This is a genomic window from Neisseria sp. P0008.S004 (assembly GCF_051962755.1).
GTDB lineage: Bacteria > Pseudomonadota > Gammaproteobacteria > Burkholderiales > Neisseriaceae > Neisseria > Neisseria subflava_A.
Map to the genome: position 1 here is coordinate 1,953 of NZ_JBQCUZ010000002.1, position 230,686 is coordinate 232,638.

Annotated in this window: 207 protein-coding genes, 9 tRNA genes and 7 pseudogenes (1 of these 223 running past the window's edge); 89 read left to right on the top strand and 134 right to left on the bottom strand. The window is 48.7% G+C overall.

The annotated features are described in order from the left end of the window. Nucleotides 1-269, bottom strand: a pseudogene (locus tag ACTHSW_RS01780) (transferrin-binding protein-like solute binding protein); the annotation flags it as partial. 212 nt (nt 270-481) lie between these two features. After that, entirely contained in the window at nt 482-1,105 is a 624-nt protein-coding gene (locus ACTHSW_RS01785; protein WP_070461566.1) for a biliverdin-producing heme oxygenase, read from the bottom strand. Between the two features lie 452 nt (nt 1,106-1,557). Here ACTHSW_RS01785 and ACTHSW_RS01790 point away from each other — a divergent pair, with 452 nt between their 5' ends. Genes ACTHSW_RS01790 through ACTHSW_RS01800 form a run of 3 tightly spaced genes read left to right on the top strand, consistent with a single transcriptional unit; the run spans nt 1,558 to nt 3,022 of the window. After that, complete coding sequence (locus ACTHSW_RS01790; protein WP_070461565.1) at nt 1,558-2,094, top strand: gamma carbonic anhydrase family protein; 537 nt, start codon at nt 1,558-1,560, stop codon at nt 2,092-2,094. Nucleotides 2,095-2,133: 39 nt separating this feature from the next. Beyond that, nucleotides 2,134-2,733 (top strand): Maf family protein, encoded by a 600-nt coding sequence (locus ACTHSW_RS01795; protein ID WP_070461564.1) that lies wholly within the window; start codon nt 2,134-2,136, stop codon nt 2,731-2,733. A 25-nt stretch (nt 2,734-2,758) separates the two neighbouring features. Further along, nucleotides 2,759-3,022 (top strand): hypothetical protein, encoded by a 264-nt coding sequence (locus ACTHSW_RS01800; protein ID WP_070461563.1) that lies wholly within the window; start codon nt 2,759-2,761, stop codon nt 3,020-3,022. A 72-nt stretch (nt 3,023-3,094) separates the two neighbouring features. On the opposite strand, the gene ACTHSW_RS01805 is transcribed toward ACTHSW_RS01800, so the two are convergent. Next, entirely contained in the window at nt 3,095-4,102 is a 1,008-nt protein-coding gene (locus ACTHSW_RS01805; RefSeq protein WP_440373749.1) for an IS5 family transposase, read from the bottom strand. Nucleotides 4,103-4,276: 174 nt separating this feature from the next. Between ACTHSW_RS01805 and ACTHSW_RS01810 the strand changes: the two genes are divergently transcribed. After that, nucleotides 4,277-4,762: a DUF4189 domain-containing protein gene (locus ACTHSW_RS01810; protein ID WP_070460952.1), complete on the top strand. Its 486-nt coding sequence runs from the start codon at nt 4,277-4,279 to the stop codon at nt 4,760-4,762. A gap of 72 nt (nt 4,763-4,834) precedes the next feature. Here the strand turns inward: ACTHSW_RS01810 and ACTHSW_RS01815 are convergent, their stop codons facing one another. The 4 genes from ACTHSW_RS01815 to ACTHSW_RS01830 all read right to left on the bottom strand — a co-directional run bounded on the left by ACTHSW_RS01815 (nt 4,835) and on the right by ACTHSW_RS01830 (nt 6,371). Next, nucleotides 4,835-5,275 carry a hypothetical protein gene (locus ACTHSW_RS01815; RefSeq protein ID WP_003682952.1) on the bottom strand — a complete coding sequence of 147 codons (441 nt, stop codon included), beginning with the start codon at nt 5,273-5,275 and terminating at the stop codon, nt 4,835-4,837. Nucleotides 5,276-5,345: 70 nt separating this feature from the next. Further along, a complete protein-coding gene (gene smpB / locus ACTHSW_RS01820) occupies nt 5,346-5,792 on the bottom strand; it encodes an SsrA-binding protein SmpB (RefSeq protein WP_003679566.1) in 447 nt (148 codons plus the stop codon). 84 nt (nt 5,793-5,876) lie between these two features. Then, nucleotides 5,877-6,092, bottom strand: coding sequence for a hypothetical protein (locus ACTHSW_RS01825; RefSeq protein WP_003746135.1), 216 nt, complete (start codon nt 6,090-6,092; stop codon nt 5,877-5,879). Between the two features lie 75 nt (nt 6,093-6,167). Beyond that, nucleotides 6,168-6,371, bottom strand: coding sequence for a cold-shock protein (locus ACTHSW_RS01830; RefSeq protein WP_070460950.1), 204 nt, complete (start codon nt 6,369-6,371; stop codon nt 6,168-6,170). A 257-nt stretch (nt 6,372-6,628) separates the two neighbouring features. Between ACTHSW_RS01830 and clpS the strand changes: the two genes are divergently transcribed. Together clpS and clpA are read left to right on the top strand one after the other, a co-directional pair. Beyond that, nucleotides 6,629-6,940, top strand: a complete 312-nt coding sequence (gene clpS, locus ACTHSW_RS01835; RefSeq protein ID WP_070460948.1) for an ATP-dependent Clp protease adapter ClpS — start codon at nt 6,629-6,631, stop codon at nt 6,938-6,940. Nucleotides 6,941-6,943: 3 nt separating this feature from the next. Beyond that, nucleotides 6,944-9,223: an ATP-dependent Clp protease ATP-binding subunit ClpA gene (gene clpA, locus ACTHSW_RS01840; RefSeq protein WP_440365022.1), complete on the top strand. Its 2,280-nt coding sequence runs from the start codon at nt 6,944-6,946 to the stop codon at nt 9,221-9,223. A 66-nt stretch (nt 9,224-9,289) separates the two neighbouring features. Here clpA and tkt read toward each other — a convergent pair whose 3' ends face one another. Beyond that, on the bottom strand, nt 9,290-11,269 hold the full coding sequence (gene tkt / locus ACTHSW_RS01845; protein ID WP_070460946.1) for a transketolase: 1,980 nt from the start codon (nt 11,267-11,269) through the stop codon (nt 9,290-9,292). A gap of 449 nt (nt 11,270-11,718) precedes the next feature. Between tkt and ccoG the strand changes: the two genes are divergently transcribed. The 10 genes from ccoG (at nt 11,719) to ACTHSW_RS01895 (ending at nt 15,796) form a co-directional block, all read left to right on the top strand. Next, complete coding sequence (ccoG, locus tag ACTHSW_RS01850) at nt 11,719-13,203, top strand: cytochrome c oxidase accessory protein CcoG (protein WP_070460945.1); 1,485 nt, start codon at nt 11,719-11,721, stop codon at nt 13,201-13,203. 5 nt (nt 13,204-13,208) lie between these two features. Next, nucleotides 13,209-13,775 (top strand): FixH family protein, encoded by a 567-nt coding sequence (locus tag ACTHSW_RS01855; protein ID WP_083290046.1) that lies wholly within the window; start codon nt 13,209-13,211, stop codon nt 13,773-13,775. Between the two features lie 674 nt (nt 13,776-14,449). After that, complete coding sequence (pgsA, locus tag ACTHSW_RS01860) at nt 14,450-15,010, top strand: CDP-diacylglycerol--glycerol-3-phosphate 3-phosphatidyltransferase (protein WP_003679552.1); 561 nt, start codon at nt 14,450-14,452, stop codon at nt 15,008-15,010. Nucleotides 15,011-15,104: 94 nt separating this feature from the next. After that, nucleotides 15,105-15,180, top strand: a tRNA-Gly gene (locus ACTHSW_RS01865). Between the two features lie 34 nt (nt 15,181-15,214). Next, nucleotides 15,215-15,290: transfer RNA gene (locus ACTHSW_RS01870), tRNA-Gly, on the top strand. A 24-nt stretch (nt 15,291-15,314) separates the two neighbouring features. Further along, a tRNA-Gly gene (locus tag ACTHSW_RS01875) sits at nt 15,315-15,390 on the top strand. A 21-nt stretch (nt 15,391-15,411) separates the two neighbouring features. Further along, nucleotides 15,412-15,487, top strand: a tRNA-Gly gene (locus ACTHSW_RS01880). 36 nt (nt 15,488-15,523) lie between these two features. Then, nucleotides 15,524-15,597: transfer RNA gene (locus ACTHSW_RS01885), tRNA-Cys, on the top strand. A gap of 10 nt (nt 15,598-15,607) precedes the next feature. Beyond that, a tRNA-Cys gene (locus tag ACTHSW_RS01890) sits at nt 15,608-15,685 on the top strand. Nucleotides 15,686-15,706: 21 nt separating this feature from the next. Then, a tRNA-Leu gene (locus tag ACTHSW_RS01895) sits at nt 15,707-15,796 on the top strand. Nucleotides 15,797-15,892: 96 nt separating this feature from the next. Here ACTHSW_RS01895 and ACTHSW_RS01900 read toward each other — a convergent pair. The 22 genes and pseudogenes from ACTHSW_RS01900 to lpxK all read right to left on the bottom strand — a co-directional run bounded on the left by ACTHSW_RS01900 (nt 15,893) and on the right by lpxK (nt 34,891). Further along, nucleotides 15,893-16,318 carry a site-specific integrase gene (locus ACTHSW_RS01900; protein ID WP_234395971.1) on the bottom strand — a complete coding sequence of 142 codons (426 nt, stop codon included), beginning with the start codon at nt 16,316-16,318 and terminating at the stop codon, nt 15,893-15,895. A 250-nt stretch (nt 16,319-16,568) separates the two neighbouring features. Beyond that, nucleotides 16,569-17,195 (bottom strand): hypothetical protein, encoded by a 627-nt coding sequence (locus ACTHSW_RS01905; RefSeq protein WP_107768769.1) that lies wholly within the window; start codon nt 17,193-17,195, stop codon nt 16,569-16,571. A 157-nt stretch (nt 17,196-17,352) separates the two neighbouring features. Next, nucleotides 17,353-17,847 (bottom strand): contact-dependent growth inhibition system immunity protein, encoded by a 495-nt coding sequence (locus tag ACTHSW_RS01910; protein WP_107768770.1) that lies wholly within the window; start codon nt 17,845-17,847, stop codon nt 17,353-17,355. Continuing rightward, entirely contained in the window at nt 17,848-17,997 is a 150-nt protein-coding gene (locus ACTHSW_RS01915) for a hypothetical protein (protein WP_349251535.1), read from the bottom strand. It lies immediately after the preceding gene. 331 nt (nt 17,998-18,328) lie between these two features. Next, nucleotides 18,329-18,787, bottom strand: a complete 459-nt coding sequence (locus ACTHSW_RS01920) for a hypothetical protein (RefSeq protein ID WP_070460940.1) — start codon at nt 18,785-18,787, stop codon at nt 18,329-18,331. Next, nucleotides 18,781-19,491: a hypothetical protein gene (locus tag ACTHSW_RS01925; RefSeq protein WP_070460939.1), complete on the bottom strand. Its 711-nt coding sequence runs from the start codon at nt 19,489-19,491 to the stop codon at nt 18,781-18,783. The genes ACTHSW_RS01920 and ACTHSW_RS01925 overlap by 7 nt, the downstream gene beginning before the upstream one ends. Before the next feature lie 80 nt (nt 19,492-19,571). Next, a pseudogene (locus tag ACTHSW_RS01930) lies at nt 19,572-21,951 on the bottom strand (hemagglutinin repeat-containing protein); the annotation flags it as partial. Nucleotides 21,952-22,009: 58 nt separating this feature from the next. After that, entirely contained in the window at nt 22,010-22,534 is a 525-nt protein-coding gene (locus tag ACTHSW_RS01935) for a hypothetical protein (protein WP_070460937.1), read from the bottom strand. Nucleotides 22,535-23,410: 876 nt separating this feature from the next. Continuing rightward, nucleotides 23,411-24,871 (bottom strand): annotated as a pseudogene (locus ACTHSW_RS01940) (hemagglutinin repeat-containing protein); the annotation flags it as partial. Nucleotides 24,872-25,082: 211 nt separating this feature from the next. Further along, the gene (locus ACTHSW_RS01945) at nt 25,083-25,370 is read right to left on the bottom strand and encodes a barstar family protein (RefSeq protein ID WP_070644911.1); all 288 of its coding nucleotides are present in this window, start codon (nt 25,368-25,370) and stop codon (nt 25,083-25,085) included. Nucleotides 25,371-25,778: 408 nt separating this feature from the next. Beyond that, nucleotides 25,779-26,123, bottom strand: a complete 345-nt coding sequence (locus tag ACTHSW_RS01950; RefSeq protein WP_070461500.1) for a hypothetical protein — start codon at nt 26,121-26,123, stop codon at nt 25,779-25,781. 467 nt (nt 26,124-26,590) lie between these two features. Then, nucleotides 26,591-27,595 carry an ADP-glyceromanno-heptose 6-epimerase gene (rfaD, locus tag ACTHSW_RS01955; RefSeq protein ID WP_070461498.1) on the bottom strand — a complete coding sequence of 335 codons (1,005 nt, stop codon included), beginning with the start codon at nt 27,593-27,595 and terminating at the stop codon, nt 26,591-26,593. A 139-nt stretch (nt 27,596-27,734) separates the two neighbouring features. Further along, a complete protein-coding gene (gene rfaE1, locus ACTHSW_RS01960) occupies nt 27,735-28,697 on the bottom strand; it encodes a D-glycero-beta-D-manno-heptose-7-phosphate kinase (protein WP_070461497.1) in 963 nt (320 codons plus the stop codon). Nucleotides 28,698-28,738: 41 nt separating this feature from the next. Beyond that, the gene (locus ACTHSW_RS01965; protein WP_070461496.1) at nt 28,739-29,410 is read right to left on the bottom strand and encodes an NAD(P)H-binding protein; all 672 of its coding nucleotides are present in this window, start codon (nt 29,408-29,410) and stop codon (nt 28,739-28,741) included. A gap of 13 nt (nt 29,411-29,423) precedes the next feature. Next, nucleotides 29,424-30,155 carry an orotidine-5'-phosphate decarboxylase gene (gene pyrF, locus ACTHSW_RS01970; RefSeq protein ID WP_070461495.1) on the bottom strand — a complete coding sequence of 244 codons (732 nt, stop codon included), beginning with the start codon at nt 30,153-30,155 and terminating at the stop codon, nt 29,424-29,426. 110 nt (nt 30,156-30,265) lie between these two features. After that, nucleotides 30,266-30,913 (bottom strand): adenylate kinase, encoded by a 648-nt coding sequence (gene adk / locus ACTHSW_RS01975; RefSeq protein ID WP_003746105.1) that lies wholly within the window; start codon nt 30,911-30,913, stop codon nt 30,266-30,268. Between the two features lie 71 nt (nt 30,914-30,984). After that, nucleotides 30,985-31,503, bottom strand: a complete 519-nt coding sequence (locus ACTHSW_RS01980; protein ID WP_070461494.1) for a 3-deoxy-manno-octulosonate cytidylyltransferase — start codon at nt 31,501-31,503, stop codon at nt 30,985-30,987. Between the two features lie 21 nt (nt 31,504-31,524). Further along, on the bottom strand, nt 31,525-32,283 hold the full coding sequence (gene kdsB / locus ACTHSW_RS01985; RefSeq protein ID WP_070461493.1) for a 3-deoxy-manno-octulosonate cytidylyltransferase: 759 nt from the start codon (nt 32,281-32,283) through the stop codon (nt 31,525-31,527). Beyond that, entirely contained in the window at nt 32,280-32,462 is a 183-nt protein-coding gene (locus tag ACTHSW_RS01990) for a Trm112 family protein (RefSeq protein WP_003679524.1), read from the bottom strand. The genes kdsB and ACTHSW_RS01990 overlap by 4 nt, the downstream gene beginning before the upstream one ends. Nucleotides 32,463-32,555: 93 nt before the next feature. Further along, the gene (locus tag ACTHSW_RS01995; protein WP_070461492.1) at nt 32,556-33,104 is read right to left on the bottom strand and encodes a DUF2059 domain-containing protein; all 549 of its coding nucleotides are present in this window, start codon (nt 33,102-33,104) and stop codon (nt 32,556-32,558) included. Nucleotides 33,105-33,150: 46 nt separating this feature from the next. Continuing rightward, complete coding sequence (locus ACTHSW_RS02000) at nt 33,151-33,816, bottom strand: DUF2059 domain-containing protein (protein WP_070461491.1); 666 nt, start codon at nt 33,814-33,816, stop codon at nt 33,151-33,153. A 64-nt stretch (nt 33,817-33,880) separates the two neighbouring features. After that, nucleotides 33,881-34,891: a tetraacyldisaccharide 4'-kinase gene (gene lpxK / locus ACTHSW_RS02005; RefSeq protein ID WP_070461490.1), complete on the bottom strand. Its 1,011-nt coding sequence runs from the start codon at nt 34,889-34,891 to the stop codon at nt 33,881-33,883. Nucleotides 34,892-35,072: 181 nt separating this feature from the next. Between lpxK and xseA the strand changes: the two genes are divergently transcribed. The 3 genes from xseA to ACTHSW_RS02020 all read left to right on the top strand — a co-directional run bounded on the left by xseA (nt 35,073) and on the right by ACTHSW_RS02020 (nt 38,136). After that, nucleotides 35,073-36,422, top strand: coding sequence for an exodeoxyribonuclease VII large subunit (gene xseA, locus ACTHSW_RS02010; RefSeq protein ID WP_070461489.1), 1,350 nt, complete (start codon nt 35,073-35,075; stop codon nt 36,420-36,422). Nucleotides 36,423-36,545: 123 nt separating this feature from the next. Further along, nucleotides 36,546-37,325 carry a CDP-diacylglycerol--serine O-phosphatidyltransferase gene (gene pssA / locus ACTHSW_RS02015; RefSeq protein WP_070461488.1) on the top strand — a complete coding sequence of 260 codons (780 nt, stop codon included), beginning with the start codon at nt 36,546-36,548 and terminating at the stop codon, nt 37,323-37,325. Between the two features lies 1 nt (nt 37,326). Continuing rightward, nucleotides 37,327-38,136, top strand: coding sequence for a sulfite exporter TauE/SafE family protein (locus ACTHSW_RS02020; protein WP_070461487.1), 810 nt, complete (start codon nt 37,327-37,329; stop codon nt 38,134-38,136). Nucleotides 38,137-38,221: 85 nt separating this feature from the next. Here the strand turns inward: ACTHSW_RS02020 and ACTHSW_RS02025 are convergent, their stop codons facing one another. From ACTHSW_RS02025 to ACTHSW_RS02050, 6 genes are all read right to left on the bottom strand, one after another. Then, the gene (locus ACTHSW_RS02025; RefSeq protein ID WP_003680951.1) at nt 38,222-38,902 is read right to left on the bottom strand and encodes a sulfite exporter TauE/SafE family protein; all 681 of its coding nucleotides are present in this window, start codon (nt 38,900-38,902) and stop codon (nt 38,222-38,224) included. 110 nt (nt 38,903-39,012) lie between these two features. Continuing rightward, nucleotides 39,013-40,053: an ABC transporter permease gene (locus tag ACTHSW_RS02030; protein ID WP_070461486.1), complete on the bottom strand. Its 1,041-nt coding sequence runs from the start codon at nt 40,051-40,053 to the stop codon at nt 39,013-39,015. A 36-nt stretch (nt 40,054-40,089) separates the two neighbouring features. Further along, on the bottom strand, nt 40,090-41,145 hold the full coding sequence (locus ACTHSW_RS02035; protein ID WP_070461485.1) for an ABC transporter permease subunit: 1,056 nt from the start codon (nt 41,143-41,145) through the stop codon (nt 40,090-40,092). A 97-nt stretch (nt 41,146-41,242) separates the two neighbouring features. Then, nucleotides 41,243-42,172 carry a CobW family GTP-binding protein gene (locus ACTHSW_RS02040; protein WP_070461484.1) on the bottom strand — a complete coding sequence of 310 codons (930 nt, stop codon included), beginning with the start codon at nt 42,170-42,172 and terminating at the stop codon, nt 41,243-41,245. After that, entirely contained in the window at nt 42,160-42,633 is a 474-nt protein-coding gene (locus ACTHSW_RS02045) for a Fur family transcriptional regulator (RefSeq protein ID WP_049351198.1), read from the bottom strand. The genes ACTHSW_RS02040 and ACTHSW_RS02045 overlap by 13 nt, the downstream gene beginning before the upstream one ends. Nucleotides 42,634-42,746: 113 nt before the next feature. After that, entirely contained in the window at nt 42,747-43,571 is an 825-nt protein-coding gene (locus ACTHSW_RS02050) for an SDR family oxidoreductase (protein WP_070461483.1), read from the bottom strand. A gap of 132 nt (nt 43,572-43,703) precedes the next feature. Here ACTHSW_RS02050 and ACTHSW_RS02055 point away from each other — a divergent pair, with 132 nt between their 5' ends. Both ACTHSW_RS02055 and ACTHSW_RS02060 read left to right on the top strand, forming a co-directional pair. Further along, nucleotides 43,704-44,165, top strand: coding sequence for a c-type cytochrome (locus ACTHSW_RS02055; RefSeq protein WP_070461482.1), 462 nt, complete (start codon nt 43,704-43,706; stop codon nt 44,163-44,165). Nucleotides 44,166-44,550: 385 nt separating this feature from the next. Further along, nucleotides 44,551-47,313, top strand: a complete 2,763-nt coding sequence (locus tag ACTHSW_RS02060) for a TonB-dependent receptor domain-containing protein (protein WP_070461481.1) — start codon at nt 44,551-44,553, stop codon at nt 47,311-47,313. A gap of 151 nt (nt 47,314-47,464) precedes the next feature. Here the strand turns inward: ACTHSW_RS02060 and ACTHSW_RS02065 are convergent, their stop codons facing one another. Beyond that, entirely contained in the window at nt 47,465-48,661 is a 1,197-nt protein-coding gene (locus ACTHSW_RS02065) for an acetate kinase (RefSeq protein ID WP_070461480.1), read from the bottom strand. A 234-nt stretch (nt 48,662-48,895) separates the two neighbouring features. Between ACTHSW_RS02065 and ACTHSW_RS02070 the strand changes: the two genes are divergently transcribed. The 9 genes from ACTHSW_RS02070 to trxA all read left to right on the top strand — a co-directional run bounded on the left by ACTHSW_RS02070 (nt 48,896) and on the right by trxA (nt 57,144). After that, nucleotides 48,896-49,201, top strand: coding sequence for an HLGFF motif protein (locus ACTHSW_RS02070; protein ID WP_070461479.1), 306 nt, complete (start codon nt 48,896-48,898; stop codon nt 49,199-49,201). Then, nucleotides 49,201-49,386: a cbb3-type cytochrome oxidase assembly protein CcoS gene (ccoS, locus tag ACTHSW_RS02075; RefSeq protein ID WP_070461478.1), complete on the top strand. Its 186-nt coding sequence runs from the start codon at nt 49,201-49,203 to the stop codon at nt 49,384-49,386. Before ACTHSW_RS02070 ends, ccoS begins: the two co-directional genes overlap by 1 nt. After that, nucleotides 49,386-50,702, top strand: a complete 1,317-nt coding sequence (locus ACTHSW_RS02080; RefSeq protein ID WP_107810827.1) for an MFS transporter — start codon at nt 49,386-49,388, stop codon at nt 50,700-50,702. The genes ccoS and ACTHSW_RS02080 overlap by 1 nt, the downstream gene beginning before the upstream one ends. 322 nt (nt 50,703-51,024) lie before the next feature. Beyond that, nucleotides 51,025-52,005 (top strand): DNA polymerase III subunit delta', encoded by a 981-nt coding sequence (locus ACTHSW_RS02085; protein ID WP_070461476.1) that lies wholly within the window; start codon nt 51,025-51,027, stop codon nt 52,003-52,005. Nucleotides 52,006-52,015: 10 nt separating this feature from the next. Beyond that, a complete protein-coding gene (locus ACTHSW_RS02090) occupies nt 52,016-52,369 on the top strand; it encodes a PilZ domain-containing protein (RefSeq protein WP_003682949.1) in 354 nt (117 codons plus the stop codon). An 8-nt stretch (nt 52,370-52,377) separates the two neighbouring features. Further along, nucleotides 52,378-53,163, top strand: coding sequence for a TatD family hydrolase (locus tag ACTHSW_RS02095; RefSeq protein WP_070461475.1), 786 nt, complete (start codon nt 52,378-52,380; stop codon nt 53,161-53,163). 321 nt (nt 53,164-53,484) lie between these two features. Beyond that, on the top strand, nt 53,485-55,038 hold the full coding sequence (locus ACTHSW_RS02100) for a fatty acid--CoA ligase (protein ID WP_070461474.1): 1,554 nt from the start codon (nt 53,485-53,487) through the stop codon (nt 55,036-55,038). Between the two features lie 81 nt (nt 55,039-55,119). Continuing rightward, nucleotides 55,120-56,685, top strand: a complete 1,566-nt coding sequence (locus ACTHSW_RS02105; RefSeq protein WP_070461473.1) for an ABC transporter ATP-binding protein — start codon at nt 55,120-55,122, stop codon at nt 56,683-56,685. A gap of 126 nt (nt 56,686-56,811) precedes the next feature. Beyond that, nucleotides 56,812-57,144, top strand: coding sequence for a thioredoxin TrxA (gene trxA / locus ACTHSW_RS02110; RefSeq protein ID WP_003681479.1), 333 nt, complete (start codon nt 56,812-56,814; stop codon nt 57,142-57,144). Between the two features lie 61 nt (nt 57,145-57,205). Here trxA and ACTHSW_RS02115 read toward each other — a convergent pair whose 3' ends face one another. The 6 genes from ACTHSW_RS02115 to ACTHSW_RS02140 form a co-directional block, all read right to left on the bottom strand. After that, complete coding sequence (locus tag ACTHSW_RS02115; RefSeq protein ID WP_070461472.1) at nt 57,206-57,523, bottom strand: DUF2322 family protein; 318 nt, start codon at nt 57,521-57,523, stop codon at nt 57,206-57,208. Between the two features lie 97 nt (nt 57,524-57,620). Beyond that, nucleotides 57,621-58,247, bottom strand: a complete 627-nt coding sequence (upp, locus tag ACTHSW_RS02120) for a uracil phosphoribosyltransferase (RefSeq protein ID WP_004519527.1) — start codon at nt 58,245-58,247, stop codon at nt 57,621-57,623. A 146-nt stretch (nt 58,248-58,393) separates the two neighbouring features. Continuing rightward, on the bottom strand, nt 58,394-58,705 hold the full coding sequence (gene grxD / locus ACTHSW_RS02125) for a Grx4 family monothiol glutaredoxin (RefSeq protein WP_003681608.1): 312 nt from the start codon (nt 58,703-58,705) through the stop codon (nt 58,394-58,396). An 88-nt stretch (nt 58,706-58,793) separates the two neighbouring features. Continuing rightward, nucleotides 58,794-60,044: a glutamate-5-semialdehyde dehydrogenase gene (locus tag ACTHSW_RS02130; protein WP_070461471.1), complete on the bottom strand. Its 1,251-nt coding sequence runs from the start codon at nt 60,042-60,044 to the stop codon at nt 58,794-58,796. Nucleotides 60,045-60,053: 9 nt separating this feature from the next. Next, nucleotides 60,054-60,857 (bottom strand): glutamate 5-kinase, encoded by an 804-nt coding sequence (gene proB / locus ACTHSW_RS02135; protein ID WP_070461470.1) that lies wholly within the window; start codon nt 60,855-60,857, stop codon nt 60,054-60,056. Between the two features lie 262 nt (nt 60,858-61,119). Further along, nucleotides 61,120-61,905, bottom strand: coding sequence for an inositol monophosphatase family protein (locus ACTHSW_RS02140; protein WP_070461469.1), 786 nt, complete (start codon nt 61,903-61,905; stop codon nt 61,120-61,122). Between the two features lie 175 nt (nt 61,906-62,080). On the opposite strand from ACTHSW_RS02140, the gene ACTHSW_RS02145 reads away from it, so the two are divergent. The 6 genes from ACTHSW_RS02145 to ACTHSW_RS02170 all read left to right on the top strand — a co-directional run bounded on the left by ACTHSW_RS02145 (nt 62,081) and on the right by ACTHSW_RS02170 (nt 70,177). Then, nucleotides 62,081-62,896 (top strand): RNA methyltransferase, encoded by an 816-nt coding sequence (locus tag ACTHSW_RS02145; protein ID WP_070461468.1) that lies wholly within the window; start codon nt 62,081-62,083, stop codon nt 62,894-62,896. A 39-nt stretch (nt 62,897-62,935) separates the two neighbouring features. Further along, on the top strand, nt 62,936-63,805 hold the full coding sequence (locus ACTHSW_RS02150; protein WP_070461467.1) for a DUF1853 family protein: 870 nt from the start codon (nt 62,936-62,938) through the stop codon (nt 63,803-63,805). Between the two features lie 35 nt (nt 63,806-63,840). Continuing rightward, the gene (locus ACTHSW_RS02155; RefSeq protein WP_070461466.1) at nt 63,841-65,100 is read left to right on the top strand and encodes an RsmB/NOP family class I SAM-dependent RNA methyltransferase; all 1,260 of its coding nucleotides are present in this window, start codon (nt 63,841-63,843) and stop codon (nt 65,098-65,100) included. A gap of 303 nt (nt 65,101-65,403) precedes the next feature. After that, nucleotides 65,404-66,633: a TolC family protein gene (locus tag ACTHSW_RS02160; protein WP_070461519.1), complete on the top strand. Its 1,230-nt coding sequence runs from the start codon at nt 65,404-65,406 to the stop codon at nt 66,631-66,633. A gap of 42 nt (nt 66,634-66,675) precedes the next feature. Then, nucleotides 66,676-68,859, top strand: a complete 2,184-nt coding sequence (locus tag ACTHSW_RS02165) for a type I secretion system permease/ATPase (protein ID WP_070461465.1) — start codon at nt 66,676-66,678, stop codon at nt 68,857-68,859. An 88-nt stretch (nt 68,860-68,947) separates the two neighbouring features. After that, nucleotides 68,948-70,177, top strand: coding sequence for an HlyD family type I secretion periplasmic adaptor subunit (locus ACTHSW_RS02170; protein WP_070461464.1), 1,230 nt, complete (start codon nt 68,948-68,950; stop codon nt 70,175-70,177). Between the two features lie 86 nt (nt 70,178-70,263). On the opposite strand, the gene prfH is transcribed toward ACTHSW_RS02170, so the two are convergent. From prfH to pheA, 3 genes are all read right to left on the bottom strand, one after another. Then, nucleotides 70,264-70,902, bottom strand: coding sequence for a peptide chain release factor H (prfH, locus tag ACTHSW_RS02175; protein WP_070461463.1), 639 nt, complete (start codon nt 70,900-70,902; stop codon nt 70,264-70,266). A 2-nt stretch (nt 70,903-70,904) separates the two neighbouring features. Continuing rightward, a complete protein-coding gene (locus tag ACTHSW_RS02180) occupies nt 70,905-72,038 on the bottom strand; it encodes an RNA ligase RtcB family protein (RefSeq protein WP_070461462.1) in 1,134 nt (377 codons plus the stop codon). Between the two features lie 397 nt (nt 72,039-72,435). Continuing rightward, nucleotides 72,436-73,524, bottom strand: a complete 1,089-nt coding sequence (pheA, locus tag ACTHSW_RS02185) for a prephenate dehydratase (RefSeq protein ID WP_070461461.1) — start codon at nt 73,522-73,524, stop codon at nt 72,436-72,438. A 171-nt stretch (nt 73,525-73,695) separates the two neighbouring features. Here pheA and tsaE point away from each other — a divergent pair, with 171 nt between their 5' ends. Both tsaE and ACTHSW_RS02195 read left to right on the top strand, forming a co-directional pair. After that, the gene (gene tsaE / locus ACTHSW_RS02190) at nt 73,696-74,166 is read left to right on the top strand and encodes a tRNA (adenosine(37)-N6)-threonylcarbamoyltransferase complex ATPase subunit type 1 TsaE (RefSeq protein ID WP_063068225.1); all 471 of its coding nucleotides are present in this window, start codon (nt 73,696-73,698) and stop codon (nt 74,164-74,166) included. Beyond that, on the top strand, nt 74,154-75,401 hold the full coding sequence (locus ACTHSW_RS02195) for an N-acetylmuramoyl-L-alanine amidase (RefSeq protein ID WP_070461460.1): 1,248 nt from the start codon (nt 74,154-74,156) through the stop codon (nt 75,399-75,401). The genes tsaE and ACTHSW_RS02195 overlap by 13 nt, the downstream gene beginning before the upstream one ends. A gap of 65 nt (nt 75,402-75,466) precedes the next feature. On the opposite strand, the gene ACTHSW_RS02200 is transcribed toward ACTHSW_RS02195, so the two are convergent. After that, nucleotides 75,467-76,078 (bottom strand): DUF4230 domain-containing protein, encoded by a 612-nt coding sequence (locus tag ACTHSW_RS02200; protein WP_083290066.1) that lies wholly within the window; start codon nt 76,076-76,078, stop codon nt 75,467-75,469. A gap of 189 nt (nt 76,079-76,267) precedes the next feature. Between ACTHSW_RS02200 and ribBA the strand changes: the two genes are divergently transcribed. The 4 genes from ribBA (at nt 76,268) to ACTHSW_RS02220 (ending at nt 84,306) form a co-directional block, all read left to right on the top strand. Further along, nucleotides 76,268-77,608 (top strand): bifunctional 3,4-dihydroxy-2-butanone-4-phosphate synthase/GTP cyclohydrolase II, encoded by a 1,341-nt coding sequence (ribBA, locus tag ACTHSW_RS02205; protein WP_107792507.1) that lies wholly within the window; start codon nt 76,268-76,270, stop codon nt 77,606-77,608. Nucleotides 77,609-77,862: 254 nt separating this feature from the next. After that, on the top strand, nt 77,863-81,483 hold the full coding sequence (tdfG, locus tag ACTHSW_RS02210) for a TonB-dependent receptor TdfG (RefSeq protein WP_070461458.1): 3,621 nt from the start codon (nt 77,863-77,865) through the stop codon (nt 81,481-81,483). Nucleotides 81,484-81,635: 152 nt separating this feature from the next. Then, a complete protein-coding gene (locus ACTHSW_RS02215) occupies nt 81,636-82,592 on the top strand; it encodes a Slam-dependent surface lipoprotein (RefSeq protein WP_070461457.1) in 957 nt (318 codons plus the stop codon). 220 nt (nt 82,593-82,812) lie between these two features. After that, nucleotides 82,813-84,306, top strand: coding sequence for a surface lipoprotein assembly modifier (locus ACTHSW_RS02220; RefSeq protein ID WP_070461456.1), 1,494 nt, complete (start codon nt 82,813-82,815; stop codon nt 84,304-84,306). 128 nt (nt 84,307-84,434) lie between these two features. Here ACTHSW_RS02220 and ACTHSW_RS02225 read toward each other — a convergent pair whose 3' ends face one another. The 4 genes from ACTHSW_RS02225 to ACTHSW_RS02240 all read right to left on the bottom strand — a co-directional run bounded on the left by ACTHSW_RS02225 (nt 84,435) and on the right by ACTHSW_RS02240 (nt 94,347). Beyond that, nucleotides 84,435-86,915 carry a glycogen/starch/alpha-glucan phosphorylase gene (locus ACTHSW_RS02225; protein WP_070461455.1) on the bottom strand — a complete coding sequence of 827 codons (2,481 nt, stop codon included), beginning with the start codon at nt 86,913-86,915 and terminating at the stop codon, nt 84,435-84,437. A 314-nt stretch (nt 86,916-87,229) separates the two neighbouring features. Next, the gene (gene glgX / locus ACTHSW_RS02230) at nt 87,230-89,215 is read right to left on the bottom strand and encodes a glycogen debranching protein GlgX (protein WP_107810828.1); all 1,986 of its coding nucleotides are present in this window, start codon (nt 89,213-89,215) and stop codon (nt 87,230-87,232) included. 145 nt (nt 89,216-89,360) lie between these two features. Next, complete coding sequence (gene glgB / locus ACTHSW_RS02235) at nt 89,361-93,647, bottom strand: 1,4-alpha-glucan branching protein GlgB (RefSeq protein ID WP_070461454.1); 4,287 nt, start codon at nt 93,645-93,647, stop codon at nt 89,361-89,363. A 217-nt stretch (nt 93,648-93,864) separates the two neighbouring features. After that, the gene (locus ACTHSW_RS02240) at nt 93,865-94,347 is read right to left on the bottom strand and encodes an FKBP-type peptidyl-prolyl cis-trans isomerase (protein WP_070461453.1); all 483 of its coding nucleotides are present in this window, start codon (nt 94,345-94,347) and stop codon (nt 93,865-93,867) included. 508 nt (nt 94,348-94,855) lie between these two features. Here ACTHSW_RS02240 and ACTHSW_RS02245 point away from each other — a divergent pair. Both ACTHSW_RS02245 and ACTHSW_RS02250 read left to right on the top strand, forming a co-directional pair. Continuing rightward, on the top strand, nt 94,856-95,131 hold the full coding sequence (locus ACTHSW_RS02245; protein WP_107810829.1) for a hypothetical protein: 276 nt from the start codon (nt 94,856-94,858) through the stop codon (nt 95,129-95,131). A gap of 95 nt (nt 95,132-95,226) precedes the next feature. Next, nucleotides 95,227-96,600, top strand: coding sequence for an FAD-binding oxidoreductase (locus ACTHSW_RS02250; RefSeq protein ID WP_070461451.1), 1,374 nt, complete (start codon nt 95,227-95,229; stop codon nt 96,598-96,600). A gap of 55 nt (nt 96,601-96,655) precedes the next feature. Here the strand turns inward: ACTHSW_RS02250 and ACTHSW_RS02255 are convergent, their stop codons facing one another. Then, nucleotides 96,656-97,486, bottom strand: a complete 831-nt coding sequence (locus ACTHSW_RS02255; RefSeq protein WP_070461450.1) for a symmetrical bis(5'-nucleosyl)-tetraphosphatase — start codon at nt 97,484-97,486, stop codon at nt 96,656-96,658. Between the two features lie 69 nt (nt 97,487-97,555). Continuing rightward, the gene (locus ACTHSW_RS02260) at nt 97,556-97,945 is read right to left on the bottom strand and encodes a RidA family protein (protein WP_003746001.1); all 390 of its coding nucleotides are present in this window, start codon (nt 97,943-97,945) and stop codon (nt 97,556-97,558) included. 170 nt (nt 97,946-98,115) lie between these two features. Between ACTHSW_RS02260 and yaaA the strand changes: the two genes are divergently transcribed. Together yaaA and ACTHSW_RS02270 are read left to right on the top strand one after the other, a co-directional pair. Next, a complete protein-coding gene (gene yaaA, locus ACTHSW_RS02265; protein WP_070461517.1) occupies nt 98,116-98,895 on the top strand; it encodes a peroxide stress protein YaaA in 780 nt (259 codons plus the stop codon). 79 nt (nt 98,896-98,974) lie between these two features. After that, nucleotides 98,975-99,065: transfer RNA gene (locus tag ACTHSW_RS02270), tRNA-Ser, on the top strand. A gap of 245 nt (nt 99,066-99,310) precedes the next feature. Here ACTHSW_RS02270 and ACTHSW_RS02275 read toward each other — a convergent pair. Further along, nucleotides 99,311-99,517: pseudogene (locus ACTHSW_RS02275) on the bottom strand (IS30 family transposase); the annotation flags it as partial. A 194-nt stretch (nt 99,518-99,711) separates the two neighbouring features. Here ACTHSW_RS02275 and ACTHSW_RS02280 point away from each other — a divergent pair. Next, nucleotides 99,712-100,989 carry an O-acetylhomoserine aminocarboxypropyltransferase/cysteine synthase family protein gene (locus tag ACTHSW_RS02280; RefSeq protein WP_070461449.1) on the top strand — a complete coding sequence of 426 codons (1,278 nt, stop codon included), beginning with the start codon at nt 99,712-99,714 and terminating at the stop codon, nt 100,987-100,989. 84 nt (nt 100,990-101,073) lie between these two features. On the opposite strand, the gene ACTHSW_RS02285 is transcribed toward ACTHSW_RS02280, so the two are convergent. The 5 genes from ACTHSW_RS02285 to ACTHSW_RS02305 all read right to left on the bottom strand — a co-directional run bounded on the left by ACTHSW_RS02285 (nt 101,074) and on the right by ACTHSW_RS02305 (nt 108,327). Next, nucleotides 101,074-102,678, bottom strand: coding sequence for an ABC transporter ATP-binding protein (locus ACTHSW_RS02285; RefSeq protein WP_070461448.1), 1,605 nt, complete (start codon nt 102,676-102,678; stop codon nt 101,074-101,076). A gap of 24 nt (nt 102,679-102,702) precedes the next feature. Next, complete coding sequence (gene oppC, locus ACTHSW_RS02290) at nt 102,703-103,611, bottom strand: oligopeptide ABC transporter permease OppC (RefSeq protein WP_003683112.1); 909 nt, start codon at nt 103,609-103,611, stop codon at nt 102,703-102,705. A 72-nt stretch (nt 103,612-103,683) separates the two neighbouring features. Further along, nucleotides 103,684-104,604, bottom strand: coding sequence for an oligopeptide ABC transporter permease OppB (gene oppB / locus ACTHSW_RS02295; protein ID WP_036472303.1), 921 nt, complete (start codon nt 104,602-104,604; stop codon nt 103,684-103,686). Between the two features lie 231 nt (nt 104,605-104,835). Next, nucleotides 104,836-106,632 carry an aminopeptidase P family protein gene (locus ACTHSW_RS02300; RefSeq protein ID WP_070461447.1) on the bottom strand — a complete coding sequence of 599 codons (1,797 nt, stop codon included), beginning with the start codon at nt 106,630-106,632 and terminating at the stop codon, nt 104,836-104,838. Nucleotides 106,633-106,707: 75 nt separating this feature from the next. Beyond that, nucleotides 106,708-108,327 (bottom strand): ABC transporter substrate-binding protein, encoded by a 1,620-nt coding sequence (locus ACTHSW_RS02305; protein WP_070461446.1) that lies wholly within the window; start codon nt 108,325-108,327, stop codon nt 106,708-106,710. Between the two features lie 325 nt (nt 108,328-108,652). Here ACTHSW_RS02305 and ACTHSW_RS02310 point away from each other — a divergent pair, with 325 nt between their 5' ends. From ACTHSW_RS02310 to ACTHSW_RS02335, 6 genes are all read left to right on the top strand, one after another. Beyond that, nucleotides 108,653-109,723, top strand: a complete 1,071-nt coding sequence (locus ACTHSW_RS02310; protein WP_107810832.1) for a porin — start codon at nt 108,653-108,655, stop codon at nt 109,721-109,723. A 124-nt stretch (nt 109,724-109,847) separates the two neighbouring features. Next, nucleotides 109,848-111,365, top strand: a complete 1,518-nt coding sequence (locus ACTHSW_RS02315; protein WP_349290119.1) for a polyamine aminopropyltransferase — start codon at nt 109,848-109,850, stop codon at nt 111,363-111,365. A gap of 167 nt (nt 111,366-111,532) precedes the next feature. Further along, on the top strand, nt 111,533-112,000 hold the full coding sequence (locus ACTHSW_RS02320; protein WP_070461443.1) for an FxsA family protein: 468 nt from the start codon (nt 111,533-111,535) through the stop codon (nt 111,998-112,000). Nucleotides 112,001-112,178: 178 nt separating this feature from the next. After that, a complete protein-coding gene (locus ACTHSW_RS02325; RefSeq protein ID WP_070461442.1) occupies nt 112,179-114,026 on the top strand; it encodes a lytic transglycosylase domain-containing protein in 1,848 nt (615 codons plus the stop codon). Nucleotides 114,027-114,303: 277 nt separating this feature from the next. Next, nucleotides 114,304-114,516 (top strand): 30S ribosomal protein S21, encoded by a 213-nt coding sequence (rpsU, locus tag ACTHSW_RS02330; RefSeq protein WP_003680926.1) that lies wholly within the window; start codon nt 114,304-114,306, stop codon nt 114,514-114,516. Nucleotides 114,517-114,613: 97 nt separating this feature from the next. Beyond that, nucleotides 114,614-115,060, top strand: a complete 447-nt coding sequence (locus ACTHSW_RS02335) for a GatB/YqeY domain-containing protein (RefSeq protein WP_070461441.1) — start codon at nt 114,614-114,616, stop codon at nt 115,058-115,060. A gap of 63 nt (nt 115,061-115,123) precedes the next feature. On the opposite strand, the gene accD is transcribed toward ACTHSW_RS02335, so the two are convergent. The 11 genes from accD to ACTHSW_RS02390 form a co-directional block, all read right to left on the bottom strand. Beyond that, nucleotides 115,124-115,990 (bottom strand): acetyl-CoA carboxylase, carboxyltransferase subunit beta, encoded by an 867-nt coding sequence (gene accD / locus ACTHSW_RS02340; protein WP_070461440.1) that lies wholly within the window; start codon nt 115,988-115,990, stop codon nt 115,124-115,126. Nucleotides 115,991-116,065: 75 nt separating this feature from the next. Beyond that, nucleotides 116,066-116,851 carry a tryptophan synthase subunit alpha gene (gene trpA / locus ACTHSW_RS02345; RefSeq protein ID WP_070461439.1) on the bottom strand — a complete coding sequence of 262 codons (786 nt, stop codon included), beginning with the start codon at nt 116,849-116,851 and terminating at the stop codon, nt 116,066-116,068. A gap of 326 nt (nt 116,852-117,177) precedes the next feature. Further along, nucleotides 117,178-117,525, bottom strand: coding sequence for a hypothetical protein (locus ACTHSW_RS02350; protein ID WP_063076401.1), 348 nt, complete (start codon nt 117,523-117,525; stop codon nt 117,178-117,180). Continuing rightward, nucleotides 117,509-117,811, bottom strand: a complete 303-nt coding sequence (locus ACTHSW_RS02355) for an integration host factor subunit alpha (RefSeq protein ID WP_003680933.1) — start codon at nt 117,809-117,811, stop codon at nt 117,509-117,511. Before ACTHSW_RS02355 ends, ACTHSW_RS02350 begins: the two co-directional genes overlap by 17 nt. A gap of 115 nt (nt 117,812-117,926) precedes the next feature. Then, nucleotides 117,927-120,290, bottom strand: a complete 2,364-nt coding sequence (gene pheT / locus ACTHSW_RS02360) for a phenylalanine--tRNA ligase subunit beta (protein ID WP_107768813.1) — start codon at nt 120,288-120,290, stop codon at nt 117,927-117,929. Between the two features lie 103 nt (nt 120,291-120,393). Beyond that, the gene (gene pheS, locus ACTHSW_RS02365) at nt 120,394-121,383 is read right to left on the bottom strand and encodes a phenylalanine--tRNA ligase subunit alpha (protein ID WP_003683075.1); all 990 of its coding nucleotides are present in this window, start codon (nt 121,381-121,383) and stop codon (nt 120,394-120,396) included. A 248-nt stretch (nt 121,384-121,631) separates the two neighbouring features. Continuing rightward, nucleotides 121,632-121,991, bottom strand: a complete 360-nt coding sequence (rplT, locus tag ACTHSW_RS02370; RefSeq protein WP_003675502.1) for a 50S ribosomal protein L20 — start codon at nt 121,989-121,991, stop codon at nt 121,632-121,634. Nucleotides 121,992-122,003: 12 nt separating this feature from the next. Further along, on the bottom strand, nt 122,004-122,201 hold the full coding sequence (rpmI, locus tag ACTHSW_RS02375; RefSeq protein WP_003675505.1) for a 50S ribosomal protein L35: 198 nt from the start codon (nt 122,199-122,201) through the stop codon (nt 122,004-122,006). A 142-nt stretch (nt 122,202-122,343) separates the two neighbouring features. After that, nucleotides 122,344-122,865: a translation initiation factor IF-3 gene (gene infC / locus ACTHSW_RS02380; RefSeq protein WP_079453677.1), complete on the bottom strand. Its 522-nt coding sequence runs from the start codon at nt 122,863-122,865 to the stop codon at nt 122,344-122,346. Nucleotides 122,866-122,882: 17 nt separating this feature from the next. Further along, nucleotides 122,883-124,796 carry a threonine--tRNA ligase gene (gene thrS / locus ACTHSW_RS02385; protein ID WP_107810837.1) on the bottom strand — a complete coding sequence of 638 codons (1,914 nt, stop codon included), beginning with the start codon at nt 124,794-124,796 and terminating at the stop codon, nt 122,883-122,885. Between the two features lie 52 nt (nt 124,797-124,848). Continuing rightward, nucleotides 124,849-124,925: transfer RNA gene (locus tag ACTHSW_RS02390), tRNA-Val, on the bottom strand. Between the two features lie 237 nt (nt 124,926-125,162). On the opposite strand from ACTHSW_RS02390, the gene tgt reads away from it, so the two are divergent. The 4 genes from tgt (at nt 125,163) to ACTHSW_RS02410 (ending at nt 128,593) form a co-directional block, all read left to right on the top strand. Then, complete coding sequence (gene tgt / locus ACTHSW_RS02395) at nt 125,163-126,278, top strand: tRNA guanosine(34) transglycosylase Tgt (RefSeq protein WP_003745960.1); 1,116 nt, start codon at nt 125,163-125,165, stop codon at nt 126,276-126,278. Nucleotides 126,279-126,363: 85 nt separating this feature from the next. Continuing rightward, complete coding sequence (hemH, locus tag ACTHSW_RS02400; protein WP_070461436.1) at nt 126,364-127,374, top strand: ferrochelatase; 1,011 nt, start codon at nt 126,364-126,366, stop codon at nt 127,372-127,374. Between the two features lie 123 nt (nt 127,375-127,497). Next, on the top strand, nt 127,498-127,896 hold the full coding sequence (locus ACTHSW_RS02405; protein ID WP_070461435.1) for a c-type cytochrome: 399 nt from the start codon (nt 127,498-127,500) through the stop codon (nt 127,894-127,896). A gap of 205 nt (nt 127,897-128,101) precedes the next feature. Then, on the top strand, nt 128,102-128,593 hold the full coding sequence (locus tag ACTHSW_RS02410; RefSeq protein WP_039864291.1) for a disulfide bond formation protein B: 492 nt from the start codon (nt 128,102-128,104) through the stop codon (nt 128,591-128,593). Between the two features lie 60 nt (nt 128,594-128,653). On the opposite strand, the gene ACTHSW_RS02415 is transcribed toward ACTHSW_RS02410, so the two are convergent. Continuing rightward, complete coding sequence (locus ACTHSW_RS02415; RefSeq protein WP_070461434.1) at nt 128,654-129,382, bottom strand: YebC/PmpR family DNA-binding transcriptional regulator; 729 nt, start codon at nt 129,380-129,382, stop codon at nt 128,654-128,656. 366 nt (nt 129,383-129,748) lie between these two features. Here ACTHSW_RS02415 and ACTHSW_RS02420 point away from each other — a divergent pair, with 366 nt between their 5' ends. After that, nucleotides 129,749-131,179, top strand: coding sequence for an alanine/glycine:cation symporter family protein (locus ACTHSW_RS02420; RefSeq protein WP_070461433.1), 1,431 nt, complete (start codon nt 129,749-129,751; stop codon nt 131,177-131,179). Nucleotides 131,180-131,237: 58 nt separating this feature from the next. Here the strand turns inward: ACTHSW_RS02420 and trhA are convergent, their stop codons facing one another. Next, a complete protein-coding gene (trhA, locus tag ACTHSW_RS02425) occupies nt 131,238-131,864 on the bottom strand; it encodes a PAQR family membrane homeostasis protein TrhA (RefSeq protein ID WP_070461432.1) in 627 nt (208 codons plus the stop codon). A 216-nt stretch (nt 131,865-132,080) separates the two neighbouring features. On the opposite strand from trhA, the gene cysD reads away from it, so the two are divergent. Together cysD and ACTHSW_RS02435 are read left to right on the top strand one after the other, a co-directional pair. Further along, entirely contained in the window at nt 132,081-132,995 is a 915-nt protein-coding gene (cysD, locus tag ACTHSW_RS02430) for a sulfate adenylyltransferase subunit CysD (protein ID WP_070461431.1), read from the top strand. A gap of 232 nt (nt 132,996-133,227) precedes the next feature. Further along, nucleotides 133,228-133,791: an RBBP9/YdeN family alpha/beta hydrolase gene (locus ACTHSW_RS02435; protein ID WP_070461430.1), complete on the top strand. Its 564-nt coding sequence runs from the start codon at nt 133,228-133,230 to the stop codon at nt 133,789-133,791. A gap of 133 nt (nt 133,792-133,924) precedes the next feature. Here the strand turns inward: ACTHSW_RS02435 and pyrC are convergent, their stop codons facing one another. The 3 genes from pyrC to ACTHSW_RS02450 form a co-directional block, all read right to left on the bottom strand. Further along, nucleotides 133,925-134,959: a dihydroorotase gene (gene pyrC, locus ACTHSW_RS02440; protein ID WP_070461429.1), complete on the bottom strand. Its 1,035-nt coding sequence runs from the start codon at nt 134,957-134,959 to the stop codon at nt 133,925-133,927. 95 nt (nt 134,960-135,054) lie between these two features. After that, complete coding sequence (locus tag ACTHSW_RS02445; RefSeq protein ID WP_070461428.1) at nt 135,055-135,648, bottom strand: NMCC_0638 family (lipo)protein; 594 nt, start codon at nt 135,646-135,648, stop codon at nt 135,055-135,057. A 12-nt stretch (nt 135,649-135,660) separates the two neighbouring features. Beyond that, nucleotides 135,661-135,885: a sulfurtransferase TusA family protein gene (locus ACTHSW_RS02450; RefSeq protein ID WP_003681929.1), complete on the bottom strand. Its 225-nt coding sequence runs from the start codon at nt 135,883-135,885 to the stop codon at nt 135,661-135,663. Nucleotides 135,886-135,994: 109 nt separating this feature from the next. On the opposite strand from ACTHSW_RS02450, the gene ACTHSW_RS02455 reads away from it, so the two are divergent. Then, on the top strand, nt 135,995-136,606 hold the full coding sequence (locus ACTHSW_RS02455; protein WP_070461427.1) for a CNP1-like family protein: 612 nt from the start codon (nt 135,995-135,997) through the stop codon (nt 136,604-136,606). 63 nt (nt 136,607-136,669) lie between these two features. On the opposite strand, the gene ACTHSW_RS02460 is transcribed toward ACTHSW_RS02455, so the two are convergent. The 28 genes and pseudogenes from ACTHSW_RS02460 to ACTHSW_RS02595 all read right to left on the bottom strand — a co-directional run. Continuing rightward, nucleotides 136,670-137,785: a porin gene (locus ACTHSW_RS02460; RefSeq protein WP_070461426.1), complete on the bottom strand. Its 1,116-nt coding sequence runs from the start codon at nt 137,783-137,785 to the stop codon at nt 136,670-136,672. A gap of 392 nt (nt 137,786-138,177) precedes the next feature. Beyond that, a complete protein-coding gene (locus tag ACTHSW_RS02465; protein WP_049348005.1) occupies nt 138,178-139,812 on the bottom strand; it encodes a CTP synthase in 1,635 nt (544 codons plus the stop codon). Between the two features lie 124 nt (nt 139,813-139,936). Next, entirely contained in the window at nt 139,937-141,592 is a 1,656-nt protein-coding gene (locus ACTHSW_RS02470) for an AMP-binding protein (protein ID WP_070461425.1), read from the bottom strand. A 93-nt stretch (nt 141,593-141,685) separates the two neighbouring features. Further along, nucleotides 141,686-142,789 carry a tRNA 2-thiouridine(34) synthase MnmA gene (mnmA, locus tag ACTHSW_RS02475; protein ID WP_070461424.1) on the bottom strand — a complete coding sequence of 368 codons (1,104 nt, stop codon included), beginning with the start codon at nt 142,787-142,789 and terminating at the stop codon, nt 141,686-141,688. Between the two features lie 126 nt (nt 142,790-142,915). Next, nucleotides 142,916-143,395 (bottom strand): copper chaperone PCu(A)C, encoded by a 480-nt coding sequence (locus tag ACTHSW_RS02480; RefSeq protein WP_070461423.1) that lies wholly within the window; start codon nt 143,393-143,395, stop codon nt 142,916-142,918. 131 nt (nt 143,396-143,526) lie between these two features. After that, entirely contained in the window at nt 143,527-143,910 is a 384-nt protein-coding gene (locus ACTHSW_RS02485; protein ID WP_070461422.1) for a diacylglycerol kinase, read from the bottom strand. Nucleotides 143,911-143,978: 68 nt separating this feature from the next. Then, nucleotides 143,979-144,935, bottom strand: a complete 957-nt coding sequence (gene gshB / locus ACTHSW_RS02490) for a glutathione synthase (protein ID WP_070461421.1) — start codon at nt 144,933-144,935, stop codon at nt 143,979-143,981. Between the two features lie 115 nt (nt 144,936-145,050). After that, a complete protein-coding gene (gene recN / locus ACTHSW_RS02495; protein ID WP_070461420.1) occupies nt 145,051-146,712 on the bottom strand; it encodes a DNA repair protein RecN in 1,662 nt (553 codons plus the stop codon). 288 nt (nt 146,713-147,000) lie between these two features. Next, nucleotides 147,001-147,609, bottom strand: a complete 609-nt coding sequence (gene scpB, locus ACTHSW_RS02500; protein WP_004519443.1) for an SMC-Scp complex subunit ScpB — start codon at nt 147,607-147,609, stop codon at nt 147,001-147,003. Between the two features lie 69 nt (nt 147,610-147,678). After that, nucleotides 147,679-147,912, bottom strand: a complete 234-nt coding sequence (locus tag ACTHSW_RS02505; RefSeq protein ID WP_070461515.1) for a glutaredoxin family protein — start codon at nt 147,910-147,912, stop codon at nt 147,679-147,681. Between the two features lie 131 nt (nt 147,913-148,043). Next, complete coding sequence (locus ACTHSW_RS02510) at nt 148,044-148,244, bottom strand: (2Fe-2S)-binding protein (protein ID WP_003681978.1); 201 nt, start codon at nt 148,242-148,244, stop codon at nt 148,044-148,046. Between the two features lie 227 nt (nt 148,245-148,471). Further along, nucleotides 148,472-149,350, bottom strand: a complete 879-nt coding sequence (gene xerD / locus ACTHSW_RS02515; RefSeq protein WP_079453676.1) for a site-specific tyrosine recombinase XerD — start codon at nt 149,348-149,350, stop codon at nt 148,472-148,474. 75 nt (nt 149,351-149,425) lie between these two features. Further along, nucleotides 149,426-149,869: a peroxiredoxin gene (locus ACTHSW_RS02520; protein WP_049335498.1), complete on the bottom strand. Its 444-nt coding sequence runs from the start codon at nt 149,867-149,869 to the stop codon at nt 149,426-149,428. Between the two features lie 36 nt (nt 149,870-149,905). Further along, a complete protein-coding gene (locus ACTHSW_RS02525) occupies nt 149,906-150,541 on the bottom strand; it encodes a deoxynucleoside kinase (protein ID WP_070645075.1) in 636 nt (211 codons plus the stop codon). A 97-nt stretch (nt 150,542-150,638) separates the two neighbouring features. After that, on the bottom strand, nt 150,639-151,127 hold the full coding sequence (gene folK, locus ACTHSW_RS02530; protein ID WP_070461419.1) for a 2-amino-4-hydroxy-6-hydroxymethyldihydropteridine diphosphokinase: 489 nt from the start codon (nt 151,125-151,127) through the stop codon (nt 150,639-150,641). A 15-nt stretch (nt 151,128-151,142) separates the two neighbouring features. Continuing rightward, nucleotides 151,143-151,517: a SirB2 family protein gene (locus ACTHSW_RS02535; RefSeq protein ID WP_003681989.1), complete on the bottom strand. Its 375-nt coding sequence runs from the start codon at nt 151,515-151,517 to the stop codon at nt 151,143-151,145. A gap of 55 nt (nt 151,518-151,572) precedes the next feature. Beyond that, a complete protein-coding gene (locus ACTHSW_RS02540) occupies nt 151,573-152,142 on the bottom strand; it encodes a tRNA (mnm(5)s(2)U34)-methyltransferase (protein WP_070461418.1) in 570 nt (189 codons plus the stop codon). A 78-nt stretch (nt 152,143-152,220) separates the two neighbouring features. Next, nucleotides 152,221-152,517, bottom strand: coding sequence for an RNA chaperone Hfq (hfq, locus tag ACTHSW_RS02545; protein WP_036493792.1), 297 nt, complete (start codon nt 152,515-152,517; stop codon nt 152,221-152,223). A gap of 297 nt (nt 152,518-152,814) precedes the next feature. After that, nucleotides 152,815-154,272, bottom strand: a complete 1,458-nt coding sequence (gene der / locus ACTHSW_RS02550) for a ribosome biogenesis GTPase Der (protein ID WP_070461417.1) — start codon at nt 154,270-154,272, stop codon at nt 152,815-152,817. A gap of 141 nt (nt 154,273-154,413) precedes the next feature. Then, nucleotides 154,414-155,043, bottom strand: coding sequence for a YfgM family protein (locus tag ACTHSW_RS02555; protein ID WP_070461416.1), 630 nt, complete (start codon nt 155,041-155,043; stop codon nt 154,414-154,416). Further along, nucleotides 155,044-156,339, bottom strand: coding sequence for a histidine--tRNA ligase (hisS, locus tag ACTHSW_RS02560; protein ID WP_070461514.1), 1,296 nt, complete (start codon nt 156,337-156,339; stop codon nt 155,044-155,046). 117 nt (nt 156,340-156,456) lie between these two features. After that, a complete protein-coding gene (locus ACTHSW_RS02565) occupies nt 156,457-157,113 on the bottom strand; it encodes a C39 family peptidase (protein ID WP_070461513.1) in 657 nt (218 codons plus the stop codon). 138 nt (nt 157,114-157,251) lie between these two features. Next, nucleotides 157,252-157,520: pseudogene (locus tag ACTHSW_RS02570) on the bottom strand (hypothetical protein). A gap of 580 nt (nt 157,521-158,100) precedes the next feature. Beyond that, on the bottom strand, nt 158,101-158,379 hold the full coding sequence (locus tag ACTHSW_RS02575) for a hypothetical protein (protein WP_070461415.1): 279 nt from the start codon (nt 158,377-158,379) through the stop codon (nt 158,101-158,103). 113 nt (nt 158,380-158,492) lie between these two features. After that, nucleotides 158,493-158,720 carry a hypothetical protein gene (locus tag ACTHSW_RS02580; protein ID WP_070461414.1) on the bottom strand — a complete coding sequence of 76 codons (228 nt, stop codon included), beginning with the start codon at nt 158,718-158,720 and terminating at the stop codon, nt 158,493-158,495. Nucleotides 158,721-159,013: 293 nt separating this feature from the next. Then, entirely contained in the window at nt 159,014-159,301 is a 288-nt protein-coding gene (locus tag ACTHSW_RS02585) for a hypothetical protein (protein WP_070461413.1), read from the bottom strand. 267 nt (nt 159,302-159,568) lie between these two features. Beyond that, nucleotides 159,569-159,811: pseudogene (locus ACTHSW_RS02590) on the bottom strand (class IIb bacteriocin, lactobin A/cerein 7B family); the annotation flags it as partial. A 15-nt stretch (nt 159,812-159,826) separates the two neighbouring features. Further along, nucleotides 159,827-160,123, bottom strand: a pseudogene (locus ACTHSW_RS02595) (hypothetical protein); the annotation flags it as partial. Nucleotides 160,124-160,152: 29 nt separating this feature from the next. Between ACTHSW_RS02595 and ACTHSW_RS02600 the strand changes: the two are divergent. Next, nucleotides 160,153-160,596, top strand: a complete 444-nt coding sequence (locus ACTHSW_RS02600; protein ID WP_225905490.1) for a hypothetical protein — start codon at nt 160,153-160,155, stop codon at nt 160,594-160,596. Nucleotides 160,597-160,651: 55 nt separating this feature from the next. Here the strand turns inward: ACTHSW_RS02600 and ACTHSW_RS02605 are convergent, their stop codons facing one another. Further along, nucleotides 160,652-160,927 (bottom strand): hypothetical protein, encoded by a 276-nt coding sequence (locus tag ACTHSW_RS02605; RefSeq protein WP_234396192.1) that lies wholly within the window; start codon nt 160,925-160,927, stop codon nt 160,652-160,654. 238 nt (nt 160,928-161,165) lie between these two features. Here ACTHSW_RS02605 and ACTHSW_RS02610 point away from each other — a divergent pair, with 238 nt between their 5' ends. After that, a complete protein-coding gene (locus ACTHSW_RS02610; RefSeq protein WP_107768833.1) occupies nt 161,166-162,089 on the top strand; it encodes an RluA family pseudouridine synthase in 924 nt (307 codons plus the stop codon). A gap of 69 nt (nt 162,090-162,158) precedes the next feature. On the opposite strand, the gene adhP is transcribed toward ACTHSW_RS02610, so the two are convergent. Further along, nucleotides 162,159-163,202: an alcohol dehydrogenase AdhP gene (adhP, locus tag ACTHSW_RS02615; protein ID WP_199900394.1), complete on the bottom strand. Its 1,044-nt coding sequence runs from the start codon at nt 163,200-163,202 to the stop codon at nt 162,159-162,161. Nucleotides 163,203-163,542: 340 nt separating this feature from the next. Here adhP and ACTHSW_RS02620 point away from each other — a divergent pair, with 340 nt between their 5' ends. Continuing rightward, nucleotides 163,543-165,024 carry an aldehyde dehydrogenase family protein gene (locus ACTHSW_RS02620; protein ID WP_070461409.1) on the top strand — a complete coding sequence of 494 codons (1,482 nt, stop codon included), beginning with the start codon at nt 163,543-163,545 and terminating at the stop codon, nt 165,022-165,024. 94 nt (nt 165,025-165,118) lie between these two features. Here ACTHSW_RS02620 and ACTHSW_RS02625 read toward each other — a convergent pair whose 3' ends face one another. From ACTHSW_RS02625 to yjgA, 4 genes are all read right to left on the bottom strand, one after another. Next, complete coding sequence (locus ACTHSW_RS02625; protein WP_070461408.1) at nt 165,119-166,054, bottom strand: DMT family transporter; 936 nt, start codon at nt 166,052-166,054, stop codon at nt 165,119-165,121. An 18-nt stretch (nt 166,055-166,072) separates the two neighbouring features. Then, a complete protein-coding gene (recJ, locus tag ACTHSW_RS02630) occupies nt 166,073-167,773 on the bottom strand; it encodes a single-stranded-DNA-specific exonuclease RecJ (protein WP_070461407.1) in 1,701 nt (566 codons plus the stop codon). 102 nt (nt 167,774-167,875) lie between these two features. Next, nucleotides 167,876-168,586, bottom strand: a complete 711-nt coding sequence (locus tag ACTHSW_RS02635; protein WP_070607903.1) for a hypothetical protein — start codon at nt 168,584-168,586, stop codon at nt 167,876-167,878. 71 nt (nt 168,587-168,657) lie between these two features. After that, nucleotides 168,658-169,191, bottom strand: a complete 534-nt coding sequence (gene yjgA, locus ACTHSW_RS02640) for a ribosome biogenesis factor YjgA (RefSeq protein WP_440373750.1) — start codon at nt 169,189-169,191, stop codon at nt 168,658-168,660. Nucleotides 169,192-169,315: 124 nt separating this feature from the next. On the opposite strand from yjgA, the gene pmbA reads away from it, so the two are divergent. The 3 genes from pmbA to ACTHSW_RS02655 all read left to right on the top strand — a co-directional run bounded on the left by pmbA (nt 169,316) and on the right by ACTHSW_RS02655 (nt 172,567). Beyond that, on the top strand, nt 169,316-170,647 hold the full coding sequence (pmbA, locus tag ACTHSW_RS02645) for a metalloprotease PmbA (protein ID WP_070461405.1): 1,332 nt from the start codon (nt 169,316-169,318) through the stop codon (nt 170,645-170,647). An 87-nt stretch (nt 170,648-170,734) separates the two neighbouring features. Continuing rightward, nucleotides 170,735-171,904 (top strand): glycosyltransferase, encoded by a 1,170-nt coding sequence (locus tag ACTHSW_RS02650; RefSeq protein ID WP_070461404.1) that lies wholly within the window; start codon nt 170,735-170,737, stop codon nt 171,902-171,904. A 153-nt stretch (nt 171,905-172,057) separates the two neighbouring features. Further along, entirely contained in the window at nt 172,058-172,567 is a 510-nt protein-coding gene (locus ACTHSW_RS02655; RefSeq protein WP_070461403.1) for a cold-shock protein, read from the top strand. A gap of 93 nt (nt 172,568-172,660) precedes the next feature. On the opposite strand, the gene smc is transcribed toward ACTHSW_RS02655, so the two are convergent. After that, complete coding sequence (gene smc, locus ACTHSW_RS02660) at nt 172,661-176,146, bottom strand: chromosome segregation protein SMC (RefSeq protein ID WP_070461402.1); 3,486 nt, start codon at nt 176,144-176,146, stop codon at nt 172,661-172,663. Between the two features lie 361 nt (nt 176,147-176,507). Between smc and ACTHSW_RS02665 the strand changes: the two genes are divergently transcribed. Next, a complete protein-coding gene (locus ACTHSW_RS02665) occupies nt 176,508-177,947 on the top strand; it encodes a transferrin-binding protein-like solute binding protein (RefSeq protein WP_107792408.1) in 1,440 nt (479 codons plus the stop codon). Between the two features lie 59 nt (nt 177,948-178,006). On the opposite strand, the gene ACTHSW_RS02670 is transcribed toward ACTHSW_RS02665, so the two are convergent. Further along, complete coding sequence (locus tag ACTHSW_RS02670) at nt 178,007-178,801, bottom strand: thymidylate synthase (RefSeq protein ID WP_107810843.1); 795 nt, start codon at nt 178,799-178,801, stop codon at nt 178,007-178,009. Between the two features lie 414 nt (nt 178,802-179,215). On the opposite strand from ACTHSW_RS02670, the gene gdhA reads away from it, so the two are divergent. Next, nucleotides 179,216-180,550, top strand: coding sequence for an NADP-specific glutamate dehydrogenase (gene gdhA / locus ACTHSW_RS02675; protein WP_003745850.1), 1,335 nt, complete (start codon nt 179,216-179,218; stop codon nt 180,548-180,550). Nucleotides 180,551-180,618: 68 nt separating this feature from the next. Here gdhA and recG read toward each other — a convergent pair whose 3' ends face one another. The 4 genes from recG to grxC form a co-directional block, all read right to left on the bottom strand. Beyond that, nucleotides 180,619-182,658 (bottom strand): ATP-dependent DNA helicase RecG, encoded by a 2,040-nt coding sequence (gene recG, locus ACTHSW_RS02680; RefSeq protein WP_070461511.1) that lies wholly within the window; start codon nt 182,656-182,658, stop codon nt 180,619-180,621. 249 nt (nt 182,659-182,907) lie between these two features. After that, nucleotides 182,908-185,952: a TonB-dependent siderophore receptor gene (locus ACTHSW_RS02685; RefSeq protein ID WP_070461510.1), complete on the bottom strand. Its 3,045-nt coding sequence runs from the start codon at nt 185,950-185,952 to the stop codon at nt 182,908-182,910. A gap of 262 nt (nt 185,953-186,214) precedes the next feature. Further along, complete coding sequence (gene secB, locus ACTHSW_RS02690; protein ID WP_070461399.1) at nt 186,215-186,649, bottom strand: protein-export chaperone SecB; 435 nt, start codon at nt 186,647-186,649, stop codon at nt 186,215-186,217. A 21-nt stretch (nt 186,650-186,670) separates the two neighbouring features. Then, nucleotides 186,671-186,928: a glutaredoxin 3 gene (grxC, locus tag ACTHSW_RS02695; RefSeq protein WP_003684090.1), complete on the bottom strand. Its 258-nt coding sequence runs from the start codon at nt 186,926-186,928 to the stop codon at nt 186,671-186,673. Between the two features lie 237 nt (nt 186,929-187,165). Here grxC and ACTHSW_RS02700 point away from each other — a divergent pair, with 237 nt between their 5' ends. Beyond that, on the top strand, nt 187,166-188,659 hold the full coding sequence (locus ACTHSW_RS02700; protein ID WP_070461398.1) for an Rne/Rng family ribonuclease: 1,494 nt from the start codon (nt 187,166-187,168) through the stop codon (nt 188,657-188,659). Nucleotides 188,660-188,716: 57 nt separating this feature from the next. Here ACTHSW_RS02700 and ACTHSW_RS02705 read toward each other — a convergent pair whose 3' ends face one another. The 4 genes from ACTHSW_RS02705 to ACTHSW_RS02720 all read right to left on the bottom strand — a co-directional run bounded on the left by ACTHSW_RS02705 (nt 188,717) and on the right by ACTHSW_RS02720 (nt 192,384). Further along, nucleotides 188,717-189,385: a DUF3108 domain-containing protein gene (locus tag ACTHSW_RS02705; protein WP_070461397.1), complete on the bottom strand. Its 669-nt coding sequence runs from the start codon at nt 189,383-189,385 to the stop codon at nt 188,717-188,719. 30 nt (nt 189,386-189,415) lie between these two features. After that, the gene (purN, locus tag ACTHSW_RS02710) at nt 189,416-190,042 is read right to left on the bottom strand and encodes a phosphoribosylglycinamide formyltransferase (protein WP_070461396.1); all 627 of its coding nucleotides are present in this window, start codon (nt 190,040-190,042) and stop codon (nt 189,416-189,418) included. Between the two features lie 97 nt (nt 190,043-190,139). After that, complete coding sequence (locus ACTHSW_RS02715; protein WP_003745836.1) at nt 190,140-190,958, bottom strand: FKBP-type peptidyl-prolyl cis-trans isomerase; 819 nt, start codon at nt 190,956-190,958, stop codon at nt 190,140-190,142. Nucleotides 190,959-191,118: 160 nt separating this feature from the next. Continuing rightward, nucleotides 191,119-192,384 carry a Glu/Leu/Phe/Val family dehydrogenase gene (locus ACTHSW_RS02720; protein ID WP_049331560.1) on the bottom strand — a complete coding sequence of 422 codons (1,266 nt, stop codon included), beginning with the start codon at nt 192,382-192,384 and terminating at the stop codon, nt 191,119-191,121. A 421-nt stretch (nt 192,385-192,805) separates the two neighbouring features. Between ACTHSW_RS02720 and ACTHSW_RS02725 the strand changes: the two genes are divergently transcribed. The 3 genes from ACTHSW_RS02725 (at nt 192,806) to ACTHSW_RS02735 (ending at nt 194,314) form a co-directional block, all read left to right on the top strand. Next, complete coding sequence (locus tag ACTHSW_RS02725) at nt 192,806-193,519, top strand: phosphoglycolate phosphatase (protein ID WP_070713108.1); 714 nt, start codon at nt 192,806-192,808, stop codon at nt 193,517-193,519. Between the two features lie 96 nt (nt 193,520-193,615). After that, nucleotides 193,616-194,077 carry a recombination regulator RecX gene (recX, locus tag ACTHSW_RS02730; RefSeq protein WP_070713113.1) on the top strand — a complete coding sequence of 154 codons (462 nt, stop codon included), beginning with the start codon at nt 193,616-193,618 and terminating at the stop codon, nt 194,075-194,077. Nucleotides 194,078-194,152: 75 nt separating this feature from the next. Beyond that, nucleotides 194,153-194,314, top strand: a complete 162-nt coding sequence (locus tag ACTHSW_RS02735) for a hypothetical protein (RefSeq protein WP_049344044.1) — start codon at nt 194,153-194,155, stop codon at nt 194,312-194,314. A gap of 117 nt (nt 194,315-194,431) precedes the next feature. Here the strand turns inward: ACTHSW_RS02735 and ACTHSW_RS02740 are convergent, their stop codons facing one another. The 3 genes from ACTHSW_RS02740 to gmk all read right to left on the bottom strand — a co-directional run bounded on the left by ACTHSW_RS02740 (nt 194,432) and on the right by gmk (nt 197,570). Continuing rightward, nucleotides 194,432-196,588 (bottom strand): RelA/SpoT family protein, encoded by a 2,157-nt coding sequence (locus tag ACTHSW_RS02740; RefSeq protein ID WP_070584277.1) that lies wholly within the window; start codon nt 196,586-196,588, stop codon nt 194,432-194,434. A 105-nt stretch (nt 196,589-196,693) separates the two neighbouring features. Then, nucleotides 196,694-196,900: a DNA-directed RNA polymerase subunit omega gene (gene rpoZ / locus ACTHSW_RS02745; RefSeq protein WP_003682294.1), complete on the bottom strand. Its 207-nt coding sequence runs from the start codon at nt 196,898-196,900 to the stop codon at nt 196,694-196,696. A gap of 52 nt (nt 196,901-196,952) precedes the next feature. Continuing rightward, nucleotides 196,953-197,570 carry a guanylate kinase gene (gene gmk / locus ACTHSW_RS02750; RefSeq protein WP_063067948.1) on the bottom strand — a complete coding sequence of 206 codons (618 nt, stop codon included), beginning with the start codon at nt 197,568-197,570 and terminating at the stop codon, nt 196,953-196,955. A gap of 168 nt (nt 197,571-197,738) precedes the next feature. Here gmk and ACTHSW_RS02755 point away from each other — a divergent pair, with 168 nt between their 5' ends. Beyond that, complete coding sequence (locus ACTHSW_RS02755) at nt 197,739-198,299, top strand: adenine phosphoribosyltransferase (RefSeq protein WP_063067949.1); 561 nt, start codon at nt 197,739-197,741, stop codon at nt 198,297-198,299. A gap of 45 nt (nt 198,300-198,344) precedes the next feature. Here the strand turns inward: ACTHSW_RS02755 and ACTHSW_RS02760 are convergent, their stop codons facing one another. From ACTHSW_RS02760 to ACTHSW_RS02770, 3 genes are all read right to left on the bottom strand, one after another. Next, on the bottom strand, nt 198,345-199,082 hold the full coding sequence (locus tag ACTHSW_RS02760; RefSeq protein ID WP_070461391.1) for a toxin-antitoxin system YwqK family antitoxin: 738 nt from the start codon (nt 199,080-199,082) through the stop codon (nt 198,345-198,347). A gap of 225 nt (nt 199,083-199,307) precedes the next feature. After that, a complete protein-coding gene (gene prmB / locus ACTHSW_RS02765; RefSeq protein ID WP_004519392.1) occupies nt 199,308-200,207 on the bottom strand; it encodes a 50S ribosomal protein L3 N(5)-glutamine methyltransferase in 900 nt (299 codons plus the stop codon). 95 nt (nt 200,208-200,302) lie between these two features. After that, entirely contained in the window at nt 200,303-202,558 is a 2,256-nt protein-coding gene (locus ACTHSW_RS02770) for a nitric-oxide reductase large subunit (RefSeq protein ID WP_070461390.1), read from the bottom strand. A 399-nt stretch (nt 202,559-202,957) separates the two neighbouring features. Between ACTHSW_RS02770 and nirK the strand changes: the two genes are divergently transcribed. The 4 genes from nirK (at nt 202,958) to ACTHSW_RS02790 (ending at nt 207,799) form a co-directional block, all read left to right on the top strand. Next, nucleotides 202,958-204,115, top strand: coding sequence for a copper-containing nitrite reductase (nirK, locus tag ACTHSW_RS02775; protein WP_070461389.1), 1,158 nt, complete (start codon nt 202,958-202,960; stop codon nt 204,113-204,115). Nucleotides 204,116-204,289: 174 nt separating this feature from the next. Beyond that, a complete protein-coding gene (locus tag ACTHSW_RS02780) occupies nt 204,290-205,045 on the top strand; it encodes a formylglycine-generating enzyme family protein (protein WP_070461388.1) in 756 nt (251 codons plus the stop codon). Between the two features lie 212 nt (nt 205,046-205,257). Next, nucleotides 205,258-205,527 carry a 30S ribosomal protein S15 gene (gene rpsO / locus ACTHSW_RS02785; protein WP_003679932.1) on the top strand — a complete coding sequence of 90 codons (270 nt, stop codon included), beginning with the start codon at nt 205,258-205,260 and terminating at the stop codon, nt 205,525-205,527. A gap of 178 nt (nt 205,528-205,705) precedes the next feature. After that, nucleotides 205,706-207,799 carry an AsmA family protein gene (locus tag ACTHSW_RS02790; RefSeq protein ID WP_070461387.1) on the top strand — a complete coding sequence of 698 codons (2,094 nt, stop codon included), beginning with the start codon at nt 205,706-205,708 and terminating at the stop codon, nt 207,797-207,799. Nucleotides 207,800-208,083: 284 nt separating this feature from the next. Here ACTHSW_RS02790 and ubiD read toward each other — a convergent pair whose 3' ends face one another. After that, nucleotides 208,084-209,562, bottom strand: a complete 1,479-nt coding sequence (gene ubiD / locus ACTHSW_RS02795) for a 4-hydroxy-3-polyprenylbenzoate decarboxylase (RefSeq protein ID WP_107768845.1) — start codon at nt 209,560-209,562, stop codon at nt 208,084-208,086. A 249-nt stretch (nt 209,563-209,811) separates the two neighbouring features. Here ubiD and ACTHSW_RS02800 point away from each other — a divergent pair, with 249 nt between their 5' ends. From ACTHSW_RS02800 to trmA, 7 genes are all read left to right on the top strand, one after another. Beyond that, nucleotides 209,812-210,474 (top strand): DedA family protein, encoded by a 663-nt coding sequence (locus ACTHSW_RS02800; protein WP_070461385.1) that lies wholly within the window; start codon nt 209,812-209,814, stop codon nt 210,472-210,474. Between the two features lie 66 nt (nt 210,475-210,540). Next, the gene (locus ACTHSW_RS02805; RefSeq protein ID WP_107810849.1) at nt 210,541-211,524 is read left to right on the top strand and encodes an asparaginase; all 984 of its coding nucleotides are present in this window, start codon (nt 210,541-210,543) and stop codon (nt 211,522-211,524) included. Between the two features lie 13 nt (nt 211,525-211,537). Then, a complete protein-coding gene (locus tag ACTHSW_RS02810) occupies nt 211,538-212,305 on the top strand; it encodes a TatD family hydrolase (protein WP_070461383.1) in 768 nt (255 codons plus the stop codon). Between the two features lie 287 nt (nt 212,306-212,592). Beyond that, on the top strand, nt 212,593-213,861 hold the full coding sequence (locus ACTHSW_RS02815) for an NRAMP family divalent metal transporter (protein ID WP_070461382.1): 1,269 nt from the start codon (nt 212,593-212,595) through the stop codon (nt 213,859-213,861). 155 nt (nt 213,862-214,016) lie between these two features. Further along, entirely contained in the window at nt 214,017-215,093 is a 1,077-nt protein-coding gene (prfA, locus tag ACTHSW_RS02820; protein ID WP_049329850.1) for a peptide chain release factor 1, read from the top strand. A 161-nt stretch (nt 215,094-215,254) separates the two neighbouring features. Further along, nucleotides 215,255-216,757: a phosphate acetyltransferase gene (gene pta, locus ACTHSW_RS02825; protein ID WP_107810850.1), complete on the top strand. Its 1,503-nt coding sequence runs from the start codon at nt 215,255-215,257 to the stop codon at nt 216,755-216,757. Nucleotides 216,758-216,874: 117 nt separating this feature from the next. After that, nucleotides 216,875-217,957: a tRNA (uridine(54)-C5)-methyltransferase TrmA gene (gene trmA, locus ACTHSW_RS02830; protein WP_070616030.1), complete on the top strand. Its 1,083-nt coding sequence runs from the start codon at nt 216,875-216,877 to the stop codon at nt 217,955-217,957. 69 nt (nt 217,958-218,026) lie between these two features. On the opposite strand, the gene ACTHSW_RS02835 is transcribed toward trmA, so the two are convergent. Beyond that, complete coding sequence (locus tag ACTHSW_RS02835; RefSeq protein ID WP_070616029.1) at nt 218,027-219,067, bottom strand: zinc-dependent alcohol dehydrogenase family protein; 1,041 nt, start codon at nt 219,065-219,067, stop codon at nt 218,027-218,029. Between the two features lie 162 nt (nt 219,068-219,229). On the opposite strand from ACTHSW_RS02835, the gene mutY reads away from it, so the two are divergent. Continuing rightward, nucleotides 219,230-220,264 (top strand): A/G-specific adenine glycosylase, encoded by a 1,035-nt coding sequence (gene mutY, locus ACTHSW_RS02840; RefSeq protein ID WP_107792396.1) that lies wholly within the window; start codon nt 219,230-219,232, stop codon nt 220,262-220,264. Between the two features lie 6 nt (nt 220,265-220,270). Here the strand turns inward: mutY and ACTHSW_RS02845 are convergent, their stop codons facing one another. Both ACTHSW_RS02845 and ACTHSW_RS02850 read right to left on the bottom strand, forming a co-directional pair. Next, nucleotides 220,271-220,627: a hypothetical protein gene (locus ACTHSW_RS02845; protein WP_440373751.1), complete on the bottom strand. Its 357-nt coding sequence runs from the start codon at nt 220,625-220,627 to the stop codon at nt 220,271-220,273. A 3-nt stretch (nt 220,628-220,630) separates the two neighbouring features. Beyond that, nucleotides 220,631-220,828 carry a zinc-finger domain-containing protein gene (locus ACTHSW_RS02850; RefSeq protein ID WP_003745781.1) on the bottom strand — a complete coding sequence of 66 codons (198 nt, stop codon included), beginning with the start codon at nt 220,826-220,828 and terminating at the stop codon, nt 220,631-220,633. Between the two features lie 113 nt (nt 220,829-220,941). On the opposite strand from ACTHSW_RS02850, the gene ACTHSW_RS02855 reads away from it, so the two are divergent. Continuing rightward, the gene (locus ACTHSW_RS02855; protein ID WP_070645198.1) at nt 220,942-221,436 is read left to right on the top strand and encodes a DMP19 family protein; all 495 of its coding nucleotides are present in this window, start codon (nt 220,942-220,944) and stop codon (nt 221,434-221,436) included. Between the two features lie 63 nt (nt 221,437-221,499). Here the strand turns inward: ACTHSW_RS02855 and ACTHSW_RS02860 are convergent, their stop codons facing one another. Beyond that, nucleotides 221,500-222,273, bottom strand: a complete 774-nt coding sequence (locus ACTHSW_RS02860) for a M48 family metallopeptidase (protein ID WP_440373752.1) — start codon at nt 222,271-222,273, stop codon at nt 221,500-221,502. Nucleotides 222,274-222,381: 108 nt separating this feature from the next. Then, complete coding sequence (locus tag ACTHSW_RS02865; RefSeq protein WP_371459479.1) at nt 222,382-223,290, bottom strand: serine hydrolase; 909 nt, start codon at nt 223,288-223,290, stop codon at nt 222,382-222,384. 313 nt (nt 223,291-223,603) lie between these two features. Here ACTHSW_RS02865 and clpX point away from each other — a divergent pair, with 313 nt between their 5' ends. Beyond that, nucleotides 223,604-224,869 carry an ATP-dependent Clp protease ATP-binding subunit ClpX gene (clpX, locus tag ACTHSW_RS02870; RefSeq protein WP_070461379.1) on the top strand — a complete coding sequence of 422 codons (1,266 nt, stop codon included), beginning with the start codon at nt 223,604-223,606 and terminating at the stop codon, nt 224,867-224,869. Nucleotides 224,870-225,077: 208 nt separating this feature from the next. On the opposite strand, the gene ACTHSW_RS02875 is transcribed toward clpX, so the two are convergent. Further along, a complete protein-coding gene (locus ACTHSW_RS02875; RefSeq protein WP_070461378.1) occupies nt 225,078-225,410 on the bottom strand; it encodes a hypothetical protein in 333 nt (110 codons plus the stop codon). 429 nt (nt 225,411-225,839) lie between these two features. Between ACTHSW_RS02875 and ACTHSW_RS02880 the strand changes: the two genes are divergently transcribed. Then, nucleotides 225,840-227,234, top strand: coding sequence for a DEAD/DEAH box helicase (locus ACTHSW_RS02880; protein ID WP_107810871.1), 1,395 nt, complete (start codon nt 225,840-225,842; stop codon nt 227,232-227,234). Nucleotides 227,235-227,418: 184 nt separating this feature from the next. Here the strand turns inward: ACTHSW_RS02880 and acnB are convergent, their stop codons facing one another. Then, entirely contained in the window at nt 227,419-230,004 is a 2,586-nt protein-coding gene (acnB, locus tag ACTHSW_RS02885; protein WP_070461377.1) for a bifunctional aconitate hydratase 2/2-methylisocitrate dehydratase, read from the bottom strand. 200 nt (nt 230,005-230,204) lie between these two features. Beyond that, on the bottom strand, nt 230,205-230,686 hold the end of the coding sequence (locus tag ACTHSW_RS02890) for a sensor histidine kinase (protein ID WP_070461376.1). The gene runs 556 nt beyond the window's last position; the window shows 482 of its 1,038 coding nt (coding positions 557-1,038); its start codon lies beyond the right edge, outside the window; the stop codon is at nt 230,205-230,207.

Here is a 230,686-nt window from a genome sequence, read left to right on the forward strand (position 1 = left end):
TTCTTGGCTTCTTCAGCTTTCTTGGCTTCTTCAGCTTTCTTGGCTTCTTCAGCTTTCTTGGCTTCTTCAGCTTTCTTGGCTTCTTCAGCTTTCTTAGCGTCTTCTGTTTGTTTTGAATCACCTCCTCCGCCCGAGCCGGAATTATTGCCCGGCTGTTGCGGGGTCGGTGCAGACTGTGCAGACGGCGTGCCACCACCGCTTGAACCGCATGCACTCAATGCGATGCTGCAGGCAATCGCCAACATACTTAATTTAAATGATTCCTTCATGGTCAAACTCCTGAATGTGATAATGGTATTTTGGAATGATGGTGATAAAATATTTGATAATTATTTACATCAAACCAATTAAAATATACCGCAAATGCGGATAACCAAACGGTACTAAACTTGCATCAGTATGAAGGTCGTCTGAAAACAGAATTTATGAATCCGCGTATACAGATGTGTTTCAGACGACCTCTACTTATATCGTCAAACCATTAATGACGGTGCGGAACAAAGCCTTCCGGAGCTTCCGCACCTGCAGGCAGGTCAAATGTTTCGCGCAGAACGACTTTGTAGAACGCAAATGCATCTTTTGCACCTTGAATCGCTTCGGCTTCAGCTTCAGGACTTAAACCCAAAGCATTCAGATGCTCGACAAACGCACGCCAATGTTTGCCGCGGCCGTTCGGATGGGGGGCGAGGTGGCGCGCGCCGTGTTCGCCGGTGTAATCCAGTTTTTGCGCGTGTTTAAACAAAAATGCTGCGCCCAAATTGGAACCTTCGGCGCAATACAGCCAACCGATGGCTTTGTTGCCGGTTTCATGTGGCAACGGTTTACCGTATTCGTAAGGTTTGTCGCCCAAATCAGCCAAGTCTTGCGTTACCGCGTCGTAACGCGCCATGTATTCCAGCTCAGGAATGGCTTTGTTCAACTCGGAGTCTTTATAAATATGATCGACCGCTTTGTGGAACACTGATTGCAGTTTCAAAAATTTGATGTAATTCTCTTTGTTGGTAAACGGCTCGACAGACATAACCAAGTTGTCCACGCTATCGTGAATAGTTGTAGTTTGCTCTTTCAGCCGTTTGGCAAAAGTCAGCTCTTGTGTTTCGCTCATGTGAATATCCTTCATACAGTTTCAGACGACCTTCCGGCCGCCTTTATTTAAACAAGGTGGATTGGATAGATTTGAAAACGGACACGGGATGGAAGCCAAGGTTTGTGGGATTGGAAACCCACCAAACCTGGTTGAAAACAAACCATCGGGTTTCGTTATTTTATGAAATATTTTTTAAAAATATATATCATTCCAATTCAAATGGCAAGAGAATGGTTTGCAGCTACTTGCAACTACAAGATAATAACGGACAATTTTCCACCTTCGGCAAACAAGAGAGGCAGGCTTAACGGAAAATGATTCCTTAACCATAAAAAATATTGTTTACAAAGACATGACAACATCTCGGTAGACGCCGTCCTTGCCTCACCTGCGTCAAAACGGCATACTTTCGCCATACCGAGCCGCAGGTCGTCTGAAACCTGCCACACTGTCAAAAAGGAAGAAACAACATGAACCCTATCCGCCCCTTCTTAGACCATACTCCGCAAATTCACGAATCCTGCCTCATCGACGAAACCTCCGTCATCATCGGCGAAGTATCGCTTGCCGAAGACGTATCCGTTTGGCCGTATGCCGTGTTGCACGGCGACGTGAACAGCATCAGCATCGGCGCGCGCAGCAATGTACAGGACGGCAGTGTCTTGCACGTTTCGCACAAAAACGCGGAAAAGCCCGAAGGCTCACCCCTTATCATCGGCGAAGACGTAACCGTCGGACACAAAGTCATGCTGCACGGCTGCCGCATCGGCGATCGTGTGTTGATTGGGATGGGTACGATTATTCTGGACGATACCGTCATCGAAGACGACGTGATGATAGGTGCAGGCAGTTTGGTGCCGCCACGCAAACGTTTGGAAAGCGGCTATCTCTATGTCGGTTCGCCCGTCAAACAAGTCCGCCCGCTGACCGAAAAAGAAAAAGAATTTTTGAAATATTCTTCCGCGCATTATGTGCGGCTGGCAGGCCAACACAAGCAGTCAAAATAATTTTCAGGCGACCTTATATCCCTTAAAAAAGAAAGTTTTATGCACACACTCTACCTAGCCTCCGGCAGCCCGCGCCGCCGCGAAATTTTGGAAAACCTAGGATTCAAAGTTATCCGTATCCCTGCCGACATCGACGAAACGCCGCATTCCGACGAAAAAGCCGCCGATTATGTGCAACGTATGGCGCAGGAAAAAAATGCCGCCGCTGTCGAGCAATGGTTTGCCGCACACGACGCGTCGCCCGAATATCCGATTCTGACTGCCGACACTACGGTCGCCTATCAAAACCACATCCTCGGCAAACCGGAAACCGAAGCCCAAGCAGCCGAAATGCTCGCCCGGCGTTCAGGGCAGACGCATCAGGTGCTGACTGCCGTATGCGTATATTGGCAAGGGAGAGCGCACGGCGTTTTGCAAACCAGCGATGTACGTTTCAAAACCTTGTCTGCCGAAGAAATATCCGCCTATATCCGAAGTGGCGAACCGATGGACAAAGCGGGCGCGTATGGCATTCAGGGTTTGGGCGGCGTGTTTGTCGAGCATTTGCAAGGCAGCTTTACAGGCGTGATGGGCCTGCCCGTTTACGAAACGGTCGGCTTGTTGGAACAATTCGGATTGAGTATTCCCCCATTTGCCTGATTTTAAATACCTTCAAACAAACATTATGAAAACATACGTCTTCCCCTTTTTATCCGCAGTATTCCTTCTCGCTGGCTGCACCACTTTTTCAGACGACGGTACAACCGCCATCCGCAAAGGCAACGACAGTATCCTCTCTTTCGGGAAGCTTGGCTCCGCTATAGAAGATGCGCCCGCAGGCGGCTGGGTCATGCTCGGCGATCAATACACCTATGAGACCTTTGCAAAAAAGCCCTTCCTTCGACAGCTGAAACTCCAAACACAGGTTTTCGTCTATTTCCGCTCCTAATTACTCCTGATTTTACCCAAATACCCCCTTAATCCTCCCCGGACACCCGATAATCAGGCATCCGGCCGCCTTTTAGGCGGCAGCAGGCGCACTTAGCCTGTTAGCGGCTTTCAATAGGTTCAAACACATCGCCTTCAGATGGCTTTGTGCACTCACTTTAATCAGTCCAAAATAGGCTGCCCGCGCATAGCGGAACTTCCGGTGTAACGTACCGAAGCTTTGTTCGACCACATAACGGGTTTTCGACAAATATCGGTTGCGTTTGGTTTGCGCTTCCGACAGCGGATGGTTACTGTGTGCTTTGCGCATAATGCCGTCCTGCAGCCGATGCTCTTTCAGATGTTGCTGGTTTTCCTTACTGTCGTAGCCTTTGTCGGCATAGACGGTCGTACCTTTGGATAGGCCTTCCAACAAAGGCAACAGGTGTTTGCATTCATGGGCATTGGCAGGGGTAATGTGCAGTTTCTCAATATAGCCTTCCGCATCGGTACGGGTATGTTGTTTGTACCCGAGTTTGTAGAGGCCGTTTTTCTTTATCCAACGGGCATCGCTGTCTTTACTCGGCGTGGTTTGGCCGCTGATTTGCCCTTCTTCATCGACTTCTATAGCCTGGCGTTGTTTGCTGCCGGCGGTCTGAATAATGATGGCGTCAATGACGGCGACGGATGCTTTCTCTACTTTTAAGCCTTTTTCAGTCAGTTGGCGGTTGATCAGTTCCAGCAGTTCGGATAGGGTGTCGTCTTGCGCCAGCCAGTTGCGGTAGCGACATAAGGTGCTGTAATCGGGGATGCTCAGTTCGTCAAAACGGCAAAACAGGTTGAAATCGATGCGGGTGATGAGGCTGTGTTCGAGTTCGGGATCGGAGAGGCTGTGCCATTGTCCGAGCAGGACGGCTTTGAACATGGACAACAGGGGATAGGCGGGACGGCCGCGGTGGTCTCGAAGGTAACGGGTTCTTTGACGATTCAGGTATTGTTCGATCGGTTGCCAATCAATCACTTGATCCAACTTCAATAGTGGGAAACGGTCGATGTGTTTGGCGATCATGGCTTGGGCGGTTTGCTGAAAGAAGGTACTCATGGAAAATCCCCTAAATGTCTTGGTGGGAATTTAGGGGATTTTGGGGAATTTTGCAAAGGTCTCGGCCTATAATCTATCTGCCACACTCAAATATTCATTTTAAAAGCAAATTTATATCAAATAAGTACTTTTGCTTTATAATAACAACAAATACCCAACAAACAGGGAACAAACATGAAAAAAACACTAATGACACTTATCCTTTGCGCACTGACTCCTGCCGCCCTAGCTGCCGATACTTACGGCTACCTGGCCATGTGGCAAAACCCTGCCGACAGCAATGAAGCGCTGCAAATCAAAACCACCAAAGAAAATGCCACACAACTGGATGCAACAGCCGAGCTCGAAACATTCTGTAAAGGCCAAGATGCCTTAGCCGGTATCGGCGCAGGCCAAGCAACAGGCTGCAAAACGGTTGTCCCACTGCACAATACCTGTATCGCGGTTGCCTACCCTAAAGCCATGGGCAAATTAACTGCTCAAAACGTGGTGGCCATTACCTCCCCACGTTTCAAAACCGTGCATCAAATTGCCTTGAGCCAGTGCATCAAAAAATACGGCTCTCAAGGACAATGTGCTTTAGAAACAGTCTATTGCACTTCTGAAACCTACTATCAAGGTACGGTCAAAACCCTTTGGGAAAAAATCAAATCCATTTAAGGCCGTCTGAAAATAAAACCGGCTTGCCCGATATTCTCCATATCACGGCAAGCCGGTTTTTTATTCTGGCTTTTATTTGCTGTTTTTTTCCAACAATTTGGCGACAACGCCTTCAGCCTGTTTCACCAAATCAGGATTGGTTCGAAAGTGGTTTTCATCGTTCAAAGAATAGCTGACCGTAGAAACCGCATACTTGGTGCTTCGCAACACAAATACGCCTTTACGCAAGATTTCGTTATTGCCTTTGGTTTTGTAACGCAGATTATACGGGCAAGAAGAATCATACAGTTTGCCGCGGTTGTCTGCGGTTACAATCGTGCTGCCAATGCCGCGTTTTGCCAAAGCTTTGGACAAAGCACGATCCAAATCATGCGGTCTTACTTTTGCATTTTGAATGATGCAGACATGTTTGATGCTGGTCAGCTCTTCAGGTTTCAATACTCTTTGTTCCGTAGTAGAACACGCGCCCAGCAACAATACGGCTGAAGCCGCCGCTAAAATCATGGTTTTCATCTGTTTTCCTTTTAAAATGTTCAAACAATAAATATTCAGACGGCCTTTATAAAAAGGCCGTCTGAAAAAATCAACGTACGTTTTTCATCAAGCGTTGTTTCTCACGCTTCCAATCCGCTTCTTTCAGGCTTTGGCGTTTGTCATGCTGTTTCTTACCCTTGGCCAAACCGATTTCCACTTTGATTCTACCGCGGGTGTAATGCAGGTTTAAGGGCACAATCGTATAACCGGCGCGTTCGGTTTTGCCGATTAACTTATTAATTTCCGATTGTTTCAACAACAACTTACGCGGACGAACAGGGTCAGGTTTGACGTGTGTCGAGGCAGTGGGCAATGCGGTAATGTGGCAGCCCACCAAATAGAATGCGTCTTTTTTCCAGTAGATATAGCTTTCTTTTAATTGCACGCGTGCAGCGCGGATGGCTTTGACTTCCCATCCCTCCAATACTATACCGGCTTCGATTTGGTCTTCGATAAAGAAATCGTGAAAGGCTTTTTTATTATTGGCAATACTCATTGTGCTGATTCTTTACAAACTTTTCAGACGGCCTATTTTATCAGGCATGCTTAAAAAATAAAACGGCAAACGGTTTTGAAACGTTTATTCGCTTAAAACATGGCGACGGTAAAAGCGGTCTATATCGGCAATGGCTTTTTCATCTTCAGGACGCAAATCCAGTTTCAAATCGGCAAGGCGGATCAAAATTTGGTCTTCACGCTCGGCAACGGCGCAGCTGACCTCGCCTTCGCTGCGGAAATGACGGATAAGCTCGTCCAACTGGTTTAAAGCATTTTGATAAGATGAATTTGGATTCATAATTTTTAACTCGAACGCCCATAAAAAATGGCGGGAAACCCCGCCATGATTATACGGCTTATGCCGCGCATTTGATTAAGCAGCTTGAATGTTAGCAGCTTGTTTGCCTTTAGGGCCGGTGGTTACGTCGAAAGATACGCGTTGACCTTCTTTCAGGGTTTTGAAACCATCCATGTTGATCGCTGAGAAGTGAGCGAACAAATCTTCGCCACCTTGATCAGGAGTGATGAAACCAAAACCTTTAGCGTCGTTAAACCATTTTACGATACCGGTTGCCATTAGAAACTTCCTATACTTAAAAATTAACAAAATCAGCAAAACAAGGCATACAAAAAACTAAAACGTTCAGCGTTTCTCCCACGTATTGCATACGCGGTTGAGTGCCAACTTCTGCTTAACCGTCTTTTTACATTTGTTAAGACAAAACGTCAAGCTATGTTTTCAAAAAAGTGGGAAAATAGAAAAAAATTGCCGAAATACAACAGAAAAAGGTTTGCACTCTAAAACAGGCCGTCTGAAAACTGAAACCTAAGATTATGAGCCATCCGAATACCGACCACCAATCCGATACCCTGCTCAGCGATATCAACACACAGCCGCCGAAACGTTACGGCGTATTTTTATTGAACGACGATTACACCACCATGGAATTTGTCGTCGAGATCCTGACCGAAGTCTTTATGCTTGCACAGGAACAGGCAGTGGCCGTCATGTTGCTGGTGCACCACGAAGGCAAAGGCCTGTGCGGCACCTACACGCGCGATATTGCCCAGACTAAGCAACATCAGGTCATGGAACGTGCCAAAGCTGAAGGGCATCCGCTCAAATGTATAGTCGAAGAGGTTTAAACCATGCTTTCACCCGAATTGGAACACATCCTGCAACTGCTCTACCGTGAAGCACGCAACGCGCGTTATGAGTTTATCAGCTTAGAGCACCTGCTTTTGGTGCTGATAGAAGAAGATGCAGCTGTGCCGAACGTCTTGAAACTGTGCGGTGTGGATTTGAAAGTCCTGTCCGAGCAGCTTGCCGCCAGCGTTGCTGAAAATACGCCGCAAATTCCCGATCATCTTCTGGATACGGTCGAAACCCAGCCGACATTGGGCTTCCAACGCGTCATCCAACGGGCGATGGTGCATACCCAGTCTGCCGGTAAAGCCGCAGTAGAGCCTTTGGATATTTTGGTTGCCATGATGAGCGAATCCGAAAGCCATGCCGTTTATTTCCTCAAATTGCAATCCATTACACGCTTTGAAGTCTTGCGTTGCATTGCCCATGGCTCGCCCGATGACGAGGACGGCAATGATTCAGACGGCCTGGGACGCGAGGACGAAGAAGCGGAACAAAAAACCGGCTCGCTTTCCGACTACACAGTCAATCTCAACACTGAAGTCAAAGCCGGCCGTATCGACCCTTTGATTGGTCGCAAACACGAAATGGAAAGGCTGGTGCAAATCCTATGCCGCCGCCGCAAAAACAATCCACTTTTGGTCGGCGAAGCTGGCGTGGGCAAAACCGCGCTGGCGGAAGGGCTGGCGCATCAAATCGTCAACGGCGACATTCCCGACGCGCTTAAAGATGCCGAAGTGTACGCGCTGGATATGGGTTCGCTTTTGGCGGGCACGAAATACCGCGGCGACTTTGAAGCGCGGGTCAAATCCGTCTTGAAACAGCTCGAAAAAATCCCTCAAGCCATTTTGTTTATCGACGAAATCCACACCATCATTGGCGCGGGCAGCACCAGCGGCGGCACGATGGACGCGTCCAACCTGCTCAAACCCGCACTGGCAAAAGGTTCGCCGCGCTGTATCGGCGCGACCACTTACGACGAATACCGCACTATTTTCGACAAAGACCACGCCTTAAGCCGCCGCTTCCAAAAAATCGACGTGGTCGAACCCACCGTCGCCGAAACCGTGCAAATCCTGCGCGGCTTGAAACCGATGTTTGAAGGTTTCCACCAAGTCCGCTACACGCAAGGCGCACTCGAAGCCGCCGCCGAACTCTCCGCCCGCTACATCAACGAGCGTTTCCTGCCCGACAAAGCCATCGACGTGATGGATGAGGCAGGCGCGGCGCAACAGATTCTGCCCAAATCCAAACAGAAAAAAGTCATCGGCAAAGCGCAAATCGAAACCGTCATCGCCAAAGTCGCGCGGATTCCCGAAAAAACCGTGTCGCACGACGACAAACAAGTGCTGCAATTCCTCGGACGCGATTTGAAAAACATGGTTTACGGTCAGGAAAACGCCATCGACGCGCTGGTTGCCGCCGTCAAAATGTCGCGTTCCGGCCTCGCCCTGCCCGACAAACCCATAGGCTGCTTCCTCTTCTCCGGTCCGACCGGCGTCGGCAAAACCGAAGTCGCCAAACAACTTGCCTACTCGATGGGCGTACCGCTGCAACGTTTCGACATGTCCGAATACATGGAACCCCACGCCGTATCACGCCTGATCGGCGCGCCGCCGGGCTACGTCGGCTTTGACCAGGGCGGCCTTTTGACCGAAGCCGCCAACAAACATCCGCATTGCGTATTACTCTTAGACGAAATCGAAAAAGCCCATCCCGACATTTTCAACGTCCTCCTGCAAGTCATGGACGCAGGCAAACTGACCGACAACAACGGCAAGAGTGCCGATTTCCGCAACGTCATCCTGATTATGACTACCAACGCAGGCGCTGAAAGCCTCAGCCGACCCAGCCTCGGCTTCACCGCCAAACGCGAACGCGGCGACGAAATGCAGGCGATCAACAAACTCTTCACACCCGAGTTCCGCAACCGCTTGGACGCGATTATCCCGTTTGCACCCTTGTCCGAACCCATCATCGCCAAAATCGTGGACAAATTCCTGCTCCAGCTCGAACACCAGCTCCTCGACAAAAAAGTCGAAGCCGAATTCACTCAGGCATTGCGCAAATATCTGGCGGAAAAAGGTTTCGACCCGCAAATGGGCGCGCGCCCGATGCACCGCCTGATTCAGGAAAAAATCCGCAAACTGCTCGCCGACGAACTCCTGTTCGGCAAACTCGCCGAAGGCGGCTTTGTATTGATAGATTGGGATGCGGCAAAAGAAGAAGCCGTGTTGAAATTCAAGAAAAACAAAGTCAAACCTGAAGCAGAAACTGTTTAACCAGTTGAAAAATAAAAGGCCGTCTGAAATTTCAGACGGCCTTTTTATCTCAATCAAAAATCTGATTTACAAGACGGATTTAACAGTGGCAACCACATTGTCTACGGTAAAGCCGAATTCTTTGAACAGCAAATCAGCAGGTGCAGACTCGCCGAAGCGGTTGATACCGACCACTGCGCCGTTCAAACCGACGTATTTATACCAGCCGTCGGCATGTCCGGCTTCTACGGCTACGCGTGGCAAGCCTTCCGGCAGAACGGCGGCTTTGTAGGCAGCATCTTGGCGGTCGAATACATTGGTAGAAGGCATGGAAACAACGCGTACGGCAATACCTTGTTCTGCCAATACCTTTTGCGCCTCCAGAGCCAATTCAACTTCAGAACCGGTAGCAATTACAACAGCTTGCGCATTGCCTTTAGCTTCACTGATTACGTAAGCACCGCGTTTGATGTTGTTCAGCTGTTGCTCATCACGCGCTTGGAATTTCAGGTTTTGACGGCTGAAAATCAGGCTGGACGGGTGATCGGCCGCTTTAACGGCTTCAGACCACGCTACCAAAGATTCAACGGTATCGCATGGACGCCATACATCCATATTCGGAATCAGGCGCAGAGTGGCAGTTTGCTCGATAGGTTGGTGGGTCGGACCGTCTTCGCCCAAACCGATGGAATCGTGGGTGAACACAAATACAGGGTTGATTTTCATCAGCGAAGCCATACGTAAGGCATTACGCTCGTATTCACTGAACATCAGGAAAGTCGCGCTGAATGGTTTAACACCGCCATGCAGGGTAAGGCCATTCATCACCGCGCCCATACCGAATTCACGCACGCCGTAGTGAATATAGTTGCCGCCGTGTTCGCGGGTAACGGAAACGCTGTTTGACCAGTCAGTCAGGTTGGACGGGGTCAAGTCGGCAGAACCGCCCACCAATTCAGGCAGCTCTTTTGCCAAGATTTCGATGCTGTTTTGGCTGGCTTTACGGGTCGCGATGGTTTCTGCTTTGGCACACACTTCTTTCAATGCGGCTTGAATGTAAGCGTCGAAATTTTCAGGCAGTTTTTTATCCATGCGGCGCACGAATTCTGCAGCTTCGGCAGGATATTTGGCTTGATATTGAGCGAAGAGTTCGTTCCATTCGGCCTCAAGTTTCGCGCCTTTTTCTTTTGCATCCCATGCTGCATAGATTTCTTGAGGGATTTCAAACGCAGGATAAGCCCAACCCAAATGTTTGCGCGTGGCTTCGATCTCATCCGCACCCAAAGGCGCACCGTGGGTTTTGTGACTGCCTTCTTTGTTGGCACTGCCTTTACCGATTAAGGTTTTGCAGCAAATCAGGGAAGGTTTGCCGGTTTCGGCTTTGGCCGCTTCAATGGCCGTCTGAATGGCATCAGTGTCATGACCGTTTACATTTGGAATCACATGCCAGCCGTAGCTTTCAAAGCGTTGCGGAATATTTTCGGTAAACCAACCGTCCACTTTACCATCGATGGAAATATTGTTGTCATCATATAAAACAATCAGTTTGCCCAAGCCCAAAGTACCGGCAAGCGAGCAGGCTTCATGCGATACGCCTTCCATCATGCAGCCGTCGCCCATGAAAACGTAGGTGTAGTGGTCAACGATATTCAAACCGTCTTTATTGAATTCGGCAGCCAAGATTTTTTCGGCCAAAGCCATGCCCACAGCGTTGGCAATACCTTGTCCCAATGGACCGGTCGTGGTTTCCACACCGTCGGTGTAGCCATATTCAGGATGGCCGGGGGTTTTGCTGTGCAGTTGGCGGAAGTTTTTCAGATCATCAATGGAAACGTTGTAGCCGGTCAGGTGCAACAGGCTGTAAAGAATCATGGAAGCATGACCATTGGAGAGGACAAAACGGTCGCGGTTGTAGAATTTCGGGTTGGCTGGATTATGATTGAGGAACTTCGTCCACAATACTTCCGCCATTTCCGCCATACCCATAGGCGCACCCGGGTGGCCAGAGTTGGCTTTTTGTACGGCATCGACTGAGAGGAAACGGATTGCGTTTGCCAGTTGAGACATGGTTTGACCTTCCTTGGACAAGATTGGAAATATGAAAAAAGTGTGCCGATTATCGCCTGAATCAGCCGTGCTTTCAAGAATAGCCTTTGATATTTGCATTGTCAGACGGCATGATTTCCAATAGGCCGTCTGAAACGGACGGGATAGATGATATTAACTGTTATTTCGTTTTGAAACAGTATGTTGTAAATTTTTTATCGGATAAATAGGAAATCGCTATAAGTATAAACCTACACTTATTCCGTAAGTCTTTGAATACTGCTCTTTTCAGACGGCCTTGTATGAGACAGGAGTACCGCAACTATTGTTAAGGGCAAACCCTGCTTTTGCTTTGCATAGAGTCAAATGTTATGATTTTATATGCACTCCAAAGGCCGTCTGAAAATATTCGCATCAAACTACTACCATGACAAAAGGCTTGTGTGCACTTCGATTAAGGAACACTGATTATGTCACCCGAAAACCAAGCTGAAAACGCCACACCCTCAACAGAAAAAACGGCAAAAGCCACTCCGCCCAAACCTTCCAAACCCAAATCCAGCGTAATTCAAATTCATCCCGAAGGCGAACGCATCCATCCGAAAAAAGCAGAAGGACGCTTTGCCAAACTACGTATCGCCGCCGTATTGGCGACCCAGTTTGTATTTTACGTAATTCCATGGTTTAACTGGAGTAACCGTCAGGCAGTTTTATTCAATATCCCTGACCGTCATTTTTTCATTTTCGGCCTGTCACTGGGCATGGGCGATTTGATTTACCTTGCCTTGCTGCTGATGATTTGTGCTTTCGGACTGTTTTGGTGGACAACCATTGCCGGTCGTTTGTGGTGCGGCTACTCTTGCCCGCAAACGGTTTACACCGAAATCATGCTTTGGATCGACAACTTGGTTGAAGGCGACCGCAACAAACGTTTAAAACTGGAAAAATCGCCTTGGAACTTTACTAAAATCCGTATTAAAGCCACCAAATACCTGCTGATTTTCCTTGTCTGTGCGTGGACAGGTATCACTTTTGCAGGCTGGTTTGTCCCTATCCGCCAGTTTGTTCCCGATTTATTCACCGGAGCAGCAGGCGGTGGCGCAATGTTTGCCGCAGCGTTTTACGGATTCATGACCTTCTTTTTTGCCCACATCATGCGCGAAAAAGTGTGTCTGCATATGTGCCCGTATGCACGCTTCCAAAGTGCGATGTTTGACAAAGACACACTGATTATTTCCTACGATACCGAACGCGGCGAACCTCGCGGTGCACGCAAAAAAACCGCCAACAAAGAAGACAGCGGCTTAGGCGACTGCATCAACTGCACCATGTGCGTACAAGTCTGCCCTGTTGGTATCGACATCCGCGACGGTCTGCAATACCAATGTATCGGTTGTGCAGCCTGTGTCGATGCTTGTGACGAAATCATGGACAAAATGGGTTATCCGCGCGGCCTGATCCGTTACACCACCGAAGGTGCAATGGAGCATGAATACCCTGAAAGCGACATCAAAAAACGTCTGAAACGCCCTCGCGTTGCAGGTTATGGTGCAGTATTGTTTGTGGTTATTATTGCTTTCTTAACCGGTATTTCCACCCGTAAAATGGTCGAAGTGGATATTCTGAAAGACCGCGGCGTGATGGTACGTGAAAACAGCCAAGGCTGGTTGGAAAATGCCTACAACCTGCGCATCATTAATAAGAGTGAACATGAGCAGACCGTTACTGCCACAGTCAAAGGTTTTGATGATATCGCCTTGACCGGCTTACCCGAAAACGGTATTAAAATTGCGCCACGCGAAACCGTAACCATTCCGGTTCAAGTATCCACCATCCCTGAGTACGCCGAAAAAGGCAGCCAGCCGATTGAATTTACTTTCACATATCGTGAAACCGATGACGCTGATGCCGAACCGACTGTCTTGAATGAAAAAGCAACCTTTATTGGAGAATAACAACGGTGTCCAAACCCAATCCCACTAAGCCTTGGTATAAACACACTTGGCCTTGGGTGCTGATGGCAGGTCCAATCTTTGTCGTTATCGCCAGCGTTTCCATGTTCTTCGTCGCAAAAGAACATACGACAGACTTGGTTTCCGACGATTACTATAAAGACGGAAAACACATCGAAATCCAGCTTCACCGCGATGAAGAAGCCGTTAAACGGCAGATTCAGGTGCAGGTTTTAATCAGTCCGGACATGAATGCCGCCAAAGTATTCGTCAGCGGACAATTCGATCCCAAACAGTCATTAAACCTGCTGCTGATGCACCCTACACGCAAAGCTGACGACCAAATCGTCAAGCTGCGCACCGTAACAGCCGAGCCACAAAACGGCCGTATGGAATACGAAGCCGTCTTTAAACCTTTACGCCCAACCAATCATTGGTACCTGCGCGTTGAAGATGCCTCAGGCGTATGGCGTGTTGAAAACAAATGGATAGTTAGCCAAGGCAACGCAGTCAATCTGACGCCTATGGACAAATTGTTCGACAACGGCAAACAAGCCGCTTCAGAAGAACAATAAATCCCATGTTCAGGCCGTCTGAAACTTTCAGACGGCCTGAAAATCTTTTACCCTCTATCATTCTTTAAAATATGATTTTTTCCAATTGGCGCAGACTGACAGAAAACGAAGTCCGTATGGCAAAACAGGTTTTTGCCGACGGCATAGACTTCAACCGCATTAAAATATATCGCGGCATCCCCTTCCTACCCAACCCCAATACCGCCATTGCCCCCAATGGAAATATATATTTCCCGCGCAAACACTGCCCTGATGATTTCACTCAAGCCGGCATCGCCTACAAAATCTGGCTGATTCATGAGCTTACACACGTCTGGCAACACCAGCGCGGTCACAAAGTTTGGTTATCCGGTTTATTCATTATGCTCAAAGGCGGATATAGGAAACGCAAAGCTTACGCCTATCCCATGCCTTTGCCTCACTTCAACCAACTCAATATTGAGCAGCAGGCCGACCTCGTTGCCCACTATTTTGCAGCCACTTACCTGCCCAAAAACATTTATACCCCTCAACAACCCATTTTTCAGACGGCCTTAACAGACTTTCTTCACAACCCGCATAACAAAGCCCTTTGCCCACGTTACTTGTCGGCAAAAAAACAACACTCAAAAAAGCCCAGTAAGCAAATAAGCTATAATGGACAATCCGACACATCGTCCAAAAGGTCACAAACCATGCCTTGGAACATACCTATTTTACTTACCTGGATGCGCGTCCTATTAATCCCCGTGTTTACCATCCTATTCTATTTACCGAACACATGGATTCAACCACAAACCGTCAACTGGACAGCCGCTATCATCTTTGCACTTGCAGCTATTACAGACTGGTTTGACGGCTTTTTAGCACGTCGCTGGAAACAAACCTCCGACTTTGGCGCATTCCTCGACCCCGTTGCCGACAAACTCATGGTTGCCGTTGCCCTACTCCTGCTCGTCAGCCTTGGCAGAACATACGCTATCTTCGCCATGATTATTATTGGCCGAGAAATTACCATTTCCGCCCTGCGCGAATGGATGGCACAAATGGGCAAACGCGGCAGCGTTGCAGTGGCCACTATCGGCAAATTCAAAACCACTGCCCAAATGATCGCCATCTTCCTTTTACTTATCGGCACAGACAAATATAACGACCCTTTCTATCTCATTGGTAACATATTGATGTTTATAGCATCTGTATTGACCATCTGGTCCATGTGCTACTACCTGAAAATGGCATGGAAAGAATTCAAATAAAATTTTTAAAAAAATAAAAACAAAACACTTGACGCACACGATTAAATCCATAATAATTGCGTCTTCTTCGATATACGAAGCAACAAATATCAGAGCGGGAATAGCTCAGTTGGTAGAGCGCAACCTTGCCAAGGTTGAGGTCGCGAGTTCGAGACTCGTTTCCCGCTCCATCCTGATTACTTGTTGATTGTTCTTTTTCAATATGCGGGAATAGCTCAGTTGGTAGAGCGCAACCTTGCCAAGGTTGAGGTCGCGAGTTCGAGACTCGTTTCCCGCTCCAGTTTAATTTCAGATGCATTCAAATGCGGGAATAGCTCAGTTGGTAGAGCGCAACCTTGCCAAGGTTGAGGTCGCGAGTTCGAGACTCGTTTCCCGCTCCATTAAATCATGCATCCGAATACGCGGGAATAGCTCAGTTGGTAGAGCGCAACCTTGCCAAGGTTGAGGTCGCGAGTTCGAGACTCGTTTCCCGCTCCAGTTTCAATACTACCAACACTCCAAAGTAGTTTATTTGGCGAGATAGCAAAGTGGTTATGCAGCGGATTGCAAATCCGTCTACGCCGGTTCGATTCCGACTCTCGCCTCCATCCATTTCATGGCGGGGTGGCAGAGTGTTTATGCTATAAGGGGTGCAACCCTTATATAGGCCGGTTCAAATCCGCGCCCCCGCCTCCAATCTATCAATTTATTGTCTACGCCCGGGTGGTGAAATAGGTAGACACAACGGACTTAAAATCCGTCGGCCCTAAACCGGCCGTGCCGGTTCGATTCCGGCTCCGGGCACCAATAAATATCTGAATTTATTGAAAAACCTAAGATTCTAAATTTCTAATTGACAGCTTATTTGTAAGGCTGTCTTTTTTGTTTGTGCCTGATTTGTGTCTAACTTGCGCCATTTGTGTCAAATGTGACAAGCTCGTGCAAAACTTGAGCATGTTGATGAAGATGCCCAGGAGCCAAATGTGCGTATCTCTGCACCATCCTTAACGTCTTCCAACCACCCATTTCTTGCAACACTCTCCGCTGAACTAACCAACTTGCCCAAGTGTGCCTTAAATCGTGCCAAATAAAGTCTTCTATTTCTGCCAGTTCTAACGTCTTCTTCCAATATCGGCTGTTAATGCCGCTAATTGGTTTATTCCACTTATTCACAAAAACAAATTTCTTATGCTTGCCTATCTGCCGCTTTAATACTTCAACAGCAGTATCATTCAAAGCAACACCCAGTACATTTCCAGCTTTCATTTCATCAGGATGATACCAACAGACCTTCCTATCTAAATCAACCTGATTCCATGTCAAACCCAAACCATTTGCCTGTCGCAAGCCGGTATTTATACTAAATAATTAATTATCATATCAATACTCAAAATTGAAAATGTTTGAAGGTAGTAAAATTGACTTTTCCTCCTTTTTATATTTGCCTATCAATATACCTTTTTGGACAACTACGCTTTATGGCCCGCTGGCTCGATGGCATTAAACAAAGGTCGTCTGAAACGGTTTTTCTATTTTCAGACGGCCTTTTGAATTCATACAAACTATGGCTTGCTTATCTTTATAATTGGCTAAATTTCCAATAATCCCGTCCTTCAATTTTCCAGTAACAGAATTCATCCGGTATTAAATACCCAAAATCCATTGCCTTTGAAAACCAGCCATCATAGACATAATCTTCATGACATCTGTCCCAATCCATATGCAGATACACTTCCGTATCAAAATTGATATAGAACAAAGGCAGCCTCGAAGAAATCTGATTGATTTTTAAGAAATCACTTTGCTGGCCAGAGTCTGAGATAGGATCATTGTACGACAGCTTGTTCTCGACAACGGAATATAACCTTACTGCTTCAGCAGAAGTAAACCCCTGAAACATCAGTTCCTTCAATTCATCTTTTTTTAATACAATGACTGAATCTGATTGAAGATAGCTTTCGAAATTGTCCTTAGTTAACTGCCAGATGCCATTACGGTAATTTTTATAATCATAATTATATTGTTCTTTAGTTATAATTCCTTCTCTTAGGTAAATGTCAAAAGATATTTTTGCATTTAATTCAAAATTTTCCTTATAATCAATTAAATAATATATCTTTTTCTTATAGACAAAAATAGATATGCATTGAGTATATTGAAAGATGGCATTTAATAATTCAGATTTAAATTTCTCAATTTTTTCCATATTTGACAAATTCCTTAATAACTTTATCTTCAGCAAGTCGTAGCCCACATTAAATCTGCAGCGAAGGTGTGCGCGGTACGCACGCACGCGAGCTTGAGTCTAATAAAAAGGTCGTCTGAAACATTTTTCCAGCTTTCAGACGACCTTTTGTCAAATGTTATCGGCAGCGGCTCAATACCAACCTTAAACCTGCTCCGATTTCTTCAGGGCTGTTATCCAATGATAAAATAACATCGTCTGCATCAATGGCATCCCACGCTTCCAGCTTGACATGGCGGCTCGGGCTGATTTTCAGGCAACCGTTGTGCAGCCAAATATCCCCGCTCATCATGTTTTTAAATAAAGCGCGTCTGGTTTTATAGCCCAAGTTCCCGCATAGGTTGGCAACCCAATCCTCATAGCGTTGCCGAAATTTTTCGGTATCAAAAAAATCTTGGTCTTCCGAACTGTCATAAACGAAAGTCCTGCTGTTTGCCAACGCTTGCAAAACCGTCGTGCCTAAAGTTCCATTGTCGGTATCCAACGGCAGGATATGAGGGGGATATAGGTGGTCTGGAGCATATCGCCCAAATCCTGACCATGTTTGAATAATCAAGGCTCTTTCATTTGCCTTATAGCCAGCCCAATAATCTTGTTCTTGATTAAAAGTCATTTATTTGATCTCCGTAATTTTGACTGTAATGTTTCGATTTTTGCCATACTCTACCACACGTTGCAACTGCAATCTTTGCTCCTTATTAGTTTGTGCGGGTATGGCCAGATGGATTTCGCGCTGTTTGATCATGTCGGCCCTTAATGTCATACCCGAAAGGCTATGACGTTCAAAATTTGCCGTCTTAGAGTTGTCTTTACACTGCTGCGGATAATGGTTTTGCTGGCCGTGCTGCCGATATGGGTGTGGCGGCGGGTTGCTTTTGTCTGATTACTGTGGTGGCTTGTTGAAAGAAAGGTCGTCTGAAACCGTATTTGTTGTTTCAGACGGCCTCTTAGCTCAAACCTTGAGAACCGCATGCGTGCGTTCCGCACACATCCTACTTGTTGAGTTTAGGTTTCATATGGGCTACAGCTTGCACATAAACTCTACGTGAAGGATTCGTGTAGCAGCTATTTGCGTTATGGGTGTTTTATGTAGGTTAGGGTTTACTGTATTTAGACTTTATACAGACAATGGTTTGTTGAATAGCCAATAGTTCAATCTCATTATGTGTATTAATAGTTAAATTAATTTTAATATTATTAACAAAATAATTAATATTTCTTCCATTATTCAGGATTTCCTTCTTATCATATAATTTACTTTCTTCAATTTTCTTTATACCATCATGAATAGATATGAAATTAAAAGGTGATAAATCAGTTTTTTTGAAACCATCTTTTTCTTTCATGAAAAAAAATATTGTATCTAATTTATTATTAATAAATAAAATACTAATTCCAAAATCAAAGAACTCGTGATAAATATAACCTAGGTCTCTCTCCCATTCAGTATTTACGTAACAATTAGATGAGGGTAACCCTAATATTTCCCAAATAGTTTTGTTATTTTGTTCTATATACCAAATATTTTCCAATTCTGGTTTCATAATTACCATAACTTAATACCTCTTATCTCATTTTTTTCTTTAATGTCTTTAATTGCTTGTTCAATTTCAGATTTTGTATATTTTCCAGATTTTTCAAGATTCTTTTCAAGTACAGCCAAGTCTTTACATTGAGCTGCACAAAGATTTTGAGCATCTTCTTGAATTTGTTCCTGAGTGTTTCTGCCCTTATATGTCCTACTCTGCTTATGAAATTCATGTGGCAGTGTTATAGCTGTAGATTCATTTTTTAATTGCCTCAATTCTGATGCAGTTAAAGAACGACCCAGTATTGTTTCATTTGCTGCTACTAAAGCTGCAAAAGAAGGAATATGGTCATGTTCTAAATTATCTCCTTTAACATCTCCTTTTTTCGCTTCGCCATAACTCTTGACATCCAATTCGTTTGCACGAATTTTGGTTAGCCGAGGAGGGTTGATACTCCCCATTTGCTGCAGCTTCAAGGAAGATGTTGTCGGCAGTCCGCCCCAATCAATCCGATATGCTGTGTTTCCCACCGTCTTAGCAAGAACAAATGAACTGCCCAATCCAGCCAAGCTCGACCCTAGCTGTTCAGGATTGTTATTCGCGATGCTGTCGCCCACTCCCCATGAGGCAAGTCCTACTGCAACCGGCGGATATACACTGACTGCATTGATTCCCGCATCAATGATCAACTCACCCGAACCTGCACCATGCTTGGCTTTTTGTCCCATAATGCTTCTGGAAACAGGGAGATCTGTATCAAATATAACATTGATGCCCGCGCTGCTAACGTCCGCAATCTGTGAACAAAATTATTTGTTACCGCCCCATCGGCCGCCATCCCGCCCTGCACGGTATCCGCAGACGAATTTCCCGCAGCCGCCCCGGCGGCCGTACCCAGTATCCTCGTGATGGCCGAAATGGTCTCTTTTTCCTCCGCGCTCAGGCTGCCGCCGTCGCCTTTTCCGTACAGCCATCTGCCGATGACGGATGCGGCCGCTTCCGCGCCTCCCGATGCCAGCGCGCCGGTTAAAGCGTCGCTGCCGCCCGCTGCGGATACCGCCGCCCCGAGTACGCCGTGGGCGAGGATGTGGGCAGTTTCCTGACCCGCCGTCAGCCTGCCGTCCGGATTTTCCTGCGCCAGCCCTTTGAAGTATTGTCCGATTTGGTAGGACAGGGCGGGACTCGCGGTGGCGGCCGTTATGCCCACCACGCTATCGGTCGGGGCGGACAAGCCCGCGCCTATCATGTTGAGCAGGACTTTGCCCCGCTGCCTTACTTTGAGGCCGTCTTCGTATTCATTCCGGCTGATTTCGCCTTTTTCCCATTTTTCCTTCAGCCCGTCCAGGCTGCGTTCGATTTCGGTATTGAGGCCTTGCAGTGTCCCGCCGAACTCCTGCGTTACTTCCCTTTGCAGGTTGATTTTTTTGGCCACCGCGTCTTTGTCGAAGCTGTTTTTCAGACGGCCCGAGTGTTGATCTGCAGTTTCGGTGTCGATGCCGGTGTGGATACGCGCTTCGGTTTCTTTCGCAGTCCTGCCTGTTCGGGCAAGTTGTCCCGCTTCGTCGGTGATGTGTATGTTGCGGGTGTTGATGCCGCTGCGGGTGGTGCTGTTTTTGCTGTCTCCGTCGCTGCCGTAGCCGGCTGCCGAGCTGATCCTGTCGGCAGGCCTGCCTTGTTTGTCGGTAACCGTGCCGTCCCAGCCGCCGTTCAGATCCAAACGGCCGCCGATGCCGAAGCTTTTGCCTTCGTAGCGGCTGTGGTTTTGAATGTCGCCGGCAGCAAGGGTGGCCGTCTGAAAAAGGGTTTTTCCTTTGTCTTCGGCACTCTTGCCGGAGGTGATGATGCCGCCCTTGAGGTCTGTGTTGTCTCTGACTTTGATTTGATAGCCGTCTTCTCCGGCATAAATACCGCTTTGCTCGGTTACCGAGGCATGGTCTGCTTTGACTTTGCTTTGGCTGTAACTGCCGCTTGCACTGAATCCGTAACCGACGGTAACTTGGACATTGCCGTTTTGCTGTTTGCTCTGATAGGTTTCGCTATCTTGTACGCTTTGAATACTTAGGTTTTTGGCATTAACTTGTACGCCTGTGCCGCATACTTGTGCGCCTTTGATGATGGTATCGCCACCACTTTGGATAAGGGTTTGGCTGCCTTTTTCTCCTATGTGGCTATGGCGGTGGGTTACGCTATCGCCATTGCCGTAGCCTTTGCCGACATTGCCGCCTGCGGTAAAGCCTAGACCAGCCTCCTTGTCCGAATGATACGGCAGCACCTGCGTTCCAGCCGCTGCTTTTGTTGTTGCTGCGTTCGCTGCTGCTTTGTTCGGCGGATTGGAGTGTGATGTCGTTATCGGCAATCAGGCCGGTTCCTGCTTTGCCGGCAACATCTGAGCCGGTAATGTGGATATTGGATTGTTCTGCTGCGCCTGTGGCGATTAATGTGGTTTTACCGCCTGCTTGAATTTGACTCGCTTGGGCTTGGCTTGCTTGAACTCGGGTGGTTTGTCAGTTTTGCTGTTCGCCGTAGGTTATAGAGATGCTGACTTGTTTGGCATTGGTTGTACCATTGGCTAAGTTTTGTGCACTCTTACCTGTTTGATAGGCTTACCAGCCTGCATTGGCAGCTGCCATGGCATTGACACGACCATTTTTGCTTTGTCCGACTTGTTTGCTGCTTTGTGCGACGGCAATCGCTTGTTGTGCCAAATCGGTAACGGGCGAACTGAATGCCACCGTTAAGCCTTTTTGTTCATAGATTTGGGTGGTATTACTGTTTAATTTGTTGTGTGCCGCTTGAATGTCTATGCTTTGGGCATGGATGATATTGTTGCCTTCTGGGCTGGAAACGGTACTGCCGATTTGTTCGTAGTGTTTGCCTGCAACAATGGTGGTATCGCCTTTCAAGCTGCCTACGGTACTGCCTGTATGTTCGTTGCTTTGGGATTGGTTTTCTTGTGTGTTTGTCTTGCTGCCAATCGTGAAGCCAATCCCTGCGCTCATCAAGCCTGATTTTTGGGTTTGATGATAGCCTTCGCTCTGACTTTGAGTTTGGGTTGTACCAATGCGAACATGATTGCCTGCTTGAATCCGGGTGCCATTATCGGAAATAACATTGCTGCCAAGAATGTTGGCATCGTTTCTTGCCTGCAATACAACTTGCTTGCCTTCAAAGGTGCTGCTTTGGGCGGTTAGGAATAAACCTATCCTGTTGAATACATTGAAGCCAAGTACGCCTATCAACACTATATTAAAACACAGCCTTAGGATATATACCTTTTATATAATCCTTATTTAAATAAAAACTCTTATAAAAATCTGTGTTATCTGTCGGGATTGAAAAAAAGATTTTATCTTTCTCATCAGGTTTAAATTTGTTATCAATATTAAAAAGAGAATAAGGATCACAATGAGTTTGACATACTAATGGTAAAAATTTATATCTTGGATCATGAGATATTCGATATTTATCAGGATCGAAAGATGCTAAAAATTCATCAATATTGGTATCAGATATTTTGTCATCACTAATAAACATCGCTAGAGATGGGTGACCTTGATTTTCCATTTGTTGATTAGTAAAGGATATAAATGCTAACTTGCCATTGTCGTCATACCACATAGATTTATAGTTATTGCCTTTGGGAGAATAAATTCTAGCAACACATAACATAGCTCTATCTTTACAGTCGTTATATTGAGTTTCATCAAACTCAACTGCATGGCACAATAAAGGCAATAGAAAAAACAGGGTTATTAATTTATTACTATACATAAGACGGCTTTCTATTTATTCGATAATAAATCTAGTTTTCAATATTTGATTTTGTTCTGGGTTGGTATACATAATAAATTTTACTGCTCCAAAATCTGATATTAAACCTACAACTTTTCCATTTTCCGTATAATTGTCAGGTTTATTTGCACTAATAATTTTATCTTTTAGATGTGGGAATTTTTCTTTTAGAATATCACTCTGTACATTCATCCCTTTTTTATAAATATTATCTGAGAACATCTTTAGTCTAGCATGATATTGGGCTGCTAAATTTGCATCTTGCAGCAAATTATGCTCTTCAGATGTCAAATTTCGACCTTGTTGTTGTTTCAACTTTATAGGTGTTGCATATGTTAAAAAAGCTTTTAAACGATTATATCGATATTTATGTAAGATTGAATTTAGTTCTGTTTCCGCCTTATCAAATTCTTCACTATTTTGGGTATAATTTTGAGAAATTAAACGTTCAACTATAGGTTGTGTAATAAGTAAACGATTTGCTAAATGCTGATATTCTTTATTTGTTTGAGCATTATCATTCATGTTTGGTGTATTAAAATCACTTGGATCCCAAATCATTTTGGCATATGAATCAACATATAGTGTCGAATTATCTGTAATAGGAAATTTATTTTCATCAGGGTTTTTCATGCTACTAATTAAAAGATTTTCAAATACAGTTTTTCCTTGTAAAACAATTGGTGCTCCTGTTTTATCAGATACCAAAGTTAATACACCATCTAAATTTTCATAATGATAACCATCAATGACTAATCTATTGTTTCCATCAACTTTCAATTTTAAATTTGGAGTAGAGGGTGCGATGATATTAATAAATTGCATTGCGTCATTTTTGTTTGGGAAAGAAATATAATTATTCTCCACCGCACTATTCGCATTCAGGCTGCCTTGCACTCCATCTGTTGCACTGTTGCCCACTGCCGCACCCGTTGCCGTACTCAATAAGTTTGTAATCGCTGTTACAGTTTCTTTCTCTTCCACCGTTAAGTCGCTTCCTTTTTCTTTGCCGTATAACCATTTGCTGATGTAAGGCGCAGCTGCTTCCGCTCCACCTGCACTCAATGCTCCTGCTAGGGCGTTATTGTCCCCTGCTGCTGCAACCGCTGCTCCTAATACCGCGTGAGCAAGAACGTGAGCGGTTTCTTGACTGGCGGTTAGTTTGCCATTCGCGTTTTGACCGGCTAAATCTTTAAAGTGCTGTCCAATCGCATACGATACGGCCGGCGATGCGGTAGCCGCAGCGATGCCTGCTCCGCTTTGGGTCGGCGCAGCTAAGCCTGAGGCTAACATGTTGAGAATGACTTTGCCTTGTTGCCAATTATCTGCTTTTGCTGCCGCATCTTGAGCTTCATGAGCTTTGCGTTTGGCAGTTTCCATATCGCCATTGGCTAATGCCTCGGCTGCTGCTGTTTCGGCTGCTTCTTTGTCTGCTTTGAGTTTGTCTAAATGTTGGTTAATCTCGGTATTGGCTTGTTGGACATTTTTACTAAAATCTTGGCTGACGGTTCTTTGTAAATCCAGTTCACTTTGCACTCTATCTTTGTCAAATACGTTTTTCAGGCTGCCCGAATGTCGTTCGGCGGTGTCTGTGGTTACGTTTGTATCAATATCGGCTTTGGTTTGTGCCGCTGTTTTGCCTGTCAGTCTGATTTGTGTGGCTTCGTCGGTGATGTGTATGTTTCGGGTGTTGATGCCGCTTTTTGTGATGCTGCTTTGACTGTCGCTGTCGCTGCCGTAACCTACTGATGAACTTGCGCCGTTTTTATCCGCTACGCTTGTCAGGTGTTTGTTTTGAGGCTTATTTTGTGCTCCCTGTCCCAGTGTTTTGCCGCTTACGGCAACGCTGGCACCCAATCCAAAACTTTCGCCTTTGTAGCGGCTGTGGTTTTGAATGTCGCTATGGGTGAGGGTGGCCGTCTGAAAGCGGTTTTTGCCTTCGTCTTCTGCGCTTTGGCTGCTGGTGATGATGCCGCCTTTGAGGTCTGTATGGTTTCCGACCTTGATTTGATAGCCGTCTTCTCCGGCATAAATACCGCTTTGCTCGGTTACCGAAGCATGGTCGGCTCGGATTTTGCTTTGGCTGTAATCGCCACTGGCACTGAAGCCATAACCTACGGTAACTTGTGCACTGGCGTTTTGTTGTTTGCTTTGATAGGTTTCAGTATCTTGAACACTTTCTATATGCAGGTTGCGCGTATCTGCCTGTACGCCTTTGCCGATAAGCTGCGCACCTTTGAGGGTGGTATCCCCGCCGTTTCGGATAATCGTTTTGCCGGCCGTGCTACCGATATGGGTGTGGCGGTGGGTTGCTTTTGTCTGATTGCTGTGGTGGCTTGTTGAAAGAAAGGTCGTCTGAAACTGTATTTGTTGTTTCAGACGACCCTCTTGGCTTAAACCCTGAGAACTGCATGCGTACGTTCCGTACACATGCTACTTGTTGAGTTTAAGTTTTATATGGGTTACGGCTTGCTTAATTGGCTTTGGGGAGTTTTAAGCCTGTGTACGTAATGTAATTAGGGTTTACTTACTCTAAAATATAATTAAATTTTTCTTCGAATCCATAATCCTCATCTTGTTTCTTAACTCTTTCTAGAACCTTTACTATTTCAATAAATATATTTTCTAATTGATTTTTTGAGAACATAGCATCTTTCCATACCAAAGTAATCGGTCGTTCTAAATTTGTGCTTAATAAATCCCACAGAGCATCAAGATTGTTCCCATAATAATCATGTATAGAAAATATTTTTGAAATTTGATTATGAAAATCTTGTTCAGTATAAATTTTACTGCCGATAATCTCTAATTGCATAAGTTATACTCCTATTTACAAGTTCCAATTTGTGTTGCAGAGATATAACGATCAGTTGTTATATAGCAATCCATCATTGGAATACAACAATCTAGTACCAGCCTGATTCGATCTTGACATAGTGTTTATTAAGCTAATGTTCGCTTCATACCATATCCTACCCTGTTTAGCAGGTAAAATATTTGTAGAATTTACAAAATATCTCCCCTATGTTGCCTATATGGATGTGGAGATAGGCTGCTTTTGTCTGATTGCTGTGGCAACTTATTAAAAGAAAGGTATTTGTTGTTTCAGACGACCTTTTGGCTCAAACCTTGAGAACCGCATGCGTGCGTTCTGCACACATGCTACTTGTTGAGTTTAAGTTTTATATGGGCTATGGTTTGCATTTCCAAATGCGCTTGTTATTTAAAAAAAGAAAAATAAACCTGTCTGTTTGGAAATAGCCAGCTGAGTTAAAAATAAAATATTTTGATATATTCTAAGAGGGATATCTGTCAATGCCTGATGGGAATTATCTTGTAAAAAATTTTTTAGAATAATTAATTTTCTTAAATCAATTATTTTTTCATCCTCATAATCATCTATATATGTATCTATTATCTCATTTATTTTATCGAAGAAATTTTTCTCAAATAACAAATTAACCTCTTGTTCTGAAAGTTTAAATACATATAGTTCATTATCATCAGCTTGATCGTAATCTAATTTTTTCATGGCTTCAACACTTAAAGGGACAACTATCTGTTTCATATCAATGACTCCTTATCTTAAAATGTGTTATTTCATTATATTCAGCTTGAGTGCGTCCCTGCTGCTTACCATTCGTATTAATTTTAGGGGCTTTACTAGATTAGCAGATATGCTACCCTTGAAATATGATTATAATACACTGAAAATTAAAGAAAAAGTACAGATGGATAATCTAGTACAGTCCCTAAATATAAATAGACTAAAAAACTTCCAGTCATTTTTATTTTACTGGTTATAGCATCGTCTCATTTCATCTATTCACACCTATAATATCTCAACAGCTTTTACAAATACTCCAGCAGATCCACTGCTACCCTACTAAGCCTTTTTGAAACCTTTGTTGTAAAAAACGCTATTTCCATTCTTATCGAATAAAGGCAAATTTATAATTTTAAAGCCTCCCAAAATGATGAGGCCGTCTGAAAATCCTTTTTCAGACGGCCTTTCTTCATTTAAGCCAAGAAGGATTAAACCAAGTTTTCCAGCATCCATTTAACGTAACGGCTGACGCCTTGTTTTACATCCAAGAATTCTTCTTTATACCCGGCTTCGCGCAGCTTGGTGATATCCGCTTGAGTAAAGCTCTGATATTTGCCTTTAAGCGCATCTGGGAATGGGATATAACGAATAAGTTCTTCTTCAACCAACTCTTTCAAACTCATTTCAGGCTTGCCTTCGGCTGCACGGCAGGCGTTGACGGTGGCAGCGGCAAGATCGTTAAACTGTTGGCTACGACCTGTACCGAGATTGAAGATGCCTGAAAGCTCGGGATGATCGAAGAAGTAAAGGTTAACTTTGGCAACGTCTTCTACGCTGACAAAATCGCGTGTTTGCTCGCCATTACCGTAGCCGTCATTAGCGCCAAACAGATTAACATAACCATGCTCGCGGTATTGGTGGAAATGATGGAAGGCAACCGATGCCATACGGCCTTTGTGTTGTTCCTGTTGTCCGTAAACATTGAAGTAGCGGAAGCCGACGACTCGGGCGGTCAAACCTTCTTCCATTCGGCGGCGCAATACTTGGTCAAACAAGAATTTAGAGTAGCCATACACATTGAGCGGTTTTTCCAGTTCGCGCTCTTCGCGGAAGATTTCGCCCTTACCATATACAGCAGCGCTGGAGGCATAAAGGAACGGAATGCGTTCATCCTGACACCAGTCCAAGAGATCGAGCGTGTACTGGTAGTTGTTGTCCATCATGTAAAGACCATCATGATTCATGGTATCGGAACATGCGCCTTGATGAAAAACGGCTTCGATATCGTCGTAAGGCAGAAGATGGCCGCGCACTTGGCGGATAAATTCGTGTTTATCGAGATAATGGGCAATTTCACACTCGGCAAGGTTTTTAAATTTTTCGCCTTTGCTCAAATTATCGACGGCAACAATGTCGGTAATACCGCGCTGGTTAAGTGCTTTAACGATGTTGCTGCCGATAAAGCCGGCCGCGCCTGTTACGATAATGGTCATAATGAGTTTCCTTTATTTTGATTTTTCAGACGGCCTTGAAGTAATCATGCCGTCTGAAAATAAAAACTTGTCTGTCTGGATTATTTTCCAACTCTATTTTCAGACGGCCTTTAGATTTTAAGGCCGTCTGAAACAGCAATTATTGCTCTTCCAATGCCTTGGTCAATTCGGCAAACGAGCAAACCGCCGTACCAAGTTTTGCCACGACAACGCCCGCTGCCGTATTAGCAAGGTGCATCGCTTCAGGCATGGTATAACCAGCGGCCAAACCCAAACCCACTCCGGCAATAACAGTATCGCCTGCACCCGATACATCATAGACTTCTTGGGCCCGTGTAGGCTGATAAATCGGCTCACCCTCATTGAACAGGGTCATACCCTCTTCACTTCGGGTCAGCAAAATCGCGGTCAAATCAAGATGACGGCGCAGGTTTTGGGCTTTTTCAGTCAAATCATTTTCGTTTTTCCAGCTGCCCACCACTTCTTTCAATTCTGCACGATTCGGCGTAATCAGCGTAGCGCCGGCATATTTCTCGTAATCATCGCCTTTCGGGTCGATTAAAACGGGTTTACCGGCCTGCTTCGCCCAATCGATCATATCGGAAATATGCGACAAACCGCCCTTGCCGTAGTCTGAAAAAATAATGGCATCGTATTCAGGCAACACTTCTCGATATTGATGTTTGATTTGTTCCAACACCTCACGATGAGGCAATTCTTCAAAGTCAAGTCGGATAAGCTGCTGGTTGCGGGCAACGACACGCAATTTGACAGTAGTCGCAATTTGCTTATCGCGCATCAGATAGGAAGAAACGCCGTCTTGCATCATCAATGCGTCCAACGCATCTGCAGCTTCATCATCGCCGGTCACGGACAACAGCCCTACTTTACCGCCCAATGAGGCGATATTGCGCGCAACGTTCGCCGCCCCACCCGCTCGTTGGTCGATACGGGCGATTTTCGCCACCGGCACTGGGGCTTCAGGAGAAATACGGGACACATCGCCAAACCAATAGCGGTCGAGCATCACATCGCCGACGACAAGGACTTTGGCTTGTGCAAAACGTGATTTTAGGGTTTCTTGTTGGAACTTGGTTACCATACTGGCTCCATTAAAATCTCTGTGTAAGGCTTGTTATCAGTTTATTGATCTAACAGCCTAAAAATATCTTGAGGCTCATATACCTGCATATGGTTTTTCGAGTACGACGCCTGTTCATGAGATGACAACAACGCTGCTTTCAGCATGGCTTGCGCCAATTTTTCGACAGCAAGCGGACGTTGGTTTTTCAGCATGCCGATGCGGTTGAGTACGCGAGAAATCCGTTCTGCTATTTTTTCGCCCAAGCGGTCGCTGTTCGGACGAATCAGCAATGGCGGGCGGAAAATAATAAGGTGCGGAAAATTCAAAGCGATAATTGCTTGCTCCAATTCGCCCTTCATCCGTTGATAAAACAGGCTCGAAGCAGAATTTGCACCGGAAGCGGAAATCAAAACCAAAGTATTGACGCCGTTTTCTCGTGCGGCTTTGGCAAATTCAAGATTTGCCTCATAATCAATTGCCCATTGCGCTTCTTTACTGCCAGCCGCTTTCAAGGTAGTTCCCAAGCAGGCAAACAATACATCGCCCTGCACTTTTTCACGCCAATCATCAGGCTTAGAAAAATCAATCTGATGGCTATTTAGCTTTTGGTGAGTAAAATCAGGATGTCTGCGACCAAAACAGTCGATGGACTCAACCTCTGAACTGGTTGCAAGTAAAGGCAACAAGGATTTTCCTGTTGCGCCTGTCGCGCCAATCACAATCGCCTTCATACTTCAGACGGCCTTAAGCGTTTGCCACGCGGTTCACTTCGCGCAATACAGCTACCGGATCGGCAGCTTTAGTTACCGGACGGCCCATTACCAAATAGGTTGAACCGGCAGCCAAGGCTTCGGCCGGCGTCATAATACGGCGCTGGTCATCATTATTGCCTGCAACATCTAAGCGGATGCCCGGTGTGACCAAGACAAAATCCTGTCCCAATTCGCGGCGCAATGGTACGGCTTCTTGAGCGGAACATACTACGCCGTCCAAGCCCGAACTTTGCGCCAGTTTCGCCAAGCGGATGACTTGTTCTTCAGGGGCGATGTTCAAACCGATTTCTGCCAAGTCGCTTTGTTCCATGCTGGTCAACACGGTTACGCCGATCAAAAGCGGCTTGGTTTGATATCCGGCAACGGCTTCTGCTGCTGCTTCCATCATGCGGCGACCGCCCGATGCGTGCATATCGACCATCCACACGCCCATATCGGCGGCAACTTTACAGGCCTGAGCAACTGTGTGGGGAATATCGTGGTATTTCAAATCGAGGAAAAGTTTGAAACCTTGATTGATTAAGCTTTCTGCCAAATTGCGGCCGGTTGCGGTGAACAGCTCTTTACCGATTTTGATTTGACACAGTGTCGGGTCAAGATTGCGGACAAATCCGAGCGTATCTTTTTCGTTGGCAAAATCGAGGGCGACGATGACGGGAGTACGTTGTTGCTGAGTTTGGAAGTCGGAGATCAAGGGATTCATAAGATACCTGCGGATAAACGGTTATAGCTTCGATTTTAACAGCTTTTGTACACAAAAGGCCGTCTGAAAATATTTTTTCAGACGGCCTCATGATTTTACTTTGGCAAAACTTATTTGCCCAAACCTTTCAATACTTCGGCTTTCACGGCTTCTACTGCTTGGGTGCCGTCAACTTTGATGTATTTCGGCGCGTGTTCGCCTTCCAGTTTGCTGTAAAAATCAACCAAAACTTCGGTTTGCTCGTGGTAAACGGCAAGGCGTTTTTTCACGGTTTCTTCTTTGTCGTCGTCGCGTTGAATCAAATCTTCGCCGGTTACGTCGTCTTTGCCTTCGACTTTAGGCGGATTGTAGGTAACGTGGTAAGTACGGCCGGAGGCCAAATGCACGCGGCGGCCGCTCATGCGGTCGACAATCACGCTGTCAGGTACATCGATTTCAACCACGGCATCCAAATCCACACCAGCTTCAACCATGGCTTCGGCTTGTGCCAATGTACGTGGGAAACCGTCAAACAGGAAACCGTTTTTGCAGTCGTCTTGGGCAATACGCTCTTTAACCATGCCGATAATGATGTCGTCGCGCACCAAACCGCCTTCATCAATGATTTTTTTTGCTTCCAAACCCAACGGAGTGCCTGCTTTGATGGCTGCGCGGAGCATGTCGCCGGTAGAGATTTGAGGAATGCCGAATGCAGCAGTGATGAATTGAGCCTGTGTGCCTTTGCCGGCGCCTGGTGCGCCCAACAATAATACTTTCATGATGAGTCCTTTTGGTTGACGGATTTAATGTTCAGATAATTTTACACGGCTTGTGTTTATCGTTCAAAACTTCAGACGGCCTCTTTCGGGCCGAAATGCTTCCATGCATCGTCGCGCATTCCGATAAACCATGCGTCTTCAGGGAATCGCTCTATCGCGTCTTTCAAAGTGGAAAGCAAGTTTTGCGATAAGGCTTTCGCCAAATATTCTTCCTCATTGGCTTCGGCCGCTTTGTCAGGCTGCTGCGCCAAACCGATTGCACGGGTTTGATGGCCATGAGCCAAATAGTTGAGCGCAATGATTTTTTGTGCCCAAAGCTGAGGAATATCGGGATTGTCTTGCAGCAATACCGACAAAATCGATACGGCAACAGTCAAGCGCCCGCCGTTCATACGCAAGTCCAATGACTGGTTGGGCGGCAAAGTGCTGAGCATTTCTGCCATGCGGAACCAGAACTCGCCGCTGGCCTGCTCCGGCGCTTCTATTTTCAGCATATCATAGTTGAATTCTTGCTCATCTTCTCTTACCAGCTTCGCCACGTCGGCAAGCAATTTTTGTTCTTCACGGCTCAAATGGCGGAAATCATTCATGTCTTTTCCTTTCAGACGGCCTTAAGATTTAAACGCAACACGCACTCTGTCCAAATCTTCCTGCGTATCCACACCGGCAGCAGGCGCTTCTTGGGTGATTTCAACAGCAATCGGATAACCGTGCCACAGGACGCGCAACTGTTCCAGCGATTCGATGGTTTCCAAAGGAGAAACATCCATTTCCGAATAGCGTTGCAGGAAGCCTGCACGATAGGCATAAATGCCGATATGGCGCAAAACGGCTGTTTCAGAAGGTAATTCGCGTTTTTCGGCGCGCATGGCGTCGCGCGGATAAGGAATCGGGGCGCGGCTGAAATAGATGGCGTTGCGGTTTTTATCAAGGATGACTTTGACGACATTGGGATTCATAAACTCGTCAAAATCGTGCAATTCATGAGCGGCGGTTGCCATTTGCACATTATTTTCAACCAAAACTTCAGCCGTACGGTTGATGAGCTCTGGGTCGATTAAAGGCTCATCGCCTTGTACGTTCACGACAATCAGATGTTGCGGCAGTTTCAGCGTATTGGCCGCTTCGGCAAGGCGCGTTGTACCGCTTTCGTGTTGATTGGAAGTCATGACCACTTCGATGCCATGCGCCTGACAGGCCGTCTGAATATCGGGATGGTCGGTGGCAACGACAACACGCGCAGCCTCGCTTTTTGCCGCCTGTTCGGCGACGCGTACAACCATCGGTTTACCGTGAATATCGGCCAAAGCCTTACCCGGCAGACGTGAAGAATCCAACCGCGCCGGAATCAATACGACAAATTCGGTCATGCTTTCAGTTCCTCTTCGCTCAACGCTCGTGCTTCGTTTTCCAACATATAAGGGATGCCGTCACGAATCGGATAAGCCAACTTCGCCTGACGGCTCCACAATTCCTGTTTGTCTTGATGGTATTCGAGTTTGCCTTTGGTCACAGGACAAACAAGGATGTCTAAGAATTTTTTTTCCATGGGGTACTTTCGGGTTTGATAAATTGGAGGTCGTCTGAAATATTTTTCAGACGACTATAATTTATTTCTTATGCTTTTCCCAACCTATTTGGCTTAATTACAGCTTGCATCAGGTTTTTTGCCGCCGCACATGATACCTTGCACCTCTTTCGCAAATTCAGGCATATGACGCTGTGCAGCTTTCTCTGTTAATGCCAATCCAAAAGTCATTAGTTCGTTCATAGCTTGATTGCGCATAAGAGGAGTCTTAACAACAACAGCCTGCCCGACAGGTGAACTATTAAAGGCAATCATGCCGTCAACTTCTTCTTGAGTGTATGTTAATTTGGCATTCTTTAATAAATTATTGCGGATAGTCTGTTTCACTTCGGGCGTCATTAAATCTCTCAAAACATTTTCGCGATAACGATCAATAGCTTTTGCTATTTGCTCTTTTTTCGCTTCCGGTACTTTGGCAAGGGCTTTATCTGCATACGGTTTAAATCCAACATTGAAACCGTCAATCATATTTTTTTCTAATTCCCGGTCAAAATTCTGTGTATCCAACCAACGCTCCAGCGACGCATCACTGGGCGGCGCGGCAAACGCATTGGCACACAAGGCCAGCGTGGCGAAGGGCAATAATAAGGTTTTCAGTTTCATTTTTTTCTCCTTTTCAATAAAAAAATATTTTCAGATAGTCGGAAAATTATTTGGCACAATTCGGCAAATGTTTGTTGCCTTTGCATAAAATACCATGTGTTTGCTCCTCAAAAGCAGGTGTATATTTCCTGCTTGCGTTGATATAGTTGTTGCTCATTGTCTTTTCAACAATCTCATCATTCAATTTGTCGAAACGTTCTATCTTTTCAAATGCAGACTTACCGGCCCCATGCTCAAATACTTTTACTATGCTATCCACGTCTGCTTGGCTCAGCACATTGTCAATATCTCCGCCATGCTGTCTGAGATGATTGATTTTTTTCAAAATACCCTTGCCCCGAGGGGAAGAGAAGAAGCTGTTGAGTACATCGACTTCTTCTTGTGTAAATACTTTCTGTACGGCACGCTTTTCTTCATCCAACCATTGTTTTTTCAACTCAGGGCGGCTCAAATCGTCTTGCATGTTTTTCATATAACGGCTGATGACCGCCTTCATCTGCGCTTTTTGAGCTTTGGGCGTCATCGTTAACAAGCGCTCATTGTCCTCTTTATTTACCATCTCCAAAGAACGTTGTACTTTCTCGCTATAATTACTGCTTATCCCTTGAATCTCCAACCATTTTATTGCAGATTCATCACTTGGTTTAGCAGCTAAGCTTTGAGTGGATGCAAATAAAGCTGCGCAAGCAACCAACAAATATTTTAACTTCATGATTTACTCCTATCGCGTAGTTTGAAGATCATCTTTAAAACATCTGTGAAACATCTATAAGCATTTAGATTGAAACATTCGCGGATACGAACGCCGCCAAGTCCGGCTCAATTATCGCATAAACAGGCAAGACCCACACATGATTCAGGCCCTGATCGTCTGAAAATTTGACCGCATCCTTTTCCGTGATAATCACCACATCTGCGTCCGGCAAATCCGCCGCCGTAATATCTGCATGATCAGGCAAGGCAACGGTTTGTTTTAAAGCAATATTCATGCTTTGCAACGTATTGAAAAAACGCTCCGGCTTGGCAATACCGGCAACGGCGGCGACGGTTTGATTTCCCAAACCCGCCAAATCCAATTTTTCAGACGGCCTGTTCAAACGGTAAATCTGCCCTGTTTCAATATGGCTGGCAAACATATTTTCAGACGGCCTAAATGCCGTATCTGCTTGCCCCCCGCTGACGACAACCGCATCAACGGAAGCCAATCGAGACAAAGGTTCGCGCAAGCTGCCGTTGGGCAGTAAATCCAAATTGGTGCGTCCTGTATCTGCCGCCGGGAAGACGGCAATTTCCATATCGCGTTGCAAGGCATAATGTTGCAAGCCGTCGTCGGCCACAATCAATTCAAGCTCCGGATACGCCGCAAGCAATGCCCTGCCTGCTTCTGCACGGCTGCTGCCTACCGCCGTCGGCGCACTGGTTTGGCGAAACAGCAATAAAGGCTCGTCGCCTGCATCTGCCGCACTGCTGGCTGTATTCAATACATGAACCGCCTTGCTCTTGCGCCCGTAACCTCGGCTGATGATGCCGACCTTAACGCCCTTTTCCTGCAAACCCGACACCAGCGCGGCGACTATCGGCGTTTTCCCTGTCCCACCTGCATGGATATTGCCGACCATCACCACAGGCACTGGCAATTTTTCGCTTTTCAGACGGCCTGAAACAAAATCATCGCGCCGTTTCGCAGCAATTTTGGCAAACAGCTTGGACAATGGTTTTAACAGAAAAGACAAAAACGGATTGGGGGATTGCCAATGGCGTTCGATAATTTGGTGGAGTTTGGGCATACGCACGGCTTTTGAAGCGAAAATCAAACGATAATATAACACAAGCCCGCCCAGACAAGGCTGCCTGAACATGCGGCTTTGATAATATTAAAACAAAGGGCGAAAGTTTCATAAAAACGAATACAACGAATCGCTCTAAAACCCTTATAATTCAACTTTCCCAAATTTTTCCCGTTTCGCAATGTCCGAACTCTTCGCGCCCTCCTCCATTTCCGTATCCGAACTTAACGCCCTCGCCAAAGCCTTGCTGGAAGACCATCTTGCCGGTTTGTGGATTGCGGGCGAAGTGTCCAACCTGATCCGTGCCGCCAGCGGACATTATTATTTCTCGCTCAAAGACAGCCGCGCGCAGGTGCGTTGCGCCATGTTTAAGGGTGCGGCCATGCGCTTGGCGAAGCCTTTGAAAGAAGGCGACCATATCGAAGTATCAGGGAAAATCAGTATTTACGAAGCGCGGGGCGAATTTCAGATTACCGTAAACGAAGTACGGCTCAAAGGCTTGGGGCAGCTTTACGAAGCCTATGAGCGATTGAAGGCGCAGTTACAGGCGGAAGGCGCGTTTGCGGCGGAACGCAAGAAACCTTTACCTGCCCGTCCGCAATGTATCGGCATCGTCACCAGTCTGGCGGCGGCGGCTTTGCGCGATGTTGTGACCACCTTAAACCGCCGCGCGCCCGAAATCCCTGTTATCGTTTATCCGACGCCCGTACAAGGCACAGGCAGCGAGTTGCAAATTGCCCAAGCGATTAAAACCGCTTCGCAACGCGCCGAATGTGACGTGCTGATTGTCTGCCGTGGCGGCGGCAGCATTGAAGACTTGTGGGCGTTTAATGAAGAGCCGGTTGTGCGCGCCATCGAAACCTGCGCGATTCCCGTCGTCAGCGGCGTAGGCCACGAAACCGATTTCACACTCGCCGATTTCGTTGCCGACGTACGCGCACCGACACCGACCGGTGCGGCGGAATTGGTCAGCCCCAACCGCCAAGAATCGCTACATCGTCTAGCCCAAGCGCAAGGCCGTCTGAAAACCGTTTTGGAACAACGCTATTTCGATGCCAGCCAAAAACTTGACTGGCTCGCACGGCAAATCCGTCATCCGCGCCAAAAACTTGACGAGCAACGCGCTTCAATCAACAAACTGGCGCAAACGCTGTCTTATTCGATGACGCAAAACCTCCGCGCCCATACCGCCCGTTTTGAACGCCAAACCCAAACCCTAAAACATTGCCGTCCTGATGTTTCCGTTTACAAAAACAATATCGACCGCTTTCAGACGACCTTGTCGCATTCCTTCCACCAGCGGCTTGCCCACCGCCGTCAAAGCCTGACCGCCCAAGCCGCATTGCTCGAAGCCATATCGCCGCAGCATATTCTGGAGCGCGGCTTTTCGGTCGTCAAAAACACACGCGGACAAGTCATCCGCAATGCCGATATATTGAAACAAGGACAGAAACTGCACATCACTTTTGCCGACGGCGAAACCGACGTACGCGTGACCAAAGAGCAGGCGCAGGGCGAGTTGTTTGACTGACAAAATAAAGGCCGTCTGAAACTTTATGCGATTGAAGTGAAACTATGTCTGCCTGTTAAAAATCCTTAACCTGCCAATGCGGTATAATGCCTTATCTGCACCCGCAGCATATACGGAAACATTATGGACAACTCACAAAATACAGAAAATCCGATTCCTCCACGCAACTCCATCCGCAAAAACAGCATTTACCTGCTGCCCAATTCCTTTACCATCGCCGCACTGTTTTGCGCCTTCTTCGCCATTACCCAGTCCATGCACGGACGTTATGAAACGGCGGCGATTGCAGTTTTCCTTTCCATGCTGCTCGACGGCATGGACGGACGCGTTGCGCGGCTGACCAACAGCCAAAGCGCGTTCGGCGAACAGCTCGACAGCCTTGCCGATATGGTCAGTTTCGGCGTGGCGCCTGCCCTGATTGCCTACAAATGGCAACTTTGGCAGTTTGGCAAAATCGGCTATTCCGTCGCCTTTATCTACTGCGCCTGCGCCGCCCTGCGTTTGGCGCTGTTCAATACGCTTATCGGCAAAGTCGACAAACGCTGGTTTATCGGCGTTCCAAGCCCGACCGCCGCTGCGTTGATTGTCGGCCTGATTTGGGTCAACCACAGCGTCGAACGCTTCCCCAACGTGCATTGGTGGGCATTGGGTATCACCCTGTTTGCCGGTATTTCCATGATTGTGCAGATTCCGTTTTGGAGCTTCAAAGAAATCAACATCCGCCGCCAAGTACCGTTTATGGGCATGGTGTTGGCCGTGTTGGTATTGCTGCTCATCAACTGGAAGCCTTCACTCGTCCTCTTCCTGTTTTTCCTCGGTTACAGCCTGTCCGGTTATGTGATGGCAGTCATCCGTTGGTTTAAAAAACGCCATAAAACACACAAACACGACAAGGCCGTCTGAAATGTGGTCTTGGGACATCATCCTTTCCCTGCTCGCCGTCGGTAGTGCAGCGGGCTTTATTGCCGGACTATTCGGCGTAGGCGGTGGCACGCTGATTGTCCCCGTTGTCTTATGGGCGTTGCAACTGCAAGGCATAGGCGGCCACCCCTATGCCCAGCATCTTGCCATCGGCACTTCCTTTGCCGTCATGGTGTTTACCACCTTCTCCAGCATGTATGCCCAGCATAAAAAACACGCCATCGATTGGGCGACCGTCCGCCGAATGACGCCGGGCATGATACTTGGCGTACTCCTCGGCGCGGTATCGGCAAAATATGTGCCGACGCTGGCTTTGCAGGTTTTCTTTATTGCATTTCTTGCCTTTATCGCACTCAAAACCCTACGCGATTCCAAACCCACACCTTCACGCACCCTGCCCGCCCTCCCCGGCCTGACAGCTGTCGGCACGCTTTTTGGGGCGGCTTCGAGCTGGGTCGGTATCGGCGGCGGTTCGCTATCCGTTCCATTTCTGCTGTATTGCAACTTTCCGGCGCATCGCGCCATCGGCACATCTTCAGGTCTGGCATGGCCGATTGCAATTGCCGGCACTATCGGCTATTTTGCCAACGGTTTGCATATTGCCAACCTGCCTAAAGGCGCGGCAGGCTTTATCTATCTTCCGGCCGTGGCCATATTGAGCGTTGCCACCATCCTCTTTGCTCCGCTCGGCGTAAAAACGGCGCACAAGCTGCCCGCCCGAAAACTCAAAATCGCCTTCGGCATTATGCTGTTGCTGATTGCCGCCAAGATGGCTTGGAATTTAATACATTAATCTTTCTTGTGAAAAAGGCCGTCTGAAAATCTTTCAGACGGCCTTTTTGATTGCAAAGCAACAAATTAAATAAAACCTTTTTACCTTACCCTATTTGCCCCATTGCAAATACGGCCAAGCGCCATATCGCCCATCCTGCCACCAATAATCCAGCGCACAAACGAACCATGCGTTTTTGCAGAAAGGTTTTCAACTGCGCTGCAAATATGCCCATCGCAAGCAGGTTCGGCAAGGTCCCCAATGCAAACGCCAGCATATACAGCCCGCCATGCAAAGCATTGCCGCTGCCCAAGGCATACAAAGACGCGCTGTACACCAAACCGCAAGGCAGCCAGCCCCAAAGCACGCCCACGCCGAAACAGGCAGGCACCGATTTAATCGGCAGCAATTTGTTCAGCAAAGGATTCAGGCGCTTCCATATCGGTTTACCGATGCCTTCGATTTTGGTCGCGGCAGTCGAAATACCGGCAAGATACAGCCCAAGTAAAAGCAGCAAAACATTGGCGGCAATATACAAACCGTTTTGAACCGCGCGCGTATCGTCCAAGGAAATGCCGACCTGCCCGACCAAACCGACCAATAGGCCAATGACGACATAGCTGCTGATGCGCCCCAAGTTCAACAATACAATCAGCCCGATTCGGTTTAAATGTGGCGGCAGTTGCAAAGCGAATGCGCTGCTTAATCCGCCGCACATGCCGACGCAATGCGTTCCGCCAAAAAAGCCGAGTAGAAAAAGAGTAAGAAATGTGATTTCTTGATTCATGGTTTTTAATGATTCAAACGAATGGATGAGGCCGTCTGAAACTTTTCAGACGGCCTTGAGAATGCAGGATAAGCCTTTCCGCCCACCCTCTTCACGCTTTAGAAAAGCAATTAACTGCGTGCGCGTACGTCAAATGCCTGACGCAAACCTTCGCCGATCATGACCAACAAAAGCAGCATTACCGTCAACGTGGCAACGGCAGACAGGCCGATCCACCACGCGTCCAAGTTGTCTTTGCCTTGCGCCAGCAACTCACCCAAACTTGCCTGTGAGGCAGGTACGCCCAAGCCCAAGAAGTCCAAACTGGTCAGGGCAAGTACGGCGCCAGAAATACGGAAAGGCAGGAAGGCCAATACCGGCGTCAAGCTGTTGGGCAGGATATGGCGCCACATGATTTCACGGTTGCCCACACCCATCGCGCGCGCCGCCAAAACATAATCGGCCTGACGGTTTTTCAAAAACTCGGCGCGGACATAGTCGGACAAGCCCATCCAGCCGAAAAGCGACAGCAACACCAGCAAAATCAACAGTCCCGGATTAAAGAACGAAGACAGGATAATCAAGAGGTACAGCTCCGGCATACCGCCCCAAACCTCGATAAAACGCTGCATCAGAAGGTCGGTTTTACCGCCGAAATAACCCTGCACCGCGCCTGCAATCACGCCAATCACGGTAGTCACCACGGTCAACACCAAGGCAAACAACAGCGAATCACGGAAACCGTAAACCAAGCGCGCCAACAGGTCGCGGCCGCGGTCGTCCGTTCCCAAGATATGCCGTTCGGATGGTTTGGCCGGATCGGGTACCGTATCAAAATCGTTCAAGGTATCGGCATCGTAAGGATTGGGCAGGTAAAAGGCAAAATTGCCGTCTGAAGTAATGTTGTGGCGGATAAGCGGATCCAGATAATCCGCCGGCGTATCGAAATCGCCGCCAAATGTGGCTTCGTTGTATTCGTTTACCAAGGGGAAGAAATACTCGCCCTGATAACGTATCCACAAAGGTTTGTCGTTGCTCCACAAAGGTGCAAGCAAAGTGACGACAAACAAAACGGCCAAAATCCGCAAAGCCAACCAACCGCGCTTATGCTGTTTAAAGGCTTGCCAAGTAGGGTTTGAAGTAGATTTTTTCTTTTTCATGGTTTGAAACATTCTTTAATAATGGATTGAAGACATTTTCAGACGGCCTTATTTCTGTCCGCCAAAGTGAATGCGCGGATCGACCCACGAATACGAAATATCTGACACCAATTTAGCCAACAACCCCATCAGTGTGAACACATACAGCGTACCCATTACGACAGGATAATCACGTTTCATCACTGCCTCGTAAGACAGCAAACCCAACCCGTCCAGCGAGAACAACGTTTCAATCAACAGGCTTCCGGTAAAGAATGCGCCGATAAATGCGGCTGGGAAACCGGTAATCAGAGGAATCATGGCATTTCGGAAAATATGTTTCCACAGAATCTGTTTCTCAGGCAAGCCCTTGGCTCGCGCGGTATAAACATATTGACGGCGAATTTCTTCAAGGAATACGTTTTTCGTCAATACGGTCATTACCGCCAAGTTGCCTGCTACCGAAGCGGTAATCGGCAAGGCCATATGCCACAAATAATCTTTGACTTTACCTGCCCAAGAGAGTGTATCGAAATCATCGCCGACCAAGCCGCCCTGTGGGAACCAGGCAAAAAAGCTGCCACCGCCAAACAACACCAGCAACACCAAGCCCAAGACAAACGGCGGTACGGTATAGCCGACCAAAATGATCATACCCGTAACCGTATCAAACCGGCTGCCATCCCTGACCGCCTTGGCAATACCCAACGGAATACATATCAAATAAGTTAGGAAGAATGTCCACAAACCCAAACTCATCGATACCGGCATTTTCTCTTTTACCAACTCAAATACGGTTTGGTGGTGGAAAAAGCTCTCGCCCAAATCAAAACGGGCGAATTTCCATACCATATCGACAAAACGCGTCACAGGCGGCTTGTCGAAACCGTATAAAGCATTCAGAGCAGCCAAATCTTCCGCACTGATGCGGTTGCCGTTTTTAGCCAAAGTTCCAGGCATACTGCGTCCTGCTGTTTCGCCGCCAACTGCGCCCTGCGTCAGCTGCTGAACCATCTGTTCCACCGGACCGCCGGGAACAAACTGAATGACGGCGAAGGTAATCGCCAAAATCCCCAACAACGTGGGAATCAAAAGGAGCAAACGATGAAAGATATAACGCCACATGATAAAGTGTTCCTCTATTTTTTGATTTGAAGGCCGTCTGAAACCACTGACCTCAGACAGCATATAGTAACGGATTAATAAGCGTTTGGCCGATTATTTACTTCTCTAAGGCCTCCTGCAATTTCTTCTCAATTAAATCCGCGTCAAACGATTTGGCAATCAGCTCAAAGCGCGAGTCACGGCGCCACGAAACTTGGTTTGCGCCCCATTGACCGTCCACCCAGTTGAGCCATACCCATGTACCGAGCACTTGGAACACGCCTTTGGCGCGCACGAGGCCGTCTGTAAATTTAGGCAGGTCGTTGAAGAAATCGGTCAGCTTTTCGCCGTCGAAATCACGCCCGGAAGGGAAAGTGAAACCTTGGGACTGGAAGCCCATGGTGTTGTCCGGCAGGGCTTTGAGACGGTAGCGCGATTTTTCGACCACGGGAATATCAAGCCATTGGATGTCGAGTTGCGCATTTTGAACTTCAACCACTTTGGCTTTAGGCGGGAACAGCTTGGCCGCTTTATCGTGAAACTCGGCCAGCTGCTCGGGCGTGCACAAGTCTGTTTTGCTGGCGACCAATACGTCGCAAATGCCAATTTGGTCTTTATACAAGGCTTGTTGAGCGTAATCGGGATTAATGAATTGGCGTGGATCGACAACGGTAAAAACAGCGCCGATTTCCAACATGCTGTCGAGCGGCTTGGCTTTCAATTCGTCGATAACACTGGCGGCGTGCGCCAGGCCGCTGGCTTCAATCATCAAGCGGTCGGGTTGGGCATCGCGCAGCATTTTTTGTACGGTCGTACCCATTTGTGCGCCGGCAGTACAGCACAAACAGCCGCCGGCGATTTCTGCGACGGGAATGCCGTTGTCGCTCAAGACAGCGCCGTCAATGCCGATTTCGCCAAATTCGTTGACGATGATGACCCATTTTTCATTCGGATCTTTTTGCGCCATCAGACTTTTGAGTGCGGTGGTTTTGCCTGTTCCGAGGAAGCCTGAAATCAGGTGGACTTTAGTCTTTTTTACTTCTGACATTTTTTACAAATTCCTGTTAAAACAACATGTTCTTCTTTTAATGAGAAACCGGTTTCGGCCACGCCTGCACGCAATGCCGCCCATTCTTGGCTCAAGGTCTGCTCATCTGCCGTACCGCATTCGGTACAAACCAAAATAAACGCGCTGTGGTGCGCTTCGGCTTCTTCGTGGTCATGGCAATGGTCGTCGCATTCGTGCTGCGCGTGGCTACACAGAATATAGCCGTTGACCGCCGCCACTTTGTGCAAAACGCCCTGCTCCGCCCAAAAATCAAGGGCGCGGTAGGCCGTCGGCGGCGCAACCACGCCCTCGCTTTGCTGCTGCATCTGCGACAGAACGTTGTAGGCTTTAATCACGCCGCTTTGTTTCAAAACAATATCAAGCACTTGCTCGCGCAAAGCGGTTACCTGCACACCATCGCGCTGCGCTTGTTCTAAGATTTTTTGTTTGATTGCGTTCATAACTGAAACAGCCTTTCAGACGGCCTTGTTAATAAAAAATTACATTATAACGTGTTTGTTCAATTTCAGATAACAAAGAGGCCGTCTGAAATGTTCAGACGGCCTGATGCCGATTACTTAAACCAAGATTTAATTTTTCCAAACAAAGACATACTTTGTTTTTCAAACGTTTCTGCCTTCACTGGAGCAGGCGCGTCACGGTAAACTTTCATGCCTGCAAAGGTCTGGGCAACCGGCATGATTTCGATGGAATTGACGTTCATCCGCGCAGGACGTTGATAGAGCCATAAAGCGGTATCGGCAATATCTTGCGGCTGGATAAACTCGACATTCTCATAAACCTCGGCCGCACGCTGATCGTCACCTTTGAAACGGACGTTGGAAAACTCGGTATCCCCGCACAAGCCCGGTTCGATATTGGTAATGCGGATGTTTTTGTCTGCCAATTCGGCGCGCAGGTTCATACTGAATTGGCGCACAAAAGCCTTGGTCGCGCCATAGACATTACTGCCTGAATAAGCATAACTGCCGGCAATCGAACCCAAATTGATGATGTAGCCCTGTTTGCGCGCTACCATTTGCGGCAAAATCTGGCGGGTCAGAAAAGTCAGGCCGATGATATTGGTTTGAATCATGGTTTCCCAATCGCCAAAATCGGCTTTATCAGCTGAATCCAGACCTAAAGCCAAACCGGCATTGTTGATCAGGCAATCAATTTCAGCTAAATACTCGGGCAGACTGTTCAAAGCGTTTTGAATCGACTCCGTACGAGAAACATCCATTTCCAAAGGGTAAAACTGCTCGCCCAATTCCTCTGCCAACTGCTGCAATTTGTCTTCGCGCCTTGCCGCGCCAATGACATGATAGCCTGCCGCAACAAAAGTGCGGCACATTGCCGCGCCGAATCCTGCCGATGCCCCGGTAATCAAAATTGCCATATCGTTTCCTTTCTGTACTCGTTTCAGACTTGGGTTTAAGGTATGATAACGCCTTATCAGACGGCCTAAGCGTTTGGCTGGCTGATTTTAAATTTAACGATAATCATATCATTACAATAGGACACACTCCATATGAAAACCCGTTTTCTCCCTGTTGCTTTGGCAACAGTGGTGCTTACACTTTCCGCCTGCGGCGGCAGCGGCGCGCCTTCCCAGCCTAAAGGCCCGATTTCCGAAGACCGTACGGCCGCGTTCAAATCCATGATGCCCGAGTTTACCCGCATGGGCAAAATGGTCAAAGACGAAGAGCCTTACGACGTAGAAAAATTCAAACAAGCCGCCGTAACCTTCGCCGAAAACAGCAAAAAACCGTTTACCCTGTTTGAATCCGACCCTCAAGGCAACGGCCGCGCCCTGCCTGCCATCTGGACAGACACGGCAACCTTCAAAGCCGAAGAAGAAAAATTCGTTGCTGCGGTTGAAAAACTCAACGCCGCCGCCCAAACCGGCAAATTGGAAGAAATCAAAGCCGCTTACGGCGAAACCGGTGCAACCTGTAAATCCTGCCACGACACATTCCGCGGTCCGGAATAAGGCTTAAAACAATAAAGGCCGTCTGAAATATCATTTTCAGACGGCCTTTTCTTCAACTACCTTCAAACCTTTCTATATCGACTTTATATTTTGCATTTCATGTTTTTTACCGGTTTCATTTGAAACCGACGGCTCAATTCACATAGCGCAATCAAATTTTCTTCTTCCAGCTGTTTAAATTCAATTAAATCTCCCTTCTTCTCAACCACCCAAATTCAAATTCAGACCTGCTTTATCTTTTCAGCCAGATTAATCATATGCGGGTGGATTATCTTCTAAAACAAAATTTTACTTTATTTTTTAATAAATAAAAACCATTATTAAAATATTTGTAAAGTTTAATAATATGTTATAAAGTAGCGGCTTCGTTTCTGAGGTAACTATCATGAATCCGAATTTCAAATTAAATCTACTAACATTATCTTTACTGGCTATAACAAATATCGCACACGCAGAAGAAGAGGTTTCAACTCAAGAGCTTGATGAAATTCAAGTCAAAAGCAAACACATTGCCAAAGAGAAAAAAGTTTTTACCGAAGGCCAAGCCAAAAGTTCGCGTGAACGCGTTTATCAATCCAGCGAAAACATCGATACCATCGTGCGGAGCATGCCCGGCGTTTTCACCCAACAAGACAAGGGATCGGGGGTATTGGCGGTCAATATCCGTGGCGATAGCGGTTTGGGACGTGTCAATACGATGGTTGACGGCGTCACCCAAACCTTCTATTCCACTTCTGCCGATGCCGGACGCAGTGGCAGCTCCTCCCAATTCGGTACGGCACTGGATCCCAATTTTATTGCCGGCGTGGATGTAACCAAAGGCAGTTTCTCGGGTGCCAACGGCATCAATACCTTATCCGGTACAGCCAATTTCCGTACTTTACGAGTAGACGATGTGGTACACGGAAACAATACCTTCGGCCTCTTAACCAAAGGATTGACCGGCACAAACAGCACCAAAAGCAACTTTATGGCAACCGGAGCAGTACAAAAATGGTTTGACAGCGGTGCGCGCCTTGGCGCTTTATATGGCTACAGCCACCGTAATGTCGAGCAAAACTATAAAGTAGGCGGCGGCGGTCAGCGTATCGGCAATTTTGGCGAAGAATATTTGGACCGTAAAAAACAAGAATATTTTGAACGCAACTTATTAAAATTCGACCAAGGGCAAAATCGTTGGGTTCGCGACTTTTCCAAGCGCAATGCGGTCGGTAAAAGCTATTGGGACTACCCTTTCTCCAAAAAATATAACGATCCTGAAGTTTTACAAAGAGATTATGTCGATGACTTGGAAAGAGGCTGGAAAGAGAATTTGGCACCGCAATGGGATCTGACTCCAATCGACCCGACCAGCCTGCAACAACGCTCAAACAGCCATTTGGTCAAAGTGGAATACGAAAACGACAACAACAAGCTCGACCTTCAGCTTCGTACCATGAACAACCGTATCGGCAGCCGCAAAGTAGAAAACCGCAACTACCAAGCCAATTACAACTTAAACATTGGCGATTATGTCGATTTAAACGTGTTGGCCGCCCATAATTTGGGAAAACAAAAATATCCGAAAAACTCACGTTTTTCAGGATGGGGACTGCTTGATTATTTGGAAACCAAAAATACGGCCAATCTTTTGGATATCAACAACAGCTTTTCTTTCAAACTTCCCCAAAAAACAGATTTAAAAACTACTGTCGGTTTCAATTTCTTTAAAAACCAATACAGTAAAAACCGCTTTCCGGAAGAGCTGAGCCTGTTTTACGACGGCCCGGATCAAGATGCCGGCCTGTACAGCTTTTTAGGCCGCTTCAAAGGAGACAAAGGAATATTTCCTCAAAAATCAACCATATTGCAACCTTCAGGCCAGCAAAAATTCAATACGTTCTATTTTGATACTTCCTTGAAAAAAGGCATTTATCAATTGAATTACAGCGCCAATATGGTCAACTACCGCTACAAGGGCGAATATACCGACTACTTCAATACCCAAGAAGACTTTAAAAAAGCATTTGGAGAAGATTCTGAAATTTATAAACAGCATTGCACGCCAAGCTGCGACCTTTACGAACCAGTTTATACCAAATCCGGTAAAAAGCATGCGGTAAACCATTCGGTGGCATTAAACATCAATGTCAACGACTACTTTATGCCGTTTATCAGCTATTCGCGTACGCATAGAATGCCGAATATTCAAGAAATGTATTTTTCACAAATCGGCGACTCGGGCGTTAATACAGCCCTTAAGCCGGAACAGGCCAATACTTACCAAATAGGCTTCAATACCTTCAAAAAAGGGATTTTCAAGCCGGACGATGTATTGGGTTTCAAACTGGTCGCCTACCGCAGCAGAATAAACAACTATATCCACAATGTTTATGGCAAATGGTGGGATTTGGATAAAGCACCCAGCTGGGTAACCAGTACCGGCCTGCAATACTCCATCCAGCATCGAAACTATGCCAAACCTGTCCATAAAAACGGTTTGGAAGTGGAAATGAACTATGATTTCGGCCGCTTTTTTACCACCCTGTCTTACGCCTATCAAAAAACCAACCAGCCGACCAATTATAGCGATGCCAGCGAATCGCCCCGCAACTCTTCTAAAGAAGACCAAATCAAACAAGGCTACGGCTTAAGCAAAATTTCCCGCTTGCCCCGAGATTACGGTCGGTTTGAATTAGGGTCCCGATGGTTGGGCAACAAATTGACCATCGGCGGCATTATGCGCTATTACGGCAAAAGTACACGGGCAACGACTGAGGAGGAATTTGTTGACGGTACAACCGGTGCTAATACCTACTCTTCACATCAAATGGGCAGAAGGGTGATCAAAAAAACAGAAAGCATCAACAGACAGCCGATGATTTTTGATTTCTATGCCAATTATGAACCGAAGAAAAACCTTATCCTTCGTTTCGACATTCAAAATGCGTTCAATAAACGCTATGTCGATCCTTTGGATGCCGCAAACGATGCCGCAACCCAGCGCTATTTCAGCGTATTTGAAAGAAAAGGCGGTTGGGATGATGAAGAGGTCGAATGCGATGCCAACGGTTTATGCAATGGCAAATATGGCGGTACGACACGCTCCGTCTTAAACAACTACGCACGAGGCAGGACTTTGCTGTTTACCATCAGTTATAAGTTCTAAACCTATCTATCAGCGTTCTTAATATTACACTGATTAAAAAGCCGGTAAACGCAATGTTTGCCGGCTTTTTTCAATATATTCTCAAAATTTTTTTCATCTATACACAACAAAAAACCTACCCTTGCGGGCAGGTTTTCAATAATGACGGAGATTACAGGCCGCTCAGACGGGCTGTATCGTGTGCAATCATCAATTCTTCGTTAGTAGGAATCACAACGGCAACAGCTTTGCTGTCGGCAGTGGTAATCACACCAGCATTACCGAAGCGGGCTTTCAGGTTAGCTTCTTGGTCGATGTACAGACCGAGGAAGCCCAAGTAGCCCAATACGCGTTCGCGGATGATGTCGGAGTTTTCACCGATACCGCCGGTGAAGACCAATGCGTCCAAACCGCCTGCCGCTACTGTCATGCTGCCGATGTATTTAGCCAAGCGGTAGATGAACATTTCCAGAGCCAGTTTGGCGCCCGGATGACCTTTGGCAGCTTCTTCTTCAATGGTACGGCAGTCGTTGGACAAACCGGAGATACCGAGCAGGCCGGATTTTTTGTTCAGCATTTCGGTAATTTGGGAAATGGTCATGTTGGCGTTTTCAGCCAAGAAACTGAAAACTGAAGGGTCGATATCGCCGCTGCGTGTACCCATTACCAAACCTTCCAGCGGAGTCAGGCCCATGCTGGTATCTTTACATTCGCCGTTGGCAACTGCCGCAATAGATGCGCCGTTACCCAAGTGGGCAATAACCATGCGCAAATCTTTTTTGTCTTTGCCGAGGAAGCGTGCAGTTTCGTCAGAAACGAAGCGGTAGCTGGTACCGTGTGCACCGTAACGGCGCAAGCCGTATTTTTCGTACAATTCATGTGGAACAGCGTATTTGTAAGCATGTTCAGGCATGGTTTGATGGAATGCAGTGTCGAATACGACAACGTTCGGCAGGCCTTTGAAAATGGTTTGTGCAGCGCGCAGGCCCAAAAGGTGTGCCGGGTTGTGCAGAGGAGCAAGTGGAATACATTTTTCGATACCGTCGATAACTTCGTCGGTAACCAAAATGGATTCGCTGTACAATTCGCCGCCGCTTACCACGCGGTGGCCGATCGCACCGATACGGGTGTCGAGGCCGTGGGCTTTGAGCTCGTCCATCAGTGCTTCTACCGCGCCGGTATGGTCTGGCTTGGCGGCCAATTCAACTTTATGTTTTTCGCCGTTGAATTTGAAGGTGATGTAGGCATCAGGCAGATTGAGTTTTTCTGCCAGGCAGCTCAGTAATACTTCGCCGCTGTCGTTATCCAATACGGCACCTTTGAGGGAAGAGCTGCCGCAGTTCAAAACCAAGATTAATTTTTGTGTCATTTTATGCTCCTTGAGGTTTCAGACGGCATTTTTGTCGGGACCTTACTGCTGCTCCGGCTATGTTGCACCCCTTGTGGGACGTAGTGGGTAGCGGTCTGAACAGATTAACAAAGTAAACGCCGTATTCTAACAAAAAATGTAATCGGCTGCTTGACTTAATATTTGATGTAAAATGGACGGAATTTTATTTTAGGCCGTCTGAAAAAATGACGGCGGTTTTGAAGATTTCCCGATATGCATTATTTCAGTATCCACACTCAAGACGGCGAACATGCCGGATTTTTTATTATGTTAGCAGACGATGAATCGCAAAATCCGCCGCAAAGCGGACGCTTTGTAGTCAAACTGCAAAGCGAAGATGCAACCGAAGCAGCGGTATTGTCGCCTTTCGAGCAAACCGATATCCCTCAATACTGGCGCGTGGTTAAAGACCGTATCGAATTGTTTTTTGACGATAAAAATATCGGTGCGTTGCGCAACGAATACCTGACAGTCAGCGGCAAAACCTTTATCCTGAGCGATTTGACCGGAGCGATGTAATGGAAAGTATGTTTATCCTTGTCCCCATCAGCATTATTTTGGCCTTTATCATCGGTTGGTTTTTCTGGTGGTCGGGTAAAAACGGACAGTTTGACGACCTTGAAGGACCTGCGCACCGCATTTTGATGGACGACGACTCCACTGAAAAACTGATCGAAAAAGACGAAGACAAAGAATCCAAATAATGAGCCTTAAAAAAGACAATCTGAATTTCCACACGACCCGCCGTTTTGCGCCGCTCTTTGGGACGCAGTTTTTAGGCGCGTTTAACGATAATGTGTTTAAAACCGCATTATTCGTGATGATCAGTTTTTACGGTTTGGGCAAAAACGACTTTCTGCCGTCCAGCCAAATGCTGAACTTGGGCGCGATGCTGTTTATCCTGCCCTATTTCCTGTTTTCCGCGCTGTCAGGGCAGCTGAGCAACAAATTCGACAAAGCCGTTTTGGCGCGTTGGATCAAGCTGTTGGAAATCATCATCATGGCAGTAGCGGCATATGGCTTCTATATTCAATCCGCGCCTTTGCTTTTAATCTGCCTGTTTTGCATGGGTACGCAATCGACTTTGTTCGGCCCGCTGAAATACGCCATTTTGCCCGATTACCTCAACGACAAAGAGCTGATTATGGGCAACAGTCTGATTGAATCAGGTACGTTTATCGCCATTTTGCTCGGCCAGATTTTGGGCACCGCAGTCGCAGGCGTTCCGCCGTATATTGTTGGCGGTTTGGTGTTATTGGTCGCTATCGGCGGCACGATGACCAGCCTGTTTATGCCGTCTGTACCCGCTAAAATGCCGGACACAAAAATCGAATGGAACATCATCAAAGGCACGAATTCACTGATTCGTGAAGCGGCGGCCGACCGACCCGTATTCACTTCCATCATCGGTATTTCATGGTTTTGGTTTGTCGGCTCGGTTTATACCACCCAACTGCCGACGTTCACGCAAATCCATTTGGGCGGCAACGATAATGTGTTCAACCTGATGTTGGCGCTGTTCTCCATCGGTATCGCCATCGGCTCGGTATTATGCGCCAAACTCAGCCACGAGCGCCTGATTTTGGGCTTGGTTACCATCGGCACTCTGGGGCTAACGGTCTGTGGATTATTGCTGGTGTGGCTGACCCAAGGCCAACGCTTTACCGAATTAAACGGCATTATTTGGTTTTTATCGCAAGCTAAAGCGTATCCGATTATGCTCGTGATGTCGGCCATCGGCTTTTTCGGAGGCTTTTTCTCCGTACCGCTCTACACTTGGTTGCAAACCGCCAGCAGCGAAACCTTCCGCGCCCACGCCGTCGCCGCCAACAACATCATCAACGGCGTATTTATGGTGTCAGCCGCCATTTTGAGCGCAGTTTTGCTGATGTTGTTTGACAGCATCACGCTGCTGTATTTGATTGTTGCCGTGGGTAATCTTCCGTTGATTGTTTACCTCATCAAACGGGAATCGAAATTTATCGGGGATTTGACTGCTTTATTGAAAATCAGCAAATAAGGCCGTCTGAAATGTATCCCCACCATGCACATTTTCACTATTCAATCTCGTGGACAGCTTGTGCATAAATCAGATTACTGTCTGATTTAAAATTAAAAAACACATCTGCCTAAATTTTAAGCACAACTTTACTCCCAAACAAAATGCACATTTTCCCCAAACAAGCGTGTGCAAAGGCTGTGAATAAGTAAGCTTAATAATTGATATTTCAAAGAAAGACGATACTTGATTAATTTTTAGGCAGTTTATTAAAGGCCGTCTGAAACCTTTTTCAGACGGCCTGAGAGTATAATAACCACCTACCTTATAGTTCCCAAACGATATGATTTATCCATGGCATGAAACCCAATGGCAACAGCTCGCCGCCCATTGGCAAAACCGTCCCAACGCCTGGCTGTTTACCGGCAAAGAAAATACCGGCAAAACCGAGTTTGCCCGCTTTGTCGCGCAGGCATTGCTGTGCGAATCGCCCAAGTCCGGTCATGAACCCTGCGGCGAGTGTGCTTCGTGTCATTTATTCAGCCAAAATACCCATCCCGACTTTTATGAACTCACGCCGGAAATTCCCGAAGACGAGGCAACAGGACGCAAACTCCTGCAAATCAAAATCGATGCCGTGCGCGATATTGTGGAAAACATTTACCTGACTGCTGTCCGTGGCGGCCTGCGCGTGGTATTGGTGCATCCGGCGGAAAGCATGAACACACAGGCGGCAAACGGTTTGTTGAAAGCTCTGGAAGAGCCGCCGCAACACGTCGTTTTCCTGCTCGTTACCCATGCACGCGACAAACTCCTGCCCACCATCAAAAGCCGTTGCCGCCAGATGGTGCTGCCCTCGCCTACCCATGAGCAGGCTGCGGCATACCTGCGCCAACAGGGCGTGGAAAATGCCGAAGCCATGTTGGCATTCCACAGCGGCGCACCTTTATTCACGCCGACTCCAGAATTGGACGCATTACGCGAAGAGTTGCTGACGCTGCTGGCTGCCCCGCGCCTGTTGGCCATACTCGACTACGCCGCCGCGTTCGACAAACAAAAACAACCGCTGGCCGTTTTCATCGACTGGCTGCAAAAGTGGCTGATGGATGTCGGCTTGGCACAACAAAACATGGCGCCGCTTTATTATCCGCACCATGCCCAAGCCCTGCTTCAGACAGCCTCTAAAACCGATTCACGCAAGCTGTTTGCCCTATTGGGCCGTCTGAACGCGCTCAACCCTTACGGATATCATACCTTGAGTGTTAAAATGCAGCTTGAGTATCTGCTTATCGAATATTTGGATTTTTGGCAAAACAAACCCTAACAGGTAATCAATGATGAATAAAAAAGACATTCCGGCGAAGATGTTGGCTTTGCAACTCAAAGACCCCAATTTGTTGTACAACTGCTATATGCCGTTTTTAGAACACGGCGGCCTGTTCGTACCGACCGATGACGTATTCTCACTAGGCGAAGACATCCTCTTGGCCGTCGAAATCGCCGACTATCCCAAACGCTTCCTGCCCACCAAAGTCGTTTGGATCAATCCGGCGCGCACTTCAGCCCACCGTCCCAAAGGCGTAGGACTTGCATTCTCCGAACACGAAAGCTGCCTGCAGGCAAAAAACCTGATCGAAGCCGAGCTTGGCCCGCGTCTGCGCAGCGACCGCACTACTTTTACCCTGTAATAAATACCATGTATTTAATCGATTCACATTGCCATCTCAACTTTGACGGCTTAAAAGACCGCCTGCCCGAAGTCTTTGCCAACATGGAAGCGCAAAGCGTCAAACAGGCGCTTGCCATCAGCGTCAGCAAACAAAGTTTTGCCGAAGTCTTCGACATTGCTCAGGCAAACGACCACATCTACTGCACCATCGGCATACATCCCGACAGCCAAGAAGCAGAAGAATTTACCATTGCCGAAATGGTAGAAGCGGCCAAACATCCCAAAATCGTCGGTATCGGCGAAACCGGTTTGGACTATTACTGGTGCAAAGGCGATTTGTCATGGCAACATCAACGCTTTACCGACCATATCCAAGCCGCCAACGAAAGCGGCCTGCCCGTTATCGTCCACACGCGCGATGCGGCCGAAGACACATTGCGGATCTTGAAAGAATGCCATACCAACTCCGGCGTGATTCACTGCTTCTCTGAAGACGTCGCCTTTGCCAAAGCCGCTTTGGATTTGGGGTTATACATTTCCTTCTCCGGCATTGTGACGTTTAAAAACGCACCGCTGATACAGGAAGCCGCCAAATACGTCCCTGCCGATAGAATCTTGGTAGAAACCGATGCGCCCTTCCTCGCACCAGTTCCCAAACGCGGCAAACAAAACGAGCCTTCCTACGTTCGCTATACGGCCGAGTTCTTAGCCAATCTGCGCGGCGAGAGCTTGGAAACATTGGCACAAAACACCAGCGACAATTTCTATCGCCTGTTTAAGAAAGTACCCGATGGCCGTCTGAACAATGGCTAGGTCTCAAAATCTCTAAACATTGGCTCTGCCAACCCGTCATCAGGATTCTGCCTCAAACTCAACGGTAAACTCGAAATGGCTTGAGACAGAAACGCAATCGGCTTGCGCTATCTTCAGAACGGCAAACTTTTGAAGAATGGGAATATTCCCATCAACACAATAAATAAGTTTAAATTCAAAATATTGCTTTCCTAAGCCCAGCAAAGCTCAAGGCCGTCTGAAAGTATTTTCAGACGGCCTCTTGCTTATTTTACCGATAGGATGTAAAACCTATCCTTCGAAATAAACGGTTCATCGAAACCGTACATCAATCGACACAATATGGACACAAACTCCGAAATGCACACCCACCCTAATTTTTACGCTATGCTGACTGCAGCCTGCCAAAAAAACGGTAAAGGCACAGTCATTTTCAACGACAAAGAAAAAATCAGCTATTCCTCCCTCAAACACGAAGTAGAAACCGTCGCCGCCTATCTACAACACCAAGGCGTACAATATGGCGACAGGGTTGCCCTTGTCGTTTCCAACTCACCCGAATTTATTGCCGCCTATTTCGCCATTACTTCCATCGGCGCGGTAGCCGTCCCACTGAACGTCTTTTTGAAAAGCGAAGAATTTTCCTACATTCTCAATGATTGCGGCGCACGCTTCATGTTCGCCTCAGCGCCGTTGGCCAAAGAACTCAAAAACATCAAAGCCAAAACCAAAGTCAATAAAATCATCTGGATTGGCGAAACCAAAGCCGCCAGTAGTGATGACAGCTATTTCGATGCCGCGCGAACATTCCCCGGCAAACCGAATCTGAGCCGTCAGCCGTCTGCCAACGATTTGGCGCACATTATCTACACCTCCGGCACAACCGGCCACCCCAAAGGCGCATTAATCAGTTACAGCAACCTGTTTTCCAACCTTTCAGGCATCGAACAAATTTTCCAAATTTCGCAAAAAGACCGCTTCGTCGTCTTCTTGCCTATGTTCCACAGCTTTACGCTGACCGCCATGGTTTTGCTGCCGATATATCAAGCCTGCTCGATTATTTTGGTCAAATCCGTCTTCCCGTTCTCCAACGTGTTGAAACAGGTTTTACTCAAACGCGCTACCATTTTCCTCGGCGTACCGGCCATTTACACCGCCATGAGTAAAACTAAAATCCCTTGGTATTTCAGATGGTTCAACCGCGTCCGTCTGTTTATTAGCGGCGGTGCGCCTCTGGCCGGACAAACCATCGACGACTTTAAAGCCAAATTCCCGCGCGCCAAATTGCTGGAAGGCTACGGCTTGAGCGAATGCTCGCCCGTTGTGGCCGTCAATACGCCCGACCGCCAAAAAACCGCCAGCGTCGGCGTTGCCCTGCCCGGCCTCACCGTGAAAGCCGTCGATGACGAATTGATCGAAGTGCCGCGCGGCGAAGTGGGCGAACTCATCATCAAAGGCGACTCGGTGATGCAAGGCTACCTCAATATGCCTGACGCCACAGATGAAACCATTGTCAACGGTTGGCTGAAAACCGGCGACTTCGTCACTATTGATGAAGACGGCTTCATCTTCATCGTTGACCGCAAAAAAGACCTGATTATCTCCAAAGGCCAAAACGTCTATCCACGCGAAATCGAAGAAGCCATTTACAAACTCGAAGCTGTGGAAGCCACTGCTGTAATCGGCGTGAGGGACCAATACGCCGATGAAGAAATCATTGCCTTTATCCAACTCAAAGAAGGCATGAAGCTGGAAGAAGCCGAAGTCCGCAGCCACCTGCGCGGCCTGTTGGCAAACTTTAAAATCCCAAAACAAGTCATCTTCCAAGACGAGCTGCCGCGCAATGCCACCGGCAAAGTGTTAAAACGCAAACTCAAAGAACAGTTTCAAGACTAAACCTCTGTTTCAGACGGCCCCTTGATTCATGCAGGCCGTCTGAAAACCTGTCATCAACAAACTTTTCAGACGGCCACGACCATGACTACACCTATACTCGAAATCGAAAACCTAAACGGCTCCTTTCCGAGCAAACAAGTTTTGTACGATATCAACCTTACCCTGCAACCTGGCCGCAAACTGGCATTGGTCGGCGAGAGCGGCAGCGGCAAAACCGTATTGTCGCAAGGCATTATGCGCCTTAATCCAATGGTTACCTTTGAAGGCAGTCTGAAATATTGCGGAACCAATCTGCTGACCCAGCCCGAACGCGCCCTGCAAAAACTGCGCGGCCGCGAAATCGGCATGGTGTTTCAAGAACCCATGACCGCCCTCAACCCCGTCATGCGCGTCGGCGAACAAATCGCCGAAGTCCTGTCCCTGCATTTGGGTTTGGATAAAAAACAGGCATGGACGCGCGCTATCGAACTCTTGGACGAAACCGGCATCCACCAGCCCGAGCAAAAAGCCCAGGCATACCCTTTCCAACTTTCCGGCGGCCAACGCCAACGCGCCATGATTGCCATGGCCGTATCAGCCCAGCCCAAGCTCCTGATTGCCGACGAACCGACCACCGCTTTGGACGTTGCCGTCCAAGCCCAAATCCTCGACCTGCTCTCACGCCTGCAAGAAGACCACGGCATGACCATGCTCTACATTACGCACGACTTGAACCTTGTACGCCGTTTTGCCGATGATGTCGCCGTTATGCGTAACGGCCGTATTCTTGAAACCGGCAAAGCAGCCGAAGTCTTCGCCAATCCGCAGCACGAATACACCAAAATGCTGCTCAACGCCGGCACAATGCGCAAAGTGGCTCCTTTACCTGCAAACCCGGCCACCGTCCTTAAGGCCGAACAAATCGCCTTTTCCATCAAAGAATCAGACGGCTGGTTTAAAAAACGCGACAAAACCATCCTCAACCCCATTTCTTTCGATCTCAAATCGGGGGAGACATTGGGCATCATTGGCGAAAGCGGTTGCGGCAAAACCACGCTGGCGAAAGCCGTTATGCACCTTATCGATTCCGAAGGCAGCCTGATTGTCAACGGCGAGCCATGGAAACGCGAATTGAGACGCGAAATCCAAATGGTGTTCCAAGACCCGTTCGGCGCATTCAATCCGCGCATGAACGTCTTCGATACCGTTTCCGAGGCCTTACGCGTACACGAACCTGAAATGCCGCACGAAGAAATGCGCCGCCGCGTCGAGGAAGTCCTCAAACAAGTCGGCCTGCCCGAAGACGCACTCGAACGCTATCCGCACGCATTCTCCGGCGGCCAGCGCCAACGCCTCGCCATCGCCCGCGCCATCATTGTCCGCCCAAAAATCCTCGTATTGGATGAACCAACCAGCGCGCTTGATGTCCAATGGCAACAACAAATCCTTGAATTGCTCAGCAGCCTGCAAAAAGAATACGGCCTCGCCTTCATCATCATCAGCCACGACCTCGCCGTCATCCGCGCCATTTCCCACCGCGTGATGGTGTTGAAAGACGGCAAAGTCGTTGAGGAAGGCGAATGCGAAAACGTGTTTGCCAATCCAAGCAGCGACTACACGCGCCATTTGATTGCCCACTCCGGCCACATGGTTCAAGAGGCCGTCTGAATCTTTAAGGATTACGATAGACGCATTTCAAAAAAACTATTACCGGACGGCGGCACTTGAAATTTTCCCTGTCTGCCACTATTCTGAACAACGTATTCATTAATCCCGATTTAAAAGGAAACAAACATGAGCAGCGAATTGATTATCCACGCCAGCGATGCCAGCTTCGAACAAGACGTTTTGAAATCCGACGTACCTGTATTGCTGGACTTCTGGGCACCATGGTGCGGCCCTTGCAAAATGATTGCCCCAATCTTGGACGACATCGCCTCCGAATTCCAAGGCCGTCTGAAAGTCGTTAAAATCAACATCGACGACAATGAAGCCACTCCTGCCAAATTTGGCGTTCGCGGCATCCCTACCCTGATGGTGTTCAAAAACGGCGAAAACGTTGCCACTAAAGTCGGCGCATTGGCTAAAGGTCAACTGACTGCATTCGTTGAAGCTTCTATCGCTTAAGGCTTTAAGCATATAAAAAGGCCGTCTGAAAATTGTTTTCAGACGGCCTTTTTTGTATTCATTAAGCAGCCAATGGTTTCAAAGTCAGGCTGATATTGTCAGCTTTCACTTTAAACAGCAAATCAATATTTGGATGTTTACCCGGATTGGCTTCGGCATCGGCAACATGTTCGGCAAACCATGCCAGGCCGCGTTCTGCTGCCGCTGCGTCCAGCTTGCTGTCAAACTCTTGTGCCAAAGCATAGTAAAGCTTGAGCGAGCCTTGTTTGCCGGGCGCATTGGGAATGTGATGAACCACATTGTCCTCTTTATCGAGAATATCCAAGCCGCTCAAATGGTCGATGGCAGGCATGGTGGCCAGATTATCTTGGAAGCTCATGATTGTCCTTTCTGATGTGGGTTTTAAAGCAAACCATATAACAAGGCCGTCTGAAAGTTGATGTTTGACACTTTTCAGACGGCCTTAAACATTTCAATTAACGTGTACCGAAAATCTTATCGCCGGCATCGCCCAAGCCTGGGATGATGTAGCCGTGTTCGTTCAAGTGGCTGTCGAGCGCGGCAGTGTAGATGGTTACATCAGGATGCGCGTCATTGACGGCTTTCACGCCTTCCGGAGCGGCAACCAATACCAATGCTTTGATGTTACGGCAACCTTTGGCTTTCAAAAGGTCGATGGTGGCAACCATAGAGCCGCCGGTCGCCAACATTGGGTCGATAATCAGAGCTGGACGTTCGTCCATGCTGTCAACAAATTTTTCAAAATAAGAAACTGGTTTCAAAGTTTCTTCATCGCGCTGCAAGCCGACAACGCTGATTTTGGCAGTTGGAATCAGGTCGAGTACGCCGTCGAGCATACCCAAACCGGCACGCAAAATCGGGACGACGGTCAGCGTTTTGCCTTTGATGCGGTCGCCTTCAATAGAGCCGCACCAGCCGTCAATAATGTATTTTTCAATTTCAAAATCACGGCTGGCCTCATATGCCATCAGACGTGCCAACTCGGTAGTAAGCGTGCGGAATTTGTAAGTGCTGCAATCCGCTTCACGCATCAGCGTGAGTTTGTGGCGGACTAAAGGGTGGTTGATAACGGTAACGTTCATGTTGATTTTCCGAATTGCGTTGATGGAGGGGGATTATACTTTTTTTCGCATGGCGCGCAAAGTGCGTATTCATGCGAAAGGCCGTCTGAATCAGGGTTTCAGACGGCCTTTGTCAACAATTTTACATTACGGAATATTGTAGATGATTAAGCTTTCAGCAATTCTTGCAGTTCGCCGGCTTCGTACATTTCCATCAAAATGTCAGAACCGCCGACAAATTCGCCGTTGACGTACAGTTGAGGAATAGTCGGCCAGTCGCTGTATTCTTTAATGCCTTGGCGTACGGCATCGTTTTCCAATACGTTGACAGTCACATAGTCGGTGCAACCTGCCGCATTCAGGATTTGTACGGCGCGGGAAGAGAAGCCGCATTGAGGGAATTGCTTCGTGCCTTTCATGAACAATACGACGCGGTGCGTGGTAACGACTTCTTTGATTTGATCGTGGATAGAGGACATGGTGTGTTCCTTTTTACTAAATCGGTTGTTCGGGGAAAATCAAATTTCCCGCCATTATACGCAAATTGATGAAGTTGAGGGGCGTTTCTCAACGTCGGATCTGACCGTTGCCATTGATATAGAATTTGGTCGAAGTCAGCGCTTCCAAACCCATCGGGCCACGGGCGTGCATTTTTTGGGTGGAAATACCGATTTCCGCGCCCAATCCGAAAACAAAGCCGTCGGTAAACCGAGTAGACGCATTGACATAAACCGCCGCCGCATCAATGCTTTCTTGGAAAAACTCGGCATGGGCAATGCTTTGGGTCACAATCGCTTCCGAGTGATGCGTCGTATGGCCATTAATCCAATCGACGGCTTCTTCCACTGATTTTACCGTTTTGACCGACATAATATAGTCAAGAAACTCGGTACTGTAATCTTCCTCGGTTGCCAAAACAGCATTTTTAAACATACGCAGTGCTTCCTGATCGGCTCTAAATTCGACCGGATGCACTTTGGCAACTGCTTCTTCCAGTTTGGGCAAAAACGCCTCCGCTATCTTTTCGTGGACAACCAAAGATTCAGCTGCATTGCACACGCTCGGACGCTGCGTTTTGGCGTTCACGACGATATCGACTGCCATCTCCAAATCGGCACTGTCGTCCACATAAATATGGCAATTACCGACTCCGGTTTCAATGACGGGAACTTTCGATTTCTCTTTCACCGTCTGAATCAAGCGCGCACCGCCGCGCGGAATCAGCACATCAATATAATCGACTGCCTGCATCAATTCCTCGGCAGCGGCATGACTGGTATCTTCAACCAGCTGCACCACATCGGCATCCATTCCCGCTTTTACCAAAGTCTGCCTGATGACGGCAATCAATGCGGTATTTGAATGGATCGCGTCGCGACCTCCACGCAAAATAATGGCATTGCCGGTTTTAAAGGCCAGAGAAAACGCATCGACCGAAACATTCGGGCGGCTTTCAAAAATCATGGCGACCACGCCCAAAGGCACGCGTTTTTGAACAATCTTCAAACCGTCCAAATTGGTATAGCCGCGGACAACCTGCCCAATCGGGTCTTGTAAATCGGCAACCTGCCCAACGCCTTCTGCAATGCCTTTGATGCGTTCATGATTCAAGCGCAGCCTGTCGAGCATAATGTCCGAAATGCCGTTTTCTTTTGCAGCGGACAAATCGCGGGCATTTTCCGCCAAAATCACCTCAGCCTGTTCAACCAAATCCTTTGCGACCTGACGCACCAAATTGTTTTTTTCCACGCTTCCCAAGCTGATTAACGTTTTACTGGCTTTTTGGGCATTCTTGCCCAACTGTTCGATATAGCTCATCAAACCTCCCTATTTCTCTTGTGCAAACCAAGTTCCGATAGGCGCGCCATCTAAAACCTGAAGAATATCGCGCGGATTGGCGCTGTTCATCAACACCATCTGGCCGTGATGTTCAAACATCATCTGCGCGCTCTTAATCTTACTGAGCATGCCGCCCGTACCAAACTTACTGCCCGATCCGCCGGCAGAAGCAATGATTTCCTCAGTAATATCGGCCACATGGCTGCGCAGCTTGGCATCGGCGTGAACAGCCGGATTTTTATCAAACAAACCGTCGATATCGGACAACATAATCAGCAAATCGGCTTTAACGATTTTCGCCACAACTGCCGACAGGCGGTCGTTATCACCAAACTTGGTAGCATGGTCCATCTCGTCCACGCTGACCGCGTCGTTCTCATTGACAATAGGGATGACGCCGATGGAAAGCAGGGATTCAAAAGCATTGGTAACGTTTGCCAAACTTTCTGGATATTCGACCACATCACGCGTCAGCAGGATTTGCGATACCGTCATCCGATAATGGGAAAAAATCTGCGAGTAAAGGCTCATCATGGCCACTTGGCCGACGCTGGAAACAGCCTGCTGCTGCGCCATTTCCGCCGGACGTTTTTCCATATTGAGGACATTCAGCCCAAAGCCCATCGCGCCGGAAGACACCAGCACAATTTCTTTGTCCTTACTGACCAAGCTGGAAATGACAAAGGCCAGTTGGTCGATTTTTGCCAAATTGATTTTACCGTTTGGCAACACCAAAGAGCTGGTTCCAATCTTAATGACAATGCGTTTTACTGCTTCAAAATCTCGTTTCATTATTCTCCTCTGCTTTCTATTTTTATGATTGCACGCGGCATTATTTCAGCCAAGCTAATCCACATCATAACTGCGAAGCAATAGAAAATACAGACAAAATTAAAAATGCTTCCTTTAAAAGCGTATTTTCAGCTCTTATCCGAATCCGTTAACAACAAAACAAAAGGCCGTCTGAAACCCTATTTCAGGTTTCAGACGGCCTTTTACCGATTATTGAAACTCTAGCCTGCAAAGATAAATACAGACCGTTCCCTACAAACGCTTATTGGTGCTCAGAAATAATTTTCAGCATTTGCGCCAATACTTTAGGATTGGCCGCAACGATATCGCCGCTTTCCAACCAGCCTTCATTACCGGACATATCGGTAACGATGCCGCCTGCTTCTTGGACAATCAATGCACCGGCGGCAATATCCCAAGGTTTGAGGTTGAACTCGAAGAAACCGTCCAAACGGCCGGCCGCAACGGCACACAAATCCAAAGAAGCTGCGCCTTCACGACGGCCGCCGGCGGTTTTTGCCAAGAAGTCTTTCAAAATCGCCAGATACTTGTCCATCATGCTTTGATCGACAACAGGGAAGCCGGTACCGATCAGGCAGCGGTTCAATTCGATGCGGTTGGAAACGCGGATGCGGCGGTCGTTAAGCAACGCGCCTTTGCCGCGGGAAGCCATATATACGTCGTTGCGCTCAGGTGCGTACACCAAAGCTTCTTGCAACACGCCTTTGTGCAAGAGTGCCATAGAGATGGCGTATTGAGGATGGCCGTGGAGGAAGTTGGTCGTGCCGTCGAGCGGGTCGATAATCCATTCGTACTCGGCGGTGGCTTTACCGTGGGAGCCGCCTTCTTCGCAAGTGATTTTATGATGCGGATAGGCTTCTTTGAGCGCTTCCACCAAAATCATCTCGGAGCTGCGGTCAACATCGGAAACGAAGTCGTTGAATGCTTTGCTGTCTACTTTGACGGCATCCAGATTGCCGGCGGCGCGAATCATCATTTGCCCTGCTTTACGGGCGGCTTTGAAAGCGGTATTTAAAAACGGATTCATGGTTTTCTTCCTAATTCAGGTAAAATACGCCCTAATGCGCCGAACAAGGCACACAAGAGGCTGTTAATCGTTTCCGATGCTGTTAAAGAACATTTCAGACGGCATGGAAAAAGGCCGTCTGAAAACAAAAAGATGGCGCATTATACCTGATTCCCGTACAAACAGAAAATAAAACATGACTTCCGAAAAACCTGCCCTGCCCGCTTATCTGGACAACATCCGCATCATCCTCACACGCACCAGCCATCCCGCCAATATCGGCTCCGCCGCGCGCGCCATGAAAACAATGGGCCTGCACAAACTGACCATCGTCGCCCCCAATCTGATGGCAACGCCGATGACGGAAAATCCGCCCGTGTTCGACCCGGAGCATCCGCAATTGTTTAAATTACCGGAAGAAAGCTTCATCCTCGCTTCCGGCGCGGCAGACGTTTTGGAAAATGCCACCATTGCCGCTTCTTTGGACGAAGCCCTTGCCGACACCACCATCGCCTGCGCCCTGACCAGCCGCCGCCGCGAAATCACCGCGCCGCTGCAAACGCCGCGCAATTTGGTGCCCGAATTACTGCAGGCCGCCAACCGCGGCGAGAAAGTGGCGCTGGTCTTCGGCAACGAGACTTTCGGCTTGAGCATCGAAGAAGTCCAAGCCTGCAACCGACTGATGACCATCAACGGCAATCCCGACTATTTCTCGCTCAACCTCGCCCAAGCCGTGCAGGTCGTGTGCTACGAAATCTTCAGCCAAACCGATTCGCCCATGACCCATCTTCAACAGGAAGACCACTCCGCGACCCACGAGCAAATCAAAGGCATGGTCGCCCACATGGAAAGCGTGATGAACGACATCGGCTTTTTCAACCGCCGCAACGGCGAGCGCCTGATGCGCCGTATGCAGAGCCTGTTCGGACGCGCCAACACGCAAACCGAAGACATCGATATCCTGCGCGGTTTTTTCAATACCGTCAGCCACCGTATCCATAAAAAAGACTGATTAAGGCCGTCTGAAAACATTTCCAGCCTTTCAGACGGCATGACTGATATTCGGATAAGCATGAATTACGCCCTAGACGCATTATGGTGGAAGCTCACCAGCCAACCCGTCCGCGACCTCGCCTCGCTGCTGACTGCGCCCCCTTTGTGGCAAAACGGTTGCGAATTGAGCGTACGCGAACTATTGGGGGAACACGGTTTCCGCTACCTTTTGGCATTGGACGCCGATCCCGCACCGCTGATGGATTACCTCGCCCAACGCGCCCCGTTTGGTCATCGTCTCGGCATTTATGCTGAAGAGCTGTTGACTTTTTGGTTTGCCAACGCGCCGCACGCCAAACTGCACGCATACAATCTGCCCGTTTTTTCAGACGGCCAAACCTTAGGCGCTGCGGATTTCGTCGTTTCCCTCAACCAACAGCCCTACCATATCGAGCTGGCGTGTAAATACTACGGCGGAGACCAAGCGCAAAACCTGCGCGGCCTCAATCCTAAAGACATGCTGACGGACAAAGCCACCAAACTGGTGCAGCAATCCCAGCTGCTGCATACGCCGCAAGGCAAAGCAACCTTAACCGCACAAGGCCTGCCGGAAAATCTGCTTCCTGCTTCCATCGTGCGCGGCATCGGCTTTTTTCCACACGGTTTCCATGCTTTTGAGCCGCCACTTAATCCATACGGCTGGCGCGGCATCTATATTCAAGATTGGGCGGAATACGGGTTTGAACGCCAAGAAGCGCGTTATCACTTGCTCGACCGCATGGCCTATCTTGCACCTGCGCGTGTCGCCGAAACCGAAACATTAAACGCAACCGAAATCCGCCGTATCGACCAAGGCTTGATTGCCGTTTTGGAATTACGGCCGGACGGCTTTTGGCACGAAATCGAACGCATTATGAAGGCCGTCTGAAACCATTTACCCACTTTAAGAGAACCCATTACATTATGAACGCCGCACAACTCGACCATACCGCCAAAGTTTTGGCTGAAATGCTGACTTTCAAACAGCCTGCCGATGCCGTCCTCTCCGCCTACTTCCGCGAACACAAAAAGCTCGGCCGCCAAGACCGCCACGAAATCGCCGAAACCGCCTTTGCCGCACTGCGCCACTATCAAAAAATCAGTACCGCCCTGCGCCGTCCGCACGCGCAGCCGCGCAAAGCCGCACTCGCCGCGCTGGTTCTCGGCAGAAGTACCAACATCAGCCAAATCAAAGACCTGCTTGATGAAGAAGAAACAGAGTTCCTCGGCAATTTGAAAGCCCGCAAAACCGAGTTCTCAGACGGCCTGAATACCGCCGCAGAATTGCCGCAATGGCTGGTGGAACAGCTGCAACAGCATTGGAGCGAAGAAGAAATTCTCGCCTTCGGCCGCAGCATCAACCAACCTGCCCCGCTCGACATCCGCGTCAATACCTTGAAAGGCAAACGCGATAAAGTGCTGCCATTGTTGCAAGCCGAAAGTGCCGATGCAGAAGCCACGCCTTATTCGCCTTGGGGCATCCGCCTGAAAAACAAAATCGCGCTTAACAAACACGAGCTATTTTTAGACGGTACACTGGAAGTCCAAGACGAAGGCAGCCAGCTGCTTGCCTTATTGGTGGGCGCAAAACGCGGCGAAATCATTGTCGATTTCTGTGCCGGTGCCGGCGGTAAAACTTTGGCTGTCGGCGCGCAAATGGCCAACAAAGGCAGAATCTACGCATTCGACATCGCCGAAAAACGCCTTGCCAACCTCAAACCGCGCATGACCCGTGCCGGACTGACCAATATCCACCCCGAACGCATCAGCAGCGAACACGATACCCGTATCGCCCGACTGGCAGGCAAAGCCGACCGTGTGTTGGTGGACGCGCCCTGCTCCGGCTTGGGTACTTTACGCCGTAATCCCGACCTCAAATACCGCCAATCCGCCGAGACCGTGGCCAACCTTTTGGAACAGCAACACAGCATCCTCGATGCCGCCTCCAAATTGGTCAAACCGCAAGGCCGCTTGGTGTACGCCACCTGCAGCGTGTTGCCGGAAGAAAACGAGCTGCAAGTCGAACGTTTCCTGTCCGAACATCCCGAATTTGAACTCGTCAACTGCGCCGAACTGCTGCAAAGCCTGAAGGTCGATTTGGATACCGGAAAATACCTGCGCCTCAACTCCGGAGAACACCAAACCGACGGCTTCTTTGCCGCTGTATTGCAACGTAAGGATTAAGGTTGAAAAAGGCCGTCTGAAATCCTTTCAGACGGCCTTTTTGATAGATTTTTTACATTAAAATCATTAGAAACGATAGTCGCGCTCTGCAATAATATACTTTAAGGCATGTATCTCGACCTTTTATCAGAATATTGTGAAAAGCTGGAAAAAATGCTCTATGCTTTGTAAATGTATGTGTTCTCGTTCAAAATTCGCCCGGTCATGCCTCAGGTGATACCCGATACGGACAACGATAATATATAAATTATTTGGTTAAAAATCATGTCGCATATTTATTCTTCCCCCACAAAGCCCCGTTTATTGTCATCGGCTATTGCCGTCGCCTGCTGCCTGCTGCCGTTTCAGACGGCCTCTGCATACAGCCTGCAAGACATCCTCAGGGACGCTTTAATCAGCGACCCGATTGTGCGTGAAGCCAAAGCCACTCAAGAAGCAGCACAAAGCACGACCAAAGCCACGCGTGCACGCCATTATCCTGTCGTTACCCTGACCGGCACGAAAGTGCTGGCGCAACACAATAAATACAACAGCAACGATATGGATGACGGTATCGGCGTGCGCGGCAGCGTGAACATCTACTCATGGGGTGCGATTGAAGCCGCCGTCCGCCGCGACCGCAGCCGCGAAGAATACTATCAACACAAATACACCGAAAGCCAAGAGCAGCTGGGCAGCGATATCGGCCGCCTCTACCTGAGCGCATTACGTGCAAAAGAAACCCTGATCCTCAACGAACAGACTTTGGCGCGCCATAACGCCCTCATAAAAACCTTGACCACAATCGTCAAACAGGATGCCGGCCGCCACTTTGAACTGATTGAAGCGCGCGCACGCCAGCTGCAAGTAGCCAACATTATCGCCCAACAACGCCGCACCATGGATTTGGCTCTGAGCCGTCTGTCCCGCTATACCTCGCGCCAACTGACCGCCAACGATTTGGAAGATCCGTTTAAAAACGACACAGCAAAATCCATCAGCGAACGCTTTAACAACCCCAACCGTAACAACAATCCGTCCTATCAGGCACAATTAGCCGAACGCGACAGCGTCCGTGCCGATTTGGACGCTTCCAAAGCCGAACGCCTGCCTGCCCTCAATTTGGAAGGCAGTGCAACGCGCAACACCAGACAGCTTTATTTAAACGTTGCATGGAATGTGTTGGATATTGCTGCACGCCACAATGTAGAGCGCAATGCCAAATCATTGATTGCTGCAGAAGCCAAGTCCGAACAAATCCTGCGCGACATGAACGAACGCGTTCAAACGTCGGCCATCGATATGCAGGAAAGCGAACAGCGCACCGCATTAACAGCTCAACATATTCTCGCTCAAAAAGATGTTATCAAAGCCTATGAAATGCAATTTAGAGTTGCAAGACGTACGCTGACCGACGTTTTGAGCGCATACAGCGAGTTATCCTCCATCGAGCAGGATTACGTTGCCGCCCGCAACGATTTCCGCGATGCGGCACTCGACTATTTAAATACTCAGGCCAAAATCTCCGCTTGGGTCGGTTTGGCAAAAAAATAAAGCCATATCCACCGGTTAAATCAAAAACATTACGCGAAAAATATGAAAGCCATCATTGAACACATCGTTTTAGTGACCCGCCTTTTGGGTGCGCCCGTATCCGAAGCCGCTTTGTCCGCCGAAGTCGTGCGCGACAAAAAGCTCAAGGTCAACTATCACTCACTGGTCGAAGTCCTGCGCAGCCACGGCTTTGAAAACACCTTATCCAAGCGCAATCTGGAAGACATCCCCTCGCTCGCCGTGCCGGTCATGATTATCCTGCACAACGAAGAGGCAGCGGTCATCACCCAAATCGAAGGCTCCGGCCAAGAGCGCAAATACCATATCCGCCAAGTAGACGGTTTGGAACAGGAACTCAGCCACGAGCAGCTTTCCGGCCTGTATTTGGGCTACTGCTGGTTTATCAAACCCAAAATGGCGACCGATATGCGCTCGGAGCTGCCTGAATACCATCTGCCCAAAGCATGGTTTTGGAAAGTCATTTGGCGTTTCCGCAGCTACTACTACCAAGTCATTTTGGCCACCATCATTATCAACTTCCTTGCGCTCGTCAGCTCCCTGTATGTGATGAACGTGTACGACCGCGTGATTCCCAATCAGGCCTATGAAACCTTGTGGGTATTGAGCATCGGCGTGGTCTTGGCGATTTTGTTTGAATTTGCCGCCAAGATGATTCGTGGTCATTTGACCGATATTGCCGGCAAAAAAGCCGACTTGATCATCAGCTCCGCCCTGTTCCGCCGCGTGATGGCATTACGTCTGGCAGACCGTCCAGCTTCTTCCGGTTCATACGCCAGCAACCTGCGCGAATTTGAAGCCGTGCGAGAGTTCATGACCAGTGCCAGCTTGTTGACTATTGTCGACTTGCCTTTCCTGTTGCTGTTTATCTTCGTAATTTCCATGGTCGGCGGCAAACTGGCACTCGTTCCCCTAACCATCATTCCGATTGTCGTGATTGTCGGTTTTGTCGTACAACGCCCGCTCTCTCGCCACATCAACGAATCGATGAAAGAAGGTTCGCAACGCTCCGGCCTTGCCGTTGAAGCCATCGAAGGCATCGAAACCCTGAAAACCAACAACGCCACATCTTGGGCGCAACAACGTTGGGACGAATACACCGCCAAAACTTCCGCTTCTTCCATCAAAGTCAAAGACACCAGCAACTTCATGGTCAACTTCGCCGTTGCCATGCAGCAGCTCAATACCGTCTTCTTGGTCGTCGTCGGTACCTATTTGATTCATGCCGACAACCATGCGGAACGTATCACCATGGGTGCATTGATTGCCTCTGTGATTCTGTCCGGCCGCGCCTTGGCGCCGTTGGCACAAATCGCTGGTTTGGCCACCCGCTTCCAACAGGCCAAACTTGCCCTCAAAGGTGTAAACGACATCGTTACCCGCCCTATCGAGCGCAATCCGGAACGCAAATACATTACTTTGGACAACGTACAAGGCAACATTACCTTTGAAAATGTATCGTTCAAATATCAAGCCGACAACAACAGCGCCGTCGAAGATTTGCGCCTGACCATCAAACCGGGTGAAAAAGTCGGTATTTTGGGCCGTATCGGCAGCGGTAAAAGCACCATGCTCAAACTGGCCAGCGGTCTGTACGACACTGAAAAAGGCAACGTTACCCTTGACGGCGTCGATATGCGCCAGCTTGACCCCAACTTCCTGCGCGATCAAGTCCTGCTGTTGAGCCAATCGCCACGCCTGTTCCTCGGCACATTGCGTGAAAATATGGACTTGGCGCGTACCGGCAGCTACTCTACCGACCAAGACTTACTGACTGCGCTCAACCGCTTCGGCCTCGACAAAATCATCCGCAACCATCCACGTGGTTTGGATATGCCTCTGGGTGAAGACGGCTTAGGCTTGTCCGGCGGTCAAAAACAAATCATCGCCCTGGCACGCATGACCTTGCGCAACCCGAAAGTCGTCTTGCTGGACGAGCCGACCACCAGCCTGGACCAGGCTACCGAACGCATGGCGCTCAATGCTATTGCCCAATGGGGTCGCAACCGCACCATGCTTTTGGTGACCCACCGTCCGCAAGTGCTGCAAATCGTCAACCGCATCATTGTGATGGATAATGGTAAAGTCGTGATGGACGGCCCGCGTGACCTCGTATTGCAAAAACTCATGCAAAACGAACAGGCCAAAGCAGCCAACGCCAAACAACAGCAACAAGCTGCTGCTGCCTCTCAATCAGCAGCACGATAAAGCAAAAGGCCGTCTGAAACCTACTTGCCCTTTCAAACAGCCTGCCCTAATGGTTAAAATCCACCAAACACAATAAAGACACACGATTATGAGCCGCGAAAACAACGTCAAATCCAAAGATCTCGACCTTATCAACGACCTCAACGCCGCCCTGCAAAAAGAAAAACACAGTGGCCAGTTTATTGTCATCATCCTGTTTTTTATTCTGATGATTGTCTTCGTTATTTGGGCTTACAACAGCCCTGTCGAAGAAGTTACCCGTGGCAACGGCAATATCATTCCCAGCAGCCGTGAGCAAGTAATCCAAAGCCTGGATCCCGGCATCGTAACCGAAATCATGGTTAAAGAAGGAGATATGGTCGAGAAAGATCAGATTCTGATGAAACTCGACGACACACGCAGCTCCGCCGTTTTGCGCGAAAGCGAAGCCAAAGTCGCAAACCTCGAAGCCACTATTGCCCGCCTTAAAGCTGAAGCCTACGGAACCAAGCTCTCCTTCCCTGACAGCGTGGGTCCCGAGCTTCGCCGTCGCGAAATCGCCGCCTACAAAGCACGCCGCCAAGTCATGGTGGATGCCATCAACGGCCTATCCCAAAGCAAGGCCGCACTTGATCGAGAGATTGCCATTACTGCTCCTCTTGTTTCCGAAGGTTATGTTTCCGAAGTCGAACTTTTAAGAATGCGCCGCGATTCCGCAGACTTGGCCACCCAAATCTCTGAACGCCGCAACCGCTACAAAGCCGATGCCAACAACGAACTCTTGCAAGCCGAATCCGAACTGGCGCAATCCAAAGAAAACGTTGCCATGCGTGCCGACCCGGTTGAACGCTCGCAAATCCGCGCCCCTATGCGCGGCATCGTCAAAGGCATAAAAGTCACCACCATCGGCGGCGTTGTGAACGCAGGCGAAGACATCATGCAAATCGTCCCGGTTGATGACAAACTGCTGGTCGAAGCCTATATCCGTCCGCAAGACATCGCCTTTATCCGCGCAGGCCAACCTGCATTGGTTAAAGTCAGCGCATACGACTACTCCATCTACGGCGGTTTAGAAGGCAAAGTTACCCTCGTCGGCGCCGATACCGTCAGCAACTCTATGCAAAACCGTGCCAACGACTTAAAACTTGACCCGAACCAAGTTTATTACCGCGTTCTCGTCCAAACCGAAAACAACTCCCTGAAAGACAAAAACGGCAAACCGATGCCGATTATTCCGGGTATGGTTGCAACGGTAGACATCAAAACCGGTGAAAAAACCATCTTCCAATACCTGATCAAACCGATTACGCGTATGAAACAAGCGTTGAGCGAACGCTAATCGATAAACTGATAAAAGGCCGTCTGAAAGTTTTCAGACGGCCTTTGGTTTATGTTTTCACTATGCCTGTTTATCCGACAGGCAAATTACTTCTCCTTAAACGTCGCTCCGACAAACGTCCTTTTCGGATTGCCGCGCTCAACTTGATAGAGTTGCGTGTGCTGCTCCTGCGCAAAATTTCCTGCCTGTCCGGCATGATGCTCTGCCAGCTTTTGCGCCAATAACATTACCGCCAATTTTTTATTGGCATGCTGGCTGCGTTCGCTCTCGACCCACACGGAAATGCCGCTTTCTTTATGGGTAGCGCGGACGGCGCTTTCGATTTTATTGACGTGTTGCCCGCCTTTACCGCCCGAACGGCAGGTTTGAAACTCGATTCCGTTTTCAGACGGCATTTCATACGTCTGCGGCATATCGGGCAAACGAAAAACGCCTATATACCAATTTTTGCGCGGATGTTTCGGGCGGACGGGGCTGGGGCATATCCATTGGAGCGTCCCCTGCCAAGTTTGCGCCAAACTTTCGGCTTTTTGCCCTGCCAATTTGAGCGTCGCCGACAAAATGCCGTACTTATCGGCGGTTTCGTTAACGAGTTCGGCATCAATGCCTTTTGATTGGGCTTCGGCAAGCAGCTTGCCCAAGACGAAACGGGCAAATATTCGGCACTCTGCCGGCCCTTGCGCGGTGGAAATTTGCAGATGAACCGCTGGTGTATTCTGTTTCATCTTTACGCTCCACACTCGCCGCCGGTTTTATAAGTCAAAACAGGTTTAAACCGCGCGACCAATTCAATCAAACCTGCGTTTTTCATGGCGGCAATAACGCTGTCGATGCTTTTATAAGCCTGCGGCGCTTCTTCAAAAATCAAGGCCTTATCCTGACAAACGACTACGCTGCCGAATTCGGTCTGGCGCAGGCTGTCGGCAGTGTATTTGTGCGACAACCTGCCTTTGCATTCGCCGCGCTGCCATTTCCGACCTGCGCCGTGAGCCAAGGTATTCAACGAAATTTGACAATATTCGGCAGGTTGGACCAGATAGCTGTAATCGCCGCGCGAGCCGGGTATCATGACCAAGCCTTTATCGGTGGGCGTTGCGCCTTTTCGGTGCAGCCAACCGATTGTGCCGTCAATCTCGGTTTGTTCCAAAAAATTATGGTGGACATCGAGCAGGCATGTTCCTTCTGCGCGCCAACGGTCAAGCATTCTGGCCACAATCAAACGGCGGTTAAGGCTGGCAAATTCAAGGGCTGTTTGGTGTTCGGCAAGATAGGCCGCCGCCGCTTCGCCCTCTTCCGCCAAACCTTGATGCCCGAAGGCGGCAATATGGTATTGCAAAATCTGCTGGCCCAATCCGCGCGAACCGCTATGCACCAACAGTTGCAGATGGTTTTCATCAAAATCGGGCGGAAGCAAATCGGTGCGATAAACGGTGTCAACGGTTTGCAACTCGGCAAAATGGTTGCCGCCGCCAATCGTACCTACAGCAAGGCCGTCTGAAAATTGGTGCATATCGACAGCGTCACCTAATAAATCGACCTGTTCGTCTTTATCTAGCGGCGTATCGATATTGCCAAGCTGTTTGGCGAGTTTGGCAGGTTTGAGTTTGGCCGCGCGTAAATCGGTCTGCCAAAACGCCATGCCGCAACCGATGTCGTTTCCAATCAGGGCAGGATAAAAATGACGGTCGCTGAAAAATGCCGCGCCAACCGGATAACCGCGCCCAGCGTGTAAATCCGGCATTCCGGCAACGCGCAACATATGCGGTAATCGGGCGGTGGTTTCGAGCTGTGCGACAGCGTTGCCTTCAATCCATGTATTTGAATCGGCAATAATTTGAATATGATGGGGATAATTGCCCATGTGTTTATGCTTTCTTTAAAACGGATAGAAATCGTCAGCAGATGACAATAAATAGCCACCGTCTGAGAAATGTTCAGACGGCCTGGTTTCTAGCCGATAATCGTAAGGAAAGCAGCCCGAAACGGGCGACATGGAATGCGAAAAGCGTTATCCGAAAGTCAGACCGACGCTTGAGCTGCAAAGAATGTGATTGAGCGGATTGAAATATTGCGTGTCATGGCTTGCTCCTTTCTTTGCATGAAAATATTAAAAACGTTCGGATTATAGAGGGTTTATTTCCAATTATGCAAACTTACTGACATCAATCTGCCAATAATGTTGCATAAATAGCAAATATTGAGAACATAATTTAGGCCGTCTGAAAACTTTTCAGACGGCCTTTGATACCCAATAATCCTTACAAAACAACGGTCGGATAAGAGCCGACAACTTTCACGAAGGAAGCGCGTTCGCCCAAAAGCTGCAAGGCTTTTTGGACATTTTCATCGCTTTGATGGCCTTCGATGTCGATGAAGAACAGGTATTCCCACAAAACCGATTTGCTTGGGCGGCTTTCAAATTTGGTCATGGAAATGCCTAACTCGGTGAAAGGTTGCAGCAAAGCAGTAACGGCACCGGCACGATTGGGCGCGGAGACGACCAAAGAAGTTTTGTCGTTGCCGCTGCGGCCTGTGTCTTGATGGCCCATCACCAAGAAGCGCGTGGTGTTGTTCGGCTCGTCTTCGATACACTCAGCGGCAAAGCTCAACTGATAAATTTCCGCCGCGATACGTCCGGCAATGGCGGCCACATTCGGGCTGTCAGATTCGGTAACCAAACGCGCCGCTTCGGCATTGCTGGCTACGGCGATACGCTCGGCATTGGGCAGGTTGCGGCCGAGCCAGTCGTTGCATTGCGCCAAGGCTTGGGCATGGGCAAAAACTTTGGTAATGCCGCCGATTTCGTGGTTGTCTTTACGCAGCAGGTTGTGATGAATGCGGACAACCACTTCGCCGCAGGCTTTCAACGCGGTTACAGCCAGCAAGTCCAAAGTACGGCCCACCGAGCCTTCGGTCGAGTTTTCCACCGGCGCCACCAAATAATCGGCTTGGCGCGTTTCGACTTGTTTGAAGCAGTTGTCGATGGTGGTACACGCCATGGTGTGTGCGGCGTGGCCGAAATGTTTGATGGCGGCTTGCTGGGTAAATGTCCCCTTCGGGCCCAAATAGGCAATCGTCAGCGGACGCTCTACCGCCAAACATTCGCTCATAATCTCGCGAAACAGCCGGGTAACCGATTCATCCGGCAAGGGGCCGCGGTTCAAATCCTGAATCCGGCGTAAAACGGCCACTTCCCGTTCAGGACGGTACACCGCGCCTGTCCCTTTCAATTCGCCGATAGCATGCGCATGACCGGCGCGCTCGTTGAGCAAACGGAGGATTTCCGCATCAATGCTGTCGATGGCATTGCGGTGCGGCAATAATTGTTCGTCTATGGATAAAGGCATAAGCTGTCTCGCAATTTTGTGAGGGATATTTTCATTTTAACATTAAAGGCCGTCTGAATTCCGTTTTCAGACGGCCTCAACACTATCTTTATCTAACTTTATCGTCTATCAGGTTTGCAAACGCCGCCAATTCCATCATAATTAAGCCTTTTGAACGACAAGGCCTATTCCATGCACTCAAACGGACTGTACACCCGTTTTCTGCCCGATGAAGAAGCAACCCTGCAACTGGGTGAAGAATGGAGCAAGCAGCTTTCCGCTCCGCTGACCATCTATCTTGAAGGCGGGCTGGGTGCAGGCAAAACCACGCTGACACGCGGGATTTTGCGCGGACTGGGACATACGGGCGCAGTCAAAAGCCCGACTTACACCATTGTCGAATCTTATCCGCTGGATGCATTCACCCTCCACCATTTCGACCTCTACCGCTTTACCATGCCCGAGGAATGGGAAGATGCCGGTTTGGACGAATTGTTTGCGCCCGACAGCATCTGCCTCATCGAATGGCCGCAGCAAGGTGGGGAATTCACGCCTCCGGCAGACATTACCATTACATTGACGTACACCGATAAGGGCAGAACCTGCACCTTTTCCGCCCACACAAACCAAGGCCGAAAAAGTTTAGAATCATGGTCAAATTAACTAGAAGACACATTCTCCGTCAAGGCACAGGACTATTTCTCACCCTCACGCCCGTTGGTGCCGCATTGGCCAAACCGGCCTCTCCTGCGCAATTCCTTGCCGTCCGCATTTGGCCGGCGAACGCCTACACACGCGTTACCCTTGAGAGCAACCATTCGATGAAATACCAACATTTTATGTTGGACAACCCCAGCCGGTTGGTTGTAGATATTCAAGGAGCGGAAATCAACAGCGTCCTGCAAGGCATTTCCAGCAAAGTGCTGTCTAACGACCCTTTTATCCGCAGCATTCGTGCTGGTCAAAATACGCCCAATACCGTGCGTATCGTCATCGACCTCAAACAAAGCTCCCATCCGCAAGTCTTTGCGCTCGCCCCCGTCGGCAACTTCAGAAACCGCTTGGTTATCGACCTCTATCCGCACGGCGCAGATGCCAACGACCCGATGATGGCCTTGCTCAACGGCAATGTCCCCAAACAACGTCCGAATACCAATATCGCATACGACACCCCTGCCCCTAAAAACAATCGCGGCAGCGGCGGCAACCGCCGTCCCGTGATTATGATTGACCCCGGTCACGGTGGCGAAGACCCCGGCGCAATCGGCCCGAGCGGCCTCAAAGAAAAAAACGTTGTACTCTCCATTGCACGCGAAACCAAAAAACGCCTCGAAGCCTTGGGTTACAACGTATTCATGACGCGCAACGAAGACATCTTTATCCCATTGGGCGTACGCGTTGCCAAAGGCCGTGCACGCAATGCCGACGTATTCGTGTCCATCCACGCCGATGCCTTTACCAGCCCGTCCGCTCGCGGTACCGGCGTATATATGCTCAATACCAAAGGAGCGACCAGCTCGGCGGCAAAATTCCTTGCCCAAACCCAAAACAACGCCGACGCCATCGGCGGCGTACAAACCAGCGGCAACCCCAATGTCGACAACACGATTTTGGACATGACCCAAACCGCGACCCTGCGTGACAGCCGCAAACTCGGCCATTCCGTCTTGACCGAATTGGGCAAACTCAACCAATTACACAAAGGCCGCGTTGACGAAGCCAACTTCGCTGTCCTCCGCGCGCCGGATGTTCCGTCCATTTTGGTGGAAACCGCCTTCCTCTCCAACCCTACCGAAGAGCGGCTACTCGGCAGCGAATCCTTCCGCCAACAATGCGCCCAAGCCATTGCCACCGGTATTCAAAAATACATCAATACCGCCGTTTTACGACGCGGATAATGGCTTGATGAAACAAAGGCCGTCTGAAAATTTTTCAGACGGCCTTATCTTTTCAAGCAATCTATTTAACCGCACTTCCCTACCGCAGCCGGATAGACGGACACCTTCGTCTGCGTCAATGCAAATAAGTTTTCCAACTGGATTTGCGCCTGACGGTTGGCATGCTCCAAAATCTCAGCCTTACACGCGCTTTGCAATACCTGCCTTTTCGCTTCTTCCTGCACCGTCTTAAATACCGACTTATCCATAGGCAGCAAATTAAACGAGCCGGTCTGAATATCGTACACTTCGATATTTTCCAAATCCACGCTCAAAATTTCCACCGCCGGCAGGCTGATTAAGACCTTGTCGTCCACAATATTGACATTGTCCGCGCCTAACTTGTCCAAATCCAAACCGGCCAACACCTTACCGCGCACAATAAAAATACCGCTTTGAGAATCCTGCCAAAGCCTGCGCCAATCCCCTTTTTTCTCCGTACGGATAATCGTATCGATATAAAATGCCGTACTTTCCAAGCGGTTCATCTGCTTAATCTGCATCAAAACCCCCTCACGGGACAAAACCTGATGTTCTTCGTTCTGACCATGCAGGGCATAAAACCAGCCGCCTGCAGCCGTCAGCGCACACAACACCAGCACGACCAATCCGCGCCCAAGCATTTTCATTTCAAACATCCCCCGTTAAAATAATCATCAAAACATTCCCCATATTCTCCCAAAACCGTCAATTTCAAGCCATACCCAGGCCGTCTGAAATATTAAAACTTATTACTAAAAAGTAATAAAAAAACTCAATAAACAAAGTTTGCCTTTTGGTAAAGACAAGACTACAATCCATTACACACAATTCAATTCCATCTCATCATGAACACCACCGACCTGCGCCGCCACAACCTGCGGCAATGGATAACACAACACCACAACGGCCAGCAGACCAAGTTTGCACAAGCCATCGCCATCAACCAAGGCGAGCTGTCCGCCCTGTTGAAAAACAAATCTTTCGGCGAGAAAAAAGCCCGAAAAATCGAGCAGGCAGCCAATATGCCTGACATGTGGCTGGATCAAGACCACCAAGACCGCCACGCCCCCACCATCAGCCAAGAAAGAAATACCATGTCCCACATCTCCACCATCCCAGAAATCCTAGCAGACATCAAAGCCGGCAAAATGGTCATCATCACCGATGCCGAAGACCGCGAAAACGAAGGCGACTTGCTGATGGCCGCCCAATTCGTTACCCCCGAAGCCATCAACTTCATGATTAAACACGCACGCGGCCTGGTCTGCCTGCCGATGGACGGCGAAATGGTCGAAAAACTCGGCCTGCCCATGATGACCCAGAAAAACGGCGCGCAATACGGTACCAACTTTACCGTCTCCATCGAAGCCGCCCACGGCATTACCACCGGCATCTCCGCCGCCGATCGCGCCCTGACCATTCAAACCGCCGTTTCCCCATCCGCCAAACCAGAAGACATCGTCCAACCCGGCCACATCTTCCCATTGCGTGCCCAAAAAGGCGGCGTACTCGTCCGCGCAGGACACACAGAAGCCGGCGTTGATCTGGCACAAATGAACGGCCTGATTCCCGCCGCCGTCATCTGCGAAATCATCAACGACGACGGCACCATGGCGCGCATGCCCGAACTGATGAAATTCGCCGAAGAACACAACCTCAAAATCGGCACCATTACCGACCTCATCGAATACCGCAGCCGCACCGAAAGCCTGCTCGAAGACATGGGCAACGCACCCGTACAAACCCCGTGGGGCGAGTTCCAACAACACGTTTACGTCGACAAACTCTCAGGCGAAACCCACCTCGCCCTCGTCAAAGGTACACCAACCGCCGACGAAGAAACCCTCGTCCGCGTCCACGAACCCTTCAGCGTCATGGACTTCATCCAAGCCAACCCGCGCCATTCCTGGTCATTGCCCAAAGCCCTTGAGCGCATCCAACAAGCCGAAAGCGGCGTAGTCATCCTCCTGCACCGTACCGAAGACGGCGCCACCCTGCTCGACCGCACCCTGCCCAAAGGCGCAAACCAAGCCTACAAATGGGACAGCAAAAGCTACGGCATAGGCGCACAAATTCTCGCTGGCCTCAACGTCAAAAAACTGCGCGTCCTCGGCCAGCCTTCATCCTTCACCGGCCTCACCGGCTTCGGCCTCGAAGTCGTCGGTTTTGAAGAAGCTGAGAAATAATCTTGCTTGATTGATTCTCAAAGCAAATGAAATAAAAGGCCGTCTGAAAATTTTCAGACGGCCTTTTCATCTCTCTATTTATCTGAATATTATCCAAATAAAATTATGATAAAAACGACTATTTATTAAATTATTTCAATAATGATAAGAATAATCAATTATGATATAAATATTAATAATATTTAAAAATTTTATATTTTTTATATAAAAGAGTATTTTAACCTATTATATTAAGTTCTTAACAAAGAGAAACTATGTCTGCTTTTACTCCCAAACCCAAAATAATCATTCTCAGCCTTGCCAGCGCGTTCAGTACATTAACCGTTGCCAATACCATCGAAACCTCAGCTCGACCAGAACAATACCAGGAATTGGATACCGTTGTTGTCAGTGGCAAACGTACCAACGACCAAAAAGGCGCGGACGACGTGTATTACAAAAACGTCTCCAACGCCTATGTCGGCAAAGAATACCTCGAACGCTACCGCGTCCAATCCGCCGGCGACGTGCTCAAAGGCCTAAACGGCGTGTACAACATGAACACCCGCACCGCCGGCGGCGCGATTACGCCCAACATACGCGGCATCACCGGCAAAGGCCGTATCCCCGTAACGCTGGACGGTACGGAGCAGACGGTCGATGTCTGGCTCAACAACTACGGCGTGGGCGACCGCAACTACCTCGACCCCGCCCTGTTCCGCAGCATCGCGGTGGAAAAAAGCCCGGCCCTCACGCGCGGCGTGAAATCGGGCGTCGGCGGCGCGATGTCTATCCGCACCATCGAACCTTCCGACATCATCCCCGAAGGGAGAAACTGGGGAATCGAAGTCAAAACCGAGTTTTCCGGCAACACCGTGGCGCAGAAAAACGACCTGCGCCAATTCTTAGGCCGCGACTACCGCACTCTCTCGCCCATAGGCGCGACGGCGGACGGGGTATCGGGTATGCCCGATGTATTGACCGGCTATACCGGCAAACCTTCCCCCACCGCCCTGTTGTTGGACGAAGGCATCGCGGGTACCAAGTATGCGGGCGGCAAAAGCCACACCAACTTCAAAGACGACAGGCAGCTGATGTTGTCCGCCGCCTTCAAAACCGACATTACAGACGGCCTTGCCGCATACAGCCACCGCCAAAAAGGCAACTACTACGCGGGCAAACGCGGTTATCAGAGCTACCTCAACAACCCCATTTACGGTGCAGATGCCTGTTACGACCAGTATCCCGACAAATCGCCACGGGAAAAAGACATACTCTGCAAATCTTCCGCCAGCCTGGTGCCGAATATGGCCGTCCTGTTCAGGCCGGGCGAAGAAATCATGAACAGCCACACCGACACCAAAACCCTGCTGCTGAAAAACAACTGGTATCTGCCGGGCAACCAAAAAATCAGCCTGCAATATATGGACAACAAAATCGGCTTCGGCGAAATCAACCCCCTGATAACGGCATGGATACTCGGTTTCGCCGAACAATCCCTAGACGAACCTGCGCAGCAGGCACCGGGCATAGGGACGAAAATCGACAGCAAAACCTACAAAATCGGCTACGAATGGAAGCCGCAAAACAACAAATGGATAGATTTTCAGGCCGATATGTGGCGGGTGAAGACCGACAGCAACCGCCATCAGAGCGGCGGCCCCGTCGTCGGCGTCATTACGCCCGACTATGAGTACGACCTTTGGTATTGGTGCAACATACGCAAACAGCCCTCACCTAACCTGCGGGGGGAAAGCTGCGAAAGCGCGATGACGTCGAACACCTACGGTTCGGCGCGAACCCATGAAGAAGTGCTGCGCATGATAGAAGACACGCCCGACAAAATCGCCCGCAAGCTGGCAGAATACGATGAAAACAACCGTGCGATTACTGACCGCTGGATGGGGCATACGGGCGGCTACTACGCCATCACGCCCGCCGATAAAAATGTGATGACCGACCAGACCAACCATCTGGGCAGGCTGATGAACCTGGCCGAACTGAAGCAAAAGCTGAATCAGGAACGCTACTACATCGAACATCCCGACCGTATCATCGTTCCCGGTGCGCGGCAGCGTACCGACGTCGTCCGCAACGGCTTCAACCTCAGCAACCGCTTCCGCCTTTCCGACAAACTCAGCCTCACCCTCGCCGCCGACTACCAGCGCGAAACACTGGAAGAACGCACCGATACCGCCGACAGCAATGATTTGATGAATACTTTCGGCGTACTGACTCGCATGGCGGCCTTGGGCGGCCCGCAGTCGGCGAAAAAGCGCGAATGGGGCGCGAACCTGGTCTTCGACTGGAAACCGACTTCCCGCCTGAACATACAGGCGGGCGTGCGCTATCAGAACTTTAAAGGACGCAATATCGAACTGGCGCGGCAGCGTGCCGCACGCAACCCCTGGTATCAGTATGGCCTGGGTTCGGACAGCTATGTTACCGGCCTGATGATGCCGTATTTTGAATTGGCGGATGAAGAAGATATTGCCAACCAAAAGCGAATGTTGCAGCTTTATAACCCTGATAGAATCGGAGGACAGGTTGCAGAATATCAAGACCTTAACCGCCGTTTTAAGGAAAAAAACGGTTACGATTTTGATCCGCATGATACTCTCGTTGATCAGGAAACACGCTTGTATGCCAAACCAAATGGACAGCTTGTTGAATATACACATGGCGATAAAAATACCGATGTGCTATATGTCCTACGCCGCAAACAGATTATCCCAATTGTTTCGGGAAAATTCGACAACAGCAAAGTACAGCTTGCTCCCGAGAAATACCGCGAAATGGTAAATAATCCGCAAGGCAAGGGCGGCAGCCACCGCCGCTATATTCCGGGGGCGAATTTACATATTGCTCCCGGACAGATTACCGAATCGCAAGCACTGGCCAATACAAATCAGACACCACCGGAAGACGATAATGATTTTGCTAGAGACCGGTTAGCTCATCCACACAACCTTGCTTGGGTCAGGCATCAATTCGGCGAAGCCGACCGCTGGCGCATACCGCAGGAGCAACGCGCGCATTCCTGGTCGCCCATGCTGGCGGTCAGCTACGATCTTGCCGACAACCACCGCCTCTTTGCCCGTTATGCCCGCATGAGCCGCTTCCCCAGCCTGTATGAATTGACCGGAGTCAGCAGCAACGCCCTACTCCGCAGGGAAGTTGTTGCCGAATACGACCTAAAACCCGAAAAAAGCACCAACTGGGAAGTCGGCTACAATTTCAATTTCGCCCCGCATTTCACCAAGCTGCGCCAAGGCGACCTCCGCCTCACCTACTACAGCAATAAAATCAAAAACCAAATCGACACATCCAATATGGACGGCGGCATGATCCAATACGACAGGGCAGTCAGCAAGGGGGTGGAGCTGCAAAGCCGCCTCGACAGCGGCCGCTTCTTCGCCTCCTTCGGCGGTACTTACCGCTTGAAACACGCGGTTTGCGACAAACAAATCGCCTTCAAATTCGACTATTACCTGCAACGCGTACCCGAATGCCTGGAAGGCGGCTTCGGCCTCAGCCGCTTCTTCCAGTCCCTGCAGCCGAAATATTCGCTTTCCCTTGATGTCGGCACGCGCTTCTTCAACAAAAAACTGGAATTGGGCATGCGCGCCATCCATCACAGCAAGGCGGAGCGGAAAAACTACGACAAGCTGATTGCCGACGGCGCGGGGCAGGTGTATGAGCGCAACGGCAAACCCTACGGCTGGCATGCCGCCACCCTTTTAGATGCCTATGCCCGCTACCGCATAGGGAAACATATAGACTTGAATTTCGGCGTTACTAACCTCGCCAACCGCTATTATCTAGACCCGATGTCCAGCACCCCCGTTCCCGGCCCAGGTAGGACGGTTACCTTCGGCCTAAAAGCGAAATTCTAAAATTTTCAATCAGACCTATTGTCAAAAACAAATTAGTATATATAATATTGATTATCAATATTATTTTTATATGACGGTCTTTTTTCTGCTTTCTGCCGCCATCTATATTTCAAAGATAAGCAGGCTTTTTTCAATTTCTTAGGAGTCTCAACATGAATGTGCGTCAAACCGTCTTAGCCGCCCTTTTGATGGGTGCTTTTGGTTCTGCCTTGGCTGTAGAGAATATATATGGAGAATCAAGTACAAACCGTGTGAAAACTCAAAAATCGGATGCGCTGCCGTTTGGTGCAAACCGTGCCGGTATCAGTATAGACAGCGATGGAAACAACCGTTATTCGAATTCCATCAACCTCGAAGCCGGACCCGCGCAGCGCATCCGCAACAAATACGGCAATACGCCCATCAACGGCGGCAATCAGAACGCCAATGCAAATGGCACGGCCAATCCGAAATACCTGCAACCCGGCGACATCAACCCGATTGCGGGCTGGTTCTCGAAAACCAAACTCGCCCAAGTGTGGTATGAAAAACGTGCCAACAACACCGAAGTGTTCAGCGTACGCCAAATGGCCGACCCAAAGTTACCGATTGCACCGAAATTCGGCGGCATGACCTTTGCCAAAGTGCCGACTGCGGCAACCAACGTCTTCTTCGGCGAATGGGCACCGCGCAAAGGCAACAGCAATCAGATCGCCAACAGCACGGATTTGAATATGAACGACGGCAACCGTACGGTTTGGTTCGTGGGTGAGAATCCGACCAAAAACACCAGAAACTTGGCTGCGGCTACCTATAACGTTGTCGGTATCAACAAGCACACGCCGGGCAAAAACGATTTCTATACCGGTGAAATCAAAGCCACATTCGGTACGGGCGACAAAGGTTCTATGAGCGGCGCACTGAAACGCGCGGGCGATAGGGATTTGAGCTTTAACGGTGTTGAAATTACCAATTCAAAAGGTACATTCAACAGCATCCCAGGCCGCAATAACGAAGGCATTACCGGACAATTCTACGGCAATGGCGCGGCAGCCATGGCAGGCTATGCCAAACGCGGAACTGACAACAACAAAGGCGACGACGTAGCCTTCGGCGGCGCGAAAAAATAACCTTGTCCGCTTACGCGATTAGGGAATGCCGGTGTTTTCGGCGTTTGGCCGTACGTTCCCGCAATCAGGAAAACCGCCGTTTTTTAACCGCAGCCGCAGTAGGCATAAATATACTGCGGCTGACCTGTTTCCGAAGTGCCGTACAAACCTGTATTGCCTTGCGGAATTTCTGTTTTTTACTTCTTTCAGACGGCCTCCCCGCCCCAAAGGACCCCATCACATGACCCACCGCCTCTGCCTGCTTTTCCTGCCGCTCTGTACGGTCTGCTTTGCCGCCCCGTCCGACGATGCCGCAGACGAACGCCGCCGCCTGCTGGACGAGGGCAGCCGCCAAACGCAGCAATATCGAGAAAGTGACTGGCTGGACACGGAACAGGCCCGCGAGAAAGTGGAAGAAAACGACGGCTATATTTCGATAGATGGTGAAATCTACCAAGTCGGCGATACGGCGGAAGAACTGGAAAGTGCGATTTACCACGCCCTCAACGCGCGGCAGTGGTACAAGGTGCGACAGTTTGCCGCCCGCTACGCCAAACTGCCGCAGCACAAACCTGCGCTGATTTATTTGGCCGATGCACTGCAAAAACGGGCCGAAGGGGATTCTCGCGCGGCGGAGAACAGTTTTCAGACGGCCTTGGAAGCCGAACCCGACAACCCCCGCCTGCTGCTCGAAGCGGGGCGGTTTTATGCCGAAGACAACCAAAACAAAGAGTCCGCCGCCGCATTTGAAAAAGTTCTGAAAACAGATATTCCTGCTGAAACCCGCCCCATCGTGGAAAACTACCTGTCCGAACTGGGCAAACGCCGCCGCTGGCACGGCCAAATCGGTCTAGGCTACGGCTACAACAGCAATGTAAACCAAGGCAACGGCATCAACCAATGCGTGTGGGAAATCGCGGGCATGTGCCTGATGGAGCGCACCCTGCCTGCGCCAACGGATTCGACCTTCTTATCCTATAGCGCGACCGCCGAAAAAACCGTCCCGCTCAAAGGGCATCACGGTGTACAGGTGCGCAGTGTGCTGTACGGCAACCGCTACACGGAAAAAGACAAAGATTCGGCGGCCATGCCGGATTACGGCTATCACAACGGTTCGCTGTACGCGGGATACGCCTATGCCGACGCACGCTCCTCCTTTTCCCTGCTGCCCTATTTCGAATACGACTTCCGCAACCGCCACACCCACTACCGCGCATGGGGCGCGGATGTTGACTGGTCACGCACACTCTCCCCTCGCTGGCGCATTAACTCACATGCCGGAGCAAAAAAGACCGGATACAGTGGGCAAAACAAAGATTATTTTGCCGACTATAAGCAATACGAACTGGGCGTAGGGGCAGAATTTTCTCTCACACCCCAAAGCGGTCTGTTCGCCAATTTTGATGCAACACGCAAAGCCTATCCCGAAAAATCTTCTTCCAGCAAGGAATATGCAACACGGCTGGGCGCATATAGTTTTTTTTCAAGCGGTACTTATCTCAACGCCATTCTGCTCCATCGCCGCAGTCTTTATGACGCTGCAAGTTTTGTCAGCGACAACAGACGGCGGCGCGACAATCAATACATCATGATAGCCGCTGTAGGCTTTCCGCAGTGGAACCTTAAAGGTGTGTATCCTGAATTTCGTTTTAGACGCTCAATCTCCCATAGCAATACAGCACATTACCGCTACCGTCAGAATGAATGGCTACTAAATTTTAAATACCGATTTTAAATTGAGTCATTTAGCAATACCCTAAAACAGCGATACAACCATACTGTTTTACTCGTTTCTATATCATGCCGTCTGAAAAAAGCCGATACACCTTCCCGATGTATCGGCTTTCGCTATCTGCTCAACGCTTAATTTTTGCCGGGCAATTCTTTTTCGCTCAATGGTTTGATGTACCAAATATCGCGGCAGTAGTCGGCGATGGAGCGGTCGGATGAGAAGAAGCCCATGTTGGCGATGTTGATCAAGGCTGATTTGCGCCATGCGGATACGTTGCGGTAGTGTTCGTCCGCTTTGTATTGCGTATCGATGTAGCTGCGGAAATCCGCCATCAGCTGATAGAAGTCGCCGTATGGTTGCAACACGTCGTTGTAGCGGTTTGGCTCTTCCGGAGAGAAAGTGCCTTGGCTGATTTGGTTGACGACGCGGCGCAGGTCGCTGTCTCGCTCGATATAGCTCAACGGGTCGTAACCGTTGCGGCGGATTTCTTCGACTTGTTCTACGGTGTTACCGAAGATATAGCAGTTGTCCGCGCCGACTTTTTCCAAAATCTCAACGTTCGCGCCGTCCAGCGTACCCATGCAGATTGCGCCGTTGAGGGCAAATTTCATGTTGCTGGTACCGGATGCTTCTGTACCTGCCAGTGAGATTTGTTCGTGCAAATCGGCAGCAGGAATGATGATTTGGGCAAGGCTGACGCTGTAGTTCGGGATGTAAACGACTTTAATCAGGTCGCGGATACGGGTGTCGTTATTGATGACTTTGGCAACGTCGTTAATCAATCGGATGATTTTCTTCGCCATGTAATAGGCGGAAGCGGCTTTACCGGCAAAGATGAACACGCGCGGCTGCCAATCGAAATCCGGGTTTTCCAGGATTTTGTTGTAGCGGTCGACGATGTGCATCACGTTCAATGCTTGACGTTTGTACTCGTGGATACGTTTGATTTGGATGTCGAAAAGTGCATCGGTATTAACTTTGATGCCCAGCTCGGTTTCGATGTATTTAGCAAGGCGCTCTTTGGCGGCTTTTTTCACTTCACCGAATTCTGCCTGTACGGAAGCATCGTCCACTTTATCGTTGAGCTTGGTCAGGTTGTCCAAATGCAGACGCCAGTCTTCGTCGCCCAGATGTTTGTCCAAGAATTTGGTCAAGCCCGGGTTGGCGATGTTAATCCAGCGGCGCGGGGTTACGCCGTTGGTTACATTGGTAAAGCGTTCTGGGAATACTTTGGCGAAGTCGGCAAAGATGGATGTGGTCATCAAATCGGAGTGGATTTTGGCCACGCCGTTGACTTTGTGCGAACCGATCACGGCAAGCCATGCCATGCGGACGCGACGGCCGTGGGTTTCGTCGATGATGGATACGCGACGGACAAAGTCGTCGTCGAAGTTACCGATGGCGCGTAAGGCATTGAGGAAGTAGGCGTTGATTTCAAAGATGATGTCCAAGTGGCGTGGCAGCAGACAGCCCATCAAATCGACCGGCCAAGTTTCCAAGGCTTCGCTCATCAGTGTGTGGTTGGTGTAAGAGAAAATCTTACAGCACATATTCCATGCTTCGGTCCACGCAATGCCTTCTTCGTCAATCAGGATGCGCATCAATTCTGGAATAGCGAGCACCGGATGGGTGTCGTTCAAATGGATGGCGACTTCGTCCGCCAAAGTGCGGATGCTTGGGAAACGGCATTTGTGACGTGCAACGATGTCTTGAACGGAAGCGGAAACCAAGAAGTATTCTTGCTTCAGGCGCAATTCGCGGCCGGAATCGGTAGAGTCGTTCGGATACAGGACGCGTGAGATGTTTTCATCGCTGTTTTGTGCGCGAACGGCAGAGGCATAGTCGCCTCGGTTGAAGTCGGCAAGGTCAAACAGGTTGCCTGCGTGTGCGGTCCACAAGCGCAATGGGTTGGCACATTCGCCGCCATAGCCCGGAATGATTTCATCGTATGCCCAAGCGGAAATTTCTTCGCTCGGCTGCCATTCTTTTTTGTCGCCCAAGTTCAATACTTGACCGCCGAAACGGACGGAATATTGTTTGTTCGGACGGGCAAATTGCCATGCCAAATCTTGGTCGAGCCACAAATCGGGTTTTTCAACTTGTTGTCCATCCACGATTTCTTGTTTGAACATACCGTATTGGTAACGGATGCCGTAGCCCATGGCCGGAATGCGCAGGGTTGCCAAAGAGTCGAGGAAGCAGGCGGCAAGACGGCCCAAACCGCCGTTACCTAAACCTGGATCTTCTTCTTGTTCGCAGACATCGGCAAATTCTTTGCCCAGTTGCTTGAAGGCTTCTTCAAATTCGGCGTAAACGCCTTCGTTAATCAGCGCGTTGACAAACGAACGGCCGAGCAGGAATTCCATAGACAGGTAATAAACCATGCGTTTGCTGTTGTCGATGTGGGCGCGGCGTGTTTTGAGGAAATCTTCCGCAATCAGGTCACGCGCGGCAAGCATGGCGGCGTTGAGCCATTGGTGTGAAGTTGCCTCCTTCGGATCTACGCCCAAGATGAAAATCAGCTTGTAAACGATGGATTTACGGATGGTTTCGGCGTCCGGTTTAGGCATTACATAATCGTAACCGGAGATGGGGAGTTTTTTCTTAGCCATGGAAGCCTTTCTCTAGCGTGAGGCACTGGACAACGCGCCTGATGGTTTTATTAAAAACAACGAAACTCGGTTTTCAGACGGCCTGACAACAGCAACAGGCCGTCTGAAAGGAATGGTGCGTAGATTTGTTACAAACTAAGGAGATTATAGCGGAAAGATTTAAAAAAAAGATATATTTTTCTTTATAAAACATTTAATTAACAATTAAACCATTTATCATCTTATCGGCATTTTCAATTTATACCACCAAGCCAAAAATAAACAAATACCAACAAAATATCAAAGAGTTAATAATATAACGGCTTGGTTTTCATTTAATTCGTTTTATGTAAAACCCAAATCCCCATGTGTTCGACAACACATTTCCCAGCCTCTTCGTAATTAAATTTCTCAGATGGTACGCAAGAAATTTCCCAATTGCCTTGAGGCAGGTTAAATAACTGACGACTACGTTTGGCATTGACCAACAGCAGCCATTCATCGTCCAAAACAACCTGAATCGCCTTGCTGCCCCTGTTGTGCCAACAATATTCCGTCATTGGGCTGCCGTCGGCATTAAGCCATTGCACACGCTCTTTTTCCCACCAGCAATCATCTGTCAGCAGCTTGATTTGGCTGCGGACGCGTATCAGTTCTTGAGTGTAATTTTGCAACTCATGAGGCTCATTTTGCCAATCCAACCATGTAATCGGATTATCTTGGCAGTAGCTGTTGTTGTTGCCTTGCTGACTGTTGCCGAACTCATCGCCGGCTAAAAGCATGGGCGTACCGTTGGATAAAAACAAGGAGGCAAGCAGCGCTTTGGAAGTGTATTCGCGGTTGAGCAAAACCTCTTCATCATCGGTTTCGCCTTCTACGCCGTGGTTGAAGCTGATGTTTTCATTATGCCCGTCGCGGTTGTTTTCGCCGTTGGCTTCGTTGTGTTTTTCGTTGTAGCTGACCAAATCGCGCAGAGTGAAGCCGTCGTGTGCAGTGATGAAGTTGATGCTGGCAGACGGGTGACGGCCGCTGTGGTTGAAAATATCGGACGACCCGGCCAAGCGTTCGGCAAATGCGCCCAAATTGCCGCTTTCCCATGACCAAAACGCGCGCATATCATCACGGAAACGGCCGTTCCATTCGGCAAAAGGTTGTGGGAAATTGCCCAAGTGATAGCCGCCCTCGCCGATGTCCCATGCTTCGACAATTAGCTTCAAACCAGCCAAAACCGGGTCTTGATACAGGACTTGGAAAAAACGGCCGTACGATTGGAAATCAGGCTCGCGTCCCAATACGGTTCCCAAATCGAAACGGAAGCCGTCGATATGAAACTCTTCCGCCCAATAGCGCAGGCTGTCTGCCGCCCAACGGGTAACGTCGCGCCGGACAATATTGAGCGTATTGCCGCAACCCGACCAGTTTTCATAATTGCCGTAAGGGGTGTGCCAATACCATAAGGTGTTGTCGATACCGCGCTGACACAGCATCGGGCCTTTATCATCCTGCTCTGCCGTGTGGTTGTACACGACATCCAAAATCACTTCCAAACCAGCCTGATGCAAGGCTTTGACCGCTTGTTTAAACTCCGCCGCCGCACACTCGGGATTGTCGGCATAAGACGGCTCGACGGCAAAATGAGAATAAGTGTTGTAGCCCCAATAATTGCTCAAGCCCATCTGCTGAAGATGGTATTCGTCCAGATGATAATGAATCGGCAGCAGCTCGACCGTCGTTACCCCCAACTCTTGAAGATAGGCCAAAACCCGTTTATCACTCAAGGCTTTATAAGTGCCTGCATATTTCAAATCGGGGAACTGCTTGGTCAACCCTTTGACATGGGCTTCATAAATAACGGTTTTGCCCCACGGTATTTCCGGACGGCAATCTTTGGCCCAATTAAATCGGCTGCGTCCGACCACGACGCTTTTCGGCGCAACGGCGGCATTGTCGCGTTCATCTTCCGGCCTGAACCATGCCATTTCTTCAGCGGTACGGTAGCTTGGTTTGCCGTCAATTTTTTTGGAATACGGGTCAATCAGCAATTTGTTGGGATTAAAACATGAGCCGTATTCTGCGTTTTCACGTCCATACACGCGAAAACCGTATCGCTGCCCTGCCTTAACGTCTGGCACAAATCCGTAAAATACCGAACCGCGCCGCGAAGGCATCTCCAAACGGGTTTCTTTATCCTTATCAAACAGACACAATTCGACCTTTTCGGCATTGATGGAAAACAAGGTGAAATTCGCGCCCTTGCTCGTCAGGGTCGCGCCCATGGGATAAGGCTTGCCTTCCTCGATATGCCATGATTTGGCAGTCATAGAATGATTCCTTGGTATGTATTTGGTTTCGTGTCCAATATAAGGCCGTCTGAAAATCTTTCAGACGGCCTTGAATCATATTGATATCACTATCTTTTAATTTTCAGCTGATTAGGCAGACATGATGCCCACCCTCAAAGTTGATTTACGCTTCGTCTTTGACTGCCGCCTGATACAGGTACACGGTTGCCAACGGCGGTACGGTAACAGACAGGGAGTTTGGTTTGCCATGCGACCAAACTTCTTCTGTCTCCACCATTGCGCCGGCAGAAACGCCGCTGCCTTTGTAATGCAGGTCGTCTGAATTGAGGATTTCGCGGTATTCGCCGGCAGAATTCACACCAAAACGGTAGCCTTCGCGCACTACAGGCGTGAAGTTGCTGATGACGATAACGCGGTTGCCTTCACGGTCGCGGCGCTCGAAAACGAATACGGAATTGTCGCCGTCATCGGCAACCAGCCACTCAAAGCCTTCAGGCCATTGGTCTAATTGGTAAAGCGGCGCGTTGTCTTTATAGACATGGTTCAATTCGCGCACGAAGTCTTGTACGCCTTTGTGCCAGCCGCCCTCTTGCTCCAGCAAGAACCAATCCAGTCCTTCGTTGTAGTTCCACTCGCGGCCTTGCGCAAACTCGCTGCCCATAAACAAGAGTTTTTTGCCGGGGAAGCCGTACATAAAGCCGTAGTAGGCGCGCAGGTTGGCAAATTGTTGCCAGCAGTCGCCGGGCATACGTCCGAGTAGCGAGCGTTTGCCATGTACGACTTCGTCATGAGAAAGCGGCAGGACGAAGTTCTCGCTGTACTGGTACATCATGCCGAAAGTCATTTTGTTGTGGTGATATTTGCGGTTGATGGGGTCTTCCATCATGTAACGCAAGGTATCGTTCATCCAGCCCATATTCCATTTGAAGCTGAAATTCAAACCTTCTTGACGGGTGACGTTGGCGAACGAAGTAGATTCTTCGGCGATTTCAGTCGCAGCCGGAACTTCCTCTTTCAACATGGTGTTGGTATCACGCAGGAAAGCGATGGCTTCGAGGTTTTCATGGCCGCCGTATTGGTTCGGAATCCACTCGCCGTCTTTACGCGAGTAGTTGCGGTAAATCATGGAAGCAACCGCGTCAACGCGGATACCGTCAAAGCCGAAACGTTCTATCCAATACAGGGCGTTGCCTTGCAGGAAGTTTTTCACTTCGTTTCTGCCAAAGTTGTAAATTAGGGTGTTCCAGTCTTGGTGGTAGCCTTCGCGCGGGTCGGCGTGTTCGTACAGCGCAGTGCCGTCAAACTTGGCCAGGCCGTGGTCGTCGGTTGGGAAATGGCCGACTACCCAGTCGAGGATAACGCTGATACCCTCGTCGTGTGCGGCTTTAATCAATGCGCGCAATTCTTCCGGCGAACCGAAACGGCTGGTCGGCGCATACAAACCGGTTGCCTGATAGCCCCATGAGCCGTCAAACGGATATTCGGAAACAGGCAAAAACTCGATATGGGTAAAGCCCATGTCTTTGACGTATGCCACCAGTTCTTTGGCCAGCTCTTCATAAGTCAGCCAGAAATTGTTTTCCGGATTGCGTTTCCACGAACCCAAATGCACTTCATAAATGCTGATGGGCGCATCAATGGCATTGGCGCGAGCGCGGAAAGCCGGTTCTTCCACTTCGTCAGGCAAACCGCGCACGATAGATGCCGTGGTCGGGCGCAGTTCCGCACCGAAGGCATACGGGTCGGCTTTTTCGCGCACATCGCCGTTGGCATCGCGGATTTCAAATTTGTAGAGGGCATTGAGTTTGACGGCAGGAATAAAGATGGCCCAAATGCCGTTGTCGCGGTGGAAACGCATCACATGGCGGCGGCCATCCCAGTTATTAAATTCGCCGATAACGGAAACGCGTTGCGCATTTGGCGCCCATACGGCAAAACGTACGCCCTTCACGCCGTCCAACTCGGCAAAATGCGCGCCTAAAGCCTCATAAGGACGCAGGTGCTTGCCTTCGGCCAACAGCCAGGAATCCATATCTTGCAACGCAGAGCCGAAATGATAAGGGTCTTCTTCAATCACTGGCTCGGTGTCTTCGGTGTAACGGATACGCAAAGCGTAATCGGGCGCATCATCGGGCAAAACGGCCACAAAGAAACCGCGTTCATCAATTTTTTCAGACGGCACGATGAGTTCGCCGCTGCGGCGGTTCACGATATCCACGCTTACTACGCCGGGAATCAAAACGCGCACCACTTCATCGCCCTCTGCAAGGCTGTGTCGTCCCAAATAAGCGAACAAATCGCTGTGGGTGGCAAGAAACAGGCTTTCGACCGTATCGCGCTCGATTTGGTCAAGTTCATGATAAGCCTTGATTTGGCTGTTTGTTTTCATGCGTACCTCGTCAATAATGGCAAGTTGGCCGCCCATGAGGCGGTGTTGTAGGAAATCTTCCAAAGAAACCGGCATTTTTTGTGCCCAGTTCGGATAGCCTTCGGTTACACCCGGGACATTCAGATTGTCAATGACGCCCAGCAGGTTTTCCAGTTGTACGGCGTAAAGCTTGCTGCGGCTCAATGCGCCGTATTTATGCAAAGCCGCCAGCAAGGTTTCATCGGCCTTTGCCGGCATTTGTACGTCCGCACCCAGACAGCCGGTTTCTTTCAATTTATCCAGCAAATCGGCTTTATCGTGTTCGCGCTCGTCCAAGGCCGTCTGAAAAGCGGCTGCATCAGGCAAAGTACCGAGTTTGAACATCGTATCCAAATCTTTGCCTGTCCAATAGCCTGCCAGCGGCGCGACATCGTGGGTGCTGATGACCGTAATCGCCTGCTCGGGGTATTCTTCAGGTAACTGAAAACCGTTCCAGCCCTTGCTGAAATACATCACTTTGTAGGAGAACACCTGATAGCGGTTGAGCAGATAACGCGCTTGATCGGGTACCGTACCCAAATCCTCGCCGATGATGACGCAACGGTTGCGCTGGCTTTCCAATGCCAAAATAGCAAACATCACTTCGGCATCGTAATGCACATATGCGCCGAAATCTGCTGTTTTATCGTTTAAAACCCACCACAAACGACACAATGCCATCACATGGTCAATCCGCAACACGCCATACAGGCGCATGTTTTCGCGCAACAAATGGGCAAACTTCTCATAGCCCGTATGCTTCAACATCGACGGATTAAGCGGCGGCAAATTCCAATTCTGCCCTGTCGGCCCTAAAGGATCGGGCGGCGCACCGACCGATACGTCCATACAATAATCTTGACGGTTTAACCAAGTATCCGCGCTACCTCGCGCCACGCCGACCGCTAAATCGCCGTAAATGCCGAGTTTGACACCGTATTCGGCAGCGGCTTGGTTGACTTCTTGCAATTGCTCCGCGCAAAGCCATTGCAGCCACATATAAAAACGGATTTCCCGCTCATGACTGCGCGCAAATTTTTCTACGGCTTCGCCATCAGGTTGATGAAATTCAGACGGCCATGACTGCCAACCCACTTGTCCGGGACGGCTGTAATACTGGTCCAAAGCCTCAAACAAACCGAAGCCCTGCAAAGCCTCGCCTTTGTCCGCAACAAATGCTTCAAATGCAGCGCGTTCATTTGCCGCAGCTTCGCAAGTATCCTGTTCAAACGCGTTAAACGCCATGTGCAGCGCATCACGCTTGCATGCCCAAACCGCCGTATAAGTCACCGTTTCCGTGATACGCAAAGCAGCGATGCGCTGACGGATTTTCGGTTGTGCCAGCCAGTTTTTCAGTTGTTCGTTATAAGTAAACGCACCGACCTTCTCAACATCCAAATAAATCGGATTGAGCCATTCGCGCGAAGAAGGGCTATACGGGCTGGCAAAGGCAGGCTTGCTGGTAAACAAGGCGTGCAAAGGGTTGATACCGACGAAATCCAGCTTTTTCTCAGCCGCATATTTCATCAGGTTCAGCAAATCGGTAAAGTCGCCTATGCCCCAGTTGCGCTCGGAACGCAGGCTGTACAAATGCATGGTCAAACCATTCATCCGACCGCCATTGGCAAGCAGTTTGGGTTGGTAAACCGATTCAGGCGCAACAATCAGGCGTACAAGACAACATTTACCGCCGGTCTCGGCCGACAATATGTAATAACCGCAAGCCAGTTGGGGCAGCTTAATCCAAAGCGTATCGTTGTCGCCCGGATATAAAGTCAAGGTCTGGTACTCATCCGCCTCATCAATCAATACGACCGCTTCCGCACCATGAAATTCAGACGGTATCTGTAAAGATTCTTCGCCGTTTTCATGCGCGACCATCGTATCCAGATAAAGGCCGTCTAAATCCGGTTTGCTTTTGTCTAAAACAGCGACAATCGATTCCAAAACTTCAGGTTTGGTCGCATGATATGTACCGTTGATGTCGTGGTAGCCTAAATCAATACCGGCCTCTAGAGCCTGCTGCTCCAATGTCTCACTCATTGCATTCTGCCTGTTTTACCAATATCTGAATCTTAATACAGATTTTGTCGCACCGTTATATGTAATTCATTGTAGTCTCTAACAAAATCCATATTTCCCTGTTTGATTTGACCTGCGCCAAAATTTCCTATTTATCTGTCTTGTAAAAACTTAAAGGCCGTCTGAAAAGGAAGGTTTCGTTCCTTTTCAGACGGCCTTTATCATGTTTCAAGCCTGATTAGTGGTGGTGATGACCGTGCGGGCCATGTACGTGGCCGTGGGCAATTTCTTCCTCAGTCGCATCGCGCACACCTTCAACGGTCGCTTTGAACAATACTTTCATACCGGCCAAAGGATGGTTGCCGTCTACTACGGCTTTACCATCGGCAACATCGGTTACACGATAAATCAATACATCGCCTGTTTCCGGATCATCGGCTTCAAACATCATGCCAACTTCAACTTCAACAGGGAATACACTTACATCTTCAATGCGTACCAGCTCAGGATCTTGTTCGCCGAAAGCATCCTCAGGGGACAAAGCCACTTCAACGGTATCGCCTACATTTTTGCCGTGCAACGCTTCTTCCACTAAAGGGAAAATACCGTCATAACCGCCATGCAGGTAAGCAATCGGCTCTTCGGTTTTGTCCAACAACTGGTTGTTTGCATCGTACATTTCATAATGCAGGGAAACTACGGAATTTTTAACAATAGACATCATGTCATCCTTAATCAATATTTAAAAGTCAAGTTCAGGCTATTCTATCACAGCTGTAACTAAACAATCGGTTTACCTTAAACAAATACTTTTGGTGAACACAACAAAACCGAAAAAGTCCATATAAAAAACAAAATTGAATGATTCCAATCCATAAAAGTTGCTTTTTCACAACACAAAGTTGCTAAATTACAAAAAAATCCCCAAACGCAAAAACATTCCAAACCCTTAAATCCAACAACAGTTAAAAATAATCAAGCTATTGAATACAAATGATTTTTAAAATTTTCATTAATTATGAATATTTTTAGATTATTTTTTACCTACTCCCCTGATTTACATTATTTTCGCTAATTTTGTATTGATTTTAGTATGCAAACGGTTAAGCAACGTTGCATTGACCAATCCCGTGGGGCATAATAACGAAAAATTCAGCAATGAATTTCTACTGTACAGGCCGTTTGACGGCTATTTTTAGTTTAAATCGATTTAAAAAAGGTTCTTAAAAATGAAAAAATCTCTGTTCGCTGCTGCTTTGTTGTCTTTAGCTTTGGCCGCTTGTGGCGGTGCTGATAAAGCTGCTGAAACTGCTGCTTCTGCCGCTTCTGCTGCTTCTGAAGCCGCTGCATCTGCTACTGAAGCTGCTGCTTCTGCTGCTTCTGCTACCGAAGCTGCTGCTACTGAAGCTGCTGCTTCTGCTACTGAAGCCGCTGCTTCTGCTACCGAAGCTGCTGCTTCTGCTACTGAAGCCGCTGCTTCTGCTGCTTCTGAAGCTGCTAAATAATATTCTTTTGAATATAAGAAAAGCAGGATACCATTGCGTATCCTGCTTTTTTACATTCTTCATACTCCCTTTCCCGACTTTTCCGCCTGACTGCCATGCACCTTCACGACCGTTTTGCTGAGTTTCTTTCCACCTCTGAAATCATCGAAGCCACTCCGGCCTTGTTAAACGACCAACGTCGCCGTTTTGTTTCTTCGCCGGATATTGTCTTACAGCCGAACTCTGTCGAAAGCGTGCAGAAAATCATGCGTTTCTGTTTTGAAAACCGCATCCGCGTAACCCCGCAAGGCGGCAATACCGGATTATGCGGCGCAACGGTAACCACCGAAGGTGTACTGCTCAACCTCTCCAAGCTCAACCGCATCCGCGATATCAACCTTGCGGACAACAGCATGACGGTTGAAGCAGGCGTGATTTTGCAAAATGCTCAGAAGGCAGCAGCCGAAGCCGGACGACTGTTTCCACTCAGCCTTGCCAGCGAAGGCTCTTGCCAAATCGGCGGCAATATCGCCTGTAATGCCGGCGGTTTAAATGTCTTGCGTTACGGCAGCATGCGTGATTTGGTATTGGGTTTGGAAGTCGTTTTACCAAACGGCGAACTGGTTTCCCACCTTCAGCCCCTGCACAAAAACACGACTGGCTACGACTTGCGCCATCTTTTTATCGGCAGCGAAGGAACATTGGGTATCATTACCGCCGCCACACTCAAACTCTTTGCCCAGCCCAAAACCAAAGCGACCGCATGGGTAGGTTTAGACGATATTGAATCCGCAGTCTCGCTTTTGACTGCGGTGCAAGGCCATTTTGCCGAGCGCTTGACCAGCTTCGAGCTGATCAGCCGCTTTGCCCTCGATTTATCTTCGGAATTCAGCCAACTCAAAAAGCCTGCCGATGCGGAATGGCATATTTTGATTGAACTTGCAGACTCTGTTCCCGATGCGGGACTGGATGAAAAGCTTGCCGAATTTCTCTATCAAAGCGGATGGGAAAACAGCATTTTGGCGCAATCCGAGCAAGAGCGCTCCGACTTATGGGCCTTGCGTGAAAATATTTCCGCTTCCCAACGCAAACTCGGCACCAGCATCAAACACGACATCGCCGTCCCTATCGCCCAAGTGGCCGCCTTTGTCCGCCAATGCGCCCCTGCCTTGGAAACCCGTTTTCCCGGCATAAAAATTGTCTGCTTCGGACATTTAGGCGACGGCAGCCTGCATTACAATACATTCCTGCCCAACGTATTGAGTAACGAAGCCTACCAATACGAAGACGCCGTCAATACCATCGTTTATGAAAACATCCTTGCCTGCCACGGTACGATTGCCGCGGAACACGGCGTAGGCATCATCAAGAAACATTGGCTGCCCCGTGTGCGTACGCAAGCCGAACTCGTTCTGATGCATGCCATCAAAAATCAGCTCGACCCTTATGGCATTATGAATCCGGACAAACTCCTGCCTTCTCTGGATTAACAAAATACGAAAAGGCCGTCTGAAACATTTCAGACGGCCTTTTATCTTATCCAAACTATTTCAATGCCGTTTTCCAATCCAATCCGCCCAAGGACGGTACCTGTATCACTTCATTGGTATCCAAATTGACCGCTGTCAGCTCTCCGCCCCACAACGCGCCGGTATCCAAAGCGATAACCTGATCGGTATTAACGTAGCCCAATGACGACCAATGTCCGAACACGGTAATATAATCCAAATTCTGCCTATCGGGCGCTTTAAACCAAGGGCGCAGGTAAAGCGGCATTTTTTTCAGAGTGGATTTATATTCGTAATCCAATTCGCCTTTGTACGTCAGCGCACGCATACGGGTAAAGACGTTGATAATCATGCGTAGGCGCTCATAGCCTGTCAAATCGTCCGTCCACTCGGTCGGCTTGTTGCCGTACATTTTGCCAAAAAATTTCCTGTATTTTTTACCTTGCAATTCAGCCTCAGCTTCTCTGGCAAGGCTTTCGGCTTTATCAACCGACCATTGCGGCAAAATACCGGCATGCACCATTACATGCCTGTCGCCGCGTACCAAAAGCGGTTGATGACGCAGCCAGTCAAGCATGGCATGACTATCAGGATGGGTCAAAATCGGCTCAACCGTATCACTGCGCTTGAGCGTTCCTTCACCGCAACCGACTGCCAAAAGATGTAAATCATGATTGCCCAAAACCATTTGCACACTGCTGTCATGCTCTTTGGCAAATTTCAGGGTTTCCAAGGACTTCGGGCCGCGATTGACAATATCGCCGACCAGCCAAAGGGTGTCCGTACCATGATTAAAGCCGATTTTGGCAAGCAACAAAGTCAGCTCGTCAAAACAGCCTTGAATATCTCCGATTGCGTAATGTGCCATTATTATTGTTTTCCGTTGTTATTCTTTTCAGACGGCCTCAAGCCCAGCCCAGGCCGTCTGAAACATCAATTATGCGTTTAAAACCAATACTGCTTCCGCTTCAACCTGAACGCCTTTAGGCAGGCTGGCTACGCCAACCGCCGCGCGCGCAGGGAAAGGTTGTTCGATAAATTCAGCCATCACTTCATTGAACACGGCAAAGTTGGCCAAATCGGTCAAATAAGCATTGAGTTTGACGATATCGTTCAAAGAACCGCCGGCCGCTTCGGCTACGGCTTGCAGGTTTTTAAATACTTGCACTGCTTCGGCGCGGAAGTCGCCATTGCCGACCACAGTCATCGTAGCCGGATCCAAAGGAATCTGACCGCTCATATAAACCGTATCGCCTGCGCGGACTGCTTGGCTGTATGCGCCAATCGCGGCAGGGGCTTTGTCAGTATGGATAATGGTTTTAGACATGATATTCTCCTCAAATAGAAATGTCAGAAACAGGGGGAAGCTTCGAATTTTACTTTCAACAGAAATACGTTTCAATAAAAGCATTCAATTAATGCGTTTCTCCCGTCTTGTTCTTCCTCGATTTTAAACCTACAATCCCACACATTATTCATTTCAAAGCCGAAATTATTATGTTTTTTGTCTTATCCCCAGCCAAAAACCTCAACGAAAAAGACCCCTCCCCCATCAGCAGCTTTACCCTGCCCGACCTTCTGCCCGAAGCAGAAATCCTGATGCAGGAGTTGCGCCAGCTTGCCCCTCAACAAATCGCCGAACTGATGCATGTTTCCGACAAAATCGCCCTGCTCAACGCCGAACGCAATGCCGTATGGCACACGCCGTTTACCCCTGAAAACGCCAAACAGGCCGTATTTATGTTCAACGGCGACGTCTATGAAGGCATCGCCGCCAATACGCTCAAACCGGAACAAATCGACTACCTGCAACAACACGTCCGCCTGCTCTCCGGCTTATACGGCGTACTGCGCCCGCTCGACTTGATGCAACCCTACCGCTTGGAAATGGGCACAGCCTTTGCCAACTCACGCGGCAAAAACCTCTACGAATTTTGGGGCGATAAAATCACCGACCTACTCAACCAAACGCTGAAGCAGGCCGATAGCGACGTTTTAATCAACCTCGCCTCACAAGAATATTTCAAATCTGTCAACACCAAAAAACTCAACGCACGCCTGATTACACCGATTTTCAAAGACGAGAAAAACGGCAAATACAAAATCATCAGCTTCTACGCCAAACGTGCGCGCGGTTTGATGGTGCGCTACGCGGCAGAACACGGCATTACCGAGCCTGAAATGCTCAAAAATTTCGACTACGAGGGCTATTCATTCAATGAAGCAGCTTCAAACGAAGCCGAATGGATATTCATGCGTGAAGAACAATCCAAATAAAAACAGAATCCTAGATATTTTTTCTAAAATACCTCTTGATAAAGACCGTAAGTTCCATTAATATTACGGCTTCAAGAATGGAAGCGTGGCAGAGCGGTTTAATGCAACGGTCTTGAAAACCGTCGAGGGTTGATAGCCCTCCGTGAGTTCGAATCTCACCGCTTCCGCCATTCTTAATATTTTTTTATCTAGTGAAAATGAAATGCGAGACTTGATGATTCAAGTCTTTTTTATTTTCAAATCCAAAGAATCCCGTAAAGGCCGTCTGAAACTTTCTATAACATAGTTTCAGACGGCCTAATACCTTTGAAATCCCCCAAATCCCTAAAGCCCCACCCAGACATTTAAGAATTTGGGGGAATTTTCAAAGGTATTTACTTTTCTAATCTTTGCCGTCAAGGGTATCGGCCTACCTATCACCAATGCAGAATTTTTGCTCGACCATGGAGGGGCGTTTTCTATGCAGACGCGATCGTGCATTTTGCCTTAGAGCCATGTGCCGCCGTATCGTTTGCAGTAGGGTTGCTGCATATTCCAAGATGTTGCCACAGAGTACTGCCGTTGCTTTCATCTTGAGAAGGTCGCGGTAAACGGCATTATGATGGGGTGTCATTCGATGATGGTGTGGTGGTAGGACAGGTCTTGAATGTGGTATCGTTCTTCTTGGGTCAGTTGCGTGTCGCTCATGGTAATCTTTCTTATAGGAAAGGCCGTATATTGCTGCATCCAAACTTTTCCATTATAGAAAGTTTGCCCTTCAAATCCGTTACTACTGGCCTCTATTTATCATTATTTAATCGCTACAAGGATATTTAAATGAAACGGGAAACCATTGCCCTGCATGCAGGCTATCAATCCGAACCAACTACCAAATCCGCTGCTGTCCCCATTTACCAAACCACTTCCTACACTTTCGACAACACGCAACACGGCGCAGACTTGTTCAATCTTGATGTAGCGGGCAATATCTACACCCGTATGATGAATCCGACCACTGCCGTTTTGGAAGAACGCGTTGCCCGTTTGGAAGGCGGTATCGCCGCATTGGCTGTCGCCAGCGGTATGGCGGCAATTACCTATGCCGTTCAAACCTTGGTTGAAGCAGGCGACAACATCATCGCAACCAAAACGCTCTACGGCGGCACTTACAATTTCTTTGCCCACAGCCTGCCGCGCCAAGGCATAGAAGTACGCTTTATCGATCCGGCCAAACCCGAAGAAATTGCTGCCAATACCGACAGCCGCACCAAACTGGTGTATTGCGAATCTATCGGCAATCCCGCCATCAATGTCGTTGATATTCCAGCATTCGCACAAGCCGCGCACGCTCAAGGGCTGCCACTGATGGTGGACAACACCGTTGCTACGCCCACATTGTTCCGCCCGATCGAGCACGGTGCCGACATTGTTATCCAATCCTTGACCAAATACATCGGCGGTCACGGTACAACGATTGGCGGTGCCATTATCGACGGCGGCAAATTCCAATGGGCAGGCAATCCGCGCTTTGAAAAAACTTTCAATCAGCCTGATCCGTCTTACCACGGCATAAACTACTGCGAACATTTTGGTGCAGCCGCCTACATTGCCCGCGCTCGCGTCGTCCCATTGCGTAATACCGGTGCCGCCCTGTCTCCGCACAGCGCATTTTTACTGCTTCAAGGTTTGGAAACCCTCGCCCTGCGTATGGAACGTCATTGCGAAAACGCCCTAAAAGTAGCCGAATTCTTAAAGAAACATCCGCGGGTCGAATGGGTGAACTATCCTGCACTGCCTGACAGTCCGTATAAAGCTTTGATTGACCGCGACTACGGCGGAAAAGCCTCAGGTTTGCTGAGTTTTGGTATTAAAGGCGGCCGTGAAGCCGGCGCGAAATTCATTGACGCACTGCAACTCTTCCTGCGTTTGGTGAATATCGGCGATGCCAAATCGCTGGCTACCCATCCTGCCACAACGACCCACCGTCAGCTTGACGATGCAGAACTCGCCGCAGCAGGCGTCAGCCCCGACATGGTACGCCTGAGCGTCGGTATCGAGCATATCGATGATTTGCTTGCCGACTTGGCGCAGGCATTGGATGCCGCACAGGCATAGGCAATAGCAGCGCTAATTAGATGAAAAAAGCCTCCGCTTAAAAAGGCCGTCTGAAAATTTCTTTTCAGACGGCCTTTTCCTTTTCTACAAATCAAATGCGGCGTTAATCAAACGTTTGGTGTAATCGTTTTGCGGATGGTAGAAAATCTGATCCGCGCTGCCGTACTCAACCATTTCGCCCTGCTTCATCACAATCACATTATCACTGACAGCGCGCACGACAGACAAATCATGACTGATGAACATATAAGTCAGGCCGTATTTCTTCTGCAAGTCGCGCAAAAGTTCGACCACTTTGGATTGTACGGAGCGGTCAAGTGCAGAGGTCGGCTCGTCCAAAAGGATGAATTTCGGGCGCAGGATAACGGCGCGTGCAATAGCGATACGCTGACGCTGGCCACCGGAGAATTCATGCGGATAGCGGTTGAGCGCATCAAGCGGCAGGGACACTTCCTTCATGACTTCCAAAACGCGTTGGATACGTTCTTTTTTGGTCATTTCAGGATGATGAACCGTCAAACCTTCGCCAATAATCTCACCAACGGTCAGGCGTGGGGAAAGCGAACCGAACGGATCTTGGAACACAATTTGCCGTTGCGATTTCAGACGGCGTGCTTCTTCGGCGGTATAGTTTTTCAGGTCTTTGCCTTCAAAGGAAATATGGCCGGTATAAGGCAGCATCTGCATGACGGCTTTGCCCAGCGTGGATTTGCCGGAACCGGACTCGCCGACGACGCCCAATGTTTCGCCTTCTTTAATTTTGAGGCTGATGCCTTTGACGGCGTCAAAAGTTTTGAGCGGCTTTCCGAAAAAGTTTTGCTTCAATACGAAAGAAACATTGACATTATCGGCATCGATTAACACACCGGCGTTGTTTTCTTCCGGCTCTTTCATGCCTTTTGGAATGGCATTGATGAGTTCGGCGGTATATTCGTGTTTCGGATGAGCAAATACTTCTTTGATTTTGCCGCGCTCGACAATTTCACCGTTACGCATAACGCAGACGGTTTTGGAATAGTGTTCCGCCAAACCCAAATCGTGGGTAATGAAGATAATCGCCATGCCCATTTGCTGTTGCAAATCGTGGAGCAAATCGAGAATTTCGGCTTGAATGGTCACATCCAAAGCTGTGGTCGGCTCATCGGCAATCAACAGGTCAGGTTCATTAATGAGTGCCATGGCAATCATAATGCGTTGCAGCTGACCGCCGGAAAACTCGTGAGGATATTGTTTCATGCGGCGCTCGGCTTCTTTGATGCCCACACGCTCCAGCAATGCCAATGCTTTTTGTCCTGCTTCTTTTTTGCCGAGCTTTCTATTGTGCACACGCGCCGCTTCAATCAGTTGCGCACCGATACGCATAAACGGATTGAGCGAGGTCATCGGCTCTTGGAAAATCACGCTGATGCGGTTGCCGCGCAAATCACGCAGGGTTTTCTCATCGGCATCCAAAATGGAAATGCCGTCAAAAGTAATGCGCGAATCTTTGCTGTATCGGGCAAATTTCTCAGGCAGCAGGCGCATAACGGACATAGATGTTACAGACTTGCCCGAGCCGGATTCGCCGACCAAAGCCAATGTTTCGCCCTCTGCCACTTTAAAGCTGACATTACGCACGGCGTGCACGTTTTTTTCATGCAATTCAAAATTGATGTCCAGATTTTCTACAACCAGTAACTGTTTTGTCATTTTGATTATCCTTTTGGTTGCGGTTTAGCGGTCTTTCGGGTCGAGCGCATCGCGCAGGCCGTCGCCGATAAAGTTGAAACAGAACAAAGTGGTTACCAAGAAGAAACTCGGCACGAGCAGCTGCCATGGTGCAGCTTCCATAGAAATCGCGCCTTCTTGCAACATCGAACCCCAACTGGTCATCGGCTCTTGCACGCCCAAGCCCAAGAAGCTCAAGAAAGATTCAAACATAATCATGCCCGGCACCAGCAAAGAGGCATACACCATCACCACGCCCAAAACATTCGGAATAATGTGGCGCGTCACGATTTTACGTTTTGCCACGCCGCTCACACGCGCCGCTTCGACAAACTCTTTATGCTTCAAGCTCAAGGTTTGACCGCGCACGATACGCGCCACGTCCAACCAAGACACCAAACCCACGGCGGCAAAAATCAAAAGCAAGTTGCGGCCAAAGAACGTGGTCAGCAGAATCACGAAAAACATAAACGGAAACGCGTTCAAAATTTCCAAAAAGCGCATCATCAGCGAATCGAGCTTACCGCCGATAAAGCCGGCAATCGCACCATAAAGCGTACCGATGACAACAGCCACCAATGCGCCGGCCACACCGACCAGCAAGGAAATACGTCCGCCGGTTGCCGCACGCGACAACAAATCGCGGCCGAGCAAGTCCGTACCCAGATAGTGATGGGTAGAAAAGGACGGCGGAATCTGCATATTGTCCCAGTCGGTAAAGTCGTAGGTGTAGCGGACAATCCATGGCGCCACAATCACAAAAATGCTGATCAGCAACAGGATGATAATGCTGTACACCGCCGCTTTGTTTTGTTTAAAACGCCGCCATGCGTCACTCCACAGGCTTTTGCCGTGTACTTGGGCGTATTCTGCTGCCTCTGCGAGGGCCTGAGTCTGCTTCTTTTTAAATAACATAATGTTCTCTCTCGCTTTTTATTCTTTCTTCAGGCCGTCTGAACATTTCAGACGGCCTTTGCGCAAATGGGATTAATAACGGATTTTCGGGTCAATAATGGCATACAGAATATCGAGGATGGCGTTGAACAAAATGGTCATGATGCCGACCAAAATCGTCAAACCCAAAATCATGCCGTAGTCACGGTTAAGCGCGCCGTTGACAAATAATTGTCCGACGCCGGGAATACCGAACACGTTTTCAATCACAATGGAGCCGGTAATGATGCCGACGAATGCCGGACCTAAGAAAGAAACAATCGGCAGCATGGCGGGACGCAGCGCATGGCGCAGGATGATGCGGCTCATGGGCAGGCCTTTGGCGCGTGCCGTGCGGATAAAGGGGCTGTTCAATACTTCGATCATCGCGCCGCGCGTAATCCGCGCGATACTGGACACATAACCGATGGACAAAGTAACGACAGGCAAAATCAAGTTCATCAGTGCGCCATCGTTCCAGCCGCCTGCAGGCAGCCATTGCAGTCTGACGGCAAACACCAACACCAATACCGGCGCCATCACAAAGCTGGGAACGACGATACCAGTCATCGCACCGCTCATCAGCGAATAATCCAGCCAACTGTTTTGTTTTAAGGCGGCGATGATGCCGATAAACATACCGAAGATGGCGGCAATCAAAAAGGCGTAGAAGCCAAGTTCTGCCGATACCGGCAGGGATTGGGCAAGCAACTCATTAACGCTGAAATCTTTATATTTGAACGACGGCCCCAAATCTCCCTGTGCCAACTGCTTGAGGTAGTGGAAATATTGGAGGTACATCGGATCATTGAGGTGGTATTTGGCTTCGATGTTGGCCATGACCGCAGGCGGCAAATTGCGTTCACCTGTGAACGGGCTGCCCGGTGCAAGCCGCATCAGGAAAAAAGATACGGTAATCAACACCAGCATGGTCGGGATGGAAGCACATATCCGTTTGATGATGAATTTCAACATAATCAGGCTGTCCTGTCTGAACATACCGGACTCGTGAAAACAAGCTGACCTGAAGCGGAAATCGGATGAATGGCAGCAGGCATCTGTAACGTCGCCGCGCCGGTTTCTCTCTCTATTCCGACCGGGTTATTGTTTTTATTCGGAGTCGGGTAAGGTTTTTTAGTTTTTAGATAATTGTTGTTATAAGGCCGTCTGAAACTTTGTATCCGCCGTTTCAGACGGCCTTTCACGTTAACGCGCCAAAGGTTCGGTGCGTTCAATCAGCCATGCTTTGGCCGCGCCTTCTGTCAAAGGCTCGAGACGGCGGCGCACTTCAGCGTGATATTGGTTCAGCCATTCGATTTCGCTGCCGGTCATCAGTTTGGTATCGATAAGGCGCGTATCGATTGGGCAGAGGGTAACAGTTTCAAAATACAGGAATTTGCCGAACTCGGTTTCCTCTGGGTTTTCAACCGGACGGTTGATTACCAAACTTTCGATACGGATACCCCATTTGCCCGGACGGTAAAGACCCGGCTCGTTGGAAGTCAGCATGCCTGACTTCATCGCGTGATGCGGTTGCGGCACGGCGGCAACGGCAATGCTTTGCGGACCTTCATGCACATTGAGGAAATAGCCCACGCCATGACCTGTACCGTGACCGTAATCGCATTGTGCCTGCCAGAGCGATTTGCGGCAGATGGCATCAATCATCGGGCCTTTGATGTTTTCAGGGAAAATGGTTTCCGCCAGAGAAATATGCGCTTTCAACACCAAAGTGTAATCGCGCTTCATGGCCGCACTCGGATTGCCAACAGGCACCACGCGCGTAATGTCGGTCGTACCGCCCCAGTATTGGCCGCCGGAATCAATCAGCAGCATACCGTCGCCTTTGATTTTGCTGTTGTTTTCCGGTGTCGCGCTGTAATGAGGCAAGGCGGCATTGGCATTGTAGCCGGCGATGGTGTCGAAACTTGGCGAAATAAAGCCGGGACGTTGGCTGCGGTGTTTGTAGAGCATGCCGTCGATGTCCAGCTCGCTCAATTCGCCGCCGTCTGCCAAGATTTGTTCAAACTCGGCAAAGAAGCCGCACAATGCCGCGCCGTCTTCCGCCATGGTATTGCGGATATGGGCGATGTCGGCATCGGATTTAACCGATTTGAAGAATGTGCTTGGGTGGATGGCTTCAATCAAACGGACGTCTTCAGGCAGGCGGCGCAAAGTACCGACGGCGGTTTTGTTCGGATCAATCAGCAATGCGCCCTTAACACTTGCCAAGTAATCCGCCGCTTGCGCATAAGGCAATACTTCAAAACCTGCCACTTTCAAGGCTTCGGCAGATTCGGCTTTCAGACGGCCTGCATCGGTAAACAATACGGCTTTGTCTTGACTGATAAACAGATGGGACAAGAACACAGGGTTGAACGGCACATCATCGCCGCGCAGATTGGTAATCCAAGCGATGTCGTCCAAAGAAGAAACCAAATGCGCATCTGCGCCCTGCTCCTTCATAGCCGCACGGATACGAGCCAGTTTTTCGGCCGCAGTTTCGGAAACATAGTCGGGATGGTGAACGTAGATTTCCGGAGTCGGCAATGCAGGACGGTCGTCCCACACTTCGTCCAACAAGGTTTCAGGATATTCGAGGCGGATGTTTTTGGCGGCAAGTGCCTGTTTCAAACCGCGCTCGCCGCTGAGTGCGAACATATCGGCAGGCGCGCCGACCACTGCGCCCTCGGGCAGATTTTGTGCCAACCACTCGGTATAAGGCGCATCAACGCCCATTTTTTGCAGCTCGATGCCGTTTGGCGCAAGCTGTTGGCCTGCCTGTTCCCAATAGCGGCTATCCGTCCACACGCCTGCTTTATCGGCGGTCACCACCAAAGTGCCGGCCGAACCGGTAAAGCCGGAAAAATCACGACGTGCCTGCCAATGCTCGGGCAGGTATTCGGAAAGGTGTGGATCGGCGGAAGGAATGACAAACGCGTCCACGCCATGTTTTTTCATGGCTTCGCGTAAAGCGGACAAACGTTGTTGTACAGATTTCATGTGTTATGTCTCCTGTTGTTTCAGACAGCCTCTGTCATCAAGGCCGTCTGAAAACTTGTGCTGTCTATAATCAATCTATTTTTTCGGTGCGAACGACCAGTTCTTGACTGTGTAGTTCCGTAAAGGGTCTTTGTCGGAATAGCCGATAATATCGGGTTTGACCATACGCACTTCAACCTGATGATACAACGGAATCAGTGTAGCGTCTTCTTGAAGCTGCTTCTCCGCATCGGCATAGAGCTGGCTGCGCGCTTCCTTGCTGACGCCATCTTTCAGCGTATTGTTCATAAATGTGTCAAACGCCGCGCTTTTGTAGCGGAATGCATTGTTTGAGTTGTTGGATTTCAAAATATTGAGCATGCCCGCCGGATCGTTAAAATCGGAACACCAACCACTGAACGAAACCTTGAAATTGCCTTGCGCGCGCGTATCCAAATAAGTTTTCCATTCCTCGTTAGACAAAGTCGGACGGATAAACGGAATGGCAGCTTTCCACACCGACTGCACGGCAGTAATTTGTTTTTTGGATGCTTCGCTGGTGCTGTACAAAATATCGAACTCAAGCGGATGGTCATCGTTGTAGCCTGCTTCGTTCAACAGTTTGCGTGCGGTTTCGATGCGTTTTTCAGGCGTCCACTCTTTCCACTCCGGATAAACAGGAATCACGCCCTGCATTTGCGGCGGCGTCAATTGGAACGCAGGCGTATCGCCACGGCCACCCACTTTGACGACGATGTCGCGGCGCGTCAGCATATTGAGTGCCTTGCGGACGCGCGGATCGTTAAACGGCGCCGCTTCGTGGTTCGGCTCCAAATACCAGCTGCACAAAGAAGTTGTACGTTTCACTTGTCCCGGAAACTCAATATCCGCCACTTTGACCTGATCGCTGGGAATACCGTAAGTCACATCAATTTCATTGGCGCGATAACGGTTGTACTCGCCGCTACCTGACAAGAAAACCGCCTTCGGAATGGCCACTTTGTCTTTATCGTAATAATTGGGGTTGCGTTCCATATTGATGTGGCTGTTGACTTTCCAATCCTTTAACAGATAAGCGCCACTGGAAACATAATGACCGGGCTGCGTCCACTTGTTGCCGTATTTTTCGACAGTGGCGCGGTGCACCGGAAATGTGAATTGCTGAATCAGCATATCGGGGAAATAAGGCACGGGCGCAATCAGCGTAAATTGCAGGGTCTTCGCGTCCAATGCCTTGACGCCCAATGTCTCAGGCTTGGCTTTACCGTTTAATATATCTTCCGCATTTTCCACTTGGGCATCGACCAAATAGCTGCCGAAAGGTGCGCCGGTGGCCGGATCGGCAAGACGACGGAAGCTGTACACGAAATCTTCGGCAGTAATCGGATCTCCATTGCTCCATTTGGCATCACGCAGATGGAAGGTCCAAATACGCTCGCCCTCGCTCTCCCATTTTTCCGCCAAAGCAGGAATGGTTTTACCTTCGGCATCCGTACCGACCAAACCATCCATCAACTGACGGATAATCGCACCGGCCGCCATATCGCCGCTCATCTGAGGATCCAGCGTACCCGGCTCAACGCCGTTGCTGACCACCACGCGCTCATAATCGGTACGTTTAAATTCAGGAGCAGGCTTGACATCACGGCTGCACGCCGACAACGCGAATACGGCAGCCAATGATGCAGCCAACAGCGGATAGGTTTTTCCGGCCATATTTCATTCCTTCTTTTGGGTATTCTTCTTTTTCAGACGGCCTGATTATTCAAACTACACTTAACTACAAATATTTGAGGTTTTTAAACCCAGTTAAATCCTCTATTTCCAGATATAAAAATAGTGTTTAAAACTACCTATACCATCGAAATAAAAGCAGCCGTCCAAGATTGTTGGCAAATTAACACAAAAATACGTAACTGAAAACTATTTTTCAATTTATCCTACGATAAGTTACAAATGTATTGATTTTTTATAATTTGTCAAATAAGATTATCCGAATTTCCCGTCCCCAATTAAGAAAAAGACATAAAAGGAGAACAAAATGAACAAGTTATCTTGTTTTATTGCCACTACCCTCATCGGCTCTTCCATAAGCTTCGCCCACGCCGAACCTAAAATGAGCGGCACCATCTACATCATGACCGAGGTCGAACACAACAATAAAACCGGTGTAACCAATACAACCATTTCCGATAAAAGTTCCAGTCTTTATCTCTCCGATGAAGTACGACTCAACGACGACTTATGGCTGAAATGGCAACTTGGCTCCTTTATTTACTTCGATTCCGACCGCTGGGGCGGCTGGGGTACTGCCGACTCATACGTCGCGCTCAACAGCTACAAAAACCTTGGCACCGTCAAAATGGGTTACATCAGTACGCCCATGAACAGCATTTATCTGAACCCGTTCGACACCAACAGCCCAATTTTAGAATTCGGCAAAATTTCCCGCTTCGGCCAACGCCGTGTTTCCATGGCTTATGAGTCGCCTTGGAAAAACGGTTTCCAATTCAAATTCAACGTTTCCCCCGGTTCCAATGCCGCGCGCAACAACAATGACTGGAATCCGGACAAAAAACGTGACGGCGACTGGGTCTTCGGCTGGGGCGTGGACTACTACCACCCAAACAACGGCTTTAACGCCCACTACGCTGCCGAATACGCACCCAACGACTCCCCAACCGAAACCAAAGACTTCCAAGCCCATGCATTTATGGCCGGATACAGCAAAGACAAAATCTCCGTCGATGCCGCGTTCCAATACGCCAAAAATACTTGCGACGGCTTCAGCTGCTGGGGCGTATGGAAAGATGCGGCAGGCAACGTAGCCGGTTCTTACGACAAAGAAATCAACAACACCAAAGAATTTATGGTGTCCGGCTCATACAAAGTGGGCAATTTCAAACCTCAAATCGGCTTTGCCTACGGTAAAAGCTCTGTCGGCGAAGACTACAAACACGTCGCCGTCAGCACCGATTACAGCTTCTCCAAACGAACAACCGCCACACTCGGTGCCGGCTGGTTGAAAGAAAACGTCAATCCGAAATACGAAGAAGATTTGCCGAAAAAATCTTCTTACGCCGTGGGCATGGTATTCAAACACCGCTATTAATGCCTGACAGATTAAAGGCCGTCTGAAACAATTTGTTCAGACGGCCTTTTCTACATCCTATAATTAAACTTGCAGCCCACCTTAAAAATCATTACATTGCCCACACTCAAGCAACAAAAACGTCATCATGAATGCCCACCGCACCCTCATCATCTCCGTTTTTATCGTCGCCAGCTGCGGCCTCGCTTACGAGCTCATCATCGCCGCTCTCGCAAGCTATCTTTTGGGCGACAGTATTTTGCAGTTTTCCTCCGTCATCGGGCTTTATCTGTTTTCAATGGGTATCGGTGCCCACCTGACCCAATACATCAAAGATAAAGACGTGTTGCACCGCTTCATCGAAATCGAACTTCTGGTCGGCATCATCGGCGGCATTTCCGCGCTGGCATTATTTGTGGCCTTCGGTTTATCCGCCGCCCCGTTCCGTACCCTGCTCTACGCTTTTGTACTGATTGTCGGCATGGTTGTCGGCATGGAAATCCCGTTGGTCATGCGCGTGTTAAACCAAAAAGGGGCGGAATTTAAAGAACTCGTTTCCAAAGTCCTGACCTTCGACTACTTGGGCGCACTTGCCGTCTCCTTATTATTTCCGCTCCTGCTCGCCCCAAAACTCGGTATGGCGCGTTCAGCCTTGTTGTTTGGCATTTTCAACGCCGCCGTCGCCTATCTGACCGCGCGTGTATTCAAATCCGAATTACCCCGCTACCACGCCATCCGTACGCGTGCGTTTATCGTATTGACCGCGCTCATTACGCTCTTCGCCTACGCCGACCGTATTTCCTTTAAAGCCGAACAAAGCTATTTCGGCGATCCTGTCGTCTATCAAAGCCATTCGCCCTACCAACGGCTGGTCGTTACCCGCTGGAAAGACGACACCCGCCTCTATATCAACGGCAACCTGCAATTTTCCTCACGCGACGAAGCACGTTACCATGAAGCACTCGTTCTGCCTGCCATGCAGATGGTTCCCAATGCCGAACGCGTCCTGATTCTCGGCGGCGGCGACGGATTGGCGGCACGCGAAGTCTTAAAATATCCGCAAGTCAAAAATGTTACTTTGGTCGATCTCGACCCCGATATGACCGCTACTTTTAGAACCTCCGCCACCTTAAGCGCCCTCAACCAAGGCTCGCTGTCCCATCACAAAATGCACGTCGTCAACGACGATGCCGCCAAATGGCTGGAAGGGTCGTCTGAAAAATTCGACGTTATCATCATCGACCTACCCGACCCGTCCAATTTCTCGCTTGGTAAACTTTACTCCGTCCCCATGTACCGCCTCGTTGCCCGCCATCTTGAGCCGCAAGGTAAGATTGTTGTGCAATCGACTTCGCCTTATTTCGCACCCAATGCCTACTGGTCGGTCGTTGCTACCCTCGAGGCGACCAAATTGAATACCGCGCCCTATCATGTTTACGTCCCTTCCTTTGGCGAATGGGGATTTGTGTTAGCAGGATTTGACCAAAATTTCCCCATTCCGCAAAAATTCGACGTACCCACCCGCTATCTCAATGCCCAGACCGTTGCCGAAATGTTTCGCTTTCCGCCTGATATGGCAAGGCGCAAGGTTGAAGCAAATTATTTAAACAACCAAATTCTCGTCAGTTATTTTGAAAGCGATTGGAACAATGTGATGCGATAGAATATCTAAAGGCCGTCTGAAACATCTGTCTTCTTTTTATCCCCGTTCAGACGGTCTCATTACCCGTTTACCCTTTTTCACACAGCATTTGCTTGAAAAAATAAGGTTTATCTTTATCTAGATAGAACACAATCGACACTATCCGTTGAATGAAGGAACAAACTCTTATGCAGTATTTTGGAATCGGTTTTTTGGTTTTAATCTTTTTGGAAATTATGTCCATCGTCTGGGTTGCCGACTGGATAGGTGGCGGCTGGACGCTGTTTGTGATGGCTCTCAGCTTTATCAGCGGTATCTTTATGCTGCGCCATACCGGCATTTCCGGCCTTTTGCTCGCAGGCGCAGCCGTCCGCAGCGGCCAAAACATTTCCCTCTATCAGATGCTGTGGCCGATTCGCTATACCGCCGCCGCGGTTTTCCTGCTCAGCCCAGGCTTTATTTCAACCGCTGTCGCCCTGCTCTTACTGATTCCGTTTAAAGGCAACGCGGCCGTTTCTTCTACGCAGTCTTTCCAAAGCCGTCAGACTTATAGCTCCGCCAAAGATGATGAAGACATTATCGAAGGCGAATATACGGTTACGCGCACCAGCAAAGCCGACAAACCGCAAGACTATATCGAACACAAACCCGATTGACGACTTCCTTTATAAAAGGCCGTCTGAATTAGGAATACCTCAAAAGTGTTTCATATTTCAGACGGCCTTAGTCATTTCCAGGCTTTGAAAATGTAAATATCGGTTTGTAATTCGGTTATTCCGCATAAATCATTTAAAATAAGCAACTATTTTGATTCTAAAAACGACACGGTATCCAATGAACGTTCAACGTCTTTTCCCTCTCTCCCTCAGCTTGATTACCGCCGCTGTTTTATCGGCGTGCGCCACCCAAAACACACCGACTGCTTCGAAAACCGAAACCGTCGTTCAGCCTAAATCTACTTCTATTCCTTCACGCCGCGCCGACAGCGAATCCAAAGTTCTGTCCGATTACAGCCAATACCAAAGCGCCATCGATGCTGCCAAACGTGGCGACGATGCTTGGGTACAACAATTTTTATCCCAAGCCAGCGACAGCGCAATGGCTGAAAACGTCCGCAACGAATGGCTGAAAACCTTGGGCGCGCGCGGCCAATGGGATTTGTTCCGTCAAGAATTCAGCAAATTGAACGCTGCCGGCGTCGCACAAGAAGTGCAATGTTATGCTGATTTGAGCAGCGGCAATTACAGCAAAGCCGCCGAACTGGTTCGCGTGACCAGCAAACTGCCTGCCGGCTGTACCCGCTTGGTTGAAAGCGCGGCAGCTTCAGGCCGTCTGAACACCAACGACGCATGGCGTCGCGTGCGCGGCTTGTTGAGCAACAGCCAAACCACAGATGCACGCAACCTCGCCGCCGCATTGGGCAGCCCCTTTGAAGGTGGCGCACAAGGTGCGACCGAATACAGCCTGTTGAGCGTAATCGGCAAAGATGCACGCAAATCCGCTTCTGCCGCAGCCACCCTGTCCGACATGGAACCCGGCCTCAGCCTCGAACAACGCAGCTTTGCATGGGGCGTATTGGGCCACTACCATGCACAAAGCCAAAACATGCCGACTGCTTTGAGCTACTACGGCCGCGTTTCCGACCGCAAGCAACTGACCGACGAACAATTGGAATGGTACGCACGCGCCGCTTTGCGCCTGCAACGTTGGGACGAATTGGCAAGCGTGATTCAGCATATGCCTGAAAAACTGCAAAAAGACCCGACATGGCAATATTGGCTGGGCCGCAGCTTTGCCGCACAAGGCAAAAGCAGCCAAGCCAAAGAAATGTATGAAAAAGCCGCCGCTTCCGGCCGCAATTTCTACGCCGTAATGGCAGGTGAAGAACTAGGCAGCCGCATCAATACGCGCAACAATGTTTCCGATGCCGATGCCAAAGACGTCCGCCGCATGAGCGAAGACGGTGCCATCAAACGCGCATTGGTTCTGTTTAAAAACAGCCAAAGCAACGGCGACTCTAAAATGCGCCGTCAGGCACAAGCAGAATGGCGTTTTGCCACCCGCGACTTTAACGAAGACAACCTGCTGACTGCCGCACAAGTTGCTTTTGACAACCAGTTCTACGACATGGCAATCAACAGTGCAGACCGTACCGACCACAAACTCAACTACAAACTGCGCTACCTCTCTCCGTTTAAAGACCTAACCGTCCGCTATGCCGCACAGGCTGGTATTGACCCGGCATGGGTTTACGGTTTGATTCGCCAAGAAAGCCGCTTTGTCATGGGCGCACAATCCAGCGTCGGCGCACAAGGCCTGATGCAGGTCATGCCTGCGACCGCCCGCGAAATCGCCGGCAAAATCGGCATGAGCAGCAGCGAACTCTACACCATGGACGGCAACATCCGCATGGGTACTTGGTACATGGCAGATGCCAAACGCCGCCTGCAAAATAACGAAGTGATGGCCACCGCAGGCTACAACGCCGGCCCAGGCCGCGCCCGCAACTGGCAGGCTTCTTCTCCTTTGGAAGGCGCCATCTACGCCGAGACCATCCCATTCACCGAAACCCGTGATTACGTGAAAAAAGTCATGACCAACGCGACTTATTACGCGTCATTGTTCAACGAACCGCAAACTTCGTTGAAACAACGTATGGGTACGGTTCCCGGTCGTTATTAATACGAGATAGGCCGTCTGAAAAGTGAGACAGAATCAAACGTTCAGACGGCCTGCAACCTTGACAGACTATCGGGTTTATAAGATAATCGCCCGATTGTTTCTGACCGAAAAGGTCACTTGCACGGCAAAAGCCGACTTGTTAGGAGGTGATGTTTACATCACGGCGCGTATCCCGCCCTGCCCTAGGCAAACCAGCGATACAACAACTCCCCCATTATGACAAACCGTCCTCTATTTCTTAAAACGGTTTGATTGAACAAAATTTAAAGGAAATAAAATGCCTGCTATTCGTGTTAAAGAGAATGAACCATTTGAAGTTGCCATGCGTCGTTTCAAACGTGCCGTAGAAAAAACCGGTCTGTTGACCGAACTGCGCGCCCGTGAAGCGTACGAAAAACCAACTACTGAACGCAAACGCAAAAAAGCTGCTGCAGCCAAACGTCTGCAAAAACGTCTGCGCAGCCAACAACTGCCTCCTAAAATGTACTAATTACAGGCCTGCCCTGTGATAAACGACACACCGCAAGGGCAGCTTTGTGGTGTGTTTTGTTTTTTCAGGCGGCCTCTTTATATAAAGTGAGAACATTATGAGCCTAAAAACACAATTAACCGAAGACATGAAAACTGCCATGCGCGCCAAAGACCAAGTGTCTTTAAGCACCATTCGCCTGATTAATGCCGCCATCAAACAATTTGAAGTAGATGAGCGTACCGAAGCCGATGACGCAAAAGTCATCTCCATCCTGACCAAAATGGTGAAACAACGCAAAGACAGTGCCAAAATCTATACCGAAGCCAGCCGTCAAGATTTGGCTGACAAAGAAAACGCGGAAATCGAAATCCTCAACCGCTACCTGCCCCAAATGATGTCTGCAGAAGAAATCAAAACTGTCGTTGAAGCAACTATTGCAGAAACCGGTGCATCAGGCATGGCAGATATGGGTAAAGTCATGGGCGTACTGAAAACCCGCCTGACCGGAAAAGCCGACATGGGCGAAGTCAACAAGGTTTTGAAAGCCGCATTGACTGCTTAATCATCAATAATCAAAAAGGCCGTCTGAAATATTATTTTCAGACGGCCTTTCTTATTGTGCTCATCAAGCAGCAGTTACTTTACCTTCATGACGCAACAAAGTAATCAAATCGCTGATACGTTTTTTCATGGAACGGCGATCGACAATTTGGTCGATTGCGCCCTTCTCCAACAAAAATTCTGCACGTTGGAAACCTTCCGGCAAGGTTTCGCGTACAGTCTGCTCGATAACGCGCGGACCTGCAAAACCAATCAGAGCATTCGGTTCTGCCAAAACCACATCACCCAAGAAGGCAAAGCTGGCAGATACGCCGCCCATGGTCGGGTCGGTCAATACGGAAATAAACGGCAGACGTTTTTCAGTCAGCAAATGCAAAGCCGCGCTGGTTTTCGTCATCTGCATCAAAGAGTTCAAACCCTCCTGCATACGCGCACCACCGGAAGCCGCCACGCAAATAAACGAACAATTATCTGCAACAGCACGGCGTACACCCTGAACGAAACGCTCACCCACGACCGAACCCATAGAGCCGCCGATAAAACGGAATTCAAACGCAGCCACCACGACAGGCAGGCCGTTCATGGTGCCTTTCATAACAACCAAAGCATCGTCTTCGCCGGTTGCTTTGCGCGCAGCAGCAAGGCGATCCGGATATTTTTTGCTGTCTTTAAATTTCAGCGGGTCTGTCGGTTTAATATTGGCTGCAATCTCTTCACGGCCTTCTTCATCCAAAAGCAGGTCCAAACGTTCGCGCGCAGAAAGCGGATTGTGATGATTACATTTCGGGCAGACTTCGCTGTTTTGTTTCAACTCGGTTGAGTAAACCGTTGCCGAACAAGACGGACATTTGTGCCACAGACCTTCAGGGACGCTGGACGAACTGCTTCGGTTTTTAATTTTCGGAGGAAGAATTTTATCTAGCCAGCTCATGAATGACTCCTTAGGATTCAGAATTTAGACGGCCAGTTAAACGTAAGGCCGTCTGAAATAATGGAATAAAAAATATTAGCGAATCGCGTCTTTCAACTCTTTAACCAACGCACCTACTGCTTCGGCCTCGCTACCCGCATGGCTTTCAATCTCTTTGACGATACGGCTGCCGACAATAACGGCATCCGCTACCGCACCAATTTTACGCGCATTCTCCGCATTATTGATGCCGAAGCCGACACCAATCGGAATATCGATGTATTTGCGCAAAAGCTCTATTTTACGCGAAACTTCTTCAGTATCCAAACTTGCAGCACCGGTTACACCTTTGAGCGATACATAATACACAAAACCGCCGGCTACTTTGGCAATCGTTTGAATACGCTCCTCAGTTGTTGTTGGCGCAATAAGGAAAATACAATCAATACCTTGCGCTTTCAACGAGTCATGCAAAGGCGCAATGGTTTCTACCGGAGAATCCACGGTCAACACGCCATCTACGCCTGCCTCGGCAGCCGCTTGCGCAAACGCCTGATAACCCATTTTATGTACCGGGTTCAAGTAACCCATTAACACAACCGGCGTTTTATCATTGGTTTGGCGGAACAAGCGTACTGTTTCCAATACATCGCGCAAAGAAACATGATTTGCCAACGCCCTTTCAGCCGCACGTTGAATAGTCGGGCCATCCGCCATAGGGTCAGAAAACGGCACACCTAGTTCCAAAATATCAGCACCATTAGCCACCAGGCTATGCATCAATGCCAAGGTTGTCTCAAGGCTGGGATCACCCACCGTAATATAAGGAATCAGTGCTTTTGCGCCATTGAGCGCTGAGAAAGTTTGTTGGATTCTGCTCATTTTCTGCTATCCATTTCATCGATTTGAATGTTGTCCGGCAGCCTGTTTATTCTGCCGTTACATTTGTTTTAAAAACCTCAGTCTGCCATGAAAAGGCGGTATCTATCCGCATTATCTAATGACTGGTTCTTTCCAATCGGCAAACAAGAGGCTAAGTATAACATTTACGGCTATTTCATAGAATCATTTGCAATCAAGATTCTGATATTTTGAAAGCAATATAAAACAATAAAGGCCGTCTGAAAATCATTCAAACAGCCTTTATTAGAATCAATTATGCAAATCTTTGTATGCCTTCGCACTTTTGATCAGAATTTTCTTATCGATTATAGCTCGACATGGTGATTTTGTTGTTCAGAACCAAGATGACGCTCCAAATCAGACAAAATCTGCATCAGACCATGACGGACTTCTTCTGCATTGGCAGCAGGATTGCCGTTTGCATCCAAAGCACCACGGCTGAACGTATCGATATATGGTTCAAACGTATCTTTCAGTTTCAACAACTTAACCACATCTGAACGCGTATATCGATCGCCACCGTATCCAATCACAACATTATTTTCATGTTGCCATTGGGCAAACTGAGCCGGACTGATTTGCACCAATTGGCACATTTCATCCAACGTAAAATAACGCTTGGCAGGAATAACCGGATTATTGTTGTTTGTCATAGTAATGCTCCACCATGCCTTTAAGTTTTTGGCTGGCATGGAAAGTTACCACACGGCGTGCGGTAATCGGCACTTCTTCGCCTGTTTTAGGGTTACGACCTGGGCGTTGAGGTTTGTCGCGCAATTGGAAATTACCGAAACCGGAAATTTTAATTTCTTCACCACGCGCCAAAGTGCTGCGGATTTCTTCAAAAAAGAGCTCGACGATTTCTTTGGCATCATTCTTGGTGACGTTGCTGACTTTGTCGACCAAAATATCAGCCAATTCTGCTTTAGTTAGTGTCATGTGTTTACCTTCATTCAAACTGGTGCAATTATTACCAAAATTCTTTTAAAAATCAAGTCTTCACCAAAAAATCAAATATTATTGGCAATTTTTGGCGACAACTTTTATCTTAATTTTAAGCGCGAAGCTGTGCGTCTTTTTCGGCTGCCGCTTTAATCATTTTCGCAACCAAAGGCTCGATGACTTCATCTGTCAGCGTGTTTTCCATATCCTGCAAAATAATTTTAACAGCAACGCTCTTCATGCCTTCAGGCACACCCGTACCGCGGTAAACGTCAAACACGCTGATTTCTTGAACCAGCTTGTTCGCCGCCGCTTTCAGGGCATTTAACAAATCATCATGCGTCACAGCTTCAGGCATTACAAATGCCAAATCTCGGCGTGCAGCTTGGAATTTGGATACAGACTGATAACGGGTTTTCTCACGACCCAATACAGTATCCATATCGATTTCAAATACCAGCGGCGCTTGTGGCAAATCATATTTTTGCAGCCATTTCGGATGCAACTCGCCAACAAAACCAACTACTTTGCCGTCTGAAACAATATTGGCGGCACGACCAGGATGCAATGCCGGATGTTCGGTCTTAACAAAGGATACTTCCTTGTTTTTCAAAAGGCTCTCAACATCGGCTTTCATATCGTAGAAATCCACGTTGCGTGTTTTCTCGCCCCATTGCTCAGGCAGCACGGAGCCATACCACAAACCGCCGATACGTTCGTTTTGAACAAATTGATCAGCCGAATCTTTGCTGAACACACGGGCAATCTCAAATACGCGTACACGGTTTTGCTTACGATTCAAATTGTTTTGCAAAACTTCCACCAAACCGCCGATAAGCGTAGAACGCATGACGGCATACTGCGCCGCCAACGGATTTTGCAGGCGGATAGGATTGGTATTGGCAGCAAAGTCTTGCTCCCATTGCTCATCCACAAACGCATAGCTGACCACTTCGCGGTAACCGCGAGCCGCCATTTCGTTATAAACCGCAAAACGAGGGCGTTTGGTTTCAGGCAAGGCCAACATTTTCAGACGGCCTGAAGTATAGTCGTCAGGAATATTCTCATAACCGTAAACGCGGCCGATTTCTTCAATCAAATCGGCTTCGATTTCGATGTCGAAACGGAAGCTAGGAGAAGTAACACGGAAGCCTTCTTCGGTTTTCTCAGGCTGCAAACCCAAGTGTTGCAAGATAATTTCGACTTGCTCGGCAGGGATTTCAACGCCCAATACCGTTTTCAGACGGCCTAAACGCAATTCGACCTGTTTTGCCTCGGGCAATTTGCCTTGTGCTTCAACCATTTCACCGGCTGCACCACCGCAAATCTGCAACACCAATTCGGTAGCACGCTCAATGGCATCAGCTTGCAAGCGGTAATCCACACCACGCTCAAAACGGAAAGAAGAATCCGAACCAAAACCGTATTGACGGGATTTACCCGCAATAATCTCCGGAGCAAACCAAGCAGCTTCCAGTACGATATTTTGCGTGTCATCTGAAACCGCGCTTGCCTCGCCGCCCATCAAGCCGGCCAAGCTCAACGCACCTTTTTCATCAGCGACCACCAGTGTATTGTCAGCCAAAGTAACCGTCTTCTCGTTCAGACACGCCAAAGTCTCGCCATTTTGAGCACGGCGGACAATCAAACTGCCTGACAGCTTGTCAGCATCGAAAACATGCATAGGCTGACCGATTTCCAGCATCACATAGTTGCCGATGTCCACCAATGCGGAAATGCTGCGGATACCGCTGCGTTCCAAACGTTGTTTCATCCAATCGGGAGTAGCCGCTTTCGCATTGACATTTTCAATAACGCGACTGATAAAACGGCCGCAGTCGGCCGGTGCGTCAATACGGACAGCCTGTTTTTTCTCACTGCCGATAAAGGCCGTCTGAATTTCAACAGGCCTAAACGCACATTGAGTCAACGCAGAAACCTCACGCGCAATACCCTTAACGCTCAAGCAATCAGCGCGGTTAGGCGTAATTTTCAACGTAAACAGCGTATCGTCCAAATCCAAGTATTCACGGATATTGGCACCGACAGGCGCATCTTCAGGCAGAATGTGCAGACCGTCTACACCATCATCAGGCAAACCCAGTTCATTGGTCGAACACAGCATACCGTTTGATGGTACGCCGCGCATTTTAGTCGGCTTAATTTTAAAGTTACCCGGCAAAACGGCACCCGGCAACGAACACGGCACTTTAATACCCGGCTTGACATTTGGCGCACCACAAACAATCTGAACCAACTCGCCCGTACCGGCATCAACTTGGGTAACGTTCAAACGGTCTGCATCAGGATGTTTTTCAACAGATTTTACTTCGGCAACAACCACGCCACTGAAAGCAGGGGCGGCAGTATCGATTTCTTCCACTTCCAAACCGGCCATGGTCAAAAGATGTTCCAGTTTATCGGCAGAAAGATCAGGATTGGCTTGAGTTTTCAGCCACGAATAAGGAAATTGCATATTATTTTCTCTACTATCAGGCCGTCTGAAACAAATTTTTATCAGACGAAATCAGTAATATCTATTCACTTTTCAGACGGCCTATCAAAAGACCATCTGAAATTTATTTAAACTGCTTCAAGAAGTTCAAATCGTTATCGAAGAACAAGCGCAGGTCATTGACGTTGTAGCGCAACATGGCAAAACGGTCGAGACCGATACCGAAAGCGAAACCGGTATATTTTTCAGGGTCGATATTCACATTTTTCAACACGTTAGGATGTACCATACCGCAACCACCTACTTCCAACCATTTGCCATTCTCACCCATAATGTCGATTTCGGCAGAAGGCTCAGTAAACGGGAAGAAAGACGGACGGAAACGTACTTGCAGGTCATCGCGTTCAAAGAAGCGACGGATAAAGTCAGTGAACACTGCTTTCAAATCGGCAAAAGTGACACCCTCTTCTACCCACAAACCTTCGGCCTGATGGAACATAGGCGAGTGAGTGGCATCACTGTCCACACGGTAAACACGGCCGGGAGCAATAATACGGATAGGCGGCTCTTTTTTGTCGAGCATATAGCGGATTTGAATAGGCGAAGTGTGTGTGCGTAAAACGTCTCCGTTTTCAACATAGAAGGTATCTTGCATCGCACGCGCGGGGTGATTTGCAGGAATATTCAAGGCTTGGAAATTGTGGAAATCGTCTTCGATTTCAGGGCCGTCCGCCACTTCAAAACCCATACCGTGAAACAGCTCAACCACACGTTGCAAAGTCAAAGTCACTGGGTGCAAACCGCCATGCTCTTGTGCACGGCCCGGCAAAGTAATATCCAAGGCTTCTGCAGCCAATTGGGCTTGCAGCTTGGCTTCATTCAGGGCATCGCGTTTGGCATTAAAAGCCGTCTGAAACTGATTTTTGCATTCATTGATGTGCGCGCCTATGGTTTTACGCTCTTCAGGAGACATTTGACCCAAAGTTTTCAAAAGTCCGGTCAATTCGCCGGTTTTACCAAGATAGCGTGCTTTAATTTGTTCTAAGGCATTGAAGTCTTGCGCGGCTTCAATAGCGGCAATACCTTCTGCAACGATACGGTTTACATTTTCCATGGTGGTTTATCGTCTGTTTGTTGATGGCAGGCCGTCTGAAACAACAAAGCCGTCTGTTGGATTTGATTACAAACCCGTTCAGACGGCCTTTTGTCTTACTGCGGCCAATCCGTTTGATAAGAGAGGCCTATTTTATCGCAAATTAGTATAAAAAAATAGAGTTTAAAGAAAGAAAATCAACTACATAGGATTTCTTTAAGAAAAGAAAAAAGGAAGCATAAGCTTCCTTTTTAAATAATCTTATCGAATTAAGCAGCCAAAGCAGCTTTAGCTTTTTCAACCAATTGTGCAAATGCAGCTTTGTCGAATACAGCCAAATCAGCCAATACTTTACGGTCGATTTCGATAGCAGCGCGTTTCAGGCCGTTCATGAATTTGCTGTAAGACAGACCATTTTCACGAGCACCTGCGTTGATACGAACGATCCACAGTTGACGGAATTGACGTTTGCGTTGGCGACGGTCACGGTATGCGTATTGACCGGCTTTCATTACCGCTTGTTTGGCAACACGGTAAACGTTTTTACGACGACCGCGGTAGCCTTTGGCTAACGCGAAGACTTTTTGGTGACGAGCACGAGCGGTAACACCGCGTTTTACGCGTGGCATATTTTAAACTCCTTAAGCGTAGGGCAACATTTTAGCAACAGAAGCCAAATCGCGTGAATCCACCATAGCGGTGCCGCGCAATTGACGTTTAGTTTTAGTGGTTTTTTTGGTCAGGATGTGACTTTTGAACGCATGACCGCGTTTTACACCACCGTTACCCAGTACTTTAAAGCGTTTTTTCGCGCTAGACTTGGTTTTCATTTTAGGCATTGGAAAACTCCATTCGTTATTAGATAAGGTATAAGGGGTTTTGAAATAAATTTCAAACACTTGGAACCCAAAATACCACGGTTTTTGCCGCTAATTAAACCTTATTCCGAGCGGCAATCGAAATAAGCCTTGCATTATAGCTTTATTTTTTCTTAGGCGCAATCATCATCACCATTTGGCGGCCTTCCATTTTAGGGAAGGACTCGATTTGCGCCACTTCAGCCAACTCTTCTTTTACGCGTTCAAGCAGTTGGGCGCCCAATTGTTGGTGGGCCATCTCGCGACCGCGGAAACGCAATGTCACTTTGACTTTGTCACCATCGGCAAGGAAGCGGTTGATGTTGCGCATCTTGATTTGATAGTCGCCTTCATCAGTACCCGGACGGAATTTAATTTCCTTGATTTGTACCTGCTTTTGGTTTTTCTTAGCTTCGTCGCGCTTTTTGGCTTGTTGGTATTTGTATTTACCGTAATCCATCAGTTTGCATACGGGCGGTTTGGCAGTCGGGGAAATTTCTACCAAATCGACATCTTGCTCTTCGGCCATAGCCAAAGCTTCACGAACTGAAACGACACCAAGCTGATCGCCTGACTCACTGATTAATCGCACTTCTTTGGCGGTAATTTCACCATTGATTCGTGCTTCGCGTTCTTGAGCGATGATGAATACTCCTATAAAAATTAATGATTGACGAGGGCGTCAGTGATTTCTTGCTGCAATTGTGCAATAAAATCATCTACATTCAAAGAACCCAAGTCTTCTGCTTTGCGGCGTACCGCAACTTTGTTTTCTTGTTTCTCTTTATCGCCGACAACGATTTGATAAGGGAAACGGTATTGGCTGTTGTCACGGATTTTGTAACCGATTTTTTCGTTACGCAAATCCAATTCGACACGGAAGCCTGCTGCCTGTAATTTAGCAGCCACTTCGCGACAATAATCTGCTTGGTTTTCGGTGATATTCATAATCACCATTTGAACCGGAGCAAGCCACAATGGGAATGAGCCTGCATGGTTTTCAATCAGAATACCGATGAAGCGCTCCAATGAACCCAAAATAGCACGGTGCAACATTACAGGACGCGCACGGTCGTTGTTTTCTGTTACATATTCTGCATTCAAACGCTCCGGCAATACGAAGTCCAACTGCAGGGTACCGCACTGCCAAGAGCGACCCAAGGCATCTTTGACATGGTACTCAATCTTAGGACCATAGAATGCACCTTCGCCAGGCAACTCTTCCCACTCTACGCCGCAAGCAGTCAATGCGTCACGCAGGCCTTGTTCGGCTTTATCCCAAACTTCGTCAGAACCTGCACGTTGTTCAGGACGGAGGGACAACTTCACAGCAACATCATGGAAGCCGAATTGTTTGTAAATACGAACCAATAATTCATTGAATGCACGTGCCTCATCGACGATTTGATCTTCGGTACAGAAGATATGCGCATCATCTTGCACAAAACCGCGAACACGCATCAGACCATGCAACGCACCGCTTGGTTCATTGCGGTGGCAAGAACCAAACTCAGCCAAACGCATCGGCAAATCGCGATATGAGCGCAAGCCGTTATTGAAAATTTGCACATGACCCGGACAGTTCATCGGTTTAACCGCGTATTCGCGTTTTTCGGAACTGGTCACGAACATATTGTCTTTATAGTTTTCCCAGTGGCCGGATTTTTCCCAGAAGGTTTTATCCATAATCTGAGGCGTTTTTACCTCTTTATAACCGGCAGCATTCAGCTCTTTGCGCATATGCTGCTCAATCACTTGCCACAAAGTCCAGCCTTTAGGATGCCAGAACACCATGCCCGGCGCTTCATCTTGCAGGTGGAACAAATCCAATTGTTTACCCAGCTTACGGTGGTCGCGTTTTTCCGCTTCCTCGATGCGTTGGATATAGGCTTTTAATTCGTCTTTGCTTGCCCAAGCCGTACCGTAAATACGTTGCAACATTTCATTGTTGCTGTCGCCGCGCCAGTATGCGCCTGCCAGCTTGGTCAGCTTGAAGTTTTTCAAGAAACGGGTATTGGGAACGTGAGGACCGCGGCACATATCGACGTATTCTTGATGATGATACATGCCCATTGCTTCCACTTCAGGCATGTCTTCAATCAGACGCAATTTATACTCTTCGCCGCGATCTTGGAAAATTTGGATGGTTTCTGCACGGGGCGTCATCACTTTAATGACGTCATAGTCTTGTGCAATCAACTCTTTCATGCGCGCTTCGATAGCGGCCACATCATCAGGCGTAAATGGTTTTTCAGTTGCGATATCGTAATAGAACCCGTCTTCAATAACCGGGCCGATAACCATTTTGGCATCTGGGTAGAGCTGCTTGACCGCATGACCGACCAAGTGCGCGCAGGAGTGGCGGATAATTTCCACGCCTTCTTTGTCTTTAGGCGTAATGATTTGAACATGGGCATCTTCGGTAATCGGATCGCAAGCATCCACCAATTTACCGTTAACCTTGCCCGCTACCGTTGCCTTTGCCAAACCTGCACCGATAGACGCTGCAATTTGCGCCACGGTAACGGGTGATTCATATTGGCGGACCGAACCGTCCGGCAAGGTAATGTTCAACATCAGAAAGCTCCAAAACATTAAAAAATAACGGCATAAAGCCGTTATGGAAATTTGGTAGGCACAATTGGACTCGAACCAACGACCCCCACCATGTCAAGGTGGTGCTCTAACCAACTGAGCTATGTGCCTTCATCTAAGTCGCTTATTGTAACGAAGCGTGTTCCCTTTTGCAAGCATCTGTAAATACTTTTCAGACAGCCTGAATATTTTTGTTTGATTTATGTCTCATTTTTTATTTCCTCTATTATTCAGGCCATCTGAAACATTGTTTTGACAAAGATAAAATCCAGCCGTCAACCAACGAAAAATCCTTTATAATCTGCCCTTTCATTTCGCACACACGCGAACGTCCAATCTATTATTACTATGCTCAAATTTACCTTACACAAAAAAGACGGTCATGCCCGACGCGGCACTTTGGAACTGAACCACGGCAAAATCGAAACGCCGGTATTTATGCCGGTCGGCACTTACGGTTCGGTCAAAGCGATGAACCCGCAAAACCTGCATGACATCAAAGCGCAAATCATCTTAGGCAACACTTACCATCTGTGGCTGCGCCCCGGCTTGGAAGTCATCGAACAATTCGGCGGCCTGCACGAATTTATCGGCTGGGACAAGCCGATTTTGACCGACTCGGGCGGTTTCCAAGTATTCTCGTTATCCGATATGCGTAAGCTGACCGAAGAAGGCTGTACATTCCAAAGCCCAATCAACGGCGACAAACTGTTCCTCTCGCCCGAAGTGTCGATGAAAATCCAAACCGTATTGAATTCCGACATCGTGATGCAGTTGGACGAGTGCACCCCGGGCGAAGCAACGCACAGCCAAGCGCAAAAATCGCTGCAAATGAGCCTGCGCTGGGCGGAACGAAGCAAAAAGGCTTTTGAAGACCTGAAAAACCCAAATGCACTGTTTGGCATTGTACAAGGTGCGATGTATGAAGATTTGCGCGAAGAATCGCTGAAAGGTTTGGAAGAGCTCGACTTCCCCGGATTGGCCATCGGCGGCTTGTCCGTTGGCGAACCCAAGCCCGAAATGTACCGCATGTTGCGCGCTGTCGGCCCTATCCTGCCGGAACACAAGCCACATTATTTGATGGGCGTCGGCACGCCTGAAGACTTGGTGTACGGCGTGGCACACGGCGTGGATATGTTCGACTGCGTCATGCCTACCCGCAATGCGCGTAACGGCTGGCTGTTTACCCGTTTTGGCGATTTGAAAATCAAAAACGCCAAACACAAACTCGACAAGCGTCCGATTGATGAAAGCTGCACCTGCTACGCCTGTCAGAATTTCAGCCGCTCCTACCTGCACCATCTGCACCGTGTCGGCGAAATCTTGGGCGCACAGCTCAACACCATCCACAATCTGCACTTCTACCAAGTCATCATGGCAGAAATGCGCGAAGCCATCGAACAAGGCAAATTTGCCGATTGGCAGGCGCAATTCCATGAAAACCGCGCCCGCGGTGTGGATTAATCCTTTAAAAGGTCGTTTGAAATCAGGTTTTAATTCAAACTGCTTTTCAGACGGCCTCAATATTCTTAATTAATAAAGCACAATCATGTCCCGTTTCCATACCGAACCATCCTTAGCCTACACCGCACAAAACCGCACCGCCGTCCTGCTGCTCAACCTCGGCACGCCTGACGCGCCGACGGCTGCCGCAGTCAAGCCTTACTTGAAAGAATTTCTGTCCGATCAACGCGTTGTCGAACTGCCCAAGCTCTTATGGCAACCAATATTGCGTGGCTTGGTATTGACTTTTCGCCCGAAAAAAAGTGCGCATGCCTATGAAAAAGTTTGGTTTAAAGAAGGTTCGCCGCTTGAGGTTTACACACACCGCCAAGCAGAAGCCCTGGCCAAACATTTGCCCGATGTCATCGTCCGTCATGCAATGACTTACGGCAATCCAAGCGTTGCCGATGTTTTGGCGGAACTCAAAGCCCAAGGCGTGGGCAAGTTGCTGGTCATTCCGCTCTATCCACAATATGCCGGCTCTTCTACCGGCGCGGCTTTGGACAAAGTGTTTCAAGAGTTATTGCTGCAACGCAACCAAATGAGCGTCCGCACCGTCTCCCGTTATTACGACGATGCCGCCTATATTCAAGCCATGAAGCAGCATATTGAAGCCTATTGGGCCCAAAACGGACGCGGCGAAAAACTGATGTTGAGTTTCCACGGCATTCCGCAAAAGCATCACGACGACGGCGATCCCTATCCTGACGAGTGCCACCATACTGCCAAGCTGTTGGCGCAGGCATTGGGCTTGTCCGAACAAGAATACATCGTTTCTTTCCAAAGCCAGTTTGGTAAATCCCAATGGGTCAAGCCCAGCACGCAAGCCCTGTTTGATCAGCTGCCGAAACAAGGCACGACCAAACTCGACGTCTTCTGCCCCGGCTTCCTGGCCGACTGCCTCGAAACCATGGAAGAAATCGCCATTATGGGACGCGAACAATTCCACGCCGCAGGCGGCAAAGAATACCGTTACATCCCCTGCCTCAACGATTCCGCCGACTGGATTGCCGCACTTGCACAATTAAGTCGGGCTAATCTGCAAGGCTGGATTTGACCTAAACCAAAGGCCGTCTGAAAAATTCACTTTCAGACGGCCTTTAGCGTTATCATCAAGCTATTAAAACGCAAACCAAGCGTGTAGCCATCAAAAACAACACTACTCAAAAAGGAACACATCATGACTGCACTCCGCCCTATCCTGCTCCTTCTGACCTCACTCAGCATCCCAACCGCTTTTGCCGCCGATGCCGCGTTGATGAGCAAAGGACAAAAGATTTACGAAACCAACTGCGCCGCCTGCCACGGCAAAAAAGGCGAAGGCCGGGGTGCCATGTTCCCGCCTTTATTCCAGTCCGACTATATCAACAAAAAACCGCAAGTCCTGTTGCAAAGCATGACCAAAGGCATCAACGGCCCGATTAAAGTAAACGGCAAATCCTACAACGGCTTCATGCCTTCTACCGCCATCAACGATGCCGATGTTGCCGCCGTTGCCACTTACATCATGAACGCCTTCAATAATGGCGGCGGTACGATTACTGAAGCAGATGTCAAAAAATCTCACGGGAAAAAATAAAACGTCTCTCCCATAAAGGCCGTCTGAATATTTCAGACGGCCTTTTCGATATGGAACACATTTTTGTTTCCATATTTATGGTTATGCAACATCAACAAACATACGCAAAAAACCGTCAAATCAAAAAAAGCATATGCGTTTTGTGTTAAAGTAAACGTTATTTAGCGGCTGTTTTGCGTCCAGGCCGTCTGAAAGGTTTTATGTTATGAACTTTTTCCGCAAGACTGTTTTATTTTTAGTCGTCCTCTCCATATTTGCTGCCTGCGGCTCCTTTATTTCCCAATACGTTTTGGGCATGAACCCGTGCGTATTGTGCATCCTGCAACGCTTGTGCGTATTGGCTGTCGGGCTGTTGGCCATTGTTACGGCATTTAGTTCTCAATCTTCCAAATTTGCCCGCTCGCTCTCGGCATTGTTGATTGCCGCTCCGGCCGTTTATGGCGCAGGTGTCGCCGCCTATCAAATTTGGCTGCAAAGCCTGCCGCCCGGCACCGCCCCTTCTTGCGGCGCACCTTGGACCTTCCGCTTGCGCGACTGGCCTTTGTTCGATTGGTTTGAACCCATCGTTCGCGGCTTTGGCAACTGCGCCGAGCCGGACTATCTATTCGGCGTCGCCCTGCCGGTGTGGAGTATTTTGTATTTCAGCTTCGTGGTATTGCTGCTGCTTTGGGCTTGGTTGAAAACCAGAAAAATCTGATTGGTTTCGATATAAAAAGGCCGTCTGAAATTTCAGACGGCCTTTTGTTCTTTAAACTATTTAATCCAGATTCAACACGGCAGAAGTGTAAACGTCTTGTACGTCGTCCAAATCTTCCAATGCGTCAATCAGTTTTTGCATTTTAACCGCATCTTCGCCGCTCAACTCGGTTTCGTTTTGGGCACGCATGGTAACGTCGCCGTCAACAGATTTGTAGCCTGCAGCTTCCAATGCTGCTTTTACACCTGCCCAGTCGTTCGGTGCGATAACCACTTCGATGGAACCGTCATCGTTGGTGATGACGTCTTCCGCACCGGCTTCCAAAGCCGCTTCCATCAGCGCATCTTCGTCAACGCCCGGTTCGAACACCAAATAGCCTTGATGAACGAAGTTGAACGCTACGCAACCGTCGGTACCCAAGTTGCCGCCGTTTTTAGTGAATGCATGGCGCACATCGGCAACGGTACGGGTTTTGTTGTCGGTCAGGCAGTCTACCATCAAAGCCGCGCCGCCGATGCCGTAGCCTTCGTAACGCAACTCGATATATTCCACGCCTTCCAGATTGCCCGTACCTTTATCGATGGCACGTTGCACGTTGTCTTTAGGCATATTGTTTTCAGCGGCTTTTTCCAAAGCCAAGCGCAGGCGCGGGTTTGCGCCGGGGTCGCCGCCGCCCATACGGGCAGCAACGGTAATTTCTTTAATCAGACGGGTGAAGATTTTGCCGCGTTTGGCATCTTGTCGGGCTTTTTTGTGTTGGATATTTGCCCACTTACTATGGCCTGCCATGTTGATTCCTTTCGTTTTTTCACGCTCTGAGGCGGAATTTGCTTCATTTGTAAGGCGTGCATTTTATCATAAGTTAGCTTTAGCCAAAATATTCAGACGGCCCAAACATTTGCAAAAACAGGCCGTCTGAAAACAAAGAAACCTTTTTTAAAATAAAGAAGCACATTTGCGGCAAACCCTTGTCAGTTTTTCGTTTTAATTCACGAAGGTTTACGGTATGATGACAAAACCGGTCAAAATTGTTAACAACTTAACCGGTATCGAATGGCAAAACGGCCTGCTCGCCGATGTTGCCAACCATGAAAAATGAGTGGGAGTAGTTACCCGTATCATTTTATTTTTATTGTTTTTATTAAAGGTTTTATTATGGAAGAAATATTGTCTGCTCTGGTGGGTGCAGTCAATCAGGTTCTTTGGGACTACCTGCTGATTTACGCCTTAATCGGTATCGGCCTGTTTTTTACCCTGTACTTGGGCGCGCCGCAAGTTACCAAATTGGGGGCGGGTTTTAAAGCCGTTTTCGGCGGCTTGTTCAGCAAAAAAGACAAAGACCACGAAGGCAAATCCCTGTCTCAATTTCAAGCGCTTGCCGTGGCGATTTCCGCGCAAATCGGTACCGGTAACGTTGCCGGTGTCGCCACTGCGATTACTGCCGGCGGCCCGGGTGCCATTTTTTGGATGTGGTTGTCTGCCATTTTGGGCATGTCTACCATTTTTGCAGAAGCCGTTTTGGCGCAAAAATACCGCGTGGTCAGCCACGGCAAATACATCGGCGGCCCTGCGTTTTACATTACGCACGGGCTGACGCCGAAAATCGGTCGTGGTGCGGCGCGTTTCCTGTCCGGTTTTTTCTCCATTGCCTTGATTATCGCGCTGGGCTTCATCGGTAACGCGACACAATCCAACTCTATCGCCTCGGCCATGAATTTGGCTTTCGATATTCCTCCGATGGCTGTCGGCATTGCTTTGGCAGTATTCGCCGGCCTGATCATCATCGGCGGCATCAACCGCATTGCCGGTATCGCGCAATTTGTCGTGCCGTTTATGGCGGTGATTTACATCTTGTGTGCCGTAATTATTTTGTTCAAATTCTCCGACCACATCATCCCGATGTTCCACAGTATCTTTGTTGCTGCCTTCAATCCTGAAGCAGTATTGGGCGGTGCGGCCGGTATCGGTATGCGCGAAGCTGTCCGCTTCGGCGTGGCACGCGGCCTGTTTTCCAATGAGGCCGGTATGGGTTCGACTCCGCACGCTCATGCGACCGCCAACGTCAAACACCCTGTGCAACAAGGTATGGCCGCGTTTATCGGTATTTTTATCGATACGCTGATGGTCTGCACGGCAACTGCGCTGATTATCCTGCTGACCGACGCTAACTTGTCCGGCGAAACCGGCGCGGCAGTTACCCAACTGGCTTTTAACAAAGCCTTTCCAGGTTTCGGTTCGCAACTGCTCGCCGTCTGTCTGACCTTCTTCGCCTTTACCACCATCATCGGCTGGTACTACTTCGGCGAATCCAATATCCGCTTCCTGTTCCGCGGCAAACACTTGGGCATCTACCGCGCACTGGTTTTGGTGGCCATCGTATTGGGTACATTGGGCAAAGTGGATTTGGTTTGGAGTATGTCCGATATGTTCAACGGCTTTATGGTCTTGCCGAACTTAATCGCCCTCTTCCTGCTGCGTAAGGAAATCCGTGCGGTTTACGACGATTATCTGGCGCAAACCAAAGCCGGCAAAGAGTTGACCTACAACTACGAATTCCACGAATTCCACGACAAAAACCCAGATTAACGACAAACAAAAACCTCTCAGCCAAACTGAGAGGTTTTTTATTTCAGGCCGTCTGAAACTACAACACATAAAAATAAATGCTGATAAATTGCGTCAAACTGCCTGCCAAGACAAACAAGTGCCAGATACCGTGGCCGTGGCGGATTTTCGTATCGTTGATAAACCAATAAATCCCCGCGCTATACAATACGCCGCCCAACACCAGCCAAAATAATCCGCCTGCCGAAAGCGACTGTATCAGTGGCCACACTGCCACCACAATCAACCAGCCCATCAACACATAAATCACCATCGACAGCAGCCGTTTCTCGCTTTTACGCCCGATCGTCAGCTCCTGAACAATGCCCAGCAAAGCCAGCCCCCACGACACGCCGAAAAGCGACCAGCCCCAGCCGCCCTGCAGGGTAATCAGCGTAAACGGCGTATAACTGCCTGCAATCAAAAGATAAATCAGGCAATGATCGACCTTTTGCAAAATCGCCTTGGCTTTCGGCTGCGGAATACTGTGGTATAAGGTTGAACCCAAATACAGAAGCAGCAGGCAGATTCCGTAAGTCAGTGCACCGACAATCCGATAGCCGTCCGCCGATTCCACCGCTTTCACCAGCATCAGCACCAAGGCCGCCACTGCCAATAAGAAACCGGCCAAATGGCTGTACGCATTAAATCTCTCGCCGTGATACATAAACCATTCTCATTTCTAAAAAACCAAAGTGTACGCGAAGACAGGCGCTTCGTCAGAGAAATCGGGTTAAAAATAAGTTAAAGCGCAAAGGCCGTCTGAAAACACACTCGGGCAATATAACAAAAACATCTTTGCAACAAACAAACCATTCTTTCCCTTTTTCAGACGGCCTCACTAAAGTATCGGCTATCGCCAAGATTGCAAAGTAGAGAAAAAATGTCCATCCAAAACCACCACCTCGACTGGCTCGAAGCCGAGTCTATCTACATCATCCGCGAAGTGATTGCCAACGCCCAAAACCCGGCCCTGCTGTTTTCCGGCGGCAAAGACTCCGTCGTCTTGCTGGCGCTTGCCGTCAAAGCCTTCCAAATCGAAGGCCGTCCGCTGAAGCTGCCGTTCAAACTCCTGCACGTCGATACCGGCCACAACTACCCCGAAGTCATCCGGTTCCGCGACGACACGGTCGCACGCACCGGCGTACAACTTGTGGTCGGCAGCGTAGAAGAGTCCATCCGCAAAGGCAGCGTCGTCTTACGCCGCGAAACTGATTCGCGCAACGCCGCCCAAGCCGTTACACTGGTTGAAACCATTGAAGAACAAGGCTTTGATGCACTGATGGGCGGCGCGCGCCGCGATGAAGAAAAAGCGCGCGCCAAAGAACGCATCTTCTCTTTCCGCGACGAGTTCGGCCAATGGGATCCTAAAAACCAACGTCCTGAATTATGGTCGCTCTACAATACGCGCCTGTTCCAAGGCGAAAACATGCGCGTGTTCCCGATTTCCAACTGGACGGAATTGGATATCTGGCAATACATCGCACGCGAAAAACTCGCCCTGCCGCCGATTTATTACACCCACAAGCGCGAAGTTGTCGAACGCAACGGCCTGCTCGTTCCCGTTACCCCGTTGACCCCAAAACGTGAAGGTGAAGTTGCCCAAATCCGCGATGTCCGTTTCCGTACCGTCGGCGATATTTCCTGCACCTGCCCGGTTACCAGCACCGCCGCCACACCCGAGGACATCATTGCCGAAACCGCCGCCGCGACCATTTCCGAACGCAGTGCCACACGCATGGACGACCGCGTATCGGAAGCGGCAATGGAAGAGCGCAAAAAACAAGGCTATTTCTAAACCGTTTTTTCAGACGGCCCCTATATATTTCAAACCCGAACAACACGGCAAAGCCATCCGCCCCTGCCGTGTTGTTTGCTTTATTATTCTTGCAAATATCATTTAACAACAAAAGCTTAATCAAAAATCCTGACAAAGCGACAAACAATAAAACATAAACAAACATGGTATAATAAACACTTGCAGGCAGAGATTTAGACAAAAGTCTCAGGCCGTCTGAAGGAGGAGAAACATGAACCGACGCGTTTATATCGTACATGGCTTTGAAGGCAATCCGCACGGCAACTGGTTTGACTGGCTTTGCGCCCAAATCAAAAGCACCGGCGCACAAGCAATCTCCCTCGCCATGCCCAATCCCGACAAACCAAGCACGAGCGCGTGGCAGTTTACCCTAGACCAGCACATTGGTAAGCCCGATGCCCATACCTTCCTAGTCGGCCACAGTCTCGGCTGCATTACCCTCCTTCACTTCCTCAGCCGCCAACAGCCGCAAAAAATCGGCGGCCTGCTGCTTGCCGCCGGTTTTGCCGATACACTGCCACCCCTGCCTGCGCTTGATGCCTACATTAAAGCAGCATCCCCCGACTTCGACATCCTGCGCAAAATCGACATGCCCAAACACTGCTTGGTTTCCGACAACGACACTCATGTTCCGCCCGAACTGACTTTGGACATGGCGGCCAAACTCAAAAGCCCTGTTATCCATATTCCCGAAGGCGGCCATTTGATGGCTTCGGACGGCTTTACCCAACTGCCACAGGCTTGGGAAGCGCTGAAACCCATGTTGACCGAATAAACACGCAATATAATTTGGTTTTCAGACGGCCTTGTATGCCTCCCCTCCCCATAACAGACCGTCTGAACAACAATAAAAAACAACCTGCCCTTTCAAGCAGGTTGTTTCTTTTTATGCCTCATTGACGGCAAATTTAATATTGCACCGTCCATTCAATCTCACCGCCGGCCCTCATCGGTACAAGTTCGCCATCGCCGTAAGGCACGCTGGCAGGAACGGTTTGCGTTTGTTTGACCAATGTGATGGTATCGGAATTTTCAGGCAGACCGTAGAAACGCGGGCCGTTTTTAGAAGCAAAGGCTTCCAGTTTGTCCAACGCGCCTGCTTTCTCAAACACTTCGGCATAAAGCTCGATGGCGGTTATCGCGCTGAACATACCGGCGCAACCGCAAGCATTTTCTTTGGCAGTTTTAGCATGTGGCGCAGAATCCGTGCCGAGGAAGAATTTGTGTGCCTTATCACCGGTAACGGCAGCAACCAAAGCCTGACGGTGGGTTTCACGTTTGAGTACAGGCAGGCAGAAATGATGAGGACGCACGCCGCCGACCAAAAGGTCGTTGCGGTTGAGCAGCAAGTGTTGCGGCGTCACGGACGCGGCCACATTATCGCCTGCTTCCAATACCAGTCGGGCGGCTTCGGCAGTGGTGATGTGTTCAAACACTACTTTAAGATTCGGCACTTGTGCCAAAACCGGCTTCATCACGCGCTCGATAAAGGCGGCCTCACGGTCGAAAATATCGATTTCAGGATCAGTGACTTCGCCGTGAACCAAGAACAAAATGCCCTGTTTCGCCATTTCTTCCAACACGGGAATCAGTTTGAACAGGTCGGTTACGCCGGAATCAGAATTGGTGGTCGCGCCTGCCGGATAGAGTTTGAAAGCCACAATACCGGCAGCCTTAGCCTCACGCACGAGTTCGGGAGTGGCGTTGTCGGTCAAATAAAGCGTCATCAACGGCTGGAAGGTGCTGCCTTCCGGCAGGGCGGCCATAATGCGCACTTTGTAGGCTTGGGCATCGGCAACGCTGACGACGGGCGGTTTGAGGTTGGGCATAATAACCGCGCGGCCCATTTGTCGGGCGGTGTACGGGGCAACGGCTTTGAGCGCGTCGCCGTCGCGCAGGTGTAAGTGCATATCGTCGGGGCGGATGATGGTCAGGGTTTGCATAACTTACTTTCGAGTGGTTTGGTTTGATAATGTTCAGACGGCCTTTATTCGGCGGAATGGTTTCTATTAATTTGATGTTTCAATCGTCAACCGGTCTAAGGCAAAACGGCGGCCTTATTGTCGTAAGAATGATGGGTCAAATAAAAAACAGCCTGTACCGGAAAATGCTCGAACGACGTTGTTTTGACGGTCAGCAAGGTTTCTTTCGGACTGCCGGACGCGCGCCATGCGTAGGAAATCTGACGCATGGGCAACGGGGCTTCCGACAAATTATCGGCACGCAATTCAGCGTTCAAACCTTGCGGCGGATTTTCTGCCAAAGCCAAAAATTGTTTGAAAATCAGATGGTCATTGGCTTTGGCCGTACGCACGCTGCAACTGTCTTCGGTCAGGCTCAAATAATAATCTGCGCCGTTTACCGTTTTCTTCCAAATGCTCAATGCCTCCAAATCCATCATTCCGGCAGGCAAATCGGCCATATCTTTTTTCGACAATAAAACCAGTTTGTTGGCATTGGCGAACTCGCCGACAATGGCGGCATCGCCGTCTGCAGCCACACAGCTTTGGCGGAACAAGTCGGTTACATTTTGGGCATAATCGGCAGCGTTCTGCGGCGAAACACTTTCATTGCCGCATGCACTCAGGCAAACAGCCAATACGACGGCAGACAACGCGACGGCTTTAGACATTTCAGACGGCCTTTATTTGTGTTTCAACACCAGCTTGAACACGCCGTCGGCCTCGCTCGATTCCAACAAAACATGTCCGGTCTGACGGCAAAACGCTTCAAAATCGCCGGGCGCGCCGCCATCGGTGGCCAATACGGTCAGCACTTCGCCCTCCTGCATTTGCGCCAAAGCTTTTTTTGCACGCAAAATCGGCAACGGGCATTTCAAACCGATGACATCCAGAGTTTGTGTATTCATGATGAAAACTCGTCATATTAATCAGAATTAACGTCAATTATACCGCACTTACTTGCACCCCACCCTGCAAGCCCATAAAATAAAGCCGTTTTTCACTTTGGAGCTGTCTATGCGCCGTTTTGCCCTTCTCGCTCTCAGCCTTGCCGCGACTCAAGCATTTGCTTTGGGTTTCAGCCAAAAGGATACGCTGACCAACACGCGTTATCAGGAAAGCCCTGAAGAAGTTGCCGCACGCGAATTTAAAGAACACAAAGCCGAGTTGCCACCCCTGCCCGATACCCAATCGGGCGATTGGTTCAACCTCTACGTTAACGAAACCTACGGCAAGCAGCCCAAAATCCTGCTCAGCAGCCTGCAAATCATGCCTGCGCCTGACAACAGCATCCGCTACGTCTTGAATGTGCGCTCCGACAAAGGCTACGACAACCTCTCCGTCGAAGGCCTCTATTGCGCCCGCACGTCCTTTACTTACAGCAACGACAAGCGTTCGTCTTACAAAGTATTCGCATACGGCGACACAGTAAACCACCGCTGGATCGAGCCGCGCAAAGGCGATTGGAAGCTGATCGGCAATGCGTTCAGCCGCAACGACGCCCTGCACACCGCCCTGTATCAGGCATTCTGTATCGACGGTATGCCGACAACGGTTGAAGGCTTGGTACAACGTTTGAAAGAACGCGGCGGTCGTCACGGCACAACGCTGACCAACCACGACAAATAAACCGCTTTAATCAACAAAAAGGCCGTCTGAAATTTTTCAGACGGCCTTGTCTTTAGAGACAGCTTAGAATTTGTGATACAGGCCCACAGAAGCGGCTTTTTGTTCAACGCCGCCTTTGTTGGCTGCAGTCAGACGGGTTTTGTTGCCGACTTTCAGATACGCCAGTTGGGCAACTACGCCGGTGCGTTTGCTGAAGGTGTATTGGCCGCCGACAACGACTTGGTCGAATTTATCCACCAATTTTTCTCCACTGTTCACGCCCTTGGCAGGCCAGCCGTGCGCGTAAGTAATGCGTGGGGTGACATTGCCCAATTTGTAGCCGACTGTTACCGCTGCATCAACTACTTTCACGGCTTCAGATTTGCCTGAATCGACAGTAATGTCACTACCCTTGTACTCATTAAAACCATCGGTGAAATAGCCTAAATATTCGTTGCCTGTCTCATGGCCTTTGGCATAGTGTACGCCGCCGCCGACAAAGAGATTGTCTTTATCGTAATAAGTTTCGACTTTGGCGATTTGCGCCGCTTTGACTTTGCCTGATTTGTCGGTGTACGCGCCGTTGTAGTGGCCGTAAGCCGCATTGGCGGTAAAGCCGTTTTTAGAGAAACTCACGCCGCCGGTGTATTGGTCTTTGGCCGGTTTGGTGTGCGTGTATTTGTCTGAAGGATTGCGGTTGTCGCGCGGTGCGTAAGACACGTTGAATTTGAATCCGCCGAAATCCGGGCTGTCGTAGCGTACAGCGGCGTTACGGTTGCCGGTACGGGTAAAGATGCCCAAGCCTGCGGCATTGGTTTTGTACATCCATGGATCGATGGTGTCCATTTCGTTCAGCATATTGCTGAGTTTACCGGCACGGACTTTACCGAATTTACCTTGCAAACCAATGAAGGAATCGCGATTGGCAAAACCTTGAGAACCACCGGTAATGGCCGTTTTTTGTTCAACTTGCCAGATAGCTTTCAAATCGCCGCCGAGGTTTTCGCTGCCTTTGAAACCGATACGGGAGGTATTGTCATTGATGCTGGTTGCGGTAGAGCTGGTTTCAGAACCTGCATCACCTTTGATTTTTACTTGACCGACGGTCACGCTGCTTTTGATTTGACCATACAGAATGACGTCTGCAGAGGCAGCCAGCGGCAAACCGGCAATAACCAAAGCGATAATCGATTTTTTCATTATTCTCTCCAAAACAAAGTTAAAATCTCGTGAAAACACGTTTGGCAATATTAATGTTTTCCAACGCTACAAACAACTACTTTCATCTTGATAGACACTTTTATTCATTAGAGTTTAGACTTTTTACAACATTTTTAAATAAAACAGGCCGTCTGAAAGAAATTTCAGACGGCCTTTCCTATTTGCAGCGAAAACGTGACTTGGGTTGTCTTAAAAACTCCGGTTTAGGCAAATGCGGCGCAGTTTAAAGCTATGCGCGACATTATCGGCGGCGAAAACAACCGTCCCGTACAACCTTTAAACGACCGCGAAGTCAATGAAGACAAATAACTTCTAAGGCCGTCTGAAAACAAAAAAGCACCCGGAAACGGGTGCTTTTTCAATCACATCAATCAGGCTTTTTTGTTACCCAACGCGGCTTTCACAAACGCGCTGAACAAAGGATGGCCTTTGCGCGGATTGGAAGTAAATTCCGGATGGAACTGACACGCGAAGAACCAAGGATGATTTGGCAATTCGATGGTTTCAACCAAACGCTCGCGGCCTGCAGATACGCCGCCAATGACCAAACCGGCTTTTTCCAACTGAGGAACATAGTTGTTGTTGACCTCGTAGCGGTGGCGATGACGTTCGCGGATATGTTCGCTGCCGTAGATTTTTGCGGCAAGGCTGCCCGGTTTGAGGTCAACTTCTTGCGCGCCCAAACGCATGGTACCGCCCAAATCGGCAGATTCGTCACGGGTTTCTACGCTGCCGTCGGCAGTTTGCCATTCGTCAATCAGGGCAACGACAGGCGCGGCGCATTTCAAATCAAACTCGGTAGAGTTCGCACCTTTCAAGCCTGCAACATCGCGGGCGTACTCAATCAGGGCAATTTGCATGCCCAGGCAGATGCCCAAGTATGGTACGTTGTTTTCACGCGCATAGCGTACGGCGGCAATTTTGCCTTCCACGCCGCGTGAACCGAAGCCGCCCGGCACCAAAATCGCGTCCATGTCTTTGAGCATGGAAACGTCGCCATTGCTCTTCTCGATGCTTTCGCTGTCGACAAAGGTAATTTGTACGTCGGTTTCAGTGTGAATACCGGCGTGTTTCAGGGCTTCGATCAATGATTTGTAGGACTCGGTCAAATCAACGTATTTGCCGACCATCGCAATTTTGACGGTGTGTTTCGGATTTTGAATCGCGTGAACGATTTTCTTCCATTCGGTCAAATCGGCTTGTTTGACATTCAGCTGCAACTGCTCGGTAATAATGCTGTCGATGCCTTGGTTGTGCAGCATTTCAGGGCATTCGTAAATGCTGTCCACATCGTAGCTGCCCACGATGGCGCGTTCTTCAACGTTACAGAACAATGCAATCTTACGACGCTCGTCCGCAGGCATTTCTCTGTCCATACGGCAGATCAGGATGTCCGGTTGCAAACCGATGCTCAACATTTCTTTAACGGTATGCTGGGTCGGTTTGGTTTTAATTTCACCGGCGGCGGCAATGTAAGGAACATAGCTCAGGTGGGCAAACAATGTATTATTGCGGCCAAGCTGGCTGCGCATTTGGCGGATGGCTTCCAAGAAAGGCAACGATTCGATATCGCCGACTGTACCGCCGATTTCAACAATCGCCACATCATAACCAGCCGCGCCTTCATGGATACGGCGTTTGATTTCATCGGTAATGTGCGGAATCACTTGTACGGTACCGCCCAAATAGTCGCCGCGACGCTCTTTAGCAATCACGTTTTCATAGACTTGGCCGGTACTGAAGCTGTTGCGGCGGGTCATGGTGGCGTTGATGAAACGCTCGTAATGACCGAGGTCGAGGTCGGTTTCCGCGCCGTCATCGGTCACGAATACTTCGCCGTGTTGAAACGGGCTCATGGTACCCGGGTCAACGTTGATATACGGGTCGAGCTTAAGCATGGTCACGTTCAAGCCACGCGACTCGAGAATAGTAGCAATAGAAGCGGCGGCGATACCTTTACCCAAAGAAGATACAACGCCGCCGGTTACGAAAATAAATTTAGTCATGATGTGATACCCATGTTGGAATGTGTGATTTTAACTTGAAGCAGCATATTCTGGCAAACGGCAAAAGCTTCAGGCCGTCTGAAAACAGCGTTTTCAGACGGCCTTATCATACTGATTCTATATATCAGCGCAGTTCGCGGCGCAGGATTTTGCCAACGTTGGATTTTGGCAACTCGTCGCGGAATTCGATGTCTTTCGGCACTTTATACGCCGTCAGCTCTTTACGGCAGAAATCGATCAACTCTTCCTTGGTCAAAGACGGATCTTTGCGTACGACGAAGACCTTAATCGCTTCGCCGGTTTTCTCATTTTTCACGCCGATACAGGCGACTTCCAAAACCTTGTCATTGCTAGCCACCACTTCTTCAATTTCGTTCGGATACACATTGAAACCAGATACCACAATCAAATCTTTTTTGCGGTCCACCAGCTTCAACCAACCTTTTTCATCCATAACAGCAATGTCGCCGGTCTCCAAAAAGCCGCGCGCATCGATTGCTTTGGCGGTTTCTTCCGGACGGTTCCAATAGCCTTTCATCACTTGCGGGCCGCGTACCCACAATTCGCCCGGTTGTCCGATAGGCACTTCTTTGCCGTCTGCATCACGCAATTCGACCTCGGTTGAAGAAACAGGCAAGCCGATACCACCGCTGTAAGCTTCGATATTCAAAGGATTACAACATACGCCCGGGCTGGCTTCGGTCAAGCCGTAAGCCTCCACAATCGGCGTACCAGTAATTTTTTTCCATTTTTCCGCCACGGCTTTTTGTGTTGCCATACCGCCGCCCAAAGTCAGCTTCAAACGGGAAAAATCAACTTCGGCAAAATCCGGACGGTTGACCATCGCATTAAACAGGGTATTCACACCGATGAATACGCTGATCGGCTCTTTTTTCAATTCACCGATAAATCCTTTCATATCGCGAGGGTTGGTAATCAGGATGATTTTAGAACCGGTATTGGCGAAAATCATCAGGTTTACCGTCAAGGCAAAGATGTGGTAAAGCGGCAGCGCGGCGATGACGGTTTCTTCGCCTTCGCTCAGTTGGAATTTAATCCATTCTTTCGCCTGAAGCATATTGGCGCAGATATTGCCGTGACTAAGGACGGCGCCTTTCGCCAAACCGGTTGTACCGCCTGTATATTGCAGCAAGGCAGTATCGTCGCGCGTCAACTCGACTGGCTTGAACGTATTGGCCGCACCTTGCTTCAAGGCCGTCTGAAAAGTGATGGTATTGGGAATGCGGTATTCCGGCACCATTTTTTTCACTTTGCGGATGACGAAGTTCATCAACGCGCCCTTAATCATGCCGAACATCTCGCCGACCGACGCGACAATCACATGTTTGATTTGTGTACGCGGCAACACCAATTCCAGCGTATTGGCAAAGTTCTCCAACACGACAATCGTTGTCGCGCCGCTGTCTTTCAACTGATGTTCCAACTCGCGCGGCGTATAAAGCGGATTCGTATTCACTGCCACCAAACCTGCCTGCAAAATACCGAAAAGCGCAATCGGATATTGCAAAACGTTCGGCATCATAATTGCCACACGCTCACCGCGCGGCAGTTTCAATACGTTTTGCAGGTAAGACGCAAAATCGGTCGCCAACTTGCCCACTTCGGCATAAGTCAGCGTTTTGCCCATGTTTTGAAAAGCAGGTTTATCCGAGAATTTCTCGACACTTTGACGGAATACGTCGCTGATGGAGCTGTATTGAGAGATATCGATTTCGGGGTTGACGCCTTGTTCGTAGCTTTTGAGCCAGAGTTTTTCCATGTTGATCAGTCTTTTATTTAGTCGTTTTTTGAAATCGAGGCCGTCTGAAAGGCTTTATTCAATCTGCCGCTTCGTTTTCAGACGGCCCTTTTATTAAGCAGTAATAATGACAGGCTTGTCGGTGGACATGATGATACCGCCGCCCAAGCACACATCGCCGTCGTACAGTACCGCTGACTGTCCGGGAGTTACCGCCCATTGCGGCTCGTCAAAAACAAGCTCGATGGTTTTATCATCCAAGTAACGCAACGTACAAGGCGCGTCAGCCATGCGGTAGCGCGTTTTGCAGGTATAGCGGCCTTCTTTCGGACGTTCCGGCAATGTGAAACTCAAATCGTTCATAATCAGGCTTTGTGTATAAAGCAAAGGATGGTCATGACCTTGGACGACAATCAGTTCGTTTTTGGTCAAATCCTTGGCCGCAACAAACCATGGCTCGCCTGCGCCGCCGATACCCAAGCCTTTGCGTTGGCCCAGCGTGTAAAACATCAGGCCGACGTGTTCGCCGACTACTTTGCCTCCAGGGGTAACCATTTTGCCATTATTGGTCGGCAGGTATTTTTGCAGAAATTCGCGGAACGGGCGTTCGCCGATAAAGCAAATACCGGTACTGTCTTTTTTGGTTGCGGTCGGTAATTTGAATTCTTCGGCAAGACGGCGGACTTCAGGTTTTTCCAACTCGCCCAATGGGAAAATTGCGCGCTCGAGTTGGAAAGGTTTGAGGCGGTACAGGAAATAGCTTTGGTCTTTGTTTTGATCCAAGCCTTTGAGCAGGTAATGCACTCCGTTGCGAACTTCTTTGCGGGCATAGTGCCCGGTGGCAATGGTATCGGCACCCTGCTCTATGGCATAGTCCAAAAAGCATTTGAATTTAATTTCAGCATTGCACAAGACATCCGGATTTGGCGTGCGGCCCGCGCTGTATTCTTTGAGGAAATAGGCAAATACGTTGTCTTTATATTGCGCAGCAAAATTGACGATGTCGATATCGATTCCGATGATATCGGCAACGGCAATAGCATCAAAGGAATCTTGTTTGATGCTGCAATATTCGTCGTTGTCGTCATCTTCCCAGTTCTGCATGAACACGCCACTGATTTGATGGCCTTGCTGTTTGAGCAGGGCTGCGGTAACGGATGAATCGACGCCGCCGGAAAGGCCGACGATGATGTTTGTTGGTGTGTTGGTAGTATTCATGAGGGGAATGTGGGTTTCAAATATATTTTTTAAAGCTTGATTTTAGCACATTTTGATTTAACGACAGAAAAGGCCGTCTGAAAGCCCAATGACTTTCAGACGGCCTTTATATGCAAATTCAAGCAATTAGTGCTGATGCGCGCCACCGTGACCATGGCCGTGACCGTGATCCATGCCGGATTGTGGTGCAGTTTTCACTTCCAGCTCGACAGTTTGAGATTTCGCGTTTTTGAATTTCAGGGTTACAGGTACTTTTTCGCCTTCTTTCAGCGGTTTTTTCAGACCCATGAACATAACGTGGTAGCTGCCTGGTTTCAGCTCGGTTACGCCTTTTGCAGCCAAAGGCACGCCGCCTTTAACTTCGCGCATACGCATAACGCCGTTGTCGTTAATATGGGTGTGTACTTCAACGCGTTCTGCAACAGGGCTGCTGCCACCTACCAAGAAGTCTTGTTTGGCTTCATCGTTTTGGATTTTCATGAATGCGCCACCCATTTTCATACCTTCGACAGTGGCACGTGCCCAACCGTCTTCAATATGGATACCGGCTGCAGATACGGAAGTTGCCAAGCCTGCCAGAATCAGGGTTGCCATTAATTTTTTCATGTTTTGCTCCTTGTGTTTGCCAAATGGCTGGGATATACAGTCTTCATCTTACAACCAAAGGCCGTCTGAAAACTTTGATATAGATTAATTAATACTATCTAATCCTAACGAATTACCATATTACCACATTTTTAAGCAGTTAATGCAATAATCCAAACAATAAATAACATGAACAAAGCCATCAGTTGCGTGGCCGAACCGGCATCTTTGGCACGCTTGGCCAGCTCGTGTTTTTCAGTAGAGGTATGGTCAACGGCTGCCTCGACGGCGGTATTAAACAATTCGGTAATCAATGAAATAAACGATGCGACAACAAGCACCATTTTGGTGACCGAGCCGAAATCAAGAAACAACGCCAAGACAATTAAAATCAGGTTCAACCAAAAAACTTGGCGAAATGCGCTTTCATAACGATACGCGGCAGCCAGTCCGTCTTTGGAATAACCAAACGCGTTGATAATGCGCTTGATGCCGCTTTTGCCTTTTTTCTCAGAAGCATAGGAAGATGGTTTCATCATATACTCAACATTAGAATGCCGTCTGAAAAGAAACGGTCGGGTCAATTTTCAGACGGCCTTTGGATTTATTGTTTTACCCAAGATGCCACGGCATCTGCGAACATGGCAGCAACGTCGAAATCTTTTTGCTTCATGATCTCTTGGAAGCCGGTCGGGCTGGTTACATTGACTTCGGTCAGGTTGCTGCCGATGACATCCAAACCGGCAAGCAAGATGCCGCGGCGTTTCAATTCAGGCGCAAGGGTTTCTGCAATTTCACGGTCGCGCTCGCTCAATTCCTGTGCCACGCCGCGACCGCCGGCAGCCAAGTTGCCGCGCGTTTCACCGTTTTGCGGAATACGCGCCAAAGCATACGGAACAACTTCCCCGCCGATAATCAAAATGCGCTTGTCGCCATGTACGATTTCAGGAATATAGCGTTGTGCCATGATGGTGCGTGAATCAAGCTGCATCAGGGTTTCAAGGATACTGCCGATATTGGGGTCGGATTCGGTCAGGCGGAAAATGCCCATACCGCCCATGCCGTCCAACGGTTTGATGATGATGTCGCCGTGTTCTTTCAAAAAGGCACGGACATCGGCGGAACGTGTGGTAACCAAAGTGGGCGCGGTAAACTGGCTGAAGTTCAAAATCGCCAATTTCTCATTGAAATCGCGCATTGCTTGTCCGCTGTTAAATACTTTTGCACCCTGCTGCTGTGCCAACGTCAAAAACTGGGTTGCGTACAGATATTGCATATCAAACGGCGGATCAGTGCGCATAATGACCGCATCGAAATCTTTCAAGGCCGTCTGAACTTTTGCCTCTGCTTTAAACCATTCATGATCGTCATCGTTCTTCGCGCCGACAAACTCAAATGCCGCCGCCTGAGCCACCACCAAGCCTTCACGGACGGACAATTCTCCGCTCAAGGTATGAAAAAGCTGCCAACCGCGCTTTGCCATTTCACGCATCATGGCGTAAGTAGTGTCTTTATAGGTTTTAAAACTTGCCATTGGATCGGCGATAAACAGGACTTTCATCAAAATTTCCTTGTAAATAGACGATATAATCATACCTTGTATTCTGCCTGCCTGAAAAGGTGGCAAAATATAGAAAAGGCCGTCTGAATCCTATTTTCAGACGGCCTTGAGGCTTTTAGGCGGCTGCCAAATGCAAGAGTTCGGCGGCATGGCTGCGTGTAGTATCAGTAATAATTTCGCCACCCAGCATACGCGCGATTTCCTCAATGCGCTGATGATGGTTCAACACGCTGATTTCGCTGACGGTTTGCTCCCCTTCGCTATGCTTGCGGACCTGCCAATGGTTTTCACCGCAAGAGGCGACTTGAGGAAGATGGGTTACCGCCAAGACTTGATGTTTTTTACCTAAGGCACGCAAAGCTTTACCGACCATTTCGGCGACGCCGCCACCAATACCGGTATCCACTTCGTCGAAAATCAATGTCGGCACTTGCGTGTATTGGCTGGCAACCACTTGCAAAGCCAAGCTGATACGCGCCAATTCGCCGCCGGAAGCCACTTTATTCAAAGGTCGGGACGGATTGCCTTTATTCGCCGCCACTTGGAATTGTACCTGCTCCAGACCATGTGCGGTCGGCGAAGACGGCAACAAGACGATGTCAAAACGTGCGCCCTTCATGGCCAAATGTTGCATATGCTCGGTGGTCTCTTCGCCCAAACGACCAGCCGCCTGATGACGCATGGCGGAGAGAATATGCGCGGCTTCGTGGTATTCGGCAAGATTGCGTGCGACTGTATTTTCCAAGGCTTCCAAATCGGCAGCCGCGTGCAGGTTTTGCAGGCGCTCGTCAATTTCTGCCAACTTTTGCGGCAACTCTTCCGGCTCAATGCGGTATTTGCGCGCCATGCTCATCAATTCGCCCATACGGCTTTCTTGTGCGGCTAATTCATTAGGATCGATGTCGCTGCGACCGGCCACATCACGCATATTGGCACTGATTTCACCCAACTCAGCTTCAATACTTGCCAGCATATTCAGACTTTCGGCAAAGCGCGGCTCAATGTTTTGCAGATTGCCCAGCAGTTTTTGGCATTGGTAGATTTGACGTTGGATGCCGTTGTCTCCGTCTATACTGTCGCTCACCTGCTCGGCGGTTTGCAGCAACTCGGCCGAATGCGCCAGGCTGTCGTGGCTTTGGCTTAAGGTTTCCCATTCGTTGGGTTTGAGCTCCAATTGGTTCAATTCATTAAACTGCCATTCCAAACGCTCGCGTTCGATGGCCATGGTTTCTGCCTGCTCTTGCGCTTCTTGCAGGGCTTTTTTCGCATTGACCCAATTTTGATAAAGCTGTTTGACCGTTTCTGCCTGCTCTTTGCTGCCAGCAAATGCGTCTAACAACTCGCGTTGCGCAGACTCTTGATTCAACGAATGATGGGCATTTTGGCCGTGAATATCGATTAACTGCTCGCCAATAGCTTTCAGCTGCGCCAATGTTGCTACCTGATTATTGATATAACTGCGACTTTTACCCTTGGCATCGATAATACGGCGGATGCTGAGCTCTTCGGCATCTTCTTCCAAAAGGCCTTGCTCCTGCAGCTGCGCTTTCAGTTCAGGCAAACCGCTGATATCGAACAAAGCCGACAACTGCGCTTCTTTGGCGCCGCTTCGCACTTGACTGTAATCGGCTTTATCGCCCAACAACAGGCCAATCGCATCCAGAGTAATCGATTTGCCTGCGCCGGTCTCGCCCGTCAATACGGTAAAGCCGTTTTGAAAATCAAGATTCAGGTTTTCAACAATGACAAAATCACGCAAAGAAAGTGCCAACAGCATTGCAGTATTCCTTAGTAAATTACCCGCAACTATGCGGAATAGCTTTAGATAAGCTGATTATAACTAAGATTTTTTATAGTTTAAATCAGATTTTTCTTATGGTTTATCTAAGATATTTATTTTAAACAAATTATTTTTTAAGAAACTGCTAAACGCACCACGCCATATTGTTACCCTGGCTGGCTTATTCAATGATATAAAGCGTTCATTTAATGCTATAAAACGCTAGAATAACTAACATAAAGGCCGTCTGAAACACGATTGTTTCAGACGGCCTTTACATTCAAATCAGTTAATCAGTCTGCTTCCTGATTCTACTGCTTCTTCAGCTTCCTCATCGCCTGTCGGCGGCGTTTCCATCAAATCAGGCAACACCAGCTCGCCCAATTCAGTCAGCGGCGGCAATTCTTCCAAACTTTCCAAACGCAAATCGCTTAGGAATGTTGCTGTTGTCGCCCACAAAGCCGGACGGCCGACAGAATCACGGTGGCCGATGACTTCAATCCAGCCCCTATCCTGCAAGGTTTGCATGACATTTTGCGACACCGCTACGCCGCGTATGCCTTCGATATCGCCACGCGTTACCGGCTGCTGATAGGCAATAATCGCCAGCGTTTCCATCACGGCGCGGGAATAACGCGGCGCGCGCTGCTCTTGCAGGCTGCCCAGTCGTTCAAAGGCAGCTTGGGCGATTTGGAAACGCCAGCCCTCATGGGTATGCACCAGTTGCAAAGCCCTGCCCTGCCAACGGGCCTTCAGTTGCGCCAACACATCAATCAACTTGTCTTGCGACAATGGCGGCACGCACAATTCTCGCATGGCTTTTTCGTTTAAGGGTTCGACTTGCGTCAACAGCGCCGCTTCAATCAGCGCATCGGGAGAAAGTTTTTCAGTCATAATAAAATCAATGTTCAGACGGCATGAACAACCGAAGGCCGTCTGAAAGATAATATGGTCAACGGTTTGTTATGCGCTCAAATGCGCTTTCAGTTTTTCTTCGTCCAAAAACCAATGGCAAATTTCAGTATCGCCATCCAGCAAAACTGGCACCAGCTCATTGTACTTTTCTTCTAAAACCGGATCAGCATCAACATCGACAATATCTAGCTCAAATCCAAACTGCTCCTGATAAGGCTTTAATTGTTCGCGCATTTTGTGGCACAGGCTGCAATATTCCCGAAACATCAAGGTCAGTTTCATGGCGGTTACTCTCGGAGGGACAAAAGCGGCCATTGTATAGCAAAATGCCGCTAAACTATACAGGCATGACAAAGGCCGTCTGAACAGGCGCGAAACAACGCCTTCAGACGGCCTTTGTGTGTATTCTGAAATTAAGACTGAACGTTAATACCTGCAGTCACGGTATTTTGGGCGCTGCTTGCAGTCAAAAACGATGCAGCCAATTCGCCGCAGCAACCGCAACAAGTCGCCACGCCCAATTGAGCCTGCAAATCGCTCATGGTGGTTGCACCGGCGGCGATGGTCTCTTTGATGTCGTGGTCAGTAATGGCGTTGCAGATGCAGACAAACATGATGTGCTCCAATAATTTTGTTACCCTCTGTAATTGAGAGTAGGATTTATTCTTGAACGTAAATATAAATAAAAACGGTTTGCATTGCAATATTGGCATTGTCCTTTTGTTTTGAAATTTTTCTATGTAAATTTGTATTTTGATTGTTATTTTATAAATAGTAAACTTTATAACCGTTCAGACGGCCACGATAACAAAAGGCGGCATCTTCGAAATGCCGCCTCTATTCATGAACGGGAATGGTGTTCATCGACCATGTTTTTCAAACGAATATTAGCAACATGGGTATAAATCTGTGTGGTGTTGATATCGGAATGTCCCAACATCATCTGGACCGAACGCAAATCGACGCCGTGATTAACCAAATGCGTGGCAAAAGCATGGCGCAAACCGTGCGGACTGAGCGAAGCAATACCGGCCGCTTCGGCATATTCTTTGACTATCATCCATGCAAGTTGACGGCTGATGCCGCTGCGTTTCTGGCTGACAAACACTTCGTCGCAGATTTTGTTTTTCAGCAACAACGGGCGCGATTCGTTGCAATAGCGTTCCACCCAATATGCCGCTTCCTGACCCAGCGGAACCAGACGCAATTTGTTGCCCTTGCCTATGGTACGGATACTGCCGCGATGTAAATCGATATCGCTGAGCGTCAATTTGACGGCTTCGGTCACGCGCAAACCTGTTGCATACATGACTTCAAGCAAGGCTTTGTCGCGCAGTCCATGCGGCGTTTCCACATCCGGTGCAGCCAGCAGCGCGTCGATTTGAGCTTCGGTAATCAGCGTGGGCAGTTTGCGTTCCGATTTCGGCGCCTTGAGAAAACGGGTGGGATTGTCTGCTCTTTGGCCTGTTTCTTCCAACCAGCCGTACATACGCTTGCAAGCCGACAATGCCCGCGCTTGGGACGTGTTTTTTTCCCCTTCCGCATACACGGCATCAGACAGGGCAAACTCATCGGCACTCAACCAATCCTGCCCGCCCTCGGCCAACCGCGCGGCGACTTTGACCAAATCACGGCGGTAACTTTGCAGCGTATTGTGGCTGAGCCTGTCTTGCAGCCAAAGGGATTCAAGCAGCTTGTCTATTAAATCGTCCATATTCATCAAACTGTATTGAAAGGCCGTCTGAACGGCATGACTTTACATCCGTTCAGACGGCCTTAGGTTTTCAAAGCCCTATCAAGAGACTTGAGAAATTGTATCCAACACTTCCTGCGCGTGTCCGGCCACTTTGACTTTGCGCCATTCATGAGCGATTTCGCCGTTTTCGTCCAGCACAAAGGTGCTGCGCTCGATGCCGAGGGATTCTTTGCCGTAAAGCTTTTTCAGCTTGATCACGTCAAACAGCTTGCAGACGGTTTCTTCTTTGTCGCTCAACAATTCAAACTGGAAGCCTTGTTTAGTGCAGAAATTCTGATGCGATTTGACACCGTCGCGCGAAATGCCGACAACGGTATAGCCCAATGCTTTGAATTGCTCCAATCGGGCATTGAAATCCAAGCCTTCGGTGGTACAGCCGGGAGTACTGTCTTTAGGATAAAAATAGACAACCAACGGCAAATGTTCGGCGGAGTTAAAATCGCTGCCGGAAGAAGATGGGAGTGTGAATTGATATTTTGACATATTATTCCTTTCAGACGGCCTAAACCTAGCCTTCGTTTATTTTTCGCTTAAATTCAAATAACTGCGCGTACCTTGAAAATCTTCCAATGCGCGCAACAAAAGCTGGAAGTGGTCGTCATTGCCGGCCAAATCCAACTCATCAGCATTGACGGTCAGCAAAGGCGCGCTTTGATACAAATGGAAGAAATGACTGTATTCGTCATGCACCCGTCCCAAATAGCCTTCAGGAAACAAGCTGATAATGCCTTCGTGACGTTTTTGCAGGCGTTTGCGGTTGTTTTCGACGGCGGTTTGCAGATAAATCACCACATCGGGTTCCGCGTATTGCGGCAAAATACGTTGCTTCATATCGGCAAAAAGCTGCTGCTCGTCATTATTCAAAACGATAGGCGTAAAAATACGGTCTTTTTCCAATAAAAAGTCAGCCACAACCATTCCGCCTTGCGCACATTGGTCTTCAATAATATTCACGCTTTCAGCGCGGCGCGTCAGGAAGAAAAGCTCGGCAGCCAAACCATTATTGGAAACATTACTGTAAAACTTCATAAGAAACGGATTATGATCCGGATTCTCCGACAACAGCAACGCGCTGAAATGCTCTGCCAAGCGGCGGCTCAAAGCGGTCTTGCCGCTACCGATGGCGCCTTCGACAACAATATAACGAGGATTCATAGTAACTCTTTGTAATGTGTTTCCCAACAATATTTTATAGCAAAAAAGGCGTGTCCAACACGCCCTTTCTTGTTTTAGTCCGTTTTTCAGACGGCCCTTATTCTTTCAACAGGAGAATACCCTGCCCGCCCAAAGCCTGAGCCAAATCAGCCGCACGGCCATACTCGCCCAACTCGAAATCCGGAAGGATTTCGGCCAAAGGCAACATAACGAAACTGCGCTCATGCGCGCGCGGATGCGGCAAGGTCAGATGCGGGTCATCGCTGCGGATACCGTCAAAATCAATAATATCCAAATCCAAAGTGCGCGGCGCATTACGGAAGGTACGTTCGCGCCCAAATTCGGCCTCGATGCGGTTTAACTCTGCCAACAACGCTACGCCGTCCAATGAAGTTCTCACCGCACAAACGGCGTTCACAAAATCGGGCTGATCATCATAGCCAACCGGCGCAGTCAGATACAGGGAAGAAGCCTTTTCGAGCCGAATATGTGGATGCGCGGCCAATTCAGCCAAAGCGGCGCGAACCTGTTCGGCAGGATTGGCGAGATTGCTACCCAAAGCGATAACGGCAAAATGCGGATACATTTCAGACGGCCTCTTTTAAAACGGCAGCGTTTTGGTTTTGGCAAGGAAAACAATCGTGGCAACACACGACATGGCTAAAACATAGACGATATAGAATTTTGGCGAACGCGGACGCGAACGCATCATAATCATGCCCAACACAATATAAACCAGCAACAGCAGGATTTTCATGCCGAGCCACGGCGCATTGAACGGCGAAAAATGGGTAATCTTCATCAGCCACAAGCCGGTAAACAGCAACATGGTGTCGTTCAAATGTGGCATGGCTTTCCAAATGCCAGCCAACGGCTTCTCAGGATGACGCCAGAGCAGGAAAAAACGGATGTTGAACAACAGGATGGTAATGGCAACGAAAATCTGATGGCTGTATTTTACAAACAGATATTGCATGGCAGTTTCTTATGTTGAGGGTTGAAAAACAAAGCAGCTATTTTACCGCAAACATCTATTTCTGACGCAACTTTTCAATCGCCAGCAGATAGGGAGGCGCATTGCGGCGGTTGACAAAGCCATAGCGTAACACGGCAAATGCTTCCTGCGGCAAAGTTTCCGCCCATTGCACAATCGCTTCAGCCTCTATTCGGCCGGCTTCATGTCCCGGATACAATACCGCTACGGCCAGCCCGCCCTCTTTCAGCAAACCCAAAGTATCCGTCAGCGCACGGATGCTGCTTGTCGCCTCAGTCGTACAGCTTTTATCGCCCCCCGGCAGCCAACCGAAATTAAATACTGCGGCATCTAAAGACTCGTCGATATAAGATAAAACGTTTTCATGACCGTCATGTATCAGGGCTACCCAACCATCTACGCCATTTTCTTTCAGACGGCCTTGAGTCTGCTCCAGTGCTTTGGATTGCACATCAAACGCCCACACCCTACCCGTCTCTCCAACCGACTGCGCCAACAGCAAAGTATCATGCCCGTTTCCGGCCGTCGCATCCAAAGCGCGGCCGCCTGCTTTTAAGGCTTGTCGTAACAAGGAGTGGGCAAAGGGAAGAATGTTCTCAAGCAGCATGATAAAGGTCGTCTGAAAATAAAAATACCCTACCGCAAAAGCGGTAAGGTATTGAAAAACAGGAATGCGTTACATCATTTATTCGGCAGGTTGTTGCACTGTCTCAACTTGAACCGGAGCAGCTGCGGCAGCGGCTTGAGGTTGTTTGTTTTCGTGTTGCAGGCTGACTGCGCGTGCAGGAACGATTGTTGAGATAGCGTGTTTGTAAACCATTTGAGTGACGGAAGTATTACGCAGCAGAACAACGTACTGGTCGAATGATTCCACTTGGCCTTGCAGCTTGATGCCGTTTACCAAGTAGATTGAAACCGGAACGTGCTCTTTACGCAACGCATTCAAAAAAGGATCTTGTAACATTTGTCCTTTAGCTGTCATATTCTTGAGCTCCATTATTATGATTGTAAAGACGCCAAAATCGGCGTTTGATGGGATTGTAGCCCCGAATAGGATAAATTACCAACTATTTTTTTCTATCACACCGTTTAGGAATCCAGCAATAAGGGAACTTCACGTCAAACCGACTGTTTCATTTCCATATTCACAACAATCCCCAATTCAAATTTGATGTTTTTTTAAATTCGACAAACCCTATCAAAAATATGCCATGAAGCTCTAACAATCTGTTTTTCATTATAAAAAGGCCGTCTGAAATTGTTCAGACGGCCTTTGTGTTTATTTGCTGAATTGTTTTTTCACGCTGACTTTGGTTTTCTTCTTGAAGCGGTTTTTCTCTTCCTTGCGGCCTTCGCGTTTCTCAATACGGTTGCTCAAGCTGACACGGCGCAGCGGTTTTTTCTTCGGTTTGTCTTCCGCATTTTCATACGGGTTTTCCGAAACATTGTATTGAATTCTGAGCGGCGTACCTTGCAGATTGAAGGCTTTGCGGAACGTTTGGGTCAAATAGCGTGTGTAGCTGTCGGAAATGGCGTGCAGCGAATTGCCGTGTACCACAATTACCGGCGGATTCATGCCGCCTTGGTGGGCATAGCGCATTTTCGGACGCACCAAGCCAGCACGCGGCGGCTGTTGACGCTCGATCGCGCTTTGCAATACGCGCGTGATTTTCGGCGTCGGCATCTTAATCATCGCCGCATTGTAGGCAGCCTGAATACTTTCAAACAAACCGTCTATACCGCGCTCTTTCAACGCAGAAATAAAGTGGAACTTAGCAAAATCAAGGAAATACAGTTTGCGGTTGATATCGCGTTTCACTTGCTCGCGGCGCTCTTCGCTGATGCCGTCCCATTTATTGACCGCCACCACCAAGGCACGGCCTGCTTCCAAAGCGAAACCTGCAATCGTCGCATCTTGGTCGGCGATATCTTGTTGCGCGTCCAATACCAAAACAGCAACATTTGCCGCTTCAACCGCCTGCATGGCTTTGATAACGGAGAATTTTTCCACCGCTTCATCCACTTTGCCGCGACGGCGCACACCTGCGGTATCGATGATGGTAAACGGTTTGCCTTCACGTTCAAAATCGATATGGATACTGTCGCGTGTTGTGCCTGCCATATCGAAGGCAATCACGCGCTCTTCGCCGAGAATAGCGTTTACCAAGGTCGATTTACCGACATTTGGACGGCCGATTACAGCAAAAACAGGATGTTTCGCTTCTTCCTCTTCCTTTTCAGGCTCGGGGAAGGTTTCCAAAATATCTTCAATCAGATAATACACACCATCGCCATGCGCACCTGAAATAACATAAGGGTCGCCCAAAGCAAGTTCGTAGAACTCGGAGGCAAGTACGGCCCTATTGCCGCCCTCGCCTTTATTCACGGCCAAATAAACAGGACGCGGGCTTTGGCGCAAACGGTCGGCAATGATTTTGTCTTGCGGCGTCAAACCGGTGCGGCCGTCCACCAAAAACACCACTGCATCGGCTTCATCGACAGCCTGCAAGGTTTGTTTTGCCATTTCGTGCAAAATGCCACTGTCCACAACCGGCTCAAAGCCGCCGGTATCGATGACCAAATAAGGTTTGCTGCCGACTTTGCCATGACCGTAATGTCGGTCACGCGTCAGGCCGGGCAGGTCATGCACGAGCGCGTCTTTGGTGCGCGTCAAACGGTTGAATAAAGTAGATTTGCCGACATTGGGGCGGCCGACAAGCGCGATGGTTGGTTTCATGATTGAGTCTTTCTGTGTCAAGTGCCGCCTAAAAACGGGAGCGGAACACAAGCAGGTGTTTTAAAAACACGGTTGATAAGGATAAGTGTAGGCCGTCTGAAAAGTCATTGCAACTTCAGACGGCCTTGATTTCAAACAAACTTATTTCAAGCTGTCGATTTTCATTTGTAGCAATTCGCGGCCTACTGCGGTTTGCGGCATTTTGCTCAAAGCAGCTTCGTAACTTTGTACGGCTTCTTTGGTTTTATTTTGGGCAACGTAAACATCGCCTTTAGTTTCCAGCATCAAAGGCTCGAAATCAGCCTCAACCTGAGTATTCAGGGCATTGATGGCGGCATCGTATTTTTTTTGCTGCAACAGGACAACGCCCAAACGCTGGGCTGCCAAAGCTTGAACCAGCGGTGCATTTTGGTTTTTCAGCACCCAATTCAAATGACCTTCCGCCACATCATAACGGCCGGCATCAAACTCGGTTGCTGCTACCATCAAAGTAGCTTGGGCTGTCGAAATGGAATCAGGATAGTTTTTTTGCAATTCGGCCAAATCGGCGTTGATGGCTTTTTGGTCGGTTTTTTGCTGCGCCTTTTCCACCATTTGCGCCAATACGGCGGCGGCTTCCTGATCTTTTGAAGCTTTTTGGCCTTGGTAAATGGTGTAACCCAAATACCCCAAAGCCGCCACAATCAGCAAGGCAAAGATCCAACGGCCGGTTTTTTTCCAAAAATATTTAAAGTTGTCTAACTCTTGTTGTTCTTCCAAATGGGCTGCCATTTATGCGTTCTTCCATTGTTGTAAAGTGTCTGTCAAATCAGCGGCGGCAACGGTTTGTTGTTCGCGTTTGCCCTGCATATCTTTCAGGGTAACCGTACCGTTTACCAGCTCATCCTGAGCTACAATCAGGGCAAAGCGTGCGCCACTGTTGTCTGCTTTTTTCATTTGCGCCTTCAGGCTTTGATAGCCGGAATGCTGCATTACATTGAAACCTTGAGCGCGCAAGGCTTGCGCGTATTTCATCACCTGCAAGTCCGCACCTTCGCCTTGGTGCATTGCATAGACATCAGGCGCGGCGTTCACTTCCAGAGAGCCGTATTCGCTCACCAAAAGCAGCAGGCGCTCAATACCCATCGCAAAGCCGATAGACGGCGCAGGTTTACCGCCAAGCTCTTCAATCAAACCGTCGTAACGGCCACCACCGCACACAGTCGCCTGCGCGCCGAGTTTGTCGGTCGTCCACTCAAAAACCGTCTGATTATAATAATCCAAACCGCGGACCAAGCGCGGATTTTCAATATATTGAATACCCAAACCATCCAACATCGCCTTGAAGCGTGCATAGTGGTTTTGCGAAGCCTCGCCCAAGTAATCTACCAGACGCGGCGCCGCGTTGCAGATTTCCTGCAAATCAGGGTTTTTCGTATCCAAAACGCGTAAAGGATTGGTTTTCAGACGGCGTTTGCTGTCTTCGTCCAGTTGCGCTTCATAGCGGGTCAAATATTCAACCAATGCAGCACGGTGTGCCGCACGTTCCTCACGGTTGCCCAAGCTGTTGATTTCCAAAGTCAGGTATTCGCGAATACCCAATTTTTCCCATAAGTCGGCAGACATCGCGATGATTTCCGCATCAATATCCGGCCCTTCAAAACCCAAAGCCTCGATACCGACTTGATGGAACTGACGATAACGGCCTTTTTGCGGACGCTCGCGACGGAACATCGGCCCCATATACCACAGCTTTTGCGGGCTGTTGTAGAGAAGGTTGTGTTCGACCACCGCACGCAAACAAGAAGCCGTACCTTCAGGACGCAAGCTCAAACTCAAAGAATCGTTTGAATCGGAGAAGGTGTACATTTCCTTGCCGACCACATCGGTTTCCTCGCCGATGGAGCGGACAAACAAACCGGTTTGCTCGACAATCGGCGTACGGATTTGCTGATAGCCGTAAGCGCGTGTCCAACGGCCGACCGTATCTTCAAACGCCTGCCAAAACGCAGCCGTCAGTTTGAAATCTTTTTGTTCGACAGGTAAAAGGTCGTTCATACCTTTTACAGATTGAATTTTTTGTGCCATTTCAATATGGGATAAGCGAAAATCAAATAGTTGGGCATTATAGCTGATTTTTAAGGGTTTGTGAGGTTGGGAACAAATCAAAAGGCCGTCTGAAAAAGTTTTCAGACGGCCTTTGACTCACTCTACACGCCGTAGCCTGATTTGTTTGACTGCAAATTCCGTCTGCCGCTTGGGATGATGTGTAAAAAACAATTTATTTGAAATCGTCTCCGCTTTTTTCGGTACAACAGCCAAAATCTTACCTGCCAAATTTCCCTCACGAGTTTTCCAAGCATCCAAAAACTGCGCCCTGCTCATGGAAACATGACCCAGCGACGGGTCGGCAAGCAAAACCGTATTGCCGTCTATACCGCGCAATACCGAAAAATGATCGTCCTTGCGGTATTTCAAATACACGATGACGGGGATTTTCAACTTCGCGAGCTGCTCGAAAGACAGGGCATAGCCTTTCGCCTCAAAACCCAAATCGGGCATGATGCGCTGCATATCCTCAAACGACGCGCGCATTTGCTCCTTATCCAGTTTTTTCAACACTTCTTCCTCCGTCAGCTTTTGCCCGTAAAAATTGTTCAAAAGCGTCGCCACCGAAGCCGCCCCGCAGGAAAAATCCAAATCCTGTTTTACAATATTGAAATCGCGCCTCTCTTTCCAACTTTGCACTTTGATTTTTCCGTAAACAACAGGATTATCGTTAAACATAGGTGCAGCATTCAGAAGACCGGATAAAGAAACGGCAATCGGCACTGACAGACAAATACGTTTTAATATCATCATACCTTCTAAAGATATATGTAAGAGGTCGTCTGAAAAAGCTTTCAGACGACCTCTTACATAATTATTCTTAATAGTATAAATAGTAAGGGATATAACAGGTATTAGGGGCAAACCATGTTGCACCATGACCTACTGCCCTTACCGCTTCTTAGACAGTCTTTTTACGAATACCATCATCAGGATTGTCCAAAAAAAATATTTGATAAATATATTGCAAGATATTTTATTCCAATTTCATCCGAAACAGAAACTAATATATTTTTAATTAATACATAGCCGATTATTACATTTATTATTCCTATAATATATAAGGATATTCCCAAAATTTTTTTTGATTTTATTTTAGGCATATCTTTTATCCATACTAAAATACAGCCCAATGTCGAAAAGAAAATAACAGGAAACACTACCTTACCTCCTCTTACTTCCAACCAAACCGATAGCAGGCTTGGTTGGAAATTGGTTTATTTATTTATAAACATTATTTCCATATCTTCCGATATAAAAAAAATACTTATCAAACTTCTCAAAATTAAGTTCTATTTTTTCTATATTATTCAAATCAGTATTATCTCCTATGATACGGAGAACTACATTTCCTAACAGGCAAAGATTATGAACTACATGAACCAGTTCGGTGGAAGGTGTATATACACCTTGCAACTTAATATTATTTTTTTGTGCATTTTTTACCTGTAAATTAAATTTTTTGGAATTTTCTTCGTAGGAAAGAATCGTCCCTTCCGGAAAAATGACTGTCCTGCACAGTAATTTGTCCGCATTATTATAATGCAGCGTATTTTTTGAAAAAAATAATTTATTATTTGGAAATTTTCTTATAATTTCAGAGCTTGACCAACGGCTATTTTTTTAAAAAAGAAATCTGCTCGTTATTAGTACTATCAATTTCAACTTCAATTATCATCACCACCCCTCATAAAATACACAATATGATTGGGCAATTATTGCCCAAGCCCGCAACAAATTCTAATTATTTTGGAGTCTTAGCCAATTGGCGTCCATAAAAAATATGAGCCCTCGAACTACTGGGGTAGCATATCTTGCAGCAACAAAAGTACCTATCCTAGTTAAATACCCAAGTGCCACCAACGGCGCCATGGCCCCTTCAGCCTCCTTCATCTCCTTCTGAGAAAGCTCCGCCAACTGCATAGGCGTATCTGCCTGCGTGTGGAACACTTGGCTTTCAAATGTCTGATTGTCGAAGCTGTTTGCCATTGCGGGAGCAATCATCGTCAGAATCATCATGGCTGCGGTGATTTGTTTTTTTCATAACAAATTCTTGGGGAGGAGATAATGTTCCATCAAAATCCTCCTAAAAGGCTGCCTGAAATTTCCAAGCAGCCTTTTTTGTTTGCTTATTAATCGGATAGTGCGACAAATATAAAGTAGGCGGCAATAATTGCCGTAACGGCAGCCATAACTGTTTTATTTTCTTTATCAAACCAAAGCGAGTTTAGAAACATGGCCATCAAGAAATATGATGGTTTTTCAGTTTTTCCGCTGCTTTCTTGAATTAGAAGATAAAATATAAATATGGCAGTTATACTGATTGCTGTTTTTATTAAAATATATTTATTTTTCATCATCTTGTATGATTTTCAATGCAAGTCTCAACAATAAAATTCGAAATAAAATAGAGAGATGTTGATATATCAGATAAATACACAAAACAATCAAGAAAACTATTGGCGGCATGTATAATCTTGAATTTCGTTTTTTGATGAAATTAAAATAATGAAATATATACTTACCATTATAATGGAAGTTTTAGCCTCCTGATTGCAGTATTTCAAATCCAAGATAAATATTAAAAAATTATTAAAATTAAATGATTAAATTGTTTTAATAGCCATATCGATTAGCTTATTATTCAAATATCTTATTTAATTTTATTTATTATTTCCCCAACTTTTTCGGCAATAAATAACAAAAAATAGCATAATAAGATAACAGAACAGGAAAATAAAAATAAATCTTTCATTATCTTAGTAATAAAATTCCAAAGATTTTCCTTATTTCCATCAATAATAAAAATTATCAGGTCATGAATAAAGAATACTGCAAAGAAAATACTTCCTGCCGTTAGAGATATTTTTAATCTGCTTATTTTCCCTTCGCTATATTTACCTGATAAATAGCCTAAAAAAGCTGCAATCAAATCATCCATTTTAAAAATTTCTGTAAAAACAGGTAATGTCTTTAATTCATTACCTGCTTGTTATGATTTATCTACGCCATACGCGATTTGCACCATTGTTGGCAAGTGTGCTATTTACTCTCCATATGTTTGCTCCTGCATTTGTCAGGCTGGGAATAAATTTGACTCCTCCACTGGCAATTGCCCCCGCAGTACCAAATGATGCGTCAATGACAGCACCTGTTGCTACGTTATCTGCAAATTTGGCATTGTCCCATTTGTAATGACCTTGATAGACGCCCCATGCATATAGCCGGCACCTCCCCATATGCCTCCTACGATACCACCGGCTACCCAAGGAGCAACAGCCCCCTCAGTGTCTTTCATTTCCTGCGGCGATAGTTCCGCCAACTACATCGGCGCATCTGCCTGCGTGTGGAACACTTGGTTTTCAAATACCTGATTTTCCATGCTGTTTGCCATCGCCGGAGCGGCAATCATCGTTAGAATCATCATGGCTGCGGTAATTTGTTTTCTCATAACAACTCCTTTGGATTACAACGTTGGAAAATCAAAAACTGCTGAAAATGTATGCTGTACGCCCAATTTCAGTTCGGAACTGGTTTGCCCTGAAACGTTGAAACGTGCGGATGCGTTTAAAGCCGTGGTTTTGGTGAAACCGAAACCTGCACCGAGATGGGCGTAGATGGATGTATTTCCGGAGCATTCCCGTTCGCCGTCCAGTCGGTCGGGCTTCCTGCCCAGCCATTGGATGTCGCCCGTGAGGCTGATCCTGTAGTTGGCGGCAAATGAGATGTTGAAGTTGAGCAGCCAATAGTTGCCCGATATGAAAAAGCTGCCCTCCCTTTTTCTCTCAAGCGATGGCTGCAGATAACGCCACAAATAATCAAGCAAAAATAGATTTAGTCAAAAAGGTTTACCTGACCAAAGTGGATTTAGGCTCTGAACACAATCGTGTTACCACGCCTGAACTACAAAAAATTATCCGACAATTCAATAAATTCGACACAAATATCCGTAAGCAACCCGATATGGAGATGGGATGTGACATGCCGATACATTACTACTTGGGTTTTGGTCAGGATCATCCTGACAACTTCCATAAAACTTTGCAAGTCAAGGTCACTTCTCCCCATACCGTCCGGGCAACATTTAAACAATTTGACGGCCATAGGGTCGGTGCAGATTTCACGTTGAAATGTACAGAAAACCGTTGTTTGATAGATGATTTTAAGATGATTGGCGATCAAACCGGCATCAAAACCGATTACAAACTTGTTTTGCGCAAACAAAAATGTGAGTGAGCCGACAAAACAAAAGGGCTGCCCAAACAAATGGAGCAGCCCTTTGATTTTGAAATCAAGGTCGTGAAGGATGCGGATTTAAGCGGACAGGCGGCAAATTAGGTTTTCCGTATTGGGAAACGGCTTGTCTGTCTGAAGCCACTTTTCCTGACTGCATGACGCCGCTATCGTTGCGTATTGGATGTGCGGCATACTCGTCTTGATTTAATTGTGAAACTTCTTCATTGACTTCATGCTCTGCCACAAGTTCATACTCATTATCGTATGCCTTACTCTTGCCAAGCCGAACTTCCCCTCCCGCCATAGCGGATACGGAAAACGCGGATAACATGATGATTATGCCGATTTTTCTCTGCATAATATTCTCCTTTTCTCAAATATTGCTTCTTTATCATTTCTTTAATTCATGCCATAAAAGCAAGTTCAAACAAAACCAGTTTATCTGATTCCATTTATAGAGGCTATTTAAACACAAAACCTGCATCAATACATATCCGTTATTAGAAGTTTATTTTCCATATAAACAAGGCCGTCTGAAAAAATCCTAAAAACCGAGTACAATCCGCCGCATGAAAAAACGTACCAATCCCCTACCCCTTTTAAACGGTGTCAAACCCAGCTACTTGGTTTTACCGCATGAAAAGCAGTTTTACGGCTTGCCGCTGCTGCATTTTTTATGCGCTCATTTTCCCTTTGTCGGCGAAGAAAACTGGCGGCGGCGGCTGAACAGCGGTTTTGTGGTGGGTGCGGATGGCGTGCCGTTTGATGAAAATACCTTGTTCGAACCCGGCAAGACGATGTTTTATTACCGTGAAACCAGCCGTGAGAGCGAGCCGCGTATTCCGTTTGAAGAAAAGATTTTGCATATTGACGAGCATTTGATTGTAGTGGACAAACCGCATTTTCTGCCCGTCATCCCCAGCGGCAGGTTTTTGCGGGAAACCTTGCTCACGCGCCTGCGTCTGCGGCCGGAATTGCAGCATTTGAATGTTGAAGACATTACGCCGATTCATCGCTTGGACAAAGATACGGCAGGCGTTATGCTGCTTTCGCTCAACCCTGCCACGCGTCGTGGTTATCAGACCATGTTCCAAGAAAAAACCGTCCGAAAAACCTATGAAGCGGTGGCGCCGACGCGGACGGATTTGGACTATCCGCTGGATATTTCGTCACGAATGGAACGCGGCGAAAAATTCTTTCTCACGCGGGAAACGGAAGGCGAACCCAATGCCCACACGACCATCGAGCTTATCGAAAACCGCGGTGCATTCAGCCTCTACCGCCTCACGCCGCATACAGGAAAGAAACACCAGCTGCGCGTGCATATGATGAGTTTGAATATGCCGCTGATGAACGATGCGCTTTACCCTACCCCATTGGCGGCCGGTGATGAAGACTACGACAAACCTTTAAAACTTCTGGCTAAAAAAATAGAGTTTACCGATCCTGTCAGCGGAGAAATCCGCGTATTTGAAAGCAGCTTTACGCTTTAAATTATCCAATCCAATGAAAAAGGCCGTCTGAAATTTTTCAGACGGCCTTTTTGTCACAGAATCATTCGATTAGTGATGAATGCAGCTGCACTCTTTGTTCATATCAATCACCATACGGCCGGTAATTTTACCTTCGCGCATTTCTTGGAAGATGGCAGGCGCTTCATCCAAAGCACGCAATTCGACTTTAGGCACAACCAAACCTTCTGCGCCGAATTGGAATGCTTCTTCCAAATCTTTGCGGGTACCGACCAGAGAGCCGACCACTTCGATGCCGTCCAATACCAAACGTGGGATAGACAAGTCCATAGACTCAGGTGGCAAGCCGACTGCAACGACACGGCCGCCGGCGCGGACACAATTAACGCCTGAATTGAACGCTGCAGCGGATACGGCTGTTACCACGGCTGCGTGTGCGCCGCCGGTTTTTTCTTGGATGACTTGAGCCGCATCTTCTTTGGCGGCATTGATTACCAAATCAGCGCCGGTTTCTTTGGCAAAAGCCAGTTTGTCATCGTTGACGTCAATGGCAACAACGTGCGCGCCAAACACTTTTTTCGCGTATTGAACCGCCAAGTTGCCCAAACCGCCTGCGCCGTAAATCGCAATCCATTGACCCGGACGAACGCCGGAAACTTTAATCGCTTTATAAGTGGTCACACCGGCACAAGTAATGCTCGAAGCTTGCGCAGGATCCAAGCCCTCAGGGACTTTGACCGCGTAATCGGCACTCACGATACAGTGGGTCGCCATGCCGCCGTCGGCAGTATAGCCTGCGTTCAATACAGAGCGGCACAAGGTTTCGCGGCCGGTATTGCAATATTCGCAAGAACCGCAGCTTTGGAACAGCCATGCGATGCTGACACGGTCGCCGACTTTCAGATTTTTCACACCGTCGGCAACTTCTTTAACCAAACCGATGCCTTCGTGTCCCAACACGCGACCCGGTTTGTCGCCGTAATCGCCTGCCGCAACGTGCAAGTCGGTGTGGCACACGCCGCAACACTCGACTTCCACCAACGCCTCGCCATATTCCAGCGGACGCAGTTCGCGTTCAACAACTTCTACATCACCTGCTACATCTTTATTTACTACCACAGCATGCATTTTCATGAGAGAGTCTCCTAGGGTGTTGAAAAACTGTTTAGCTATGAATGAGAATACTCCCCATATCCGAAGCCGTCAACCCATAATCTTTTTAAAAACAAATAGTTATAATGTTATATCATAACAGGATCTATTTAAGCCGTATAAATCTTTAAATACATTAACAAATGCAATTTCATTTCAATCAAATCCTTTATTTTTCAGACGGCCTGCTACATGAAACAACATTGCAAACGTAAATTTTGAGAACATTCTCATTTTTAGTACTTGAACTTAAAAAGAAAAAAGCATAAGCTGTTTTTATGGCGCAGAAACACGCCTTCCCACTCATTAAGGAGACAGCATTATGGCAAAAGATTTAAATGTGTTTGATAAAGAATATGGTCTTTTAATCAACGGCGAATGGACGAAAGGTAGCGAAGGCAAACTTTTATCCTCTTACAACCCTGCTAATGGCGATGAGTTGGCCAAGTTCACAGACGCAACCGATGCTGATGTCGATGCTGCCGTAGCCGCTGCACAAGAAGCGTTCAAAACATGGCGTAAAACCACGACTACCGAACGCGCGGCCATTTTGAACAAAATCGCCGATGTAATTGACGAAAACGCCGAATTGTTCGCCCTGCAAGAAACCTTGGACAACGGCAAACCGATCCGCGAAACTCGCGCCGCCGACGTACCATTGGCTTCCGACCATTTCCGCTATTTCGCCAGCGTGATCCGCGGCGAAGAAGGCACTGCGACCCAGCTTGACGCCGAAGACCTGTCCATCGTTTTGCGCGAACCGATCGGCGTTGTCGGCCAAATCATTCCTTGGAACTTTCCATTCTTGATGGCCGCATGGAAAATCGCTCCGGCATTGGCCGCAGGTTGTACCATCGTCATCCACCCTTCTTCCAGCACTTCATTGAGCCTGTTGTCCCTCGCTCAAAAAATCAACCACCTGCTGCCTAAAGGCGTGTTGAACGTGATTACCGGCCGCGGTTCCAAATCCGGCGAATACATGCTGCACCACAAAGGCTTCAACAAACTGGCCTTTACCGGCTCAACCGAAGTCGGCCGTCGCGTCGGCATCGCCGCTGCCGAATTACTGATTCCGTCCACTTTGGAGTTGGGCGGCAAATCCGCCAACATCTTCTTCGACGATATGCCTTTCGACAAAGCCCTCGAAGGCGCGCAAAAAGGTATTTTGTTCAACCAAGGCCAAGTTTGCTGCGCCGGTTCTCGTATCTTCGTTCAGGAAGGTATTTACGATAAATTCGTCAATGCCTTGGCGGAAGAGTTCAAAAAAATCAAAGTCGGCCTGCCTTGGGAAGACGACACCCAAATGGGTTCGCAAGTCAATGCCGGTCAACTCGAGACCATTTTGAAATACGTCAAAATCGGCGAACAAGAAGGTTGCCGCATCATTACCGGCGGTAAAAAAATCGAAGGCGAATTGGGCAAAGGCGAATTTGTCGAGCCTACTTTGATTGAGGCCAGCAGCAACGAAGCCCGTGTTGCCCAAGAAGAAATCTTCGGCCCTGTTGCCACCGTGATTAAATTCAAAACCGAAGAAGAAGTCATCAAAATGGCCAACAACAGCGAATACGGCTTGGGCGGCGCAGTTTGGAGTACCGACATCAACCGCTGCCTGCGCGTTTCCAATGCATTGGAAACCGGCCGCGTTTGGGTAAACTGCTACAACCGCCTGCCTGCCGGTGCACCGTTTGGCGGCTACAAAACTTCAGGTATCGGCCGCGAAACCCACAAAATGATGCTCGCCGCCTACACCCAAGTGAAAAACATCTACATCAGCACCCGTGAAGAACGCGAAGGCTTCTATTAATCCGCCGTTCCACATTAATCTGATTTAGAAAATATAAAGGCCGTCTGAAACCTGTTTCAGACGGCCTTGTTTTATTCTGTTTCTCAATAAAGCTTCATATCTTTCTCAAAAAAAGCCCCATTACTTTCTCTCCGGCCACCGCCAGCAAGGCTCCGGCCACAACCACCATGGCACCCACATAGCTGACGAGATTCATATCCGAAGCGGCAAAATAATCGGGGGCGAGATGATGGCCGATGGTGGAAAATATCATGGTAAATACAGGTATCAGCGTGGTAACGATACTGACTTTTGAAGCGTCCCAATGGTTGAGCGCTTCACCGAATGAACCGTAGCCGATCAGCGTGTTCAGGCAGCAATAGATAAAGCAGCCCCATAAAAACGGATTGCCGATATGGGCGATTTGCGACGGTTCGGCAAACGGCAGAAAAACAAAGCTGCTGCAAAAATAAATCATGAGCAGGATTTGTTGCGAATTGAAATGTTTGGACAGAAGTTTTTGCGCCACGCCGTAGCACACCCAAATCATGCTGCCCGAAGCCGCCATCATCACGCCGACCGCGTAGCTGCCCAAGCTGAAAAGTTCGCCGAATTTATCGTTGAAAAACATGACCAAACCCGTCAGCAAAAGCATCAAGCCGATTTTTTGCCAATGCGTAAAGGCTTCTTTAAACACGCCAACGCCGACCAAAATCATGGTAAAGGGCGAGAGTTGCCACAACACCTGCGTGGTTGTCGGCGAAATATAGTGCAAACCCATGGCAACGAGCACAAAGTTGGCGGAAATGCCGACAATACCCAGCACCAATAAAAATAAGGTTTGCTTGGAAAATTCAGACGGCCTCGGCAGCTTGCCGGTCAGTCCCAACAACGCAAACAACACCAGCGACGCCACTAAAAAGCGTATCCACACCAGCGTGGGCGCATCGACGGCTTTTAAGGCCTGTTGCGCCGCTACCGGCAGCGAGCCCCAAGTCATGGTGGCAAGCAGCGCCAATGAAAAGCCGAGCCAAGTTTTTTGTTTCTTCATTTTTCAGACGGCCTTTATTTACGCGGCTTCCCAGTAGTCGATATAAAGCTGCAATTCGAGATTATTCCGCCATTCGTTGGCAACGGGACGGTACACTGTACGGATGTATTCGGGAATGTCTTCGCTGCAACGCCAGAACATGGCTTCAAATTCGTAGCCGTCTTTTTGCAGCCAGACTTTTTTATGTTTGCCCTCCGCGCCCAGAGGCTGCTGGCGGACAACGTGAAATTCATCGGTAAAACTCGGCGGCGCGAAGCCCTGCCCCCAAACGTGTCGGGCAAGGTTTTGCGCCTGTTCCAGCGTAATGTCGCGTGCGGGCAGGCTGCCGTCGGTGATGAAGGTTTGCGACAAATCGTCTTCGCACACCATCTCGCGTACGGCTTCTTCAAAGGCCGTCTGAAACGCAGGAATATTGTGTTCGAGTATGCTCAAACCCGCCGCCATTGCGTGTCCGCCGAATTTCAAAATCAAATCGGGATGGCGTTTGGATACCAAGTCCAAAGCATCGCGCAGGTGCAAATTGGGAATGGAGCGTCCCGAACCGCGCACTTCGCCGTTGTCGGCAGGCGCAAATACGATGGTCGGACGATAAAAACGGTCTTTGAGGCGGCTGGCAACAATGCCGACCACGCCTTGATGGAAGTCGTCGCGATACGCCACCAACGTCGTCTGACCTGAAGGCAGGGTTTCAGGAAAAGCATTCAGCGCGTCTTGCAGCATAGACTGCTCGATTTCGCGGCGCTCGATATTGAGGTTGTTTAACTGAGCCGCCAGTTCCTGCGCCTCGGTGTCATCTCGCGCCAACAGACAGGCAATGCCGACCGACATATCGTCCAGCCGTCCGGCCGCGTTGATGCGCGGTCCCAACGCAAAGCCCATATCAAACGGCTGAGCCTTGCGCCAATCTCGTCGCGCCACGTCAAACAAGGCGCGGATGCCGGGGCGCATTTTGCCCAAACGCATCCGTTTCAACCCTTGAGACACGAGGATACGGTTGTTGTGGTCTAGAGTGACGACGTCGGCGACGGTACCGAGTGCGACCAAATCCAAAAGGTCGCCCAGATTCGGCTCTTTCAGGCCGTCTGAAAAATAATTGCGGCGGCGCAGCTCGGCACGCAAAGCCATCAATACATAAAAAATTACTCCCACGCCCGCCAAGCTTTTACTTTGGAAACCGCAGCCTTTTTGGTTTGGATTGACGATGATGCAGTCGGGCACGGTCTCGGCAGGCAGATGGTGGTCGGTCACAATCACATCCAAACCCAACTCCTGCGCACGCGCCACGCCTGCAATGCTGGCGATACCGTTATCCACCGTCACCAACAAATCCACACCTTGCTCGGCAGCGAGTTCGGCGAGTTCGGGCGTTAAGCCGTAGCCGTGTTCAAAGCGGTTGGGCACGAGAAAATCCACTTTCGCCCCCATCGCCGCCAAACCGCTCATACCGACGGAACACGCCGTTGCGCCGTCGGCATCATAGTCGGCGACAATCAGGATTTTTTCCTGACGCTCAATCGCATCCGCCAAACGTCCGGCGGCGGCTTCACAGTTTGTCAGCGATTGATACGGCAAAAGCGCAGCAAGCTTGTCGTCCAACTCGGCCGGACTTTGCACATCACGCGCAGCACACAGCCGCGCAATCAAAGGATCGGTACCGGCAGTGAGCAAGTCGTTGAAAACAGTCGGATTAATGGAACGTGTTTGAATTTTGACGGACATAGTGTGTGGGATTAAATAGAGAAAAAATTAATTTTTTGAAACATTTATTTTAAGGAGGAGGCCGTCTGAAACCTGCAATCCGTTTTCAGACGGCCTTGGATATTATTTGCGTGAAGCATCGATAATTTCACTGACTACGACATATGAGCCTGCTATCACTGCGCCGACTGCGTCCAAAGCCAATGTAAATGGCGTTTTCAGGATATTCCCCGTCAACTTCCAAACGTCGGTGCTTTTTTTGGTTTCCGTATAATAAATTCTGACCGGGACGGCAGTGTCAAAACGGCGGTCTTCGGCAACATTTTTCGGCGTCGCATAATAATGACCTTCGGTAGAAATACACCGTGTGTAGACAGTTTTACCATCGAGTTCAACCGGCTTGAACGCCAACTGTTTTAACTTGGCAATCTCGGCAGCTTTTTGAGTATCGTAACGCAGGCAGAAATTCGAGCGAAAAGTTTGCGCTTCAGGAGATTTCAATTCAACCGGCAAAGCCTCATACACCTGTTTTGGGTTTTGCTGAACCATTTGAAAGCGTTTACTCAGCTTAGCGCCCAAAACTGCCTTCAACTTGGCCGAATCTTTAGGATTAACGACAAACCAATATTTTTTGCCCATCATGACCAAGCTGCCTGTTTCCAGTTGCGTATTGTCTTGGGCAACCACGCCAAATGCTTGAATATTGTCTTTAGCGACGGTTTTTTCGGTTGTGGTTTGATGGAAAGGGCTATTTCTTTCCCAAAGATCGGTAGTACATCCATTGAGGGTCAATACACCAACCAGCAAGGCGATTGCAGAGTGGCGAAATTTCATGGTCATCCTCCTTCGGTATTACGATACAGGCCGTCTGAAAACCGCAATCCGTTTTCAGACGGCCTTAAGGTTTATTCTTCCCAATCCTTCCCTTCTTCTGAAACGTCGGATTGACCGGCCTCCATCACTGCTTTAATTTCTTGGAACAACGCGCGGAAGTTTTTCGGCGGTTTGTTTTGTTCCTGCTCTTTTTTGGTGTTGCGGATCAAGGTACGCAATTTGCCGGCGTCGGCTTGCGGAAAATCGGCCATAAATTGGGTAATCGCGCCATCGTCTGCCAACAGTCGTGTACGCGCCTGCTCGACACGTTGCAAAAAGGCATTATGTGCCGTATTGTCGCCGCGCAGTTTGGCCAAATAAGCTTCGATGGGCGCAGGGTCGATATCGCGCATCAGGCGGCCGATAAATTGGGCTTGGCGTTTGAGCGCGCTGTTGGACGTGATTTTTTTATAGGTGGCAATGGCTTCGAACAGCTCTTCGTCCAAGCCGATTTTTTTCAGCGTATCGCTGGAGAGCTTGGTCAATTCCATACCCAAAGCCTGCAAATCGTTCATCTGCTTTTTCATTTGGGTTTTGCTGACCCATTCGTCTTCTTGTTCAAACATTGTGTTTCCCTGATTTTCTGAATCTGCCTATTTTATCAGTTTTCAGACGGCCTTTCCGTGCGATTTTTGCAGAGGCCGTCTGAAACGGTTAAAATGCCGCAAAACCCTGTCAGGAAACCTTTTTATGCTGTTTAACCACACACCGGACGAGCTGTTGCGCTTGTGCGGACACACGCTGGATTTGGCCAAACAATCCGGCGCCACCGCGGCCGAAGCCGATTTCAGCGAGTCGCTCGGTCAAAGCGTCAGCGTGCGCTTGGGCGAAATCGAACAAATCGAGTTCCAACAAGACAAATCTTTAGACATTACGGTCTATGTCGGCCAACGCAAAGGCCGAGCCAGCACTGCCGACTTTTCCGAACGCGCCCTGCAAGATACGGTCAAAGCCGCCATCGATATTGCACGCTATACCGCCGAAGACGATTGCGCCGGCCTTGCCGACGCTGCCTTGATGGCAACCCATATCGGCGACCTCGACCGCTACCACGAATGGGATTTGAGTACCGAATCCGCCATTGATTTGGCCAAGCAATGCGAACAGGCCGCTCTGTCAACGGACAAACGCATTGAAAATTCCGAAGGCGCATCGGTTCATACCGGCCATTACCAATATGTTTACGGCAACACCCACGGCTTTGCCGCACACCAGCAAAGCACGCACCACAGCATTTCTTGCAGCGTGGTCGCCAGCGACGAACACGGCATGCAGCGCGACTATTGGTATGATTCTTCCTGCCGTCAAGAAGACATGGACGCGCCCGAACTCATCGGCCAAACTGCAGCCGAACGGACTTTACGCCGTCTGAATAGCTGCAGCGTTCCGACCGGCAGCTATCCCGTACTGTTTGATACCACTGTCGCAGTCGGCTTAATCGGCCACCTTATCGGCGCACTCAGCGGCGGCGCGCTCTACCGCCAAAGCAGCTTCCTGATTGACAGTATCGGCAAACAGGTGCTTCCCGAATTTCTCAGCCTTCGCGAAGAACCGCATATCCTGCGCTCGTTCCGCAGCACTTATTTCGATGCCGAGGGCGTGTCCACGCAGCCGCGTTTTGTGGTGAAAGACGGTATCGTCGAAGGCTATTTCCTCAGCAGTTACAGCGCGAAAAAACTCGGTATGCAGACAACGGGCAACGCCGGCGGTGCGCACAATCTGTATCTGAACCACACCCACGCCACGCAGGCCGACCTGTTGAAAGAAATGGGAACAGGTTTGCTGGTTACCGAATTGATGGGACAAGGCGTCAACGGCATTACCGGCGACTACTCGCGCGGCGCGGCCGGTTTTTGGGTGGAAAACGGCGTCATTGCCTATCCGGTTCAGGAAATCACCATTGCCGGACGTTTGCAGGATATGTACCGCGACATCACCGGCGTGGCAGACGACGCATTACGCCGTTCATCCAATCAAATCGGCTCCATCTTGGTTTCTAAAATGACGGTTGCCGGCAACTGATTGAACTAAATATACAAAAGGCCGTCTGAAAGATATCTTTTCTTTTCAGACGGCCTCGCCGTTATCTACTTCCATAAAAAACACATCATGCATATTGTCGTTATCCCCTCTTGGTATCCTTCTTCCGAAACTGACGTGGACGGAATCTTTTTCCGTCTCCAAGCCCAAGCCCTGCAACGTGAAGGCATGAAAATCGGCATGGTCGTACCCATGTTCCGCTACTTGAGAAGTCAGCCGAAAACCATCTTCTCGCGCTTCTACGGCCTGCGCCGCCATCAGCAAGGCGGACTCAACACTTACGCCTACGACAGCATGTATTTCTTCCCGCGCTGCCCGGTTGTCGACATCGACCGCATCCGCTGGGTCAATGCAGGCATGAAAGCTTTTGAAGCCTATATCGCCGACAACGGCAAACCCGACGTAATTCACGCCCATTGCGTCAACTATGCCGCCATTTTGGCCTGTGCCATCTTCAAAAAATACGGCATTCCCTATGTAATTACCGAACACAGCAGCGCCATTTCACGCGGCCTTGTCCGAAAAAACCAATGGCCGTCCATGCACGAAGCCGTGCGCCACAGCGCGACCCGATTCGCCGTCAGCCGTGATTTCTGCCGCATTCTCGAAAAAACCTACGCCGGTACAGACTGGCAATACCTGCCCAATATGCTGGGCGGCAATTTTGAACAGGATTTCGAGTTCCCCGAAAAAAACAATCAAGACTTCACCTTCTGCAGCGTCTCCCACCTGCGCCACCTCAAAGGCCACGACCTGCTCCTGCCTGCTTTTGCCGAAGCACTCAAAACCTATCCGCAGCTCAAACTCAAAATCGGCGGCGGCGGCGTAGAAGAAGGCCGTCTGAAACAACTGGCAAGCGACTTGGGCATCAACCACGCCGTTACCTTTACCGGCGCATTAACCACCGACCAAACCCTGGATCTCATGCGCCACAGCAACGCATTCGTCCTCGCCAGCCGTACCGAGACCTTCGGCGTCGTCTATATCGAAGCACTGTCGCAAGGTTTGCCCGTTATCGCCACACGTTGCGGCGGCCCCCAATCCATCGTCACATCCGACAATGGCCTGTTGGTACCAATTGAAAACATACCGGAACTGACCAAAGCTTTGCTCACCCTCTACGAAAACCATGCACACTACGATCCCGTCCGTTTGCGCCAAGATTGCCTGCAACAATTCGGCAGCCGTGCCATTGCGCAACACCTGATCGACACCTTCCAAAAAGTGCTTAATAAATAGGCATAAACCATACAGGCCGTCTGAAATCCTTCAGACGGCCTGCCTGCTTCCAACAAGACAAATCTAGTGTAAATTTAAGACAATAACTAAACTTTTTGATTTAAAATCAGTCGAAGGAAAAATTGTTACCTACAATAATATCCCACATATATTATGCGCTATTACGGAACGATTACTCGCTGGAACAGCAAGCGCGGCTTCGGAGCCGCTACCATAGAAGACACAGGCCAAGAAATCTTTCTTGCCCTTGCCGCCTTCACCACCCTTACCCGCCTTCCGGCCGAAGGGCAACACATCTCCTTCAACATCACAGAAGGCCGACGCGGCCGCAAAGAAGCCGAAAACGTCTGCTTCGCCCTCGATTGCGCCGACTGCTTCGATGTCCTCGTCCCTCCCCCTGAAAAACCCCTCGCCGGCAAACAAGCTATCGTCGGCCTGATTGCCGTTATCTTCGTCTGCAGCATTTTCGCCGTCTTGTGGTACGGCCTCCACTTTTCCGACAACACACCGGAAGAGCCTGTCGTCAAAAAACAAGAAACCATGGTTCACGAAGTAGCCGCCAAAATCGAAGCCGAACGCAAAGCATGGCGCGATGCCGTCAACGGCAACAACCAACGCTCGGGGCAACCTCAACGCTCCAAAGATAATACTTCAAAACAATAACGCTGTATCCAATACAAAAAGGCCGTCTGAAAAAATGGGAAGATGAAATTATAGATTTCTTCCTCATTCTTTCAGACGGCCTTTGTTCTTACCTCAATTCGGCTCCGCCATTTCCAACGCCTGTTTGATGTTCACGGCGACGACGCGCGAGACGCCTTTTTCCTGCATGGTTACGCCGACGAGCTGCTCTGCCATTTCCATGGTCAGGCGGTTGTGGGAGATGTAGAGGAACTGGGTTTGCGCTGACATTTCTTTGACCAGATTGCAGAAACGCGAGGTGTTGGCGTCGTCCAGCGGGGCGTCGACTTCGTCCAGAAGGCAGAAGGGGGCGGGGTTGAGGCTGAACAGGGCGAACACGAGGCTCATGGCGGTGAGGGCTTTTTCACCGCCGGAGAGGAGGTGGATGGTGCTGTTTTTCTTGCCGGGCGGGCGCGCCATGATGGACACGCCGGCGGTCAGGAGGTCGTCGCCTATCATCTTGAGGGTGGCTTCGCCGCCGCCGAACAGGGTCGGGAAGAAGGTTTGGACTTTGCCGTTGACAGCGTCGAAGGTTTCTTTGAAACGCTCTTTGGTTTTGTCATCGATTTGGGCGATGGCTTCTTCCAAAAGCACGATAGCGGCCTGTACGTCTTCGCTTTGGCTGCGGTAGTAGCCGTCGCGTTCGCGCGCTTCTTCGAGTTCTTGCAGGGCGGCGAGGTTGACGGCGCCGAGGGCTTCGATTTGCTGGGTGAGGCTGCCGATGCTGTTGTTCAATACTTTTGGTGATTCTTTCGCCAACGCTTCGAGCGCGTCCAAATCGGCGGCGCGTTCAGTCAGGTTTTGATGGTAGCGTTTGGCGTTAATCAGGGCTTCCTGCTGCTGCAACAGGGCGGTTTGGGTGGCGGCCTGAAGCTGCGGCAGCTTGGTTTGCAGGGTTTGCACTTTAGCGTATTGCTCCCTGCCCTGCTCCTGAATCTGCGCGAGTTTCTCCTGTACAACAATATATTCTTCGTCCAAGGTCTGTACGGCTTCGCTTAATTCTTCAAGCTTGATGTGCTGCTCGTCGTTTTGGAACTCGGTTTCATAGGCGAGGGCAAGCTCTTGCTGGCGTTCCTGCCAGTCGAATGTTTGCTGTTCAAGCTGGGCAATTTGCTGTTGGTAGTTTTGTTTTTGCTGGTTGAGCTTGTGAACGGCGACTTCCGCCAGCCCGTATTGTCGGTTGGCTTCCAACAGGGCAAGCTGCGCCTGTTTCAGACGGCCTTGCTGCTCTTGGCGGCTGTGTGCGGTGGTTTGCTGCTGGTGTTCGAGTTCAGCGGCGGCCTCTTGCAAGGTAACGATGTCGTCTGCAAGGCCGTCTGAAGTATGTTGCAACACGGTCTGCTCTTCCGCCAACTGCGCCAGTTCGCGCTCGATGTGTTCGCGGCGGATTTGCCCTTGGTTGGTGCGCGCTAAAAGTTCGGCGGCGCGTTGCTGCGCTTGGCTGTATTGGCGCGTATGCTGCTGTTGCTGCTGCATCAGGTTTTTATGTTGCACTTCGGACGAGCGCACGGTTGCCTCCGCCTGTTTGAACGAGGCTTCGGCGGCGGAGAGTTCGGGGGCGAGGTTTTCCAGTTCGGACGCAATGCCGTCGAGACGGGCTTTTTGGGCAATCAGGCTTTCCTGCGCGGGTTTGGCATAGAGCAGGACGCTGACTTTATCGACCTGATGGCCTTCGGGCGTGAGCCAGATTTGGTGGGCGCCCAAATCGCTTTGATGCGCGAGGGCGTAGCTCAAATCGGGCGCGCACAATACGCCGTCGAGCCAGTGGTGCAATGCCGTCTGAAACGGCGGCTGCGCTTGGATTTGGTTCAACAATGCCTGTACGGGCAGGGATTTTTTGAAGCCGCCGGAGAGGTCGTCTGAAAGCCATGCCGCCTGCCCCTGCGGCAAAGGTGCGGGGGGAACGAAGCCGTGCGGCACGGCGCGGGCATGCAGGCGTTCAGCAAGGATGACGGACAAGGCGTGCTGCCACTCGGCGGGCGCGGTGATGTGTTGCCACAGCTGCGGCGCGGCGGCGTGGTCGGTTGCCTGCCAGAAGTCGGCGGCTTCCTGCTGTTGCGACAGGATTTGCGACAATGCCTGCTGCTGCGCCTGCAAGGTGATGTGTTGCTGCTTCAGGCTTTGGAAGCGGTTTGAGGCCGTCTGAAACGCCTCGCGGGCGGCGTGTAAGGCTTCTTCGGCGGCAATGATTTGCTCTTCGTAATGCTCTTGCTGGCTTTGCAACAAGGCGGCGGCTTCCTGCGCGGCTGTGGTTTCGGCTTCGTCGGGCAGGTTCAGGGCTTGGTTTTCCTGCTTCAGACGGCCTTTGCGCTCTTCGTGCTTGGCAACGGTTTGTTCGGCATGGGCAAGCTGCTGCTGCTTCAACGCCAGTTCGCGGCGGATGCGGTTTGCCTCGTCCTGCTGGGTTTGGAAGGCGGCGTTAAGCGTGGCTTGGGCTTCTTCCAATTCGGGCAGACGCTCTTCGTGTTCAGCAACCTGCATCGCCCATTCCGCCAATTCGGTTTGCTTTTCTTCGACGTATAACTCGTTTTCTTCCAGCTTGACGCAGATTTGCTGCTGCTCTTGATGGATGCGCTGCAACTGCGCCTGCGCCGCCTGCTTGTCGCGTTCGATGCGTTGGTGCAGGTTTTGCTGATGGCGGATTTGTTCTTCCAAACGGGCAATCTGCTCGCGCAACACGCCGCGTTTGTTGCTCAATTCGTGTACCGCCTGCTGCTGCGACTGCTCGGCGGTCTGCAAGGCGTGTACTTCGTCGTTTAACGCCTGAACCTGCGCGGCGGTTTCGTCCTGCTGCGCCTGCAAAGACTGATGCTGCGCGGTCGCCTTGTCGGCGGCGGCAAGCGATTGCTGCCATTGCGCGTAATCAAGCAAATCCTGTTGTTGGTTTAACTGCGCGGTCAGGGATTTGTAGCGTTCGGCGGTTTCCGCTTGTTTTTCCAGCTTTTCCACCTGACGCGCCAACTCGTTCTGCAAATCGCCCAAACGCTGCAAATGCTCGCGCGTGTCTTTCAGACGACCTTCCGTCTCCTTGCGGCGTTCCTTATATTTGGACACGCCCGCCGCCTCCTCGATATAGGCGCGCAACTCCTCCGGCCGCGCTTCGATGATGCGCGAAATCATCCCCTGTTCGATAACGGCATAACCGCGCGCGCCCACGCCCGTACCCAGAAACAAATCGGTAATGTCGCGGCGGCGCACGGTCTGATTGTTGATGAAATAAGTCGATTCGCCCTGACGCGTCAGCTGCCGCTTGATGCTCACCTCTGCATACTGCCCCCACGCCCCCTGCAAACTGTGGTCGCTGTTGTCAAACACCAGCTCCACCGAAGCTCTCGGCGCAGGACGGCGCGTTGCCGCACCGTTAAAAATCACGTCCTGCATACTCTCGCCGCGAAGCTGCTTCGCCGAAGCCTCTCCCAACACCCAGCGCACCGCGTCAATCACATTCGACTTGCCGCAGCCGTTCGGCCCGATAACCGCAACAAGCTGCCCCGGAACATGAATCGTGGTCGGGTCGGTAAAAGATTTGAAGCCGGAGAGTTTAATGTGGGTAAGGCGCATGGCAATGTTTCGAATCTGAAAAGAAGGCGTATTTTAACGGAAATACGCTGATCCGTTGAGAGAAAAGCATCCATAAAGTCCGACTGCTTTTTTATCTTCAAAAGGCCGTCTGAAAAGTTTGTTAAAAAGAAACAGACTAGTATTGAACTCACTAAACTATTTAAAAGAAATTCATATAAAACAATTAACTAAAAAAACACCTGCCCAACCACCTGCCCTTTGATTAATTTTTGTACAGAAATGCAAACAATCTGTTTATTTTTTTATGATTTATGGTTATTATCGGGCTTTAAAGGTTTAAAAATCAGATAAACGATATCTCCGACCTTTTCATCAAGCGAATAACGATACAGGGAATCTCATGTCAAACATCCAAACCAAACTTAAAACCATCGTTTTTACAGCCATCAGCGCAGCCATCTTGTCCGCATGCGGTGGTGGCGGAGGCGGCGGTTCATCTGCTTTAAGCACCGGCGCGACTCCTACCAATAATACCGGCAACTCTACTGGCAATAATGGCAATCCTGCCAACAATAACAGCAATGTCAACACTCCGAAAGCGCCGTCTACTACGCTTACCAACAGTGCCGACAACCTCGCCAAACTGACCGATGAAGATCCAATCGATCCGGCCAACGTTACCCAGCCTTTGCACACACATTTCATCTCCTCCAAAGGTGCACAGCAATCCAACCCTAACGTACAAATCCGCAAAGATGCCGCAGGCAAAATGTTCCAAACAGACAATCAAGACCGTAACCAAAATGGCCTGATCAGTTCTATTGACTTTAACAGCAATGATGAAGTCAAAATGGACGGCGTTGTGTTATTTAACAAGACCACTGATGGCAACGCAACCCAAACTACATGGACAAGCTACGCTTCTGTTATTGCCAAAGTATATTCAAAAGGCAATACTCAAACTGATGTCAGCGAACAAACGGGCAAAGAGAAAAATACCGAATTCGCATACGGCAAATCAACTTTGGATGAACGTATTGTTGAACTTTATAAGAAGTTAGAAGCTGAAAAAGAAAATCTAAAAAAAGAACAAAACTCAGAGTCTGGCCAAGTTGATCATGACAAAATAAAGGAAATTAAAGCTAAAATTAGAGACTTAGACGCTTTATACCAAAAAAATCTGCAACATCGTACTGGTCTGGCAACCTTTAATAAAATTGACAGCGATAAGTTAGCCTACTTCCGCACTGATAAAAATGGCTTAGTCTTCGATAAACAATTCGATGGCGTTTATGTTATCAACTTTGATGACGGCACCAAAATTGTGTTGCATGATCCTTCTGCGGCCGGCTGGACATATCAAACCTTCGCGTATTACACCGACCCTAAAGGACATGTATACCAAGGCTACCAAAGCCTGGGCGATGAAACTGTCTTCACAACCCTGCCTGCTAAAGGAACAGCCACCTACAAAGGTATTTCCACTGCCTATGTGGTTACCGACAAGAACAATCGTCAGTTGACTTCCAATGTCATGGCTATCGTTGATTTCGGCCTCAAAGGCGTCCGTTTTGAAACGTCAAACTCACACTTCCATACTTTAGAAAATGGTAAGCGCGTATCCAAAGCAGATAACAACTATGATTTCAAAGGTACGGCAAGCTGGAAAGACGGCAACCTCTTCTCCGGTAAAGTCAGCACGGCCGATGACAAGTTAAGCGGCAACCTGAACGGCAAATTCTACGGCCCCAATGCTGCAGAAATTGGCGGCACTTACGGCTTGAAAAACAAAGATGCAACCGAACACTTAATCGGTGGCTATGGCGCGAAACGTCAATAACCCTGCCTAAACAAAAGGCCGTCTGAAGTTTCAGACGGCCTTTTTATTTTCAACTTAGATTACACCGATACGGCTGCTTTGATATGCGGATGCGGATCGTAGCCTTCCAATTCAAAGTCTTCAAATTTAAATTCAAACAAGTCTTTGACTTCAGGGTTGATTTTCATGGTCGGCAGGTTTCGGAAATCGCGGCTTAATTGTAGCTGGGCCTGCTCGATATGGTTACTGTACAAATGCGCATCGCCAAACGTATGGATAAACTCACCTGCTTCCAGTCCGCATACTTGGGCCATCATCATGGTCAACAATGCGTAGCTGGCGATGTTGAACGGTACGCCAAGGAAAATATCGGCGCTGCGTTGGTAAAGCTGGCAAGACAGTTTGCCGTTGGCAACGTAAAACTGAAACAGCGCGTGGCAAGGCGGCAAGGCCATTTCATCGACCAAAGCCGGATTCCATGCGGACACAATCAGGCGGCGCGAGTCGGGATTTTTCTTGATTTGTTCCACCACGTTGGCAATTTGGTCGATATGGCGGCCGTCGGGTGCAGGCCAACTGCGCCATTGGTAGCCGTAAACCGGGCCTAAATCGCCGTTTTCGTCCGCCCATTCGTCCCAAATGGAAACGTTGTTCTCTTTCAGGTATTTGATGTTGGTATCGCCTTTGAGAAACCAAAGTAGCTCATGAATAATCGAGCGCAGATGCAGTTTTTTGGTGGTTAACAGCGGAAAGCCTTCACTCAAATCAAAACGCATTTGGTAACCGAACACGGAACGCGTGCCGGTGCCGGTACGGTCGGATTTGTCGATGCCATTGTCGAGAACATGGCGCATAAGGTCGTGATAGGCTTTCATGTGTTTCCTTAGTGTATGTGTTGTGGGAATTTCGTGTGTATTGTACCGAATTTTCAGACGGCCTGCCTCTCTGTCTTCAATGGGGCGACCTTCCCCATATTCGCGTAATACACTCATTAACAATGTTGACAATTTAGCGCTAATTTACACAAATTTTTGAGCTGAATTAAATTTTTACAAAAAAATTTTCAATATTTTCTAGTTTAATTACTAAGCATTTTATTTTTATAAAAATCTATTTTATGAAATATTTTTAAATATTTTTAATTAAATTTAAAATATAATTCCATTTTTACAAATTGGTAAAAAAATAATGTCAACAATCTAGGTAAAATTTTTCTTGGCAAGTAAAATTTTTACGGCTATATTTCAAAACATAAATATTGAAATATCTCACTCAATAGGAGTAGAAAAATGACCGACCTGAACACTCTATTTACCAATCTCAAACAACGCAACCCCAACCAAGAACCCTTCCATCAAGCTGTTGAAGAAGTGTTCATGAGTTTGGATCCGTTTTTAGCAAAAAACCCAAAATACACCCAACAAAGCCTGCTTGAGCGTATTGTTGAACCGGAGCGCGTGATTATGTTCCGCGTTACTTGGATGGACGACAAAGGCCAAGTCCAAGTCAACCGCGGCTACCGCATTCAAATGAGCTCCGCCATCGGCCCTTACAAAGGCGGCTTGCGCTTCCACCCTACCGTCGATTTGGGCGTGTTGAAATTCCTTGCTTTTGAACAAGTCTTCAAAAACGCGCTGACCACCCTGCCTATGGGCGGCGGCAAAGGCGGTTCCGACTTTGATCCTAAAGGCAAATCCGATGCCGAAGTAATGCGCTTCTGCCAAGCCTTTATGACCGAACTCTACCGTCACATCGGCGCCGACACCGACGTCCCTGCCGGCGATATCGGCGTAGGCGGCCGCGAAATCGGCTATCTGTTCGGCCAATACAAAAAAATCCGCAACGAATTTGCTTCCGTCCTGACCGGCAAAGGCCTCGAATGGGGCGGCAGCCTGATTCGCCCTGAAGCCACCGGCTACGGCTGCGTATATTTTGCCCAAGCCATGTTGGAAACCCGCAACGACAGCATCGAAGGCAAACGCGTGTTGATTTCCGGCTCCGGCAACGTGGCGCAATACGCTGCCGAAAAAGCCATCCAACTGGGTGCAAAAGTATTGACCGTTTCCGACTCCAACGGCTTTGTCCTCTTCCCTGACAGCGGTATGACCGAAGCGCAACTGGCCGCTTTGATCGAGCTGAAAGAAGTACGCCGCGAACGCGTCGCCACTTACGCCAAAGAACAAGGCCTGCAATACTTTGAAAACCAAAAACCGTGGAATATCGCGGCCGAAGTCGCCCTGCCTTGCGCCACCCAAAACGAATTGGATGCAGATGCCGCCAAAATCCTGCTGGCAAACGGTTGCTATGTGGTTGCCGAAGGTGCGAACATGCCGTCAACTTTGGGCGCGGTCGAACAATTTATCAAAGCCGGCATCCTCTACGCTCCGGGCAAAGCCTCCAACGCCGGCGGCGTAGCGACTTCAGGTTTGGAAATGAGTCAAAACGCCATCCGCCTGTCTTGGACACGTGAAGAAGTCGACCAACGCCTGTTCGACATCATGCACAACATCCACGAATCCTGCCTGAAATACGGCAAAGTCGGCGACAAAGTGAACTATGTCAATGGTGCGAACATTGCCGGTTTCGTCAAAGTTGCTGATGCCATGTTGGCGCAAGGTTTCTAAACCCCTATCCAGCCAAATCAAAGGCCGTCTGAAATATTTCAGACGGCCTTTTTCTTTTCATGAAAATTTTATACGCCCAAATAACCTTCCCTGCTGGAAAGCCATCTTGCCAGATGTGCTTCGACGATTTCAGGGTTTTGTTCAATCAGCAAAGGGGCAATTTCGCGCGCTTGTTCTAAAAGGTGTAAGTCTTCTTCAAGATTGGCAAAACGCAGCATGGGAACGCCGCTTTGACGCGCGCCGAGAAATTCGCCGGGGCCGCGGATGTTGAGGTCTTGGCGGGCGATTTCAAAGCCGTCGGTGTGTTCGTAGATGACTTTCAACCGCGCTTTGGCGAGTTCGCTCAAGGGTTCAGCAAACAGGAGGACGCACACGCTTTCTGCCGCGCCGCGCCCTACCCGACCGCGTAATTGGTGCAGCTGCGCCAAGCCCATGCGCTCGGCGTGTTCGATGACCATCAAGGCGGCATTGGGCACATCTACGCCGACTTCGATGACGGTAGTGGCGACCAATACGTTCAGACGGCCTGCGGCAAACTCCGCCATGACTTCAGCTTTTTCGGCGGCCTTCATGCGCCCGTGTACCAAGCCGATGTTGAGTTCGGGCAAGGCTGCCTGAAGCTGCTCGAGGGTTTCGGTGGCGGTTTGCAGTTGCAGAGTTTCGCTTTCTTCAATCAGCGGACAGACCCAGTATGCCTGCTGCCCTTTGCGGCAGATGTTGAGAACGAAGCCTTCGACTTCGGCGCGGCGGACGTTGTTGACGAGACGGGTTTTAATCGGGGTACGCCCGGGCGGCAATTCGTCGATAACGGACACGTCTAAGTCGGCGAAGAAACTCATAGCAAGCGTGCGCGGGATGGGGGTGGCAGACATCATCAGCTGGTGGACGTCGCGCCCTTTGTTTTTGAGGGCGAGGCGTTGGGCGACGCCGAAGCGGTGTTGTTCGTCCACAATCACCAAGCCGAGATTTTGAAACTCGACGTCGTCTGAAAACAGGGCGTGCGTGCCGATGGCAATTTTGACAGTGCCGTCAGCCAGTTTGGCTTTGGCTTCGTCTTTGGCTTTTTTGCGCTGGCTACCGGAAAGCCAAACGACTTCAAGCCCTAAAGGCTCAAGCCATTGTTTGAACTTGATGAAGTGCTGTTCGGCAAGGATTTCGGTCGGCGCCATTACAGCCACCTGCGCACCGGATTCGATAGCAGTCAAAGCAGACAAGGCGGCCACAATGGTTTTGCCGCTGCCAACATCGCCTTGCAGCAGGCGGTGCATGGGGTGGGTTTGCGCCATATCGTGGCAGATTTCGGAAACAACTCTTTCTTGCGCATCAGTCAGGGCAAACGGCAAAGCGTGGCGCAGGGCTTGAGTCAATGTGCCGTCGCCACCCAATGCCGTGGCCGAGCCGCTGACGCGCTTCTGCCGTGCCAAGCGCATAGAAAGCTGTTGCGCCAAAAGTTCGTCAAATTTGAGCCGTTGCCATGCAGGCAGCGTGCCGTCTGAAAGTTGATGAATGGTGAAGCTTGGCGGCGGCGAATGCAAAAGGCGCAGGCTTTCGGCAAGGTGCGGCAATTTCAGACGGCCTAATAAAGCATCAGGCAAGGTGTCGTGCAACGGCGTAACGTCCAAGGCCGTCTGAATAATACGGCGCAAAGTGGGTTGATTTAAACCGTTTACGGTCGGATAAATCGGCGTAAGGCTTTCTGCCAAACCGCTGCTCTCGGCATCGCGGATTTTAGGATGAATCATCTCGTCGCCGTGAAACCCGTGCTTGATTTCGCCCACGGCGCGGATGCGCTTGCCGACCGCCATCTGTTTCTGGTTGCTGGCATAAAAGTGGATAAAGCGCAGAAAAAGGACGCTGCCGGAACCGTCGGCGATTTGGACAATCAGCTGCTTGCGCGGCTTAAATGTCACTTCCTGATGAATGACTTCGCCCTCAACCTGACACGGCACGCCGATTGGTGCATCCTTAATCGGCATGATGTGCGTCTCATCCTCATAACGCAACGGCAGGTGCAACACCAAATCCCATGCGGTATGGAGGTTGAGTTTCTCGAGCTTCTTAGCGGAAACATCGGTAATTTTGAGCTGTTTTTGGGTTTCGGGCGTCATCTTAAAAGGCAGCTGATTTAAAGTTTGCTGTATTTTATCCGAAAACAAAAAGGCCGTCTGAACGCAATGTTTCAGACGGCCTTCAAAGCTGAATACTTGAAACAAATGAATATTTGAAAATACGCCGGCTATCGAATCAACTTCAGCCATTGTTAGAAAACAGCTTTCAAAAAAGAAGGATGTTCAATCCATACTTTTATCAGGAATTTGGCCAATAATGTTCACATACCAAATAATGATCCATTCGCTCTAGAAATGCCAATCCAATTTCAATTTGACTGTCCGCGGTTCGCCATAGAAATTGTTTTGACCTCGCGTACGGTTGTAGTTGTTTTCAAAATACGTCCTGTCAGCCAGGTTCGTTCCGATCAGGCTGATTCTGCCGTGTTTGTGAAAGTCATATTGAACAAAGCCATCTATAAGTCCGTAGCCTCCTTGGCGAATATTGTAAAGGCTACTTGTGCGACTTTGCGCGGATATTCCACCACCCAAGGTCAACTTAGTTTGAGGCAAGCGGTAGCTTGTACCGAGGCGGAACATATGTACCGGCGTGAAGTTACTGAAGTTATATGGGTCGGCAGTCGTGTTTTTCTCCAACCGCTCCGCATTGACTTCTGCAGCATTTTTATACTTACTTTTGTTATATGTGTAGCCAACAAAAATACGCCAGTTTTCCGACAATTCGCCAGCCAATTCAAGTTCTGCACCGCTGCTCTTAACCTTACCCACAGGTTTGGCGATGGTTTGGAATGAACCTCCGTTACGACTAGTATCGGGAACAAATCCGAAATCGACAACGGTTCGGTTTTTCTGCTGTAAAACAAATAAGGCAAGCGAAGCATTCAGACGGCCTTGCAAGAACGACCCTTTCCAACCTATTTCATAGTTAGTCCCGATGAGTGGTGGAAGAACGGATTTGCTGGTTACATCAACGTTATCCTGTTGTTTAAAAATCTTAGTATAGCTGGCATACAAGCTTTGTTGCGGTGTCAGGTCGTAGGTAATGCCTGCATATGGCGTGAACCTATGACTTTGCATTTTTGAGGTGTAGTGTTCTTTGTCGATTTTGTTACTGCTCTCAGTTTGAAATGCCGTAGCAGGCTGGCCATAGCGTACAGGCATTTCTTTGGCTTGTGTGGTTTCATAGCGCGTATAGTGCATACCGCCCAAGAGATGCAGACGGTTGGTTGCATTAAAGCGGGTACTGACAGTCAAAGAATGTGTTTTATTCGTGTTAAGGTATTTCGAATAATTGTATAACGCCGGAACATGATCATCTGCAACCTGAACAGTTTTCCACAGCGGCGTTTTCAGATATTGGTTTGCCCATTTCAAATTTCCCTCTTCATCCCGCTCCTGTATTTTGTTTCCATTTGCATCCAATTCGTAAACAGGATCTTGCACCATTACGCGCTCACCATTGTCGTTGACTGTCCAGACAGGCTTACCCTCTGCATCCAAACGAGGAGTATATTTGGTCACATGCGCGCCACTGCATTCCGGCACATAGATCTTGTTATTACCTTTTTCGTTATAAATATGCCAATCTGGTTCGACAATACCTTTTTCTAAAGGATTACGCTCCGGACCATCGGGATGAATGCCGCAACTGCCTGCACCTGCATAACCTTGAGGACGGACAAAATAACGGTTTTGATATATTTCCGTATAAGCAGAACGAATTTTTTCATTGTTATACGCATAACCGACAAAGAAATCATGTTCACGCCCAAGCAGGCGGTAATTACCTGTCAGATCCAGCTTAAAGCCCCATTGCACATCGTGTTTGGTATAGTGCAACGGCATGAAGTTGTAACGGCGGTTGTATGTGTGGCGAAGATTGTATGCTGAGTCGTATAGACGGTTGGGAAACAGGCCTTCTGCATTGTTAATAATTCCTTGCTTTGCAAGCTCCTTATCAATAAACTCTTTTTTATCTACTTCTACACCCGGATCCTGCCAGTCGTTGCATAGGAAATCCAAACCAATGTCCTGCATACATTGATCGAAACCTGCCCGACGTGCTGCCGCCCTTTGGGAGCGATATTGTTCAAAAGCAGATGAATCGAAATGATGGGCAACATAATCTGCTTTTTTCTCTTCATATGTTTTCGTGACGCCATCACGATATTCTTTTAATTTTGCCAACGCCTTGTCTTTAGGCTCAAAAGGGATAACCTCTCCCTTTTCAGTTAGGAAACCCGTTGCCGCAGATGCTGAAATACCTGCCGCGTGTTCGTTTTTCAGAAAAAATTGTCCGACTTTGGCATCTGAATCATTACGCGTATAAGAAATTTCGGCATTGAGTTGCCATCCATTGTCAAAGACATGTTTGAAACCGGAAAAAATATTGTATTTATCAGCATTCAGGCGTGACCATGAGGTTTCACCCAAATAAGTATTACGTGGCAATTTCAAAGGATTGTTACAGGCCGGACTGGAGCTGAAGGCCGCAGTTTTTTGATCCTCACAAGGTAAAATCACGCCGGCAAAATCGGGAATATCTTTATTTTTCTGATAAGTACCCCCAAAAGTCAGCATACTGTTATCACTCAAATCCGTATCGATCACGCCATAAACCATGTCTTTCTTGTTCCATACACCCTCTTTAAAAGAACGGTGGTCCTCATGAACACCAACCAGCCTACCGCGTACCGTATGTTCATTATTCAAGCTTCCAGATACATCCAAAGCCAAACGCTTGCTGCCCCTATGGTCAGTGCTGATTTCACCTGTATGCTTAAACAGAGCTGCTGGCCGCTTACGGATTAAATTAATGGTTCCACCCGGTTCTGAATTGGACTGAGTAAGACCGGTTGCACCTCTGACAACCTCAATGTGATCATAAACAGCAAGGTCTGTACTGGGTGAGACATCGATTTTTGCCGTATAACCCGAACGTCCAGACACATTAGTGGTAATACCGTCTTCACCAATCTGATCAACATAGAAACCACGAGACAAAAAACGAGTTTGTAGGCCCGAATCCCGAACCACGTTGATTCCCGTAGTGTTTTTCATTGCATCTTCTAAAGAATATATTGCTTTATCATCTAGCTGCCGACGCGTCATTACGCTCACCGACTGCGGCGTATCCTTGCCTGAAATACGCAACCCAGTCGCCGTTGCCATCGTTCCGATTGTATAAGACTGACTGCGCTCGGTATTCCTTTGTGCCTGCCGTTTGCCACTGACCTTGACCGTATCCATATCTACATGTTCAACTTCTTGATGTCCTGTATCTGCAAAAACAGTTTGGCAAGGCAGTACTAATAACAAACAAATTGTTTTCATTTGAAAATCAGGTTTCACAACTATTTCCTTAATTAATAGAATCTACTTACCTACTTGATAAAAATTATAATTTATTAATTTTAAATGATATTTAATCTATAAAATTAAAATATAATAGTAATGATAGGCGGAATCATTATATACCTGATGCATTAATATATGAACTTTTTGTTATAGATTTTTTCTTATATCCTGATTTTTAGATAAAAAAAGGCCGTCTGAACACAATGTTTCAGACGGCCTTAATTTAGGTATAACGCGATTAAGCGTTAGCTCCCTGTTGTTCTTGGTAGATTGCTTCGAAGTTGATCGGAGCAAGCAGTACAGGTGGGAAGCCGGCGCGGGTTACGCTGTTGGAAATGGCTTCGCGTGCGTAAGGGAACAGGATGTTCGGACAAGCAACGCCCAACAGCAGTTGTACGTCTTCCTCAGGAATGTTTTCCAAACGGAAGATGCCGCTTTGGGTAACTTCGTTCAAGAACATGGTGCGCTCTTCGTTCAGTTTGGCAGTCACGGTCACGGTAACGTCAACGCTGTAGAAACCGTCTTCCAGTTTGGTGTTGCCGGTAGAAACGCGCATATCCACTTCAGGCGCGCCTTGTTCCAAGAAGATTTGTGGTGCGTGAGGCACTTCCAAAGACAAGTCTTTTACATACAGACGCTCAACGCTGAATACGGGTTGCAATTCTTCGCTCATTTTATTTTCCTAAGTTAAGGGTTAAGGATTCAGTAATTCGTCCAACTTGCCTTCCTGCTGCAAGCGGTACAAATCGGTAAAGCCACCGACATGGGTGTCGCCGATAAAAATCTGCGGCACGCTGCGCTGGCCGGAAAGCTGCTGCATTTCGGCAAAAACTTCCGGATTGCCGTCGATGCGGATTTCGTTGATTTCTTTCACACCCACCGCCTGCAACAGCCTTTTCGCCATGGTGCAGTATGGGCAATATGGACCGGTATAAACAGTAACGGTTTGCATGATTTCTTCCAGAATACCAATGTTCATGACTATATGGGCATAGGTGCTATTTTACAAGTGTTCCCGCCGTACGGTTGTAAAAAACATTCAGACGGCCTTCTGACCATAAACATTTGTGCAGATGCGGAAAAACCATAATTAAAGTATGATAAGCGCTTTCGCAGAATGACTTTTGCCATTTGTTTTTTGGAGAAGAACACATCGCAAAAGTTTTTCTATTCAAAATCAGGTATCCCCATGCTTTCAGGAATCCCCATCCCCAAGGACGCCGTGCGTCCGCCCGAAACTGTCCTCGTCAACATCACGCCGCAAGAAACGCGTGTGGCTGTTTTGGAAGAGAACAATATCTGCGAGCTGCACATCGAGCGCAACAGCGGTCATAGCTTGGTCGGCAATATTTATTTGGGCGTCGTCAAACGCGTCCTTCCCGGCATGCAAAGCGCGTTTATCGATATCGGTTTGGAACGCGCCGCGTTTCTGCACATCGTCGATGTCCTCGAACAACGCCGCAACCCGGACGAAACCCAACGCATCGAACACATGCTCTTTGAAGGTCAGTCCGTCTTGGTTCAGGTCATCAAAGACCCCATCAATACAAAAGGCGCGCGCCTTTCTACACAAATCTCGCTGGCCGGCCGTTTCCTCGTCCATCTTCCGCAAGAAGACCACATCGGCATTTCCCAACGCATTGAAGACGATGCCGAACGCAGCAGTTTGAGGGAGCGTCTCAACAATCTGCTGCCCGAAAACGCCTGCCACGGCTATATTATCCGCACCAATGCTGAAAACGCCTCCGATGACCAACTGCAATCAGACATCAACTATCTGACCAAAGTGTGGGAACACATTCAAAAACAGGCAAAAATTCAGCCGCCCGAAACCCTGCTCTATCAAGATTTGCCATTAAGCCTGCGCGTATTACGAGATATGTTCAGCCTCGATACGCACAAAATCCTGGTCGATTCCACCGAAAACCACCGCCGCATGACCCATTTTGCCGAACAATACGTTCAAGGTGCATTGGGCAGAATCGAGCTGTTCAAAGGTGAACGCCCCCTATTTGAAACCCACAACATCGAGCAGGAAATCGCCCGCGCCCTCCAACCGCGCGTCAACCTCAACTTCGGCAGCTACCTCATCATCGAGTCCACCGAAGCCATGACCACCATCGATGTCAACACCGGCGGCTTTGTCGGCGCGCGCAATTTTGATGAAACCATCTTTCGCACCAACCTCGAAGCCTGCCACACCATCGCCCGCGAACTTCGCCTGCGCAATCTCGGCGGCATCATCATCATCGACTTCATCGATATGGCGCAGGAAGTCCACCGCGAAGCCGTCCTGCAAGAGCTTGCCAAAGCCCTCAGTTTCGACCGCACCCGCGTCACCCTCAACGGCTTTACCAGTCTGGGCCTTGTCGAACTGACCCGTAAACGCTCGCGTGAAAACTTAAGCCAAATCCTCTGCGAACCCTGCCCTTCCTGCCAAGGCCGAGGCCGTCTGAAAACGCCGCAAACCGTGTGCTACGAAATCCAACGCGAAATCGTCCGCGAAGCGCGCCGCTACGATGTCCAAGCCTTCCGCATTTTGGCTGCTCCGAATGTCATCGACTTGTTCCTAGACGAAGAATCGCAATCGCTGGCGATGTTGATAGACTTTATCGGCAAGCCGATTTCGCTGGCAGTCGAAACCGCCTACACGCAGGAACAATACGATATTGTGTTGCTATAAAGATAAAAGGCCGTCTGAAAACTTTTCAGACGGCCTTCTTGTTTGAGCAAATAAAGATTACGGTTTCACTACTTTACCGTTGATTTTGACGGAAGTCAGTTTCAAGTTGTAGGTTTTGCCGTCATCGGTATAACTGATTTGCGCAGGGATATTGTCGATATCGGAAGCAAACGAGTAAGTCACGGTATCGTCGCCACGGCGGACGCGATATTTGCTCACAGGCGTTGTACCGCCGTTCAGTTTATAGCTTTCGCTGCCGATTTTGTTCATGCTGCCGACGGTGTACAGTTTTTTACCGTTGGTAATTTTCAAACCTGACGGCAGGCGCACGTCATTGGCGGCCAGTTGCCATGCCAAAGTGAACAAGTCCATGGCCGGGCCGGATTTTTCGGTTTTCAAATCACCTGCTTTACCATAAGTGATGTTGCCGCCGGAGAATTTGGCCTCGGCATACACTTTGCCGCCGCGTACATCTTTGTAGTAAGACGGATTCAAGGTCGTGCCGTTAATGCTGCCGCCGGATTCAAAGCGGATATTGTAAAGCGGTACTTTGATGGTAGAGACGATTTTGTATTGGTTGCCGCTGCGTGTGAAGGTCATGGTCGCAGGAATACCGTAGCTGCCTGAGTATTGCAAAACGGCAGATTGCGGCAATTCAGCGGCTTGCGCGCCGATGGAGGCTGTAAGTAGGGAAAGTGTCAGCAGGGTTGTTTTAATCGGATTCATGATGTTTTCCTTGTGTGTATGGTGTTTTAATCAAGCCAGCAGGCTTTGACCGGCGGCATTGCGTTGTGCATTCAAAACGCGGTTGCCTTCGATTTTCAGACGGCCTGCAACAAAATCGGCAACGGCTTGCGGAAACAGCTGGTGTTCAACCGTCAGCACGCGTGCGGCAACGTCGTCGGTGGTATCGCCGTCCAAAATAGGCACAATGCCTTGCGAAATAATCGGGCCGCAATCCAGCTCAGGAGTTACGAAATGGATGGTGCAGCCTGCCACTCGGCAACCTGCTTCCAATGCGCGCTCATGGGTATGCAAACCGGTAAAGGAAGGCAGGATGGACGGATGGATATTGATCAGACGGTTTTCATAATGGGCGCAGAATTCCGGGGTTAAAATGCGCATAAAGCCCGCCAATACCACCAAATCCGGCTGATAGGCATCGATTTTTTCCATCATGGCCTGATCAAATGCCAGACGCGAGTCGAAGTTTTTATGGTTCAAACTGTCGGTGGCAATACCACGCTCTGCCGCCCATGCCAATCCGGCTGCGGTCTCGCTGTTACTCAATACGGCTGCAATGTTGGCATCGGGAATATCGGCATTCACAATCGCCTGCATATTGCTGCCGCGTCCGGAAATAAGGATGACGATATTTTTCATCATAATTCCTTGTTGGTTTGGAACAAAGGCCGTCTGAAACGGAATTTTTTCAGACGGCCTTTTATCCGTTGTTTAAGGGCGTAAGCCTTGATTCGGATTATTGAACTTTTTGTACGTCAACTTGTACTGGTTGTTGTGCGGCAGCATCAGGCGCGCCGACTTTAACCAGTTTCACGTCGAATACCAAAGTGGCGTTCGGGCCGATTTTATCGCCGGCGCCCACTTCGCGGTAAGCCAATTTAGCCGGGATGTAGAATGTTGCTTCGCCGCCTTCTTTCAAGAGTTGGATACCTTCAGTCCAACCTGGAATGACTTGGCTTACAGGGAAGCTGACTGGGCCGCCGTTGGCTTTGCTGCTGTCAAATACGGTACCATCAATCAGACGGCCTTCGTATTCAACGGTAACCATGTCGTCTTTAGTCGGTTTTTTACCTTCGCCTTCTTTGGTGATTTTGTATTGCAGACCGGAAGCGCTGGTTTTCACGCCTTCTTTAGTCGCGTTTTCTTTCAAGAACGCTTCGCCTTTTTCCAAGTTTGCTTTGGCATCTTCAGCACGTTTGGCAGCCGCTTTTTCTTGTTGCTCTTGCAGGAATTTCATCATCACTTCCTGAGCTTGGGCTTCAGTCATTTTGACTTCTTTGCCTTCAAACATGGCTTCCATGGCTTCGGTGAAGACTTTCAAATCGATTTCTGTACCTTGGTCTTTCATTTGTTTCAATGAACGGCCGATGTCCACACCCATTGCGTAGCTGGCTTGTTGGGCAGTAGAACCGATGGCGGAAGCATCTGCAGTCGCATTTGAAGCTGCGGAAGCTGCAGGAGCATCTTTGGCGGCAGTGTCTTTTTGTTGGTTGCAAGCAGTCATCGCCAACAGAGCAGACAAAGCCAATGCGCTGAATTTGAAAGTTTTGTTCATGATTATGTCTTTTCCGGAAAGGTCAAAAAAGGGGATTATAGCTGAGTTTGATTGAAATGGAATCAAGGTGGATTAAAATTTGTAAAGGCTCTTATTAAAAACATCAAGGCCATCTGAAAACAGGTTTCAGACGGCCTTGTCTTAGCTATCAGTCAACCGATTAATACCAACCGCGCAGTTTCATTGCTTTTTCAACACGACGGATACTCATCATGTAAGAAGCGGTACGCAGGTCAACATCGTATTCTTGAGCCAAGTTCCAAATATCGCGGAACGCACGGCGCAGAACCACGGTTTCTTTCTCTTGAACTTCGTCAAACTCCCAGTAGTAGCCTTGCAGGTTTTGTACCCATTCGAAATAAGATACAACCACACCGCCGCAGTTTGCCAAAATATCAGGAACAACCAATACGCCGTTTTGACGCAGGATAACGTCGGCCTCTGGAGTAGTCGGACCGTTTGCGCCTTCAACCACGATTTTCGCGCGGACTTTACCGGCATTTTCAGAAGTCAGTTGGTTTTCCAGCGCGCAAGGGGCGAGTACATCCACTTCCAGAGCCAAAAGTTCGGCATTGCTGATTTCTTTGCCGTAGCCGGCTTCGTTGGTGATGAAACCTTTGGTTTGGAATTCTTTAATGATTGCTTCCATATCCAAGCCGTTTTCGTTGTAGATGGCAACGTCAACAGTAGATACGGCAACGATTTTCGCACCGGCTTTGTGTGCATAGTAACCGGTGTGGTAGCCCACGTTACCGAAACCTTGAATGGCGTAAGTGGCACCCTTCACGTCTTTACCCAGTTTTTCCAAAGCTTGGACGGCGGCGAAGTTTACACCATAACCGGTGGCTTCGGTACGCGCCAAGGAGCCGCCAAACTCAACCGGTTTGCCGGTAAATACGCCCGGCGCGGAATGTTTCACCACGTTTTCATAGGCATCAACCATCCAAGACATGATTTTGCCGTTGGTGTTCACATCAGGGGCAGGAATATCGATTTTCTCGCCGATCAGCGGAGAAATGGCTTCGGAATAAGCGCGAGCAATGCGTTCCAATTCCGCTTCGGAATAGTTACGCGGATCCAAAGTAATACCGCCTTTACCGCCGCCGTAAGGAATACCGGCCACGCAGCATTTGATGGTCATCCAAATAGACAGTGCTTTGACTTCGTCCAGATTTACATTGGGATGGAAGCGCACGCCGCCTTTGTAAGGGCCGACGGCATTATTGTGTTGTGAACGGTAGCCGGTGAAATTTTCTACTGTACCGTTGTCGAGTTTGACAGGGAAGTTGACTTCCAAAACACGTTGCGGCTTTTTCAAGATTTCAAATACTGCCGGGTCGGCATTCAGGCGATCACAGGCAATTTTCACTTGTTTTTGTGCAATTTCAAACGGATTCAGTGTTTCTTTAACAGCAGATGCGGACATGTATTTTTCCTTTTCATACACATGATTAGACGAGAGCCATACTTGTTACTATATACAAAAACAGGAAAAAATGTAATAGCATGTAGTCGATAAAAAGCAAATCCATTCATTTATATATAAATTTAGTTTGAGGCCGTCTGAAAATATCGGCACGCCGACCAAAAAATTTTCAGACGGCCCAGTATAAATGCTCATCAAACTATTCAAAAAAGCACACAAACCCTTTGTTTTTTAATGCCTACCAAATCACCCTTTTTGTTGACAAAATCCTTTCCACATTGCCAACAGACTGACAGACTTACACCAGCAAAAATTGTTAACAATTTAAACAAATATCCCTTTAAAGAATCAGCAAAACATCGGCAAATCAGGCAAACAATGTTAAAATAACCGCTTAAATAATATGACGGAAAGCTACTCAATGACCACTGCTGCTTTAGAACACGTTCAAGCCGTTGCCTTTGATTTGGACGGTACCTTATGTGATTCCGTTCCCGATTTGGCCGCAGCAGCCCAAGCCATGTGTTCGCACTTGGGTTTACCTGTTTTGCCTACCCAAACGGTTGAAAGTTATGTCGGCGACGGCATCAGCAAGTTGGTTCATCGCGTCATTACCAATGATCGTGAAAAAGAAGCCGATCCTGAAATCTGGGAAAAAGGTTTTGTGTTCTTTATGAAATATTATCGCGAACACTTGAGCGACTTTACCCGCCCCTACCCTGAAACCGAAGCCGGTCTCGGCCTGCTCAAGTCTTTGGGTATTCCATTGGTTGTCATTACCAACAAAAATGAAATTCTGGCAGCCGAGCTGCTGAAACAGCTCAATCTCGACGACTATTTCAGCCTGGTTCTCGGCGGAGACAGCCTGACTGAGAAAAAACCCAGCCCATTGCCGCTTCAACATGCGGCCGAAGTTCTGGGCATCGACGTTGCCAATATGCTGATGGTAGGCGACTCCAAAAATGACATTATTGCTGCTAAAGCGGCCGGTTGCTTCAGCGTCGGCGTAACATTCGGCTACGGCGACATGACCTTGCTCTCTCAAGACAAAGCGACCAAACCTGATTTGTTGATTCGAGCCCTGCCTGAAATCTACGAAAATCTACAACCGCAAAAAAATAAAGACGAAGAATAATTCGGCTTTATTTTCAGACGGCCTTTTCGGCTATTTTTCCAATCAGGCCGTCTGAAAATGTAATTCAATGTAGTCACTTCACCTCCACCATATCCCATGAGACCCCCTAAAACCTTACGTGCCCACGCCTTGGATATTCTTTCCCGTCAGGAAGTCAGCCGTGTCGGCTTGAAACGTAAACTGGCCCCACACGCTGAAAGCGAAGAAGAATTGGAAAAGGTTTTGGACGAATTCGCCGAACGAAATTGGCAATCCGACCAACGTTACGCAGAAGCCTATATTCACAGCAAGAGCAACCGTTACGGCACGCTCCGCCTCAAACAAGCCTTGGCTCAACAAGGTATTGATGCAGATGACTGTCGGGAGTTCCTACCCGACAGAGAGGACGAGCTGCAAACCGCTATTTCCGTCTTGCGTAAAAAATTCAAGCAAGAAGCTCAAGATTTGAAAGAAAAACAAAAACAGGCGCGTTTCCTTGCCTATCGCGGCTTTGGTGCCGACACCATTCAGACGGCCTTAAAAACCGCGTGGAATGAAGACGAAGACTTCTATCAATAATCATTCCCACTTGAATCTTTGCTTCTATCGGCGTACTCTTACGCTTTTATTCAATAATTCAATCAGAGCTTCATTATGTCCGACAAACCGCACGATACACCTAATCCCCTACTCGAAGACGAACGCAAAAATCCTGTTTACCGCTTGGGTCAGGCAGTAGCCGGATTCATGTTGCTGGTTTGGGCCGGCGTTTTGGCCTTGGTTTTCTTCTTGGTTTTCCGTTTTTGGTTGAATTAAACCCAATCCAATTACAAAAAAGCCATAAACCCTCTTAAAAAAGCCAACAGCTTTTATTTGTAAACATCAAAAAGGCCGTCTGAAAACACTTTCAGACGGCCTTTGCTTATAACGAGATCATCCTCGAATCACTTTGCGGATATTCGGATTGGCATGCATTGCATGAATAATCTGATTAACCTGATCCAAGTCTTTGACTTTAATTGTGAATTTAAATTCTACAAAACCTTCCGTTCCTGCTTGCGCTTTGGTTGGCGTATCGACAGATTCGATATCCGCACCGGAATTGGAAATCGCTTGCGCCATTGAAGCCAACAAACCATGCGCATCTTCGGATTTGACGTTGAGGATGGTTCGGTACGTTTGATTGCGCAAACTGTCCCAACCCGCATCGAGTTGCTCTTCCGGATCAGCTTTGACCAAAGTTTGACAGGTATCACGGTGGATAATCATACCCTTGTCTTTGACCAATAAGGCACGGATCGCATCGCCGGGAATCGGATGGCAACATTCGGCAAAATGAATCCGGCCGGTTTCCTGATCGTTGACTTTGATCGGGCTGAGTTTGACCGTGCTGCCAAAATGTTGGCCTGCCAACTCGGCAATGTGCATGGCAACGTGTACCGGCAAAGTATGCCCCATCCCGACATTGTAGAGGACCTCTTCAAACGAGGTTTGTTTGGTATTCAAATCGGCAAGGTATTTTTCTTTGAGGTCGTCTGAAAGCAGGATATCTTTAGGCAACAGGCTGGATAAAGCTTTTTGCAGCAGGTTCTCACCCAAAACAACGGCATCGTGACGATTCAGATTTTTAATGTATTGGCGGATGGCGCTGCGCGCACGGCTGGAAACGGTAAAGTTCAGCCATGCCACATTAGGCTTGGCATGCTCGGAAGTAATGATTTCTACCGTATCGCCGGTTTTCAGCTTGGTGCGCAACGGCATCATGACGTTATTGATACGCGCGGCAACGGTTTTATGACCGATATTGGTGTGAACGGCATAGGCAAAGTCAATCGGCGTTGCACCTTTCGGCAAGGTAAGGATATCGCCTTTCGGGGTAACGATATAGACTTCGTTGGGGAATAAATCGACTTTGACATGCTCCAGAAACTCGATGGCATTTGAGCTGCTGGCTTGCAGGTCAAGAATATTTTTCATCCATCGGTTCATATGGAGGACGGCTTGGTCCGGAGTGTTTTCACCGGATTTGTAAATCCAATGGCCGGCAATACCGCCCTCAGCCACAGCGTCCATTTCACGCGTACGGATTTGCACTTCGATCGGCAAACCGTAAGGGCCGACCAAGGTTGTGTGCAAGCTTTGATAACCGTTGCTTTTCGGAATGGCGATATAGTCTTTAAAACGGCCGGGCTTGGGGTGGTATAAATTATGCAATGCACCCAACGCGGCATAACAGGCAGGAATGCTGTTTACAATGACCCTAAAGCCGTAAATATCCATCACTTCGGCAAAACGCAGCTTTTTAGCCAGCATTTTTTGATGGATGCTGTACAAGTTTTTCTCGCGGCCTTTGATTTTGGCTTCAATATTGATACCGACCAAACGCTGACTGAATGCACGCAACACTTTGCCGACAACATCGCGGCGATTTTTGCGGCTGTTGTCCATGGCTTTTTTCAGGGTTTCGTAGCGTCTTGGGTGGAGGTTTTGGAACGATAAGTCTTGAAGCTCTTGATACGCATTGTTCAGGCCAATGCGGTTGGCAATTTGAGCATAGATTTCGAGGGTTTCTTTGGCGATGCGGCGGCGTTTTTCCGGACGCATAGAGCCAAGGGTGCGCATATTGTGCAATCGGTCGGCAAGTTTGACGACGATGACGCGCACGTCTTTAGTCATGGCGAGGATAAGCTTGCGGAAACTTTCCGCCTGATGCTCGGCATGATCTTCGAATTTGAGCTTTTCCAGTTTGGAGAGGCCGTCTACCATTTCGGCAATGGTATCGCCGAATTCTGCCGCCATTTCGACTTTGGTTACGCCCGTATCTTCCAATACATCGTGCATAACGCCTGCACAGAGGCCTTGAACATCCATGTGCCAAATCGCAAGCTGCGTGGCAACGGCAAGGGGATGGGTGATGTAAGGTTCGCCGCTTTTACGGGTTTGTCCGTCATGGGCGTGGAAAGCGTAGGCAACGGCTCTTTCAAGCTCGGCCTGCTCATTGGTATTGAGATAGGATGCGGTGCGAAACAGAAGCTCGCGCGCTTCTGCTGTCAGCGGGTCATAGGGGGCGGTAGGCAGTGGGGCTGGCATTTTCAGACGGCCTTTTATGGCTATTTTTTAAGCCGTCAGACTGTATCGGTTGTGATATCGCACCGATACAGTCCGCGCGGCGGTTTTATCGGTTTGCCGGTTGGTTTATTTGTTGCGGGTCAGCAACTCGGTTCCGATTTGTCCGGCTGCGATTTCGCGCAGGGCGGTTACGGTTGGTTTGTTGTTGCGAATGTCGTCAACCAAAGGCGTGTTGCCGTTTTCGAGCTGGCGTGCGCGACGGGCGGCAACGAGGGTAAGGTCGAAGTGGTTAGGGATTTTACCTGTGCAGTCTTCAGTAGTAATACGTGCCATGTTTGCTTGCTTTCTTTCTATGTTTCAAATAAACGGTTATTTTCGCTGTTTTTTACGAATTTTCCAACAGGTTTGAGATAAATCCCTGCTGGGCGGATTTTTTCAGACGGCCTGCTTTAATAATGTGGAACAAATCGGCTTCGGCACGATCCAAATCGTCATTCACGACAACGTAATCGAACAAAACGGATTGCTCAATCTCATGACGGGCTTTTGAAAGGCGTGTTTGAATAACTTCTTCGCTGTCTGTACCACGGCCGATCAAACGTTGCGCTAAAACTTCAAAGGAAGGCGGCAGGATAAAAATACTGCTGGCTTCAGGCAACGATTTACGCACTTGCGCCGCACCTTGCACATCAATTTCCAAAATTACGTCATAGCCCTCTTCACTCAGCGAATTCACGCCGGCAATGCTGGTGCCGTAATAATTACCGAACACATTGGCGTGTTCCAAAAAGGCTCTTTGCTCAATCAGTGATTCAAATTCTTCTTTGGGAACAAAGTGGTAATGCACACCATGTGCCTCACCCTCACGCGGCTGGCGCGTGGTATGAGAAATGGAAACACGGATGTCGTCATGATTTTTCAACAGGCGCGACACTAAGGTCGTTTTACCTGTGCCGGAAGCGGCAGAAATGATGTAAATATTGCCTTTTTTATGATTTTGCATGGTGGTTCAGCCGATGGTATGTACCTGTAAATTATAACACAACACAATGTTTCTCGGAATTTCAGACGGCATGTTGCAAAATTTGGCTATTGTATCGATTAATTTGGCAAGTCCGCATATGACCGCTACAATATCGCGTTAAAAACTTTTTGATTTCGGAATGTCGAGATGTTGATTCATCCTGAAGTAATGGGCGTAGAAGCTTTGGCGGACAAAATCCGTAAAATTGAAAACTGGCCGCAAAAAGGGATTTTGTTTCATGACATTACTCCCGTTTTGCAAAGCGCAGAATATTTCCGCCTGCTGGTCGATTTACTGGTTTACCGCTATATGGGGCAAAAAGTTGATGTCGTTGCGGGCTTGGATGCGCGCGGCTTCATTATTGGCGCAGCTTTGGCCTATCAGCTGAATGTCGGCTTTGTCCCTATCCGCAAAAAAGGCAAACTACCGTTTGATACGGTTTCTCAAAGTTATGCTTTGGAATATGGCGAAGCAACGGTAGAAATCCATACCGACGCCATCAAGCCGGGCGCACGCGTTTTGTTGGTAGATGATTTGGTGGCAACTGGCGGCACAATGCTGGCAGGTGTCGAACTGATCCGCAAACTGGGCGGTGAAGTAATCGAAGCGGCTGCCATTTTGGAATTTACCGATTTGGACGGCGGCAAAAAAATCCGTGAAAGCGGCGTGCCGTTATTTACCCTATGCCAAAACAAAGGCTGTATGTAATAAAAAACCGCAAGCTGCTCAGCCTGCGGTTTTTTATTGTCAAAATTATTCGAGAACGTATCCGTCTGTATCCCAAAAAGTTTTTTTCACCAACTGGTCGTCTTTATAAACCAACTCGGATTTCTTCGCACCATCATCATACCAATCCAAAATAATGCCGCTACGTTTGCCGTTGCGAATACTCAATTCAGACACAACGCGACCATTTTCATCCCAACTGATGATCTCCGTCGGTTTGTCATTGCTCATCATCATTTCAGTTTTCGGACTGCCGTCTGAATACCATTGTTTCCAATGGCCATTGGCTTTATCGTGCTTAAACTGAATTTCGCTTTCTTTCACGCCATTTCGGTAATAGCGGGAACCCACTCCCTCACTCAGGCCATTTTGATAAGGCATCACCGCAGATTTTTTGCCGTTTGGATACCAGTTGACCCATTCGCCATGCGGTTTGCCGTTGCGATAGCTGCCAACCATCTTTTTCTGACCGTTGAAATGCCACAGGGTCAGCGTACCATTATCCAACGCCGGCACAAAAACCTTAATCTGACCGGCAGGTACTTCATAAGGATCAGAATATTTTTTCATCGATGGATAGTAAAAATCCTGCACCTGCGCCTTGCCTGCCTCAATCTTGTATTGGCGGACATAAGCAACCGAAGGCATGGTCGCCGTCAGTTTACCGTTTTGATTGAAATAAACGGTATGTTGCTGGGCAAAGGCGGCAACGGGCATACTGAACAAGGCAGCAGCCAACAGGCCTGATTTTAAATAATTATTCATAATATGGAGTTTGGCAGTATATGTTCTACAAAAAGTCAGTAATAAAAATCCACTGACATTAGAAACTATGACAAATATTATAAGCCATAGTTTCAAAGCCTGCTTGGATTTCATATTCGGTATACCATAGGCATTTGTATTTTCTTAAAATATTAAATATTTTATAAAACAAAGGCCGTCTAAAACCTTTTCAGACGGCCTTTGTTTTATTCATATCAAAATAAACTACTCTTCGCCCAATAATTGCTCGCGGGTCAACAGGAATACAAACCCATCGCCACCGCTGGTTTCCAACCAAGTAAACGGTAATTCGGGATAAGCCGCTTCCAATACCTCACGGTTGTGACCGATTTCAACCAACAATACACCTTTCGGATTCAGATATTTTGCCGCTTGCAGAATGATTTGACGTGTAGCGTCCAAACCATCTTCGCCGCTACCCAAAGCCAATTCCGGCTCGTGCAGGTATTCATCAGGCAACGCTTCCACAGATTCCGCGTCAACATAAGGCGGATTGGAAACAATTAAGTCGTAGGTTTCATCCAAACCTTCGAATAAATCGGTATGCACCAAGCTGATACGGTCTTCCAAACCATAATCTTCAATATTGATGGCAGCCACTTCCAGCGCATCCAAGCTCAAATCAACGGCATCGATTTGTGCGTCGGGATAATGATGCGCCATTTGAATGGCCAAACAGCCGCTACCGGTACACAAATCCAAAGCTCGATGCACCAATTCATCGTGTTCAATCCAAGGACGGATACCGTCACCAAGCAATTCGTAAATGAAAGAACGAGGCACGATAACGCGCTCATCGACATAAAAATCAAACTCGCCCTGCCATGCCTGATGCGTCAGATACGCAGCAGGAATATGCTCAACTGCGCGGCGCTCGATAATGGACAACACTTCCTCCTTCTCACTTTGCAACAATTTGGCATCCAAATAAGGCTCCAACATATCCAAAGGCAGGTTCAAAGTGTGCAAAATCAGATAGGCTGCCTCGTCATGGGCATTATCACTCCCGTGTCCGAAAAACAGTCCGGCATCATTAAAACGGCTGACAGCAAAACGCAATAAATCGCGAACAGTGGTCAGCTCTTGAGCAGCTTGGTTGAACATAATGTTTTGTCTTGTCGATTTAAGAATATTGAAATTATAACAGAAAGGCCGTCTGAAAACTTTTCAGACGGCCTTTGATTTAATTCAGCTTAAGATTATTTATCGCGGCTGAATACGATTTTGGTAGCTTGGATAGCAACGCAGACAGCACCACCGATGAAGATCAAGTCAGCAGCGGTACGAACCCAACGCAGGGTATCCAGAATTTCCATTTGCAGGAATTCTTCGCTACGTGCATACCACAGACCATGAGTGATAGAAGCGTAAGCTTGAATCACGCCGACCGGCAACAGGCTGATAGCAATCATACCCACCAGGCCGCCATTCAGCAGCCAGAAGCCCCAAGTCATCAGTTTGTCGTCAAATTGAGCATTAGGTTTCAGGTAGCGTGCAACCAGCAATACGAAGCCCAGAGCCAAGAAACCGTACACACCGAACAGAGCCGCGTGAGCGTGAACTGCAGTAGTGTTCAGACCTTGGATGTAGAACAGGGAAATCGGTGGGTTAATCAGGAAGCCGAATACGCCGGCACCGATCATGTTCCAGAAGGCAACTGCTACGAAGCACATCAAAGGCCAACGCAGACGTTTCGCCCAGTCGGACAGGTGTTGGTAAGACCAGTGTTCGTAAGCTTCACGGCCCAGCAGAATCAAAGGTACAACTTCCAAAGCGGAGAAACATGCACCGATTGCCATAGAGGCAGAGGTAGAGCCGGAGAAGTACAAGTGGTGCAATGTACCTGGAATACCGCCCAACATGAAGATGGCGGCAGCGGCCAGAGTAGAAGCAGTAGCAGTACTACGGCGGACAAAGCCCATGTTGTAGAAAATGAATGCGAAGGCAGCAGTAGCGAACACTTCGAAGAAGCCTTCTACCCACAGGTGCACCACCCACCAACGCCAGTATTCCATCACAGCGATTGGAGATTTTTCACCGTAGAACAGGCCAGGAGCGTAGAACACACCCACACCAACCATAGAAGCTACGAAGATAGCCAACAGGTTTTTGTCTGTACCTTTTTCTTTAAAGGCGGAGATGGTGCAACGCAGCATCAGGAACAGCCACAACAGCAAGCCAACCATCAGCAGAAGTTGCCAGAAGCGACCCAAATCCAAGTATTCGTAACCTTGGTGACCGAACCAGAAGTTCAGCTCAGGTGGAATGATGTGAGTCAAAGCAAAGAAGTTACCTGCGTAAGAACCGCCGACTACGATGAACAGAGCGATGTACAGGAAGTTCACACCGGCACGTTGGAATTTAGGATCTTTACCGCCGTTCACAATCGGAGCCAAGAACAGACCTGCTGTCAGGAAGCCGGTTGCAATCCAGAAAATAGCGGATTGGATGTGCCAAGTACGGGTCAGCGCATATGGGAACCAGTCGGCCATTTCAAAGCCCAAGGCGGTATCGATACCGTAGAAGCCTTGACCTTCGACAGTATAGTGAGCGGTCAAACCACCCAACAGTACTTGTACGACAAACAGCGCAACAGTCAGGAATACATATTTGCCCAACGCTTTTTGAGAAGGAGTCAGTTGTACTTTAGAGATAGGATCTTCAGTAGGTACTTCAACCTCTTCATGTTTGGTCAAGAAAGAGTAACCCCACATCAGCAAGCCGATACCCATCAGCAACAATACCACGCTGGTGAAAGACCACATATAGTTTTCAGTAGTCGGTACGTTGTTGATCAAAGGCTCGTGCGGCCAGTTGTTTGTGTAGGTAAAAGTTTCGTCAGGACGGTTGGTCGAAGCAGACCAAGAAGTCCAGAAGAAGAAGTTGAACAGTTTTTCACGCGCTTCTGGGCTTGGCAATGTGTTGTTTTTCATTGCAAAGTGTTCGCGAGTGGTTTGGAACTTAGGATCGTCGCTGTACACACCGTGGTAGTAAGGCAGGATGCTTTCGATCGCTTTCACGCGGGTTTCGCTGACAACGACAGAACCATCTTCCTTAACACGGCTTTGGTTGCGGTATTCGTCAGCCAAACGGGTTTTCAGAACAGCTTGTTCTTCAGGAGAAACTTCGTCAAATTTTTTGCCGTAAGTTTCTTGCGCAGTCAGATCCAACCATGCAACCAGCTCGCGGTGCAGCCAGTCGGCAGTCCAGTCCGGAGCTTGGTATGCACCGTGACCCAATACAGAGCCGACTTCCATACCGCCGGTAGTTTGCCATGCAGATTGACCTGCCAAAATATCGTCTTTGGTCATCAGGACTTTGCCGGATGCAGAAACGACTTGTTCAGGGTATGGCGGAGCCTTTTTATAGACTTCGCTACCCATATAACCAAGAATGGTAAAGCATACTGCCAGCACGGCAAACAGCAAGTACCAAAGCTTCTTGTACTGTCCCATTTTAAGTACTCCTTGATTTTGGTAAAAAGTGGTTGGGTATTAATTCATCAAATATGAATGTTAAAGATTGTATCACGGTTTAATAAGTAAAGAAATATTTTGTCAATAATATTCCTTTAAAACCATTAACTTATATGATATTGATTCCCATTTTCCTATACAGACCCTCCTTTATCGTATTTTGTGTTAAGTTCTCGCTAACATTTTCACACAAAATTAAACTTTTCGATGTATTTTTTTATACTTCTAAAGGAGTATTTAGGGATTAAAAGATTCATATTCCCTGAACAATTTGATTTACATCAAAATATGACCAAACAAGCGCCTACATAATCATACAAAACTTCGAACCATCCTATCAGGATTCTTAACTTTTCTTACTATAAGGAAACTTTAAACATGAAACGCCAAACCTTAGCCGCACTTATCGCTTCTGTATTTGCACTGGCCGCATGCGGCGAGCAAGCTGCTAAACCTGCTGAAACTCCAGCTGCTACCGCTTCTGCTGAAGCTCCTGCCGCTTCCAACTCACAAGCTGCTGCAGAGACTCCTTCTTCAGAACTGCCTGTAATCGATGCTATCGTAACTCACGCTCCGGAAGTTCCACCTCCAACTGATCGCGATCATCCGGCTAAAGTACGCGTTAAAATGGAAACCGTCGAAAAAACCATGACCATGGAAGACGGTGTTGAATACCATTACTGGACATTCAACGGCGACGTTCCGGGCCAAATGATCCGTGTACGCGAAGGCGATACCGTAGAAGTAGAATTCTCTAACAATCCTTCTTCTACCGTTCCTCATAACGTTGACTTCCACGCTGCTACCGGTCAAGGCGGTGGTGCAGAAGCTACCTTTACTGCCCCAGGCCACACTTCTACCTTCAGCTTCAAAGCACTGCAAGCCGGTTTGTACATCTACCACTGTGCCGTTGCTCCTGTAGGTATGCACATCGCCAACGGTATGTACGGTTTGATCTTGGTTGAACCTAAAGAAGGTCTGCCTAAAGTGGACAAAGAGTTCTACATCGTACAAGGTGACTTCTATACTAAAGGTAAAAAAGGCGCTCAAGGCCTGCAACCTTTCGATATGGATAAAGCGATTGCTGAACAACCTGAATACGTTGTATTCAACGGTCACGTAGGCTCTATCGCCGGCGACAACGCTCTGAAAGCTAAAGCGGGTGAAACTGTTCGTATGTACGTTGGTAACGGTGGTCCTAACTTGGTATCTTCTTTCCACGTTATCGGCGAAATCTTCGACAAAGTATATGTTGAAGGTGGTAAACTGATTAACGAAAACGTACAAAGCACAATTGTTCCTGCTGGTGGTGCCGCTATCGTTGAATTCAAAGTCGACATTCCAGGCAGCTACACCTTGGTTGACCACTCTATCTTCCGTGCGTTCAACAAAGGTGCTTTGGGTCAATTGAAAGTTGAGGGTGATGAAAACCCTGAAATCATGACCAAAAAACTGAGCGACACCGTTTACCAACCTTCCGGTGCTGCCGCTTCTGCTCCAGCAGCTGCGTCTGGTGCTTCTGAAGCCGCTAAATAATCTCTCGGTTTAATACGCCAAGCCACTGCTGCCCTACTCTTTAGAGCCGCAGTGGCTTCCATCACGATTAATCTTCCTGTTCAAATCAGACAGATTGATTTTTCAGACGGCCTTGTTATGATTAGGCTATCTGAAAAATAAATTTCCTGTTTCAATCGATAATAAGGGCGTACCATGAAACTCATACGACTCCTCCTCTTAGGCAGTGCCTTAATCTGCGGCAATACATTTGCTGCCGAAATGGTAAAAATCGAAGGAGGCAGCTACCGTCCTCTCTATCTCAAAAAAGAAACTTCCCTTATTAAAGTCAAACCTTTCCAGCTTGACAAATATCCGGTAACCAATGCCGAATTTGCCGAATTTGTGAACACACATCCGCAATGGCAAAAAGGAAAAATCAATTCCAAACATGCTGAAAAAGCTTACCTGAAACATTGGGTAAAAAATGGCAGCAACAGTTTTGCGCCTAAAGCCAGCGAACTCAAACACCCAGTAACCAATGTTTCATGGTTCGCCGCAAATGCTTACTGCGTTTCCAAAGGCAAACGTCTGCCGACTATTGACGAATGGGAATTTGCAGGCTTGGCTTCTGCCACTCAAAAAGACGGCTCTGCCGAGCCTGGCTACAACCGCACCATCTTAGATTGGTATGCAGACGGCGGCCGCAACGGCCTGCACGACATCGGTAAAAACAAACCCAACTACTGGGGCGTATACGATATGCACGGCCTGATTTGGGAATGGACTGAAGACTTCAACAGCAGCCAACTCTCTGCCGGCTCGTCCAACACACAAATGTTCTGTAGCGGCGCATCCGTGGGTTCAAGCGATCCGTCCAACTATGCGGCATTCTTACGCTACGGCATCCGCACCAGCCTACAGTCCAAATATGTTTTAAATAACTTGGGCTTCCGTTGCGCAAGCAAATAAAGTTTCGTTTTTATCACCAAAGCAGCTTTGGCGGTACTGAAAGGTATCGCCGCTTTTTTTTTGGCCGTCTGAAAAGATATGGCGCACAAAGACAAATTGTGGCATAATCCGCCCGTCCTTATAAAAAGGCACTTAGGAGTTTGCTTAGGTCGTTCGGCTTGGCAAACTTGTCCGAACCTGAAAAGGTTCTTTTATTTTCGGAGTTATCCATCATGGCATTGACCGTAGAACAAAAAGCACAAATTGTTAAAGATTTCCAACGCAAAGAAGGCGATACCGGCTCTTCTGAAGTACAAGTCGCTCTATTGACTTTCCGCATCAACGACCTGACTCCTCACTTCAAAGCCAACCCTAAAGACCACCACAGCCGTCGCGGCCTGTTGAAAATGGTTAGCCAACGTCGTCGCCTGTTGTCTTATCTGCGTCGTACTCAGCCTGATACTTACCGTACACTGATTACCCGCCTGGGTCTGCGTAAATAATTTATGCTTAAATCAACACCGCCTTCGGGCGGTGTTTTTTATTGACATACCGATGCCGTCTGAAACACAGGCCCACGCTCTGTGTTATACTTCCACACGCTTAAGCAGCAAGGCTTAAACTCCCAATCACTCCTTAAAGCTCCCATCAAAGCGAGAATCTGAATTGTCTGTTCATTCCATGTTGCACTCAGGAAAATTTTGGCTGAAAACCCTGGTTTTCGGCATTACCGCGCTTTTATGCCTCGCGGCGGTATTGAGTGCCTTAATGTTCCGCATATTCAACACAGAAAACATCGACGCATTCATACAAAAAAACTTTTCCGCCCATGGCTGCCAAGTCAAATACAATGCCAACATCAGCAGAAAATGGCTGCCGCGCCCTACGCTTATTTTAAAAGACCTCAGCCTTTCCTCTTCCGAACCTGATACGCCGACGCTGAATATTGCCGAGTCTAAAATGGGCTTTGGCTGGAGCAGCCTATGGTCAGATGCCCCCATTCTTGAAAAATGGATTCTTTCCAATCCGTCGCTGACGCTGGGTCCCAAAAACCACCTGCCTGCCTGCCTGCAACAAAACCATACATCGAAAGAAAGCTTCCAGCTCAACCGCGTCATCATCAATAACGGCAGCATCCGCTATCACAATAAAGAGCAAGATATTGCCTTAAACGATCTGCAATTTTCCCTGCGCAGAGCTGATTCAGACGGCCGTCCATTCGATATCAGCGGCACACTGCAAAACATCGGCAACCCCATCAGTTGGCAAGGCGCCGGCCATCTTGTACAAGATGATGCCGGCTGGAGCGTTCCCGCCCTCAAATTAAACCTGCAAACCGTATTACTCAAAAACAAGCTGGATGCCCAAATCGCAGGCAGCCTTAATTGGCAAAACCAAACCGCCCTTTTGCGCGACTTCAATCTGCAAGCCGAAAGCGACTATCAAAACTTGCATATCAATGCACGCTCTCCCCTCTTGCAATTCAAGAACGGCTATTTACACCTAAACACACTCAACGGCGCATTGACTGCCGGCAGTGAAAACAACCAATGGGACGGTTCATTCAAACTGGACAAAACCAACCTCTATGCAACCGTTTTGACCGCAGCCAATTTTGAACTCAAAGGCAGCCATAAAAACGACCGCCTCCAAACCAACTTTACCTTTTCCAGCCCGTTGGTTTGGCAAAAAGGCAAAGGCATTGATGCGCCCAAACTGCACCTCAGCACCCTGCAAGACACCATCAACCGCCTTCCCCGCCCCAGATTCATCAGTACACTCGAAGGGCAGGCCAATTTCAGCCTCAATACATGGGAAGGCCGTCTGAAAGGCGCATTTGACAGACAAGCCCTTGCCTTGGCCTTTAAATACCAGCGCGATGCCCAACCGCGTCCGCACCTTGACGCCGGTATCGCCTTACAAAAACTCAATCTGACCCCTTACTTGGAAGATCTGAAAACCCAGCCATCACTGAATCTTCCTTCTCTGCTGGCCAAATCCTGGTTGCCCGACATTGAGGCCAACCTCCAAATCGGCAGCATTCAAACTGCCGGCCTGCAATTAGAAAACGTCGAATCCCTGCTCACCGCCGATAAAGAACATATCGCCCTGCACCGTTTCAAAGCTGGGCTTTATGGCGGCAAAACCGAGGGCGGTCTGAGTATTGCGGCGACCCAACCTGCCTCCTACCACCTTCAGCAAAACGCAAAAGGCATACAAATTCAGCCGCTGCTGCAAGACTTGTTCGGTTTCCACAGCTTCAGCGGCAGCGGCGACGCCGTTATCGACATTAAAACCACCGGCAACAACCGCGCCCAAATGATACAAGCCCTAAACGGCAGCCTGCTCCTCGATATTACCAACGGCGCATGGCACGGCATCGATATGGACAGCATTCTGAAAAACGGCATCTCTTCGGAAAAAATCGACAACAGCAACCTCAAAACTCCTTTCCATCATTTCACCCTCAATAGCGAAATCGAGAAAGGCATCAGCCATCATATCAACACCGAACTGTTTTCCGACAGCCTGCACGTTGTCAGCAGCGGCTATACCGATTTGAATACCCAAAAGCTGTCCGAAAACCTGCTTATCAGCAACGTACTGCAGCCTAAAAACAAACCGATTCCCCTCAAAATCGGCGGAACCGTACAAAACCCTTCCATTACCCTTGATTACAGCCGCTTGACCAATGGTATGAATACGCCTGCAGAAAAACAAAAAGCCCTGCAAGAAACCATACAAGAACAATGGAAGTGGCTCAAACCGCGCTAGGTTTTCAAATCAAAGGCCGTCTGAAACCCAAAAAATTTCAGACGGCCTTTTAACAGATACATTGTCAGAATAAGATGTTTACTTAGGAATGACTATATACGCAATCAGTGCAACAATGATGACAAACCATAATGATGACAAACCATATAGCCAACATTAATCAAGCCTTTTTTGGAGAGTTTTCTTTCTCTCCAATCGAACCTCACTATTTCTACCGTACCCTCAAACATAGACCCAATTATTTCCATCAATATTTGAAGTAGAAATTCCAATAAATCCGACATCTACAAACCCAAATGCTCCCAAATCTCATCGATTTTGGCCGTAACGGCAGGGTCTTTTTTGATTACTCGTCCCCATTCGCGGTCGGTTTCGCCCGGCCATTTGTTGGTCGCATCCAAACCCATTTTGCCGCCAAGTCCGCTGACGGGGCTGGCGAAGTCGAGGTAGTCGATAGGTGTGTTTTCCATCAAAACAGTATCGCGTACGGGATCCATGCGCGTGGTTACCGCCCAGATGACTTCTTTCCAGTCGCGCACATCCACATCGTCATCAACTACGATGATGAATTTGGTGTACATAAACTGGCGAAGGAACGACCAGCAGCCCATCATCACGCGCTTGGCGTGTCCGGCGTACTGTTTTTTCATGCTGACCACCGCCATGCGGTAGGAGCAGCCTTCGGGCGGCAGATAGAAATCGGTGATTTCGGGGAACTGCTTTTGCAAAAGCGGGACGAACACTTCGTTCAACGCCACGCCCAAAACGGCGGGTTCATCGGGCGGTTTGCCTGTGTAGGTGGAGTGGTAAATCGGGTTTTCACGCATGGTAATGCGCTCAACCGTAAACACAGGGAAATGATCCTGCTCGTTGTAATAGCCGGTGTGGTCGCCGTATGGGCCTTCCAACGCGGTTTCGTTTGGATGAATCACGCCTTCCAATACGATTTCTGCACGGGCAGGCACTTGCAAATCATTGCCGATACATTTTACCAGCTCCGTCCGCGAACCACGCAACAGTCCGGCAAATTGGTATTCGCTCAAGGTATCGGGTACAGGCGTTACCGCTCCGAGAATAGTGGCAGGGTCGCAACCGAGTACGACGGCGACAGGATACGGCGTATCGGGATTGAGTTTACGGAACTCCTGATAATCCAACGCGCCGCCGCGATGCGACAGCCAGCGCATAATCAGCTTGTTTTTGCCGATTAATTGTTGGCGGTAAATACCGAGATTTTGGCGTTTTTTGTGTGGACCGCGCGTGACGGTCAAGCCCCACGTTACCAGCGGCGCAACGTCTTCCGGCCAGCAATGCTGAATCGGAAGTTTATACAAATCAACGTCTTCGCCTTCCCACACGATTTCCTGACACGGCGCATTTTTCACCACGTTCGGCGCCATGCTCCAAATGTCTTTCAGCAACGGCAGTTTGGAAAACGCGTCTTTAATGCCTTTGGGCGGTTCGGGTTCTTTCAGATACGCCAGCGTCTGCCCGATTTCGCGCAGTTTGGACACACTGTCCGCACCCATGCCCAGCGCCACACGTTCGGGCGTGCCGAACAGGTTCGCCAACACGGGATAATCATAACGCGTACCGTCAGGCTTAATCGGTTTTTCAAACAACAACGCTGGCCCTTCGGCGCGCAGCACGCGGTCGGCAATTTCGGTCATTTCCAAATACGGCGACACCGGATGCTGAATACGCTTGAGTTTGCCATCAGCTTCCAATCCGGCGATAAATTCTCGCAGATCTCTGTATTTCATGATTTCATTTTCCTGAACAGGCCGTCTGAAAACAGACTTCCATTTCGGGTTTGAAAGATAAACCAGCGGCTATTGTACCTGCCAAATCTGTTCAAATCCCAACTTTCCACGCCCGAATTTCTAGATTTTTTGCAAACTACCGTCAAATTTAAACAATATCTGCTTGTGATTGCTTTCAGACGGCCTTATCTTTGGTAAAATTCCAACTTAATCCAGTCATCAATCAATATTTATCGTGGGACGGCGGCCATGTTTGCAATTTTAGAATCTTTTTTCGTTGAATACGGCTATGCGGCCGTGTTTTTCGTTTTGGTTATTTGCGGCTTCGGTGTGCCGATTCCTGAAGATTTGACACTGGTAACCGGCGGTGTGATTTCCGGTCTGGGTTATACCAACTCGCATATTATGTTTGCCGTCGGCATGCTCGGCGTATTGGTAGGCGACGGCTTTATGTTTGCAGCCGGCCGGATTTGGGGGCAAAAAATCCTTAAATTCAAACCGATTGCGCGCGTGATGACGCCCAAACGCTATGCCCAAGTACAGGAAAAATTCGACAAATACGGCAACTGGGTTTTATTCGTCGCCCGATTCCTGCCCGGCCTGCGTACCGCTGTTTTCGTGACTGCAGGCATCAGCCGCAAGGTTTCCTACCTGCGCTTTATCCTGATGGACGGCTTGGCCGCGCTGATTTCCGTTCCGGTTTGGATTTATTTGGGCGAATACGGCGCACGCAATACCGACTGGCTGATGGAAAAAATGCACAGCCTGCAATCCGGTATCTTTGCGGTACTGGGCATCGGCGCCGTCATTGTCGGCTGGATTTGGTGGAGAAAACACCGCCGCCATACCTTCTTCCGTGAAAAACTGCACGAAAAACGCGCTGCAAAAGCCAAAAAACAAGCTAATCAATAAACCTTTCTAGGCCGTCTGAAACACTTCCCCGCTTTCAGACGGCCTCAATCATTCATCAGAAACACCATGAAACAAAAAATCTTCGTCCTCTACACCGGCGGCACCATCGGCATGACCCAAAGCAGCGCCGGTCTGCGTCCCGACACCGCTCTCGTCGATAAAGCCCTTGCCCCCTTTTCAGACGGCCTTGATTTCGAATGGCACGTTTGCCAGCCGCTCATCGACTCTTCCGCAGTAACGCTGCAAAACCAACGCGACTGGCTGGAGCTTATTATTGCCAAACTGCCTGACTATGACGGCATCTTGGTATTGCACGGCACGGATACCATGGCATACACCGCCAACCTCTTCGCCCTTTCGCTGCAAGGTTTGGACAAACCCGTTATCCTGACCGGCTCGCAATGGCCTTACGATGCCGCCAACAGCGATGCGCCGCGCAACCTTGCTACCGCCGTTTCCGCTTTCTCGCTCAAACTCAAACAAGTGGCGATTGCCTTTGACGGCAAGCTCTTCCCCGCCATCGGCAGCAGCAAGGTCAGCACAGAAACCGCCGCAGGTTTTGACAACCTGCATTTTGGTGCGCTCACCGAATGGGATGAAAACAAAGGTTGGCATAATATCCATATTGCCACAACCCAACATTCAGACGGCCTCAAGCCGCGTCTTCCAAATCCCGAAGCCAAAGTTTCCGTCCGCACGCTGATTCCCGGTTATGCCACGCAAGAACTTTCAGACGGCCTGCCCCACCTTTCCGCCCAAGCCCTGATTCTGCAAAGCTACGGCCACGGCAATGCGCCGAGCAACGATGCGTTTGTCCGAGCCGTCCAAGCCTTTACGCAACAAGGCAAGTTGCTGCTCAACATCAGCCAAGTGCCGCAAGGTTGCGCCGCTGCCGTCTATGCCCAAGGCGATGCTTTGCGTCAGGCAGGTATCATCAACGGCGGCAAATGCAATCTCGAAACCGCCACTGCGCTGATGACCCTCGCCGTATCTCATGACTGGAATGCAGATAAGGTGCAACAAGAATTGCGACAATTAAATCTGCTGTAAACCACCATTAAATATGACTTTCACCGACACCCACTGCCATCTTGCCGATCCCAAACTTGCCGATACGCTGCCTGCCGTGCTTACCGAAGCGCAAGCCGCCGGCGTGGTGCGTTTTATCGTACCGGCTACATCTCCCAATGATTGGCAGGCAGTTGCGCAGTTGGAGAGGCCGTCTGAAAATATCCATATCGCTTTGGGTATTCATCCGTGGTTTTCAGACGGCCTCAACGAAGTGGCATTCCAAGAGTTAGAGTCCGAATTAATCCAGCATCCGCAAGCATGGGTTGGCGAAATCGGCTTGGATTTTTATGGCAAAGAGCAAACCCAAGCGCAACGCGACACGCAGACCGATGTCTTTATCCGCCAACTCATCCTCGCCCAAAATCTCAATCGCCGCGTCATCATCCATAATCTGAAAGCCACCGCCGCCATTGTCGCCGCCGTTAAAACCGCCGGTTTCACACGAGGCGGTATCGTTCACGCCTTCTCCGGCAGCGTAGAAGAAGCACGGATTTTGGTGAAACTCGGCTTCAAAATCGGCATAGGCTCGCTGCTGCTCAATCCCAATGCAAAAAAAGTCCGTGCCGCCTTACAAGCCTTAGACGACACGGATTTTGTTCTCGAAACCGACAGCCCTTTTATGCTCGGCCATGAAACCAATACACCAGCCAACATCCGCCGTATCGCCGAAATTGCCGCCGAATTGCGCGACGTACCACTGGTACAACTGGCTGAAATCACCGAGCAAAACGTGGATTCCCTGCTCCATACTTCCCCTTAATATGCCGACCTCAAGGCATCAAAAAGCCTTGCCCAGCCATTTCGTTTCCAAACCGACACACTCTGCCCTCCCTACCCCATATTCATGAATAAAAAGCGATACAAGGCCGTCTGAAAAAATGTTTTTGGCACAAAATATCGTTCACTCCGTCATCTCGGCTTTTTAACACCGTATTTTCCCTTTGATTGATAAAAAGTATTACGCATATTATTGGGCAAACTTTTTATTTACGTTAAAATATGCCTTTTTTTGATAATAAGGCCGTCTGAAAAAGGCGGAAACTAATTATGGCTGAACAACATACACACGCTTCCACCTGGAAGAGCAAAATCAATGCTCTCGGCCCGGGCATCATGATGGCTTCGGCAGCGGTCGGCGGATCGCACCTGATTGCCTCCACGCAGGCAGGTGCACTTTACGGCTGGCAGCTTGCGCTGATCATTATTCTGACCAACCTGTTCAAATACCCGTTTTTCCGTTTCAGCGCACATTACACGCTGGATATGGGCAAAAGTCTGATTGAGGGCTATGCCGAAAAAAGCCGCGTTTATTTGTGGGTATTTTTGATTTTATGTATTGCATCGGCAACGATTAATGCCGGTGCGGTCGCCATCGTTACCGCCGCCATCGTCAAAATGGCGATCCCATCGCTGACTTTCGATGCCGGCATGGTGTCCGTCATGATTATGGTTTCCTGCCTGCTGATTTTGGCAAGTGGCCGCTATAAAGCCTTGGACAACGTTTCCAAAATCATCATCGTCAGCCTGACCATCGCCACCGTCGCCGCAGCAGCCGTGGCCATGTCTCGCGGCATGCAGATGAAACCCGACTTTATCGAGCCTACCCCGTGGACACTGGCAGGCTTGGGCTTCCTCATCGCGCTGATGGGCTGGATGCCTGCACCGATTGAAATTTCCGCCATCAACTCTTTGTGGGTTACCGAAAAACAACGCATCAACCCTTCCAGCTACCGAGACGGCATTTTCGACTTCAACGTCGGCTACATCACCAGCGCAGTGTTGGCGGTCGTCTTCTTGGCCTTGGGTGCATATGTCCAATACGGCAACGGCGAAGCCGTACAAATGGCGGGCGGCAAATATGTTGGCCAGCTGATTAATATGTACGCCGTGACCATCGGCGACTGGTCGCGTCCGCTGGTGGCATTTATCGCCTTTGCTTGTATGTACGGCACCACCATTACCGTAGTAGACGGCTACGCGCGCGCGATTGCCGAACCGGTACGCCTGTTGCGCGGTAAAGACAAAACCGGCAACGTCGAACTGTTTGCTTGGAACATTTGGGTCGCAGGCTCAGGCTTGGCCGTAATTTTCTGGTTCAACAGCGCAATGGCAGAGCTGCTCAAATTCGCCATGATTACCGCTTTCGTTGCCGCCCCTGTGTTCGCTTGGCTGAACTACCGCCTCGTTAAAGGCGACAAACGCCACAAACTGACCATGGGCATGAACTTCCTCGCCATTATCGGTTTGATTTATTTGACCGGCTTTACCGTTTTGTTCCTGCTGAACCAAACAGGCATCTTGGCTGCGCCTAAATAAGCCCATATAAAAAAGGCCGTCTGAAACTCAAAAACAAGTTTCAGACGGCCTTTCCAATCAATCATATCTTTTTGAATTTTCATTCAAACCCATTATAATGACTCCTTATTTCGCCGTTGCAGACCACTCGACGGCATCCGTATTTTGGAAAATTTATGAAGCCGTCTATTTTAGAAAAACTACAACAACTCAGCGACCGACTGGAAGAAGTCACACATCTGCTCGGTCAGCCTGAAGCCACGTCCGACATGGACAACTACCGCAAACTCACACGCGAACACGCCGAACTGACCCCCGTTGTCGAAGTCTTCCAAAACTACCAACTGGCGCAAAGCGACTTGGCAGATGCCGAAGAAATGCTGTCTGACCCTGAAATGAAAGACTTTGCCGCCGAAGAAATCGAAGCCGCAAAAGCCAAAATCGACGAACTCGATACCGAACTGCAAAAACTGCTACTGCCAAAAGATGCCGACGACGATAAAAACATCTTTATCGAAGTGCGCGCCGGTACCGGCGGCGACGAAGCCGCGCTGTTTGCAGGCGATTTGCTGCGTATGTACAGCCGCTACGCCGAGCGCAACCGCTGGCAGGTTGAAATTGTTTCCGCCAACGAAAGCGAATTGGGCGGCTATAAAGAAGTCATCGCCCGCATTATCGGCTTGGGCGCATACAGCCGTCTAAAATTTGAATCCGGTGGCCACCGCGTGCAACGCGTCCCTGCCACCGAAAGCCAAGGCCGTATCCACACCTCCGCCTGTACCGTTGCCGTCATGCCCGAAGCGGACGAGCTGGAAGACATTGAACTGAACCCGGCCGATCTGCGGATCGACACCTTCCGCGCATCCGGCGCCGGCGGTCAGCACATCAACAAAACCGACTCCGCCGTCCGTATCACCCACCTGCCCACAGGCATGGTGGTCGAGTGCCAAGACGGCCGCAGCCAACACGCCAACAAAGCGCAGGCGATGAAAGTCCTCGCCGCTCGCTTAAATGACGCGCAAAAACGCGAAGCCCAAGCCAAAGAAGCCGCCGAACGCAAATCCCTGATCGGCAGCGGCGACCGCAGCGAACGCATCCGCACCTACAACTACCCGCAAGGCCGCGTGACCGACCACCGCATCAACCTCACCCTGCACAAGCTGGATTTTGTGATGGACGGCGATTTGGAAGAAATCACCAACGCCCTGATTGCTGAGCATCAAGCCGAGCTTTTGGCAGCAATGGGGGATTGATGGATTTGGTCCATTGCGTTTATACTTTTCAGACGGCCTGATGACATATGTTAATATGACCGTGAATACATTAAAGAAACTTCAATCCTGAAGTGTTAAAATGCAGCACCAGCTGCGCCACAGCAACACCCTTCTACAATCACCGAAAGAGAGGACACAAAATGGCAAAAATCCTGATCGCACCGGTATCTGCCGGCCTGAGCGCCGATGCAGCGGCAAAAGCATTTGCAGCAGCATTGAATGCGCAAGTTTTCCAAGCCGTTGACTCCACTACAGAAACCCTGTTGGCTCAAGGCAAGAGCGACGACTGGTTTGACGCGCTTATCGGTAAAGTTGCAGCATTGAATGTAGATAACCTCGTTATCGAAGGCATCACTCCTGATGCAGAAAAATTGTTCTTGGCAGGCAAAAACGTCGAATTGGCGCTGTCTTTGGATGCAGGCGTTGTATTGGCGCTGAAATCCGACAACACTGATGCCGCTGCCGTCACCCAACAATTGAATCTTGCCAAACAGCTCTATACCAACTCTCCAGGCTTATTGGAAGGTTTCATCATTGACGGTGCAGCCGCTGCTTTAGGCGCACAAGTCGGCGAGCAAACCGGCCTGACTTTCTTCGGCTCCAGCGACAAACTGCAAGACGTATCCGCTTTGGCCAAACGCGAAGCCAAACGCCTGTCTCCAGCCCAATTCCGTTACAACCTGATCGATTTTGCCCGCAAAGCCGATATGCGCATCGTTCTGCCTGAAGGCGCAGAACCGCGCACCGTCGCCGCTGCCGCCATCTGCCACGAAAAAGGCATCGCCCGTTGCGTACTGTTGGCTACCCGCGAAGAAGTTGAAGCCGTAGCTAAAGAGCGTGGCATCTCCCTGCCTGATTCTTTGGAAATCATCGATCCTGCTTCTTTGGTTGAGCAATACGTCGAGCCAATGTGCGAATTGCGCAAATCCAAAGGCCTGACTCCTGAAGATGCACGCAAACAGCTGCAAGACACCGTCGTACTGGGTACCATGATGATGGCTCAAAACGACGTAGACGGTTTGGTTTCCGGCGCAGTCCACACTACTGCCAACACCATCCGCCCTGCCCTGCAACTGATTAAAACCGCTCCGGGCGCAAGCCTCGTATCCAGCGTATTCTTCATGTTGCTGCCTAACCAAGTATTGGCATTTGCCGACTGCGCGGTTAATCCAAACCCAACTCCGGAACAACTGGCCGACATCGCTATCCAATCTGCCGACAGTGCCAAAGCTTTCGGTATCGATCCAAAAGTAGCCATGATTTCCTACTCTACCATCAACTCAGGCAGCGGCCCTGATGTCGATGCAGTGATCGAAGCAACCAAACTGGCTAATGAAAAACGCCCTGATTTGGCCATCGAAGGTCCGTTGCAATACGATGCGGCTACCGTTCCATCTATCGGTCAATCCAAAGCTCCGGGCAGTGCTGTTGCCGGTCAAGCAACCGTTTTGGTTTTCCCAGACCTCAATACCGGCAACTGTACTTACAAAGCCGTACAACGCAGCGCCAACGTCCTGAGCGTAGGCCCGTTGTTGCAAGGTTTGCGTAAACCGGTTAACGACTTGTCCCGCGGCGCATTGATTGAGGACATCGTCTTCACCATCGCCCTGACTGCCGTTCAAGCCAAACAAATGCAAGGCTGATTGACAAGCTGATGCTTTGAAATCAAAGGCCGTCTGAAACCGATGTTTCAGACGGCCTTTCGTATCTTTGCGCCAACTATATTATAATTCGCCATTATTTTCTGAAAGACTGCCCCGATGACTGCCTACCAGCAACAACTAGCCGACAAAAAGCAATATCTTCAGCAACTTTTCCAAGGACTGGATTTTCCAGAAATCGAAGTCTTTGAATCTCCGGAACAGCATTACAGGATGCGCGCCGAGTTCCGCATCTGGCATAAAGGCGGCGAAATGTTTTACGCCATGTTTGAACGCGGGCAAAAGGCAAGCGGGGCAAGCCTGATCCGTTGCGACCAATTTCCTGCCGCGTCCGAATCCATCAATGCCTTGATGCCGAAATTGATTGAAGCCGCATCCAATCATCCCGAGCTGAAAAACCGCTGGTACGCCGTCGAATTTTTGTCCACTTTAAGCGGCGAAATGCTGGTTACCATGATTTACCACAAGAAGCTGAACGACGCATGGCAACAAGCCGCGCAAGAGCTGGCGCACAATTTGGGCATCCACATCATCGGCCGCAGCCGCGGACAAAAAATCGTATTAAGCCAAGATTTTGTGACCGAAGCATTGGAAGTCAACGGCAAGACCTTCCGCTATCGTCAAATCGAGGGCAGCTTTACCCAACCCAATGCCCAAGTATGCAAAAAAATGCTGACTTGGGCGTGTGATGCTGCGCAAAACTTAGGCAAAGACATGCTTGAGTTATACTGCGGCAACGGCAATTTCACCCTGCCGCTTTCGCAACATTTCAATCAAGTATTGGCAACCGAAGTTTCCAAAACCTCCGTCAATGCCGCCCAATGGAATATTGAAGCCAACCAAATTACCAATCTCAAAATCGCTCGTCTGTCTGCGGAAGAATTTACCGAGGCCTACACGCAAAACCGTGAATTCCGCCGCCTGCAAGAACAAGGCATCGACTTGAAAAACTATGATTTTTCAACCATTTTCGTTGATCCTCCACGCGCTGGTGTTGATGATGAGACGCTCAAATTGGTTGCCCGATTCGACAACGTCCTCTATATTTCCTGCAATCCTGAGACCCTGCGCACCAACCTCGACACGCTCTGTCAAACTCATACCATCGAACGCGCCGCCCTATTCGACCAATTCCCATTTACCCACCATATCGAAAGCGGCGTTTGGTTGAAGAAAAAATAAAACCATACAAAAAGGCCGTCTGAATGTTCAGACGGCCTTTAATTAACGGCATATTAAGCGATTTTCAAATCAATCCGCTTCCAAAACCACTTTCATGGCTTGGTTTTCAGCAGCGTGTTTGAATACATCGTAAGCTTTTTCCAATTCGCTAAATTTGAAATGGTGGGTCATCATTTTGGTGTAATCCACTGAGCTGCTGGAAATGGCTTTCATCAGCATTTCGGTGGTATTGGCGTTAACCAGGCCGGTAGTAATGGCAAGGTTTTTAATCCACAGTTTTTCCAGTTTGAAATCAACGGATTGGCCATGTACACCAACCACAGCGATATGGCCGCCGGGTTTCACGATGTCTTGGCACATATTCCAAGTCGCAGGGATACCGACCGCTTCGATGGCACAATCTACGCCGTCTTCGCCGACGATAGCGGCAACTTGCTTACTTACATCGCCGGAAGCAGGGTTAATGGTATGGGTCGCACCCAACTCTTTCGCCAGTTTCAAACGGTTTTCGTCCATATCGCAAACGATGATGGCTGCGGGGCTGTACAGTTGGGTGGTCAACAGGGCGGACATGCCGACAGGGCCTGCGCCTGCGATGAATACGGTGTCGCCGGGTTTGACATCGCCGTATTGCACGCCGATTTCGTGGGCAGTCGGCAAGGCATCGCTCAACAGCAGGGCGACTTCTTCATTGACGTTTTCGGGCAGCGGAACAAGGCTGTTGTCGGCATAAGGCGTGCGGACGCATTCGGCTTGTGTACCGTCGATCATGTAGCCCAAAATCCAGCCGCCGTTACGGCAGTGTGAATAGAGTTGGATTTTACAGTTATCGCAAGTACAGCATTTGCTGACACATGAAATAATGACTTTATCACCGACTTTGATGTTTTTTACAGCATCGCCGACTTCTTCTACAATACCGATACCCTCATGACCGAGGATACGACCATCGGCAACTTCAGGGTTTTTACCCTTCCAAATACCCAAGTCAGTACCGCAAATCGTGGTTTTAACGATTTTGACGACTGCATCAGTCGGATCGATAATTTGAGGGCGGGGCTTTTCTTCGAAACGGATGTCGTTTGCGCCATGATAAACCATTGCTTTCATGTGAATCTCCTTGAACGGTTAATAAACTTTAACAATACAGCGTAAATCCACGTTAACTATATTTATATACCCCTCCACCAGATAAGTCAATCCTGATTATTATTTTTTATGTTATACTGTAACATATTGTTTTAAAAATAAATAATTAAGAAGTAAATATTAATGAACACACACACATCCTTTGCACGACGACTCATCGATTGGCAACGGCAGCATGGTCGTCACGACTTGCCTTGGCAGGTCAAAGACCCCTATTCCGTCTGGCTTTCAGAAATCATGCTCCAACAAACGCAGGTTGCTACCGTATTGGACTACTATCCGCGTTTCTTAACCAAATTCCCAACCGTGCAATCGCTTGCCGCTGCGCAGCAAGACGAGGTTTTATCCTTGTGGGCAGGCTTGGGCTATTACAGCCGCGCACGCAATCTGCACAAAGCAGCGCAACAAGTCGTCAGACAATTCGGCGGTATCTTTCCATCCGAACGCAAAGACTTAGAAACGCTCTGCGGCGTAGGCAGAAGTACCGCCGCCGCTATTTCTGCCTTTGCTTTTAACCGACGAGAAACCATCTTGGACGGCAACGTCAAACGCGTTCTCTGCCGTGTTTTTGCCCAAGACGGCAATCCGCAAGACAAAAAATTTGAAAACTCGCTCTGGTCACTCGCCGAAAGCCTGCTGCCGTCTGAAAACACTGATATGCCTGCCTACACGCAAGGCTTGATGGATTTGGGCGCAACCGTCTGCAAACGAACAAAACCTTTGTGCCATCAATGCCCTATGGCAGACATCTGCGAAGCAAAAAAACAAAACCGCATTGACGAGCTACCCCGTAAAAAAACTGCTCCCGAAGTGCAAACCCTACCGCTTTATTGGCTGATTATCCATAACACTGACGGCGCATTATTGCTTGAAAAACGCCCTGCCAAAGGCATTTGGGGCGGTCTGTATTGCGTACCCTGTTTTGAAAAATTAGACGATTTGTATGCTTACGCAGAACGCTTCGGTATTATTTCAGACGGCCTTGAAGAACAAACCACATTTACCCACCGCCTGACCCACCGCTTATTGATGATTACCCCTTTTCAGACGCAACAAAGGCCGTCTGAACATCTTTCAGACGGCCTTTGGGTATCATTGGAACATTTAGCAGATTATGGTTTGCCCAAGCCTTTAATCAAATATTTGGCTAAAGGCTAAACCGCCCTATTCCACAATCTCTTTAAATACAACTTCTTTTCCGCCGCGAATCAGTACGGCAAACCCGTCGCCAATCTGCCAACGCGAGCTTGGATTGGCGTACTCTACGCCCTGACTCCGCAAGCGGACTTGCACCAGTTTCTCAACCGTATTGCCTTCACGCAGCTCAACCATCATCGGGCTGTGGCTGTTGATATAAATTGCAGTAATCGTCCGACCTTGTGCGGATTGATAACGGACAGAATACGTCTGCGCCTGTGCAATGACCGGTAAAGGCGCGTCAGGGCGCACGGCCTTATACGAGCCGCACGCAGCGCACAAACTCACGCACAAAGTACAGATGATTTTGTTCAATATAGGCATAGATCAGTAATGGTGATGCGGAATCTCGCCATCAAGACGGTAATAAGTGCCACAATATGGGCATTCAATCTCACTGTTGGACTGAATCGGCAAGAACACACGCGGATGGCCGTTCCATGTTTCATGATTAGGGCCGGAGCAATGCAGCGGCAAATCCTGCGGCTTGATGACTACAACGTTTTTTTCAGACTGTGTACTCATGGTTTGGTTCCTCACTATGTTTTCTTATCTTCCGATATTGTAAAGCAAAACGGCCAGTAGGTTCAGACTGAAAACATTATATAATCACTTTTTTCAGACGGCCTTTAATGATTATGACTACCCTGCTCCGCCTTCAAGATTTCGATACTTCCGATTCCGCTTCATTTCTTTATACACTCAGCGCAGCCTATTTGGATCAAACCGAACAGGCAGGCGACGAGGAAATGTCCGGCCTCAACGACGAACAGCATACATTGACCGCCCTTTGCTATCTCGACAGCCAGGTTCAAGAAGGCGGCTTCGTACAGCTTATCGCTTCAGGATACGGAGAATACATCTTCGGCAATCCGGTTGCCGACAGCCTGCGCCGCTGGCGCATCAAGCCGATACCGAAAATCTTAGACAAAGCCAAAGCCCTGTACGAAAAACACGGCGAAGCCATTGAAAAAATGGCGGACGAACAACAAGATTTCGACGAAATCCGCAAAGCTTTTCCCGATTTTGAAGAGCTTGACGGCGATTATTATGATGTTGTCGATAAAGACTTGGAAACTGCAGCAGCGTACGTTCAGGCAAATTGGGATAAATTTGCCAAACTGTCAGACTGAAACCATAAAACTTTGCCGGTTTGAATCATCTGTTCAAACCGGCAAAATCATCAATACGTCAAATTAACGTTTGTTTTTCTGATAAATCGGCATCACTTCAGGCAACATTTTGCGGATTGCATTGATACGCGCCTGATTGGTCGGGTGGGTCGACAAAATAGCCAATGAGCTGCCGCCCTGTACTTTGTTCATTTTTTCCCACACACTTACCGCAGCCTCAGGATTGTAGCCTGCTTCAGCCATCAAACGCACACCGCCGGCATCCGCTTCGCTTTCCTGATGGCGTGAGAACGGTTTGGTTGCCAACAAATCTGCACCCAAGCCGACCAAATCGCCATCCACACCGGTTGAGCTGGCCAAAATCGAACCGCCCAAGCCGGTCAATACTTGTCCGCCCAAAGCTTTTTTGCTGTGTTCCAACAGAGCATGGGTCATTTCATGGCCGACAACGGCGGCAATTTCATCATCAGTCAGCTTCAATTTCTCTACTATACCGGTGTACACGGCCATTTTACCGCCTGGCATTGCCCATGCGTTCATTTCATCACTGCGGATAACGTTCATCTGCCAGTTGAAAGGCACGCCGGTTTTGTTGGCGCGCTCAGCATGAGGACGCAGACGTGCAAACACGCGTTGAACGCGTTGAGCAGTTGGAGATGAAACATCCAAAGCTTTTTGACCACGCGCGTTTTGAATGACTTGTGAGTAACTTTTAGCCGCGTCTTCATTTAAAGTCGCAGTATCGTAGCCAACCATATCCGCTACAGAAGTACAGCCGGTCAACGCCAAAATCACACCCATGCCGGCCCAATATTTTTTATTCCATTTTTTCAACATGTTTTCTCTCTGTGTTTTAAAATTAATGTAACAACATTGTACCCAAATTTAATACCCTTTACACAAAAGGCCGTCTGAACGGTTTCAGACGGCCTTTAAGCGTAATATTTAAGAACGGCGCTGCAGCATCCAAGACTCAATCTTACGCGCATCGTTCACGCGGGTTGTGGAAGACGGAGAGTTGAGCAATACAATGGTAATCGGCTGATTCTGTACATTGGCCTTAACCACCATAGAACGTCCTGCTTCACGAATATAGCCGGTTTTCTGCAATTCGATATTCCAGCTGCCCTCACGCACCAAGGCATTGGAGTTTTTGTAGTTTTGACGACCATTTGCCGTCCAAACCGAGCCGTAATTTGAAGTCGAATTTTTGCGAATCAGCGGATACTTACTGGCTGCCGCAACCATGCGGTTCAAATCGCGTGCAGTGGAAACGTTTTGGAAATTCAAACCGGTAGGCTCATAGAAACGACTGCTGGTCATACCCAGGCTTTGCGCTTTGGCATTCATAGCCGCAACAAATGCGCTCATACCGCCCGGATACGTACGGCCCAATGCATGAGTAGCACGGTTTTCACTGCTCATCAGGCTCAGGTGCAACAGTTCGCCGCGTGTCAGCGTCGTGCCGATGCTCAAACGGCTGCCTGTACCTTTCAAACGGTCGATTTCAGCCTCGGTAATCGTGATAGGCTCGTTCATATCAAGATGCGCATCCAACACCACCATCGCGCTCATCAATTTGGAAATAGAGGCAATCGGCATGACACGATCAGGGTTTTTCTGATACAGCACTTCACCGGTTTTATTATTGAAAATCAAAGCAGATTGCGAAGACAACAGAGGGCCTGCCAAAGCGGCTTGAGCTTCGACTTGGTCGGCATGACTCAATGCAAAAGCTTCCAGCGGGTCATTTTGCACTGGGAAATTTTGCTCCAAAAATTGTCCCAATACATCCATATCATTGGCAACGGCAGGCGCAGAAGCAAAGGCCAATGCCACACCTGTCCATACCATTCCTAAAGTTTTATAGAATTTCATATCTGCCAATTCAAAAAAATACATTTAATTCAACATTCTGTTAAATTTTTCGGCAATTGTAAAGCGAGTTGAGAAAACTTTGCGTTTGTTTGCGAGATATTCAAATCCAGCGCCCGCATCTGTTTCTTAGACGATATGGCGCAATGCCTGCTCTGATTTGAAAAAACACAAGATAGTCATTATACTTAGGCTCCTTTGTCAGAGGCATTCCCTCAATCCGGCAATACGCCCGAAATATCTGTTCCCCCTTTACAACACAGCCTCCATACAACCATACGAAGAAATTATTATGTCTGAAGAAAAACGCACCTGTTCATTCTGCGGGAAGTCCGAAAACGACGTTAAAAACCTGATCGAAGGCGAACACGCCTTCATCTGCAACGAATGTGTAGAAACTTGCGGCATAATGCTGCAAGACAACGAGTTCGGCGAAATTGAAAACGAGCTTGTCAAAGCGAAAGAAGAAAACGCCGAGAAAAAACTGCCTACCCCGGCCGAAATCGTTGCCAACCTCAACGACCACGTTATCGGTCAGGAACACGCAAAAAAAGCGTTGGCAGTATCGGTTTACAACCACTACAAACGCCTGCGCCACCCGAAAGCGGAGGGCAAAGTCGAGTTGTCCAAATCCAATATCCTGCTCATCGGCCCTACCGGCTCAGGTAAAACCCTGTTGGCGCAATCTTTGGCGCGCAAACTGGATGTACCTTTTGTCATGGCGGATGCCACAACTTTGACCGAAGCCGGTTATGTCGGTGAAGACGTCGAACAAATCATCACCAAACTTTTGGGCAAATGTGATTTTGACGTTGAAAAAGCCCAGCGCGGCATCGTTTATATCGATGAAATCGATAAAATTTCACGCAAAAGCGACAATCCGTCCATCACGCGCGACGTATCCGGCGAAGGCGTGCAACAAGCCTTGCTGAAACTGATTGAAGGCACGGTAGCCAGCGTTCCCCCTCAAGGCGGCCGCAAACATCCAAACCAAGAATTCATCAACGTTGATACTACCAACATCCTCTTTATCTGCGGTGGCGCATTTGCCGGCTTGGAAAAAGTCATCCGACAACGTACTGAAAAAGGCGGTATCGGCTTTGGTGCAGCGGTACACAGCAAAGATGAAAACGCCGATATTTCAGCACTGTTTGAAACAGTCGAGCCTGAAGATTTGATTAAATTCGGTTTGATTCCCGAGCTTATCGGCCGTCTGCCCGTGATTGCCACATTGGCAGAATTGGACGAAGATGCTTTGGTCAACATTTTGACCGAACCTAAAAATGCCTTGGTCAAACAATATCAAACCTTGTTTGAAATGGAAGATGTTGGCCTTGAGTTTGAAGAAGATGCTTTGCGCAGCATCGCCAAACTGGCTATGGAACGCAAAACCGGTGCGCGTGGCCTGCGCTCTATCGTCGAACGTTGCCTCTTAGACACCATGTACACCCTGCCAGATTTGAAAGACGTAGCCAAAGTTGTCATCAATAAAGAGGTGGTGGAAAAAGGCGATCAGCCAAAACTTTTCCGTGAAGACGGCAACGAATACAAGCAATAAGGTTTATTCTCCGAAAAAGACGTGTAACCGTTACACGTCTTTTTTTATTTTCTTAATAAAACCAAAAGCATATCTTTGAATAATGGTCTTATACATGAAAAACAAAGGCCGTCTGAAACATATTCAGACGGCCTTTGTTTTCAAGTTGCTCTAAGTCTGCCTTCATCCGGAGTATTGATGATGGTGACTTCCTTGAATTTTATGAAACTTATTTTTTTGCTTTTTTAACAGCTTTTTTAGCAGTAGCAGCTTTGGCGGCAGGCTTAGAAGCCGCAGCCTCAGGCGCTGCTACCGGTTCAGAGGCAGCAGGCTCGGAGGCAGCAGGCTCGGAGGCAACTGATTCAGCGGTACGTTGATAGCCTTTGCCTTTCATGCAGGCATCAAATACAGCGCGGTCAGCATTTTCACCAGATGCTTGTTGGCATTGAGTCATTGCTTCTTCAACAGTGATGCGTGGCGCTACCGCTTCTTCAGGCTTGGAAGAAGAACAAGCTACCAACATCAGGCTACCGGTTGCAAGAGCGATCAATAAAGTTTTCATAATTGTATATTCCTAAATTTTGATTTTATGGTTTACCGTTAAACGGGAGATACAGGCTGCAAAACAAGCTCTGCACCTCAATATTGAGTACGTGAGTACAATTTAGTTTCATTTCAGCCTGTAAGTTTTTGATAAATTAATTCTATTGAAGTTAAGACAAATGCTTAATCCTCAATAAACTCAAAACCTTGCAGGCCAGTCATTTTTTCTGATTTTGAACTATAAAAATATCAAAACTTGGTCAATTCTAGCCGCAACCATCATTTGGGGAGTCCCTCTTTTTATGGCATAATGAACTACTTGACGGATTATTCCGCTCCCCCTTTTTTCAAACCGCAGAATCAAAATCATACTGCGGTTTATCCATTTCAGAATCAGATTTTTCAGACGGCCTCATCATTCAGAAGGCCGTCTGAACAGAAAGCCACCATCATGAATCCTTTCTCTTCACTCGGTTTAGGCAGCGAATTAGTCTCTGCCCTCACCGATCAGGGTTATGAAAACCCGACGCCTATTCAAGCCGCAGCGATTCCTAAAGCCTTGGCAGGACACGACCTTTTAGCCGCAGCACAAACCGGCACAGGTAAAACCGCCGCCTTTATGCTGCCCAGCCTCGAACGCCTGAAACGCTACGCCACATCCAGCACCTCCCCTGCCATGCATCCTGTCCGCATGTTGGTATTGACCCCGACCCGCGAACTGGCCGATCAAATCGATCAAAACGTGCAGGCATACATTAAGAATCTTCCTTTACGCCATACCGTCCTCTTTGGCGGCGTCAATATGGACAAACAAACTGCCGACTTGCGCGCCGGTTGCGAAATCGTTGTCGCTACGGTTGGCCGACTGCTCGACCACTTTAAACAAAAAAACATCAATTTAAACAAAGTTGAAATCGTTGTACTCGACGAAGCCGACCGTATGCTTGATATGGGTTTCATCGACGATATCCGCAAAATCATGCAGATGCTGCCCAAACAGCGACAAACCCTGCTTTTCTCCGCCACTTTCTCACCGCCTATCCGCAAGCTTGCGCAAGATTTTATGCACACGCCTGAAATGGTTGAAGTGGCTGCGCAAAATACCACCAACGCCAATGTCGAGCAACACATCATTGCCGTTGATGCACTCAAAAAACGCAACCTGCTCGAACGTCTGATTGTTGATTTGCATATGAATCAAGTCATTGTATTCTGCAAAACCAAACAAAGCGTCGATCAAGTTACCCGCGACCTCGTACGCCGCAACATTGCCGCGCAATCCATCCACGGCGATAAATCCCAACAAAGCCGACTGGAAACCCTCAACGCCTTTAAAGAATGTACATTACGCGTTTTGGTTGCCACTGACGTTGCCGCACGCGGCCTGGATATTGCCGAGTTGCCTTTCGTCATCAACTACGAGCTGCCAACCCAACCTGAAGACTACGTCCACCGCATCGGACGTACCGGCCGGGCCGGTGCTGACGGCGTTGCCATTTCCTTAATGGATAAAACCGAACAGAAAATGTTTGAATCTATTAAAGAACTAACCGGCAGCGATTTGAATGTGGAACGCATCGAAGGCTTTGAGCCGCATTGGTGGGGTAACGACAATCAAGATGAAGCCGAAGCGCAACCGGTTCAGCACAACGACAGCCGCTCTCGCCGTGAGGATAGAAACAAACGCAACGAATACGCAAATAAATCAGATAAAAGCTCAAAAAAAGCAGAAGAGAAAAATGATCCGGGTATTGTCTGCGGCAAAATTGCCGGCAGAACACGCCGCAGCCGTCACGAGCGTCAGCCTTGCGCCCTGCTCCAACCTGGTTTTGGCGTAAAGTAAACAACGCTGATTAATCGGTTTTCTGATTATTTATCCTAAGCAAAGGCCGTCTGAAACTTATCTTTCAGACGGCCTTTTATTAAACTAAAAATGAAAAGGACGTGATAAACACGCCCTTTATTTTTTCCGTTTCAGACGGCCTTTATTATTTAAGGCCGTCTGAAAATCGGTTTACCTTGTTACATTAAACATTCACGGTTTCGGCTACTTCGTTGTAGCTGTCGATTTCGTTGAAGTTCATGTAGCGGTAGATTTGGTCGCCCTGCTCGTTGATGATACCGATATTGGCTTGGTATTCTTCAACAGTCGGGATTTTACCCAGTTTGGAGCAGATTGCCGCCAACTCAGCCGAGCCGAGGTAAACAAAGGTGTTTTTACCCAAGCGGTTCGGGAAGTTACGGGTAGATGTGGACATTACAGTCGCGCCTTCGTGTACTTGTGCTTGGTTACCCATACACAATGAGCAACCCGGCATTTCCATACGCGCGCCTGCACGGCCGAGTACGCCGTAGTGGCCTTCGTCGGACAACTCTTTCGCGTCCATTTTGGTCGGCGGCGCTACCCACAGGCGCACGGGAATATCGCTCTTGCCTTCCAAGAGTTTGGAAGCGGCGCGGAAGTGGCCGATGTTGGTCATACAAGAACCGATGAACACTTCGTCGATTTTGGTGCCGGAGCGTTCAGACATGAAGCACACGTCGTCAGGGTCGTTCGGGCAAGCAATAATCGGCTCTTTAATGTCGTCCATGTTGATCTCAATCACGGCGGCGTATTCGGCATCTTTATCCGCTTCGAGCAGCTCCGGGTTCGCCAGCCATGCTTCCATGGTTTTGATACGGCGTTCCAAAGTGCGCGAATCTTGATAGCCGTCGGCAATCATGTTTTTCATCAACACAATGTTGGATTTCATGTACTCGATAATCGGCTCTTTGTTGAGCTTCACAGTACAGCCTGCAGCAGAACGTTCGGCAGACGCATCAGTCAATTCAAAGGCTTGTTCCACTTTCAAATCAGGCAGACCTTCGATTTCGAGGATGCGGCCGGAGAAGATATTTTTCTTACCGGCTTTAGCAACAGTAAGCAGGCCTTGTTTAATCGCGTACAACGGAATGGCGTTCACCAAATCGCGCAGGGTTACGCCCGGTTGCAGTTTGCCGCTGAAGCGTACCAATACGGACTCAGGCATATCGAGCGGCATTACGCCTGTGGCTGCTGCGAAAGCAACCAAGCCGGAGCCGGCAGGGAAAGAAATACCGATAGGGAATCGGGTGTGGCTGTCGCCGCCGGTACCGACTGTATCAGGCAACAGCAGACGATTGAGCCATGAGTGAATCACGCCATCGCCCGGACGCAGAGCCACACCGCCACGGGTAGAAATGAAGGCTGGCAATTCTTTATGGGTTCTCACATCGACAGGTTTTGGATAAGCGGCGGTGTGACAGAAAGACTGCATTACCATATCTGCTGAGAAGCCCAAGCAAGCCAAGTCTTTCAATTCATCGCGAGTCATCGGACCGGTAGTATCTTGCGAGCCGACAGTAGTCATACGTGGTTCGCAGTAAGTACCTGGGCGCACGCCTTTGCCTTCTGGCAAACCGCAGGCACGGCCAACCATTTTTTGAGCCAAGGTGAAACCGGCTTTGCTTTCAGCAGGCGCTTGAGGCAGACGGAATTCGGTAGAAGCAGGCAGTTTCAGTGCTTCGCGTGCTTTAGCAGTCAGACCGCGACCGATAATCAGGTTAATACGGCCACCGGCTTGCACTTCGTCCAGCAAGACTTGAGATTTCAGGCTGAACTCGGCAACGGTTTCGCCGTTTTTCACGATTTTGCCTTCATAAGGCAGGATATCGACGACATCGCCCATTTTCAGAGCAGATACATCGACTTCAATCGGCAATGCGCCGGAGTCTTCTTGAGTATTGAAGAAAATAGGAGCAATTTTGCCACCCAGACATACGCCACCGAAACGTTTGTTCGGTACGAACGGAATATCTTCGCCTGTATGCCAAATCACGGAGTTGGTAGCAGATTTACGTGAAGAACCGGTACCGACCACGTCGCCAACGTAAGCAACCGGATGGCCTTTGGCTTTGAGTTCTTCCAACAATTTAATCGGACCGACTTCGCCAGGTTTGTCAGGATTGATGCCATCGCGCGGGTTTTTCAACATCGCCAGCGCGTGCAGAGGGATATCAGGACGGCTCCATGCATCAGGTGCAGGAGAGAGGTCGTCTGTATTGGTTTCACCGTCGACTTTGAAGACGGTAACAGTGATTTTTTCTGGAACTTTGGCGCGTGAGGTGAACCATTCGGCATCTGCCCAAGATTGCAATACTTCTTGTGCGTATTTATTGCCTTTTTCGGCTTTTTCTTGAACATCGTGGAAAGAGTCAAACATCAGCAGAGTGTGTTTCAGACCATTTGCAGCGATAGGCGCAAGTTTGTCGTTGTCCAAGAGTTCGATGAGTGCATGAATGTTGTAACCGCCAAGCATGGTGCCCAACAGCTCGGTAGCATACTCAGGGGAAATCAGCGGACTGGATGCGCTGCCTTCGGCAACGGCTGCCAAAAATGAGGCTTTAACTTTGGCGGCATCGTCCACACCGGGTGGTACGCGATGAGCCAACAGCTCAACCAAGAATTCACCTTCACCGGCAGGTGGATTTTTCAGCAGCTCAACCAAATCAGCAGTCTGCTGAGCAGTCAGAGGAAGGGCGGGAATACCAAGGGCGGCGCGCTCGGCGGCGGCTTTACGATAGGCTTCTAACATCTCTTTGTTCCTTTTTCTGTTTTTTCTTCTGGGCAGTTGCAAATGATTTGCAATTAAGGATTGTAAACAATCCTTTTAAGCATCATAGACCAGTTTTCAAAAAATGGGAACAGTTATGTTACTGAATGTAATAAATTTAAACTATTTTATTTAATGTGTTAATAGTTTAACCTATCTAAAGCCGCCCTCTTCTATGCGTTTTAGCCAAACAGACGGGAAACTTCGGCTGATTTTTTACGGTACGGCAATATGATTTCAACGCGGAACAGGCCGTCTGATTGGATGTTTCTGATTTTCGCGTCGGTGTCATACATCAAAGTCAGGCGCTCTTTCAGATTGCGCAGAGCCATAGAATTGCCTTTATGCGGCTTGGTATTTTCGTTAGGCTCCGTTCCGCACGGATTTTCGATACTGATGAAAATAGATGATTTTTCCAATTTTGTTAATACCGTAATTATCCCTGGACGGTGGATGGATTCGACACCGTGAAATACGGCATTTTCCAAAAGCGGTTGCAACAGCAGATGCGGCGTTTCCGCATCATCCGGCGCATGGTGCTGCCACATAACCTGTACGCGCATATGTCCCATGCGGATTTGCTCGATGGCAATATATTCCTGCGCCCACTCGATTTCCTGCCCTAAGGTACTGTTTTGACTACCGTCGCGCAGTTGCGCGCGGA

What these genes read in the sequence shown, in the direction of transcription:
- rpoZ (WP_003682294.1), bottom strand. Translation starts at nt 196,900, where the DNA reads ATGGCACGTATTACTACTGAAGACTGCACAGGTAAAATCCCTAACCAC.
- ACTHSW_RS02255 (WP_070461450.1), bottom strand. Translation starts at nt 97,486, where the DNA reads ATGGCACATTACGCAATCGGAGATATTCAAGGCTGTTTTGACGAGCTG.
- rplT (WP_003675502.1), bottom strand. Translation starts at nt 121,991, where the DNA reads ATGCCACGCGTAAAACGCGGTGTTACCGCTCGTGCTCGTCACCAAAAA.
- oppB (WP_036472303.1), bottom strand. Translation starts at nt 104,604, where the DNA reads ATGTTGAAATTCATCATCAAACGGATATGTGCTTCCATCCCGACCATG.
- tdfG (WP_070461458.1), top strand. Translation starts at nt 77,863, where the DNA reads ATGTCTGCTTTTACTCCCAAACCCAAAATAATCATTCTCAGCCTTGCC.
- ACTHSW_RS02095 (WP_070461475.1), top strand. Translation starts at nt 52,378, where the DNA reads ATGTATTTAATCGATTCACATTGCCATCTCAACTTTGACGGCTTAAAA.
- xerD (WP_079453676.1), bottom strand. Translation starts at nt 149,350, where the DNA reads ATGAATATGGACGATTTAATAGACAAGCTGCTTGAATCCCTTTGGCTG.
- ACTHSW_RS01935 (WP_070460937.1), bottom strand. Translation starts at nt 22,534, where the DNA reads ATGTATAGTAATAAATTAATAACCCTGTTTTTTCTATTGCCTTTATTG.
- ribBA (WP_107792507.1), top strand. Translation starts at nt 76,268, where the DNA reads ATGAACACCACCGACCTGCGCCGCCACAACCTGCGGCAATGGATAACA.
- ACTHSW_RS02865 (WP_371459479.1), bottom strand. Translation starts at nt 223,290, where the DNA reads ATGGTATGGACAGGTGTGGCATTGGCCTTTGCTTCTGCGCCTGCCGTT.
- ACTHSW_RS02875 (WP_070461378.1), bottom strand. Translation starts at nt 225,410, where the DNA reads ATGAAAACTTTATTGATCGCTCTTGCAACCGGTAGCCTGATGTTGGTA.
- ACTHSW_RS02670 (WP_107810843.1), bottom strand. Translation starts at nt 178,801, where the DNA reads ATGAAAGCCTATCACGACCTTATGCGCCATGTTCTCGACAATGGCATC.
- ACTHSW_RS02850 (WP_003745781.1), bottom strand. Translation starts at nt 220,828, where the DNA reads ATGAGTACACAGTCTGAAAAAAACGTTGTAGTCATCAAGCCGCAGGAT.
- ACTHSW_RS02035 (WP_070461485.1), bottom strand. Translation starts at nt 41,145, where the DNA reads ATGTGGCGTTATATCTTTCATCGTTTGCTCCTTTTGATTCCCACGTTG.
- ACTHSW_RS02450 (WP_003681929.1), bottom strand. Translation starts at nt 135,885, where the DNA reads ATGAATACACAAACTCTGGATGTCATCGGTTTGAAATGCCCGTTGCCG.
- ACTHSW_RS02060 (WP_070461481.1), top strand. Translation starts at nt 44,551, where the DNA reads ATGAATCCGAATTTCAAATTAAATCTACTAACATTATCTTTACTGGCT.
- ACTHSW_RS02535 (WP_003681989.1), bottom strand. Translation starts at nt 151,517, where the DNA reads ATGCAATATCTGTTTGTAAAATACAGCCATCAGATTTTCGTTGCCATT.
- accD (WP_070461440.1), bottom strand. Translation starts at nt 115,990, where the DNA reads ATGAGCTGGCTAGATAAAATTCTTCCTCCGAAAATTAAAAACCGAAGC.
- ACTHSW_RS02080 (WP_107810827.1), top strand. Translation starts at nt 49,386, where the DNA reads ATGAGCCTTAAAAAAGACAATCTGAATTTCCACACGACCCGCCGTTTT.
- ubiD (WP_107768845.1), bottom strand. Translation starts at nt 209,562, where the DNA reads ATGAAATACAGAGATCTGCGAGAATTTATCGCCGGATTGGAAGCTGAT.
- smc (WP_070461402.1), bottom strand. Translation starts at nt 176,146, where the DNA reads ATGCGCCTTACCCACATTAAACTCTCCGGCTTCAAATCTTTTACCGAC.
- ACTHSW_RS01795 (WP_070461564.1), top strand. Translation starts at nt 2,134, where the DNA reads ATGCACACACTCTACCTAGCCTCCGGCAGCCCGCGCCGCCGCGAAATT.
- ACTHSW_RS02405 (WP_070461435.1), top strand. Translation starts at nt 127,498, where the DNA reads ATGACTGCACTCCGCCCTATCCTGCTCCTTCTGACCTCACTCAGCATC.
- tsaE (WP_063068225.1), top strand. Translation starts at nt 73,696, where the DNA reads ATGCACTCAAACGGACTGTACACCCGTTTTCTGCCCGATGAAGAAGCA.
- gdhA (WP_003745850.1), top strand. Translation starts at nt 179,216, where the DNA reads ATGACCGACCTGAACACTCTATTTACCAATCTCAAACAACGCAACCCC.
- ACTHSW_RS02655 (WP_070461403.1), top strand. Translation starts at nt 172,058, where the DNA reads ATGCGCTATTACGGAACGATTACTCGCTGGAACAGCAAGCGCGGCTTC.
- rpsU (WP_003680926.1), top strand. Translation starts at nt 114,304, where the DNA reads ATGCCTGCTATTCGTGTTAAAGAGAATGAACCATTTGAAGTTGCCATG.
- ACTHSW_RS02520 (WP_049335498.1), bottom strand. Translation starts at nt 149,869, where the DNA reads ATGTCAAAATATCAATTCACACTCCCATCTTCTTCCGGCAGCGATTTT.
- ACTHSW_RS02335 (WP_070461441.1), top strand. Translation starts at nt 114,614, where the DNA reads ATGAGCCTAAAAACACAATTAACCGAAGACATGAAAACTGCCATGCGC.
- ACTHSW_RS02150 (WP_070461467.1), top strand. Translation starts at nt 62,936, where the DNA reads ATGACTGATATTCGGATAAGCATGAATTACGCCCTAGACGCATTATGG.
- ACTHSW_RS02410 (WP_039864291.1), top strand. Translation starts at nt 128,102, where the DNA reads ATGAACTTTTTCCGCAAGACTGTTTTATTTTTAGTCGTCCTCTCCATA.
- pta (WP_107810850.1), top strand. Translation starts at nt 215,255, where the DNA reads ATGGCAAAAATCCTGATCGCACCGGTATCTGCCGGCCTGAGCGCCGAT.
- ACTHSW_RS01920 (WP_070460940.1), bottom strand. Translation starts at nt 18,787, where the DNA reads ATGGTAATTATGAAACCAGAATTGGAAAATATTTGGTATATAGAACAA.
- thrS (WP_107810837.1), bottom strand. Translation starts at nt 124,796, where the DNA reads ATGTTGAACATTACCTTGCCGGACGGTTCGGTCCGCCAATATGAATCA.
- recG (WP_070461511.1), bottom strand. Translation starts at nt 182,658, where the DNA reads ATGACGCCCGAAACCCAAAAACAGCTCAAAATTACCGATGTTTCCGCT.
- ACTHSW_RS02415 (WP_070461434.1), bottom strand. Translation starts at nt 129,382, where the DNA reads ATGGCAGGCCATAGTAAGTGGGCAAATATCCAACACAAAAAAGCCCGA.
- ACTHSW_RS02240 (WP_070461453.1), bottom strand. Translation starts at nt 94,347, where the DNA reads ATGTCTATTGTTAAAAATTCCGTAGTTTCCCTGCATTATGAAATGTAC.
- pssA (WP_070461488.1), top strand. Translation starts at nt 36,546, where the DNA reads ATGGACAACTCACAAAATACAGAAAATCCGATTCCTCCACGCAACTCC.
- ACTHSW_RS02280 (WP_070461449.1), top strand. Translation starts at nt 99,712, where the DNA reads ATGAAACGGGAAACCATTGCCCTGCATGCAGGCTATCAATCCGAACCA.
- ACTHSW_RS02320 (WP_070461443.1), top strand. Translation starts at nt 111,533, where the DNA reads ATGCAGTATTTTGGAATCGGTTTTTTGGTTTTAATCTTTTTGGAAATT.
- proB (WP_070461470.1), bottom strand. Translation starts at nt 60,857, where the DNA reads ATGAAACGAGATTTTGAAGCAGTAAAACGCATTGTCATTAAGATTGGA.
- ACTHSW_RS01965 (WP_070461496.1), bottom strand. Translation starts at nt 29,410, where the DNA reads ATGAAGGCGATTGTGATTGGCGCGACAGGCGCAACAGGAAAATCCTTG.
- ACTHSW_RS01995 (WP_070461492.1), bottom strand. Translation starts at nt 33,104, where the DNA reads ATGAAACTGAAAACCTTATTATTGCCCTTCGCCACGCTGGCCTTGTGT.
- scpB (WP_004519443.1), bottom strand. Translation starts at nt 147,609, where the DNA reads ATGACTGAAAAACTTTCTCCCGATGCGCTGATTGAAGCGGCGCTGTTG.
- tgt (WP_003745960.1), top strand. Translation starts at nt 125,163, where the DNA reads ATGCTCAAATTTACCTTACACAAAAAAGACGGTCATGCCCGACGCGGC.
- ACTHSW_RS02580 (WP_070461414.1), bottom strand. Translation starts at nt 158,720, where the DNA reads ATGATGAAAAATAAATATATTTTAATAAAAACAGCAATCAGTATAACT.
- hemH (WP_070461436.1), top strand. Translation starts at nt 126,364, where the DNA reads ATGTCCCGTTTCCATACCGAACCATCCTTAGCCTACACCGCACAAAAC.
- glgX (WP_107810828.1), bottom strand. Translation starts at nt 89,215, where the DNA reads ATGACTGCCAAATCATGGCATATCGAGGAAGGCAAGCCTTATCCCATG.
- mnmA (WP_070461424.1), bottom strand. Translation starts at nt 142,789, where the DNA reads ATGAATACTACCAACACACCAACAAACATCATCGTCGGCCTTTCCGGC.
- ACTHSW_RS01950 (WP_070461500.1), bottom strand. Translation starts at nt 26,123, where the DNA reads ATGAAACAGATAGTTGTCCCTTTAAGTGTTGAAGCCATGAAAAAATTA.
- ACTHSW_RS02860 (WP_440373752.1), bottom strand. Translation starts at nt 222,273, where the DNA reads ATGTTGAAAAAATGGAATAAAAAATATTGGGCCGGCATGGGTGTGATT.
- pyrF (WP_070461495.1), bottom strand. Translation starts at nt 30,155, where the DNA reads ATGAATCCCTTGATCTCCGACTTCCAAACTCAGCAACAACGTACTCCC.
- ACTHSW_RS02665 (WP_107792408.1), top strand. Translation starts at nt 176,508, where the DNA reads ATGTCAAACATCCAAACCAAACTTAAAACCATCGTTTTTACAGCCATC.
- mutY (WP_107792396.1), top strand. Translation starts at nt 219,230, where the DNA reads ATGAACACACACACATCCTTTGCACGACGACTCATCGATTGGCAACGG.
- kdsB (WP_070461493.1), bottom strand. Translation starts at nt 32,283, where the DNA reads ATGACCGAATTTGTCGTATTGATTCCGGCGCGGTTGGATTCTTCACGT.
- oppC (WP_003683112.1), bottom strand. Translation starts at nt 103,611, where the DNA reads ATGTTATTTAAAAAGAAGCAGACTCAGGCCCTCGCAGAGGCAGCAGAA.
- nirK (WP_070461389.1), top strand. Translation starts at nt 202,958, where the DNA reads ATGAAACGCCAAACCTTAGCCGCACTTATCGCTTCTGTATTTGCACTG.
- trmA (WP_070616030.1), top strand. Translation starts at nt 216,875, where the DNA reads ATGACTGCCTACCAGCAACAACTAGCCGACAAAAAGCAATATCTTCAG.
- ACTHSW_RS02145 (WP_070461468.1), top strand. Translation starts at nt 62,081, where the DNA reads ATGACTTCCGAAAAACCTGCCCTGCCCGCTTATCTGGACAACATCCGC.
- ACTHSW_RS01980 (WP_070461494.1), bottom strand. Translation starts at nt 31,503, where the DNA reads ATGAATGATTTCCGCCATTTGAGCCGTGAAGAACAAAAATTGCTTGCC.
- gshB (WP_070461421.1), bottom strand. Translation starts at nt 144,935, where the DNA reads ATGAAAGTCCTGTTTATCGCCGATCCAATGGCAAGTTTTAAAACCTAT.
- ACTHSW_RS02420 (WP_070461433.1), top strand. Translation starts at nt 129,749, where the DNA reads ATGGAAGAAATATTGTCTGCTCTGGTGGGTGCAGTCAATCAGGTTCTT.
- ACTHSW_RS02505 (WP_070461515.1), bottom strand. Translation starts at nt 147,912, where the DNA reads ATGAAACTGACCTTGATGTTTCGGGAATATTGCAGCCTGTGCCACAAA.
- ACTHSW_RS01910 (WP_107768770.1), bottom strand. Translation starts at nt 17,847, where the DNA reads ATGACTTTTAATCAAGAACAAGATTATTGGGCTGGCTATAAGGCAAAT.
- ACTHSW_RS02300 (WP_070461447.1), bottom strand. Translation starts at nt 106,632, where the DNA reads ATGAAATCTGTACAACAACGTTTGTCCGCTTTACGCGAAGCCATGAAA.
- ACTHSW_RS02140 (WP_070461469.1), bottom strand. Translation starts at nt 61,905, where the DNA reads ATGAATCCGTTTTTAAATACCGCTTTCAAAGCCGCCCGTAAAGCAGGG.
- ACTHSW_RS02180 (WP_070461462.1), bottom strand. Translation starts at nt 72,038, where the DNA reads ATGGGCAATTATCCCCATCATATTCAAATTATTGCCGATTCAAATACA.
- ACTHSW_RS02085 (WP_070461476.1), top strand. Translation starts at nt 51,025, where the DNA reads ATGATTTATCCATGGCATGAAACCCAATGGCAACAGCTCGCCGCCCAT.
- ACTHSW_RS01915 (WP_349251535.1), bottom strand. Translation starts at nt 17,997, where the DNA reads ATGACATTAAGGGCCGACATGATCAAACAGCGCGAAATCCATCTGGCC.
- ACTHSW_RS02195 (WP_070461460.1), top strand. Translation starts at nt 74,154, where the DNA reads ATGGTCAAATTAACTAGAAGACACATTCTCCGTCAAGGCACAGGACTA.
- hisS (WP_070461514.1), bottom strand. Translation starts at nt 156,339, where the DNA reads ATGGCACAAAAAATTCAATCTGTAAAAGGTATGAACGACCTTTTACCT.
- ACTHSW_RS02725 (WP_070713108.1), top strand. Translation starts at nt 192,806, where the DNA reads ATGACCACTGCTGCTTTAGAACACGTTCAAGCCGTTGCCTTTGATTTG.
- ACTHSW_RS02565 (WP_070461513.1), bottom strand. Translation starts at nt 157,113, where the DNA reads ATGATGATATTAAAACGTATTTGTCTGTCAGTGCCGATTGCCGTTTCT.
- ACTHSW_RS02045 (WP_049351198.1), bottom strand. Translation starts at nt 42,633, where the DNA reads ATGAACGCAATCAAACAAAAAATCTTAGAACAAGCGCAGCGCGATGGT.
- ccoS (WP_070461478.1), top strand. Translation starts at nt 49,201, where the DNA reads ATGGAAAGTATGTTTATCCTTGTCCCCATCAGCATTATTTTGGCCTTT.
- ACTHSW_RS02835 (WP_070616029.1), bottom strand. Translation starts at nt 219,067, where the DNA reads ATGAAAGCAATGGTTTATCATGGCGCAAACGACATCCGTTTCGAAGAA.
- ACTHSW_RS02755 (WP_063067949.1), top strand. Translation starts at nt 197,739, where the DNA reads ATGTTGATTCATCCTGAAGTAATGGGCGTAGAAGCTTTGGCGGACAAA.
- ACTHSW_RS02635 (WP_070607903.1), bottom strand. Translation starts at nt 168,586, where the DNA reads ATGAAATTTCGCCACTCTGCAATCGCCTTGCTGGTTGGTGTATTGACC.
- recX (WP_070713113.1), top strand. Translation starts at nt 193,616, where the DNA reads ATGAGACCCCCTAAAACCTTACGTGCCCACGCCTTGGATATTCTTTCC.
- recN (WP_070461420.1), bottom strand. Translation starts at nt 146,712, where the DNA reads ATGCTGTTGGCACTTTCTTTGCGTGATTTTGTCATTGTTGAAAACCTG.
- ACTHSW_RS02350 (WP_063076401.1), bottom strand. Translation starts at nt 117,525, where the DNA reads ATGACAAACAACAATAATCCGGTTATTCCTGCCAAGCGTTATTTTACG.
- ACTHSW_RS02735 (WP_049344044.1), top strand. Translation starts at nt 194,153, where the DNA reads ATGTCCGACAAACCGCACGATACACCTAATCCCCTACTCGAAGACGAA.
- upp (WP_004519527.1), bottom strand. Translation starts at nt 58,247, where the DNA reads ATGAACGTTACCGTTATCAACCACCCTTTAGTCCGCCACAAACTCACG.
- yaaA (WP_070461517.1), top strand. Translation starts at nt 98,116, where the DNA reads ATGTTTTTTGTCTTATCCCCAGCCAAAAACCTCAACGAAAAAGACCCC.
- acnB (WP_070461377.1), bottom strand. Translation starts at nt 230,004, where the DNA reads ATGTTAGAAGCCTATCGTAAAGCCGCCGCCGAGCGCGCCGCCCTTGGT.
- recJ (WP_070461407.1), bottom strand. Translation starts at nt 167,773, where the DNA reads ATGTCCGTCAAAATTCAAACACGTTCCATTAATCCGACTGTTTTCAAC.
- ACTHSW_RS01990 (WP_003679524.1), bottom strand. Translation starts at nt 32,462, where the DNA reads ATGGAAAAAAAATTCTTAGACATCCTTGTTTGTCCTGTGACCAAAGGC.
- ACTHSW_RS02090 (WP_003682949.1), top strand. Translation starts at nt 52,016, where the DNA reads ATGATGAATAAAAAAGACATTCCGGCGAAGATGTTGGCTTTGCAACTC.
- pyrC (WP_070461429.1), bottom strand. Translation starts at nt 134,959, where the DNA reads ATGCAAACCCTGACCATCATCCGCCCCGACGATATGCACTTACACCTG.
- ACTHSW_RS02780 (WP_070461388.1), top strand. Translation starts at nt 204,290, where the DNA reads ATGAAACTCATACGACTCCTCCTCTTAGGCAGTGCCTTAATCTGCGGC.
- ACTHSW_RS02200 (WP_083290066.1), bottom strand. Translation starts at nt 76,078, where the DNA reads ATGTTTGAAATGAAAATGCTTGGGCGCGGATTGGTCGTGCTGGTGTTG.
- ACTHSW_RS02435 (WP_070461430.1), top strand. Translation starts at nt 133,228, where the DNA reads ATGAACCGACGCGTTTATATCGTACATGGCTTTGAAGGCAATCCGCAC.
- trhA (WP_070461432.1), bottom strand. Translation starts at nt 131,864, where the DNA reads ATGTATCACGGCGAGAGATTTAATGCGTACAGCCATTTGGCCGGTTTC.
- ACTHSW_RS02585 (WP_070461413.1), bottom strand. Translation starts at nt 159,301, where the DNA reads ATGGATGATTTGATTGCAGCTTTTTTAGGCTATTTATCAGGTAAATAT.
- ACTHSW_RS02575 (WP_070461415.1), bottom strand. Translation starts at nt 158,379, where the DNA reads ATGATGATTCTGACGATGATTGCTCCCGCAATGGCAAACAGCTTCGAC.
- ACTHSW_RS02250 (WP_070461451.1), top strand. Translation starts at nt 95,227, where the DNA reads ATGCACCTTCACGACCGTTTTGCTGAGTTTCTTTCCACCTCTGAAATC.
- grxC (WP_003684090.1), bottom strand. Translation starts at nt 186,928, where the DNA reads ATGCAAACCGTTACTGTTTATACCGGTCCATATTGCCCATACTGCACC.
- grxD (WP_003681608.1), bottom strand. Translation starts at nt 58,705, where the DNA reads ATGTCCTCTATCCACGATCAAATCAAAGAAGTCGTTACCACGCACCGC.
- ACTHSW_RS02510 (WP_003681978.1), bottom strand. Translation starts at nt 148,244, where the DNA reads ATGTTTGTCTGCATCTGCAACGCCATTACTGACCACGACATCAAAGAG.
- ACTHSW_RS02070 (WP_070461479.1), top strand. Translation starts at nt 48,896, where the DNA reads ATGCATTATTTCAGTATCCACACTCAAGACGGCGAACATGCCGGATTT.
- ACTHSW_RS02215 (WP_070461457.1), top strand. Translation starts at nt 81,636, where the DNA reads ATGAATGTGCGTCAAACCGTCTTAGCCGCCCTTTTGATGGGTGCTTTT.
- ACTHSW_RS01800 (WP_070461563.1), top strand. Translation starts at nt 2,759, where the DNA reads ATGAAAACATACGTCTTCCCCTTTTTATCCGCAGTATTCCTTCTCGCT.
- ACTHSW_RS02030 (WP_070461486.1), bottom strand. Translation starts at nt 40,053, where the DNA reads ATGTTTCAAACCATGAAAAAGAAAAAATCTACTTCAAACCCTACTTGG.
- clpS (WP_070460948.1), top strand. Translation starts at nt 6,629, where the DNA reads ATGAGCCATCCGAATACCGACCACCAATCCGATACCCTGCTCAGCGAT.
- ACTHSW_RS02020 (WP_070461487.1), top strand. Translation starts at nt 37,327, where the DNA reads ATGTGGTCTTGGGACATCATCCTTTCCCTGCTCGCCGTCGGTAGTGCA.
- ACTHSW_RS02285 (WP_070461448.1), bottom strand. Translation starts at nt 102,678, where the DNA reads ATGACAAAACAGTTACTGGTTGTAGAAAATCTGGACATCAATTTTGAA.
- ACTHSW_RS02325 (WP_070461442.1), top strand. Translation starts at nt 112,179, where the DNA reads ATGAACGTTCAACGTCTTTTCCCTCTCTCCCTCAGCTTGATTACCGCC.
- rpsO (WP_003679932.1), top strand. Translation starts at nt 205,258, where the DNA reads ATGGCATTGACCGTAGAACAAAAAGCACAAATTGTTAAAGATTTCCAA.
- ACTHSW_RS02485 (WP_070461422.1), bottom strand. Translation starts at nt 143,910, where the DNA reads ATGAAACCATCTTCCTATGCTTCTGAGAAAAAAGGCAAAAGCGGCATC.
- rpmI (WP_003675505.1), bottom strand. Translation starts at nt 122,201, where the DNA reads ATGCCTAAAATGAAAACCAAGTCTAGCGCGAAAAAACGCTTTAAAGTA.
- ACTHSW_RS02805 (WP_107810849.1), top strand. Translation starts at nt 210,541, where the DNA reads ATGAAACAAAAAATCTTCGTCCTCTACACCGGCGGCACCATCGGCATG.
- ACTHSW_RS02705 (WP_070461397.1), bottom strand. Translation starts at nt 189,385, where the DNA reads ATGAATCCGATTAAAACAACCCTGCTGACACTTTCCCTACTTACAGCC.
- ACTHSW_RS02605 (WP_234396192.1), bottom strand. Translation starts at nt 160,927, where the DNA reads ATGTTATCCGCGTTTTCCGTATCCGCTATGGCGGGAGGGGAAGTTCGG.
- ACTHSW_RS02130 (WP_070461471.1), bottom strand. Translation starts at nt 60,044, where the DNA reads ATGAGCTATATCGAACAGTTGGGCAAGAATGCCCAAAAAGCCAGTAAA.
- folK (WP_070461419.1), bottom strand. Translation starts at nt 151,127, where the DNA reads ATGTATCCGCATTTTGCCGTTATCGCTTTGGGTAGCAATCTCGCCAAT.
- ACTHSW_RS02770 (WP_070461390.1), bottom strand. Translation starts at nt 202,558, where the DNA reads ATGGGACAGTACAAGAAGCTTTGGTACTTGCTGTTTGCCGTGCTGGCA.
- glgB (WP_070461454.1), bottom strand. Translation starts at nt 93,647, where the DNA reads ATGAGTGAGACATTGGAGCAGCAGGCTCTAGAGGCCGGTATTGATTTA.
- ACTHSW_RS02525 (WP_070645075.1), bottom strand. Translation starts at nt 150,541, where the DNA reads ATGAATCCTCGTTATATTGTTGTCGAAGGCGCCATCGGTAGCGGCAAG.
- ACTHSW_RS02815 (WP_070461382.1), top strand. Translation starts at nt 212,593, where the DNA reads ATGGCTGAACAACATACACACGCTTCCACCTGGAAGAGCAAAATCAAT.
- ACTHSW_RS02155 (WP_070461466.1), top strand. Translation starts at nt 63,841, where the DNA reads ATGAACGCCGCACAACTCGACCATACCGCCAAAGTTTTGGCTGAAATG.
- ACTHSW_RS02700 (WP_070461398.1), top strand. Translation starts at nt 187,166, where the DNA reads ATGCTTTCAGGAATCCCCATCCCCAAGGACGCCGTGCGTCCGCCCGAA.
- ACTHSW_RS02715 (WP_003745836.1), bottom strand. Translation starts at nt 190,958, where the DNA reads ATGAACAAAACTTTCAAATTCAGCGCATTGGCTTTGTCTGCTCTGTTG.
- ACTHSW_RS01825 (WP_003746135.1), bottom strand. Translation starts at nt 6,092, where the DNA reads ATGAATCCAAATTCATCTTATCAAAATGCTTTAAACCAGTTGGACGAG.
- ACTHSW_RS02760 (WP_070461391.1), bottom strand. Translation starts at nt 199,082, where the DNA reads ATGAATAATTATTTAAAATCAGGCCTGTTGGCTGCTGCCTTGTTCAGT.
- prfH (WP_070461463.1), bottom strand. Translation starts at nt 70,902, where the DNA reads ATGAAACAGAATACACCAGCGGTTCATCTGCAAATTTCCACCGCGCAA.
- pheA (WP_070461461.1), bottom strand. Translation starts at nt 73,524, where the DNA reads ATGCCTTTATCCATAGACGAACAATTATTGCCGCACCGCAATGCCATC.
- adk (WP_003746105.1), bottom strand. Translation starts at nt 30,913, where the DNA reads ATGAAAGTATTATTGTTGGGCGCACCAGGCGCCGGCAAAGGCACACAG.
- xseA (WP_070461489.1), top strand. Translation starts at nt 35,073, where the DNA reads ATGTCCGAACTCTTCGCGCCCTCCTCCATTTCCGTATCCGAACTTAAC.
- ACTHSW_RS01805 (WP_440373749.1), bottom strand. Translation starts at nt 4,102, where the DNA reads ATGAGTACCTTCTTTCAGCAAACCGCCCAAGCCATGATCGCCAAACAC.
- smpB (WP_003679566.1), bottom strand. Translation starts at nt 5,792, where the DNA reads ATGAGTATTGCCAATAATAAAAAAGCCTTTCACGATTTCTTTATCGAA.
- ACTHSW_RS02855 (WP_070645198.1), top strand. Translation starts at nt 220,942, where the DNA reads ATGACTACCCTGCTCCGCCTTCAAGATTTCGATACTTCCGATTCCGCT.
- ACTHSW_RS02245 (WP_107810829.1), top strand. Translation starts at nt 94,856, where the DNA reads ATGAAAAAATCTCTGTTCGCTGCTGCTTTGTTGTCTTTAGCTTTGGCC.
- prfA (WP_049329850.1), top strand. Translation starts at nt 214,017, where the DNA reads ATGAAGCCGTCTATTTTAGAAAAACTACAACAACTCAGCGACCGACTG.
- clpA (WP_440365022.1), top strand. Translation starts at nt 6,944, where the DNA reads ATGCTTTCACCCGAATTGGAACACATCCTGCAACTGCTCTACCGTGAA.
- ACTHSW_RS02305 (WP_070461446.1), bottom strand. Translation starts at nt 108,327, where the DNA reads ATGGCCGGAAAAACCTATCCGCTGTTGGCTGCATCATTGGCTGCCGTA.
- ACTHSW_RS02620 (WP_070461409.1), top strand. Translation starts at nt 163,543, where the DNA reads ATGGCAAAAGATTTAAATGTGTTTGATAAAGAATATGGTCTTTTAATC.
- ACTHSW_RS02540 (WP_070461418.1), bottom strand. Translation starts at nt 152,142, where the DNA reads ATGCTGCTTGAGAACATTCTTCCCTTTGCCCACTCCTTGTTACGACAA.
- tkt (WP_070460946.1), bottom strand. Translation starts at nt 11,269, where the DNA reads ATGTCTCAACTGGCAAACGCAATCCGTTTCCTCTCAGTCGATGCCGTA.
- ACTHSW_RS02355 (WP_003680933.1), bottom strand. Translation starts at nt 117,811, where the DNA reads ATGACACTAACTAAAGCAGAATTGGCTGATATTTTGGTCGACAAAGTC.
- ACTHSW_RS02845 (WP_440373751.1), bottom strand. Translation starts at nt 220,627, where the DNA reads ATGCCTATATTGAACAAAATCATCTGTACTTTGTGCGTGAGTTTGTGC.
- ACTHSW_RS02100 (WP_070461474.1), top strand. Translation starts at nt 53,485, where the DNA reads ATGGACACAAACTCCGAAATGCACACCCACCCTAATTTTTACGCTATG.
- ACTHSW_RS02170 (WP_070461464.1), top strand. Translation starts at nt 68,948, where the DNA reads ATGAGCCGCGAAAACAACGTCAAATCCAAAGATCTCGACCTTATCAAC.
- ACTHSW_RS02445 (WP_070461428.1), bottom strand. Translation starts at nt 135,648, where the DNA reads ATGTCTAAAGCCGTCGCGTTGTCTGCCGTCGTATTGGCTGTTTGCCTG.
- ACTHSW_RS02115 (WP_070461472.1), bottom strand. Translation starts at nt 57,523, where the DNA reads ATGAGCTTCCAAGATAATCTGGCCACCATGCCTGCCATCGACCATTTG.
- ACTHSW_RS02050 (WP_070461483.1), bottom strand. Translation starts at nt 43,571, where the DNA reads ATGGCAATTTTGATTACCGGGGCATCGGCAGGATTCGGCGCGGCAATG.
- lpxK (WP_070461490.1), bottom strand. Translation starts at nt 34,891, where the DNA reads ATGCCCAAACTCCACCAAATTATCGAACGCCATTGGCAATCCCCCAAT.
- ACTHSW_RS02040 (WP_070461484.1), bottom strand. Translation starts at nt 42,172, where the DNA reads ATGTCAGAAGTAAAAAAGACTAAAGTCCACCTGATTTCAGGCTTCCTC.
- ACTHSW_RS02310 (WP_107810832.1), top strand. Translation starts at nt 108,653, where the DNA reads ATGAACAAGTTATCTTGTTTTATTGCCACTACCCTCATCGGCTCTTCC.
- purN (WP_070461396.1), bottom strand. Translation starts at nt 190,042, where the DNA reads ATGAAAAATATCGTCATCCTTATTTCCGGACGCGGCAGCAATATGCAG.
- ACTHSW_RS02025 (WP_003680951.1), bottom strand. Translation starts at nt 38,902, where the DNA reads ATGAATCAAGAAATCACATTTCTTACTCTTTTTCTACTCGGCTTTTTT.
- prmB (WP_004519392.1), bottom strand. Translation starts at nt 200,207, where the DNA reads ATGTTCAACCAAGCTGCTCAAGAGCTGACCACTGTTCGCGATTTATTG.
- ACTHSW_RS02455 (WP_070461427.1), top strand. Translation starts at nt 135,995, where the DNA reads ATGCGCCGTTTTGCCCTTCTCGCTCTCAGCCTTGCCGCGACTCAAGCA.
- ACTHSW_RS02650 (WP_070461404.1), top strand. Translation starts at nt 170,735, where the DNA reads ATGCATATTGTCGTTATCCCCTCTTGGTATCCTTCTTCCGAAACTGAC.
- ACTHSW_RS02600 (WP_225905490.1), top strand. Translation starts at nt 160,153, where the DNA reads ATGGCTGCAGATAACGCCACAAATAATCAAGCAAAAATAGATTTAGTC.
- ACTHSW_RS02480 (WP_070461423.1), bottom strand. Translation starts at nt 143,395, where the DNA reads ATGAAAAAATTAATGGCAACCCTGATTCTGGCAGGCTTGGCAACTTCC.
- rfaD (WP_070461498.1), bottom strand. Translation starts at nt 27,595, where the DNA reads ATGACCATTATCGTAACAGGCGCGGCCGGCTTTATCGGCAGCAACATC.
- ACTHSW_RS01815 (WP_003682952.1), bottom strand. Translation starts at nt 5,275, where the DNA reads ATGAAAACCATGATTTTAGCGGCGGCTTCAGCCGTATTGTTGCTGGGC.
- cysD (WP_070461431.1), top strand. Translation starts at nt 132,081, where the DNA reads ATGTCCATCCAAAACCACCACCTCGACTGGCTCGAAGCCGAGTCTATC.
- ACTHSW_RS01945 (WP_070644911.1), bottom strand. Translation starts at nt 25,370, where the DNA reads ATGCAATTAGAGATTATCGGCAGTAAAATTTATACTGAACAAGATTTT.
- ACTHSW_RS02460 (WP_070461426.1), bottom strand. Translation starts at nt 137,785, where the DNA reads ATGAAAAAATCGATTATCGCTTTGGTTATTGCCGGTTTGCCGCTGGCT.
- ACTHSW_RS02810 (WP_070461383.1), top strand. Translation starts at nt 211,538, where the DNA reads ATGACTTTCACCGACACCCACTGCCATCTTGCCGATCCCAAACTTGCC.
- ACTHSW_RS01785 (WP_070461566.1), bottom strand. Translation starts at nt 1,105, where the DNA reads ATGAGCGAAACACAAGAGCTGACTTTTGCCAAACGGCTGAAAGAGCAA.
- hfq (WP_036493792.1), bottom strand. Translation starts at nt 152,517, where the DNA reads ATGACAGCTAAAGGACAAATGTTACAAGATCCTTTTTTGAATGCGTTG.
- clpX (WP_070461379.1), top strand. Translation starts at nt 223,604, where the DNA reads ATGTCTGAAGAAAAACGCACCTGTTCATTCTGCGGGAAGTCCGAAAAC.
- secB (WP_070461399.1), bottom strand. Translation starts at nt 186,649, where the DNA reads ATGAGCGAAGAATTGCAACCCGTATTCAGCGTTGAGCGTCTGTATGTA.
- trpA (WP_070461439.1), bottom strand. Translation starts at nt 116,851, where the DNA reads ATGAGCAGAATCCAACAAACTTTCTCAGCGCTCAATGGCGCAAAAGCA.
- ACTHSW_RS02740 (WP_070584277.1), bottom strand. Translation starts at nt 196,588, where the DNA reads ATGCCAGCCCCACTGCCTACCGCCCCCTATGACCCGCTGACAGCAGAA.
- ACTHSW_RS02720 (WP_049331560.1), bottom strand. Translation starts at nt 192,384, where the DNA reads ATGTCCGCATCTGCTGTTAAAGAAACACTGAATCCGTTTGAAATTGCA.
- yjgA (WP_440373750.1), bottom strand. Translation starts at nt 169,191, where the DNA reads ATGTTTGAACAAGAAGACGAATGGGTCAGCAAAACCCAAATGAAAAAG.
- der (WP_070461417.1), bottom strand. Translation starts at nt 154,272, where the DNA reads ATGAAACCAACCATCGCGCTTGTCGGCCGCCCCAATGTCGGCAAATCT.
- ACTHSW_RS02000 (WP_070461491.1), bottom strand. Translation starts at nt 33,816, where the DNA reads ATGAAGTTAAAATATTTGTTGGTTGCTTGCGCAGCTTTATTTGCATCC.
- pheT (WP_107768813.1), bottom strand. Translation starts at nt 120,290, where the DNA reads ATGCAATTTCCTTATTCGTGGCTGAAAACTCAAGCCAATCCTGATCTT.
- ACTHSW_RS01830 (WP_070460950.1), bottom strand. Translation starts at nt 6,371, where the DNA reads ATGGCAACCGGTATCGTAAAATGGTTTAACGACGCTAAAGGTTTTGGT.
- ACTHSW_RS02065 (WP_070461480.1), bottom strand. Translation starts at nt 48,661, where the DNA reads ATGACACAAAAATTAATCTTGGTTTTGAACTGCGGCAGCTCTTCCCTC.
- ACTHSW_RS02555 (WP_070461416.1), bottom strand. Translation starts at nt 155,043, where the DNA reads ATGGCAGCCCATTTGGAAGAACAACAAGAGTTAGACAACTTTAAATAT.
- ACTHSW_RS02625 (WP_070461408.1), bottom strand. Translation starts at nt 166,054, where the DNA reads ATGAAGAAACAAAAAACTTGGCTCGGCTTTTCATTGGCGCTGCTTGCC.
- ACTHSW_RS02790 (WP_070461387.1), top strand. Translation starts at nt 205,706, where the DNA reads ATGTTGCACTCAGGAAAATTTTGGCTGAAAACCCTGGTTTTCGGCATT.
- adhP (WP_199900394.1), bottom strand. Translation starts at nt 163,202, where the DNA reads ATGAAAATGCATGCTGTGGTAGTAAATAAAGATGTAGCAGGTGATGTA.
- ACTHSW_RS02260 (WP_003746001.1), bottom strand. Translation starts at nt 97,945, where the DNA reads ATGTCTAAAACCATTATCCATACTGACAAAGCCCCTGCCGCGATTGGC.
- ACTHSW_RS02225 (WP_070461455.1), bottom strand. Translation starts at nt 86,915, where the DNA reads ATGGCTAAGAAAAAACTCCCCATCTCCGGTTACGATTATGTAATGCCT.
- ACTHSW_RS02610 (WP_107768833.1), top strand. Translation starts at nt 161,166, where the DNA reads ATGAAAAAACGTACCAATCCCCTACCCCTTTTAAACGGTGTCAAACCC.
- pheS (WP_003683075.1), bottom strand. Translation starts at nt 121,383, where the DNA reads ATGGAAAATGTAAACCGTATCGTTGCAGAAGGTATTGCCGCTATTGAA.
- ACTHSW_RS02470 (WP_070461425.1), bottom strand. Translation starts at nt 141,592, where the DNA reads ATGGAAAAACTCTGGCTCAAAAGCTACGAACAAGGCGTCAACCCCGAA.
- gmk (WP_063067948.1), bottom strand. Translation starts at nt 197,570, where the DNA reads ATGCAAAATCATAAAAAAGGCAATATTTACATCATTTCTGCCGCTTCC.
- ACTHSW_RS02685 (WP_070461510.1), bottom strand. Translation starts at nt 185,952, where the DNA reads ATGAAAACAATTTGTTTGTTATTAGTACTGCCTTGCCAAACTGTTTTT.
- ACTHSW_RS02465 (WP_049348005.1), bottom strand. Translation starts at nt 139,812, where the DNA reads ATGACTAAATTTATTTTCGTAACCGGCGGCGTTGTATCTTCTTTGGGT.
- trxA (WP_003681479.1), top strand. Translation starts at nt 56,812, where the DNA reads ATGAGCAGCGAATTGATTATCCACGCCAGCGATGCCAGCTTCGAACAA.
- pmbA (WP_070461405.1), top strand. Translation starts at nt 169,316, where the DNA reads ATGCTGTTTAACCACACACCGGACGAGCTGTTGCGCTTGTGCGGACAC.
- ACTHSW_RS02105 (WP_070461473.1), top strand. Translation starts at nt 55,120, where the DNA reads ATGACTACACCTATACTCGAAATCGAAAACCTAAACGGCTCCTTTCCG.
- ACTHSW_RS02165 (WP_070461465.1), top strand. Translation starts at nt 66,676, where the DNA reads ATGAAAGCCATCATTGAACACATCGTTTTAGTGACCCGCCTTTTGGGT.
- ACTHSW_RS01790 (WP_070461565.1), top strand. Translation starts at nt 1,558, where the DNA reads ATGAACCCTATCCGCCCCTTCTTAGACCATACTCCGCAAATTCACGAA.
- pgsA (WP_003679552.1), top strand. Translation starts at nt 14,450, where the DNA reads ATGCCTTGGAACATACCTATTTTACTTACCTGGATGCGCGTCCTATTA.
- ACTHSW_RS01905 (WP_107768769.1), bottom strand. Translation starts at nt 17,195, where the DNA reads ATGGAAAAAATTGAGAAATTTAAATCTGAATTATTAAATGCCATCTTT.
- ACTHSW_RS02220 (WP_070461456.1), top strand. Translation starts at nt 82,813, where the DNA reads ATGACCCACCGCCTCTGCCTGCTTTTCCTGCCGCTCTGTACGGTCTGC.
- ACTHSW_RS01810 (WP_070460952.1), top strand. Translation starts at nt 4,277, where the DNA reads ATGAAAAAAACACTAATGACACTTATCCTTTGCGCACTGACTCCTGCC.
- ccoG (WP_070460945.1), top strand. Translation starts at nt 11,719, where the DNA reads ATGTCACCCGAAAACCAAGCTGAAAACGCCACACCCTCAACAGAAAAA.
- ACTHSW_RS02800 (WP_070461385.1), top strand. Translation starts at nt 209,812, where the DNA reads ATGTTTGCAATTTTAGAATCTTTTTTCGTTGAATACGGCTATGCGGCC.
- ACTHSW_RS01925 (WP_070460939.1), bottom strand. Translation starts at nt 19,491, where the DNA reads ATGGGACAAAAAGCCAAGCATGGTGCAGGTTCGGGTGAGTTGATCATT.
- ACTHSW_RS02055 (WP_070461482.1), top strand. Translation starts at nt 43,704, where the DNA reads ATGAAAACCCGTTTTCTCCCTGTTGCTTTGGCAACAGTGGTGCTTACA.
- rfaE1 (WP_070461497.1), bottom strand. Translation starts at nt 28,697, where the DNA reads ATGGTAACCAAGTTCCAACAAGAAACCCTAAAATCACGTTTTGCACAA.